Here is a 171,233-nt window from a genome sequence, read left to right as displayed (position 1 = left end):
CCAGCATCCTCACACCTCCGCAGCCCCTGCACCCACAGAACTAACGAAAAACTCAGTAAGAGCTGTTCCGTTAGTGAGGTGTGGCGCTCCTTGAGCATCCCTACTTCTTGCTCAGGAGGCCCAGCTCTGCTTGCTCAGCTCCCCGCCGCCTTGAGGAGTGGATCAACGGGCGCAAAGATGGAAGGCGTGTCGAAAAACAGGGGGAGCGCAGTGAGTCTGGGAACAGTGGCGGTAACAGGAGCGGCGGGCACCATCGGTTCCGTGGTGCGTGAGGCGCTACGACACGAGGCGGCACGCCTGGTCCTGCTCGACCGCGTACCGCTCCGCCCGGAGGCCGAGAACGAAGACGTGCACACAGTGGACCTGCGGGACGCCGCCGCAGTGGAATCGGCCCTCGCGGGAGCCGACCGCGTGCTCCACTTGGGCGGCCTGCCCGACGAGGCTCCTCTCCCGGACCTGCTCGAAGCCAATGTGCTAGGCACGCACCACGTCCTGGAAGCGGCGCGGCGCACGGGAATCAAGCGGGTGGTACTGGCGAGCAGCAACCGCGTGACCGGCTTCTACCCCGCCGGACATCTCACCGACCCACAGGAGCCGGCACGCCCCGACGGCCTCTACGGGGTGAGCAAGGTGGCCGTCGAGGCCCTGGGGCAGTTGTACGCCGACAAGTTCGGTCTGTCGGTGATCTGCCTGCGTATCGGCAGCTTCGAGCCCCTGCCTACCGAGCCCAGGCACCTGGCGACCTGGCTGAGCCCGCTCGATGCCGTCGGCTACATCCGAGCCGCCCTGACTGCACCGTCCTCCATCCGCTTCGTCACGGCGTACGCCGTCTCCGCCAACAGCCGCCGCTTCTGGAAACTCCCCGACGTGACGGAACTGGCTTACGTCCCCGTCGACAACGCTGAAGCCCACGCTGCGGACATTCCCGGGGATCTTTCAGCCGATCCGACCGGAGCCCAGGCCGGCCTCTACGCCGAGCCCGAGTTCACCCTCAAGCACCTTCGGTCCTGACGCATATGGCCGTCGCATACGAGGATCGACGGGATCGGGCCGCGTCGGGACCCCCCGTGGGGGCTCATCGACCAGGTCGGTCCTGCGGACCGCCCCTCGCTGACTGAGCCAGGAGCTCGCCCCGCGCTGGCGTTCGCCGGATAGCGTGTCTGCGCAAGGGATTCCCGTGGATGGGAGATGGCGCGCGGTGGGCTGGGAGCAGGCGTGCGAACCCTGCCTTGCCCGGCCATCCACGCCCGCCGCTTCAAGGCCCGCCTGCCCTGCTGCACGGGCAGCCCCGTCCAGGACAGCTCGCGACCGGCTCAGCCTGGGCGTGTTCGGCGGTTGCTCAACTGTTTGGGTGTTGAGCGGGTGCTGCCTGTGGTGTTGGTGCTTGCGCCGGGCGTGAGGCGGCGGTCGTGTCGTCTCCTTCTTGGCGGGCTGGGTGCCGGGGCAGCCGCGACGCGGGCAGCAGGCCGAGAGCGGCGAGTGCGGCCAGGATCAGCAGAGTGGAGCTCATGGTTGAAGCAGCGGTGCCGGTTGCGCTGGCCGCGACGGCGATGCCGAAGGTCGGCCCGATGTTCATGGCGGTCTGCTTGAGTCCGCTGACGACCCCGGCGTACCCGGGCGGCGCGTCACCAACGACGGTCCCGGTGGCGGTGACCATCACGGTGGCGAACCCGGCACCGATGGCGGCAAAGGCTGCAGCCATGGCCATCCATGTGCTGGCGGGACCGAGCAGGGACAGCCCCGCGATGCCGACCACGACGAGGACCGTACCGGCGAACGCGGTGCGGCGCGCACCGTACCGGCGCAGTGCGGCGACCGCGGCGGGTGAGCCGAGGACCATGAGCACGGTCAGCGGGAGTACGAGCAGACCGCTGGCGAGTGGGTCGAGTCGAAGTACGTCCTGGAGGTAGAAGGTGGCCCTGAACAGCGCGCCGAACAGGCCGACGGCGGTGACCAGCAGGATCGCCATCGACGCGGTCACCGGTACGGACCGCGCCACGGCTGGTGGAACGAGCGGGTGTGTGGTGCGGCGTTCGTGCCAGGCGAGCACCGTTGCGACGCCGATGACGGCGAGGATTTCGAGCAGCGTCGGCCCGGCGGTCCACCCCCGTGCGGGTACGTCGGCCAAGGCGTGGACCAGGATGGCGAGCGCGACCGCCATCAGGCCGGCGCTGGTGAGGTTGAGCCGTGGAGAGTTGGCACGCTCGGGTGCCGACGTCCGTACGGCGAGCGCGAGGACGGCGATGACGAACGCGAGGGGCACGTTGACCCAGAAGACGGCGCGCCATCCCAGATGAGCCACGAGAACACCGCCCAGGAGCGGACCGGACCCTGCCGCCACCGCAATCGCACTGGTGCGAATGGCGATCGGCCTGCCGAGCCGGTCCGCGGGATACGCCAGCCGTAGCAGCGCGAGCGTCGCAGGTTGGAGGAACGCGGCGAACCCGCCCTGCACCGCACGCAGGACGATCACCCAGCCGACGCCGGGCGCGAGCGCGATCCCGGCCGAGGCAGCCCCGAAACCGAGGACGCCGACGAACAGCAGGCGCGGGTGCCCGTACCGATCCCCGAGGCGCCCGGCGATCACGAGCAACGCGGCCACGGCGACCAGATAGCCGGTGCTCGTCCACTGGATCTGCGCCATGCTCGCGCCGAGATCACGCTGCATGCCGGGCTGCGCCATGAGCAGGATGGTTCCGTCCAGTGCGACGATCGCCGCGCCGACCACGCTGACCAGAAGTGCGATCTGCCGCTGTGCGGGGGCGGTCATGAGGTCACCGGGCCGAGATGGGCGTCCAGAACTGCCGCGATGAGCCGGTCGCGTTGGTCGTCGCCGGGGTCACCGCCCAGCGGCGGGGCGCCGAGGGCGAGTTGCAGGCTGCCCCAGGACCACAGCTGGGCCATACCGTGCAGGTTCGACCACAGGGCGGCGGCGGTCACCGCAGGCGGCGGGCCGGCCTCCTTCGGCCCGTCGGCGCGTCGCGCGGCCTCCCGCTCCGATAGGCATCGGGAGACGAGTCCGGCGAAGTGCCCGAACAGCGGGAGGGTCGACTCGCGCAGCCTCGGTTGGTCCGATGCCTGCGCCGCGCCGTCGAGCAGGTCGTGCCGCCACATGAGCTCGAACATGCCGCGGCGTTCCAGTGCGTACCCGACGTACACCCGCGCGAGGGCCTCCAACTGGCCGCGCGGTGTGGTCGCGCCGGCGACCGCGGCCTCGAACATGGCTGCGAGGTCCTCGAAGCCGCGACGGCCGATAGCCGAAAGCAGCGCCTGGTGCGTGGGGAAGTACCGACGCGGCGCCCCGTGCGACACCCCCGCTCGACGGGCTACTTCCCGCAGACCCACGGACGCGGAGCCCTCGGTCAGCACGAGGTCGACCCCGACATCGATCAACCGCTCCCGAAGGGAGCTCTCATCAGTCATAGACAGTGTCTACCAAGCATCTGTAGACACTGTCTACTCATTGGGTGAGTGATCATTCTGCTCAGCGGGCGGCGGGGTCCGCCTCGGCTCGCTCGCTCACGGAAACACGCTGACCGGGAATGGTCACGCCCAACTGTGCGACATCCCGTGAGTTCCTCTGAGTTCTACTGAGTCCCCAACTCTGTGGCCAGGGGGCGCTTTCTTCATCATGCAAGCCGTCCGCTGACTTGTGAGGCCACTTCGGGATTCGTGATGCGTTCTCGGCCTCTCTGACGGCTCGGCGGTCTGATCGAAGGTGAGGATGCGCGATCGGCGTTGGCGGTGGTCCGGGATCTGCGTGACTACCGGGATCCCGGGCTCGGTGGGGGTGCGCAAGCAGTCGAGACCGATGTGCTGGGTGCGCCCTCAACCAGCTCCACGCGCATCAAGCTGGCAATGCCGCCGTGTGGCGGGTGCAGGCGGAGCCGAGTAAGCATTGCGCTCTGTCAACAGTCTCGCTGTGTGGTGCAGTTGTTTCCTCGTCGGCCGAGGCAGCTGGTTCGGCCGGTAGATGCGTCGCGACGGGAGTCTGTTCCGTTTACCCGGGACCGGACGCAGGCGACGGCCATGACGGCGATGGGTTGCCCGAGCACAATCCCGAGCAGGACAAGGATCAGTCCGCATATCTGCTGCAGGGTGAGGATCTCTTTGGCGATGACGGTGCCGAGCAGCACGCCGGTGACCGGGTTCAGCAGCCCAATCAGGCCGACAGCGGCTGCCGGCAGACGGCGCAGGCCGGCAAACCAGGCAACGAAGGCGACCGCGGTAGCGACGACGGTGACGTAGGCGAATCCGAGGATCGCCCTGGCATCGAGGTCGGGCGGTGCTCCTTCGCGGACCACGGCCAACGGGAGCACGACCAGGCCTGCGGCAATGAGCTGCCAGGATGTCGAGGCGAGGACGTCGACCTCGGTGCTCCACCGCTTCGCGAGCACGTAGCCGAAAGAGGACGTCACCATCGCTGTGGCCGATGCGAGGACGCCGAGTGCGTTCAGGGTGACGGTGCCGGTGAGCAGCATCAGGCATACGCCTGCGATACCGATGCCGCCGCCCAGCAGCGGCAGGCCGCGGGGGCGCTCCGCGATCACGGCCCAGGCGAGCAGCATCAAGACCACCGGTGAGGCCGCCATGATGGTGGAGGCAATGCTCGTCGGCAGCAACTGGGCCGCGAGGTAGATCAGAGCGAAGAAAGACCCCATGTTGAGGGTGCCAAGCACCAGCGATTTCCACCACCACGCCCCGTGGGGCGCCTGCCGGCACAGCGCCAGCAGCAGGACCCCTGCGGGCAGAGCCCTGATCGCCGCACCGTAGAGCGGATGGTCGGTGGGCAGATATTCGTGGGTGACGAAGTAGTTCGTCCCCCACGCGACCGGAGCGATCGCCGTCACTAGCGTCCATCGCATAGTATCTTCCATGGAAGGAATATAGCTTCCCTGGAAGCTATAATGAAGCCGTGAACGACTACGAGGACCACGTCGCCCGCATCCAGGCCGAGTGGGCTCGCGAGCGTCCAGATGTGGATGTGAGCCCCCAAGGCGTGATCGGCCGTCTTCATCGCCTCGCCAGCCTTCTGACCGAGCAGCTATGCGTGGTCTACCGGCGTTACGGATTGAGCGAGGGAGAGTTCGACGTCCTGGCGGCGCTCCGGAGAGCCGGGGACCCCTTCGAGCGCGCCCCGGGCGAGCTGGCCACGTTCACCATGGTCACCACAGGCGCGATGACCAAACGCATCGACCGGCTCGAACGCAACGGGCTGGTCACACGACGCCGGTCCGCCCAGGACGGGCGGGGACGCGTGGTCGCACTCACCCCGGCAGGACGGGAGCTGATCGACCGGGCCTTCGCCGACCATATGAGCAACGAACGCCGCATACTCGACGAGCTCGGCCCCGACGAGGCCACATGTCTCGAAGCACTGCTCACCGCCTGGCTGGCACGTGTCGAGCTTTCTCCCGGCGCATCCGAGTGACTGGACTCCTTTGAATGCCACGGCCGAAGCTCTTCGGCTCGCTCAGCACCCTCGCGTTTCGCCCAAACCCACGGATGCACCGACCTGAAGCACACCGGAGGACCCGTGGGTTCACACTGAAGAGCCTTCGGTTCCCTGAACCCGCGGGGATCTGGTGAACATCCCCCAGGTCTGGCTGCCTTTGTAGCGGGCTTCCCCGACGGTGATCGTGCGATTCGGGTTCTCCTGCAGCAGGCGCCCCGCCGGGGGGCCAGCACGCTGTGGAAGATGTGGGCCGGGCTCGGCGGCTGAGCCTGCGGCGGGGTGCGGGCGAGGAGCACCGGCACGTGGTCGGATCCGCCGCCGCCCGGAATCGTCGCGGTGAACCCCGCGGGCAGGCCGTGTGTGACCGCGTAGTCCAGCTCGCTGGCTCGTCGCCACCGATGTACGTCGGCCGGTTGGTGCGCAGCAGGGTCTCATCGTTGCAGGTGCAGCGTCTGGTTGCGGGCCTGGTCGTTGGTGCGGTTGAGGATGTTCACGTTGAAGTCACCGGCCAGGACCCAGTTCCGGCGAACTTGGTCCGACGTGGCCATAAAGGTGCGGACCTGGTCGAGCAGGCCGGGCATGCCCTGCCGCCCGGTCACGTCCTCGCCGCGGGCGTGCGTGTTCCAGTACCAGGTGTCGCCGAACCGCAGACCGAGCAGGGGACGCGCCCGGTAGCGGTTGTTCGGGGCGTTCGGGTTCGGGTTCGGGTCGTAGAACGAGTTCTCCAGCACCCGGACCTCATTGGCCGGGGTGTCGGTGACCGTCGCCAGGTTCATCTGGCCGCGTCCCACGTGCCCTGGGTCGTGGTGCCGATCCTGCGGGGGTCGGTCTGCAGGTAGTACACGTAGCGGTCGCTGCGGTTCGGGCCGGCCCTCCGGCCAGGTCACGAACGTAACGGAACTGGGCTGGGGATTGCGTTCGGAGTGAGCCGGATGCCGCGGTAGTTGGTCCGGTGATCATCTCTGGCCAACGGCGGCCCGGCGCCCGCCTCCTGCAGCATCACCACCGAGTTGGCCGCGGCCAACGGCTGGACCTCCGACCGCCGCCGTGAGCCGTCTCCGAGCCGTGCATGTTGCACGTCGCGAACGGCGAACTCCCGTCCTCGTTCACCGCGTACGCCGCCGTCGCGGTCAGTGTCAGGTTCGTGGCCAGGGCCACGAGCACGGCCACGACAGCGGTAACAGCCGCACTCCACCGCCGCCCGCGGCCCCGGAGCGCCGCCAAGGGGAGATGGGCGGCCGTGATCGGAAAGCTCTGCCCGATGCGCGGGCGTCGGCGCCGCCGCGCCGGAGAATACGGTGCGTATGCCTCAACGTTCCCTTCTGTCGGGATGCTTGAGAACACCACGGCTCCGCCGTCGGCCGGGAGCCGGCCGACGGGCTCGCCGTCCAGAGTGGCGCTGGCGAACGCGTTTGTCACGACCTTGTTCGTAGCGAACATGTTCGTTATTTTGAGGGTATGACAGACCACCCCGCCACCCCGAGAAGCCGCCGGGAACGCCCCGCCAAGCCCGCGCTGACCCGGGAGGGCATCGTCACGGCCGCCGTGGAGATCATGCGGGCCGAGGGCCTGCAGAAGGTCACCATGCGCCGCCTGGCGCAGGAGCTGGACACCGGCCCGGCCTCGCTGTACGTCTACCTCGCCAACACCGACGAACTGCACGCGGCCGTCCTGGACCGACTGCTCGGCACGGTCGGGCCGGCACCCGCCGGGGGCACCTGGCGCGAGCGGCTGGAGGCGCTGCTCACCGCATACACCGTGATGCTCTTCGAGCACCCCGCCCTGGCCCGCGCCGCCCTGGTGGCCCGCCCGAGCGGCGAGCACTACCTGCGCCTGGTCGAGACGCTGCTGGCGCTGCTGGCCGAGGGGGGCGTCCCGGCCGCGCAGGCGGCCTGGGGCGTGGACGTCCTGCTGCAGCACGCCACCGCGACCGCCGCCGAACACGCCACCCGGGCCCAGGCGGCCGAGGCGGAGGCCGACTGGGACGCCCTCACCCGCGCGCTGCGCGGCGCCTCCCCCGACACCCATCCCCAGATCGCAGCCCTCGGCCCCCAACTGATCGCCGGGACTCCGCAGCAACGGCTCTCCTGGAGCTTCCAGATGCTCCTCACCGGCATCACGCACACACCGACTCCGGACGCCTGACCGAGCACCCGCATCGATTCGCAAGGAGTACCCGTATGACGACCCATCACCCGATTGCGATCGTGGGTGCCGGCCTCGGCGGCCTCACCCTGGCCCGTGTCCTGCACGTGAACGGCATCGCAGCCACCGTGTTCGACCTCGACGCCTCACCGGCCGCCCGCACCCAGGGCGGCATGCTCGACATCCACGACGACTCCGGCCAGGCCGCCCTGCACGCCGCCGGCCTGCACAAGGAGTTCCGCGCCCTGGTCCACCCCGGCGGCCAGGCGATGCGGATCCTCGACCGGCACGCCACCGTCCACCGCACCGAGGAGGACGACAGCAGCGGCGGCCGTCCCGAGGTCGACCGCGGCCACCTGCGCGACCTGCTGCTCGGCTCGCTGCCACCGGGCACCGTCCGCTGGGACGCGAAGGTGACCGGCGCTCGCCCGCTCGGCGGCGCACGCCACGAGGTGACGCTCGCCGACGGCCACATTTTCACCACCGACCTGCTGGTCGGCGCGGACGGCGCCTGGTCCCGGATCCGCCCGCTGCTCTCCGACGCCGCCCCCGCCTACACCGGCGTGTCCTTCGTCGAGTCGGACCTGCTGGACGCCGACGCCCGCCACCCCGCGAGCGCGGCCGTGGTCGGCGGCGGGATGCTCTTCGCGCTCGGCGACGGCAAGGGCTTCCTCGCCCACCGCGAGACCGACGGCAGCCTGCACCTCTACACCGCCCTGACCGTCCCCCAAGAGTGGATCAACAGCATCGACGTCACCGACACCGCCGCCGCCAAGGCGGCCGTACTGGCGCACTTCGCCGACTGGGACCCGAGCCTGCGCGCGCTAGTCGCCGACGCCGACGGCGCCCTGGTACCGCGAGCGATCCACGCCCTGCCGGCCGGCCACCGCTGGGACCGCGTCCCCGGCGTCACCCTGCTCGGTGACGCCGCCCACCTGATGTCCCCGTTCGCCGGGGAAGGCGCCAACCTCGCCATGCTCGACGGCGCCGAACTCGGCCAGGCCATTGCCGCCCACCCCGGCGACACCGAAGCCGCCCTCACTGCCTACGAACAGGCACTCTTCCCCCGCAGCCAGACCGCCGCCGCGATGTCCGCCGCCAACCTCCAGACCTGCTTCCGCGCCGACGCCCCGCAGGGACTGCTGGACCAGTTCACCGCCCACCACCAGGCAGCCTGACCCCGCCCATCACCCGACGCACGGCTACCCCCCTGCCCGGCCTCCCCATCACGATCCGGGAAGCCGGGCAGAGCAACCCCCGATCCGCACCCTCCCGCGGCGGCGGAACACGCGAGCCCGGCGCCTGATCTGGGCCAGCCGGGCTGGCTGTGTCACAAGGGAGCCGCACCGGGCCTACTCCCTGTCGTCCCCACGGTCCTCGTCGGCTCGCGGCGGTCCAGAAGTGGGTGGACGAGACCTCGACCAACACCCCGCAAGTTACTACCGGTCACTCTGCCCTGGTGAGAGAGCTTCCTTAAAGGCACCCAATGTGTACGGCGATAGGCGCTGCATGTCGCGATGGCGTCCATGCTGACGGGCCGCAGGTGTTCAGTCGGCCAGCGCCTTCAGGATCAGGTCGAACAGCGTTGCGCGCTCCTTGGCAGTGAGCGTGCCCACGGTCTCGTCGAGGACTTCGTCGGCGATGCCGGATCCCGCTTCGTAGGCGGCGAGTCCGGCTTCGGTGAGGCGGTGGCGTACGGCCCGTCCGGCGCCGTCGACGCGTTCGATGAGGCCGCTCTTGATCATGCGCTTGGAGAGTTCACCCATCGACTGATCGGTCTGGAACGTCGCCTCGGCCAAGGCGTGCAAGGACAGGTCGGGGCTCTGGTGGATGCGGCGGAGCACGTCCCACTGCACGAGAGACACCCCGACCTGGGTCGTCAGCCGCCGATTGGCCTCGCGGTGATGGCGCCACTGAAGTCGCTTGATGGCCAGACCGACGTCTTGCTTGGAAGGCATACCCACCAGCTTAGGAAGCAGGCATCACTGATGCAAGGTTGCTTATCTAAGGAACCTGACCTAAGGTTCCTTAGGTAGCTCTTCACGACAGGGAGAGGATCATGACCACCAACGTTCCGGCCGGCAGCCTGCGGCCCACCCGTTCGAGCACCATCACGGTCAACGGCGCCGGCATCGCGCTGGCCGATCGCGACCGGACCCGTCCGTTCCTGCTGCTGCACGGCGGTGGCGGGGTCGCGACCATGACGGGCTTCGCCGACCTGCTCGCCGAGCGCACCCACTCCCGGGTCCTGCTCCCTACCCATCCGGGCTTCGGTGGCACCGTCCGGCCGGCGTCCCTCGCCAACACCAAGGACCTCGCGGCGGCGTACGTGGGGCTACTTGAGGAGCTCGACGTTTCCGACGTGACCATCATCGGCAACTCGTTCGGCGGCTGGATCGCTGCCGAGATCGCGTTGCTGAACAGCCCGCGGGTCAGCGGTGCGGTGATCGTCGACGGTATCGGCATCGAGGTCCAGGGGCATCCGATGACGAACGTGACCGGCCTCGCGCCGGCCGAGCTGGCCAAGCTGTCGTTCCACGACCCGGCCAAGGCACCTCGGCCGCCGGCCACCGGCGGCACCGGCCCCAGTCCCGACGTTCAGGCGCTGGCCGCTTACGCCGGGCCCACCATGTCGGACCCGACGCTGTCAGAGCGCCTCGCGGGGCTCGACCTGCCCGTCCACGTCATCTGGGGGGAGAGCGACGGCATCGTCGATCCCGGCTACGGCCGTGCCTACGCCGCCGCGCTACCCCATTCGACGTTCACGCTGCTGCCCCGCTCCGGTCACCTGCCTCAGGTTGAGACGCCCGAAGAACTGCTTGGCGCGATCGACGACCTCGGCCGCTGACCCTTCCTCGAACACCGCAGCTCATCGAAGGGACCAGAGCTCATGACCACGCCACTCACCGTGACTCGCATCGCCCACGCCAGCCAGCTGATCACCCTCGGCGACCTCCGCGTTCTGACCGACCCGTGGTTCACCCAGAACGCGACCTACTACCCCGGCGAACCAGTCGTCCGCACCGTCGAGACCCTCGGCCCCCTCAACGCCCTCGTCATCAGCCATGAGCACTACGACCACTGCGACCTCGACGCTCTCGTCGCCGGCGGCTTCGACCTGAGCACCCCGCTGTTCGGCCCGGGCACTGTCACCGCACTGGCGGCGACCAAGGGCTTCACCAACCTGCACACCATCGAGGCATGGGAGACGGCCCGCGTCGGCGACCTCACCGTCACGGCGACACCGGGCAAGCACGGCGTGCACGAGGTCACGTTTGTCATCGCCGCGCACGGCCGAACCGTCTTCTTCGGCGGGGACTCACTGCACATCCCCGAACTCGACCAGATCCCCGAGCGCTTCGACCACATCGACCTGGCCATCTTGCCCGTCAACGGACTCTGCATCCGCCCGGCCGGTCTACGGCAGGTGGTCATGGACGCCGAACAGGCCGCCGACCTCACCGCCGTGCTGAAGCCGACGCTGGCGGTGCCGCACCACTACGCCTTCCACAGCGGCTTCCTTGGTGATCGCATGATCACCAAGGGCGACCGCGACCCGCGTCACTACACCGACGCGTTGGGCCGCATCGCCCCTGAGATCAACACGCGGATCGTCCTGCCCGGGGTCGAGGTGACGGTGCCATGACCAGCGAGCGCGACGTCATGCCCGAAGCTGACGACCTGTCAGCCGCTTGTCGGTGGCTGCTGTTGGCATTGTGATGCGGGTGGCAGAGACTCGGTGAGCTTTCGTTCGGCCGGGCCGGCGGTGTCACGGCGGGGGGCTGTGAGAACCTACAGATCTGTGGGGATCTCGGATTCCGTGGCCGACTCTCAGGTGTAATGGCCAGCCCGCGGCCGAACGGCCACGGGCGCGAGACTGCCCGCCCGGAGCCAGGCGGAAACGGGGACAGCGGTGCTGACGGGCGAACCGTCCGTGCAACGGAACCCCCGCTAGGAACCCGGTTGTGCGACCACCCCAGTCAGCCACCAAGCGACGATGAGCCCGCCCGGCAGGACGACCAGCGCCGTGATGAACATCCAGGTGACCGCCGGAGTGGTGCGTGCGGCCAGCTTGCGGCACAGGGACAGCGCCAGCACGAAATAGAGGGTGAGAGGAATGAGGAGCAGGCCAAGGCCGGCACCCACGGCGTCACGCCCCTTCTATGGCGCAGGAGTTGAGGCTGGACCGGGGACTTCGATACGTGGTGGTTTCCCTGATGCCTTGCCTTGACATGAGCTACCCCCATTTTGAACGCGTTCAGTTCGGGGGTGGATCATAGCTCCGGGAGTGCAGGGCGTGGAAACCAGCATCCGCCTGGCATCCCCCTCCGCTGCGCCCCATGCAGGGATCGGAACACGGCTGTGAGACTGGGCAGACGGGACACAGCGTGAGACATCCGGCGTAGTTGCAGATCGCAGCACTGCCTCGGGATGCGAGCCGAGAGAACCTACAAGATCCAGCCTATGCCGCGCCTGGGTCCTCGGCACCTCGCCCACTACCGGGAGCGCCCCAGACCAACCACAACGCTCGGCCCGCTCGGCAAGGCCAGATCACGTCACCGGAGCGGTCGGGCTCATGAGCTCGGGTCTATCGGTAGGTACTCCAGTCGTTCGTGGTCCAGTGGCCCTCGTGGCGGATGCAGCCGCCGTCGGCGATGACCAGGCCCTCACCGGTGCGCCGGCCGGGGCTCAGCGACAGGGTGACGCCGTGGTCGTCGGTGGCGCGGATCGTTTGCAGGCCTGTCGCTCTGCCGGTGACCGGGTCGGTCTGCGGCACCGCCACCACCTTCCATCCCCGCTCCGACCACCGCCGGCGAAGAGCGGCGACCGCCGAGCGGTACCCGGCGTCGCCGTCCTGGAAATCCGGGGCCCAGGAGATGGACGGCTGGTCCCGGCTGGTCCCGGCCGCATCCGCACCGAGGTCGTCCACGCAGGACGCGTTGGCGCTGTCCTTTCCCAGGATCACAGAGTGCGGATCCGAGCCCAGGAAGCGAACGGTGTCCTCGCCGGCGCCCTGCGTCTCGCGTACGTGCTCCAGGAACTGCGCCTCGGAACGAACTGGACCACCCATGACGGCCGTGCAGCCCATGGCGACGCCCGCGAGCAGCAACACCACCATGACCCCGGCAACGGACAACCCCAGGACCCTGAACCCATGGCGGGAGGCGGACGCGGCGGGAGCGGCGGAAGAAGTCGACGTCATGAAGCCATCCGAACACCGCCACCCAGGCCGGCGGCAGCGTCGCCCTACTCAGTTCTCGTACTCAGGTGTCCTGTCGCACGAACCTTGAGCAGTCTCATCGAAGTCTGGGCTCGGCTACGCCGCGGGCTGAGCCACGTGCGCCTGGGCCTGCTGGACAGGGCGGCTCAATGGCATCAAGGGTGCTGGAACGTGACCTCCGGGTAGGCCCGCGAGGGACCGTCGAGGAGGGGCTGCGAAATCCCCTTCAGCTGAAGGTCGAAGAAGGCGCCGACGTAGGCGCGGGTGATCGCCGCCGCACGCTCAGCGGCGATGGTCTCGCCCGGGAGGGGGATGCCCGCCTGGGAGGCGAGGACCGGCAGATCGGTGAAGTTGAAGTGGACTGCTCCCGCGACGGTCAGCCAGCGTTTCCAGCCGCCGAGGTCCGCCCACGCCTGGTCCCAGGAGGTGTCCTTGCCCGGGGCGTGCCCGGACTCGGTGCCCAGCAGCAGGAAGGGCCGGCCTCCTACGCCCGCGGCGGGGGGACGGACGTCGAAGGTGCCGTCCATGTCCACACCGGCGCGCACCCGCCGGTCGGCGGCCATGGCCGAGGCGGCGGCGCTGCCGCCGACGGAGTGCCCGGCCATGCCGATCCGGTTCCGGTCGATCGTCCGGTGGTACGGCCACGGGGAATGACGGCCGGTCAGCTGGTCGATGACGAACGAGACGTCCTCGGCCCGGCTCTTGTTCACGGCGACCCAGCCGTCCGGAGGAAGGGTGTCGCAGATGGTGCAGGCCAGCGTCCGGCCGTCGGGGAAGGTGGTTCCGGAGTCCTCATAGGTGTGGTTGACGAGAGCGACTACGTAGCCACGGCTGGCCAGGTCCTCGGCGAGGCCCGTGAGCGTGGTGCGAGGCAGGGTGAAGCCGGGTGAGAGCACGACCAGCGGGAAGCTGCCAGTGGCGGGGCGGGCGCCGGCCACGGCCCAGGAGCGGGTGCCGCTGAGCGTGCCGGGCGGGATGCCGGCTCCCGGCGCCTGCTTCTGCAGAAGCAGCGCGGCCTCTTCGGTGGTCATGTAGGGCGCGGGTGCGCCGGGGCCGGGCCGTGCAGGGTAGAACACCGAGACCATGAGCTGGCGCGGGCCGGCGGAGGGCACCCAGGGGTCCTGACGGTGGCTGTCCACCAGGTCCAGGGTGCTGAGGCCGACGCCGTGCGGGCCGGAGGGGCGGGGCAGTGCCAGGTGGATGTCAGTGGGGGCGGTGACGGCCGGGGCCGGGATGGCCGCCTGCGCCGAGGCGGCCGGCAGGACCAGCGGAAGGGAGAGCACGATCGCGAGCGTGCCGGACGCCGCGATGCGATGACTTCGTCTCATGGCGTCCAATGTGGCTCGGGCTCCCTAACCCGGCGTCGGCCCGAAGACGGACCCACACGACGCCTATCCGTAAGGGATTGCCAGGAGCGCTCCCCTAGCCCCAATACCATCCGGTTCATCGAGGTGGACCCCTTCGACGCGGACGCCGCGTCGCGGTACCTTCCGCAGCCCGGCCACATCGATGCGACCGTGGTTGAGCGCGTCGTACACGAGCGTCGCGTTCGCCGACGCCTGCGCGAAGGCGGGCGTGACCAGGAGCATGAGCGCCGTCGGCAGCTCGGCGGACAACGCCCTCGCCATCCACGCGGCGACTGGCCGTGATCGCCAGCAGGACACACTGAGCAACGTCATATAGATTCTTCCGGTCGGTATATGCCGGTGACTGGCATACTCTGGTGTCATGACTGATCGTGCGATGCAGGAACCGACCCTGCTCCTCCTCACCGCGCTCGCGGATGAGCCCCGCCACGGCTACGCCCTGGCACGGGAGGTGGAGGCGATCTCGGGCGGGCGGGTGAAGATGCGGACCGGGACGCTGTACGGCGCACTGGAGCGCCTGCTGCAGCAGGGGCTGATCGAGGTGCACAAGGAGGAGGTCGTCGACAGCCGGCTGCGACGCACCTACACCCTGACCGCTCCGGGCCGTGCGGCCCTGGCCACGGAGGCCGAGCGGATCGCGGCCACCGCGCGCGAGGCCACCCGGCGCCTGGGGGTCTCCGGCAAGGCGGCCACCACGTGAACTCCGTATTGCTGCACTTGTACCCGGCCGGCTTCCGCCGCGCGTTCGGCGACGAGATAGCCGAGTCCTACCGGGAGGCGACCGAGGGGGCAGGCCGGCGCGCCCGGCTCCGCGAGACCGCAGACATCGTCGCGCACGCCCTGCGGCTGCGCCTCGGTGTCGGCTCCGCGCACCCCGGCGGACGACTCTTCGCCACTGTCGCCCCCTTCGCGCTGGCCGCCACGGCCGCGTACGCCGCCTTTAACCTCAGCGCGAGCGTCGGCGACTGGTACGTCATGCGCATGGCGGGCACCGCCGGCCGCGTGGGCCCGCTCGTCACCCTCATGAACTGCTGCTACCTGCTGACCCTGATCGGCGCGGTGGTCGCACTGGCCGGGCGCTACCTCCCCGGGGTCTTCTGCGCGGCCGCCGGGGCAGTGGGCAGCTCGACAACCTTCCTCTACCCGGTCTGGCGCATGCCGCTGGAGCTGCGGTGGGAACTCGTGGGGTTCCTGATCGCGCCGGTCGTGATCGCCGCACTCCCGCTGGCCTGCCCGCCCGACCTGCGCCCGGCCCACCGGGTGCGGGGCCCGGCAGGAGTGTTCGCGGTGGCAGTGTGGGCCGTCCTCGTCGTGGCCGCCGTCGCCGTGATCGACCCGCTCGGGATCGGTCTGCTCCTCCCCTGGCGGTTCGGTGTCCCGCTGGCCGCGGCCCTGTTCCTGGCGGGTCGCCGGGCTTTCGCGCAGATCCGCACCACCGTCCAACTCGCCTGCGCCGCAGCCCCGTTCATCGTCACCCTGTACTTCTCCGGGTGGGTGCAGAGCCAGGAGATTCTCGCGGCGCTCGGCGCCCTCGCTGTCACCGCCGTGGCCCTGCGGCTGCGCCGCGGCAGCGGCTCCGACACGGTCAACCCAGCCTGAACACAGGAGAGTTATCCACCGCGAGGAGTGGGGCAGGCAGCGAGGTTCACCCTCGCGAGCGCCCACCGGGTTCATGCGACAAGCGACGTACGTCATGCACGTTGCAGGCGTTCGGATGCGGTGGACGTGACGCGCCTGAGCGGAGTGCCGACGGTGGTTTGTCATCCCGCGGCACAACTCCAGCCACGAGGTCACCCCGCTCTGTCCCCCTGCCGCCCGGCGATCAGGCAGCGGCATCCTCCCTCTCCCCTACCGGCAGCCTTCGTGAATCGGGCGCCTCGCCCCAGGAGTTTCCATGCCCGTCTCCCTCCCCACCGAAGCCACCCGCGGCCTGCCCCGGCCGACCCCGGCCACAAAGCAGCGACCCTCCCCGGCGTCAGCCGGGGGCGGTCGTCTGGCCGGGGTCGACGGGCTGCGGCTGCTCGCAGCCCTGGCTGTGGCGGCCTACCACTACCTCGGCACCCCGACCCCGCGCTTTTGGGGCGAGGCCTACGACCTGCCGCAGGCAGCACCGCTGCTCCACGCGGTCAGCGGCTACGGCTGGCTCGGCGTCGAGGCGTTCTTCCTGATCAGCGGCTTCGTCATCTGCATGAGCTGCTGGAACCGCACCCCGGCGCAGTTCGCCGTCTCCCGTATCTCCCGGCTCTTCCCGCTGTACTGGGCCGTCGTGCTGATCATCGTCGCCACGGGCACCGTCACCGTACTCGCCGGACAGCGCTCAGGAGCACCCACGGACCTGCGGACCACCCTCGGCAACCTGACGATGATTCCCGGCCCGCTCGGCCTGGACCTCACCGCCGGTGTCGCCTGGACGCTCTGGGTGGAAGCCCGCTTCTACCTGCTCATGGGCGCGCTGCTGCTGATCGGCCTGACCTACCGGCGCGTCATGGCCTTCGGGTTCCTCTGGCTCGTACTGGCCTCCATCGGCCGCGAACTGCACTCCACCGTCCTGGACGAACTCCTGCTCAGCCAGTACGCCGGGCTCTTCGTGGCCGGCATCGCGCTCTACCTGATGCACCGCTTCGGACCCAACCTGCTCCTGTGGCTCCTGGCCGGCTTCGCCTGGTGCTACACCCTGACCGTCCTCGACGACCGCGTAGCCACCCACACCCACTCCAACTGGGCCGTCAGCGCCGCCGTCCTCACCACCTTCCTCCTCCTGCTCACCCTGGCCGGCCCCGGCCCACTGCGCCACCTCACCTGGCGCACCCTCGTCTACGCAGGCACCCTGACCTACCCCTTCTACCTCGTCCACCAAAGCCTGGGCATACCCCTCACTCGCGGCATCCTCAAAACCGCCCCCGCCCTCGGCCTGCTCCCGTCCATCACTCTCGGGCTCCTCCTCTCCTTCCTCCTGGCCGCCACCCTCAACCACCTCGTCGACCGCAAACTCGGCCGCCTCCTGCGCCACCACCTCACCAACGCCCTCAACCCCACCCCCACCCAGCCGGACCGGCCCGGACCGTCCCCCGCCGACAGCCCACACACACCAGAATCCGACAGCAAAACTGCCTTCGCCCCGGGGAAGGCGGCCGGCCCGGTGACCATTCCCCCACCAGCAGGTTGACCACGGCATGAACAAGACCCTGCCCCTCGCCCTGGCCACCGCCACGCTGGCCCTGTGCACCGCCCCCGCGCACGCCAATGCCACCGTCGAAGAAGGCAAAGTCGGCATCCACGTCAAAGGCCACGGCCTGCGCGTCGACACCGTCGACGGCTACATAGACGGCCAACCCACCGGCACCCGCGCCCAGCTCTACACCCTCACCGCACGATCAACCCCGCACAACATCACCGGCTGGCAGAACGCCACCCACCACACCTGGGGCCTCACCAAAACCTCAATCGTCCACTGGAACTGGAAAGGCGGACGCGCCTTCCCCGACGGAACAAGACTGTGCATCGCCTTCAACAAGGCACCCGGCGACAACCCCTGCGCCATCATCCACCGCTAGGGCCTGTCCGATAGGTCACGTGATGGCCTCACCGGACAGGCTCTGGGGCGGGACCTCTCGCATGTCTCAAGCGCGCGGTAGGGCGTGTTTGGCATCGGGGCTCTCTGATCGGACCGTGAACACTCTTTGGGGTGGGTTGCGTGCGCGACACCTATTCGAGGTTGACGGGGTGTGCTGTTCTGGGCCTCCGCCCCGGACGGGGGAGTTCACAGCGAAGGGTGGCACTGATGAGCATGGGAACGAGGACGAGGAAGCGCACATCCATGGTCGTGGCCATGCTGTCCTCGGTTGCCCTGGCCGCATTCGCAGCAGTCCCGGCGAACGCGCAGGCCGCTATGCCTCCCGGCGGCTCGGCCCGGAATGCGGCGACGGGGTTCTACCTGAACGATTCGTCCAACCCGGGGCACGATGATGCCTACGCCATGGTGGGCCCGAACCCCGTGAGGTGGAAACCTGCCCCAAACACTGCTGGGACGCTGTCGGCGAACGGCGCCTATGCCCTCGACGCGAAATACGGGTCGCGCGCCCCGGGCACGAAGATCATCTCATGGCCCGCCCAGGGGACGCGTAACCAGCAATGGCAGTTCCCAGGAGACGGAACGATCCGAATCGCTGCGCTGACGGCGGGCCAGCAGCCCATGTGCATGTCGGTGGCCTTGGCCGACCTCACAGTGGAACTGCAACCCTGCGCGCCCTACGATCCGAGGCAACAGTGGTCCTAGGGCCTCTCCGACAGGTCGACGAGCCTGCCGTGCCTGGTCAGTTGACTGACTCGACTCAGCAAAGGCTCATCAGGGGCGGCAACCGCGTGCCCGGCGGCGAAGGGCGACGATTGGCCCATCGCGGCCTCAGTCACGACCGTGTAAGCCCGAGGAGCCGGTGTGCCCGTGCACCTTCGTGAACCATCGGGCTGTGTGCCGCGTCCTCCTGATGCACGGCCCGTACCCGGCGGGCGCTGTGCGAGGGAGAGCAGGGGACGGATGACGGGTGAAACGATCGGTATCGGGCTGGCCGTATTGGTGGGCCTGGTGGGTCTGTGGGCCAGTGCGCGGGAGGCACGGCTGCAGATGCGGCTGAGCCGCTACGGGTTGCGTGCCGAGGGGGTGGTGGTGGACCAGGAGCATGAGCCCGGGGATGATTCTTCGACGCCCGTCATCGAGTTCACCGACCGGCAGGGCCGGCCCGTCAGGTTCCGGCCCCCCACAACGGCGACGGGACTGGCCCTCGGAACCCATGTACCGGTCGCCTACCTACCCGAAAGGCCGAAGAGCGCACGGGTGTTCACCCGGAAGTACCGCCTCCATCAGATCGTCGGCCTGTTCTTCGGAGCCATGTTGTTCCTCGGCGTCGCGGCAGGGTGCCTGCTCACCCGCTGAGCTTGTTCCCCCCTCCTCGTTCTCACCAACGGATCCACCGCCAGACCCGTCGGACACGCCCTAGGCCCTGTCTGATGGAGCTGTTAGGGGTCCGGCAGCGTGCGGCACGCTCGGGTAGTTATGGTGCGCCCCCTGAAAGGCTTCCGGGCGCCCCTGCGGTGGTGGTGCGTGGCGGCTGTTCTGGGCATGCTGCCAAGCGGTTCAACCGATATCCACACGGGCGTCGTAAGGGGACATGCCGTGAGTACCGTTCGCCGATTCGCAGCCGCCATTGCACCAGGTGCCCTCCTCGTGCTGGGAAGCATTGCGCTGGCTACCCCCGCTCGGGCTGCCGACCGCCTGCCCATCGACATCAACGGCTCCGCCGGGAAGCTCCCCGGCCAGATCGCCACCATTCTCGGAAACAACGGCATCAGCGGCATCACCAGTAACCTCAACCAGGTTCTCAGTAACGTCAATCTGGTTGACTCGACCCTGCAGAATGTAGCGTCGACCATCTCGAACATGGTGGTACTTCCCGGCTAGGCAGCATCGCCGTTGAGCCGGGTTCGATGCCGGCAGGGCCGTCAGACAACTGCGCGCAGGAACACCAAAGATCCCAAATAACTATATTACGCGCATATGCGCTCACGTCGTGTAGTCCCGCCGGGGCTTCACACGTAGAGCGGGATGAGCCGAATCATGTGCAAGATTCAGCGGGCCGCAGCCGCAGCAGTCGCGGGGCTGCCCATCCTCGGTACCCGAAGGCGCGGCGCAGCCGCAGAGGCGGGTGCCAGCGCAAGGCGCACAGGGCGGCCCAGGTACGAATGCGGCGTGGTGCGGTGCGCGCCCCGCGAGGTCGGCGTTCCACATGGCGGTGACGGCGGCGCTGCCGCAGCGGCGCACGGAGTGGGCGTCGCAGGCGAGTTCGCCCCACCAGCGCACGGCGACGTCTCCCACCCAGGCCGCTTGACCGGCCGCGAGCCTCCTGGCGTGAGTGCGGGCCATACCGTCGAAGTGGCGCAGAGGATCAGTCGCCAGGCGATGTCGAGCCAGACATTGCCGTAGACACGTCAGTGGGAGGCTCTTCACCTGGTGCCTTGGCGAGCGGCACACCACGCAGGCAAAGCAGCGCCAGCGCAGTGCACCCGCAGACGAGTGCGATGTCGGCGACGTTCCCCACGAAAGGGCCGTAGTCGATGAAGTCCACGACATGCCCGCGGGCGAAACCGGGCTCGCGGAAGAGCCTGTCACCCAAGTGGGACACCGTGCCGCCGAGCAGTGCGCCCAGCACAAGCGCCCACCCACGAGAGGACAGCCGACGTCCGGCATAGAGGACGCCGGCCACTGCACCCGCCGCGGCCAGGGCGAACACCCATGTCGCGCCGGAGCCGATGGAGAACGCGGCGCCGGCGTTGTACAGCAGCCGGAAACGGATCACAGTCGGGATCACGGTAACGCTCTCGTCGGCGGACAGCGCGGAGACCGCCCAGAACTTGGTGAGTTGATCCACAAGCAGTACCGCTGCCGCCAGCATGAGCATCACGCTGTACAAACGACCCGAACTCCGACGCAACCGCCACATTCATTGCCTCCTTCTCGTGTGGGCGTGCTGCCAACCGGGAGCACGTTGCCGCGGTGTTCGAGTGCACCCAGCGCGGCCACCAGACCCATGCCGACATCGGCGCCACACACAACATCAAACACCGCGCCCTCCACCAGACCACCCCATAACCCAGAAAGACGCGGCCCCTGCGGACCAGCACTGCGCGCGGGCGGTGTAGGTCGCCGGGCCGGGCGGGGCAGGAACAGCAGCGGCTGGTGAGGGGTGAAGCCGTCATGGCCCAGACGGGCCGCGGGCTCTTCATCGAAAAGCTGCCGTTCGGTCCACAGTCCGACGCTGACGACGAGCCATCCGCTCGCCAGGTCCGGGTCCTTGCACAGCCACAGATCGAACGAGCCGACCAGCAGGTCCTTCTCCCACTCCCAGACTTCGCCCGCGGATCGAGAGCATCAGCTCCGTCCCGGCGCAGCAGCATCAACGCGCGCTCGACCGCCTCGCGCAGGCGTACTTCCTTGACGCGGTATTAGGAAAGGCGCTGACATTCACGTTCCGGCCAGAGCCCGGTCAGCAGGGCGAGCACGGTGAACCTCGCCGGGATGCGCGGACCGAAACCGAGAGCCGGTCTCCGGCCGACCATACGCACCGCCGCTTACATCCCCGCACGCTGTCACCCCGTGGGACCTGCGTGTGCACGGCCAGGAGAGGGACAGCCCGCGTGTCTTGCAGCTGCGGGGGCTACTCCAAACCTGGCCGCTTGGTTCACGATGAACGGCCGCGCAGGGCGGGACAACCAGGTGCGAGAGCCCCGAGACGGAATCACGCGAGCCAGCAGCATCGTCGGCGAAGAGCCGCGCGAGAGCCTGAAGCGGCTCAGCGACGGCCTCGTCGGTCCTCGTAGTTGACGAAGTAACCCACAACAACGAGCACGCCGAAAACCCCCAGGCCGAGGAGTGCCAGGACCGTCCCGATTCCCTTTCCGTCCATCACAGCGCGCACGCCGCCGGCGAGTCCGCCAACGGACATGCAGATGCCGAAAACGAGCGTCTGTGGACTTTGAGGTCTCAGCCAATGCCGCAGGTCCGGGCGGCGTCGCCCGCGCGTGGGTGGGCCTGCGGAGTGCGTCATTGGTACTTCACCTTTCCCGGTTCTGCCGGGGCTTCCACATGGGTGTCACCGGGGGTCCTGGGCTGGTTGGGCGAGTAGTAGAAGTCGATCCCTGTCGCGACCACGGAGACCGGCACACTGAATATTTTCGTCCCGACCTTGCCGATCGTGTTGATGAACGTGGGGCGATGGTGTTTCCCGGTCACGTTGCTCAGGAGGGAGCCCTTGGCGAGACGCTTGCTGGCTTCGCCGCCGGCTGTGGAGGGAGCGCCGCCAATAGCGCCCTGTATCACACCGTTGACGTCTCCGTGCAGTGCCGCTTCGCCACCGCCCATCCAGGAGCGGTAACTCAGGAACTCCGCGATCGGCTTGATGTTGCCACTGCCCCATTTTGCGGGCGGCGTGTAGTCCACCGAGTCCGTCTTGGACTGCTGCGCCTGCTGGGCGTCGGTCTTCGCGTCCTTGAGGGAGTCGTAGTACGTGCTGCTGAACTTGCGTTTGTCCTTGGTGAGTTGCCCCAGGCCCCAGGAACAGGTCGAGTCCGCTTCCGCTGCCCGGCCGAGAATCGCGTCGATGCGCCGCTGCAGCGCATCGAGGTCGTCCTGGGTCACCACCTCCACGGGGTCGCCGTGGGACATGCGGCGGGGCTGGACGCTGCGGGTCAGGGTTCCGCCGGCGAGGATCGTGATGCCGGCAGGAGGGTTCTCGTAGAGGTTCTTGAGGTCGTCCCGGGCCGCCTTGATCTGGCCGTGCGCGGAGTTCAACAGGTTGGCGATGCTCTCCGCCTCGGTGACCGCGTCGGTGAACTCGTCGGACACCCGGACCACGAACGGCTTGGTGACGGAGGCGTTCTCGCCCTTCCACTCGGTGCCCTGAGCCAGACTGCGCATGCTCTGGGCCTCGGTGGCGACCTTCTTCAGCAGAACCGCCATGGCGGCCCAGTCGTTGGCCGCCGACTGGAGCGGTGAGAGTTTCACGTTGAGAAGCTCTTCGAAGGTCGGCACTGGCCCCCTGCCTATTCGCGGCGTCACCGCCGTCGTCATCGTTGTTCCCGAGGCCCCCGGCTTCACTCAGATCCCTCCGCCCGCACACCCCTGACAGGGCTCACATGACAGGACCTTCCGCCTTCGGCACATGCGGCACATCGGAACCCGAAGCGGGTGGCGGCACGTCCAGGTACTCGGAGATCTTGGACACCCGCAGCTGCGCGCCGACGAACTGGTCATCCTGGCTCGACGACTTCACCGAGTAGTCGAGATGGTCGGAGATCTGAGCACAGGCGTCAAGCAGCACCTCAAGCTGACCCTGCCAGCCCTCACCGGCCTTGGCCAGGGCGGCGCCCGTGCCGAACCTGTCGCCCCCCAGGCTCTTCGCGGCGGCCTCGGTAGCCTGCTGCGCGTGCTTGCCCGCACTCGACAGATGCTGGTGCAGCAGGAAAGCCGCGTGCCCGATCTTCCCCATGTCGTCGTACTTGAGGACCAGGTCCGCACCATCGGGCGACGGCCCCCCGGGATCCATGCTGGGCACACTGTCCAGCCGCACCTGGGCCTTCGCCTTGAGTGCTGCCCACTCCTGATCGAACGACATGCCCCCCACACCTCCGTCAGTTCGTTTATCAGACGAGCCTACCCCGGGGTGATCTCAAGGGTCCGTCAAGATCAAGCGGCCGCAGCGGCGTACAGCATCGCACCCAGGGACCAGAGTTCGGATGCGGCCGTTGCGAGCAGGCCCCGGACCTGCTCGGTGGCCATGAATGCGGGGGTGCCCGTGATCATGCCGGTGGCGGCGAGGGTGGAGTCTCCCCCACGGGCCGTTCCGCAGGGAAGTTCACCCCGGTCCACGACGTCTGGTGGGCCGCTGCCTACAAACCCCTCGTCGCCGTTCTCCAGGGCATGCGCAGCCACGATGAACGCCTCGTCGAACAGCTCGCCTCCCACGCACTCACCAGCGGGAAACGCACCGTCCACGTCCGACGTGATGAGGAGGGGCGGATCGACGCAGCCGGTAGCGAGAGCGACGGCGAGGACCAGGAGCACGACGACGACACCGAGGCCGCTGCCGAATCGGGCCTGCTGCACTTCTCCGGCCCGCGTGACGCGGCGACCATCGCGGCGTTCCTGCGCACCCGGGTCTACCGGCCCGAGAGCCTGGTGTGGCTGGAGGGCTACCAAGCCCTCATCCGCTGGCGCAAGGAGCACGACATCACCGGCCTCCACGCCGTCCCCTACGACACCGAGACCGAAGTCGGCGTCACCAAGGACTTCCACCTCGGGCGGTGGGTCCACGAGCAGCGAAAGGCGCTGCGGGACGGGGACTTGGAGGAGCGGCGTAAGACGCTGCTGGACGCGCCGGAAGCCGGGATGGTGTGGGAGCCGGGCGCGGAGGCGTGGGTAGCCAAGCTGGCCGCCCTGCGGTCGTACCGGCGAACGACCGGGCACTCGCGCCGCGTCACGACGCCGTGTGGGGCGAGGACGACCAGATGGTGCCCATCGGACAGCACATGGCCAACCTCCGCCGCAAGGGCGCCAAGAACGGCCTCGGCAAAGACCCCGACCGGGCCACGGAGCGCGCAGCGCAACTAACCGCGATCGACAAGGACTGGAACTGCCCCTGGCCACTCAACTGGCAGCGCCACTACCGCGTCCTCGCCGACCTCGTCGACACCGAGGCCGGCGGCGTCCTGCCCGACATCGCCCCCGGCGTGCGGTTCGACGGCGACGACCTCGGCAAATGGCTGGCACAGCAGAAGCAGCAGGGCACCTGGGCGCGGCTCCTCCCCGAACAACAGGAACGGCTCACCGCCCTGGGCGTACGACCCGCCCAGGCCCCGTCTCCCGCCCCGACGGCCCCCCGCACGACCAAGGGCCCGAGCAAGGCACAACAGGTATTCCAGCGCGGCCTGGCAGCCCTCACGCAATGGGTGGAACGGGAAGGCACGGAACGCCCTGTACCACGCAGCCACAGCGAACAGATCCTGGTCGACGGCGAGACAGAGCCGGTGATCGTGAAGCCGGGCGTGTGGGTCTCCAACACCAAGAGCCGCCGCGACAAACTCAGCCCAGAGCAGCTCACCGACCTCGCGGAGCTTGGTGTCGAATGGGCGTAGCCGGTGACCGCGTGGCTGGCCAGCCACGGCGTAGGCCCGTCCTCCGGGGGGCCTGAACCGGGGCCGGGCCCACGCATCAACCCCACACAACCGACAGGCAAGCTACGGGGGGCAACCGGCCTGCCGGACCACCCAGTCCAACGCCCGAACCCGGCCACGAGTCACCACCCGGGCGAAAACTCGCAGAAGGCTTCACACATCAGACCCTGCCGAGGCCCGGCCCCCGCCACTGTCGGCGTCCCCCTACTCGTCGTCCCCGTTGTCAGAGCCGTTGTCCCGACCGTGCTCGTGACCGTGACCGTGACCGTGCCAGCCACCATGCTCCTGGCCGTCGCCCCGGCCCTGGCCGTCGTCCCGGCCGTTGTCCTGGTCGTCATCCCGCCCCTGACGGTCGTCGTCCCTACCCTGGTCCCGGCCTTGACCCCAGCCATTGTCCCGGCCGTGCTCCACCACGGTGCTCCCACCGAAACCACCGTCATGGGCGAAACCGACACCGACACCGAGAGTGGACAACCCCACAACCGCCGCGGCCACGACCGCTACCCGCTGAAACCTGCGCATCATTCGACCCTTCCCTACGTGGACACGAAGCCTTGATCAAACTACCAACTGTAATCATATGCATACTTTGTGTAAGTATCCGGGATCTCGGCTGACCCCATCCGGCGCCCCGGGGCAGTGACGAAAACCCCGGATGCCGCGCGCCCGCGGCGCGGCCACTGGGCCCGAACTGTGAGCCGGCAGCCACGGTGACCTCGCCCGCGGACGGTCGCTGAACCCGTCGCCCAGGAAAGAACACCGTGCACCAGAGGCCCGGGACCGGTCAGGCCCTGAGCCCCTTTGCCGTGCGCTCCCGTCCGTGGGGACCGTCACCGGAAACCGGAGGGCGCGGGCATGCCCCGGCCCTACCCTGGCGCGCCGGGGTGGAAGGTCTGGGAGGCGATCTGCGGGATCTCCGCCTCAAAGGACAGACGATCGAGCGGGTACGGCTCTACGAGCGCCAGCAGCTCGACACCGGACTGTGGATGTACCACATCGGTGTCCCCCTGTGGCAGACCGCGGTAAACGAGATGAATTGCATTGGCTGCAACAGTTCGTACAGCCCTACCTCGAACCTTCCTGCTGATCAGAGACCCTGCATCGGGAACGCCCTTGGCCTCCTTCGGTAGCTGACCAGCACCGCTCGATATGGACGCCACAATGATGCGTTTGATACAACGCCGGGCATGGTCACTGAGGCACCCGGTTCGGTGCGTCTTGCCCTGGCACCGAACGTTGTCCTTCTGGACCCGGAGCCAGCGGTTTCCTCTGCGATGAGGGACGGGTGGGCTCGGCAACACCCGTAGACGCCCGCGCTGGACGAGGGGAACGGGACGTGGCTCAAAGGCATTGAAGGGGCTGCCCCGAGCCGAGGTCGTCCGGGATCATGAAGCATGCTCCCGGATGACTGGCACCTCACCCAAGACATCGACGCCTTCCTTGCCCGAGCCGGACACTTCCTGCGCTTGCGCGCCGCCCTGCACAACACGCCGCTGACGGACCTCGAGAAGCTGCGGACACACAAGGCGGCCGATCAGGACGCCGAAGCCGCCGTTTTCGGCCGACTGGAATCACAGGGCGAGGTGCGCGCGATCTTCTATCTCACCCCCTTCGCACGCCTGGGCATCACGCCTCTCTCTGCCGAGCAGACCGATGCCCTCGCTGCACACCTGGCCGGCCTCGGTCACTCACCCACCAACGTCATCGCGGACCACGACACCGCCGGCGCCTTCTCCGAGTCATGGCAGAAGCACACGGGCGCAGCCTCGGTGCCTTTCTGGCGAACGCATCTCTACCGTCTTGGCACGCTCACCCCACCGCAACCTGGCCCGGAGGGCCAGGGCCGCCCCACGGGCGGTAAGGACCATGACCAGATCGTCCGCTGGTGCCGCGAATTCTGTGTCGACGTCGGGGAGCAACACTCCATCGAGTTGATTGACGCCGGCTCCTGGGACGACTCGCGTTTCGGCGACAGGCACTTCACGTTCTGGGAGACCCCAGAGGGCAACCCCGTCTCGATGGCGGCCTCGACCTCGGTCGTCGGCGGCATGGTCCGGCTGGACCCCGTCTATACCCCGGCCCACCTCCGCGGCCGCGGCTACGCCGGAGCTGTGACGGTCGAGGCGAGTAGGGCTGCGCAGGCTGCAGGGGCGACAGACGTTGTCTTGTTCACAGACCCGGATAACCCCACGAGCAACGCCCTCTACCAGCGGATCGGGTACGTCCATGTCACGGACTTCGCCGGATACCGGTTCTCCTATGGCGCTCCAGAGGCCGCATGACGGGCTCCCCTGGACAACAGTCCGGGAGGGATCGGACGTAGGTCCCGCATCGACGAGCCGGGCTGGGCACACCATCTGCCGCGGACCGCTGCGCGAATAGTGCAGGGATCGAATACTGCCTCTTCACCAGTGCGGCGGGGGCGCCGAGCCCGTCGAGTACGACACGTGGGTCACAGCCGCGCAGCTCCGCCCCATCCCCGGTATCGACCTGAGCACCACCCCCTCCACTCCGCCGGGTGCCGGCTGGCCACCGACCACGCCCGGGCCCCGGCCACCATGGCGGCCCTGGACGCCCTCGCGCGCCCCGGCACGGCAGCGTGCACCACGTGCGACGCCGCCGAGACCCTCCTGCCGATCCTCCACCACGGCCAGGACCACCAAGCCGACGCCTGGCAAGAAGCCCGGGAGTAGAGCAATCGTTCTACTCCCGGGCGGCGAACCGATCCCGGCGCCGACTCGTTGAACAGCCCGCCTTTCCCCCCGGGTAGGCGCACTGATCGCAGGGCCTCGCCAAAGGGGCGAATTCCAGGGGTCGTTGCAACACCGCGGTGAGTTGATCAAGCCGCGAGCAGTTTAGACAGACGCTCGGCTGGGGTTTCCCAGCCGAGCGTCTTGCGTGGGCGGCTGTTCAGTTCGGCGGCGACGGCGTCCAGGTCCTCACAGGTGTGGCGGGACAGGTCGGTGCCCTTGGGAAGTACTGCCGCAGCAGGCCGTTGGTGTTCTCGTTGGAACCGCGCTGCCAGGGGCTGGCCGGGGCGCAGAAGTAGACCGGGACGTCGGTGGTGACGGTGAAGTTGTGGTGGTAGGCCATCTCCGTGCCCTGGTCCCAGGTCAGGGACCGTTTCAGGTGAGGCGGAAGAGTCTGGACGGTCTCCGCCAGCGCGGTGCGAACGGCGGCGGCTCCGTGTCCGTGAGGGAGGTGGACGAGCATCAGGTAGCGGGTGCTGCGTTCGACCAGAGTGGCAATGGCGGAACGGGACTTCGTGCCGACGATGAGGTCGCCTTCCCAGTGGCCAGGAACGGCACGGTCAGCTGCTTCGGCGGGCCGCTCGCTGATCATGACCATCGGGTGCGGGAACCGCTGCCTGCGGCTTGCTGCCTGCCGGTGAGGGCGGCGCATGGCGCGTCCGGTGCGCAGAGCGCGGGTCAGTTCCCGCTTCAGCTCACCGCGGCTCTGGACGTAGAGGGCCTGGTAGATCGTCTCGTGGACCACGTGCATCTCCGGCCGGTTGGGGAACCGTCTGCGCAGAGCGTGGCAGATCTGCTCGGGGCTCCAGCGTCGGGCCAGGTGCTCCTGGACGAAGTCTCGTAGCTCGGGGTTCTGACCGATCTTGCCGGGCTTGGGCCGTGGCTTGCGCTTGTCTGCCCGCCGCTGGGCGGCGTGAGGGCGGTAGTACCAGCGGCCGTCGGACAGGACGGTGCGGTTGCGGTGGACTTCCCGGCTGATGGAGGAGGGGCTGCGGTCCAACTCGGCCGCGATCGTCCGGATGGATGCCTTCTCTCGCAGCCGGTCAGCGATGTGGATGCGGTCGGACTCGCCCAGGTACCGGGACGGGGCAGCCGGTTCGGGGGCTTCCGCAGGCGGAGGCGGCACCACCTCACGGGGCTCCCAGGGCAGTCCCGTGTCGACGATGGGGGCGGACGCCTTCTTCTTTCCGGATGCCTGCCGGCCGTAGCGCCATCGCGTGCCTGTGCGGCGGTTGATGCCGACGACCCGGCAGGCTTCCGTGTTGCTTACCCCAAGATCCACGAGCCGAAGGTATGCCTCCCGCTCACGGGTCAGGGGCTTGCCGCCGTAGTTGCCCCGCTCCTCGCGGATCTCGAAGTCCATTGCACCCCTTGAGCTGGGGTGTTGCGACGACCACTAGAAGGGAAGCCCATGGCGAGGCCCTGTCGCCGTTCCCGGCCTGCCAAAGGGCCGCCCGGCCGCGCTCACGCCTGGCCAACCCCCGCCTGCAGCACAAGCCGGGCGGGGCGGTGACCTCTGAAGAGGAAATGCCGCCTTGTGCGGAATTGGGTGGAGGGCTTCGTGGCGGGGAGCTGATACTGCCCGGGTGATCACTTTTGACGAACGCGGCGACCATCCGTGGCGGCTGCTGGATGCATCCTGGGTGCGGTGGCAGCAGCGCACGCGGCCGCTTGCAGCGGACCATCCGCTGCACGGCCGGCTGATCTACGAACCGGTGACCTCCGGATTCGAACGCGGTCACCTCCGTGCGGTCGAGGACCTGCTGGCCGACCGCGGCCCCCTGCGACACTGGTACCGCCCCCCGCAGGAGGAGAGCCGGGAGCTGACGGCACGCCTGGTGGCGGCCGGCTCCCGGGCGATACCGAGCGTCTGCCTCGCCCTGACCCGCTTCCTCTTGGGCGCACAGGCCCGCTGGACGGTCGACCCCCAGCGCGTACTCGCCGAGTGCGCGCTCGGCGGGCACATGGCATGGAGCACCCACGGTGTCCTCGTCACGTGCGGCCACAAGCCGGTCGCCGAGCCCCGTACCGACCCGGTGGCCCTCGCGGCGGTCAGCGCGGCGCTGGAACGCTGGACGACACACCCGGACGTCTTCTGGGAACCGGCCCGGGCCCTGTCCGAAGCCAGCATCGCAGCCGTGCACGCCCTCGGCGGCTGGCAGCAGGCCACCGACGCGGAACTGCGCACCTGGGCTGGAGCGGATTCGGTACAGGAGTGGGCGCTGTGCGACAGCTTCGACGTCGAGGACTGCGGGATCTGCCGGCCCGACCACTTCATGGCCGGGCACCTCGACAACGACACGACCTCCAGGTAACACGGCGCGTGCGGAGAAAGCCTCTGGCGGTAGGCCGTGATCAGCGGGGCAGGCGTCGCTCGCGCCAGGCATGGACGAGCTGTTGGGGCTTCGATGGCTGAAGGAGGCGCCGGGCTTCGGCCGGGCCGGAACTCTGTTCCCGGATCAGTGGCGTGTCGTCACGGCCGACGACGACTGCCGCCACCGTTCACCCGCTCCGGTGACCTGCAGGCCAAACAGGCAGTGCATCAAAGTTGTGCTTGATGCAATACGGTCGTGGTGTCACTCAGACTCCAGGACCGGCGCATCTCGTGCCGGCGCCCGACATCGTTCATCTCGACCCGGCCCCGGCGATGTTCGCCACGATGAAAGCGGCTGGGTTCGGCAGCGGCCGGGTGATCTGTCGAAGCCGCCAGCCACCCGGCCCACCAAGGCAATTAGCCCTGGGTTACGTCGATGATGTGTTCCAGCATGGTGAACTCGGCAGGACGCACGGCAGCGAGACCGTCCTGACGATTGAGACCCACGCACGGTGGGCAAGACCTGTGGCTTTGCTGTGAAGCGGGGCGGGGCGACCAGACGGTGCGGCTGTTTATCGCCCTGCGCGAAATGGCGTGATCTCACGGGCCAAGGTTCCGGCGAAGGGGGTGCCTGCGATGCAGAGTCGGCCATCGAGCATGCCCGGGCGCCAAGGCTGCAGCCCCCTCTACCCAGGCGACCAGCAAGCCGTCGCAGAGTTCAGCGCCATGCTCACCGCTCGCCAGCCGCCGGCCTCTGGACTGGCCGCGGCGACGCCGCCGTAGACATCGGCGAACTCGGGCGGCCCCTCCCCGATGGACGCCGACCCGGCCGCTCTCCGTACTGCCCCGCACCACCATCCGCTGGGGTAATCGGCGGGGCTGCGCGGTGTCCGTTCGGTCAGCCGAGGTCGGGCGACCGGTCCTCCCGTGGAGGTCACCGTGTTCCTTGCCCGTCATTCCCTCATGGACGCGGGCTGCCGCCTGCTTCGGGTGGCGACGGGCCTACGGCGACACCGCCCAGGTAGTGGCCTGCTGGCCGAGCAGACCAAGACTGCGTACACGCAGACCGCCGACCATGCGCAGCTGGCAACCGCCAAGAACGACAGCGTCCTGGCCGTGTAGCTGGACGTCCGCGGCCGTGTCCTGGTCGAGCCGGTTCTTCCTCGGCGGGCCCGGCCCAGGGGCGTGCAGGGAGACTGGCTTACAGCCCTGGTGTGGTGCTCTCCAGCCGCCGCTGCAGTGACTGCAGCAGGGGCAGGTCCACGGGCAGTGTCTCTGGGAGCTGGGCCAGATCCTCCAGTGCCTCCCGGATGCGTGAGGGTGTCGGGGCGTAGGTGAGGAAACGCTCCACCTCCTCTGCGGCCTTGTCCCATTCGGGCAGCGCGCAGTAGATCACGAGGAGATTCCCGCTTGCGTGAACGGCGTCGGAACCCCCTGCAGATGCCTCAGCCGTAAGGATGTGCACGGCTTCACGCCAGTGATCGTGCTCCAGCGGTCTGCCGAGGAGCCGCAGAGTTACCGCGACTTCGAAGTGGTTCCAGGCATCTCCTGACCTGAGTCCGATGGCGCGGTTGAAGTCGGCCAGGGCGTCGTCGTAGCGGTTCATGCTCCGGTAGGTGCTGCCGCGGTTGATGTAGGCCCAGGTGTAGGTGGGGTCGATTTTCGATGGCGCGGTTGAAGTCGGCCAAGGCATCCTCATGGCGCCCCGCGAATCAGTAAGCGGCACCGCGGCTGGCGATGTACTCGCTGTCATCGGGGCTCAGTTCGATGGCGTGGCTGAGGTCGCTTACGGCATCGGCGTAGTGATCCAGGAATCGATGCGTGAGACCACGTCCGAAGTAGGCGCGGTCGAGGTCAGGGTCGAGGGCAAGGGCTCCGGTGCAATCGGTCAGGGCCTGCTGGTAGCGCTTGGCGTGGCGGTATTCGCGACCCCGGAGGCTGAGAGCCAGTGCCTGGTCGGAGGCAGCAAGCCCGGGGGCGGTCAACAGCTGGGTCAGGGCGGCGACGACGTCACTGTCGTCGGTGTCAGGGTCTGGGGGGACCAGGCCACGTCGTCAGGAAGGGGGCGTCGGTGTCGGTGCCGGCCTGGGTGAGGACCTGGCTCCATCGGCGCAGGACGTCGGCTCCCCGGTCGCAGGCGTGGATCGCTTGCTGGAGGACGTCGGGGAGGGCTTGGTGGGGGTCAGCGCACAGGCGGTGGTAGCTCTCGTTGAGTTGGTGTTCGAGCCAGGCGGTGTCGCCCCACCGCCGGTCGTCGGGAAGCGTCGATTCCAGGGCGTGGCGGCGTTGTTGGTAGATGTCGGCGAGGCGGGTGTGGTGGTGCTGCCAGTGTGCGGGTGACTGGGTGCGCTGCAGGCGGAGCATGGGGGTGCGTACGACGTCGTGGTACCGGCAGCGGCCGGCCTGGCCGGTGACAAAGGGCAGGCCGCGCAGCCAGGCGTACTCATCTATCGTGACGTCGGATATGAGGGCGTGGAAGAGGTCTTCGTCCAGTTGCAGGGGCAGCGCGCAGAGCTGGGCGGCGGTACGTCGGCTGGGGTCGGTTTCCCATTTGAGGAAGCGTTCGACGGCGGTGTCGGAAGGGTCGCCGATCTGGCTGGTGTGGTGGGGGCGGGTCTGGGCGAGCAGGTCGACCAGGACGGGCAGTCGTCCGGTCAGCTGCAGGATGACCTCGATGACGTCCGGGTCGGTGACGCCGCGGGCGCCCAGCAGTCTGCGGGCTTCCTCGTCGTTGAATACCTGCAGGGGTACTTCGGTGACCAGCTCAAGGTGGTCACCCCAGCAGCCGGTGTCGAGCCGTCCCTGCCCGGCGAGCACGGCGACCAGGTTGGCAGGGAGCTCTCCGTATTCCTCACTCGTCAGGACATCCCGCAGCCAGGTGTTCAGTACTGGCCCGGTCTGCGGGATCGATCGGCGGCCACCTGACGTTGAGGCCGTCGTGGACGACGGAGAAGTGATAGGCCAGTTGCTCCGCGAGCTGGAGGAGCCGGGTGTGCTGTTCTGCGGAGACCGGTACTGAGTAGGCCTTTACGGCGCGTAGGAACATGCGTAGGCCGAGGTCGGCATCGGCATGCTGGACGATGTCGTAGAGCGCCGACAGTGTTTCCGATGTCGGGATGGCATTTTGCAGCTTCGTGGCGAGGTGGTCAATCTCCGCTTTCACGATGCTGCGCAGGTCCTCCTCGCCTACCTGGGGGCGATGCCCGTCGAAGCTGGCTGAGGTATGGAGGTCTGCTTCATCTCCCTGGGGTGGGCAGACGTCCGAGATGCGTTGCAGCCACTGCCGCATCCCTTCGCCTTCCTCGGTCGGGTCGAAGCACCCTCGCGTAGCGGCCAACCACACACCCCGCAGGGGCCCCCTCAGACAAGGGGGCATCGAGCAGCAACCGAACATCGGTGCCTAGCTGTTGGTCCTCCTGCTCCGTCACCAGTTGCTCCGCAACCGAGAGGACTACTTGAGCGTCGATCCGCAGGCCTACACGTGAGCAGACCATTCCGGTCAGCCCGCTGAGGCCGAGGTCGTCCGAGTAGTCCATGTAGTAGACCGGGCGCGGTCTCGTCATCACAGATCCTCCTGGTGGGTGCGGGTGCCCCTCAAGCAGAGGGGCGCCCGCGATCCCCCAATGTCAGTCAGCCTGCTGCTGGCAGCGGGAAGGACTGGCACATTCCACTGAGCCAAGGCCCGCATTCACGGCGCATGGGCAGAGCCGTACCGGCTCCTCACTCACACCCTCGCCGGGCCTGACCTCGCAATCGGCATCGATCTGCGTGCCTGAGCGCACCAAGCGGCCCCGCCCCTTCGCTCTTGTTCCAGCTTGTTCCAGCCCGTCGATGAGGGCCGAAGTCGCCTCTCCGGCGCCAGGACCGCTCAGAACAGTTCGGTGCCGTTCATATCAGGGCCGCCCCAACCAGCGCCCAGTCCCCCGCCCTTGGTGCCGGGGAGCAGGGTGAGTATGTGGCCAGTGCCCAGGGCGTCGTTGTAGTGGTCGCCGTTGACGGACAGGACGTCGCCCACGGAGACGATGTCGGGGTAGTCGGCTATGCCGGGCAGCGGGGCCCGGTCCCCGAATCCGCCTTGACCGTTGCCGGGATAGCGCCAGAATCTGTTCGCGGTGTCGCTGGCGATGAGATCGCTGTGGCCGTCGCCGGTGATGTCCCCCATGCCGGCGAAGGTGCGGATGGAGTTCCAGGCGGATCCGATCTGGGTCCGGTTGCCGAACGAGCCGTGGCCGTTGCCCGGGTAGAGCCACAGGGCTCCGTTGCTGTCGGTGGCAAGCAGGTCGCCCCGGTTGTCGGCGGTGAGGTCACCGACGACTTTGATGAGGCGCATGCTGTTCCAGCCGCCTCCGAGGCTGGTGCGGCTGCCGAACGAGCCGTGGCCGTTGCCGGGATAGAGCCACAGCACGCCGTCCCGGTCCCGGGCGAGCAGGTCCTCGTTGTTGTCGCCGGTCAGGTCTCCGTGACGGGTGAAGGCGGTCATGCTGTTCCAGCCGCCGCCGAGGAGCACGCCGCTCTGGTCACCGGGGAGGTAGTAGAGGTTGCCGGTGCAGTTGTTGCGCTGCAGCAGGTCGGCCCGCCCGTCCCGGTTCAGATCCCCGAAGGGCCGGGTGGCATGGTCGGCTGGTTCTGCAGTCCAGATTGCGGAGTACGCGCCTCCGGAGAGGCAGCTGGTGGGCTTGGCCGCTGCGTGTGCCGGAACGACAGACGCGGCAAGAAGTCCCAGCCCGGCGGCAGCCATGGCGAGGACAGAACGGACGGTAGGGCGCATGGAGTCTTTCCCCCAGAAGAAGATTCGGATCGCTCCGAACTAGCCAGCGGATTCTATGCAGCCGTGCAGCGGGCTTGATCCGGCGGCTGGTGCCGCTCCCGATCAGGCCGCTGTCTGCCAGGACGCAGCTTCAAAACGTGTTTTGAGCCGCCCCGGTTCGAGCGGGCAGGCGGCCGCTGCCCGGCTCTCCACGAGCAGATCCACCCGGATACCGGATCCGTGGTCGGTCTGACTACCGCCCACCTCAACCACCAGCCGGAGGACTGCCGTGAGGCCAACTGGCTTGCAGCATGCAAGCTTTGGCGTTTTCCGGATTGGTCACGGGTATCACCCGGTCACCAACTGGCTCAACCTCGCCGCCCGCGCGGCCGCTGCCGGACGTGCTGTTCGCGGTGGTCGTTGACGCGTTCGTGTGCGTTATCGGGGTGGTGATCACGGGGTGGGCGCGGCGAAGGCCGTGTCCACCTTCCTCGGTGTCTCGGCCAGGGGCCGACCGGAGACTCACATGCTCTCGTCCGACGAGGACGAGGCTTCAACACGGCCATGGGGGGCGCCGACCAGGACCTCGCCGCCGCCCTCGGTGCGGTCGTCGTCGACGCGAACCCGCTGGATGGCACGCTCCACGGCTTCAATGGGCAGGCGGTCGGCGACATCGCGACCTACGAGAAAGCGGCCAAAAAGGAAGAGGCGGAACGCAAAGCCGACGCCGAACACAAAGCAAAGGCCGACGCCCACCAGGCCGGGCTTCTGAGAACACTCGTCCGGGGCGTCAACGGCGCCTCCCGCGGGTTTTCCCAACCGGGCAATCTCGGCAGCAAGTTGATCAGCGCCGGCGTTGAGGGACTGGCCGACGCCACCGGGTTCAACAACACCCAAGGGATCAGCCTGAGCGGCTCACTCGGCCTCGGCATCGGTCTCGGCGGCGAGATCTCTCTGGTCAACACCCGTACCCCTGACGGCCGTTCCCAGATCAACTTGATGTATTCCGGCTCCACCACCACCGCAGGGTGGGACTTCGGAGCGTCCGCCAACGTCGGTGTCGTCAAGAGCAACGCCGACGACATCGTCAGCTCAAAGGCACGGGCTGGGACAAGAGCGGCTCCATCCACCCAGGCGTCGGCCTCTGGGGAAGCCACCAGAACGCCATCGGAACCACCAACTCCAAGGGCGACGACGTCGCAACCTTCGAAGGCGGCCTGGGCCTCGGTCTGGGAGCCGAAATCTCCACAGGCTTCAGCCAGGCCGACGGATGGACCCTGTGGGAACAGAAGAAGGAGAAATGATGTTCTTCGCCGCCATTGGTGCCGTCTTCTTCATCGCCGGCCTGCTCCTCGTAACCAACATCGCGAATGCCGCTGAACGCGCCTTCCACCTGTTCGCCCAGCTCACCCCACGCGTCGGAACCGCAACCCCCAGAACTCTTCGCATCGTCGGCGGCTTCTGGGTCCCCCTCGGCGCCTTCTTCCTCACCGTTGGCATCCTCCGGTAACCACCTCAACCCCGGCAAGAGCCGACCCTCGCCAGGTGTCAACTCCTCTTCAATCCCCAGACGTGTCGGCGTTCACATGAAAGGGACCCTCACCTGAAGAAGCTGGACGACCGGTTCGAACAGATCCTGAAACCGCCCAGGAGCGCCCGCACCAGGAAGCAGCCGCAGTGAGCGAGGCGTTTGGATTCCTCAAGCCATCCGGCTTCCACGACCTGGCGCCCAGTCCGGGAGAAAACGGTCAGGGACAGACCGACGAGTCTGGCGAGGCCGGCGCCGGTCTCGATGACGGCGCCGGGCGCTCGGTCGGGGCGAAGGCCGCCTTCTCGCCTGCCAGTTCACGGACGCGCGTGCCGCGGTGGCGAGGATGCCGTCGCTGAGCGCGAGGTGGCTCAGAATCCAGTCGGTGGCAGAGCGTGGGTCCGCGGCGCGGGCGCTGGTGTCGCTGATCGCTTCGGCTGCGGTGAGCAGGCGGTGGTAGGCGGCGTCCGAGTTCGATGGTGTCCATGAAATCTCCCAGGTGAAGGGGTGGCCGGAGCCGGTTACTCGGCGGCGGTTTCGCTGGGGGGCGAGGTGCGGTGACGTGCTCGGGCGAGGGCGAGCAGCACGATCAGGCACAGCAGCGCGACGACGCCGGCGAAGTACTGCACGGCGGAGAGAAGCCCGGTCACGGTGGCGAGGAGTCCGACGCCGATGACGGGCAGGCCGACGCCGAGGTAGATGATCACGTAGAAGCTGGAGATCACGTCGGCGTGGCGGCCGGCGGGGGCCGCTTGGTTGATCGTGGTGAGACCGCCGAGGAATACCAGGCCCTGACCGGTGCCGGCTGTCACGGTCGCGGCGAGCAGCAGGATCAGGGAGGAGTAGCCGCCGGCGAGGACGAGCAGGACCAGGCCGGCCGCCAGGAGCGGGAGGCCGAGGAGCTCCTGGGCCTGGGCCGGCCTGCCGTAGCAGGCCAGTTGGGCGAGCGCGGAGCAGATCAGCATCAGTGCCACGGTTGCACTGCCCAGCAGCAGGTTCTTGCTGCCCGAGAGGGTGGTCACGTAGGCGGGGACGAGGGTGAGGAACAACCCGATCACGGCGAACGCGAGAAAGCCGGCCGTCCCGCTCGTGGCGAAGGCTGCCCGCATGGTCGTGGGGATCTCGGGTCGGCGGGGGCGCCACCGGGCTGTTGATCGTGTCGTCGGCAGCGTCGTGATGATGGCCGCCGCGGGCACCAGCAGAACGATTTCCACTGCGAACGGCAAGGCATCGGGTGCCGGGGCGTATTGGGCGAGGAAGCCGGCCAGCACGGGTCCAAGTCCCAGGCCGCCCACGGACGTCACGGTGGACACCAGTGCCGCCTTGCGTCGATTGCCGGTGGGCTCCAGTTCTGTCAGCGCCGCGGTCAGCGGTCCCGAGGCCGCGCCGAGTGCTACGCCCTGCAGGATGCGGGCGGCGAACAGCCACCCCGTACTCGTGGCGAGGGCGAACACCAGCGATCCCAGCGCAGCCAGGGCGATGGCCGGCAGCAGCACGCGGCGCCGTCCGACCGCGTCCGAGGCCGGGCCGGCGACCAGGAGGGACGGGATCAGCGCGGCCACGTACGCGGAGAAGATCAGCGTAACGACCAGCGGCGAGAACCCGAATCTCGCCTCATAGCCCCGGTATAACGGCGTCGGCAGGTTCGTGCCGGTCAGCAGGGTCAGCAGCGCGTAGGCGGTGCCCCAAAAGCGCCATCGGTCCCTGGAGGCGGGTTGCCCGTCCAGGTCCGTACTCGGCGAGCCGGAATGCAGGGCCGGGCAGTCGCGGTGGAGTGGCGTGCCGCGGTGTGCGGCGGTGAGGCGATCGTGCTGCATCCGTTCCTCCAAGCATCATGTTCGACGTTTCCGAACATAGCACATGTTCGAGAACGCCGAACATGTGCGGGTATGCTGGGGACATGGCCAGCCGAACCGCCACCGAACTCGTCCACCCCGACCGTGCCCAACTCCGGTTCACCACCGTGCTGACCGCGCTCGGGGATCCGGTGCGGTTGGCCATCGTCGCCCGACTCGCCGCCGTCGAGCCGGACGGCGAACTGGCATGCACAACGTTCGCACTGCCAGTCAGCAAGTCCACCCAAAGCGGCCACTTCAAGACTCTCCGGGAAGCCGGCGTGATCCGCCAGCGCGACGAGGGAACCCGGCGGTTGAACCGGCTCCGGCGCGAGGACCTCGACGCCCGCTTCCCTGGCCTGCTCGATCTAGCCATCCCGCAAGGACGCGAGGTGATCGCCAGCTGGTCACCCGAGGCCTGAGCCACCCCGGCCCTGAAACGGATGATGCCCCGTGGCCAAGTGCCGGGCCGGAAGTGTCCTCAAAGCCGATGACGTGTCACCCCTGTTGGAGCTGACGCACGATCTCAGCGACGTCCAGGGCATGGTGGGAGATCAGCGCGTTCCTCCGGAGCCGTGATGCGCGGAACAAGCAAAGAAGGCGCAGCGGCACACCCGAACTCCACGACCGCCGCCATCCACCACCCCGAACAGACCCCGGAAACGACGAAGATCTCGCCCCCCACTTTCGGCGGAACGGGATCTCGTGACAGCTCTTGAGAGAACTCAAGAACAGTCGTTGTTGTGGGGTGTTCACAAGCGGGTCCGAGCTGGGCGAATGCTCGGCCATGGGGGTCGTTTCCGATGAGCGCGTAGATCGTTGCCCGTCGGAGGCATGGCCAGGCATGTCCAGAGCTGCGCGGATGATGTTGCAGTGACGCACATCAGTGATGACCACGTGAAGGTCAGCTTCCGTATGGAAATTGATGAGGATGGCTGGCCGCCGTCGAGCGTGGAGAGCCTGTGGGCAGTTGATCTCGGCGACGGAACAGTGCGGTTGGACAACACGCCCTGGTTCGTGCGCGGAGCCGCCAGCTGCGACATCATTCGCGTGGAGGTCGACGAGGAAGGCGTTCGTTGGGCCGGAGAGACGGTTCAGGCCTCCGAGAACTGCACGATCCGGTTGATTGTATTGAAAAACGGAGGCTCGGCTGCCGCCCGGCAGAGCGTGCTGGAGATCTTTCACCGGCTCGGTACGACCGGCGAAGGGATTGCGCGGTACCGGATGGTCGCCCTGGACGTCCCTGAGGATGCGGACCTCCGACGGATTCGCCGGCTTCTGGAGCATGGTGCGGCCAAAGAGTGGTGGCACTGGGAAGAAGGATGTGTCACTCCCGCTTGGCGGGCCACGGCCGCACGCTGAGGCAGTCCGTCCGGGGGCTACCTGGGCCTGGGCCTTCCTCGAGAGCAGCGCCTGCCGACGGCAGCTGTACGCGCGTCGCCGGGCTCAGATCGCACGGTCTGGCCGCCTGATCCACCAACTGCCAGTCATAGTTGAGATTTGGCTGTCTGGAATGGCGGAGTGGTCCGATGAAGCCCTGCCCCTCGGTCTCCCGCCAGCAGGCCTGGGTCCGGTTCCGGTTCGGTACCCGGGCCTTCGGTTCGCTCTTGTTGGCCTCCTCCTTGTCCATGCCGGCGGCCACCAGATCGTCACGGCCCCGGCGCCACTGGTCGTAGACGGCAATCTTCATCCTGAGCACGAAGTTGAAACCGCAGCGGGACACGGTCGCATACCCGTGCAGGATCTCCACCTGGGCCACGCCCCCGCCCCGGGCACCCAGGCGATACCCGCCCACAGCCCGGTCCCCGTGCTGTGGGTACGGCCTGGCCCCTACACCCGCGCCCAGCCCGACCAGTGGCAAAGCGTCCTCGCCGCCACCGAGAACAACCTCCGCCTCCACCACCAACCCGGGACCCTCGTCAAACTCGCCGCCTACCTCCACAGGCGCACCCAGGGCTACATGCCCACCCTCCACCAACTCATCTGCCAGGCAGCCCAGGCAGCCATCGAAGACGGCACCGAAACCATCACCCTCGACCACCTCGACACCCTCCACACCGGCCACCACGACCCCCACAACTAGAGTGTGCTCGGAGTTGGGAGCTTTCGTAGTCGGCTCGATCGGCGATCCTTGCTCCGGCCTCAGACCGAACGGGCTGTTGGCAGATAACCCGCGTGCACCGGTTGTTCAGCATGGGGAACACTGCACGGATGAGCCCCGCAGCATCCCTGACAGCACAGGAACGGGCCCTTCGCCATGTCGCGGGACTGTCGACGGGCCCGCCGGTGGACCCGTCGCTGCGCGTGACACTCAACTTCCACCCGGACCGTCTGCTGCACGGCCGGCCCGTCTTGGACGCCATGGCCGAAACAGGCACCTACTGCTCGCAGTTCGTCACCGGGACCAGTAACGGCGGACTGACCGCACATCCCGGCGGCGACCGGTGGCGCTGGGAGAGCCGGATCTTCAACAGAGCGTACGACGAAGCACCCGCTCATGAGCGACCGGTCTACGGGGCGCTGGACTTCCGCCGCAAGCCGGCCGGCGGGGCCCCGCGGTTCGGCTCCGCGCACTTCCGGCTGGCTGCCGAGACGCTGACGCGGACGACGTTCTGCTACCCGGACAGTTTCCTTGAACCTACGGACTTCGGTATCGCAGACCGCATGGGGCTCATCGAGCTCGCCCTCGCCGACCGTCAGGACGATCTCGACGACTACATCGAGGCTCAGGTTCATGGGCCGGTGAAGCCGCACTGCCATGTCGAGGCGCTGGTCCTGGACCCCTGCTACCAGGGCACGGCCATTGAAGACGCGGCCCTGCGTCTGGGGTGCCGCGTGGAATGGCACCCCGGTTTCCGGCTCACTGTCGAGGAACTCTGCCGGCACCCCGGCTACCGCGGCCAGGAATACGTCAACCTAGGCACAAAGATCGCTGTTGACGGCGTACTTGACCCCCGGATCGTCGGAGATGCCGCCCGCACCGGCCACTATGACCCTCAGGCGGTCAAGAAAGTGTGGCACTACCTGGCCCGTTTCGGGACGCCCTGCCGGCCGGGCAAGACGAAGGCCGCGGACTCATACACATCACGGCGTTGAACTGCCACCACGGATCAGGAATCGGGCCCCGCTCACCCAGCGGGAGGTACGCCTGGCCGTGACCCACTCACCGTCCGTCAGAACACCACGTGCCAGGCCCCCGGGACACGACGCAGACGAATCCCCAAACCCGTAATCCGAACTCCGAACACCCTCCAACCACACCCCGCTACAACACCCCAGGAAGTCCCAACCGTTGTGCAGCAATCCCACTCCCTGCAGCACACCAGGTCAAAGCCCCAACCCCACCCAGAAACCCAGAAAACAACAGCCCCAAGCCCCGCACCAACCCGTCCCAGAATGTGCAGCACCGCAGATCACAACCCCGCCAACACAACCATCAACTCAAACCCACTGCGACGACACACCCTGAGCAACGATGTCGGCGCGTCGCTCCAGTCGATCTGCGCAGCTGCCGACTCCACTCGGTACGAGGTCACTGGACCCGGGTCAGGTGCCGGGGCAAGGTGGGTCGAAGTTGACCGCTGGGAAGTACTGGGCCCACTCCGCCCGGGTGAGACGGGGGTGCGCGCTGTCGCAGATGCGGGTGATGACCTTGTCCAGGCGGGTCTCCCAGGTCCGGATGGTGAAGTCGTTGCCTCCGGTGGCCAGGGTGTGTCCGTCCGGGCTGAATGCCACCGTCGGTACGGGGCTAAAGTGGCCGGTGAGGACGGTGGGGACAGGATCTCCGTTCAGGTCCCACAGCAAGACCCTCCCGTCCGCCGCACCCGCCGCCAGTTGGCGGCCGTCCGCGGCGAAGGCGAGCGTGTAGAGCCATGAGCCAGGACCTGGCAGGTGCTTCACCTCCACCGGGCGGGCCGGGTCTCCGACGTCGATGAGCCAGACCGCCTGGTCCGCCCGGTGGACGGCGGCCAGCCTCCGGTTGTCGGGGCTGAACACGCCGTCGGCCAGCGGTTCGGAACGGAACGGCGACGGCAACTCCCGGGGGCTGCGCGGGTCGCCGATGTCCCAGAACCGCAGCGAGCCGGATTCGCCCGTGCTCGTCACCAGCGTGCGGCCATCGGGGCGGATCGAGACCATCGAGACGTCCGGCCCGCCCGCAGGCACCCGGCCCAGCCGCCGCGGCCGAGCCGGGTCACCCAAGTCCCATAGCCCCGTCTCCCGTTGGGCCCAGACAACCAGCAGATGACCGTCGGGTCCGAAACGAGCGCCTCCCACTTCGCCGGCTTCGGGGGTGAGGACCGAGATCTGTCGGGGCGCGCGGGGGTCACCTACGTCCCAGACGCGGAGGGTGGTGTCCTCGCTGCAAGTGACGAGGGTGCGCCCGTCCGGGCTGAACACCACGGACCGTACGAACTTGGTGTGCCCGCGCAGCGCGGCCAGCGGCCACAGGGCCCGCCCGCCGACGACCTGCCAAAGACGCGCGGTGCCGTCCCAGCTGGCGCTGGCCAGGAGGCGGCCCCCGGGATCGAACGACACGGACGTGACGACGTCGTCGTGGGTTCCGGAAGTCAGGTCCTTGAGGTCGAGCAGCCGGTCGGAGTCGGCGAGGGTGCGGCCGTCCGGGCTGAACGCGGCCTGATAGGCGCCGCCTTGGACCATGTTGATCCGCTTCGGGTCCGCCGGGTGGGCGACGTCCCAGAACAGGGTGGACCCCCCGATCGAGACGAGCGTCCGGCCGTCCGGCGCGAACGCCACCGACCAGACGATGGCGGGGTGGCCGTGCAGGATCGCGGGGGTCCGGGTTCGCGGGGCGTCGCCGAGGTCCCAGAGGCGCGCGGTGTGGTCCCAGCTTCCGGTGGCCAGGGTGCGGCCGTCGGGGCTGAAGGCGGCCGAGGTCACCGTATTGGTGTGTCCGCGCAGGACGTCGAGGGGCCGGGGATTCATGGGGTCGATGACGTTCCACAGCCGGACGGTGGTGTCGCCGGTGGTCGCGAGCGTGCGGCCGTCCGCGCTGAACGCCACCGAGGTCACCGCGTCCGTGTGGCCCGGCAGAGTGGCGAGGAGGCGTGGCCGCCGGGGATCGCCCACGCTCCACAGCCGTGTCGTCCCGTCGGTGTGGCCGGTGGCGATGACGCCGCCGGGTCTGGCGGCCACCCACGTTGGTGCGGCGAGCTGCTGTGGAAGTGTGCTCAGTTGGCCTGGAGCTCGGCGGTTGGACACGTCCCAGAGACGCACGGAGCGTTCGCTCGCCGTGGCGAGGACCATGCCACCGTCGCCGAACGCCACTGAGACCAGCCGGTCGGGCTGGGTCAACACCGCGAGCTGTACGGGGCGATGCGGGTTCCGGACGTCCCAGAGCCGGACCGTCCGGTCCCAGCTCGCGGTGGCCAGCACCGCATCCCCAGGAGCGAAGGAGAGGGAGACCACGTCAGAGGTGTGGCCGGTGATCCTGCTCGTGTACGGGGTCGAAAACGCGCTCATCAGCTGGTCACGTACGTCGCGGGTACCGGCCAACCGGTGCGCGGCCAGGTTGAGTTGCGCGGCGAGCGCGGGGTTCTGCTGGCGTACCTCGGCGGCATCCGCCGCGGCCTTGCGTGCGATGGCAACATTGCGCTGCTGGATGGCTGTCCCGCGTGAACCGATTGCGAGGACGCCTGCGGTCACCGCCACGACCGCCAACATGGTGAGCAGGGCGACCAGTTGACGAAGACGGACGGTGCGCCGTCTGGCCGCCGCCAGCTCGCCGGCCTGTGCCTGGCGGCTCGCATCGAGGAAGCGCCGTTCCTTGGCGGTCAGGCGGCTGCCGTCGCCGGTGGCCAGGTCCAGTGCCGCCGACAGGCGGGCCCCCCGGTACAGGGCGTGGGGATCGTGGTCGTGGGCCTCCCAGTCGACGCTCGCATCGGTGAGTTGCCGATGCACGACCAGCCGGTCCCGGTCCTCTGTCAGCCAGCTGCGCAGACGCGGCCAGCACCGAATGATCGCCTCGTGGGTGATCTCGACGCACTCCTCGTCCAGGACCACCAGCCGTTGCCCGGCGAGGGATTCGAGTACAGCAGCGGTGTCGGGTCCTTGGTCCAGCTCGTCCCGGGTGATCCGGCGCCGGGTGTCCTGGGTTCCGTCGCCGAGCGCGGTGAGGCGCAGGAAGAGGGACCGGGCGTGGTCCTGCTGGGCGGGCGTCAGCGCCCGGTAGGCGGCCTCGGCGGTCTGTGCGAGGGCGTGCTGGATGCCGCCCGCCGCCAGGTATCCGTCGAGGGTGAGGCGGTTGCCGCTGCGGCGACGCCAGGTCTCGACCATCGCGTGTGAGACCAGGGGCAGCGCGCCGGGCTGACCGGTCGCGTCCGCGACCACCGCCGCGAGGAGGGCGCCGGTCACCGTGCACCCCGCGAGCACGGCCGGCCGCGTGATGGCCTCGCGCAGTTCCTGGCTGCTCATCGGGCCGACCGCGATCTGCGCGTCACGCATCGCCTCGACCAAGCGGGGTTGCTGCACGCAGTGCTCGTAGAAGTCGGCGCGTACGCCGAGGACCACCCGGGCCCGGCTGGTGGGTGCCGTGGCTGCGGCGGTCAGCATGGTGATGAACGCGGCCCGTTCGCCGCCGTCCCGGCAGAGGGTGAAGACCTCCTCGAACTGGTCGACCACGATCAGCGTGTCGAGGTCGGTCGGGCAGTCCGTCATGGTCTGCCGGATCCGCAGGTGCAGCGCCCCGGGGCCGCCCCGGAGCTCGGTCAGCAGCGTGCCCGGCGCTTCACCTGTCCTCGCGGCCAGCCGGATCGCGCACTCCTCCAGGGGGTGCGGGCCCGGCGTGAACAGCATGACCGGCCCATCGGTGGCCCGTGCACGGGCGACCAGGCCTGCCCGCAGCAGCGAGGACTTGCCCGACCCGGAGGGCCCGAAGACCGCCAGGAACCGGTGGTCCCGGATCTTCGCGACTACCTCGTCGGTCAGCCGCTCCCGCCCGAAGAACCGGTCGGCGTCTTCCGGCTGGAACGCCGAGAGGCCGGCGTACGGCGTACTGGTCTCGGCCGGCCCGACGTCGGTGGCGCCGGCCGCGATCTCGGCGGCGACCGCGTGCCAGCGGGTCTCCCATTCCGTGCGGTCGCCCCGGCACGCCTCCACGTACGCGAGCGTCACGGCGAGGCTCGGGAAGGCGCGGCCGCCCGCGGCGTCCGACAGGGTCGTGGACGCGTAGTGCGCCTGCTTCGCCAAGGTCCGGTACGGCGGCAGACCTGCCGCTTCGCGCAGCTTCCGCAGGTCGGCGGCGAACCGCGTCAGCGGGCTGCCGTCCGGGTCGAGCGGGCGTTCGGGGCGTGGCATCGCTTCCCTCCCGGAGTCATCCCTGCGGTGCTGCGTGGTGATTGTCCAGCTTTTGATGTCCGCAATCCGCGTCCCGGCGCCGGACATTCACCGGGGGCTAGACCTGGCTCAGCGCAACCGCGCAAGAGCGATACGGAGGAGCACCATGAGGGTTCTGAGACGACTGATGCTGTTGGTGGCCGTGACCGGTCTTGTGGCCGGCGGTACGTTGACGGCGTCGCCCGCTTTCGCCGCGGCACCGCTGCTCAAGTCCAAGCTGAACGGGAGGTGCGCGGACGTCTTCGCGTTCCATCAGGAGAACGGCGCTTCCACGGTGACGTGGGACTGCCACGGCAATACCAACCAGCAGTGGCGCTGGGACGGCGAGCAGATCCGCTCCAACCTCAACGGAAAGTGTCTGGAGATCTATGCCTTCGCCCAGGGCGACCAGGGCTCGGCGAGCATGTGGGACTGTGACGGCGGCATCAACCAGAAGTGGTTCCGCAACGGCGACGAGATCCGTAGCCGTATGAACGGGAAGTGCCTGGACATCCTCGGCGGCCGGCCCGAGAACGGCCAGCTCCTGGTGAGCTGGAGCTGCAACGGCGCGGCAAGCCAGGCCTGGGACTTCTGACCGGCCATCAGCCCCGGCCCGGCACCCCGCGTGCCGGGCCGGGCACGGCATCCGGGTGCCCGGCACGGCGCGCTCAGCAGCAGCCGTCCTGTCCCGGAGAGCCGGGACGCGGCGGCCAGGTTCACCACGCGCGTCCACACCGTCGGTGGCCTTGCCCAGCACGTCCGTGTCCCGCAAATCACCCACCCGGGGTCAAGGCTGTTGCCGTGGAATCTGTCTCACGTGAGTGCAGCTCACCGACTTGAGTGGCGCGTCGATGCACCACGACATCTGTGTGGCGCCAGCGCTCGGTCGGGCGATCCGCTAGTGGAGGGGGGACTGCCTGGTGCGGTGCTCGGCAGCCGAGCACCGCCAAGGGTGACCTGACGGGTAACGAGCGTTGTGGCTGCGTCCGGCAGGCGTCAGCCTCGGTGACCGTCCAGAACCTCGACCGCCGGGTTAAGGGTGTTCCATTCCAGGACCTTGGTCCCGTCCATGCGCTCCACGGTGTAGCGGTCTCCCCTGTACCAGAGGCACTCGGCGATCCTTACGTGATCGGCCTGGTACTCCCGCTCGATCGTGTCCTCGGTGGAGTGCTCGTGCACCTCGCCGGTGTAGGTGGTGACTTTCAACTCACGGCTGTATGTGGTGCTCAGGGAAGCGGAGAAGCCCTTGTAGGCGAACGACGCCTCAGCGGTCACCGAGATGCCGGTCGTCTCTTCTACGGTCTTGCCGGTGCTCGTGGTCAGGCCGACCGTGACCTTCTTTGTCTTCGTGACCCTGCTGGTGCCGGGGTGCTCGTAGAAGAACACCTTCTGCCAGTAGCCGTAGCGCTTGAGGATGTAGTACGGGCTGTTGTCGACCTGCCACTGGGGTGAGGAGTCCCCGATCGTGAAGAAGGGGACGGCCAGCTGGCCGATCAGCACCTCCGGTGTGCTGTCCCGCGACGGCTCCGTAAAGCCCGTGAGGCGGATGACGTCCCCGATGTCGTTGGGGTCCCTGTCGACCGGCCTGAGGCCCGTGATCTGCGGGTACTCGTCCTCCACCTCCAGCGCCCAGTACTGGCGTTCGCGCTCGCCGGGCCCGCCGGGGGTGTACTGCTGCAGGTTGGTCGACGGCGATGTGCCCCAGTTCTGGGGGGTCAGTTCCAGGCCGCTCTTCTTGTTGACGACCGTGTAGTAGCCGCTTGTCGCGGGCCTGAGCATCCATTTCTGCGAGGAGTTCACCGCAGGCGACTGGATGTCGTACTGCTGGACGCCCGTCGACGGGGCCGTGCTGTTCTGGTGGACGTTGAAGCAGAGGCCGGTCTTCTTGTTGACGATCATGACATCGTCGTTGTCCAGCGGCATCACGTGCCAGATCTGCCTGATGCGGTTGCCATCGGTCTGCAGTCCATAGATCTGGAGCTGGGTCTCGCCTGAAGCCCAGTTCTTGGGTGTCACAACCAGCCCGTTGCTCGCCTTGTTGCGGATCCGGTACGTCCTGCCTGGCGTGAATGCCACGATGATCCCCTCCTGCTGGGCCCGCACGAGGCCCCTGCGGGCAACCGGGAAGTCACAGACTGCGTCTGTGCTGCTCAGCGTGCCTGTTCCAGCAGCCGATCTGATGGGCCATCACGCCAGCGACGGCACGCTACCGCCGAACACCGACAGCGGTATCGCAATCGCACAGAGTGGTGATCTTTCTCGCCATGCGGTACATGGCCGGATATGCCCGGTTGACCTGCTCTTCGGCTATGCGGCCGACGCCTCGGCCGGCGTCTCAGGCAGCCCCGAGGGAGTGCGACGGCAGGAGCGGACGCACAACGGTCCGCTCCCGCACCGGTCGAGCGGCAGGCGGTAGCCGGACGGGAGCCCACGCCATCGGGCCGCAGAGCCGTGACCTCACAGCCAGGCGTAGAGCTCCCAGCGCACGCCAACCTGTCAGGACGAAACCAGCGGAGAACTCGCCACCCTCGCAGGGACCCGAAGGGCCACGATCGGCCTGATGGCCCGGCTTGACCCCCAGATGCGGGAGGCTTGCCCGGTTTTTCTGCTGGTCGCCCGGCACGGCGCACTCGGTCGTGTTCCCAGCCCTCCACGCGCACCGTGCGACCGGTCTCAGTCGCGGTGCCGTTGAAGGTCGCGATCCAGCCGATCTGATTGCAGTATCGAAGATCCTCTGCCTCATCATCGCGAACTGCGGAGGCAGCCGGCCGTCACAGGCCCGGCTCGCTCTGCACGTTCGCGGGCTTGCTCACCTGTGGTCGCGGAGGAAGGCCGGGATGTCTGCTCGGGTGGGGTAGTTGAGCAGAGGGGCGGGTTTGTCCTGGAGGAATGCGGTGATGACGGCCGCTGCTCGTTGGTCGTTGTCGCCCAGACCGTTCCACATGTGGTGGCCGACGCCGGGCATGTACTGGGTTCGCTGGACGGCGGGGTCCTCCGCGAGGACGGTCGTCTCCCATTGCCGGATCTGGGAGGAGCATTCGGCGATCATCAGCATGGCGGGTGTCCGGGAACGGCTCAGCTGAGGGGCGATGGAGGGTGAGTCCATGACTGTCTGCTGGATGCGGAGGCTCGCGGCGGCGCTGAAGGTGAAGTTGGCCGCCGTGTCCTCGACGGGGATGCGGTGTGCGTCCCGCGCGCAGTAGCCGGACGCGGTGTCGCTGCCGAGATCGGCGGCGGTGAAGGCATTGTCCCCTTCCGCCTGCCCTGTCAGCCCGTTGTCCGGGCTGAGCAGTCCGAGCCGCATGAGGCCGAACGCGACCGCGTACCGCGGGACATGTGTGGAGCGCGGCCCGGTCATGGCCGGTGCGATGCCGCGCGCGGACGGTCCGCCCTTGTTCCCCGCGATCCGGGCGGTCGGGCCGTCCATCGGTCCCGGCGATGACCGCCCGGTGCAGGTGGACGGCGACAGCCGGGTCGGCCAAGGCGCGGGTGAGCACGACCGCGCCCGCCGAGAATCCCAGGACGTCGACGCCGCCCGTGCCGAACCTGCCGGCGAAGGCACCGAGATCCTCAACGGATCGGGTGATCGCGTACTGGTTCATGGGCAGCAGGTCGCTGCGTCCACCGCCGGCCTGCTCGTAGGCGTAGACGTCGTAGCCCTGTCCCGCGAGCCGCTGCAGGAAGTGGTGGTCGAGGAGCGAGATGCCGCGCACCGGCCCGCCGTTGAGGTAGACGAGCGGCACGCCGCGCCGGGGGCTGTGGCCGGTGGGCGGGTAGTGGTAGACCGCGACCCTGCTGCCGGTGGACAGGCGCCAGTGCTCGGTCGCCACGAACGACAGGGCGGGCGGGTAGCGGCGCGTCGTCGGGACGGTCGGGACGCACACCGACAGTGTCAGGGCCGCTGCGACCAACACCGGCAGGAAGGGCACCAGCCGCCCCCGCCACGAACGGCGGCGGCCCCGCCACAGCGCTACGACCACCGCGACCCCCACGGTTGCGGACCATGCGGCGAGGCCTGATCCCCGGCCATCGGTCGCCACGATCAGTGCGAGGAAGAGGGCGGCCGGCCCGGCCACCAGGGCGGCAGCCGCCAGCAGACGGCCGGTAAAGCGCAAGGAACGTATGACGGATGGTGGCATGACACTTCCCCCAGCGTTTTAAAACGTCGTTTTGAAACGATGTTATCAGTGCGGCTAAACTGCTCCTGTGGGAAGACCGAGAACGAACGACGCCGCCGTCAGAGAACGCCTCGTGGCTTGCGCGACCGAGATGTTCACCACCCGCCCCCAGGAGTCGGTCACGGTGCGCGCGCTGGCCACCGCCGCCGGCACGTCGACAGCCGCGGTGTACACGCTGTTCAACGGGAAGGACGGCCTGGTCAGCGAGGTGCGCGACCAGGCGGTCGCGGGCCTGTTCCAGCACCTGACGGCGGTTCCCCGCGCGGAGAACGCCCTCAAGGACCTGGACGCGCTGGCCGCGGCCTATCGCCACTGGGGACGTGAACACCGCCACCTGTACACCGTGTTGTTCGGCGGCGCGCAGTCCTTCGCACCCTCGACCCGGGTCGGCGACCACGATCCGGTACGGCCGCTGGTCGCGGCGATCGACCGCGCTGTGGCCGACCACCTCCTCACCGGCGACACCACACGGATCGCCGTCTCGCTGTGGGTCGCCCTCCACGGACTCGTGACCCTCGAACTCACCGGCAGCCTCAACGGCGCCGCAGCCGACATCGCGTTCCGGTCAACCATCGACGTCATCCTGCGCGGCTGGGCAGCACCTGTCCCTCCCACAGCTCCCGACAGACCACATTCCCCGACTGCGTAGCCAGGACCTCACCGTGACCGGCCCGCTGTCGGTCAGCGAGCCCACGGACCGCGGAAGCGCGGCCGGTGACTTCGCCTCAGGTTGCGAATGAGCCCCTGCCCGGATCTGAAGTCCGCAGGCGACGGACGGCTGGCCTACCGACTGCCCAGCGGCCGCCTGGTGAAGGTCCTCGACGACGGGACGCAACTGCCCACCCGAACGGTCGCTGACCAGTACACCTACAACCGGCCCCAGGACCCCTTCCAGACGTCGGGTCGCTACGCCGTGGCACGCGTGCACGCACAGGACGCCACCTCCTACCAACCGCGTATCCAGGTCATCGACCTGGGTAGCGGTCAGGCCGTCTACACGGCTCCGGCCGATGCGGGCAATCGATCGTTCGCCCTCGACGGCTCGACCCTGTGGGTGGAGAGCGGGGACAAGGGCACGGTGAACGCCACCGACGTACGCACTGGTACGACCGTCGGCACCGTGAACGTGAGCGACTGCGACATCACCGCGCTTCAGGCCAATGGATCCAACCTCCTCTGGGAGTGCGGAAGTTCGGCTTCGGGGGTGTACGACACCGCCGCGAAGCGGAACGTCGCGCTGCCCGTGCACCAAAGCGCTCGGCTGGGCGACGGCTACGTCGCATGGCAGCAGAACGGTGTCCTCAGTGTCACCGTGCGCGGCACGTCGGTGACCCGCGCCCTGGGCAGGCCCAAGCAGGCCGAGCCGGGCAAGGGCTGGACCGTGGACCGGTTCGGCGGACCCGCCGCCTGCACTGACACCCTTCACATCGCCCCTACCGGCATCCCCGCCTCCGCCCTGAACGCGATCGACACAGACGCACCCGCCCGAGCGAACGCCAATTCAGGCGTGTGGGCGCCCCGTTGGTGGCTCAGCAAACCGGCCGCCTCGTGGGCCCTCACCCTCGCCGACAAAAACACCGGCACGGTCGTACGCACTCTCAGCGGCCGCCAGTCGCGTGGCCTGGTCGCCCCCACGCGGGACGGGGAGGACAAGGACGGACGGGACGTTCCCCGTAGCCCCCTGCACCTGGACGTTGACCGCCGCGCCGGCCGACGGCCAGGGCGCCTCTTTCACGGGTCTCGCGCGTCACCGTCAACCGCTCCAACCGCGACCGTTCAGCCTCCAGGCGGTGGGTCGACACGGCGATCTGCTCCTCAAGTTCGGCCACCCCGGACCTGCACCGCCGCCCGTCGCTCCTCAAGCTCCCGATCAGCGCCTTTGCCTGGTCAGACGCCCAGCTCTTGCCCTCGCGGACCTCGCCGCGCAGCTCAACGCTCCTGTATCCAGGTAGTACACGCTGTCGATTCTGGAAAGGGGGCCCTCGGTGCGGGCACAGGGCGGAGAAACAAGGACGGGCAACGGGGGAAAATCCAATCGGGCCTCCGAAGTCACGCGGGAAGTAGCAGCCGCCCGTTCACAACCAGGCCCGTTATCGCCGCAGGGTCTACGTGCTCTGCAGAGCACCGTGGGCAATGCGGCTGTCGTGCAGATGCTCCGCAACGCCGGTCCTTCCGGAGCCCAAGAGCAGCACCGGCACGGGGCCGGGTGCGGTCACCAGCAGGTCGAGCAGACAGCACCCGTGGTGCAGCGGTCCGTCGTCCACAATGTCTTGCGCAGCAGCGGTCGTCCCCTCGACGACGCCACGCGCGCGGACATGGAGACCCGGCTCGGCGCCGACTTCTCCGACGTCCGCGTTCACAATGATTCCGCCGCGAAGGCGTCGGCCGCCGAAGTCGGTGCCCGCGCCTACACCAGCGGCAACCATGTCGTCATCGGCGACGGCGGCGACGACAAGCACACCCTCGCCCACGAGCTGACCCATGTCATCCAGCAGCGCCAGGGGCCCGTGGCCGGAACCGACAACGGGTCAGGTCTCAAAGTCTCCGACCCCTCCGACCGCTTCGAACGCGAAGCGGAGGCCAATGCCACGCGCGCGATGCGCGGCCCGGCTTCCTTGCAGCTGCTCACCGACAGCCGGGACGAGACCACCGCGCGGCGTGCCGCAACGGAGCCGGCTGTGCAGCGGATGAACGCGCCGGCAGCGGAGCAGGAGATCGACCTCCAGTTCCGGACCCACACACTGGACGCAGGCACCATCGCCTTCAAGGGCGGCGACTGGGAGAGCGGTGAGGCACTGATAGCAGCGGCCGCGACCTACCACACCAACGGCGAATGGGGGGCCTGTTACCTGGGCACCCCGGCCAACGTCTCGATCGGGTACATGGAGGATGAAGGGAACAACCTCCTGCAGATCACCCTGACACAGCCCATCAGGCTCCTTGAGATCTATGGCAAAACAGCAGACGCCGGGCATATCGGCGGAGACGCCAAAGCCACGATGGTCAAGGAAGCGAGAAACTACCCGGCCGGCACCTTCCTGATGGACTCCATCCTGCAGGACGGGTACGACGGGGCATACATGAATGCCGACGACGAGGGCCGCGGCAGAAAGGAGATCATTCTCCACTGGTCGCGCGTGGCGGAGGTCTGCGAAGCAGCGATGGCGGATCCGCAGCCCCAATGGAACCGGCGGGACTTCCGGTTCAACGAGTTCCCGGAGCAGTAGCCGTGAACCGGGCGGACGGCCGACGCGGGCACACGAGCGCCGGAGCCCAGCGCCGGAAGCCGTAGCAGCGGCACGGCAGACGCACATGAACGCGCGGGCGCGGCGGGTTCCGTCCGTGTCCAGGGCCTCGTCCTCTGCGGCGGGCGTTGCGGCGCTTGCCCAGTACGTGCAGCGTGAGCAGGGCCCCGACGCCGTTGCGGGGCCCTGTTTGAGCTGCTGCGCCAGCTCCTGGCGGAGGGCCGTCCGCGCCACCAGCGGGTCGCGGCTGTCCGGTTGCTGCGGACCGTCGGAGTGCATGCCCAGCTCTATCGCGCGGCACCGAACTGATCCATCGCACAGGCCCTAAACGCGGTCCAGGCACCAGCGGACGCCGCAAAACCGAGCCGTCCGGGGCGACGTACGCGACCTCGAACCCGTCCGCCGGCGGACCGGCTGGGTGCTCCACCCGAACCGTGCGGGGTGTGGTGGGTCCGGCAGGACAGTGAGGGTACGAACCCGGCCTTGCCCGCCATCAGCCCTATCCTGTTCCCCGCCGAGGGACCGCCCACAGCCGGCAGCGGGAACTGAGAACCCATCACGCACCGCGCGGACCTCCCGCGCACCGGGGCCGCGCGGGCGGCGTCGGGCGCTATGCGCTGGCGTCGGCGTCCTCGAACGTCGTCCGGCGGCGGACCTGGTCCTCCTGGGCCAGGCGGCGCAGCAGTTCGAGCATGGGGCCGGAGAGGGCCAGGACGACGACCGCCTGCTCAGCCAGGGTCGGCGAGTCCTCGAAGGCGGCCGCGCGCTCCAGGTCCAGCCGGGCAATGGAGCGGGCCAGCTCCGCGTAGGCGACGAGGCGCTCGGGGCGGTAGTCCGCGTCGAGGCGCCGGAGTTCCCGGAGCGCCGTGGTCAGACCGCGGACGTGCGGCGAGGTGCCGGGGATCCGCCAGTCCATCGCCGCGATCAGGCCGGAGACGTCCGCCGCCGCGGCCGCGTCGGCCGCCGCTTCCTCGTCCGCGCCGCAGGCCGGGGCCTGGGCGACGGGCACCGGCAGGGCGTAGCTGATCGCCTTGAGGGTGCCGTCGGCGCTGTCGGCCCGGTCGACCGCCGCCAGGACCTCGCGGGTGGCGGCGATGGACAGACCGCCCAGGGTGGTCAGTGCCTTGATCAGCCGCAGGCGCTGGACGTGCTCGTCCCCGTACTCGGCCAGCGTGGCGGCCGTTGCCCGGCCTGCCGGCAGCAGGCCTTCCCGACGGAAGTACTTGATGCTGGCGACCGGCACGCCGGTCGTTCGACTGAGCTCCGAGATCTTCATGCAGCTTCCTCGTCGGCGAAGTGGCCGGGTACCCCGCGGTCGCGATCGGACGTCCTTATCCGATATTGTCACTGTCCAGCACTGGATACCTTAAGTATCTAGTTACTCTGTGTGATCGAACCGGAGCGTTCATGTCTTCCCCTCCGCCCTCCTCCGCGCTCCGCAGTCCGCGGCTGTGGATCGGCTCGGGCCTCATCCTCGCGGTGATCGCCGCCCTGTTCTCCCTCCTCTACGTGGGCGGCAACGTCAACCCCAAGGGTCATCTGCGCGACCTGCCCGTCGCCCTGGTGAACGAGGACAAGGGTGCCGTCGTCGCCAAGGGCAAGCGCCTCAACGCCGGTGACCAGGTCGTCTCCGGGGTCAAGAAGTCCGCGGAGGGCAACGACAGCTTCGACTGGCAGGTCCTCGGCAAGGAAGAGGCCGACAAGCGGATCGGCCAGGGCAAGCTCTTCGGCGCGATCGTCGTGCCGGAGAACTTTACCGCCTCGCTGACGGGACTGGTCAGCCCGCAGCAGACGAAGGCCGTCCGGCCGACGATCACGGTGCTCACCAACCAGTCGGCCGGCAGCTTCGGCTCTTCCATGGCAAGCCAGGCGACCCAGAAGGCCGCCCACGGCGCCTCCGCCCAGCTCGGCACGGAGCTCCTCAAGCAGGCGAACGCCCAGGGCGCCAAGCTTGCCCCGGCCGCCCAGCTGATGCTCGCCGACCCCGTGAGCGTCCAGGTCACCGACGGCCACCCGCTCGGCACCCACAGCGCCATGGGCCTGAGCGCCTTCTACTACGCCCTGGTCCTGGTCGTCTGCGGCATGCTCGGCGCCAACGCGCTCATCTCCCAGGTCGACACCTTCCTCGGCTACCTGCACACCGACTACGGGCCCTTCCGTCAGCGCAACCCCCTGCGCCGCACGAGCCGGGTGCGCACCCTGGCCATCGACTCCGTCCTCATGGTCGGCCTCTCCCTTGTCATGGGCTCCCTGGTCGAGCTCGCCACGGTGGGCGTTCTCGGCATGGACGCCTCCCACCTCGGCCTGCTGTGGGTCTACTCCGTGGCCACCATCGCCGTCGTCGGCATCGGCGCCCTGGCCCTGCTGCGCGCCTTCGGCACCCCGGGCATGCTGCTCTCGACGATCATCTTCGTCGCGATGGCCGTCCCGTCCTCGGGATCGACGGTGCCACTGCAGGCGCTGCCCGACTTCTTCCGGGTGCTCTCGGAGTTCGAGCCGCTGCGGCAGATCACCGGCGGCCTGCGCTCGATCCTCTACTACGACGCCCAGGCCGACGCCGGCCTGACCCGCGCCTGGGTCTCCCTGGGCATCGCCCTGGTCGCCACCCTGCTCTTCGGCTTCGGCCTCACGCGTTTCTACGACCGCAAGGGCCTGCACCGGGTCCCGCAGTCGGCGAAGTCCATCGACGTGGAGCCGGAGTCCGCGGCGGTCTGACCGTCTCGCTGCGACAGCGGACGCGCCCACTCCCCGCGGGGAGTGGGCGCGTCCGTTTTGCGTGGCAGAGCCGCGGGGATGCGGCGGCCCACCCTGCGGCGCCTACGACGGGACACCAGCACGCTGTCCGCCATCAGCACCGGATACGGAGCCTTCACAAAGGGGACTTCGGCTCACAACGGCAGAGCCAACTGAGACGCCCCAACTCACTGCCCCACATGATCGGCGCCACACCTTCACCAACATTCGGCGCCACCCTTCACCGCCAACACAGCACCCCAACTTCAGCAGCACTCACGGGAACAGCCAAAACACCCAACTGAAACCCCAACACCGAACCACTGAAAACCCAACGCCGAGTATCACTATGTTTGGCAGCAGTCAAAACGTTTCCCCGGTGAAGGCACGGGCCCAACCAGGTGATCTTGTGCAACAACCCCTGGAGCTTCAAGGCCACGGCCTCTTACCTGAGTGACAGCCGGTCCTGTGCCCGACCACAGGACACCCTCAGAGCCGAAGGAAGCGCATGAGCACGCAGACTGACGACCCGTGGGCCGCCGGGTACGAGGAGGCCGAACCCCAGCAGGTAGGCCCTCAGGAGCCGCCCCCCTCTGACCAGGACTCGCCCACTCTCGACTCAGGCAACGACATCCTCAAGAACCCGATCAAGAAGATCGGCGACAAGGTCTCCCACGGCACTATCCCTGGGAGCACCTGCAAGGTCACCCACTGGGACAAGATGTGGGCCAAGGACCAGTGGACCAAAATGAGCGAGAGCGACCACGGCTACCCCAGCTCGGAGACCGAACCCATCCACATCGACAGCGGCTGCACCTGGACCACTGGACAGCAGTTCAAGGTGGTCAAAGAAGTAGGGCCGCACCGGTACGCGCGGTACCGCCGACTCAGCGACGACCGGGAGTTCTACATGTACGCGAGCTGGCCCAGCGGCCACGACGCCGCATGGGTCGAAACCGACGTCAAAATCCCTAGCGGACACTGGGCCGGCCAGAACGCGTGGATCGGCATCCAGAACTGCGCACGAGCCTGACCCAACCCCCGCCCGCCGCTCTGGGAGCGGCGGGCGCCGCAGCACCCCGGAGACTGGGCCCATGACCAAACACCGCGCCCTGGGCACCGGCCCCCGCCCCGCAACTCCCCCAGCACAGCCCACAGCCACCCACCGGGCCCGCCTCGCCGCCGAGCCTGCCGAGACACCGCACACGGCCGCCGAGGGGCCCGCGCTCGCTCCCCGCTCCCCCAGTCGACGGCAACTCGGCACCGGCCCGGAAGCGGGCGCGCGCTGACCGCTCGTCACCGGCCGGGGCCCGGTGCCTGCTTGAGGCGGCCCGGCGGTACTTCCCCCCGAAAAACCGGGCACCGAGCCTCACCCACGCACGCCATATCGACGCAGGCTGCCCCGACCCTAGCCCCAGACAGCGCCCAGGAGGCCCCAAGGGCCCAAGGCGAGCCTGCCAGGGCCGCTAGGCCCCCAGGAAGCCCAGACACCCCCTGGTTGTCTTTGCCCCGCAGGGGCGGGCCCGGCGCGAAGCGCCTTCAAAGGGGCCCGTGGCTATCGCGTGGTAGAGGTGTCGGCGCCCGGAACAGGCTTGCCCACAGGAACTGACCAGGAGCAACAAGCAAGATCACGGAAGGGGGGTTTACACCTGCGCTGCAACCTCCGGCACAACGGCCCATCCCCCTGTCCAGCCACCCCTGCAAGCAGCCCCCGGTACAACCCAAGATGTGCTCGAACACCTTGAGAACGACCTTCCCGGCGGTCGGCGCGCGGGCCGGACCGAGCAGACGAATCCCCAAACCCGTGATCCGAACTCCGAACACCCTCCAACCACCAGCCACACCCCGCTACAACACCCCAGGAAGTCCCAACCGTTGTGCAGCAATCCCACTCCCAGCAGCACACCAGGTCAAAGCCCCAACCCCACCCAGAAACCCAGAAAACAACAGCCCCAAGCCCCGCACCAACCCGTCCCAGAATGTGCAGCACCGCAGGTCACAACCCCGCCAACACAACCACCAACTCAAACCCACTGGGACGACACAGCCCAGCAGCGCGCAACCAGCAAGCCCGGTCCATCCCCGCCGCCCCAGACGAGTCCGAGACAACCAGCGCCCGGGCATCGCGTACGAGTCCCGCAGCCTCGACGCCGTCGGGGAGTGCGTCGGACACCGCGCGCGGGCCTCGCAGGCTTCCCCTCGCCAGACCACAGCCCGTCACCTGGCCCCGCAGGAAGCGGATGCCGTCTCAGTGCAGCTCGTCCCATAGGACGGCCTGGTACATCTTCTGCAGCGTACCCACAAGTGCCGTGTCCCGCGGATACCGGATGTCATCGATCTGGGTCACCGCGGCGATGCCCTGGGAGTTGCAGACGAAGGCTGCATCGAAGCGGTCTATGTCCGCCAACGGCACCGGTTCCTCACACCAGGCGGTTCCCGCCTGGTCCAGTTCCCGCCGCAGCAACAGCATCGTGATGCCGTCCAGGGAAGACCCTTGGGGCCATACCACCGTGCCGCCCTTCAGAAAGCCCACGTTCGTGACGGCCCCCTCGACCACCATGCCGTCCGGCCCCACCAGCAGCGCCTCGTCGAATCCTTCAGCGGCCACCCGCTTCAAGTGGTAGGCCTGGCCAAACACCCCCACGTGCTTGAGATGGGCCAAGGGACGAAGGTAGGACACACTCCGCAGACGCTGTCCAGCGAGCTCGGGCGCGGGAGGACGGACAACGACCACCGTCACCGGGAGCGGTCCTGCCTGTGGTGGATAGACGTAGATGCGCGCTGATGCGTCGGTGACTGCTGCTTCCTCCAGGGCTTGGCGAAGCCGGCCGGTGACCAGGGCACCGTCCAGCCCTTGACCAAAGAGCTCCCGGGTGGCCATGTCCAGACGGGCCAGGTGGAGGTCGAGCCCACGCACCCGGCCAGACCTGACCTGCATCGCGGTCATGTGACCGAATCCGCCCATCAACACCGTGGGCAGCGGATCCGGAGCGACGGCGCACCCGTCAACCTGGACGTACGGGAAACGATGATCATCCATGCCCGTCACCCTAAGCGATCTTGCGTATTGGGGCTGTGGCACATTCCGAGACGATCACCACACCCGCACGTCAGGGCCGCCCCGACTCCCCACGGCCAGCTCCGGGAGCATCAAGTCGATGATCCGGCGGGCCTGGAGGAGTCCACCGCCTTCGGTGCCGTCTTCGGCGACGACCAGCTGCAGCCACCGTGCGCCCTGCTCCTGGAACGCCAGTGCCGCCTGCACCGGATCGGTCCGGCCGGGCTCCAGGACATGGCCATCCCCCACCAGGTGCACGACCCAGCCACCGGCCACATGCACCGCCCGTCGATCCGCTGACGACTCGGGGTTGTCACTCCGAGGCTGCCTCCGGGCGGGCCACGACCATCACCACGTGCTCGACAGACCCGCCGTACATCTACAACAGCAACAGCCCGGCCCGCCCCCTGCCTGAACCCCAACCTCCTACGGCTATCACGTAGAAGAGGTGTCGGCGCCCGGAACAGGCTTGCCCACAAGGCCTGACCAGGAACAACAAGCAAGATCACGGAAGAGGGGTCCACACCTGCGCTGAACCCTCCGGCACAACGGCCCATCCCCCTGTCCAGCCACCCCTGCAGGCAACCCCGGGTACAACCCTCCGAAGTCCGGCTCGCACGCCTTGAGAACGACCTCCCGGGCAGTCGACTCCGGGTGTAGCTCTCCTCGTGGGACGCGTTGAGCTGTCCCTTTGGTGACGGGGGCCTGTCCAGCTCCGTGCTGCGCTCCTCCCAGTAGCAACCGCCACCGCGGCTCCCGTGGGTTCCGGTGTCATCGGTGCCTGAGCACACGGAAGTTGTTGCCGTCGGGGTCGCCCAGCAGCACGGCGCCGTCCCCGCCGTCGGCGGGGTCGAGACGCTTCGCCCCGAGGGAGAGCAGGCGCTCGACTTCCGCTTGCTGATCGCCGTCCGGCGCGAGTTCGAGGTGCAGGTCCTTGCCGGGGTCCGGCATGAGCGGCGGACCGCCCCACGTGATCTTCGTGCCGCCGTTCGGCGACTGGATGGCGGTCTCCTCGTCCTGGTCCCAGACCAGCGGCCAGCCCAGCGCCTCGTTCCAGAAGTAGCCCACGGCCTGCGAACCATCACAGGCGAGCGCTCCGAGGAAGCCGCAGCCGGCGAGGAAATTGTTGCCCGGCTCGATGACACAGAACTCGTTGCCCTCGGGATCGGCGAGCACCACATGGGATGCGTCCGGTCCCTGGCCGACGTCGGCGTGCCGCGCGCCGAGGTCGAGCGCCCTGGCCACGGTCTCCTGCTGGTCTTCCAGGGAGGAGCTGGTCAGGTCGAAGTGCAGCCGGTTCTGGGCGACCTTCTGTGCCTGGGAGGGACGGAAGCCGAGGCGGTAGCCGGCGTCACTACCGGACAGCAGGGCGACGCCGTCGTAAGAATCGTCGGCTCTCTCCCAGCCCAGGACGCCAGACCAGAAATGCGCCAGGCGCTCGGGCTGGTGCGCGTCGAAGGAAATTGCGGAGAGTCGGCTGCTCATTGCGCCACGCATCCTCGGTCCGTTGAGTGCCTGTCGGCAGCGCGTCATGTCAGCGCCTCGAGGGAGTGTAAATCTAACGGCGGATCTGACGATCATGGGAGAGACGTCAAGTGACAGATACCGCCGTGGAGTTGGAGACCGTGGAGCCTGTCGAGAGTGCCCGGTTGGGGCTGCCTGTGCTCGTGTCCGACGGGCAGCTCGTCGCGATGCTGGTGGAGCGTGCCCGGTCGGAGGGGCTGCGGCTGACCGGGGAGGGTGGTCTGTTGCAGCAGCTGACGAAGCGGGTGCTGGAGTCCGCCCTGGAGGGCGAGATCACCGGCCACGTCGGCTGTGACAAGCACGACGCGGCCGGCAGGAACAGCGGCAACAGCCGGAACGGCACCCGGGCCAAGACGATACTGACCGATGTCGGCCCGGTCGGGGTGAAGGTGCCCCGCGACACCGCCGGCGCCTTCGAGCCGCAGATCGTCCGCAAGCGGCAGCGCCGTCTGACCGGCGTGGACGAGATGGTGCTCCCGTTGTCCGCGAAGGGCCTCACGCACGGGGAGATATCGGCTCATCCGGCCGAGGTGTACGGGGCGGAGGTGTCCAGGCAGACCATCACCACGATCACGGACACGGTGATGGAGGGCATGGCGGATGGCAGGCCCGCCCGCTGGACCGCGTCTACCCCGGTCGTCTTCGTGGACGCCATCAACGGTTCGGGCCCGCGGCCACTTCCCCTCGGAGGCCGCCGCGTTGAAGTGCGTCTACATGGCACTGATGAGCCTGGACCCGACCGGCAAGGGCCGCCGCCGCTGGACGATGCGCTGGAAGGCCCCCCTGAACGCCTTCCAGATCGCCTTCGATGGCCGCCTGACCCCCACCGGCCAGCGATAACCCAACAACCAAGATCAGCCGTTAAGTTGACACACCCGCGCCACTCCTCGGTATCAGCGCCGGAATCGGCTACTTCGCGTTCTGTATCGGCGGTGCCCTCGCGATAGCCGCCATCCCACGGGCCGGACAGGGCGGCCGGGGCCAGGAGTCCGCGCTCACCGGCACCGTGCAAGCCTTCGTGCTGGCCTGCGGATTCCTCTTCGTATCCCTCTACAAGGGCTTCCTCGGCGGGGTCAACTCCCTGCTGTTCGGGAGTTTCCTGGGGATCACGACCGCCCAGATGACCGTGCTCGCCGTGGTGGGCGCGCTCGCGCTCAGCGTGCTGGCGTGCATCGGGCGGCCGCTGCTGCTCGCCTCCGTCGACCCGGACGTGGCTGTCGCGCGCGGGGTACCCGTGCGAGCCCTGGCTGTGGTCTTCCTCGTACTGCTGGGGGCCGCGACCGCCGAGGCCAGCCAGATCACCGGCATCCTCCTGGTCTTCGGTCTCCTCGTGATGCCCGCCGCGACCGCCCAACAGCTCGCCGCCCGCCCCGTCCCGAGCTTGTTCCTCTCGGTACTGATCGCGCTCGGCGTGACCTGGGCGGGTCTCATCACCGCGTACTACTCCCCGTATCCGATCGGGTTCTACGTGACGACCTTCACCTTCGCCGCCTACGCGGCCGCCCGTCTGGGCCGCATGCTCACCACGGCCGGACGCCGCCGACCACTGCCGGGAAGTGCGGCATGTGCGCCTTCTCCCACCCCTACTTCGTACACGCCCTGCTGGCCGGCACGGCGATCGCCCTGGCCGCCGGTCTCGTCGGGTACTTCCTCGTGCTACGCGCCCAGGTCTTCACTGGCGACGCCCTCAGCCACGTCGCCTTCACCGGTGCGCTCGCGGCGCTCGCGTTCGGCTACGACCTTCGGCTCGGCCTGTTCGGAGCAACCGTGCTCCTCGCGGTCGTGATCGGTGTGCTCGGCAAGCACGGCCGGGCTGACGACGTGGCCATCGGCAACGTCTTCTCCTGGATCCTGGGCCTCGGCGTCTTCTTCCTCACCCTCTACACGACGTCGCGCGGCACGGCCGACGGTACGGCGGGGGTCACCGTCCTGTTCGGCTCCATCTTCGGCCTTTCAGCGCAGCAAGCCTGGCTCGCGGCGGCCGTCTCAGCAGGGATCTGCCTGGCGGTGCTAGCGGTGGCCCGGCCCCTGCTGTTCGCCTCCGTCGACGAGGCGGTGGCCGCCGCACGTCGCGTTCCCGTACGGGCCCTGGGCATCGTCTTCCTGGTACTGGTCGGCGCCACCGCCGCCGAAGCAACCCAAGCCATCGGCTCCCTGCTGCTGCTCGGTCTCCTTGCCGCACCGGCCGGGACCGCCCAGCGCCTCACCGACCGCCCCTACCGGGCGCTCGCCCTGTCGGCGGGTCTCGCGGTGGCCGACGTCTGGGCGGGGCTCGCCCTCAGCTATGCCGTGCCTCAACTCCCGCCCAGCTTCACCATCATGGCCGTCGTCACCGCCGTCTACGTGGTGTCACTCGCCGTGGTACGGCCCCGTACGAGGGCGGTGGCAGCGGCATGGTGACCACCCCACCCGACGACGCGACCCTGATCGGCCGCCGTACGGCCCAACGCGCCACCGTGCTCAAGGCGTTGAGGGAAGCCAGTGGATTCGTCAGCGCCCGCACGCTGCACGCCACCCTCGAAACGGCGGGTTCGCACATCGGCCTGAGCACCGTCTACCGCACCCTGGCTGCCCTCGCGGCCGCCGACCGCGCCGATGTCGTACGCACGAAAGTGGGCGAGCGGCTCTGCCGGCACCGGGCCGCCGCCGAACACCGGCACCACCTGCTGTGCCGCGACTGCGGCCTGGGCATGCCCATCGACGCCGAGGACGTCGAGTCCTGGGCCGAACGCATCACGGCCGCCTCGGGGTTCGCCGAAGTCGAGCACACCTGGAACTCACCGGCATCTGCCCGGACTGCCGCGCCGGATAGCAGTCGGCACTCCTCAAAGTCGCCCCTGCCCTCCCCGTCCAGCGAGGGCCCTCCTATGGGGCGGCGGGCGGGGGCGTAAACCATCTCCGGGAGGGAAATGGATAGACCGAACGGCCGTTTGGGCGGATTTCGGTGATCACGTCCCGTTGCTGAGGCGGGGTGTTCTGCCCTGGATGAGGGGAGGAACCTCGGAGGATGGATCTCCCCTTATACCTGGAGCCGCGGTTGGAGCCCCGGCTGGCGTCGCTGCTGGGCGCCTCCGGCTTCCTCCATACGCTGGCGGGCGGGCTCGGGTCTCCGCTCAACGTGGTGCTGCCGGACCAGATCGTCGAGAATCTTGCGCATTTCCGCGCTGTGTACCGCGGGCATCATCTGGGCGGTGAGGTCTTCTTCGCGCACAAGGCGAACCGGTCGAGCGCCTTGGTGCGGCGCCTGGCGGCGAAAGGTGCCGGAGCCGGGATGGACGTGGCGTCCGTGGGTGAACTTCAGCACGCCCTCGGGGCGGGATTCACCCCTGCGCAGATCATGGCGACGGGGCCCAAGAGCCCGGAGTTCCTGTGGCTGGCGGCGCGCAGCGGAGCGGCCGTCAACGTCGACGGGCGGGGCGAGTTGGACGACCTGGCCGCCGTGGTGCGCCGGTACGGCCTGCCGCGTGTCCGCGTGCTGCTGCGGCTTTCGTCGTTCTCCTCACCCGGAGTCAGGCTGCTGACCAGGCAGAGCCGGTTCGGGACGCCGATGGGGGAACTGGACGCGCTGCTGAAGGCGGTGGAACGGCACCAGGACGCCGTGGACTTCATGGGGGTCGGCTATCACCTGGACACGACCGGCATCGCCGAGAAGGCGGTGGCACTCGAAGGCTGTGTCCTGGTGATGAACGAGTGCCGAAGCCGGGGACTCGAACCGCGGGTGATCGACGCGGGCGGGGGCTTCGGGGTCGACTACCTTGCCGACGGCGGTCAGTGGGACCAGTACACGACCGAGCTCACTCAGGCGGTGATGGGCAACCGTGAGGCCCTGACCTGGCATCGGCACGGGTACGGGCTGCGGTGCGAGGCGGGCACGCTGCGCGGCGGGCTCGCGCTGTATCCGGCACACCGGCCCGTGGCCGGGGAGCGGTATCTCGATGCACTGCTGTCCCACCCCGCTCCGTTGCTGGGCCGCACACTTGCGGCCTCGCTCCTGGAGAGCCTCTACGACCTCTACACGGAGCCCGGGCGGGCCCTGGTCGACCAGTGTGGGCTCACCCTGGCGCGGGTCCTGGAGGTGCGCCGCACCGCGGCCGGGGACCGCATGGTGCGGCTGGAGGCGAATGCCGATGACATCGGCCTGGAGGAGCACGGAGTCCTGATGGACCCGGTCGTCGTGCCGCGGGCCGGCATGCGTGACCCAGCAGCGCACGGCGAGCCGGTGGGGGTCTATCTCGCCGGCAACCTGTGCCTGGAAACCGACTTGATCACGCGGCGGATGGTGTTCCTGCCGTGCCTGCCACAGCCGGGTGACCTGTTGGGCTTCCCGAACACCGCGGGCTACTGCATGGACTTCAGCGCCGACCAGGCGCAGCACCAGCCTGTCGCGCGCAAGGTCGCCGCCTGGCAGGAGGAGGGCGCCTGGCGGTGGAGTCTGGACGAGCAGTACTGGCCGGTCATACAAGGGGAGGGCATTCATGAGGCTTGACAGCATCACCGACGCGATCGGCAACACTCCGCTCCTGCGTATCGATCCGGCCGTGCACGGCCTGCGCCGCATCGACCTGTACGCGAAGCTGGAGCTGCTGAATCCGTTCGGTTCGGTCAAGGACCGGGCCGCGTGGAACATGGTGCGGCCGGGGCTGAGCGAGGCGGCGGAGCATGGCCGTACGGTGGTGGAGCTGTCCAGCGGGAACACGGCCAAGGCCCTGGCCGTGCTGGCGGGCATGCACGGGGTGCCGTTCAAGACCGTCACCAACCGGATGCGGATCCCGGGGACCAAGGACCTGCTGCTGTTGCTGGGGGCGGAGGTCGAGGAACTGCCCGGACAGACCGAGTGCCTCGATCCGACCAACGCCGAGGATCCGCTGACCCTGTTCCACCAGACACTGACCGAGCCCGGCAGCTCGTACCTCTACACCGACCAGTACTACAACGCCCTCAACTTCCAGGCGCATGTGGCGGGCACCGGGCCGGAGATCATCAAGGATCTGGACGGCCGGGCCCCGGACTATTTCATCGCCTGCGTGGGCACCGCCGGTTCGTCCGCGGGCGTCGCCACGGTGTTGCGGGAGCACACCCCGGATGTGACGGTGGTGGGACTCGTGGCACACAAGTCGGACTTCGTACCCGGGATCCGAACCATCGACGAGGTGCAGGAGGTCGGCCTGTTCGATCCGGCCGTCTACGACACGATCGCCCCCGTCACCTCCGACGAGGCCATCGACGGCATGCTGACGCTGGCCCGGCGATGCGGCGTGCTGGCCGGCCCGACGGGCGGAGCCGCCTACTTCGGAGCCGTACGCCATCTGCGTGCCGCCGATGCCGAACTGATGCAGCGGGATCAAGGCGGTGAACAGGACCGCAGGAGCGCGGTGTTCATCGTGTGCGACCGGATCGAGGGCTACCTCGGCTATGTGCGCGAACGGCGCCCCGAGCTGCTGGGTCTCCCACAGCAGCAGAACTCTCTCACCCGCCTCTCCGACGCCGATCTCGCCTCCGCCACTGACATCGGCGTCGAGGACGCCCTGCCGTGGATCAACCGGGACCGCCCGCTCGTCGTCGACCTGCGCAGCCCTTTCGCCTACGCCGCCCTGCACATCGAGGGCTCGCTGAACATCGTCGACGAGCTGTTCGGCGAACTCGTCCGCGGCGGACTGCCGTTCAGCAAGAGCCGGCCGGTGCTGCTGGCCTGCCCGGTGGGCGAGCAGTCCGCCCGGTATGCCGCCCTGCTCTCCCGCATGGGTCATCGCGACGTGCGCAGCCTGCGGGGCGGCATCATCGCCTGGCGAGACGCGGGCGCCCCGCTGGTGAGGGAATGAGGCCGCCGTGCGCAGCACACAAGCCCCTGCCGATGCTGTGCTGGCCGAGCTGCACGAGTGGCACCTGGCCCTCCGCGCCCAGTTCCCGATCATCACCGGCCATCCGGACCTGACGTACCTGGACAGCGCGGCGACGACGCAGAAGCCGCAGGCCGTCCTCGACGCTGTCCACACCTACCTCACCACCACCAACGCCAATGCGGGTCGGGGCACTTACACCTGGGCCAACCAGACGACCGCACTCGTGCGGGAGACCGGGCAGCGGATCAAGGAGTTCCTGCACGACCCGGACCCGCAGCACTCCGGTGTGCACTTCGTGAGCGGGACCACCGAAGGGCTGCGGACCATCGCACGCGACTGGCTCGTCCCCTTCCTCGACGACGGGGACGAAATCATCGTCCCGTTCGCCGACCACCAGGCCAACATCCTGCCGTGGCTCGAAGCACGTGACCTGCTGGCCCGGCAAGGGATCCGCGTCCTGGTCCGCCCCATGCCCTACCAACCGGGCTCAGGAGACTACGACCTGGCGGCACTGGACCGACTGGTCACTGAGCGGACTCGTTTCGTCGCGGCCTCTCATGTCCACCATGTCTACGGCGGCAACATGAACATCCACCGGATCCGCCGCATCGTCAGCCCCCACGTGGCGATCTGCCTGGACGCCGCCCAGAGCGTCGGTCACCTGCCGGTGTCCACGACCGAACTCGACGTGGACTTCGCCGTCTTCTCCGGCCACAAGACCCTGGCCCTGCCCGGCTCCGGCGCCGTCTGGGCCCGCAACGCCCGCGGACCGCAGTTCGCACCCGCCGGTTGGGGCGGCAGCCCCAACACCACGGGCATCGCCAGCCTGCGGGCGGCGCTCGACTGGCTGGACGCCGCGGGGACGGACAGGATCGACCGATGGGCCCGCGCTCTGGCCGCCCGCCTCACCGACGGACTGCGCAGCTTGCCCGCCTACGAAGTCCTGGGCTGCCAGCGCAGCCTGGCCGCGGACACAGAGGTGCAACAGCGCCACGGCATCGTCACCTTCCGCCACCGCGCCATCGACTCCGGCGACCTCGGCTTCATCCTCTTCAGCCACGGATTCATGGTCCGCTCCGACAGCCACTGCCAGGGCAGTGCCGGCGAGAGGCAGGAGTCGGTGCGCGTGAGTCTGCACGTCTACAAAACCCCTCAGGAGATCGACCAACTCCTCGCTGTCCTCGCCACGTTGGAGTGAAATACGCGAATGGAAACTGTTTCCACCTGTAGGGTCGGAGCGATCCGGAAGACTGAGTGCGAGACGGCAGAGGTGGCGCGGCCGGATGGGGCTGAGCATGGCGACGGCCGAGCAGTGGGTACGGCGCTGGGAGGTCCAGCAGCAGCGGTACGCACTCGACCGTGAGGACCGGTTCACCGTGATCGCCGATGTGGTCGAGCACGTCACAACAGGCCAGCCCCGGCCCCTTGTCGCCGACCTCGGGTGCGGCCCAGGATCACTGGCCGCGCGGCTGGCCCGGCGACTCCCGCACGCGGACATCGTGGCCGTGGACATCGACCCGCTGCTCCTGGAACTAGGCAGGACCCACTACGCGACCGCCGCCCGCTTCGTCCGCACAGCGATGGGCACGGACGGCTGGATCGAGGAACTGGAGCTGGGCGGCCCACTGGACGCGGTGGTCTCCACCACCGCGCTGCACTGCCTCGGCACGGACGCGCTGAACCGCACGTACACCGACATCGCCGCGGTAATGCGTCCAGGCGGAGTACTCGTCAACAGTGACCGGCTTCGTGCGGTCGGCGGCAGAATCTCGGAGATCACCCTGCACGTGGGTCGCCGCCGGGATGAACGGTGCCGACTGTCCACGGATGAGGACTGGGAGTCCTGGTGGACGGCGGCGGAAGACGAGCCCGAACTGGCTGATCTCCTCAGCCCCCGCTCCATGCGTCACCCGTCCCGTATCCCTGACAACGCTCTCACCCTGGCCGACCATGTCGGCCTGCTCCGGGATGCGGGGTTCCAGGACGTGGCACCGGTCTGGCAGTTCGGCAGCGATTACATCATCGTCGCGATCCGATAACTGCCCGGCTCCTCCGTAGCCGCACCGGCCACCCGTCGGGGGCAGTCAGCACCCGACGACGGCGCTCAGTGATCGTCCCAGTGGCCCTCGTGATCAGCATGGCGGTGGCCGTCGTGGATGTAGTCGACGTGGTCGGCATGCGGCACTGCGACGTGTCCACAGCCCGGCCGGTGCTGGTGGTCGTGGTGCTGGTGCACGGTGTGACCGGCGGGTTCGCACTCGTCGGCATGCCCGTCGTGAACGCGGTGCAGATGACCGTCGTGCGCATAGTCGACGTGGTCGGCATGAGGCACGGCAACATGGCCGCAACCACTGCCGTGCTCATGGGTGTGCCCGGTGTGCGGGACGTGAATGGCGGTCGCCATGTGGACTCCCTCGCGTGTGTTCTTCTCCGGCTTCCCCCGTGAGTCCGAGTCTCCTCTCGGCGGGGCACGGATGCACGCCTGGCCTGGCGAGTCGGCCGGAATCACACCATGCCCTCGCGCCCCATCCGTAGGTGATCGATGTGACGGACGGCCTCGTCCCGGAGCTGGGCAACGTGGGTGTCGAGCTGGCTGTACACGCCCCGGCGGCCAGCCTCAATGGCCGGCAGACGGCGAGCCGCGGGCCCGCAGCAGGCGCAGCTGGTGGGAGACCGCGACTGTTCCATCCCGACCGCGGCGGCGAGCTCCGTGACCGGAGGCGAGCCACGCCGGATACCCACCGGCCGGTGGGCGCGACGGCGAGTACCAGGTGCGAGCCGAGATAGGGGTGGGTGACGACCGGCCGCGCGGTGTGCCGCTCGTGGCAGCGCACAGCACCGTACGCGGCGACGGCCAGGCGCCGCCCCTCACGCATCCAGGCGAGGTCGGTGACGGTGGAGGCAGCGGGCCCCGTGGCCCACAACTCCTCACCGTCCGCGGCGAGTACGAGAGCGCGGCGGCCGGAGGCGACGGCGACCCGCTTGTGGTTCGCCCAGACGGCCGTCGACGACCAGGCGCCGGTCTCGTACAGCGCCGAACGCCCGTCCACGCGCCGCCAGGAAGCTCCAGGGCGCCGGCCTCGGCGCCCGCCTCACAAACGCGAACCGTGCCTCCGGCCCCGGCGACGGCCACCAGGGCCTGAGCGCGACGGGCGCGTCGTCGATGACGGCCTACCGGGCGGTGGTCAGCGCATGGTCGGAGACGGTGAAGCTCACGCGGCCTCTCCCGCCATGGCCAGGCACGCGGAGAAGCCGCGCTCCAGGGCCGCCCGGTCGAGGTTCCGGCCGATGAAGACGAGGCGGTTGCGGCGCGGTTCGCCGTCCCGCCAGTCCCGCCCGAACTCGCTGTCCAGGAGCATGTGCACGCCCTGGTACACGTACTGCTTGGGCGCGCCCGCGATGGCGAGGATGCCCTTGGAGCGGAAGATGTCGACGCCCTTGGTACGGAGCAGTTCGCCCAGCCACCGCTCGAGGCGGTCCTCGTCGAGCTCGCCGGGCAGATCGATGCCGACCGAGGTGACCGTGGTGTCGTGCTGGTGCTCGGTGTCGGTGAGGAACGACGGGTGGTCGGCGAGCACCCGTTCCAGGTCGAACGCGCCCACGTCCAGGACGTCTTGGAGGTCGATCCGGGCGCGCCGGGCCGGGATGATGCGTACGGGGTGGTTGACGGCGCGGATGCGCCTGACGACGTCGATGATGGTCGCGTCGTCAGCCAGGTCGGTCTTGTTGAGCACGATCCGGTCGGCGAAGGCGATCTGCTCGACGGCCTCATTCCCCACCCCCTCGGGCTTGGCCTCGTCCAGGTGCTGGCGCACGTGGGCGGCGTCGACCAGGGTGACGATCGCGTCCAGGCGCAGCTGGGCGGCGATCTCGTCGTCCATGAAGAAGGTCTGCGCCACTGGCGCGGGGTCGGCCAGGCCGGTCGTCTCGATGAAGATGTGGTCGAACTTCTCCCGCCGGCGCATCAACGCGCCGAGGATACGGATGAGATCGCCGCGCACGGTGCAGCAGATGCAGCCGTTGTTCATCTCGAAGATCTCTTCTTCGGCGTCGAGGACGAGGGCGTCGTCGACGCCGACCTCGCCGAACTCGTTCTCGATGACGGCGATCCGCAGCCCGTGCTGCTCGGTGAGAACGTGGTTGAGCAGGGTCGTCTTGCCCGAGCCGAGGAATCCGGTCAGGACGGTGACGGGCACCCTCTCATCGCGGGGCTGCGGTGCGGTGGTCATGGGTGGTGGGCTCCTTCTTGCGGCGCGCCGAGCAGGGCAGCACGCAGATCGTCCTCGGTGACCTGCCCGGCTGGGCGGTGGAGGGTCCAGCGGCGACCCGGGCCGTCCATGGGGAACACGGCCACGACTGTCTCCAGCGGCGGGCAGCCCGACTCGGTGCAGCCGAGCTGGCGGATCATGACGGCGGTGTCCTCGTCGAGGTCGAGAAGACGACGCACGGTCTCCTTCAATTCGTCCAACTGCGGACCAGGGAGGGGCCCTTCCGGTCGTCCGGAGCGGAATCCGAGCGGCATGACGGCGGTTCTCCTTCGTTGCGGGGAGCGGCGCCCGGACGGGAGCTCATCGCCTCACCCGCGGGGTGTCGTGGCCAATGAGCGAGCGGGCGAGCGTGGTGTGGGCTGCCGTCGGCAGCGCGTCAGGCGCTGCCGACGGCCGGTGGCGGGCTCGTACGGCTCCTCGGCCGGTACTCATGGACGCCAATTCCCGAGTACCGCCGGGATCCGTGCGGCCCCACCGTCTACGGGCATACTTCCTCGGGCCCTGTCGGCTCACGAGGGGATGGAGCGCCGGTGCTCGCCGCACGGCGCACCGGCCGGGCGAGAGCCGAGCGTTCCTCCTGCCGGCGCCGGGTCAGTCGACAGCAGACCGCGGCAGGGAGCATCTGGTCTGCGGCTGTGCCCGCTCTCGCCTCACCCCTCCGGATGGAGCAGCCCGCGCTCGTACGCCTTCATCAGGCGCTGCGGCACCAGGTACACGGAGCCGTCCACGGTGAAGGGGGCCAGCTGAGGCGTGGTTGCCTTCCACTGGGCACGGCGGTGGCGGGTGTTGGAGCGGGACATCTTCCGCTTGGGAACAGCCATGGGGAGAGACCTCCATCGTCGGTACGCGAAGGATACGCTAAATGAAAATGGATGCCATTAGCAATAGGGCCTCATCGGCAGACCTGCCGGGGTTGAGCAGGTCCTGCGGTCCAAGGTGACGCGCCCGGGCGCGGACGGTCTGCGCCAGCGCAGGGGCGACCGTCATCAGCCAAGGCGCGAAGTCCTGTCTGTTTTTTCCTCTGCCCGTCAGGGGCGCGAGTCGTGAGCACCTTTCGGGCAGCCAGGGGCGGGGACCTGTCCGCGCACACCGCAACTCTGCGGCGGAGCGATGCCCTGCCGTCCGGGGCAGGGCAGTTACACCTTCACGCTCAAGCTCGGCTGAAGTTCAGGGCCGCGCGCTGTCGCGATAGGGGTTCCTGGGCTGCGCGATGCGCTCGATTTTGATGGCGTCAAGCGCCGGTGCTTTCGCGGCGGGCCGCCAGGTTCCGGTGACAGTGACCCAGCTGTCGGCGGGCGGGGCCACGATCCCGTGCACCTCGACCTTCAGCACCCGGGCATCCGCCGCACAGCAGCTGACCACGACCCGGCTGAGCTGCCAGGCGGTGGCGTTGCCCGGGGCGACGAATCCGGTGAGGCGGACCGTGCGGCCCTTAAGCGATCCCTTCTCGTCCCAGACGGCCCGGCTAGTGAAGTCGCTCAGCGACAGCGGAAGCGGGCTCAGCTTGGGCAGCGGAGCGAACGTGGTGCGCCGGGCGACCGCTCCGGATCCGTCCCGGGCGACGGTGTACGAGCCGAGGGCGGGCGGCGCGAACAGCAGCAGCATGACCGCGGGCAACGCCAGCAGCCAGGCCGTCTTGGGACCGGCTGCGGAATGCGCATGCCCGTGACCGTCTTTGTCGTGCCCGTGAGGCTCCCGGGTTCGTAGGGCCGCGAGGAAGCCCAGCACGACGAGCACCACACCCGACGCGATCAGCAGGGGCCGCAGCCCTTCCTTCACGTACCGCAGGTACAGATCGCTCAGCAGGCTGATCCTCAGCAGGGCGCAGCCGACGAGGCCGAGCAGCACGGCAGGCAGCATCTTCTTCACAGCAGCCACCCCCCGACCAGCGCGGCGGCGAGCACGGCCGTCGCGAAGGTGGCGGCGGAGAACCGGAGGGCGAAGGCGCGGCCGAACGTGCCGGACTGGAGCGCGATCAGCTTGAGGTCGACCATCGGTCCGACCACCATGAACGCGAGCCGGGCGCTCGGGGAGAACCCGGACAGCGATGCCGCGACGAACGCGTCCGCTTCCGAGCAGATGGACAGGACGACCGCGAGCAGTCCGAGCAACGGCACCGACAGCCATGGCGATCCAGCGAAGGATTCAAGGACCGAGGGGGGTACGGCGACGTTGAAGGTCGCCGCGGCCGCCGCTCCGAGCACGAGGAATCCGCCCGCATGGAGGAAGTCGTGCTGCAGGGCGCGGGTGAAGGCGTCGAGGCGGCCCCGGTCTGCCGCGGCGGGCGGCCGATCGGCGAGCCGCAGCCATTCGGTGCGGCCGAGCCGGATCCACAGCCATCCCATCGCGACTGAAGCGGCGAGCGAGGCGAGCAGCCTCGCCAGGACCATGACCGGGCGGCCCGGGAACGCGATCGAGGTGGCCACCAGGACGACTGGGTTCACGGCGGGTGCCGCGAGAAGGAACGTCAGCGCCGCGGCCGGCGCGACCCCGCGCCGGATCAGGCTTCCCGCGACCGGCACGGACGCGCACTCGCACCCCGGCAGCAGGGCCCCGGCAGCGCCCGCGACCGGAACCGCGAGCACCGGGTTACGGGGAAGGACCCGGGCGAGCACACGGTCCGGGACGAGGGTGGTGACCGCGGCCGACACCGCGGTGCCCAGGAGCAGGAAGGGCACGCCCTGGATCACCACGGCGGCCAGTACGGTGCCCCAGGCTTGGAGCGCGGGCTGTTCGAGGCGCGCCAGGAGGTCCGGCGCCAGCAGGACCGCGATGCCCGCGACGAGCGCCAGCACGAGCACGCCGACGAACACATCAAGGCAGACCCGCAGAAACCGCCCCGCGAAGCCGCCGGACACGCCCTGCCGTGTGGACGGGCGAGTGTCCGGTGTCGTACGCACCCGGCTGACTGTCTTGTCGTTCACGGCCCCCGGCCTCCACCTGCCCGCCGCCGTCCGGCGGAACCGGCCTGGAGCCTAGCGGTCCAAACTGTGCGGGTGCCGGGCGAGCATCGTCAATGCCTGACTCCGCTCCATCGGCCGGCAACCGTCGCGGGGGCGGCTTCTTGGACCGACGTGGATGACGAGAAGCAGATCGTGGGCTACGCCTTCGCGGCGGACCTGATGCTGCCAGTGGCACGGAAGGCCATCCGGCTGGCCCAGGGGGGGACCTCCGCATTCAGGTGCTCACGCCCGAGAAACTCTGCACATGGCAGGCACCCGTGCCCAGCGCCACCCGGTCATCACGACCGGCCTCAGCTACCGCAGACATCCCACCCGCACGTCGCACGTCACATCCCACGGCCGTGGGATCACCATGGGATCCTCGCCATAGCTTTGCACCCGCGTTCCACCGAAATCCCCAGGTCAATGCGGTTTAAGCCCAGTGAGGCAGACCAGGGACGCCCGCCTCGCCTCACCGATGCGAGGCGAACGCCACACGCGAAAACACCCCTCACGGGGCGTTTTCGCAGGTCAAGAAGTTTTTCTTGGTGGGGCGAGTGGGACTCGAACCCACCCGCTCCGCGGGGACCAGTGAGGTTGCCCCGGCATCGTCCGGCCGCTCGCCGTATGGCCAGCCCCGCCGCCTGCCCATTGCTCCGCTGCGCCCTTCGCTGCTGGATCGCCCGCGACAGCGGCGGCTGGGCCATGCCGAGACGCTCCGCGGCGCGCCCGAAGTGCAACTCCTCGGCCACAGCCACGAAGTACCCCAACTCGCGGGTCTCCAGGGTGTCCACGGCCGCACCGTACGCGGTGATACCCGCAGGGTATGACAGGTCACCGTACCGGTGTTGGCCGCACCACCCGCCCACGGGCCAACATCATCGGCATGAGCGAAACAACCACCGCGCTGGTGACCGGCGCGAACAAGGGCATCGGCTACGAGATCGCGGCCGGACTGGGCAGCCTCGGCTACCGCGTCGGTGTGGGAGCCCGCGACGGGACGCGACGTGAAACCGCCGTCGGCAAACTGCGCGCCGCCGGCGTGGACGCGTTCGGGGTACCACTGGATGTGACCGACGACCATAGCGTCACCGCCGCCGCGGAACTGATCGAACGACTGGCCGGACGCCTGGACGCCCTGGTCAACAATGCCGGTATCCCGGGCGAAATGGGCCCGGGATGGCTACAGGAGCCGACCACGCTCGACCTGGACGTGCTCCGCACCGTCGTGGACACCAACGTCATGGGCGTCGTCCGGGTCACCAACGCGATGCTGCCACTGCTGCGACGCTCTGCCTCCCCACGCATCGTCAACGTCTCCAGCAGCGTCGGCTCCCTGACCCGACAGGCGGACCCGGACACCGAGATCGGCCCCGTCATGGCGGCCTACGCACCGTCGAAATCCTTCCTCAACGCCCTCACCCTGCAGTACGCCCGACAGTTCGCCGACACCAACATCCTCATCAACGCCGCCTGCCCGGGCCTGGTCGCAACCGACTTCACCGGCTTCCACGGACCCCGCACCCCCGCACAGGGCGCAGCCACCCCGATCCGGCTCGCCACCCTCCCCGACGACGGCCCGACCGGTTCCTTCTTCGAGGACGACGGCGTCGTCCCCTGGTGATCACGAACCCGCCGTGGTTTCTGCAGACACCAGATGCCCTGCGACTCCCGAGCCGGGCGTTCTGATCGCACCTTGGCAACCCAGCAGCCCGGCCCAAGATCCTCAGACAAGCCCAACGCGGCAGGACAGCAGGAGGCGGGGCCAAGGTGGTCACTCTGCGGGCGGATTCGCCCTCTTCCACGTCCAATCCCAGAGTGCGTTGGCACGGTGATCGTGCTCGAAGCGACCACCGAAGGGACCGACTCGGTCAATGGCCCTGGCGGTGCGTGGGTCGTCGCGCCGGGCGAGGCCGTAGGCGGCCTCCAGACGGATGATCTGGTTGTCCTCGTCGAGCAGCGTCCACAGGGTGTCGGCGACGGCGGGGCTGTGGTCCGGGGAGGCGGCCAGTTCTGTTGCCGCCGCACCCCGCAGATCGGCGTCCGGGTCTTCGGCCAGGAGCAGTAGCGCCTGGGTGATCTGCGGGAGGAGGTCGGTGTCTGTTCTGCCCGCCCGGCACGCGTTGATCCTTACTGTGGCGTCCCGGTCGTGGGTGAGGGAGAGGAGCGCGGCCCTGGCCGCACGGGTGAGCGGCGCGGCGTTGCCGGAAAGGGCGGCGGGGACTTCACGGCGTACGCGGGGGTCGGGATGGCCGGCGTAGCGCAGTCCGAGGGCCTCATGGCCGGGGTGCTCGTACTCGGTGAAGGCGTTGAGTACGGTCGCCAGGACCGTGCTGTCGCTCTCTTCGGCTGCCCAGGCGGCCAGTATTTCGCTCTCCTTCGTCGCGTAGGACGAGGCGCAGTCGGTGACTCCCCGCATCCACAGGTAGCGCGCGACGGTGCGGCGGTGCGCGGGGTCGGGGTGGTGCCGATGGGCCATCACGGCCGACCAGGTTTCGTAACTGCGGCGCTGACAAAGGGTCGAGCAGATCTCCCACCACGTCACATGGTCCTCATCCGGCTGCTCGACGGCGCGGGAGATCAGTTCGTCCACCGGAGTGAGGATGCGGAAGGCCCATTCCAGCAAGGTAAGGATGGCACCGTGTCCGGACCGCGTGACGAGGCCGCCCAAGGAGACTTGATCGACCGACTCCCAGGCGTATGCGCCGTCCTGGACCGGGACTGTCACGGCGGGGCCTGACGCCCCGGTCCGGCGCCGCAACTGTTCAGCCGCGCCCGTCTCGTACCAGCCGCGGGCCAGGGAGAGAAGCTGTTCGCGGGCGGCTTCCGGCAGCCGCAGCCGGGGCTCGTCGCCCAGCACCGCCGAGAAGACCGCCGGGGAGCCGCCGTCAACGGCATGCCACAGCGCAGTGGTCCCGTCCGGCAGAGCCCGGTCGGGGTCCGCACCACCCTGCATCAACGCCTCTGCCACCGGGGCGTCGTAGGCTGCCACAGCCGAACACAACACCGGCAGCCCGTCGGAGTCCACCGCGTTGGGGCTCGCGCCTCCTTCCAGCAGCGCCCGTACCGTCTCGGCATCCCCCGCCCGCACTGCCGATACGAGTCGGCCATCGAGCCTGCCCTCACCCATGCTCCCCACCTCCCCCAGCCGCCGGCGTCACCGGCTCGGCCATTATGATGCGCAACCCGCCGGCCAAGCCCGTTCGAACTAGCGCCGCCGCTGCCGATGCGCACCGACGGCAGTTTCCGACACGAAGCCGAGACGCCGTGCGGTGCGCAGTCATGAGGTGAGCGGCGGTGTCGTGGCCGCCGCCGATCAGCCGGACCGCATTGCGCAGTGCGCAGCCGGTCCGGCCCGGCGTTCTCTCCCCCTAGGGACGACTGCGCACGGTGCGCCTGCTCTGGTCCGGTACGCAGACGGCTTCGGCTCGACGGGCCCGGCCGCGTGCGCACTCGCACAGGTCACCGGACGCGCGGTCCGGCTCCACGGACCGTGCCAGGCCGAGATGCTGGCCGCGATCAGCGCCGTTCCCCGGCTGACCTGGCACTAGGACGAATCTAGGACGGTCCAAGGGCCCGTGCCCATAGCGTCGCCGTGGGGCGCTCAGCTGTTCCCGCGCTACGAAAGGGACAGCAATGAGACGTTCGGTCAAGGCAGCGGTGGTGGCTGCGGCGATGGCCGTCGCCGCTGTCACCACTTCCGGAGTGGCCCAGGCCTGTGGCTGACCGAGGGGTCGGCAGGTCCGCAGCATCTCACCGGCCGGCGGCCACGCCCAGCCGAGTCAGCACGGTCGATCTGAGCCGAAGTACGGTCACGAGCAACGGGGGACAATGATGAGGTTAAGAAGGCATAGGGCGCCGAAGAACGCCATGGGAACGCCGCGCCGCGGGGTGCTAGGCCGGCTCGTACCCGTCCTGATGGGTTCTGCTGTCGCGGCAGCCGGGCTGCTTCCGCTTCCGGTCCTGAGCGCTACGCCGGCGTCCGCCAGCAGCGCTGCCGCAGCGTTTCCGACCGACACGTTCACCATCGCGTTCCAGGCCAACACCACCGCTCTGTGGGAGTCGGGGGGAACGGGGCCCGGCTCCCTCAACACGGGCCTGGGCATGATGCGCGGCACCAGCCCCAGCACCGCGCTCGGAGGGTGCAACGGGAGCGGTGGCCAGACCGCGTTCCAGGCCAACACCACCGACCTGTGGATGATCACCGGGAACGGACACACCACCAACACGGGCCTGGGCATGATGCCCGGGACCAGCCCCAGCGTCATTGCCCACTACGACAGCGCGGGCCACATCGAGTACGACGTTGCGTTCCAGGCCAACACCGGCGATCTGTGGCGCTACAACTCGGAAACCGGACGGGGCACCGACCTGCACTTGGGCATGATGCGCGGCACCAGCCCCAGCATCGCCTCCACCGGCGGGCCCGACGTCGAGATCGCGTTCCAGGCCAACACCGGCGACCTGTGGGTCACGCCGGGCACCACGGCCGGCACCGATCTGCACCTGGGCATGATGCGCGGCACCAGCCCCAGCATCACCAGAAACTACAACAACAAGAGCCATTTCGGTATCGCGTTCCAGGCCAACACCGGCAGCCTGTGGGTCACGCCGGGCACCACGGCCGGCACCGATCTGCACCTGGGCATGATGCGCGGCACCAGCCCGAGTTACACGGTCAGCGGTTCGGGGGTGCCGGGGATCGCGTTCCAGGCCAACACCGGCGCCCTGTGGGTCACGCAGGACAAGCCGGCCGGCGGTGTCTCCACGGGCCTGGGCATGGCTCCTGGTACCAGTCCCAGCATCATGGCGCAGACCTTTACCCCCTCCGACGGCGGGACGACCCGGACCGTCTCGGGCGAGCCGACCGTCGGCAAGCTCTACTACCACCTCGGGCCCAAGCACTGGAACTGCACCGGCACGGTGATCGGCCCCGACATCGTCGCCACCGCCGGCCACTGCATCTACAACAGCACGAACCACGCCTTCGGCGGGCCGCCCGGAATCTGGCTCAACGCCCCGACCCCCGACAAGTTCGTGCCGAACGACAACTCCAGCGGCAATCACGCCGCCTGGTCGGTTCAGAGCATCGGCTACGTCACCAAGCACTGGCACGACGGTCACGCCCCCGATGCCGACTTCGGGGTCTACGTGATCAAGCCACGCTCAGACGGCGCACACATCGGGAACGTGGTCGGGATCCACAAGTGGAAGACCTCGCAAGGCGTGAACGTGGCCTCGACCCCCACCTACACCATCGGCTACCCGCAGGACTACAAGGACCCCCGCGCGTGCAACGCGCCGGCGACCCGGTTCAACGGCGACAACAGCCAGCTGGAGCTCAACTGCACCTTCGCCGACGGAGGGTCCGGCGGCCCGCTCAGCGACAGCACCGGCACGGCCTACGCCAGCATCGGCGGATTCCAGCAGGGCGGCGTCAACCCCTTCCCGTCCTACGGAGTCGTGTGGAACAGCGCATTCGCGGGCTTGGTCGCTTACGCGGAGGGTGGCGGCACCACCGTGGCAGGGGCCAGCTCCGCTGCCCCCGTGCCGGTGACCGCCGCAGCGCACTGAGCGTCAGCGACGTGACCGGGTGAGCTCGTTCACCGGGTCCACAGAGCTCGGCCCGGGACTTGAACCGCGTCTGCGGTACAAGCCCCGGGCCTTGTGCTGCGGCTACGCCTCTGGCCGACGACTGCTGTGGTGCGTCCCCGGCTCATCCCCCCGGCCCCTCCCCGGTTCAACCGGCAGGAGCCGGTAGCCACGAGTGGAACAACTCCCACAACCCGTCCGACACCAGACGCCCCACCATCGCCGTCACGGCCGACAGCTTAGTGATCAAGCCAGTTGAGCCCGTCTCTTAGGAGAGCGCCGCGGTGTCAATCGACGACCGTGACCGGCATGAACCCCAACGCCAAGTTCTCCAAGGCTTGGGGCAGACGACCGAAGGTGGCCACCCGCGCCTCGATCACGTAGAGCTCACCGAACTCGTCCAGCCCGAGAAACCCTCCCCGGCCCAGGTCGAGCTCACCGACCGGCGCGAACGTGCGGCTGAGCTCCGCTCCCCACTCAGTGAACCGGTCGCTCTCACCCACCAGAAGCTCGGGGTCGAACTCGAACGGCTCACGCGCCCGCGTAACCCCCGGACCGCCATGCCCGAACACCAACCCGCCGAACTCTCCGAGGAAGGACTCCGACACCTCATGGAAGCGAAATCCATCCGCCTCCAGCCGCTCCCGCCATACGGACGTGTCCACCCTCCGCCCCGGAACCCAACCAGCATCCCTGAGTACACGCTCCAGCTCTGGTGACATGCCCACATTCTGCCGAGCAGCCGCGCCGGGCGGGCAGCGATCACCTCACCGCCGGGGAACGGTCTCCTTGGTAACCATTTCGCCGCTCATGTACACCCCACGAACTGTGAGGCGTACACGGTCGGTGCGCAGTCATGAGGTGAGCGGCGCGGTGTCTTGGCCGCCGCCGATCCGCCGGACCGCCGTGCGCAGTACGCAGCCGGTCCGGCCCGGCGTTCTCCCTGGGGGCGGCTGCGCATGGTGCGCGTGCTCGGGTCCGGTGCGCAGGTGGGTTCGGTTCACCGGGCTCGGCCGCGTGCGCACTGATCCGTCCCTGTAGGCGGTCCGACTTCGACGCCGGGCTACTCGACAAGGTGCGCCCTGCCTTCCCGGAGCTACCGCCCGCGGCCATCGCGCTCGCGCTGCGCATCTGGGGGCGTCTGCACGGCCTCGTCTCACTGGAGGTCTACGGCCACATGCGCAATCAGACGGTCAGCCCGGACAAACTCTTCCACGAGGAACTCGACCAGCTCGTACGGACATTGGGAATCAGCCCGCAGGGTTGATCGAGTCGCGGTGCACCGCGAGATCGGCCGGCACCGGCCGCTATGCCCCAGGGGCGGGGCGGCCGGCCTTGCGGCGCCCTCTTGGGCCGCAGCAGGCCAGCGCACTTGCCCATGGGGAAATTACGTGAACGTCGACACCAGGAGCACCATCACGCCGAGCGGCTCGACACGGGCGTAACCGGGGCGCGCCCGGCGGCCGTTGGAATTGTGTGACAAGTACCGAAGAGCGAGCCGAGGACACCTGCCCGTTCGTCTACCAGTGCCGACTGCCACTGTCCACGCACACCGTCAACCACCTCGCCGATCTGCTGCGGCGCCACCTCAAAGCGATCCGGTAGGTGGCGGATCCTGCCGCCGGGAAAGATCGCGGTGATCGTCCTGGCCGTACTGCGCCATGACCAGCGCCTGGCCGACATGGCCGGTGGCAACAACGTGTCCGAATCCACCGTCCGCCGCTGGCGGGACGAGCTGATCGGGCTGCTCGCCCCCCAGGCGCCGCGCCTGGACCGCGCCCTGAAGAAGGTCACCAAGCAGGGCAGGGAAGTGTCTTGATCGACGGCGCCCTCATCCACACTCAACGCCGCACCGGCAAAGCCGACCAGCGCAACTACTCCGGCAAGCACCGCAGCCACGGCCTGCACGTCCTCGCCCTGACCGACGAGAAGGGCCGCCTGATCTGGACATCCGCCGCCCGGCCCGGCCGCACCCACGACAACACCGCCGCCCGCCACGACCACATCCTGGCCCACCTGCGCGCCGCCAGCCTCGGCGCGTTGGCCGACCTCGGCTTCCGCGGCCTGGACAACGACATCCTCGATCCCGTCATTGTCGCCGGCTACACCGCCAGCCGTACCCGCAAGCTCACCCCGGGCGAGAAAGAAGCCAACCGCGTCCTCGCCGTCGGACGGGCACCGGTCGAGCACGGCTTCGCTCACCTCAAGAACTTGCGGACCCTCACCAAGCTCCGCACCGAGCCCGCCCGCGCCACCCGACTTCTGCGCGCTCTGCTCGTCCTGACGAACCTCGAAATCAACCGCTGACGGACGATCTACTGCTCAGACAATCGCCCGTGACCGGCGTGACGAGCCCGAGAACCAGTCACACCAGCCCTTTGACCTGCAACTTCAAGTTGGCGGAGGCTCAGTGGCCCGATCGCCGGGTCAGGGGGTGGAGTTGCTCATGTCGAGTGAGAGCACCTGGTAGCGGCGGTGGAAGTTGGCGAGGAAGTCCTCCACGGTCGCCGCTTCCAGGGGCCGGTTGTACTGGCCGGTGACTCCGCGCCGGGCGAGTTCCTCCAGCAGCGGGGACGGCGGGATCGGCTTGGGTCTCGTACTGTTCGGCCCACACGGTGCAGATGCGGAACTCCAGCAGATAGCGGCGTAGCGTGGCCGGCGCAACGGGTGAGCCGTGCCGGTTCACGATGCCGAGCGCTGCAAGGTGCTGGGAGAGCTGCTGCGCAGTGGGCTCCTGTCCGTGCTGCGCGATGTAGCCCTCCCAGGCAAGGAAGTACCGGTCCACGACGGCCAGCGTCTGGTCCACAGCCTTGCCGTTCTTTCTGCCTCTCCCCTGCTCCGGTCCGTCGCCGCCCGCAGGCTCCTCCTCCGCCCCGGGCGACGGTCCGCCGAGACCGGTCGCATTGCCGGTCCCCTGCCCCTGCCTTCCTTCCGGCTCGAGGTCCGATCCGGGAGAGGGACGCGGTGCAGGCACTATCCCGGACGGCCCGGCAGGGTGGGCAGGCGGGGCCTGGTCGGCCGGGCCCGGTGTGTTCGGCGGGGTGCCGAAGAACGGATGGGTGCCGGCCGCCGGGGCGTGTTCGTCGACAGCGGGTGTTGCGGGCACCTGCGTCACCGGGGCCTGCTCTGGCTCAGGCAGGAAGGGAGTCAGCACGGCAGCGGGAAGCGGGCCGCCGGTGGCGGGGTCCGTGATGCCGTAGGCCTCGGAGAGGAACCAGCCGAGTTGCCCCGGATCCGGCACGTAGCCGAACCGCGCAGTGAAATCACGGACTGCGTCGGCGTAGTCCACCTGCTGCTCCAGCCCCTCCCCCTCCCCCACGGGTGCCGTTTCGACGGGACTCACACCCTCCGGCAGGACCAAGCGCTCAGGTACCAAAGCGGGCGCTTCGCCTGCCTCCAGGAGCTGGCCTGACTCGTCCTCCAACTCCGCTGGAGATGAGGGCACATCCGTTCGTTCAATGGTGACCGCCGGCGCGGGCGGAAGCAGCACCGGCTCCATGCCGGCCGCGGCCAGTCCCGCGGGGGCGGTCTCGGCGAGCGGGACGCCGAACTTCGCCAGGCGCAGCGGCGTGAGGGATTCGACGGGGGCCTTGCGGCGCCAGGCGCGGCCGTAGACGGACTGGAGGCGGGCGCGGTAGACGAGGCGGTCCTGTTCGAGCTTGATGACCTGCTCGTAGGAGCGCAGCTCCCACAGCTTCATCTTGCGCCACAGCAGGAACGTCGGCACCGGCGACAACAGCCACCGCATAATCCGCACACCCTCCATATGCCGGTCCGCAGTGATGTCCGCGATCCGGCCCACCGCATGCCGGGCCGCCTCGACCGAGACCACAAAGAGCACGGGAATCACGGCATGCATGCCCACACCCAGCGCATCCGGCCAGGCGGCCGCGCCGTTGAAGGCGATCGTGGCAACCGTCAGCAGCCAGGCTGTTCTGCCGCAGCAGCGGGAACGGGATGCGCATCCAGGTCAGGAGCAGGTCGAGGGCGAGCAGCACACAGATGCCCGCGTCGACTCCTATCGGGAAGACGTAGGCGAAGTTCCCAAAGCCCTTCTTGAGCGCGAGCTCGCGGACCGCCGCGTACGAACCCGCGAAACCGATCCCGGCGATCACCACGGCACCCGCGACGACGACGCCGATGAGTATCCGGTGCATTCGGGTGAGCACGACTGGTGAACTGCTCTTGGCCACGCCCCGCCCCTCCTGCCTCTGCCTCATCCTGTTCACACTCTCACGACGGGTCACCCGTGCTGCTGGTTCGGAGAACTACGTCGCAGATCTTCATGGAACGGTGAGCACTGGGTGGTTGGTTCGGGCAGGCGGCACAGGAACGCGGAAGCCATGACGACGCCCCGAGGCCTGAGGGCGTTTTATACGGCGCAAAAGTCAGGGCCGCCCGGAGTCCTACCGCCCACAGGGGAGGTTTTTACGCCGTAAAAACCGCACGGCCTTCAGAGGACGTCGAGTAGTCCCTGGGCAATCTTCTGCACTGCATCGGGCGCGCAGGGCTCCACGATGACAGCGATGACGGCATCGGGGTTCGTCCAGTCGGCCAGAGCCTCAGCCTTATCGGCGGCTGGCTCCTCGACGCGAGGTTCCGGGACGCTCTGCTGCGCTGCTGGCGCTGCCGGGCTCGGTGCTTCCTCAGGCGGAGCCAACGTAACTGCAGGGGCCGCTGTGTGGTCGACCTCGCCCTGGTCGTCCAGCTCGCCTGCTCGGCTGCGACCGGGACCACCCAGAGATCCATCGGGCAGATGGTCACCGCCCAGCACATGCAGGCCCGCATGCAGGGCGTAAGTACCTGGCTCACCGGAAGCGCCCGGCCCGCCGCGGCAGCAGTGGCCGGCGCCATCGGCCTGCTGTGGGGCGTGTGGTCTGCCCTGGTCGTGGGCAGCACCCTCCTCGTCGTCCCCGAGGTCCTCCTCGTGCTGTCACCCCTGCACCGCCTGCGGACCATGCCCAAGACCTCCGCCGAGGAAGTTGCCGATCCCCTCTCGACTGCGATGGCTCCCTCCGGGGACAGCCCCGTACTTGACGGAGGAGACCGGTCGTGACCCCGGCGGCCAGCGCATGCTCCTCGCCTCAAGTACCCGCTCCCTGTGATGTGAGAAAGGCCGAGACCATGACTGTTCCCCGCGCAGCGGCACCTGCCGACGCCGGCGAGATCGCCCGCCTGAGATCGGAGCTGATCCTGTCCGAGCCGCTCGATACGACCTGGCTCGCGCTCTGCCGCACTCAGCTCGCCGACCGGCTCGACTCCGGCGGCGACGCGCGCGCCTACGTCGTCGACGCCCCCACCGGCGGGCTCGCCACCTGCGCTCTCGCGCTGATCCACCCGGTGCTGCCCGCACCGAAGTACCCCCGCGGGCTCGCCGCGCGCATACATGCCGTCGCCACGGTCCCTGCCTACCAGCGGCGCGGGTACGCCAAGGCGGCCCTCACCATGCTGCTGGAGCACCTGGAAGGCGAAGGCGTCACGCTCTATGAGCTCTACGCCAGCGAAGGCTCGGCGCCGCTGTATGCATCGCTCGGCTTCAAGAGCGACCCGGCGCTCATGCGGATGACCCGATTCCCCACCCCGGCCGGCGGGAGCGCTTCATGAGCCCCGGCCAGACCTGGCTGCCGCCAGAGCAGTACGCCGAGACCGTGGCGAAGGCGACCCTTTTCGGCTCCGTGTTCTTCACCGACGAGCACGAGCACCCCGTGCACCTGAGGTCCGTGTACTCAGCGGTTCACCCCTGGCAGTGGCCCGGGGGAATCACGGAGGCGGGCGAGCGGCCGTGGGAAACCGCCGTCCGCGAGTGCGCGGAGGAAACCGGGATGGTGCTTCCCGGCCCGCCACGGCTTCTGGCGGCCGTCTTCGGACTCCCCGGCGCCGAGTGGCCTTACGCGACTGCCGGTTTCGTCTTCGACGGTGGGCGCCTCACCGCACAGCAGATCGAGGCCATCGTCCTCGCGCCGGACGAGCACAGCGAGGTACGGGCGCTCCCCCTCGCGCAGTGGCAGCCCCTCGTACCGGCCCGGGACTTCGCCCGCCTCACAGCCGTCATGGATGCGCGCCGCACCGGCGCCACGGCTTACTTCGATACCTGGGACTGGGAGACAAGGTGACCATCATCCTGATGTCCGACCCGCAGGTCGCCGCCATCCCTGTCGAGGAATGCGGCGACCCTTGGCCGACGCCCGCAGCACGCAGCGCGTGCTCGTCGACAACCGAAAGCAGGACTCCACCGGGGCGTTCGCGCATCTGCTCGACGGCGTGCTGGAGCGGCTGCTGCACGCCCAGGCGCTCCTGCCCGATGGGATCCGTTTGCTGGTCATCGAGGGCTATCGGCCGCCGAGCCTGCAGCGGGAGTATTTCGAGGAGTATGCCGCCGAACTGCGCACGGCGCACCCGAAGTGGACCGGCGAACAGATCCGGCATGCCACCAGCAGGTACGTGTCGCCCCCGGAGATCGCCCCGCACAGCGCCGGCGCCGCCGTCGACCTGACCTTGGTGGGCCCCGATGGTCTGGAGATGGACATGGGCGTCCGCGTGAACGCGAGCCCGGAGGAGAGCAACGGAGCCTGCTACACACACGCGGACACGATCAGCCCGCAGGCCCGAGGCAACCGCGACCTCCTCGGCACCGCCCTGTCAGCAGCCGGGTTCTGCCCCTACGAAACCGAGTTCTGGCACTGGAGCTTCGGCGAACGCTACTGGGCCCTGATGACGAACTCGGCCGCCGCCCGGTACGGCCCCCAGGACTGGCCCTGAGCTGCCCCGCAATCGCGATGGGTGCCGGCCGCCGGCCAGTGATCGCCCGCCGTCGGACACGTCGCCAGCCCCGGCATCATCACCCCGAACTCGGCTTCATCACAGCCCCCTTCCCTCCACAACACCCCGCACATGAGTAGGAAAGGCCGCCCCCGTGCCCGACACCAACTGGGACACCATCGGCAAGCTCGCCTCCTACTTCACCGCATACGACACCGAACTGGGCTTGTCCCCACATGAACAGTGGACCCTGCAAGTCCTGAAGATCTCCGAGGAGATGGGCGAGGCTGCCCAGGCAGTCGTCGGCGCCCGGGGCACCAATCCCCGCAAAGGCACAACGGGATGACATCACGTCCACGACGAGGTCGCTGACGTGATCACCACCGGCATGGTCACGCTCGCACGCATGCGACCCGACGACGCCGCCGCCTTCCTCCACCAGTAACTGGCCTCAAAGTCCGGGAAGTTCCTGCTCCCGGCCGCCGTGACGCCCGCACAGTCCCCGGAGACGGTATGAACGGCGACACCCAACACCCCCGTGCTCAGCACGGACCGGCCAAACCTGCTCCCCCCGCCTCCACGGACCGCAGTGCACGGATCACGAGCCGACCGCGTACCTCCCGAGCGCCAGCCCCTCACGTCGCACTCGGGGTCGGCATCATCCTTCACGGCCCTGGCGGGGTTCTCCCGGGACTCCATCGCAGGGGAACGCGTGAACTACCGGGCGGTTCTGTCGAGCCGGGCGAGTCCCTCAAAGGTGCAGTCATCCGTGAACTTCACGAAGAGACCGGCTGCGCGGCCCATGAAGAGGATGTCGTTCTGCTCGGCACACTGGTTGACCACGTCGACGACGTCCCGCACTCTCACCTTGTCCGCCAGCCCCCACGAGGCCGGCTGACAACGCCCTGGTCCTGGACTGCCTTGGACCCACACCACCCGCGGAGGACTTCTGCGCGGCTGTGGGTCGTCGAGCCCGTCGCTCTGCTCGATGCCCGCCACCGTCCGGCCCTCCAACTGGCCACGACAGCAACAGCATTGCGCGGGTGCAGTGACTCACCGGTGGCGCTACGCGTGCCTCACAGGGAGTCGCTCCTGGTGTGCTGGACGTACACGCCTTCGAGGAGAGTGGTCAGGTAGCGGCGCGCCGTCTCGATACGGGTGGCAGGGGTGCTGTGGACGTTCGCGGCGTAGGCGATTCCACACATGAGCGGGACGAGGTCGTCGGAGGTCAGGTCGGCTCGCACCACTCCGGCGTCGCGAGCCCGCCCGAGCAGCTCATCCCCGACCGACCACAGGGCCTGCTTCAGTTCGGTGGTACGCGGCAGCGCGTCCGTGGGCGCGGCGGTGACGGGAGACAGGGATGCGTCGGTGACCTGAGCCTCGATGGTGCGGGCCAGGAAATCGGCGAGGGCCCGCCCGGGGTGGTCGTCGGCCAGGGCCTGCTCGCCGTGCGTGGCGAGCGCTTCCAGGCAGGGGGTGGCGACGGTCTCCAGGAGCGCCTCTGCGGTGGGGAAGTGTCGGTATACGGTGCCCACGCCCAGTTCGGCGCGGCGGGCGATGTCGTTGAGCTGGAGTGGTGTGCCTTCGTCCACGAGATCGCGGGCCACCGCGACGATCCGTTCCCAGTTGCGGGCGGCGTCCTTGCGCAGGGGGGCGGTCGTCATGGGAGAAGTCTAATGGGATGGCTCATCCGCATTGCTGGGCTGCTCTTGCCGGATGCTCGACTGTGGAGCGCTCCCGGCCTGACCTCCCGGAAGGGGGCGCGGCATCGTGAGTTGCAGTTGCAGATGCCGACGCCTGCCTCCCCGCGTCTTCGCGTCTTCGCAGATACGTCCGTCACGCTGCCCTGATTAGCCGTGCTGCGGTTACGCCCCCCGTCGCCCTTACGTCGCCGTGAGAGGCGCGAGGCGCTCGCTCAGGTGCCGGACGGCCGCGGCGATGCGGGGATCCGCTGCAGAACGGGCGGTGGGGACCGGACGCGCCTGGGGTCCGATGACGATGCCGGAACGGTCGGCCAGTGTGTCATCGGTCGCGGCGAAGATCGAGGACTTGGCGGCCACGGACGCCGGGCCCGACGTCGCGCGTTCGAACTTCCGCCTGACCAAAGGCCAGATCACCCGCAGCCCCGGCGAGACGATCCGCGGGTCGGTCATGGTGCCGTTGGTCATGTCGGTCGCTGCGCCGCCCGGGTCCGCCGCGAAAACGGAGACGCCCGTGCCTTCGAGGCGGTCGGCCAGGTCAAGGGTGTAGGTGAGGTTGGCGAGTTTGGCGCGGCCGTACCAGTGGAAACCGTAGTAGCCACCGGGTGGCTCGACGGCGTCGAAGACGCGCTTGGCAACCCCGATCGCGCCCGAGGTGACGTTCACGATCCGGCTCGGAGCACCGTCCTGCAGTGCCGGCAGGAGCAACTCGGTCAGCAGGTAAGGCGAGAGATGGTTGACAGCGAACGTCGCCTCGATGCCGTCGACCGAGTCCTGACGGTCCGGGAACATCGCCCCGACATTGTTGACCAGCACAGTCAGTGGTCCCTCGGCGGCAATCCGGTCGGCGAGAGCGCGCACGGCTCCGAGCGAGGCGAGATCGGCAGCCAGGAACCGGGCGGGATGCTCCGGCGCCGTGGCGTTGATCCGTTCGACCGCCCGGGCACCGCGCTCGGCGCTGCGCCCGACCACGGTGACCGCCAGGCCCCGTGCGGCGAGCCCCATGGCGGTCTCGACCCCGATTCCCGCCGTCCCCGCCGTGACTACTGCTGTCCGCTTCATCGTGCCCCACCCCATCCATCCGGATGACCTATCCGGTTAACGCCAACATAGCAGATACGGATTACCTATCCGGTTAATGTGCGGGGAGAGCCTCACACCCGTTCGGGCATGCGAAAGCCGCCCGTGCCGTCCGGGCGGGATGCTCGGGCGGCACTGGCTGACGAGGTTGGGGTACGAGACCCGGCTCGCCGGGCTCGGGAGCGCGGGCGCGCTACCCGGCCAACGACGTCCCACCCGTTGGCCGGATGCGCGGAAGATCAGGCCGCTGTAGCGAGCGCCCGGGCGGGCTGTGTCTGCTCGTAGGCGTGGCCGACCCGCAGGAGTGTGGGCTCGCCGAGGGGCCGGCCGAGCAGCTGCATGCCGATGGGCAGGCCCGCCGCGTCGTGGCCGACCGGAACGGTCAGGGCGGGCACTCCGGTGATATTGGCGGGGGCGTTGAGGCGTACGTAGGCGTCGGAGACACTCTCGGTCGTGCCGTCGGGCCAGGTGACCGTCTCCTGATCGGCTCCGACCGCGGGCATCGGGACGCTCGGGGCGGCGATCACGTCGACCTCCTCCAGCATCCGAGCCCACTCGGCGCGCATGAGCGTGCGGGAGCGTTGAGCGCGCACGTAGTCACCGGCACTCATCAACTCGCTTGCCTCCAGGAGGATGCGTACGTCCTCCTGGTACAGCCCGGGGACCGTGCGCAGGCTGCCTTCGTGGTAGGCGCCGGCTTCCGGCACCATCAGGCCCCACTGGGTGGCCTGGATGTAGCGGGTCATGGGGATGTCGACCTCGATGAGCTGTGCGCCCAGGGCTTCCAGCTGCCCGATGGCCTGCCGGACGGCAGCCTCCACCTGAGGGTGAACGTTGTCGAAGTAATAGGTGCGCGGCAGGCCGATGCGCAGCCCTGTCAGGTCCGTACCGGCACCGGGCCGGTAATCCGCGACGGGCACCGAGAGCGAGGCGGGGTCGCGCGGATCGTGTCCGGCGAGCGCGGTCAGGACCAGGGCCGCATCCTCGACGGTTCGGGTGATCGGGCCGACGTGGTCCAGTGACCAGGACAGGGAGGTGACGCCGTGACGGGGCACGAGACCGTAGGTCGGCTTGAGGCCGACGACACCGTTGAGCGCGGCGGGCACCCGGATCGACCCGCCGGTGTCGGTGCCCAGGGCGAAGGTCGCCGAGCCCGACGCGACGGCGACCGCTGAGCCGCCGCTGGAGCCGCCGGCGACCCGGCCGAGGTCCCAGGCATTGCGGGTCTGCGGGGTGGTCAGGCCGAACGCGAACTCGTGGGTGTGGGTCTTGCCGAGCAGGACCGCGCCGGCTGCGCTCAGACGCGCGGCGACTGTGCTGTCCGCTGTCGCACGATGGTCGGCACGGACCCGGGAGCTGGCCGTAGTGGCCATCCCGCCGACATCGATGAGGTCCTTGAGTCCCATCGGGATGCCGTGCAGCGGTCCCCGGTAACGGCCTTGAGCCAATTCGTGTTCGGCTTCGCCCGCCGCGCGGCGCGCCTGCTCCGCGGCGACCGTGACGTAGGCGCCGAGGTGCGGCTCCGTCTTCTCGATCCGGTCGAGGACGGAGTCGACCAGTTCGAGGGGGGACAGTCGCCGGTCCCGTATCGCGTCCGCCGCGGCGGCGAGGGACAGCTCATGCGGCTGCATCGCGCTTCTCCTGTCCGGCGTGGTAGGCGGCGGCGGGCGGCGCGTCCGCGAAGTCCAGCTCGCGCAGGACCGAGACGACGCTGTGGATGTGGTTGGCGACCGCGGCGACCGCGGCGTGCCTCTCGGCGGGCAGCTCAAGTCCGGCGCGGGCGGCCCAGCGGGCGGCCTCTGGCGGTGTGAGTTCGACGGCGGACATGGATGTTCTTCCTGTCGGTGGAGGGCGGAGCGGCGGAGTGACCGGACACCCTGAGGCCAAGGATTAGCTTTAGACAGCCGCAGACGCCGCGGCAGCTCGGCAGCCCGTGCGAGAGCGGCCGGGCGCGCGGTCAGGCCGCGGTGGCCGAGGTCTCGGCGCCGCGCTCGGCGAGCAGCCGGTAGCGGCCGTCCTCCCGGCGGACGGTGCCGGCCGTGGGCTTCGGGAAGTGGGTGCCCATGAGCAGCGCGTCGGTGTCCGCCAGGGCGTCGAGCAGCCGGGCGCGGGTGCGGATCGCCTGGGCGGGGTCGATGTCGACGCAGCTGTTCACGTGCGGGTGGGACAGCTGCACGGGGTGGTGGATGCTGTCGCCGGTGATCAGCGCGCGGCGGTCGCTGCCGCGCAGTTCCACGGCGACCTGCCCCGGGGTGTGGCCCGGGGCAGGGACCAGCAGGACGCCCGGCGCCACCTCGTACCCCTGATCGGGCACGTCCACGAGGTCGTACTGTCCGGCGTCGCGGACGGGGGTGACGGAGTCGCGGAACATCTGGCGGCGGGCCTCGTCAAGGTCGGTTGCGGCCCAGTGGTCCCATTCGGTGCGGCTGGTGAGGTAGCGGGCGTTGGGGAAGGTGGGAACCCAGTCCTCACCGGCGAGGCGGGTGTTCCAGCCGACGTGGTCGGTGTGCAGGTGCGTGGTGATCACCAGGTCCACGGACTCGGGCGGGAAGCCGGCCGCCGCCAGGCGCTGCAGGAAGTCGGTGTCGAGGCCGTTCCAGGCCGGGTTGGCGCGCGGCTTGGCGTTGCCGATGCCGGTGTCCACGACGATCCGCAGCCCGCCCGCCTCCACCGCGAAGCTGTGGCTCGCCAGGCGGGGGACGTCGGCGTCGGCGAAGTCGGGGCGCAGCCACGACGCTTCGTCCAGCACCTCCTTGGTGGCGTCCGGCAGCAGCCACGGTCCGGTCTGGCGCGGCAGTTCGATCTCGTCGACGCGGCGTACGGCGATGTCGCCGAGGTTCCAGCCCGTGTGTGCGGAGGAAGTGGCTTGACGGGGCGTGGCGGTGCTCATCAGGTGGGTCCTTTCGGATGGGGCGGCGCGGCGGAAGGGGGGATCCGGTCAGCCGGTGCTCGGCTGCCGCACGGCGCGGACGCGGCCTATCAGGTCCAGCAGGATGACCGTCACGGCGTCGAGCGGGACGGCGGTCCGTAGGCCGTACACGTTGGTCAGGAAGCCTGCGCGGACGGCGGGGCCAGGACACCGAGCATGGAGCACCTCTCACACTTAAAGGCGAACGCTTTGCGTTAGACACAGTAGGCGGCGGCGTCCCCGAAACGCAAATCTTTAGCTTTTGGCCGCCGGAGGGAGCGGACCCCGGCCGAGCGCCGACGCCACGAGCCGGTCGGTGTAGGCCGCCGAGAGGTCCGAGGGACGGAACAGGATGCGGTACATCAAGGGGGCGACGACGACGTCCAGCAAGGTCTCCACATCGGGCACGGCCTCCCCGCGCCCGGCCGCGCGCACACCGAGGACCTTCAACTGCTCGACGGCATAATCGGAGCAGCGAACCGCATTGCCCTGCTCGGGGTCACCCAGCAGGGCGTCCCGGATGTACGTACGGCCCGCAGTCGAGGACATCTCCTCCGCGAACTGCACCGCCCACGCCTCCAGGTCCGCCTGCAGGCTGCCGTGGTCGGCCGGCGCACCATCGGGACGCAACCTCTCGACAGCCACGTCGGACAGCAGCTCCCGGAGGTCCCCCCAGCGCCGGTAGACGGTGGACGGCGTCACTCCCGCCCGGGCGGCGACCAGCGGCACGGTGAGCGCATCCCGCCCCACCTCAGCCTCCAGATCACGGACGGCCTGATGCACGGACTGCTGGACGCGGGCGCTGCGCCCGCCGGGGCGTGTGGTAGCTCGGGCACTCATGCGTCCAGCTTAATGCGAAGAAGTTGCGTACGGTCTGGCCGGCCAGACCTCGGAGGCTCTGGCCGTGCAAAACATCGCAGAGCCAACCGCCCCGCCGGCGCCGGCACAGCACAGCCCCGGACCGGGCACCACGCGCGGCTGAACACCCACCCGTTTCGAAAGGTTCGAAAGGAGAGACGCGGCGGCCGTCGGCCGGACCGACCCCCGTCCGGCCCGGCCGACGGCGCGCGCTTCAGAGGGGCGCTGGCGTGCGCCACGGGCGAACTCTCAGGACATGAGCCACCCGTGGCGCGGCCAGGGCACCCGTCACCTGACTCACGGCGCCGCGGCGCTTCAGTCGTACCGGCCACTCGTGAAACGGCCGACCGTGGGGGGACCGGCCGTTCCCGAGTCCGGTCAGCTCTCGTGCCGCAACTGGACCGTCAGGCACCCCGGCCGTCCGCGACGACATGGAGATGCGGCGGGAAATCATCGCTCTCGGAGATGTTCACGGACCGGCGCTGCCTGCTCCACCGCAGCCGGAGAACACCTTGACCCACCACCGGGGCCGACCCGGTCCGCGCCCTGACGACGATCTGAACGTCCCCTTCCGGCATGCGCTGCCCCAGTTCAAGGGGCAGAACCGTGTAGCCGGCCCCCGACGTGACGTAGGCGACCGTAGCGCTGTTCAAGGGAATGACCTTCAACTCGTAACTACCAGGAGCCTCCCCCAGCGAGTCGACGAGCCGCACCTTCGTTTCGTACATGGCGGTGAACTCCTCATGACGGCGAAGAGAGAGACAGCGGCGCCCTGTGCACACTGCTGGCCCGCATGTCGTACCGCACACCGAGCTGGACAGCGACCGCCCTCCGCAAGGACTCCACCCCAACGCAGCCGGGACACGTCCACCACGCAACGGACGCCCCCATTCCAGACAGCGCCCCGGTGCTCCGCACCCCACCACACCCGCCCACCACACTCAGCACCCCCGACCGCCGACCGCGCAACCCCCGTTCGTCGTAGCCCTGTTGGAACCATTGGAGGAACACACCTCGCCAGCAAGACCACCTCAATGGGGCCCGGGCGAAAGCCGGTGAACCGGTCTGGTGTGATGCCCGCTACCGTCAGTACTGCGGATGCCCCAGCAGGCCGTGCCGCCTTCAGGCGGCCAATTGCGCGCCTTGCTGGGCAACAGAGCAACCTGCTGAGCCGATGAGCAGGTTCGGTGTCCCATTCAACCCCGGCGGAACCATGCCGCTGCCGAGCGGTTCTGGTCCCCGATTGTGTCCAGTACAGCGCCCACCTCGCACCCAGCCGGGACGGGATGTTCGGCCTGTTCAAGAGCCCCGACGCGCCCTCAGCGGATGCTGGCACGGTACTGGTCGCGCTGATGCTCCCTCACCACGCGACCGGCTCGGCCGTGAGCCTCGCGCATGAGCACGGCAAGATCGAGGATCCCAGAAAATTGCCGAGGCCCACCAGCATGCGGCCGGCGCCCGCAGGCCCCCGCGGGCGCCGGAAAGGAACAATCTCCAGGCACCACCGCCCCGACGAGGGGGACGCTGAAGGACCCGGCATGACTCCCCCACGCCCCAGTGCTCGCGCGAGGACATCCGCGAAACCTCGACAACGACGCCCAGCAGAACTACGGCTCCAACGGTTCCGGTCTCACGCGGCGGGTTCCTTTGCCACGGAAGCCGCCGGAACGGGTGTCCCGTCCGGCGGGTGCCAGCCGGGACCGCGGAATACCCGACCGACCCGCTCGCTCCAATTGTCTGCCATTTTAATGTCCTTGGCGATGGCTATGTATTCGTGTGAGGCGACCTTCAGCGGGTTGTACGTCCGGATGTTCTTGGTCAGCCCGTAAACGGGCCGCTCGGTCTCCGCGACGAACGTTCCGAAGAGGCGGTCCCAGATGATGAGGACTCCGCCATAATTGCGGTCCAGATAGTTGCCCTGGGCCGCGTGGTGCACACGGTGGTGCGAGGGCGTGTTGAAGATGAATTCGAACCACCGCGGCATCTTGTCGATGCGCTCGGTATGGATCCAGAACTGGTAGACGAGATTGACAGAGGAACAGAATGCGAGCACCACCGGGTGCACACCGGCGGCGACCATCGGGAGGAAGAAGAACCCTACGGTGAACGTCATCCAGGGCTGGCGCAGCGCGGTGGTCAGATTGAATTTCCGACTGGAGTGGTGGACGACGTGACAGGCCCACAGAATCCGGATGACATGGTGACTTCGGTGGGACCAGTACGAGAGGAAGTCCTGCACGAGCAGCATTAACGGAAAGGTCCACCACAGTAACGGGATGCGCAGCGGGGTCAGTTCGTAGACGACGCCGTAGATCGCAACGTCCTGGAACTTCCACAGGAAGCCGAAGAAGAGACTGCCGAGCCCCATACTGACGCTGGTCGCCGCGTCCTTGACCTCGTATCCTGCGTCCTCGTCGTCGGGATGGAGCCGGACACTGATGATTTCGACGATGGTGAGCAGCGCGAAGGCAGGTATGGACCAGACCACGATATCAGGGAAGTCCGACATGGCGGGAATCATAGGCCGCCTTCCGACCCAGGAGTTGACACATATTGCCTGGTGGGCGCCCGGTATTGCTGCCGCAGCGTCAAGACGGAGTCTGCCAAACAACGTCTGCGTCTCGTGACTGTCTGAGAGATATATCGCCGGATCCTTCATCGCGGCTGGCGGATTCCATTTCGATCGGTTTTCTCGCATGCGCCGCGCGGCGAGATCTGATCGACAAGGCGCTCACCGAGCCCCATCGCACGGAACAGCGCGTCCGGCCGCCGCCCGCGAGTTTGGGCGAATGCCACCGAGCTTGCGTAGCGAACTCGCCACGCCCGCGCCAGAGTTGGCAGAGCCGTTGCGCAGCCTGGTTGCCGCGATCAACGGCGCGCGGGTGTGCCACGGCACTGCGATCCACCCTCCTCAAGCGTCCTCGGGCAGGGCGCGCCCTCACCCCAGCGCGGACGGTGTGCCAGCACGGAAGCCCTCCGCAGGCGACCGGCAAGTCCGAGCCACCTGGTGCGCGTCTATCCGGACACTTGCCCTCCAGGTCCCGGAAGTTTGCCCTGTTCCCTGTCGCTCTGGTGCATGCGAGTCCGCACCCAGGTCCCTAGCCTTTGGGCGAGGAACGAAGCCGAGCAGTTCCGGACCTGGTGCACACGAAAGTGAGGTCTCCCCCGTGATACGGAGGATGCTGACAGAGGGTCTCGGGGGTCTCGCAACAGGAACATCAACCTTGGCTGTCCTTAGGAAGTACTCGTGGGAATTCCTAGAGGTCAAAGATCTCGCCGTCGAACGCGGCGCCCCGCTGACAGTGGACGTCCGCGGTCCTGGTGACGGCGCTCCTCGGCCGCCCCTTCACTCGGGGGGACAAGTGCGTCCTGCGGAAACCGCACATCGTCTTCTCCGGCCACATCGAACGGCTGATGCGCGCGGCCCCACTCGTGGGCGCCGATCCACGCCGCGAGGACGGCGCAGCCCTCGGCCTACAGGCCGTCCCGGACCGAACCTGGTCCAGCACGACCTCACCCGGATCTCCGCCGGTCACTGACGTCCACAGCTCCACAGCGATGGATGGGGAAGGCGAAAGGAGCGCCCTTGCCCTGCGCGAGGTCAGGGAAATCTTCGACTCGAAGAAGCCAGGTGAAGAGCAACTACGTTCCGAAACTTGAGCCGTTCGCCGGCCCGCACCCATGTGACCGCGGCACCGTGCGTCGGGCTCGTCCGGCACGGTGCGGTGCCGGAGGAACGGCAGGCCGGTCTGCGCAGTCGGGAACTCCAAGGGTTCCAGCTGATAGCGCGAAGTCGTACGCACACCCCGCCGGATCAGGTGCACGTGGCCCCGGGCAACAGAGAGCCGGAAGCGGCGGGTGTCCAGGCAGTCCCCCCAGAAAGGCGACACGGAAATGGCCAACTCCCGTAGTGTCCCGCTTTGGAATTCTTTGACGATAGAGAGGCGATTCATCCCGGCTCAGGGGCGGATGACCTATCAGCCACCCCAAGGCTGGTTCACGATCGTGGCTCCTTTAAGAGGCTTGTGCCAGGTGGAATACCCGGACACTTCGGGCTGGCATCAGACCACGCTCGTCTCCGGAGACACCTCTCGTCTCGTCGGCAAGAGTGCGGTACGGCTTTGTCGGCCCCCGTCAGGGATGCAGCGCGTCGAGGTGGCTTTCATCGCGCTGCCCACGCAGCAGCTTCGGTGCTATGTGGACGAGCATCCGGAAGTCGCTGTCCGTGACCTGTCGGCTCTGGAGGCTCCGCGGGTCTTCGACCCCGTGGCCGCGGCCATGGCTCCCGCGTTGCTTCGCGCCCAGGACGCGGGAGTGAGTGAGCACTACGCGTTCAGCGCGGCGCACTACCTGACCGCCCATCTGCTCCACCCACACCATGAACCTCAGCGTGACACTCAGGGACTGAACCCGGAGCGGCTGCTCGCGGTGGTCGACTACATGCGCGACCACCTGGCGACCCACATCACCCTCAAAGACATGGCCAAGGAAGCCCTGCTCAGCCGCTACCACTTCATACGTCAGTTCGCCGCCGCCACCGGAAAGACACCCGTGCAGTACCTGACCGAGTTACGTGTCGAAACCGCCTGCCGTCTCCTCACCACGAGCGACGAACTCATATCTCAGGTCGGCAGCCGCTGCGGCTTTCCCAATCCGGAGAGCTTCGCCCGCGTCTTCAGGAAACACCTCGGCTGCTCGCCGTTGCAGTACCGGCATCGGTCCCGGCCGGAGTGACCTCACAGAACAGAACGGTGTCCCAGCCGTGTGCGCCACTGCCCTCACCATGCTCGTGAGGGCAGCAGGACCGGGCCTCACCCGATCACCACCACCCGCGTCGGGTCCCTCGCCGCTTGACGGATTCTCGGCCGATCGGCGAATTCTCCGTGGCTGGTCTCATGCGTTGATCGTGGCGGTCTCGATCCGGTCGACCACGTCCTGCACGGTCTGCAGTTCTTTGAGCTCCTCGTCGGGAAGGTCCACCTGGAAGGTCTCGGCCACGGACACCGCTATCTCGATGAGGGCGAGCGAATCGATTTCGAGATCCTCCACCAGCCGCTTCTCCGGTGTCACCTGGCCCGCCGGAACACCGCTGATCTCCTCGACGATGTCTGCGACCGATTCAAGGACCGTCTTGTTCTGGCTCATGTGTGACTCCGCTTCTGGTTGACCGTGTCCGTCATTGAAGAGCCTTCTTCCTGTCCGCTCTGGCGGCAGCGGCGGCAAAGCGCTCCCGCTGCTTCGCCGCCTGCCGATCCAGCGCGTCCAAGTGGACGGCGAGGCGCTCGCGCTCCCGCTCCGCCGGACCGTCAAGACCCTCCAGCTCGAACAGCTGCCAGTGCTTGAGCAGCGGACGCACCACCTCGTCATGGTGGATGCGCAGGTCGTAGATGCCGGCCTGGGCGATCACCATGGACTTGCGTGTGAAGTTCGGGATCACGGTGCCAGGCATCGTGAATTCGATGACTTCTTTACAGATGGCCCGGACCGTGGCGGAGGGGTCGATCTCCATGCCGGCCTTCACCAGCGACCGGTAGAAGACCATGTGCAGGTTCTCGTCGGCAGCGACCCGGGCCAGCATGCGGTCGGCGACGGGGTCGTTCACGAAGCGGCCCGTATTGCGATGCGCGATCCGCGTCGCCAGCTCCTGGAGCGACACATATGCCAGGGATTCGAGCGGAGTTCTGTGGGCATTGTGATAGCCGGCCTGGACCACGGCCATGCGCTGGGCTTCCAGCTCGTCCGGGTCGAGCGCCCGGGTGACCACCAGGTAGTCCCGTATGCAGATGGCATGCCGGCCTTCCTCTGCGGTCCAACGGCCGACCCAGGCGCCCCAGGCGCTTTCGAGTCCGAAGCCATTCGCGATCTCTCGGTGGTAACTCGGCAGGTTGTCCTCGGTGAGCAGGTTGACCTCCAGGGCAGTCTGCGCCTGCGGGGTGAGCCTCGACTGGCCCGGGTGCCACGGCACCTTCGTGAAGTCGCGGCCCTCTTCCCACGGCACGTATTCGTGGGGCATCCAGTCCTTGGCCATGGCCAGATGCCGGTCGAGGTTCCTGGCGACCACCGGTTCCAGCTCGGCCAGCAAGTCGGTCTTCACACCGGTCTCCTGGGGTTCAAGGCTTCGTGAAGGACAGCACCACGTTGTGCCCGCCGAAGCCGAATGACGTCGACAGCGCGGCCGTTGGAGCCGTGTGCCGGGGCCGGCCGGTGACGAGGTCCAGATCGATCTCGGGAGCCGCCTCAACGAGGTTGCGGATGGCCGGGATCACCCCGTGCTCCAGGCTGAGGACGGTGAAGACGGCCTCAACCGCTCCCGCCGCGCCCAGCAGGTGCCCGAGGGCGGACTTGGTCGCCGTAACCACGGGGTGAGTGCCGACAGCCCGGCGCAGGGCGTCGGCTTCGGTGAGGTCTCCGGTGGGCGTGCCCGTCGCGTGCGCGTTGACATGGGTGATGTCCTCGGGAGTGAGGTCCGCGTCCCGCAGGGCCTCCGCGACGGCCCGGATCTGCCCTTCGACGTCGGGCGTCGTCATGTCGTATGCGTCCGACGTGACGCCCGCACCGGCGAGTAGAGCCCGAGGGCGTACGCCCCGGGCCGCCGCGAATTCGGCCCGCTCCAGTACGACAACGCCGGAGCCCTCGGCCATGACGAAGCCGTCGCGGTCCCTGTCGAAGGGCCTGGAGGCCAGTTCGGGCGTGTCGTTGCGGGTGGACAGGGCTCCCATACGAGCGAACCCTCCGATGGAGAGAGGATGCAGGCAGGCGTCCGTGCCCCCGGCCACGACGACATCGGCGCGTCCTGCCCGGATCAGCAGGGCCCCCACGGCCAGGGCCTCCGCCCCTGAAGCACAGGCGCTGGTCGGCGCGTGCGTTCCGGCGCGTGCGCCGAGTTCCAGGCTCACGACGGCCGCCGCACCGTTGGGCATCAGGCGCGGGATGGTGAAGGGCGACAGTAGCCGGGGCCCGGCCTCTTCGAGGCGATCGTTCTGCTCAAGCGTCGTCAGCGCCCCGCCGACGCCCGTACCCACCACTACGGCCAGCCGCACCGGATCCACATCGGGAGCGCCCGCGTCCGCCCACGCCTCGCGGGCGGCGATGAGTGCGGCTTGCTGGCTGCGATCCAGCCGCCGTCTCTGGACGCGGTCGACGACGTCGGCCGGGTCCTTCCTCAGGACTCCCGCGATCCGAACGGGCAGCCGGTCGGCCCAGGGAGTCTCCAGTTTGGAGATGCCTGACTCGCCTGCCAGGAGAGCGGACCAGGTGGACGGCAGGTCGCCACCGAGTGGGGTCGTGACGCCCATGCCGGTGACAACGACGTCCGTTCGCCCGGGAACATGGGCAGCGGGTCGGTCAGCCCGCATCGTACGCACGCTTCGCGAGGGCATCCGCGGCCGTGTAGCCGCCGTCCACGGTGATCTCCGTACCCGTGACAAAGCGAGCGTCGTCGGTGAGCAGGAACGCGACGACCGAGGCGATGTCATCGGGGAAACCGTTGCGTCGCAAGGGAGTCAGACCGGCTGATTCCGGGGGTGCGTCGACGTCGACATAGCAGGGCGAGACGGCGTTGACACGGATTCCGGAGGGGCCGAGGACGTTGGCGAGGCTCTTCGTCAGGTTGGTGAGCGCGGCTTTGCTCGCCGAGTAGGCGAGTGAATCGAATGAGCCCGTCGCCCCCGCCGTGCTGGAGATGTTGATGACGGAACTGCCGGCCGGCATGGCGGGGGCGAGCGCGATCGTCGTGGCCAGCGGGCCGCGCAGGTTGACGTCCAACACCTTGTCCCAGGAGTCCAGACTGGACTCCCAGGAAGCGAACTCGATCACCGCGGCGTTGTTCACGAGCCCGTGGAAGGGGCGGGCCGCGGCCAATCGGCCGAGCGCGGCCGCGGATGCCTCCCGGTCCAAGTGATCGAGGTGGACCATCTCCTTGACGCCGAGGGCAAGGAGTTCCTCCGCGTCGGCTGCGCCGGTGTTGTACGTCCCGACGACGGTTGCCCCGCGCTTGACCAGGTCAAGGGCGATGCCCCGGCCGATGTCCTTCGACGCTCCGGTGACCAGGACACACTTGTCCGTGAGCATCACGCGTTTACCTCCGATGTCGCTCGGTGCGGCTGCGTGCCGTGAGCGGCGGCCAGACAGTGGGCCAGCCGCCGTGCGAGAGCCAGAGTGGTGAGCGAGGGGTTGGCGGCGCCCATGCGGGGAAACGTCGCAGGCCCGCAGGCGTAGAGCCCTGGGACGGCGGCGAACTCGTGGCGGTCGTCGAGCACTTCCCCCAGCGGCAACGTGCAACCCTCGTGGTCCTCGGTACCCAGCAGGCTCGACCAGGTGAAGGGCCCTTGGGACGTCTGCGCGCCGATCGACTCCGGCAGCACGAACGCGTTGGTGCGCACCGGGTGGTCGAAGTCGTCGAACACCAACGGCGTGGCGTCGAGACTGAATTCGGCGGCCAACTGACGCCAGACCTTGTTGAGCACTTCGCGCTGGCCAGCGACGACGTCCCGGTCGGCCGGGGCCAGCTCCGCTGTGACGGTGGTGTGCCACGGGTACGCACCGGTCGGCTCGCACGTGACATGGCTTCCGGGCCCGGGCGCCTGCTCCCCGGTGAGCCGCACGTCGAAGAGAAGGACCCCGGGTTCGGGCCGTTCGATCGTGATGAAGAGGTTAGACCGGACGGTGTCCTCGCACGCGGTCACGTACGAGCCGGGAACGACACCCCGCAAGCCATGAGACGCCCCCTGCGCGTCGGCGTCGCGCACGCGCAGGAAAAAGCCCTGGACGAGGTGGTCGGTGAGCCCCGTCAGTCGTGGCGAGCGGCCGGGGTCGATCGCACACAGCGCCTGGATGGCCAGCCTGCTGCTCTCGATGGTCCCGGCGGCCAGGACCACCGCGTCCGCGGATATCCGGCGGGCGGTGGCTCCTGTGGAGGATTCCCGGACGTGGAGGCCGCAGGCTCGCCCGTCCTCGATGTCAACCGAGAGGACTTCGGTGCCGCACAGGAATCGGATGCCACGCGGGCCGTCCAGCGCGGCGCCCGTAACCGGGTCTCGCCAGTGGTCCAGTGGGGAGTAGGCGTACCAGCGGCCCTCGTCACCGAACCGGGTTTCTGCCTGCGGGGTGCGGACGAGCCGGAATCCTCCGAGTTCCAGAGCCGGTTGCTGCGCGTCGAGCCGGCCCGGATCCACTCCGAGGTCTGCCGCCACCTGCTCGTAGAGCGGTCGGCCGCCCCGCCACGAGCCGCGCAGGTCCCGCACGACCGACTCCGGCCAGTCGGCCAGCGCCCAGTCCTCCACCGGCAGGGACGCGCCGTACCAGTACAACGAGCGTCCGCCCAGGCGCCTGCGCAGGCCTGCGTTGGCGAGGTAGTGCGGGGCGGATTGCGATGTCCAGCAACGCTGGAAGTGCGGATCGTCGGCGGGGTCGAGGAAGGTGCGCAGCGCTTGATCCGGCCGGTGCGCCGAGTTGATGTGCAACAGGTCTTCCGCAGGACCGGCTTCGACGACCAGGACGTCGTCGACACCGAGAGCGGACAGGTGCCGGGCCACTTCGAGGCCGGCGAGCCCGCCTCCGGCGATCACCACCCGGCAGTGCGGGGCATTGGTGTCCGGAACCGCAGCGGGCCACTGCCATGCGGCAAGACCTGGGAGGAGATCAGCTGTCGACACGGTGTTCTCCATTGAGTTCGTCGGGTCCGTGCATGCGGCCCACCGATCGGGGTCACGGTGTGAACGGAACACAAAGGGCTGTCCGACCGGCGCCGAAGGTGTCCTGGGGCTCGACGCACGCTGTCCCTGCCAAGCACTGCCCTGGGGAGTGAGGCGGGCATGTCGAAGGCCGTGACCGAGACAGCCGTGGTCCTTCCTCAGGAGTGACGCGATTTATCCACCCGCAGAAGTGCAAGGAATATCAAGCTGATATCGGCGACCTGCCCCGAACCCTGCGGAACGCTGAGACGGGACAGAGATCGGCCTTCGCGGAGGGCGAGCGCCATTTCTACGCCAGCCGCCGGACGGCAGAGTTTGCGTAAAACCTTTGATCCTGCGCGGTGTTGTTGGAATCCTCCGGTGCGCTGCCGCGCTTGTCAATCCCCGGTCTCCTGCGGTTCCGCTTTGCCTTCCACTGTTTCTGCCAACCGGCGCCGGCGGGTGCGGCTTGGGCAGAGCGCTCACCCCGAATTCCTGATGAAGTCCGTCGGTCACGACAGCCGCATAGGCGCCGACTCCCCACTCTAGGGACTCGACTGGAGGCCGGTTGACCGGACTTGCGCAGTCCATGGCCAATGTTGCGAGTGATCGCGTGGATCACCCGGCGACATGAGATCGCCTCGTGCACGCTTACGGCAACGCGACGGGCCAACCCAAGCGGGATACACCTGGCCGCTGCGCCGCGAGGACGTCCGCAGGGTCGTTCTGTCCTCCAGGGCGATCGCCTTACCCAGCACGCCTCGCGGACACTGCCACGCCTCAACCTGGACCACTGACTCGACACTCCGCCTCAACTGCGCACGCACAGACCCGTGTCGTCGGACGGTCCATACGATCACTCGCAACATCGGCCATGGACTGCGCAAGACCGGTCAACCGATCCCCATTTGATTCCCTAGAGTTATCCCTCAACAACGACTAATGAACTCGCCTCTCACGATCGGCCACTTGGCCCGGGACGGCATATCCCGAGTGTCTCGCCGACCAATCCGTACGCGGCAGCGTCGGTTCCTGCATGGGCGAATACCAGAAGGGCAAGGGACGGGGTTGACAGGCATGGCGCCGCACCGGAGGATTCCAACAACGCGACGCCAGATCAAGGGGTTTACGCGAATACCGCCGTCCGGCGACTGACGTATAAGGCCCCGCCCTTCCACCGCGCACGAGCACGGCCGAATGCGGCCTGCCGACCCGTGCCCCGCCAGGAATACCTGTGGCAACCCGGTGCGTTCGTACGGCGCCGCATGGAACGCAGTACGTCACAGACCGCTTTCCGTCCACTCCTGCCAGCCCGTAACCGGAGGGTGACTTGGACTCTGAGGAACTGGACTCCCTCACAACGGATCCACCCGTATCAGGCGGAGAACCTCCGTCACCTCTGGAGGAGGACCGAAGCTTGGGCACCGAGTCTCTGGACCGTGCGCACGCAGCCACCTCGGTCATGGCCTTCGACCACATCAGGCTGGATGTGACGGACATCGACGTCGCCGAACGGTTCTATGCCGACGCACTCGGGCTGTCCAGCGTCGTGCGCTACGAGTTGGCCGATCGCGTCATCCTGCAAATGGCGCCGGGCGGCAGGCCGGCGGGCGTGGAACTGTGGCAGGAGCGCAACCTCGTTCCTACCCCGCACCCCACCCACCATGTGGCGTTTCGCGTCGCCGATGTTCCGGCGTTGGTGGAACACATTCGCGCGCTCGGATACCAAGTGGTCACCGAGCCACACCAAATCGAGCAGGAGACGGTGGCGTTCGTGGCCGACCCCGATCACCACACCATCGAACTCAACGACTTCCTGGGGCGCCCGACAGGAGCACCGGCATGACGGCCGACACCTCGACCGCTACGGACTACCTCGAACAGCTCACCACGGCCCTGCCCGGGCTCAACCTGTCCCGGGTCGCCGACTGGGGAGAACGGCTGGCTCAGTTGGGCACCGATGGCCGGCGTCTGCTGGTCGCCGGCAACGGCGGGTCCGCAGCGCAGGCCCAACACCTGACGGCTGAGCTGGTGGGACGATTCCAGACGGAACGCCCGCCGATATCCGCGCTGTCGCTCCACGCCGAGACGTCTTCGGTCACCGCGATCAGCAACGACTACGGCTACGAGCAGGTCTTCGCCCGGCAGGTCCGGGCGCACGCGCGTCCAGGTGACATCGTGCTCCTCATGTCCGGCTCCGGCCGCAGCGCCAACCTGTTGCGCGCCGCAGAGGCTGCGCATGAGGTCGGCGCGGTGACCTGGGCCCTGACGGGACCGGCGCCCAACCCGTTGGCGACGCTGGTGGACGAAGCAGTGACCGTGACGGCGAAGGCGTTGTCCACGGTCCAGGAATGCCATCTCGTGGTGGTCCACCTGATGTGTGCTGCCATGGACGCCGCCGTCGCTGCCCGGGGCGACAGCGCCGCGGACGCCGAGGATCGCGCCCCGTCCGTACGACCGACCTCGTCCGTGCGACCGCGCTCGTCCCTCTCGTCACCGAAGCCCGTGGGGGAACGCCGGCCGAGCGCCGCACGCGGAGACCGCACGAACCTGGTGGTGGTCGGCGACGCCTTCCTCGACCACGACTACGTCGGCCGTGTGGAGCGCGTCGCGTCCGACGAACCGGCCCTGGTCGTGACCGGGGGCACCACACACATGCGCCCCGGTGGTGCTGCGCTGGCCGCTGTGCTGAGCGCGAGGCAGGGCTACCCGGTCACCCTCATCACCGCACTCGGCCAGGACACGGTCGGCGACCAGCTGCGCACGCTCCTGGACGCAGCGCGAATCAAGGTGGTCGATCTCGGGCTGGACGGCCCGACCGCGGTGAAAACGCGGATCCGCGCCGCCGGGCGCACCCTGATGATGCTGGACGAGCACGACGTCTGCCCGCCGGTCGGGCGGGAGGGCGAAGCGGCGCTGGCCACGGCACGGCGTGTGCTCATGGCGGCCGGAGGCGTCCTGGTGTCCGACTACGGGCGAGGCGTCGCCGCGCACGCCGGCCTGCGTACCGTACTGGCCGAGGCGGCCCGGCGATCCCCGTTGGTCTGGGACCCTCATCCACGCGGTGCGGTACCGGTCCCCCACACCTCGGTCGTGACGCCGAACAGCCGGGAAGCCCGGTTGGTCGCCTCCCTCGCGGGCGGCGACACGTTGTCCGATGACGTAGAGGCGGCCCGTGCGGTAGCCCGCGAGTGGAGGCCGGTCCAGGTGGCGCTCACCCGGCACGAGCACGGCGCTGTCCTGCTCGCCGACGCGGATCTGCCGCCGCTGGTCATACCCACGAAGGTCGCCGCGGGCGGGAAGACCGACCCCTGCGGTGCCGGCGACTTCTTCGCCGGTCACCTCACCGCCATGCTGGCCTGCGGCCAGTTGCCCAGCGAAGCGGTGGCATCGGCGGTGGAGGCAGCCTCGGCATATGTCGCGGCGGGTGGACCCAGGTCTCTGAACAACCCGCCCGACGACGACTCACAGAGGCCGGGGCTCCCGAGTGCCGGGCCCGCGGCGAGCATGCAAGGGGCAAGTGAGGTCGCCGACGCGGTCCGTGCCAGGGGCGGTACCGTGGTTGCCGCCGGAGGGTGTTTCGACCTGTTGCACGCGGGCCACGTCAGGCTCCTCGAACAGGCGCGCCAACTGGGTGACTGCCTGATCGTCTGCCTGAACAGCGACGACTCGATATCCCGGCTCAAAGGCCCGTCGCGCCCGATCGTACCGGCGGCACAGCGCACTCTCGTGCTCGAAGCACTCGCTTCCGTGGACGCCGTTGTGGTGTTTGACGAGGACACTCCCGAAGCGGCCATCCGCACGCTGCGACCCGCGATCTGGGTCAAGGGCGGCGACTACGCGGGGATGGACATTCCCGAGGACAAGCTGGTCACGTCCCTGGGCGGACGGACCGTGGTCGTACCTTTCGTCGCGGGCTGGTCGACCTCGTCGCTGATCGAGTCGGCACGGACGCTGTGATGACGAGGCTCCCTCTCCTTCACGTCCGCACCGCTTCTCCACGGCCGGTCCCGTGGCCCGGACCGCGAGGGCGGCAGCCATGAGCGAACAGCGTGTGCTCGTCACCGGAGCGGCCGGTTTCGTCGGAAGGCACGTGGCACGGGCCTGTCTGAACGCCGGGTACCGAGTGACGACGGTGGACCTCGCCACGCCGCCACTCGACCTGTGCCGGGACACCACCGTCCACACCGGTTCGTTCGACGCCCCGGAGATTCTCCGCGCGGTGGGCGCCGGCCAGTTCGGGGCGGTGGTGCACCTCGGCGCGATCAGCAGCACGGTCGAGGAGAACTGGCAGGCGTTGGAGCAGACGAACATCGCCGGGCCTGCGGCGCTTGCCGAGTGCTGTGAGCGCAGCGGCACGCGTTTCGTCTACGCGTCTTCGTCAAGCGTCTACGGTGAGATCACCGACCGGCGGCCGCTGCCGGAGGCCGCGCTGGGGTCTTCCGCGTGCTCCGGCCCGCTGAACGCCTACGCCCGGTCGAAGGCATTGTTCGACACGCACATGACCACGCGGTTCGGCATCGACGGCGGGCCAGGATGGGCGGGGCTGCGGTTCACCAACGTCTTCGGCACCGGGGAGCTGCACAAGAAGTCGATGGCTTCCATCATCGGCCAGTTGCTCCTTGCCACCGCGCGGCAGGAACCGCTCACGCTCTTCGCCGATACGTTGGAGGCGTGCCGGGACTACATTCCCGTCGCCACCGTCGCGAAGACATGTGTCCTCATGGCTGACCCCGGCGCGCCCTCCGGTATCTACAACCTCGGATCGGGTCACGCGACCAGCTTCGCCGAGTTGCTCCGCTGGTGCTCGGACTTCGCGGAGACACCGCTGAACGTGCGATTGGTCCCGAACCCCCACATCGGCCGGTATCAGTACTGGACCTGCGCCGACATGTCCGCTCTGGACTCATCACTCCCAACGCGGCCCCGGCCCGGCCCGGCCGAACTACGGCGTGCTGCACATGAGTTGTACCTGCATTTCAAAGACATGAACAACCGCAGCTGAAGTCACGTCGGCCGGGGTACGGAACTTGCCGATCGATACACGCAGCGCAGGGATGGAGATCACGTGAGTATTGAAACGGTCGTGGTGAGCAAGGATGAACTGGACACGCTCATGCCTCTGATCGTGGAGCAGCAGCACGACTGCGGAAAGGAGGTCGACCTGGCCAGTACCCGCGCCTTCTTCGAGGGCCTTGTCGGCCATGAGGCGACCTTCCAGATCATGGCGGTCGAAGAAGGCGTCGCCGTGGGCCTGGTGATGGTCGATCCCATCCCGAACCTCCAGTTCGCCGACAAGGTGGCGTACGTCCACGACGTCTATGTGACCGAGTCCCTTCGTGGCGTCCGGGGCATCGGAGCACTCCTGGTGGCCGCGGGGTTCGCCGAGTCGATGCGGCGGGGCTACGAGTTCGCCGAGGGCGAGACCGAGCCGGACAACAGTCCGGCGCGGAAGCTCTACAACCGTCTGGCAAAGAAACTGGGAGTCGGCTGCAAGGAGGTCGACTCGGTGCGTTACCTCCTGGATCTCCGTCCCGGCATCGAGCGGGCGCGCACTGAGCCCGGCTACCTGGATCAACTCTCCACCCCCCGGCTCCTCAGCCGTCTCAGTGCCCGACCGGCGGCCGAGGGCTAGCACGTCATCGTCAGTACGAGGTGACCAGCAGGATCAGGTCCCCCAGCGGCAGGCCAGAGCCCGGCCCTTGGGGACCAGGTCCGCGCCCCATCACCACAACACGCCGAGTGGACTGCCGATCTGACGCCGACTCGTCCCCGTACACGGGGACGTCCAGGACCGCTCAGACACCGTGCTCACACCATCGCAACTCGCGGTCGCACTCTCACGAGCCATGTGGGCCGGCCTTCGGCCGGCCCCTGAACGCTGACTCAGAAGGGCAAGTATGCGTACGGCAATGGCCGTCATCAACGAAGGCGTGGGCAACGGCATCATTGCGGCCCCACTCCTGGCGGCGTTCGAGCGGTGTCATCCGGGATGGCGCTATTTCATGGCACCGAACATCGCACTCGACACCGAATGGGTACGTACGGCGGTCGGCATGCGTGGTGCTTCCGGGAGCTTCCCGGCGCTGTGGCGACGGTTCCTGCCGACTGATCGGGAGGACCTGTGGGACTTCATCGATCGCAACGGTGTGGAACTGATCGTCAACCTCCGCATGGAGTCCGCCGAAGAGGACGGAAACTACTTCGAGTTCCGGGCGGAGGCGACGAAAAGGGGAGTCGAGTGCTGGGATCTGCACGAACTGGGCGAACGGCCGCAGCGACTGCCCTTCGGTGAGCAGGCGGCCAGTCTCCTGCGCGCGCACAACGTCCCTGTCGACCTGAACCGCTCGGCCTGGCTCGGCGACTGGCGACGACCGCGTCCCGGCGTGGTCGGTTGCTACGTCGGTGCCAGTGCCGCGGTCAAACGCTGGCCCGCGGAGGACTGGTCGACTCTGATCACGGAGCTCGGCGACCGAGGGCTGAACGTCGAAGTGGCGGTCGGTCTCGGAGCGGACGAGCAAACACTGGCACGGCGGCTGTCCTCGTCGCCGGGCATCACCGACACGGTGTTCCCGCACTCGCTGGAGGCCCTCCGCGACTGGATAGCCGGGCTGGACGTGCTGGTCAGCAACGACACGCTCGCCGTACACCTGGCAGCCGCACTGGGTTGCCCGGTGGTCACGCTGTATCTGGCGACCGACGGTGACATCTGGTCACCGGTGGCGGCCCCTGAGGTCTCGCGGACCGTGCAGAGCGCCGTCGCACTGTCTTGTTCCTACATGAAGCCGAACGGCACCTGCCGGCGCTACTACACCGGCTGTCCGGCTCCGTGTGCGGCCGGTGTGCGGCCGGCCGATGTGCTGATCGAACTGGACCAACTGGAGTGGAGCATGCGGCAAGTCAGGCACCAGGAGGCGGTCAAATGACCCGAAGGCGCGCGATCGCGGTCCTCGGTGGCCGGCCCGGCAATGCCGGATCCGACGTCCTCGTCCTGGCGGAGATGATCGGCAAGGAGCTCGCCCAGCGTGGCTACGGCCTGGTGAGCGGCGGCGAGGGTGGCGTGGCGGCCGCGGCCAACAAGGGCTGCCAGTCCGTCGGCGGCGACACACTCGCGTTGTTGAAGTGGAACCGTCTGGCCGACGCCGAGGAGGGGACCACCTGGGCCCTGCCCACGTCGATGGACCTGGCCCGGAGCAACATCCTCAACTGGTGCGGCGACGGCATGATCGCGTTCGAGGGCCGGTACGGCACGCTCACCGAGATCGGTCTCGCCCTGGACACGGGACGCCCGCTGCTGGTCCTGGGCAACCACCCGTTCCTGACCGCCGAGGCGTTCGCGGCGCCCACGTGTCGCGTCGTACCGGACCCACGGCCGGAGGACGCCGCCAAGCTGGTCGACCTCCTGGAGACGCTGATCGCGGCCGGCGAGCAGGCGTCGGTGCGGCCCGGTGCCGCCATCGTCGAGGACGACCAGGTGGACGAGAGCGGTATCGGGTTGCGCCGTGCGATACCGGAAGACCTCGAACTGTTCCGCCGGACGTTCGCCGACGGCGACGTGCAGGCGTGGCGAGCGCTGGAACCGACCGACGGGGTGCTCAGCCGGTTCCAGCACGAACGCTGCCTGGTGATGCTGGAGCGGAATCGTCCGGTCGGCTTCCTGGAGTACCGCACGGAGGCTGATCCGGAGTTCGCTCACGTCCAGGTCGAGGCGCTTGCGGTGTCCGACGCGGCCGACCGGGGCCGGGAGATCGGGACACGGGCGCTGAGGCTGTTCGCGGAATCCGTCTTCGCCGCGGACGGGCACCGCATCACCGCGGCACCCAATGCCGACAACGGGGCTGCCGTGCGCTGCCTGGAGAAGGTGGGGTTCCGGCAGGTCGGCCGCATGAGGGCGTACGAACGCCACCACAGCACATGGCGGGACGCGCTGCTGATGGATCTGATCCCGAGCGACCTGGCCGGCAGGCCGTCGAAGCCACCACAGACCGCGGTCGAGCACGGATAACAGGACAGAGTCACACGAGAAGAGGGATCGCCATGGCAGGACCAGGAGTTTCCCGTATCGGCCCGGAAGAGGAAGCCGAGCTGCTGAGCGTCATACGTGAGCGGGAGCTGAGCCGGTACCGCTTCGACGACCACGACGGATCCGCGCTGCCGTCGAAGGTTTCACAGTTCGAGCACGAATTCCGCGCCCTGACCGGTGCGCGCCACTGCCTGGGCATGAACAGCTGCACCAGCGCTTTGTACGCCGGGCTGCTCGCCGCGGGTATCGGCCCGGGCGACGAGGTGATCGTGCCGGGCTACACCTTCATCGCCTCGATCGCCGCGGTCGCGCATACGGGGGCCGAGCCGGTGCTCGCCGAGATCGACGAGAGCCTGCTGCTCGATCCGGCGGACGTGGCGGCGAAGATCACGTCGCGCACGAAGGCGGTGATCGCCGTGCACATGCTCGGAGCGCCGTGCGACCTCGACGCCCTGGAGGCCGTCACACGTGAGCACGGGCTGCTGCTCGTGGAGGACTGCGCGCAGGCCGGCGGTGGCACGTACCGCGGCCGACACCTGGGGACGGTCGGCGGATTCGGCGCCTTCAGTCTCAATGTCTTCAAGACCTTCACCGCGGGCGACGGCGGCGTACTGCTCACCGACGACAACGATCTGTACGAGACGGCTTTCGCCCTGCACGATCACGGCGCCGCGCCGTTGCGGCTGGGCGTCACCGACGGGCCGCCGCTGTTCGGCCTGAACCTACGGATGCACGAGCTGACCGGCGCGCTCGCGCTCGCCCAGGTGCGCAAACTGCCCGACATCCTGCGGACGTTGCGAGCCAACCGCGACAAGTTCGCGGACGCGATCGGGGACCTGCCTGGAGCGGCGCGGCGTCGGCTGAACGACCCGGACGGCGACTGTGCCACGGTGCTCGCGTACACGTTCACGTCCGCGGCCATGGCCGATGAGGTGGCGGGCCGACTGGGCACGATCACCCTGAGCCGGTCGGGCAAACACAACTACGCCAACATGCCCCAGCTGCGGCCGGATCTGCTTGCCTCGACGGATTCCGGGACGCGCAGGCCGAATCGCACCGTCCTGCGGCGGTCCTATCCGCTGGGCAGCCTGCCGCGCACGGACGACCTGCTCAGCCGCAGCGTCGCGTTGAGCGTCGGGGTGGTCGACTCCTACCTCGGCAGCGGAGTGGGCATCGACGTGACCGCCGACGACGACACCATCGAGGCAGCGGCACGGCTGTTCAGGACCACGGTGGAGGACGTGGCCAAGGCAGCCTCATGAGTGGGGAACCCGGGGCTCTGCCGGTCTGCGTCGACCAGGCGTTGCGGTGGAAAGGGTGCGCCGGATGAATGCCGTCGCCTTCGAGTTCGGTGCGTCGGCGGCGGTGGATTTCCTGGACGCGCACCGGCTCTCGGCGCGCACTCCGTTCCAGACGTGCGGTTGGTGGCGGGCGTGGATTCGCGAGGCGGCAGACGCGGAGGGGGCGACCCCGGTGCTGGTCCACATCACGCGTACCGACCGGCCCACCCTGGTGGTGGGCCTGCAGTTGCACCAGGACGGCGGCACGGCGCTCCTGCGCCCGCTGTCCTGGCCGTGGGCCGACTACCACGAGGTCGCGGAGGTGGGCGACGCGTCGCCCACCGGATCCGAGCCCGACATCGCAGGGCTGGCCGAGGCGATAGACCGGTGCCAGCGGGAGTTCGGCGCCCGGTTGGAGCTGAGTAACCTCCGTGCCGGTGGGCCGCTGCTGCGCGCCGTGTCCGCGTTGGGCGCCGCGCCCCGGCCGTCGGACACGGTCTTCCGCCTCGATCTCACCGACTCCGACGTCGTGCGACGCGTCAGTGAGCGGCGGGACATGCGGCGAAAACGTCGCCGGATCGAGCGGCTCGGCACACTCCGGCTCACCTGCGCCGACACCCCGGCACGGATCGCCACCCGGCTGCCGGCGTTCATCGAGCTGCACACCCAACAGTGGCGTGACCGGCCGGACACGGTGGCCCCGTTCGACGGCGGCGTGGTCGACCGGACGTACGCGGCCGTCGCGGCCGAGCCTTCCAGCGCCGCGCGATTGCACGAGTTGTGGCTGGACGACATCCTGATCGCCGGATGGTTCGGCTTCTGGCACCATCGCACGTACTACGCCTACCGTGCGGCCTACGACCTGAGCCACGGCCGCGACTCTCCAGGACACCTGCTGACAGCCGCGATGGTCACCGAACTGGCCGCCCAAGGGACGGACACCTTCGATCTGACGCGTGGCGCCTATGGCTACAAGCTCGAACTGCCCAGCAACCGCGCGCCCACCATGACGGTGAGCCGGGAGCAACCGTGCTGGGTGTGACCCGGCCAGTCGAGGCCCCTCGCTCGCAGGCCACCTCGTCGACCGGAGGTGTGCCGACCGCGGTCACCCATGCCGGATGACAACACACAGACAACCAACAACCGTGGAGCGTCAGTGAAATCGTTGGCCGACGTGGAGACACTCGTGGTCGGCGCCGGAATGGCCGGCCTCGCGACGGCGGCGGAACTCGGCCGACGGGGCCGGGGTTCGGTGGCGGTACTGGAGGCCGGGCCCGATCGGGGTCACACACACATCCAGAACCAATATTCCTCGGCCGAAGCGCTCAAGCTCTGGCTGCGCCCGGAGACCGACCCCGACTTCCGCCGCCCGTACCGGACGACCAACGGGGCCTACCGCGACTTGGCGGGCCTGCGGCGCCGGGTCGGCGGCCGCTCGCTCTACTGGGGTGGCGTACTGCTGCCCATCGAGAGCTGGGCCTTTTCCGAACAGTGGCCGCAGGCGGTCGTCACCGAACTGACCGAGACGTGGGACGGGGGGCCGTCGCTGTACCAGAGGGTCCTCGACGATGTGGTCGACTGGGGCGCCGAGCCTCCTGGAGCACCCGGGCTGACCATCGGAGCCCTGGAGTTCGGCCGCACGCCGCACGCCACCCGCACGGAACCCACAGGTGGGTGGAGCGCTTTCAGCCCGTTGGCATGGTGGGGCGACGATGGCGACCCGAGGGTGCGCCGACTGCCGATCCTCGCCGGCCACGACGTTCTGGGGATCCGGGTCGAACACGGCAGGGCGACGGGCGTCCTGGTGCGCACCGAGGACGGTGAGCTGCGCGACCTGCGGGCGAACCGGGTGGTGCTGGCCGCCGGTACGGTCGTGAACAGCCGGCTGGCGATCCAGGCCCTGGCCGCCTCGGACGCCCCAGCGCCGCGTGAGCTGCCGGGACTTGTGGACAAGATCTCGCAGGGGTTCTCGGTCGCCTTCACCGATGCCGAACGGCTTCCCGATGCCGTCCGGGCGGCTGCGCGCGAGGGCCATGTCCACCATCGCACCGGTACCGCCGGCACCCGGTCCAACCACTTCGTGCGCTTCACGGAGGGGGTGAACGGCACGGTCAGCCTGGACAGTTGGACCATGGGCGAGCAGAGGCGCGGCCCGCACAGTCAGGTGCGGTGCGACGGCTACGGCGAATGGCCCTGGGCGACGACCGTGCACGCGCCACTCGAAGCGGCCGACGCAGCGGTGCTTACCGCCCAGCAGCACCTGCTCGGCGAACTGTGGGCCGAAATGGCCCCATTCCTCGGCGTTCCGGCCGACCCGCTTCAGTTCTCGCCTCGGCACGGTTCGACCGACCTGGCCGACCGGCTGACAGCGGTCCGCAGTGCGACGCCACTCACCTACAGCTTCCCGCTCGGTTCCGAGCAACATGAGGCCGGCACGTTGGCCTTCGGTGAAGTCCTCGACGAGGAGCACCAGTTCACCGCCGTGGCGGGTCTGTACGCGTGTGGGCCGTCGGTGATGCCTCGGACCGGGGCGGCGAATCCGTCGATGACGACGCTCGCGCTCAGCAAGCGGTTGGGAGCGATCCTAGCCCGGTGACCGGCACCGACGACTGCAAGCAGAGAGGGATTCCCGATGCAAGAAATGTCGATCGCGGTGTCCGGCACCGAGTTCACGGACGCCGACGGTGTGGACGGCCTGATCGAAATGGCCAGGTCCGCCCAATGCGACGCGGTGGAGTTCTGGTACCCGAAGAACGCCCAGCGGGACGGTGTCGACACCGCACTCCGCAAGCTGGATCGTGCCGGATTGCGGACAGTCTGCGTGTCGACTCCCAGCCAGCTCTACGGTGCTGGCGAAGCGGAAGGTGTCTCGCTGCTCCACGAGGCGATCACGCTGGCGGCGCGCACCGGCAGCCACCGGGTGAACACTTACTTCGGTCACGCGCCGCTGGTCGACGATCAGCATGCGATCGCGGCCTATGCGGACGCGCTGGCACCGGTCCTCGACCATGCCGCCGCGGAGAACGTCGTGGTCGTGCTGGAGAACGAGTTCGACGCGTTCGGATGGGACCCGCTCGGGTCTGACATCAGCAGGCGGCCAAAAGCACTGGCAGCGCTGTTGGCCCGGGTCGACTCGCCGTGGTTCGGCTTGAACTTCGACGCCGCGAACTTCCTCTGCGCGGCGGTCTCCCCGGCCCGCGACGCATTGCCCCTGCTCCTGCCGTGGGTGCGCTACGCCCACGTGAAGGACGTACGCCGAACGTCGGTGGAGACCCCGCCCGACGGCTGGGTCCGGTACACCGATCACGGCAGGGCCTACGACACAGCGCCTCTCGGCACCGGGGAACTGGACTGGCCCGCGATCATCGGAAGCTTGGCGACCGCGGGCTACGACGGGTACCTCACGCTCGAACCACACTGCGTGCCGTCGATTCTCCTGGCCGAGACGGCAAGGGCGGCCGACCACCTGCGCGACGTCATCAAAATGCACGTGCCGTCCCACCCATGACGCGCAGGATTCCTCTCACCTGGGCTGAGGAGTGCATCGCCTTGCTCAACCGCCAACACCGTGAACCCTCCCCCGGCCCATGGCACATCTCCGTGTTGATCCATGCCGGTCCCGCCCCCGACCGGACGGAGACTTCGTGACCTCCACGACCACCAAGCCGTCCCTGTGGCGCAACCGCGACTTCGTCACGCTCTGGAGCGGTCAGGTCGTCTCCACCCTCGGCGCCCGGACCAGCGCGACGGCGATGCCCCTGCTCGTACTGGCCACGACCGGCTCGCCCGCCGACGCGGGCCTTGTCGGAGCCGCCGGCACTCTGCCCTTTCTCGTCGCCTACTTACCCGCCGGACCGCTGGTGGACCGGTACAACCGCCACCGGATCCTGCTGGCCAGCGAAATCGTGGCCGGTCTCGCGCTGGCCACCGTCCCGCTCGCCCTGTGGCTAGGGCTGCTGACGGTCACTCAGCTCATCGCGGTCGCGTTCGTCCAAGGGCTGTGCTTCGTGTTCTTCAGCCTGGCGGAGACGGCCGCCCTTCCCAAAATCGTGCCGGCAGTCCTGCTGCCCGCGGCCCTGGCCCAGAACGAAGCCCGCAGCCGGGGCGCCGCCCTGGCCGGTGGACCGCTCGGCGGCCTGCTGTTCGGAATCGACCGCGCCCTGCCCTTCCTGGCCGATGCGATCTCCTACGCCGCCGCCTCAATCGCGCTGCTGTTCCTCCGCAAGGACCTGCAGAACAAGACCACCGCACCGGCCGAGCCGCTGTGGCGAGCGACCCTGACGGGACTGCGCTGGATCTGGCGGCACCCGCTCATCCGTACCGCGGTCGTGTTGATCACCGCCACCAACCTGGTCTTCCAGGCGCTCGTCCTGACCGTCGTCGTTCTCGCCCAACGCCACGGTGCCACCCCCGGCGCCATCGGAACGATGCTCGGCATCTACGCCGGCGGTGGGCTCGTGGGCGCACTGGTCGCCGGCAAGGCCTACCGTTACTTCACCCCCAAACTGGTCATCATCGGGGTCAACTGGGTCTGGGCCGCGCTCCTGCCGCTCTTCCTGCTCACCACCGACCCCTTGCAGATCGGGGTGATCGGCGCGGCCACCTCGCTCATAAGCCCCGTATGGAACGTCGTGATCTTCAGCTACGCCGCGCTGCTGGTCCCCAACGAGATCCTGGGCCGGGTCACCAGTGCGGCGATGACTCTCGCCTGGGGCGTCATGCCCGTCGGCTCGCTCAGCGCCGGACTGTTGCTGACCACCGTGGGCCCTTCCGGCACCGTCCTCGCCCTCACCGCCATCATGGTCGTCACGGCGGTCGGCGCGACCATGAGTCCGGCCGTTCGCCACGCCCCGCCGCTAAGCGCACCCGAGGAAGCGGTCTGAACGCGCGCTCTGTCCCAGCCCACCGCGGTCATGAGTGGCGGCTTGTCCGACACCTGCCCTCGCGCCTGGCCAGCTACTCGTCCCGGACGCGCGTTCGTGTGCCTCTACGGGGAGTTGAAAAGGGAGTTGACCGTGATGACGCCCCGTCAGGAACACGCCCAGGCACCAGCCACCATCCGCCCCACCGTCTCCTTCCAGGAGACCAGCGCCCTTCGGCGGCCGGCGGTGTTCCTCGACCGCGATGGCACCCTCACAGAACCCCGGCACTACCCGTCCCGCCCCGAGGAACTGGTACTCCGGGCAGGCGTCGGGCCACCACTGCTCGCTCTCCAGCACTACGGTTTCGCTCTGATCGTGGTCACCAACCAGAGCGGAGTGGCCCGCGGCCTGGTCGACGAGGCCGCCATCGCGCCGATGCACCGACGGCTGCGTGAACTCCTGGCCCGCCACCGGGTCCGGCTGGACGGGATCTACCATTGCCCGCACCATCCGGACGGAGTCGTGCCGCAGTTCTCCGTCGCCTGTTCGTGTCGCAAGCCCGCCCCGGGAATGCTCCACCAGGCTGCCGGTGACCTCGGCTGTGACCTGTCCGCCTCGTGGATGGTCGGCGACTCGGTCTGCGACATCGACGCCGGTCACCGCGCCGGAACCCGCACCGCCCTCGTCGGCCCACAGCCCCTTGCCTCTGTCGTACCGACGCTGTACCGGACCACGACCGCCCAGGCACTCACCGCCATCGCGGCCTGCGAGGCGCGTTCCTCGGCGGCCCGCTGTCCGTGACAGTGGTGGCCCGGCGGGAGATCCACCGGCTGCAGAGTCGGCACGGAGTACGGTGGCGGGGACAGTGCCGCAGAGCCGCGCGTTGTGTCCGGCCGGGCACGCCTCCTGCTCAACGCGAACGAACTGCTCCGCCGTGCCGGCGCAGCGCCAGACCAACTCCCAGAGCGCGAGACCCGTGCACGGACAGCCGCACCCGAGGACCGGCACGATCCCTCACAAGCTTCCCCAGGCGTCGTCGATTCGCGCGGTCCCCGGAGCGACGGGAGGGTAGATCAACCAGGACCGGACCCACCATGTGCAGTCCCGAGCATCCCGCACCCTGATCCCGCAACTCGCCATATGGCCCTGGTCAGTAGCGAACCGGCAGGGCGGAAGCACAGGGCGTGTGCTCCGTCGGCCGCCACCGTGGTGCGGCCGGCGACGGACACACGGCGCTCGCGCTCACCGACCGGGGCGGCGCCGACGATCGAGGCGTGGGTCTCGGCGGTCAGCAGGTTGATGGCGGTGCTCATGGGGTCCGTTCCGAAGATGAAACGCTCTGCATCACCGGCGTCAACTACGTCGACGCCCCGGGCGTATACCTCCAGATCGTCAACTTCTAGCGCCGCGGCCTGCGTTCTGCCCGCGGCGCTCGCCGCGCCCGAGGCCCCTCGGAGGGGTAACCCGTCGCTGAAGGACCGCTTGTCGAGCGGTCCCCGCGGCCAGCCGGCCGGGGGAACCGCTCGCGTAAGCCGTGCCTTCCGGGAATCAGTGCGGGCAAGGACCCCGTGACTTAGCCGCGATGGCCGGGGGTTCTCCTCTGCACGTGGGCGTGGTCAGCCCCGGCACTGGGCGGAATCGGTGATCCGGAGTTTGTCCACAGCGCCGATCGACGGGGCGTAAAGGGTTGCTCCGGGCTTGACGCAGGTGGTTCGGCCGTTGCTGAAGTGCAGCAGGGCGCCGTCGTCATGGCGTGTGTTGACGACGTACTCGGCGCCCCGGCTGCGGGTCAGTGTCTGCCAGCCCGAGGTGATGTCCTTGAACTTCCCGACCCCGTCCTCCCCGTCGTAGAAGCAGACGTACGGGTAGCCGCACTCGAAACCCGGGGTCGGGGCAGCCGAGGCAGAGGAGGCGGGCGCCATGAGGGTGGCTGCGGCCGCCAGTACTCCTGCGGCCGCCACGATGCCGCGCAGCTGGAGGGTCATCAGTAGTCGAAGGTGCACTCGGTGTTGCCGGACCAGGAGCCGCAGGCCCACGCCTTCACGTCCTTGTCGTTGATCATGACGCTGTAGAATTTGCCGCTTCCGTACGTGGTGTACTTCTTGCCCTGGCTGTTCTTTATCTCGATCTTCGAGCCGGACGGGGCGCTGATCTTGAAGCGGCCCCACGCCGCCCGGCACGACGGGCTGTAGCGCAGTTCCATCGCATCGATCGGAGCCTGATTCCCGGCCACGGTGCGGGCGTCGTTGGCGCACGTCGTGGCGGCGGGGTTCTTGCCGTTGCAGGTGGCGCCCAGGCAGCTGGTGGCCGCTGAGGCGCTGGGCGCGGCGACCAGGCCGGTCGCCAGGAGCGCTCCGGTGCCCAGCAGTACGGCGATGCGGTGCTTCATGACGTACCTCATTCTCTCGTGGCGGTCCTGGCGGGGCGCCACGGCGCCCCGCCAGGTGTGGGGATCAGCGGCTGGCCGCAGCGGTGCAGGCCGCACTGCCGCCGCACCAGGCGATGTCCCAGTGGTTGCTCTCGCGCGCGTACACGTTGCCCGCGGAGGACCGGTAACGGGCGGCCCCGTCGCTGCGAGTCGCGATGTGCGTGAAGTTATGCGTTATGTAGTTGCTGATGCAGGTGTTGGGGTTGATGTCGGACTTGTAGCCGTTGTAATGGCTGTAGGTGCCCGAGGCGTGTCCCACTTCGGTGCCGCCGGTGACGTTGATGGCACACTTGCTGGCGCTCTTGAGAGTCTTGAGACCGGTCACGGTGGCCTGGTTGATCTGGTCGAACGACGTGCACGAGGAGTTCGAGCGGGTGGTGCAGTTGCCGCTGGACGACCAGGTGACCCCGGCGGCCCGCAACTGGGACGCGGCCGCCGACTGGGAGAGCTTGGTGACGGCGAAGGCGTTGCCGGGCAGGGCCAGTACGACGGCCGCGCCGAGGGCGCCGGCGGTCAGGGAAAGGCTGCGTACGCTGGGCATGGGTGACTTCCTTCCGTGGCAAGGCTGAGCAGAGTGGCGATTTCCCCTGAACAGGCGCACAGGGGGTTTTACGAGCGGGGCGCGAGGGACGCAGGCGTGCACAGGCCGGTCCGGTCGGCTTGGTGAAGTGCGTCGGACCATATGTGCCCTCAATGGGCGACCGGCCCGGAGTCCGCGGGCGGGACCTTCCACGCCCCGTGGAACGCTCAGTACCAGTGCGGGGAGCGGGACTTCCACGTGCTGTAGGCGTTGCAGGGGGTCCCGTACCGGTCGCCGATGTACTTCAGGCCCCACTTGATCTGCGTGGCCGGGTTGGTCTTCCAGTCGGCGCCTGCGGTCGACATCTTGGTTCCGGGCAGTGCCTGGGGGATGCCGTAGGCGCCGCTGCTCGGATTGGTGGCGTACACCTTCCAGTTGCTCTCGCCGACCCACAGGCTGTTCAGGCAGTCGAACTGCGCGGAGACGCTCCAGCCGTGGGCGGAGAACTGCTTCTGCGCCACGATCCGGACCGTGCGCGAGATGCCCATCGAGGACATCGTCGCCGCCCCGGCGACGCCGTCGGCGCTGAGCCCATGGGAGCTCTGCCAGCGTTGGACGGCCGCCTTCGTCCCGGCCCCGAAGGATCCGTCGGCCGTCACACCGGCCTTGGCCTGTACGGCTTCGACCTGGCGGTGCAGGGCCAGCTCGCTGCGCTCCCCGTACGTGCCGTCCTCGTCCAGGCCGTTGTCACGCTGGAAGCCCTTGAGCGCGGTGTGCGTGGCCGGGCCGTCGGCTCCGTCGACGCTGCTCTGCGCCAGGTAGCCGAGGCCTGCCAGGTTGGCCTGCTCGGCGCGGACCTGGTCGAGGGCGTACGCATGCGAGGCGCCCAGGGCGGGGACGAACAGGGCCGCGGCGGTCACCGCGGTGACGAGGGCCGGTATTCGGACAGGGGAAATCGCTCTCACGCAGGGCTCCTTGAAAAATGACGACGGATGTCGACGGATGTCGATGGGTGCACAGGGGTGGCTTCGCCCGATTTTTCAGGCGCAGCCGGATGGCAGGTTCCGGGGGGCGTGGCGACATCCCGGACCGCCGTGCTGATCAGGTTGCTGAGGTGTCGTGAACTCACTCGTAGTGGCACTCCGGCATGCCCGCCGGCGGGTCGTGCGGCGTGTTGACGTTGCCGCCCCAGGACCAGACGTCGTAGCGCGTGCCGAGTCTCGGGTCCGTGACCCGGCTCATGCGGTACCACACGTCGGTGTGGTGTCCGCCGGAGTTGACGTCCGCGCCGTGGTAGTAGCAGTCGATCTGGACGGGGTCCTTCGCCGTGGTGACGCCCACCCGCTTGAGGATGGTCGAGGGGCCGACCCGCAGACTGCTGTTGGCGTCGATGGAACTTCCGTAGGAGTAAGTCGCGTTGGTGGGGGCGGCGAGGGCGCTTCCGGAGGCCGCGAGTGCCAGCAGGAGACCCGCTCCGGCCGCGCCGGCCAGCGCTCGGCCGCGATGAACTGAGGGCAGGGGCATGCTTCCAACTCCTGTCGCGTTCGGGTGAGGTACGGCTCACTGCCGGGGCGGCGGCGAACGGGGCCGCCGGGGCCGGTCAGTAGCGCGGGGTGGCGTCCCAGCTCTTCCCGCCGTTGTAGGTGTAGATCGCGTTGGACGTGATGTCCTTGTCGTTGACCATGCGGGTGTACACGTTGACGCTGCCCGACTTGGGGACGGACGCCGTGTAGCGGTTGCCCCGGTCGTTGTTGACCTCGATGGTGCCGGGGCCTCGGCTCGACTGGAGGCGGGCCCAGGCGGCCCGGCAGGACGGGCTGTACCGCAACTGGATGTTGCCGCTGCCGTTGCCGACCTCGACGGTCTTCGCGTCGTTGGCACAGGTGGTCTTGCTGGGGTCCAGGCCGTTGCAGCTGCTGCCGTAGCAGCTGGTCGCCGCCGATGCGGGAGCTGCGGCCACGACTCCGCCCCCTACGAGGGCCGTTGTGGCCAGGAGCGCGCCGACTATGCGTTTCACGGGTTCGTCCTCTCCGTCGCGGATCCAACGGCCCGAAGACTAGGAGGGGGCGGCCCGCCGGGACGTCCACTGCCGGTTGGAAGTCTCCTCGCCCCCGTGTACACCGGGCAGTTGACCCGCGCACCGGTCTCGACCGCACGGTTGAGGCCGGGTGCAACCAGGGGATGACATGGTCTGCCAAGTCCTGCGGACGGCCGCGCAGATCAACCGCTGGTTGGACGACTGTCGCGCCGTATCCTGCTTACGTACCTGCGATGAGACCGACACCGCGCCTGCGCCAGGCGCTCTTCGACAGTGCGCTGTGCCTCGGCGTCGCCGTGAGCGGCTGCGTGGCGGGTACGGAGTACCAACCCGCGGGCTGGAACGCGTTCGACGCGCGGGCCTATCTGCTCACCTGCCTCGTCGCGCTGCCCCTCGCCGTGCGACGGTCCCTGCCGGTGACCACGCTGGTCGGCTGCTGCCTCGCGTACTCGCTGTTCCTGGCGGTCGGCTACCAGCCGTCGGTGAACTGGTGGGCGGTGGTCATCTCCCTGGTGGGCGTGGCCGCCCGGCGTTCCTCGCGAGTGACCGCGGCCGGAGCCGCGCTCGCGGCCGCGGTCGTGCTGCAGAGCGGGTTCGCGGGTCACCTCGGACTGCCGCTGACCGTCGGCCAGGCGCTGCTCGTCCCCTCCGTCTGCATGCTGTTCGGCCGCGGTCAGCGCGAACTCGCGTTGCGCAACGGCGAATTGAGGCGGCTGACCGAGGCGCTGGCGCACGAGCAGCGCGAGCAGGCCCGGCGCGCGGTGATCGACGAGCGGCTGCGCATCGCGCGCGAACTGCACGATGTGGTGGCTCACCACATGTCGGTGATCTCGGTGCAGGCAGGGCTCGCCGAGTACGTCTTCGCCTCGGACGCGCTCACCGCCCGTTCGGCGCTGTCCACGATCGCGGGTGCCAGCCGTGAGGCACTGCACGACCTGCGGCGGCTGCTCACGGTGCTCCGGGTCGACAGCGAGGCGCACGACGACTCGGCCGCGCCTCTGGGCCCGTTGCCGGAACTCAGCCGCGTCGGGGAACTCGCCCAGCGGATCGAGGCGGTGGGAGTGACCATCGAAATCCAGACGACAGGGGTGGCGCGCAGGCTCGATCCGGGTCTGGAGGTGTGCGCCTACCGGGTCCTCCAGGAAGCCCTCACCAATGTGGTCAAACATGCGGAATCGGCACGAGTGGAGGTACATATCGCCTACGGGGAGGACCAGTTGAACATTCTGGTCCGCGACAACGGGGGCACAGGGAAACCGGCCATCGCTTCACGCGGGCCGGGACACGGCTTGATCGGTATGAGAGAACGCGTGAGGATCTGCGGCGGCAGGCTGTCCACCGGGCCGCTGAGCGAAGGGGGATTCGAAGTCCGCCTCTCCCTTCCGACCAACTCGGCGCCCCTGGAGGACGCATCAGCCTGTCCGTGACGGTATTCGAGGGGGGACGACCGTGACCGATGTGCTAGTTGTCGACGACCAGGACCTCATCCGGGCGGGTATTGCCGCTCTGCTGCGTGCCGCACCCGGGTTCGCCGCGGTCACCGAGGCCGCGGACGGCGAATCGGCGGTGGCCGCGGCGCGGGCCCACCGCCCCGACGTGATCCTCATGGACATACGGCTGCCGGGCATCGACGGCATCACGGCGGCCGAACGCATCCTGGCCGCACACCCTGTGGCGCCCCCGCGCATCATCGTCCTGACGACTTTCGACGTCGACGAGTACGTGTACGCGGCTCTACGCGTCGGCGCGAGCGGCTTCCTCCTCAAGGACACCCCGCCGGATCGGCTGATCTCCGCCGTCATGACCATCGCGGCCGGCGACATGCTCTTCGCCCCGGCTGTGACCCGGCGCCTCATCGAGGCGTACACCCTGCGCCCCGACGAGCCCTGCTCCGACCACGCCGGGCTGTCCCAGCTCACCAGTCGTGAGCAGGACGTGCTCCAACTGGTGGCCAAGGGGCTCACCAACGACGAGATCGCCGCGGCACTCGTCGTCAGCGAAGCCACCGTCAAGACCCACCTGCACCGCACGATGACCAAACTGAGGCTGCGCAGCCGCGCGCAGGCGGTCGCCGTCGCGTACGAGGCCGGTCTTGTGGTGCCGGGAGGGGAACGGGCGCGCCGCACGCCCGGCGGCGGGCCCGGGGCGAACGGCACCACCCCGAGCTCCACCGCGCCCTCACCCCGGCCGACGGCGGAAGATCCCTCCACGGCGCCCTCTGCCGCCAAGGAGGACGCAGCAGCACGGTCGAGAACGGCCCCGCAGAACACGCTCACCCACGCCAACGGGCCGCAACCCGGCCCTATTTACTCCGGTCAGTCCTCCCTGAAGGACCTGCCGAACCCCTTCTCCGGGATCGCACCCGCGCAGTGACCGGGCTCTCCTCGCACATGGCTTGGGCAGCGGCTCGGAGCGGTTGACCAACGGGGTGGAAGGCGCCCCTTTTCGGAGAAAGCCCGGCGGGCCTCGCTACAGGGACGTCATCGCTCGGGTGGCCGGCGGTCCCGCTGGGGGCCTCGCCGCCGTCACCCCCGTTGTCCTGGGCGTCGGTGCGCCGGGTGTCGACGTTCACGTAATCGGTTCAGGCCGCGATTCCGTGAAAGCCCAGGTCAGGGGGTGAATGGAGGAACGTTCACTCGGGGCATTTCTCGATCATGCGGGCCTTCTCGATCGAAGATCAAGAGAGCCATGTACGGACGAACCGGTTTCCGACTGCTGCGGACCCGAATCCCCGCCCACGCATAGCCGGGTCGGTCACAGAATCCAACCCGCAACTACCCGCTCCGCCACCGAGAAGTCCGTCCCGCAGTCCGGGCAGGTGGCTCGTCCGAATAAGTACGGAATGCCGTGAGCCAGGCTCTCCTGCCCGTCCGCCATCGCTCGCGTGAACAACCTCCGCGGCAGCCCGTCCAAGTCTAGCGTTCCCACCGGTTGGAGGGGCGACTTCTGCACCTCGCGCAACGCGTAGTCCTCTGTGCAGCAGAAGTGGCCGTTTTGCCTGATCACGACGGACATGTTGACGCCGCAGTGCGGGCAGTCGACCTCGTACTCCCCGGTCTGCAGACCGTCCAGACAGCGATCCCAGATCTGGACACCCTCGAAGGAGAGCAGAACCTGCAGCAGGTTCACGTACTCCTCGGCCTCGACCGCCCGGCTCAGGTGGCGATCGGTGAGACCGTGCAGAACCCCGATCGGCGCCGCGTAGACCGTCAGAGGGCTGTCCAGTTCCGACAGCCCGGGTGAACAGGCAGCTATCGCTCCGCCTGCCAGTAGCACCGAGGCAAGATCCTCCGGGCTGCATGCGGTCGCGATCTCGGCCAGCCGAGAAAGAGCTGCGTAGCTGGCGGTGAAAGCTGTGTCCAGCTGCGGACACAGATGGTCCGTCACCTCGGACCACACACCACTCGGATCGGCCTCGAACCGGTCCAGGAGACCAGGCACGTGTTCCGCGGAACCGCAGGCGTCGGTGAGCATCGACCAATCCGTCATGCGTTCATCCAACCAAGTGGCTCCGGACGAACCGCCCCGGCTCGACCAACTCCAAGATCCTTCACGGAACTGCGGCCAGAACCCGGGACTTCCCCGGTGAGACGGCGAGCCGGTCCAGGCCGGTCTTCACCAGGCGGAGCGGTAGGCGCGGTAGGTGTTCACGCCGGTGGGGAACTGCGCCTTCAGCAACCGATGGATGCGGTCAGGCCCCGCGTGACCCACCTCCTCCGCGAGCGTCCAGCCGTTCTTCCGCTCCAACGGAGCGACCAGCCGCCGCATGTAAGCGAGCGCCGACTGCCGCGGCTCCTCCCTGTTGAACCGGTGCACGAACCGCCCGTGCACCGCGCCCAGTTCCCCGGCCCACAACATGACATCAGCAAGGTCGTCCCCACCCATAGCCACACCACGACCCACCTGCCCACCCATCACAGAAAACACCGTTGCAGTACTTAGTCCCGGCGCCGGGGCTCTACGTCACCGAGTATTTGGGCAGCATCCTGGTCTTCCGCCATGAGAATCAGGACTGCGCCTTCTGGGCAATCCCCCTGGCCGAGATCGAACAGGACGATCCGCCGGTGATGGTGGAGTCACGCGACGGCTGGATCCCGTTCCTCGCTCGGATGCACCTGGCATGGGTCGAACTCGTGCTGAGTGAGTCCCTCTTCGGAGCGGACGACCTCGGTCTCTACGACGCCTGCGAGCTGCCCGACTCACTGCTGCCGAGCCTCCACGAGCGCTATGCCCGAGTGAACCTGCCTGACCATCCCATGTGGGCCAGCAAGGACGACTCGCCCGTGCGCTGGTACTCGGCACCTGGCCGGCTGGTACGCAGAGACGGGATCCAGGACCAGTCCTGGATCCATGCACACGGACGCACAACTGCTGATCTCGAGATCGTGTGCAAGGACCTTTCCGGACCCTGGGTCCGCTGAAGTTGCCTCACCCCCGGGCGGGGTGCCCCGGCGGCACCGGGCGCAGGGTCCCGGCGGTGGCGTCAGGCGGGGACGTCAGAGGAGTTCGTCGTCGGGGAAGAGGTCGAGCAGCGCTTTGCCGTCCAGGTCCGGTGGCGTGGCCCCTTCGTCGGACAGGAGCTGCTCCGCCCAGATGATCTTTCCTTCGGCGGTGTAGCGGGTGCCCCAGCGCTCGGAGGTCCGGGCGACCAGGAACAGCCCGCGGCCTCCTTCGTCCGTCGTGGCCGCGTACCGCAGATGGGGCGATGTGCTGCTGCCGTCGGTCACTTCGCAGGTCAGGCTCTGGTCGTGCAGCAGCCGTACCCTGATTGGCGGGGAGCCGTAGCGGATCGCGTTGGTGAGCAGCTCGCTCAGGATCAGTTCCGTACCGAACTCCAGGTCCGCAAGACCCCATTCCCTGAGCTTCGCGGCAGCCGCGGCCCGCATCCCGGCGACGGCGCTGGGGACGGGCGGCACGTCCCATTCCGCGACCCGGTCGGGTCCCAGGGCCCGGGTACGGGCGACCAGCAGCGCCACGTCGTCCTTCGCGCGGCCGGGCAGCAGCGCGCCGAACACGTCCTGGCAGGTCTGCTCCGGTGTGCGGTCGGTACGGGAGAGCGCCTGGCGCAGCAGTTCCATGCCGGCGTCGATGTCCCGGGTGCGGTCCTCGATCAGCCCGTCGGTGTAGAAGACGAGCCGGCTGCCCTCATCGATGTCCATTTCCATGGTCTCGAACGGCATGGTGCCGAGCCCGAGCGGCGGTCCGGCCGGGATGTCGGGGAACTCGACGCTCCCGTCGGGGCGGACCAGGGCGGGCGGCGGATGCCCGGCGCGGGCGAAGCAGCAGCGGCGGGTGACCGGGTCGTAGACCGCGTACAAGCAGGTGGCCCCGGTCATCGCCGAGCCCTCCAGCCCGCCTGCGGCACCCGCCTCGTCCTGGTCGATACGACTCACCAGTTCGTCGAGGTGGCTGAGGAGTTCGTCGGGCGGCTGGTCCAGCGTGGAGAAGTTGTGCACCGCGGTGCGCAGGCGCCCCATCGTCGCCGCCGCGTGCAGGCCGTGGCCGACGACGTCGCCGACGACCAGGGCCACGCGGCTGCCCGGCAGCGGGATCACGTCGAACCAGTCGCCGCCCACCCCGGACTGTGCGGGCAGGTAGCGGTGTGCCACCTCGACGGCGCTGTGCCGGGGCAGTGTCCGCGGCAGCAGGCTGCGCTGGAGCGTCACGGCCAGGGCGTGCTCGCGCGTGTAGCGGCGGGCGTTGTCCACGGACACCGCGGCGCGGGCGACCAGTTCCTCGGCCAGGGAGAGGTCGTCCTCGTCGAAGGGCCCGGGCTTCTCCGAGCGCCAGAAGTTGGCCACCCCCAGCACGGCCCCGCGGGCCTGGAGGGGGACGGTGATGAGCGAGTGGATGCCGTAGCCGATGATGTCTTCCGTACGCTCCGGGTCCTGCGCCTGCCAGCCCGGCGCCCGCGACAGGTCCGGCACCAGCTCGGCGTGCCCGCTGCCGAACCCGCGGGCCTGCGGGGTCGACGGAAGGAACTCGATCAGCTGGCCGCACTCGTACAGCGGGTGGTCGTCGCGGATACCGCTGACGGCGGTCCGGCGCATCTCCGAGCTCGTGGGGTTGGGCTCCTCCCCGCCCAGCACCGAGTCGGGCAGGTCGACGGTCACGAAGTCGGCGAAGGCGGGCACCGCGACCTCGGCCAGTTCCTCGGCCGTGCGTCTGACGTCCAGCGTGGTACCGATGCCGACCCCCGCGTCGTACAGCAGCCGCAGCCGCTCGCGCGCCACCTCGGCCCGGCCCGTGAGCGCCCGCAGCTCCGTGGAGTCGCGGATGGTAGCGACAGTCCCCATCGGGCCCCCGGGGCCGTCAGTGGGGCGCTGGTTCACCACCAGCAGCCGGTCCCCGGTCGCATGGACCTCGTCGGTGGCCTCCCGGCCGGACGCCAGCAGCTCGGCTGTGGCGGGATCGAGTCCTTCCAGCTCCGCGACCGGGCGGCCCTCGGAGTCGGGGGCCAGTCCCAGCAGCCGCCGGGCCTCGTCGTTGGCGAGCAGCACCGTCCCGTCGCCCGCGACGATGACGACGCCTTCCCGCACGGCGTGCAGGACCGCGTCGTGGTGCTCGTACATGCGGGTCATCTCCTCCGGGCCGAGCCCGTGGGTCTGGCGCCTGAGGCGTCTGGTGGCCAGCGCGGTGCCGCCGGTGGCCAACGCGAGGCCCACCGCGCCCGTGGCCAGGATGACGATCAGCTGGTGGTTGGTCTCGCTGCTCACATTGCGGACCTTGAGACCGGCCGAGACCAGGCCCACCACCCTGCCGCCCGGTGCGGTCACCGGCACCACCGCCTGCACCTCGCGGCCCAGGGGCCCCTGCACGTTCTCGACGAGGACCGCGCCCGCCAGGGACGGTCCGATGGTGCCCACGAAACGCTTCCCGATCCGATCCGGCAGCGGATGCGTGTAGCGGATGCCCTCGGTGTCCATCACCACGATGAAGTCCACGCGCGCCGCCCTGCGGGTCTTCTCGGTGATCGGCTGGAGCACCTTGGATGGATCGGGTGAATTCATGGCCGCGATGAGCCCCGGCGAGTGGGCGAACGTCTCCGCGACGGCGACCGAGCGGTTCTTGGCCTCGCTGTCGAGATCGCGCCGGGTCTGCAGCGCGAGCGCCAGAATCGCGCCGATGACGAGCAGGACGACGACTGCCACCTGGAGGATGAAGACCTGCCCGGCGACACTTCTGGGGCGCTTGGGGAGCAGTGACCGAACCGACACGTCCCGCAGTCGGCCGAAACGCCTGATCACACAATCTTTTCTACACCCCTGTCCGCCCTGTCCGCCGGGCGAGCCATACACGTGGTTCCGGCCCCGGTACTGGTAGGAGCCGGCGATCGAGTAGTCGGTGTTCCCTGTTTACGACCGTCGACGTGGACAGGGGCAGCCGTTCGGCCAGAGAAGCGTGAGGTCAGGGCCGCCGAGACCACAATTGAGAGCACGAGCGAAGAAGAGCCCCACCGCCTGTTGGTGGGGTTTTTGAACGGTGCTGTACGGACGTGAATGCAACCAGAACTGCAACCACGGACGTGGCAGCCGTGGCCCGTCGCCATCCGGGTGCAAGGACATGAAGTCGAAGCCGCCCGAGTCCTGTACAACGTCGTCGCCCACCTGCGGCACACCGACGGCGACCGCCGCTGGGCCCTAGGCACTCCGCTGTACGTCGTCGATCGTCCCTACGGTGTGCTCCGCCCCCGGCCCTCGTTCGTGAACTGGAGCCAGCTCAAGGGCCTCGTCATCGTTGTACGCAACAACGACGAGCTGCGCCTCGTGGGCCGGACCGCACCCAATGGCACCCGCATCATCGTTCTGCCCGAAGGCGCTGGGACCTGATCTGCACTGACACTTCCCATGGCAGAACGACTGATGTTCTCGCGGCAGACGACACGCACGGCACAACCCGGAGCCCCAAGCGGGCTTGTCGCTGTCCACGTGGCGGTCCAGAACCCCGCCGAGTTCCCGGAACCCCACCCGGACGCGGCTGAATACGCCCGGGAGCTGTGGGCAACTGCTCACAAGTACGACGGCATTGACTGGGACAAGACGGGTGCACGACCCGAGGTGAACCTCGCCCGGGACAGGTATCCGCCTCAGTTCGGCGGCCAACTATCAGTCGACAGAGTGGCCAACTACGAATCGTCACAACTGCCTGACCGGTGGCGATCGGACCAGCACTGGCCAGCCATCGGCCGGAGTCACAGCGCCGACTCGTAGAACATCCCACGCCTGCCCCCAAGGCGCACCGATCGCAGGGCCTCTCGCCAATACCGTCTTCGACTGCCGGGCGCACGCGCGGAGCGAGGTCATTGACGGAGCCGCTTACGGGCAGCGGATGAACCAGCTGATCAGGCAACGTCTCACTCCCGGAGGTGTAGACGCGTCCTTGCCGTTCAAGATCAATAAGCTGCACCTTCGTGGCCTGGCTCATCAGCTCTGCGACGAGTGCCACTTCTACTTCTCTGCTCCCTTCGACGCCTCCGCCGAGGAAGCATCGTGACGAACGCTGTCGAGCGACTGGCCGCAGCCGCAGAGATCCGGCGTCAGGCGCAAGGTGACGGGCGCAGGGGAAGCGCGCTACCACGAAGCCCGCATCCTCCTGTTGATCGCCCGGTTCACCACGGCGAAGAGATCCTTGGACGGCCTGACGAAGCTGGCCAAGCTCGACTTTCTCCTGCGCTACCCAACGATGCTGGAGCGTCTGCCCGTCGAGCAGGGAGAAGACCGGCCCGCTGGAGCGGAACCTGCGTCGTCCGAGCGGCTGGCTGTGGAAAGCCGGATGACCCGGTCCAAGTACGGGCCGTGGGACCAGCGGTACTACAGCGTCCTCGGTTCTCTGGCCGGCCGTGGGCTCATCACTTACAGCGGGTCACACCGCGCGGAATTCCGCGTCACCGCGGACGGAGCCGTGGCCGCGTCGATGCTGACACAGACCGACGATTGGGCCGTCGTGGCCCAGCGGATCGCCCTGTTGAAGAGGCACTTCGGCAAGTCGGGATCGGCACTGAAGACCCCCGTCTACGATCGCCTGCCCGACGCGGTGGACAGGCCCTTGCGGACGGAAATCTGATGGCCACCCACCTGCGATTCCTCGCCCTGACGGCCACCACCGCCACCGCAGAGACGACGTATCGCTTCGATCAGCTTCGGAAAAGGAATGGGACTCGCCGCCCGGCAGATCGGCATCGGCCGCGCGGCCGCGATCGTAGGGCCCGCCACACCGGGCGCCGAGCCCATCGTGCTCCTCAACCTCCGCATCACCACGGACTCGGACGACATCGACGAGCAGTTCGAAGGGTGCCTCAGCTTCTTCGACGTCCGCGGCCTGGTGCCCCGCCCGCTGACGATCACAGTGGAGACCACCACACTTGAGGGCACAGGCGTCACCCCGCTGTACGAACGCGGCCTGGCCCGACTGATCCACCACGAGATCGACCACCTCGACGGCCTGCTCTACCTCACCCGGATGCGCACCGGCGTCAACTCGATCCCCGTCGAGGAATACCGCCGGACCAACACCACCACCAGCCACGCCTGGGCATACGAGCAGTAGCTCACCGGCCGAACGTATCTTCCGGGCGGGAAGACAATTCCCCGACGGGCCCGCCCCGGCCACCCTCTTCGCGCTCCTCCGAGTCCACTTCTTCGTACGTACCGAAAAGGGCCAGGCGTTCTCTTCGAGGCGACGATCTCGGCCAGGTCTTGTCTCTTCGATCTGACGGAGGGTGGCGTACGGACTCAGGTGCAGGGGTGTGGCAGGCAGGTGGTGCTGTCATCGACGCGCCCTGGCGATGAGGTCGTTGATGGCCTGGATCACCCCGTCAGCCCGCTCCTCGTGCAGCCATCCATGCCCCGCGTCGTCGAGAATCCTCTGCTCGCCGTGTGAGGACTCGGCTGCAAGCTCGGCGTGCAGGGCGGGCTTGCCCTCGTTGATTTCGCGGAGCAGTTCCGCGGGCCACAGGTGGGCCTGGGTGGCATCGTGTCCCATGGCCGTGAGCACGATCAGCGGCAGGTCGGGGGTGGGCGGGGCCTGCCGGAACTCGCTGGCGACCTTGTCGTAGAGGTTCTGGTTCTCGCGCGAGGCGATCCGCCAGGTGGCGAGGTGACGCGCGGCCAAGGGCTGGCGCACCGGCTCCGGCCAGGCGGCGAAGTGCTGGATCATCTGGGCGCGGGACTGCTCCAGCTGTTTCGGCGTGGGCTCGGCCTACTCTTGGACGCCTATCTGGTCCGGGTGTCGTAGCAGCGACTTGGTCACCCCACGACAGCCAAGAAGCCGAGACGACGAACCCAAGAAGCAGAGCTCAACAGACCCCTGACCAACAACGACCCTGGTGACGCCCACCCCGCTGACATCACCCCGCACATTCACACGCCGGTCAGGGATTCGTCCAGGCCTCGGGGTCCTCCGCGAGGCTCAGGACCTCGTCGGGCAGCTTGGCCGCGGCCACGTGGGCCAGGGTGACCTCGCCGAGAATCTTGCGAACGTTGGCGCGTACGGCGATCCACAGCGGCAGCAGCGACTCCGCGGGGCCGCAGTACGAGAGCTCGGGTGGGCGCACCCCCCGCACCGACACCAGGGGGCCGTCCGCCACACGGATGACGTCCGCGATGGCGATCGAGTCCGCCGGGCGGGCGAGCCGGTAGCCACCCTTGCCGCCCCGCTGGCTGACCACGAGACCGCCCCGGCGCAGGTCGCCGAGGATGCCCTCCAGGAATTTGTGCGGGATGCCCTGCGCCGCGGCGATCGCCTCAGCCTTGAGCGAGGCCTCGTCGCCTGCCGCGGCCAGCTCCACGGCCGCCCGCACCGCATAGTCAGCCCGCGCCGAGATCCGCATGCCGCGAATTATCCCTCACTGCCGTGTCCGCCCGTCACCAGCTGTGCCATCAGGCAGGAAGGGTGAAGGACGGGTGCGTACCGTTGAGGAAGTAGTCCCCGATCTCGCGCAGTCTGTGGGCGGCTGGTTCGCGCAGGGCGTGGGTCCGGGCGTTGCGCCAGAAGCGGTCGAAGCCGTGCCGCGTGGAGGCTGCGTCGACACCGACGACGTCCAGGGCACGGGTGGTGATCTCCTGCGCCGCGCGGGAGGCCGCGGCCTCGGCCACGCTCGCGAGGACGGCCGTCTCCGCGCACTCCTCGTCGTCGAGATCCTCGCCCTGCGCGAGGCCGCACAGCAGGGCATACACCGCCTGGTCGGCGAGAGCGGACGCGGCACGTGCGACGACGGCAAGCTCGCCGTACACGGTCAGCACGTACGGATCCTGCGGGGGGCTGCCCGGCCAGGGCTGGGACGAGAACGGCTGCCAGGCCGACCGCACGGCCCTTCCGTGCTCGTGGACCTCGGCCAGCAGTCCCTCGGCGATGCCGAGACAGAACTGGGCGGAGACCAGCCGCGCGGTCGGCACAGCGAGAGAGGCGAAGGGTGACAGGACGCCCTCGTCCGGCGAGAGCGAGCCGAACACGTCGTCCGCCGTGACCGGCACGGAGTCGAACTCCACGGCGCCACCGGCTGCCAGCCGCTGGCCGAAGGTGTCCCCGCTCCTGCCGCTTACGACACCCGGGTGGGTGGGGTCGACGAGGACGGCCAGCGGCTCACCGGTGCCGTACCTGGCGGCTCGGACCACCAGCCGGTCGGTGATCCCGACGCCGGTGGCGTACCTCTGGTAGCCGTTCAGCAGATAGCCGCTCGGTGTGGGAGTCAGGATGAGTGGCGGTTCGTGTGAGGCAATACCGCCTCCCCAGCACCACTGCCCCTCAGCCGACTCGCGCTCGACACGGGCTGCACGTGCTGGGCCGGCGAAGAAGCGGGCGCTGAAGGACAGGAAGTAGTGGTGGCCCAGCAGGTGTCCGATGGCCCCGTCGGCCGCGGCGACGGTCCGGATGACCGCGTAGACCGTGCGCCAGTCCGCGCCCCCTCCCCCCTGCTCGACCGGTGCCAGCAATGTCAGCAGCCCCGATTCGCGCAGCCGTGCGACCTCGTCGAGCGGTGCCTTGCCAGCCCGTTCGCGCTCGACCGCGTCCGTCGACAGGTCGTCCGCCACCTCACGGGCTATGTGCAGCCAGTCGACCTGACCGGCTCCCGCGTCGGTCGCCTCGTCCGCCGTCACCGTCATGTCCGGACCCGCCTCATGCGACTGCGGCTGTCACTGCACCTCAGTGCTGTTGTCATGGCGTCTTCCTTCAGGGGACCGGGGACGGCGCGGTAGCCGGCGAGGCAGCGCGGGAGTGCAGCGGTGCGCGGTGAGGCGTCGGCTTCGTCATCCTCACCCCCCTCTCCGACCACCGTCAACAGTTCCCTAGTAATTCGATAGGAATACTAGGGATGAGAGTGCGCTCCGGCTGATTCACGTTCCCGGATGGCGAGTTCGCGATGGCAGGCGGCCGGGTGGCCGTCCGGCCCCGAGGGCTGCCGGCCGGGCCGTGGAGGCGCTCGCGGAGCGTGGCGCCGTGGGAAGGGGCCGGAAGCCTGCTGCGGCTGCGTGGTTCCGGGACGACGAGGTTGACGACGTCGCGGAAGGTCCTGGGGTGGTGGCTCGGCGTTGCAGGCGGCCTCCCGGGCGAACTTGCGGCCGACTCGGCGGCGACAACGACCGCCTCGGCGTCATCAGCGATCACATGGGCGCTTCCCTCCGCCGCGCTCACGTGGTCATCGCGGGCCCCCGGGGCCGGCGAAGGGCACTTGGTCCGAGGGGGCGGCCTGCTGTACGTACGGGTGCTGCCACAGGCCCTGCGCCTGAAGCTTCGGCGGGACTCCCTCGCCGAACCAGTACGCCTCCTCCAGGTGCGGATAGCCGGAGAGCACGAACTCGTCGATGCCGAGAGCGTGGTGCTCCTTGATCCGATCGGCGACCTCGTCGTGGCTCCCGACCAGGGCGGTGCCCGCGCCACCGCGCACCAGGCCGATGCCCGCCCACAGGTTGGGGTGGATCTCCAGGCGGGTGGGGGTCCCCCCGCTCGAGCGAAGTCGAGAGTGGGGGAGGCTGCCACTGCCGTGCAGGGCGAGCATCCGCTGCCGACCCTCGGACTCGCTGCGGGCCAGGCCCGCTTGGATGGTCTTGACCGCCTCCGGATCGAAGGCGTCCAGGAGCCGATTCGTCTCCGCCCACGCCTGCTCGGACGTGTCGCGGGTGACGACACACAGGCGGATGCCGAAGCGGACGCGACGACCCTCCTTGTCGGCCAACGCACGGATCCAGGCGATCTTCTCCACGACGGCGGCGGGCGGCTCTCCCCAGGTGAGGTAGACGTCGACATGCTTGGCGGCGACTTCTCCGGCGATCGGCGAGGAGCCCCGAAGTACACCTCGGGGACGGGGTCGGGCACCCGTGCGAGCTTCGTGTCCTCGACATGGAGGTGCTCACCGCGCAGGTCGACGGGTCTTGCCCACCCACAACCCTCTTACGATCTCGAGGAATTCGCCGGTACGGCGGTAGCGGGCGTCCTTGTCGAGGAAGTCGCCGTAGGCCCGCTGCTCGTGGCTCTCGCCGCCGGTGTGACGACGTTGAGCAGGAGCGGTCCGCCGCTCTGTCGCTGGAAGGTGGAGCCATCTGCGCGGCGAGTGTCCGTGAGGCGAAACCGGGCCGGAAGGCGACAAGGAACTTCAGGCGCTCGGTGTTCTGGCTGACCGTCGCGGTGGTCAGCCACGCGTCCTCGCACCAGGCTCCCGTCGGCGTGAGTGCGCCGACGAAGCCCAGGTCCTCGGCGGCGCGGGCGATCTGGCTGAGGTAGGCGACCGTCGGTTGCCGGTCGCGCCCGGACTCGGTGGCGGGGGGGTGCCGTGGCCGCCGCCGACGTGGCGGCTGTCTCCGTTGGTCGGCAGGAACCAGTGGAAGGTGAGGGACACTCGGGGCTCCGATCAGGGGTGCGTCAGGGGACGTTCGTCGGCGCCGAGGTCGAGAGCCGGTCCAGCTCCTCGCGGGGAAGCCGGCGTTCGGCTTCGCGCGCCGAGGCACCCGCCCGGAACTCGTCGGCCAGGGCGGACGCGACAGCGACGGCCTCGGCGTCGTCGGTGATGACGTGTGCGGTCATGGCTTCAGCTCGCCGCAGCCAGGCGCGGGGTGCCGCCGAGCGCCAGCGAGAACTGGTCGACGACCTGGGTGAGGGCCTCGCCGGCGGCCGGTGCGACAGTGACCGAGCCGTCGTCGTGGGCGGTGATGTCCTTGTCGAGGGTGAACCAGCCCTGCACGATGTGCGCGGCACCCATGGAGTTGAGGACCGGACGCAGGGCGTAGTCGATGGCCAGGACATGCGCGGTGGAGCCGCCGGTGGCGAGCGGAAGGACCGTCTTTCCGGTGAGTGCGTACTGCGGGAGCAGGTCGAGGAGCGCCTTGAGGACTCCGGAGTACGACGCTTTGTAGACGGGTGTTCCTACGACGACGCCGTCGGCGCTCGCGAAGAGCTCGGTGGCCTCGACGATCGCCGGATGCCGGAAGTCCGCGCCGAGCAGGGCCTCTGCGGGGATGGTACGAACGTCGAGCGCAACGACGTCGTGCCCCTGGGCGGTCAGTCGCCGGTCCAGGTGGCGCAGCAGGCGGTTGGTGCGGGAGGAGGTGGAAGGGCTGCCGGAGACGGACAGGACGGTGGCCATGGGTCCTCTTTCGGGGAGAAGGGGGCGCCTCCGCCGGGGAGGCGCTCTGAGGGTGGGCAGGAGTACCAGATGGGTTCGGGCAGTTCGCCCTCGATGACCCACCGCCCGACCTCTCGCCGCTTGTGGGCGACAGGGTCGTGGAGGGTGTGGGGGCGGACGTTGCGCCAGAAGTGGCAGGCCCTCGGATGCGGCGGGTGGCGCGGGCGCCGGTCACTGTGAAGATCTGGTTGCCGATCTCCAGGGAGTCGTCAGCGGCGCGGGCCTTCACTGCTGGAAGGAGTGCCCCCGTCGGCGCCATTCTTCCGCGAGCAGTTCGTACGAGCGGACCCGGTCCGTGTGGTCGTGAGTGATCGTCGTGATGAGCAACTCGTCCGCACCCGTGGCCTCCTGCAGTTGTTCCAACTGGTCGGCGACCCGGCCAGGCGAGCCGACGAACTGGGTGTCGAGGCGGTCCTGGACGAGGGCCCGGTCCTCGTCGGTCCATGCGTGGGCGCGCGCTTCCTTCGGCGTCGGGAACTCGATGGCGCCCTCCGCAGTACGGATGCTGCGCACCCACGGGCCGTAGCCGGTGGCGAGTTCACGGGCCGCCTCGTCGTCCTCGGCGACGACGACGTCCGCCGAGACGCTGACGTACGGCTTGTCGAGGAACTCGGAAGGCTGGAAGAGGGACCGGTAGCCCTCCACCGCCTCCAGAACCGTGGCCGGGCTGACGTGATAGTTCGCCGCGAACCGCAGACCGTTGCCGCCCGCCACCTCGGCGCTCTGACCACCGCTGCTGCCCAGGATCCACACCTCCACATCGGCGCCCTCACCCGGCACGACGTGCGCTTCGACGCCCTCCGGCGAGCGGTAGGTGCCGGCCAGCAGGGCGAGGATGTCGTGGATCTGCTCGGCGTAGTCCTGTGACTCGGCGCCCGGCAGCAGGAGCAGCCTGCGTTGCAGTGCGATGCGGGGTGATCCGAGCAGATGCTCGAAGGAGAAGCGGGGTGGGATCAGCAGGCCGTTCGGGGTGCGGCCATCGACGACCGGGGTCGCCGTCGGCAAGGGTGCGGCCGGCTGTCCCGGCGGGCGGCCGCCCGAGCGGCCCAGGCCCAGATCGAAGCGGCCCGGGTGCAGTGTGTCGAGCAGGCCGAACTCCTCCACGGTGGACAGCGCCGTGCGGTGCCCGAGCTGCACGGCCCCGGAGCCGAGCCGGATGGTGGAGGTGGCGGAGGCGGTCAGCGCCAGGACGACGGCGGGCGAGGTTCCGGCCACGCCGGGATTGAGGTGATGCTCCGCGAACCAGTAGCGGGCATACCCGAAGCGCTCGGCCTGCTGGGCGAGGTCGATGGAGTTGCGCAGGGCATCGGCTGCCGTCGAGCCTGAGGAGATCGGGAGCAGGTCGAGGACGCCGAGGGAGATGTCAGACACGGGCGGACTCCTCAGTGAGCGGTGATGCCGGAAGCACGGGGCCCCAGGCGAACGGCGGATCCGGGATCTCCCGACGCAGCATGGGGGCGACCTCGGACTGGAACAGCTCGAGCGAGGCCCGGTGCTGGGACTCCGTCAGCCCGCTCGCGTCGGCATGCACGTGCACCACCGTGTGGCCGAACTGCTCGTAGTAGCGGTGCACCTTGTCGATGACCTGCTGCGGGCTGCCGATCAGAGCGGAGCTGCGTTCGACAAAGTCCTCCAGGGTCTCGAATACGACCGGCAGACCGGCCTTCTTCAAGAACGCCAGGTTGGACTCGAAGATCGGCCGGTACGCGGCGAGGGCCTCCTGGGTGGTGGGGGCCACCTGAATGCCCGCCGTGCCCGCTCCGACGGCGATCTGCTGCGGATCGTGGCCGTAGAACTCCCAGCGCTCACGGTAGTGACGGATCAACTCGGCATACGGCTCTATGGGGTTGGTGACGTTCGCGGAGAACAGCGGGTCGCCGTAGCGGGCCGCGAGATCGACGGACTCCTTGCTGGTCGCGCTGCCGTGCCAGACCCGGACGGGCTGCTGATACGGCCGCGGCCACACCTCGGCCTCCGTCAGCGGCGGGCGGAAGCGGGTCGCCGCGGTGACCTTGTCCTGCCGCCAGATCTGCCGGAACACCTCGTAGCTCTCGGCACTGCGGTCCCACTGGTCCTCGGGCGTGACGTGGAAGAGGTCGCGCTGGGCGGCGCCGTTGCCCTTGCCGATGATCAGGTCGAGGCGGCCCTCGGAGAGGTGGTCGAGGGTCGCGTAGTCCTCGTACGCGCGGACCGGGTCGAGGAGGCTGAGGGTCGTCACGGCGGTGAACAGTCTGATCCGCCTGGTCAGGGCGGCCACATGGCTCAGTACGACGGTGGGGGAGGACGAGATGAACGGCCGCTCGTGCCGCTCCCCCACCCCGAAGCCGTCGAAGCCCAGATCCTCGGCCAGCACCGCGTTGTCGAGGACTTCCCGGAAGCGCTCGTGGGTCGACTTCCGCACCCCGGTGACCGGGTCCGGCCGGTGCACGATCAGGGTGATCGCGAGGAACTTCACGACGCCACCCGCTCGTTCGACGCCTCGTCCGGGTGGGCGAGGCCCAGGTGGTGGCGGAGGGTCGAGCCCTCGTACTCAGTGCGGAAGACGCCCTGTTCCTGGAGCAGCGGGACGACCTTGTCGGCGAAGACGTCAAGACCGCTCGGGGTGATGTGCGGGACGAGGATGAAGCCGTCACTGGCGTCGGCCTGCACGTAGTCGTTGATGGTCCTGGCGACGGTGGCCGGGGAGCCGACGAAGTTCTGGCGGTTGCCGGTGTTGATGACCAGGTCCCGGATGGACCAGTTGTTCGCGGCGGCCAGCTCACGCCACTCGCGGGCGGTGGCCAGCGGGTCGCGGTACATGCGCACCTGCGCGCGGCCCTTGGAGATGTGGTCGCCGCTGACGTCCGGGTCGACGCCGGGCAACGGGCCCTCGGGATCGTAGGAGGACAGGTCGCGGTTCCAGACGAACTCCAGGTGCTTGATGGCGGTGGCCCCGCTGACCTGCTGGCGGCGCACCTCCTTGGCTAGTTCCTCGGCCTCCGCGTCGGTGTCGGCGAGGACGAAGGTCGCGGCGGGCAGGATCAGCAACTGGTCATGGCGGCGGCCGTACTTGGCGAGGCGGTTCTTGACGTCCGTATAGAAGGCCCGGCCCTCCTTGAGGGTGGCGTACCGGCTGAAAATGGCGTCGGCGTCGGAGGCGGCGAACTCGCGGCCCTCCTCGGAGTCGCCGGCCTGGAAGATGACCGGGCGGCCCTGCGGAGAGCGCGGGACGTTGAACTGGCCGTGGATGTCGAAGTGCTGCCCCGTGTGCACGAAGGAGCCGGCCTTCGCGTCCCGCAGGAAGACTCCCGCCGCCTGGTCGGCGACGATCTCGTCGCCGTGCCAGGAGTCGAAGAGTTCGTTCGCGGTGGCCAGGAACTCCTTGGCGCGGGAGTAGCGCTCGTCCTGCGGGAGGAAGCCGCCGCGGCGGAAGTTCTCGCCGGTGAAGGCGTCCCAGGAGGTGACGACGTTCCAGGCGGAGCGGCCGCCGGAGAGGTGGTCGAGGCTGGCGAACTGGCGTGCCACCTCGTAGGGCTCGTTGAAAGTGGAGTTGATGGTGCCGGTGAGTCCGAGGTGTTTGGTGACGGCGGCGAGCGCGGCGAGGACGGTGAAGGTGTCGGGGCGGCCGACGACGTCCAAGTCGTAGATCCTGCCGCCCTGTTCGCGGAGCCTGAGCCCCTCGGCGAGGAACAGGAAGTCGAACTTGGCCCGTTCGGCGGTCCGGGCGAAGTGGACGAACGAGCTGAACTCGATATGACTGCCGGCCTTCGGATCGCTCCACACGGTGGTGTTGTTGACGCCCGGGAAGTGCGCGGCCAGATGGATCTGCTTCAGCGGCTTGCTCATTGTCGGTACGGTCCTTCCGGCTCAGGCGGTGGCGTAGCGGTTGACGGGGCGGGCGAGGCCCAGCAGGCCGCGCAGGGTGTCGGCCTCGTAGGCGGTGCGGAAGGCGCCGCGACGCTGGAGTTCGGGCACCAGGCCCCGGGTGATGGCGGGCAGGTCGTGTCCGGCGACGGCGGGCCGCAACCGGAAGCCGCTCAGCCCCTCCTCGACCAACTCCTGCAGCAAGTCGGCGAGTTGGGCGGGCGTACCGGCGAAGATGCCGGCGTCGCTGGTGTACGGCTCCCCCGCGAGGGCGTCGAGACGTGCTCGGCGGTCCTCGGCGGCGGCTTGGTCGTCGTCGAGGAAGACCACCAAGTCACCGAAGACGTGCACGAGTTCACCGGCGCGCCCGGCCGCCTCCTGTTCGGCGCGGATCTCGGCGACGATCGCGCGGGCCTGGCCGGCGTCGCGCGGGGTGACGTAGCCGACGTCGGCCTGACGGGCCACCAGCTGGTACGGGATCGTCTGGTGGGCCAGGACGGTGACGAGCGGCTGGCCCTGGGGCGGGCGCGGGGTGATGGACGGGCCCTTCACACTGAAGTGGCTGCCCTCGAAGTCGATGTAGTGCAGCTTGTCGCGGTCGATGAAGCGGCCGGTGGCCACGTCCCGGATCTCCGCGTCGTCCTCCCAGCTGTCCCAGAGCCGGCGCACGACCTCGACGTAGTCGGCGGCCTCGTCGAAGCGGTCGGTGAGCAGTTCCTGCCCGGCCGGACTCTGGATGCCCTCCAGGCTGAGCGGTGGAAAAGTGCGGCGGCCGAAGTGCGCGGCCTCGTGCGGCCGGGGCGAGATCTGCACGCGCAGGCCGGCCCGGCCGGTGCTGACGTAGTCGAGGGTGGCGATCGCCTTGGAGATGTGGAACGGCTCCGTGTGGGTGGCGATCACGGTCGGCACCAGTCCGATGTGCCGGGTCAAGGGTGCGATACGGGACGCGATCAGTACGGCGTCCAGGCGTCCGCGGACCTGATCGGTACGGCCGTCCGGCTCACTGTAGTGCGACGACTGCAGGACGAGTCCGTCCTCGAGGGTGACGAAGTCGAGCAGGCCGCGTTCGGCCTCGGCGACCAGGTCGGCCCAGTAGCCGGCGGTGAACAGGTCCCGGGGGCGGGCGGCCTGCTCGCGCCAGGAGGCGGGATGCCAGCCGGTGCCGTCCAGAGCCACGGCAAGGTGCAGAAGGGAAGCGGGAGTTGCGGACACGAGGGTGCCTTCCTGGAGGTCCGTACGAGATCGCCGGCCCGCGGGAGTCGGGGCACACGGCGGCTGGGGAAACGGGGTCAGGAACTACAGAGGGAGCCGGCCACGCGCTGGAGGTCGATGTGGGGCCGGGAGTGGAGGTGGACGGCACGCAGTACACGTGTCACGTGTCGCACCTCCGTCCGAGCGGGCCAAGCACTCACCTTCGACAAGGACAACGGCACGGCTATGCCGTTTCTTCCAGAGCGGCGGCGCCGGTGTGCCGGACGAGCGAGAAGACGGTGCGGCGGCGCAGGGTGAACCCGATCGACTCGTACAGCCGGATCGCGTTCACGTTGGTGGCCGCGGCGTGCAGGAAAGGGCGTTCGCCGCGTTCCCTGATGCCGGCGGCGACCGCGCGGACCAAACGGGTGGCCAGGCCCCGGCCGCGGTGGTCGGGGTCGGTGCACACGGCGCTGATCTCCGTCCAGCCCGGCGGGTGCAGCCGCTCGCCGGCCAGGGTGATCAGCCGGCCCTGGTGGCGGATACCGAGGTAGGTGCCCAGTTCGAGGGTGCGGGGCAGATAGGGGCCCGGCTCGGTGCGGGCGACCAGGTCGAGGATCTCGGGCACGTCGTCGGGGCCGAGCCGTACGGCCTCGGGGTCGGGCTCGGCGCGCAGGGCGGTGTCCACGAGCTGGACGCCGTGCCCGGTGCGCACGACCTCCCAGCCCGCCGCCGCCTCGGTGACGCCCCGCACCGCGGCGGTGCCGCCGGGGCCGACGAGTGCGGCGAGGTCGGCCCACGCACGCGGGTCGCCCTCGTCGCAGAGGGCGTGGAAGGGTGCCACGTCCCGGTGGTAGCGGGCGGCGTGGCCGATTCGTTGGGCGAAGTGGGCGTGGGGGCCGGTGAGCGCGGCCCAGGCGGGGTTGTCCAGGATGTGCGAGGAGCTGGCGTCGATGCTGGTCACGGACATGGTGGGGCAGTCTCCGGGGTGCGCTCGGGGGGCCGGCGCGCGGGGACTCCACCGCGAGGCGGCGGTGGAGTCCGCTCACGCGATGGTCAGGAGTTGTCGAGGGACAGTCCGGGCGGGTTGACTTCGGACTTGGCGACGGCCTCGTTGGAGAGGTTGTAGGCCTTGAGCCACTCGGCGTACTGACCGTTCTTGATCAAGTAGTTGATGGCCTCGGCGAGCGGCTTGGCCAGGCCGCTGTCCTTCTTCGCGGTGGCCGCGATCAGGCCCTGCAGGCTCGCGCCGGCGCCGGAGTAGGTGCCCGCGGTGCGGGTGGCGTTGGGCGTGTTCGCGACCTGGCGGTTGTGGTAGGCGATGCCGGGGTTGGGGCCGAGGTACGCGTCGATCTTGCCGCTGGACAGGGCGAGGTAGACGCTGTTGCTGTCCTGGAAGTACTTGACGGTGAGCTTCTTGCCTTCCTTGGCCAGCTTCGCCTTCCACTCCAGGAGGATCTTTTCCTGGTTGGTGCCGGAGCTGACGGAGACGGTCTTGCCGGCGAGGTTCTCGTAGTTGCCGTCGAAGTTCCAGGTGCTCTTCTTCGGCACCACGAAGGCGAGGTTGTCCTGCCGGTAGGAGGCGAACTCGTACTTCTTCTTGCGTTCCTCGGTGTCGGTGACGTTGGAGAAGGCCACGTCGGCCTTGCCGCTGTCGATGCCGACGAAGAGGTTCTCCCAGGTGGAGTTCTTCACCTCGGGCTGGAGGCCGAGGACCGCGGCGACCAGGCGGCCGAAGTCGGGTTCCGCGCCGGTGAGGGTCTTCTGGTCGCTGCCCACGTAGGCCAGCGGCGGGAAGCCGGCCGGCAGAGCGCCGATGCCGATCTCCAGCTTGCCGCTCTTCTTGACGGCGGCGGGCAGTTCGGCGCTGATGGACTTGACCTCGGAGATCTTGATGGAGGTCTGCTGGGCGGCGCCGTTGGAGACCTGGCCGATGACGACCTCGCCGGTCTTGGCGGCGTTGTCGGTGGAGGTGGCCGCGTCGCTGTTGCCACCGCAGGCGGCGAGCCCGGTGGCCAGGGAGGCGACGGCGGTCGCCGCGGTGATGCCGCGTATAAGGCTGCGTCGGGTGAAGTGGGTGGCCATGGCCGTTCCTTGTCGCTGAAGGTGATGAGGGTGGCGCGGGGAAGTCGAGGGGTGTGGCGGGTCAGAGGACCTTGCTCAGGAAGTCCCTGGTCCGCTCGTGCCGGGGCTTGTCGAGGACCTCGGAGGGCGGGCCCTGCTCGATGATCTTTCCGCCGTCGATGAAGACGACCCGGTCGGCGATCTCGCGGGCGAAGCCGATCTCGTGGGTGACGATGAGAAGGGTGGTGCCGCTGGTCGCCAGGTCCTTGATGACGGCGAGGACTTCACCGACCAGTTCGGGGTCGAGGGCGGAGGTGGGCTCGTCGAAGACGATGACGCCGGGGCGCAGGGCGAGGGCGCGGGCGATGGCGACGCGCTGCTGCTGGCCGCCGGAGAGCTGGCGCGGGTAGGCGCCGGTCTTGTCGCCGAGGCCGACCCGGCCGAGCAGTTCGCGGGCCAGCTCCTGGGCCTTGGTCTTGCCGAGCCGGCCGGTGGCGACGGGGGCGGCGGCCACGTTGTCCAACACGGTCAGGTGCGGGAAGAGGTTGAAGTTCTGGAAGACGAAGCCGATCCGCCCGCGCTGGGTGAGGATCGCCCGCTCGCTCAGCTCCTTGAGCCTCTCGCCCTGCCGCTTCACCCCGATCAGCTCGCCGTTGATGCTGACATGGCCGATCTCCGGCTTCTCCAGGTGGTTGATGACCCGCAGCAGGGTGGACTTTCCGGAGCCGGACGGGCCGAGGATGACGGTGACCTCGCCGGGGCGGACGGTCAGGTCGACACCGTCCAGCACCCGGTGGGTCCCGTACCACTTGTGCACATCGTGGACCTCGACGGTGGCGGCCTCGGCGTCCGCCGGGGCTTCGAGCGTCTCGGTGGTCATACGGCGGCCTCCCGGCGGATGCGGGCCCGCAGGTCGGTGAGACCGGCGCGGAGCTTCTGCAACGGCGTCGGCGGCAGGCTGCGGGTGGCACCGCGGGCGTAGTACCGCTCGACGTAGAACTGGACGACGGAGACGACGCTGGTCAGGATCAGGTACCAGACGGTGACGACCAGCAGCAGCGGCACGATGTCGCCGGGGTAGGTCGAGCCCATGGTCTGCGCGGAACCGAACAGGTCGAGCAGAGAGACGTAGAAGACCAGCGAGGTGCCTTTGATCAGGCCGATGAGCTGGTTGACGTAGTTCGGGATGATCGAGCGCAGCGCCTGCGGGAAGACGATCTTCCGGAACTGGTAGCCCTTCGGCAGGCCGAGCGAGGCGGCCGCTTCGTGCTGGCCCTGGTCGACGGAGAGGATGCCGCCGCGAACCACTTCCGCGGCGTAGGCGGCCTCGTTGAGGCTGAGGCCGATGACGGCGACGACCATGTCGGTGGCGAGTTTCGACTCGTCGAAGGAGAAGAAGGCCGGGCCGAAGGGAATGCCGACGCTCAACGTCTTGTACAGGGCACTGAAGTTGTAGAGGAAGATCAGCACCACGATGAGCGGGATGGAGCGCAGCGCCCACACATAGGTCCAGCTGACCGCGCGCAGCACGGGGCTCTTCGACAGCCGGGCCAGGGCGAGCACGATGCCGCCGAGGAGGCCCAACACCGCACTGTAGGCAGCGACTTGGAGGGTGGTGAGCAGGCCGTCGAGGATGGTGGGGCGCAGGAACCAGTAGCCCCAGCGGTCCCACTGGTAGAAGGGGTTGGAGACCAGTCCGTGCACGAACTGGGCGACCAGGACCAGCACGACCGCCGTGGCGATCCAGCGTCCTGGCCGCCGAAGCGGCAGAACGTGCTGGGCGGTGAGGGTTTTTGACGGTTCGTCGGAGGTCGGCGCCTCGGGGAGGGTGACGGTGGCACCAGGGGGTTCACTCATGGTGGGCTCCGGCTCGATGGGAACACCCCGGAAGCGCGGCGGCATGCGGTGGCGCACACGACAGCGAGGCACCGGGGTGGGGAGGACAACGGCACACCGCGGCGGGCGGTGTTCGTCAGGGATTGCGGGGGCTGCGGGGAAGTGTCAGCCCCGACAGCGGGCACAGCCCGGTGCGGTACACAGTGCGCTGTTCACGCGGAGCAGATCGACGGCGCGATCGGCGACGAGAGGGTTCGGGTACGGCTGTACGCAGCCCTGGGGGCGGCGCGTGGCCGTCCTGGGAGCTGCGTACATGGCGTCACCATCACTGTTCCGGCCCTGTGGGCCTCGCGCTTACCGAAACGTCTTCGGTCCGGTCGTCACCTGGGGCACCCCACCGCGGCGCGAGGGTTGCCGGTCAGCAAGCCAGGGCTTGTCGCTGACACTCATGACCGTTCTGGGCCGTAGTTAAGACAATTGCCCGAACGAATGTCAACGCCGGTCCAGCAGGTGGAACGGCTAACGGGCCGCGTGTGCTGCCCAGTCCAGGATCTGGACGGCTGCTCCGGCGGCCTCCAGGCCATGACAGCGGGCGTGGTGGCGGCGTTCGATGCCGTCGAGGTCGAGGTGGCCGCCGAAGGCTGGGTGGGCGGCGAGCCGGCGGGCGTGGGCCCACAGGGTCGGGTGGTCGGCGATGCGTTGGATCGCGGAGGCGTCGAGGTGGTTGCGGTGGACGGTGTCGAGCTGGACCAGGGCGACCCACAACTCGACGTCGGCGGCGGTGATTTCGTCGCGGATCAGGTACGCGCGCCCGACGAGCCAGCGCTCCAGCGCGCCGAGTGTTTCGAGCAGCGTGCTCAGTGCCAGGTCACGTTCCACCGGCTCGCCACCGGCCGATCCGGCGCGCTGCGCGGCCCGTTCGATGCCCTGCGCGCACATCCGCTCGACCGCCTCGATCTCCGACTCCGCGCCGCACGGGTAGAGCGAGACATGGTCACCACCGAACCGGCGGTCGAGGTCGCGCATGATGTCCGGGGCATGGGTGCTGACGATCCGCCCGAACCAGTCGTCGCTGAGTACCGGAGCGACAGCCGGACCGGCATACCGGTGGGCGCTGGCCTCGTACAGCGGCCGCAGGACGGAGTGGCCGCCTTCGGGGCAGTCGGGGACGGCGGGCAGGAAGGTGGCCGGACAGACGGTGTCCAGGCCGAGCAGGCTGTGGGTGACGGCGATGCGCAGGCCGCCGGGACAGGCGGTCGACAGATGGAGGCGGTATCGGCCCGGAACGGCGTAGTGGCCGCTGCGCGCGTCCCGGCCGATCCGGCCCCGGAAAACGGGCGCGGGTCGGTCGGAGGCGTGGGCGGCCAGCGGTGTGACGGTCATGACTCTCCCCGGGAGCGGGCGCGGACGTACGCGCGGCGGAAGCGACGTCGAGTGAGGGATCGGGACTCATCCGTGCGCATCTGACGCGTGAGCCCTGCTCGCGGGGCGCCGCCGACACGGGATGGGCGCGGCTCAGCCCTGGGAGTTGATCGCGCTGCAGACACGCAGCAGATCGATGTGACGGCGGGAGGTCAGAAGAGGCGAACGGCTCACGCGTGCGGTGACCGACTCCAAGCGCCTCATTTTTCCCTACCTGTTCACTAGGATTCCCTCAGTGAGTGTCGATCCGACCGACATCGTCGTCAAGAGGGCCGTCCCGCATCGCGGACGCCCCGATGGACGGCGGCCCCGCTCGACACAGTCATCACACGTTTTCCACTGCAACCTCGGGACGCGGCGACGGTCTCCTGTGAGGAACCTGCACCGCATTTCCTCGGCCGGGTCAGGACGCCCGAGGACATTGTGTGATGCGCTGCGCGGTGAATCCGGCGTCGGACGAGTCGGCGTGGGTGACGTGCCGACGAGCAGCATGCTCACCGCAGAAGGCCCAGACAAAAGGGTTCGCGGGCTCTCGCCCGCGAAGACCCCTCGCACTGCAGGAACGTTGAGGCGGCCGGTGGCGAACATCGCCACAGACCAGGCCGTGAGCAAAGACAAGCTCAGTCCCAGGAGCTGCCGTATCAAACAGCCGGCGGGATTGTTGTCAGAGCGTGGTGGTGAACCGTGCTGTAGCTCGATGACCTATGGGTTTCGGGTGGCTTCGGTGTTGGGGTGGCCAACTGTGGGCAGCCAGCGAGGGCGCAGTTTGGCGCCGTCGCAGCCACGGCTGCCGGCCCCGACGGTGTCCGCCCCATCCACCGACTGCGCGGGCCGAAGAACCCGAAGCGTTCGCGGAGAAAATGCCCAAGACGGCGGCCGGGCTCCACCGGACCGAGGTTTCCGACCGGCACGTCCCGCCGGACCGGGTGGGCGAACCGGCTGTGCGGCGACCAGCTTGTCGGCGAACGGCGCGACGTCCTGCGCCAGTTCGCGAACGGCATCGAAGGCGACCACCGGCGGGTGCACCGGGTCTTCCTCGCCTCCGTCCGCGTCGCCGGTCGGCATGCGGGACTTCCCCGGTGAGACGGGCGAGCCGGTCCAGGCCGGTCTTCACCAGGCGGAGCGGTAGGCGCGGTAGGTGTTCACGCCGGTGGGGAACTGCGCCTTGAACAGCGGCTTGCCGGACGGGCTGAACTCCGAGACATACGGCAGCGAGCCCCACCCAACGAAGGTGTTGCCGCCCGGGAGGAGCTGCGCGTTGCCCTGCGAGGAAGCGCTGAGGTAATCCGGCTGGTTGATGGAACTGACCAGGGTCGCGGTGTGGGTGTGTTCGTCCAGGCGGACGGTGACGACGCGGCTGAACGGCAGCTCCTCCACGGCCCCCGTACCAGTGTTGGCGGCACCGGCGGACTCGTTGTCGAACCACCGGTACAGGCCCCCGCCCAGCGGCTCGGGGTCGTGCTGCCAGGAGAAGATCCGCCCGGCGGTGTTCAGGTACTGGCCCGGCACGGTCTGCTCCTTGAAGGTGCTGGCCTTCCCGCCGAGCTGCCACAGGACCTTGCCGGCGCGGTGGTCGACCTTGTAGGTGGTCCAGGTGTTGCGGGCATCGATGAGCAGGTTGTTGTCGGTGTCGAGCTTGACGGCGTTGATGTGGAACCAGTCCCACGGACTGTTCGGGGAGGACGGGAGCGGCTGCTCGCTCTGCGCGTAGGGGACGTGGTCGGCGGCACTCCACTGGAACAGCACCTGGCCGGTACGGATGTCGATCTCCTGCGCAACACCGTCGATGACTTTCTGGTGCGCGGAGCCGCCCAGGGAGGTGAGGTCGGCCGTGGCCAGCTTGTAGGCCAGGATCAGAGCCGTACCGTGAGGGGTGATCAGGAACTCGTGGCCGTCGGCGGTGTAGCCGTTCCCGGCCTTCACCTCGGCAATCTTCTGATGGCGCTCGTTGTAGACGACGTCCGTGCCGGTGGCGAGACCGCCCAGGCCGGTGCCCTGCCACCAGGTCAGCACTCGCTTGCCCTGGTAGGTCTGGGCGCGGAAGTCGGCGGCTTCCTGCCCGGCGGGCACCTTGTGCGACCAGACCACGCGCTTGCCGTCATGGCTCAAGATCTCCACGCCGCTGGAGTACTGGCTGGTGGCAGAGTTCGGGGACAAGAAGATGTCCCCGCTGCCGGTCCCGGCCTCATCTGCCACGACGGCGACCGGCGGCAGCGGCGCGCTGCCGGGGGCCGCGGCAGCGCCCGGCACGGGCAGCAGGCCCGCCGCCACCGCAGTCGCCGTCACAGCCAGGGCACGTGCGGACAGCTTGTTGTTGTGCATCAGGGTTCCTTATCTGGCAGCCCGAAGCCGAACCACTCGGCTCTGGACATGCGGGGAAGGCGCACGCCAGCTGGGCGTACGCAGCGAGGGATCGCACCTGCAAGAACGCGCCGAGGCGCACAGGCAGGCGCTTCAACTCATACAGAAGTCCGCGCGCAACCCGCAGAGGCGGTCAGCGGCGGGAAACAAATGCCCTGGAGAAGGCAAGGGCTCTCAACAGGGGCGACAGGCAGCAGAGCACACCCGCATGTGGTCGATGTGACCGCGGGTTGTCAGGAAACAGTGCTGCTGCATGCGGCAGAACGTAGCCGGACACCACTTGGAGCGTCAATGCACGTCCAAGCCCCGGACACACAGTACACACCTCCTGGAACTGACGGCCTGTCAGACCTGCCCGCCGGCCGCCATAGGCGCGGCCGATCCTGCCGTACCACGCCGAGTTCGAGCGTCTCGCATCTGTCACGGCGTACGACAACTGGCACGCCGCCTCGGCTTCGCCGTACGGGCGGCGCCGGTCCTATCCGCCGCTTCCCGGGGCAGCGGGTCTGGCGGACGCCCCCGGCACGGCCGGGGCCATGCTCGGGGCCACGGCTTGGCATCGACTTCTCCGTCCGCCCCGCCCGCTTCCGGCGACGTTCCGGATCCGCGCTGGCAGCAGAAGGCAGACGACCACCGGTGTCTCGCGTTCCTGACGTCGCGCGGGGTTTTGCCCTTGGCAACGTAGGCCGAGTGGGTCACGTCGGGGTCCGGTGGCTCCCGGCTGACCGTGGTTCGGAACCTCGATGGTCTCGTCCGGCTGCCCGGTTCGGATTCCTCCCCCTCAGCGCAGCTGCTCGGCCAGGCCAACGCCGGTGCCTTCCGGGCCACGGACGTAGCAGAGCAGGCAGCTGTCCTCGAACCGGGCGATCTCGCCGACGAGTTCGGCACGGTGAGGGCACAGCCAGGCGACAGTGTCCTCGATGTCGTAGACGGCGAACCTGACGTGGTGCGTGCCCACAATGATGTGCGGCCGGTTGCGCGTCCGCCGCGGATCGCCGCGGGGCTGCGGCACTTCGCCAGTTCGAGGCGGCTGTGACCGTCCGGGGCGCGGACCATCGCGATGTCACAGCGGACGCCGTGGAATCCGGTGCACCGGTCGGCGACGAGTCCCTGACCCTCCGCCCCGCCCTCCGGCTCCCGACTGAGTTTCGCGAAGAACGCGATGGCGGCATCCATGTCCCCTCGACGACGATGCCCACGTATGCATCGGCCGAATCGCCATGCCGGTTCCTCCTGCTTCCCCAGGCGGCCGGCGGCGGCCGCTGAGGTGAACTCGGTCATGGAGCGGTGGGTGCAGAGCTGCTGGCACAAGCTCCTGGACCGCACGGATCCAGCGCCATCTCCTGGCAGCACGAACCCGCACCACCGACATCATCAAGGCCGTCGCCGTACCTCACCACGTCTCAACGGGAGGACGAAAAGGGCTCATGGACGGGCGGGGAGTGAGGCGAGAGAGCATCACTCCCCGCCGACCTCGGCATGATCTGACACCGCCACGGCGAGCACCCGCGTGCCCGGCTCCAGGGTGCGCCAGCGGTGTCGTACGCCACCTGTGAGGTACAGCGTGTCTTCGTCGTCAGTCCGCCGCGGGACCGGCCGCTGGCATGGTCGTCAGGCTCGCCAGCCAAGGCCCCCTTTTTCGAGCCCCGGCCGCATGCTGGTGAGCGCGCACGATGGTGGAATCAACCGAGACGGCCCAGTCGGAATCTTCTTCGGCATCGCCCTCCGCGACGAGCGTGGTAAAGACCCGCTCCCACGTGCCGTCGACGGCCCACATCCGCAGCCGGTTATAGGCGCCTCGCCAGTTGCCGTACTTCGCCGGCAGGTGGACCCACTGCGAGCCGGTCTGGAACTTCCAGGCGATCGCGTCGATCACTTCACGGTGGTCTCTCCATCCCCCCCCCCGCGTTTCGGTGTCCGATCTGGGAGCAACGGTCCGATCCGCGCCCACTGCGCATCAGTCAACGGCACGCCCGGACCAACGAGGGTGGCAGCCCGGCCGTCATGGCTAGTCCCACCAGAACGACCAACAAGTCCGTCCCACGAGGTCCATCGCGTACTCGGGGAACGGCGTGGGCGGGTCATCGACGATGTTGTTCGCGGTCGAAAGCACGTGTTCCAAGGCGAGCAGGTTCGCGTGCTCTGCTTCAACGGGAGGTCTCGCGACCGATACGTGCAGCTCGCTGCCGAACACCGCCACGATCTGGGCACCGAAGCGGTCTTCCCAGCTCCGCAGCAGTGCACACAGCAGAGGCAACGGTGCCTCCGCGGACCAGCCGATCAACGCCAGAGCATCGCTGCCGCGACGGGCAGGGACGAGTACGAGGCGGCACTCGTCCAGCCCGAACTGTCCCGTCTTGCTGAACCAGGTAAGCAGGCTTGCCGCCGCCGTCTCGGGCGTCGGGCCTGCGGGCGCAGTCGGCACCTGCGGTGCCAGGCCCGGCCACTGCTCGAAAGGCGGCCCCGGGTCGTGTGTCCACGGCTCTATACCTTCAGGCGTCGGAGCCGGCGTCGGATCCATCCAGAAGGGCAGCGTCCTGCGCCGGTACTCGGCGAAATCCGTGGCCAGCACCTCCTCCAGACGGACGGCGTTTATGTCAGCCAGGCCGATCGGTGTTCCCATGGCCTCGGGCCAGCACAGGAGCGGCACCAGGCCGCAGGCTGTTTGCTCGCTCAGCAGGTGAGGCCACAGGCGCTCAATGTCATGCGGGAATTCGTCCGAGACCCACACGCGTGCGGGACCGGAAGACAGGAACCGGCCGGGAGGCAGACCATCGGGCAGGGCAAACGACATGGTCGCACCGTAGACGGTGGTGCTGACAGTGCAGCTACTTGCAGGGCCCAAGGATGCCTCCGCCACCAGTGATCCAAACGAGAGGCCCTAGGCGTGTCACTTTCTGTCTCAGCGGTGCGCGTCATAGCGGACGCACCCGGGCAGCGGTTCGTGGCCGTGGTCCCACTGGTGCTGGGAGGCCGCCAGTACCAGCCAGGCCAGCAGCGCCACCAGCAGGTGCGCGAGCATTGTCCAGCGGGCACGGAAGGTGGCGGCGAGGACCGCCACGACGAGTAGGGCTATCAGCGACTCCTGGACCAGTGCGATGTGCGCAAGGCTCGCCGCATCGATCTGGTCCTGTTCTCCCTGCGCCGCCCATACCTCCATACCCATGCCGAACATCCAGTCCAGCACGACCACGCCGCTTCCAGCAGGAGCAGTGGGATGGCAACGGCGAGGTCCGCTGCCCAAGGTGTCGGGTGTGGCCAGGGGTGCCAACGCGGCAACCTCGGCAGGGCGTTCTGATGGGCTGGCAGCATGCCGGTGTCGGCCGTAGCGCGCACAGGTACGCGTTCTCACCCCTTCCCGCGGAAGCGGCCGGCAGCGCCACCGCGCACCGGAGAGCGGCTGTCCGCCGTGAACCTGGGGTGCAGACCCTCGCCACCGTCGGCGGACTCCCCCGCATTCTTCAGCGCGAGCCGGCTACGACGGTCTGCGGGCTTCCGTAGCGAAGGGCAGCCAAGCGCCGCTCCACGTCCGGCCACCACGACCGACGCCGTGTGCGCCGATCGTCAGCCTGGGCCGATCAACACTCCCCGCAGAACATATGGGACATACGTGCCCTATATTCGCTTATTTGCCTTTGATGTGAACGCGGGATGGAGATCCCCGGCCCGTGGAGTGCGTGCCTCTTCAAGAGATCTCTCATCGAATCTGTGTTTACCGACCGAGTTTGACCTTGCGCCTTACGGAGTGTTTGCATGTCTTCGGCGTTGCTTTCGGCATATGACCACACGCCCCAGGGTGTGATGCCGATATCGGCGCCGGCATGTAGTGAAATAATTGAAGGGGGAATAGAAGAAATGTTGCGAATGAGCCGGGCCGCCGCCCCGATTATTGCCCTGTCCGGGCTGCTTCTGGGTACGGTGACCGGTACCGCCAATGCGGCCGACCAGGCAAATTCGACGGGGGCTTTCCACGTGAAGGTCAGCCACGCGACGCCGACGTCGCTGCAGATGGATTTCACCCTGCCCCAGGGAGACCATCTGGCGGTCAAGTCCAATGGACAGCTTGCCGTACAGGACGCCAACGGAAAGGAGCTGGACGCGGCCGGGACCACGATCAAGGGTGGCAGCCACGTCTTTTCCGGGAAGTGGGCGGTCACCGGCGGCGACAAGGCCACGCTGAACCTGACGAGCATCGACGGCCATGAGATAGCCGCCGCCGGAGCCATCACCACCTTTGGCTTCTCGGACTGGCTGAGCTGCGTCAGCAAGTCGACCACGGCCAGCGGTACGGCCGGGGCCGTAGCCGGCTGCATCGGAGACGCAGTGACTGGCTGCGCTCCCGGAGCCGTCGCCGGAGGGGTAGCCGGAGGCATCGGCGGAGCCGTCGCCGGCGCAGTCACCTGCTAACGGAAAAGGCAAGCAGTAGGGCACCCCTTAACGGGTGACAAATTGTGGCGCACCACTGAATAGCGGTGCGCCACGACTACTTAGGAGGGAATATGCGCAAACCCTGGTTTGTCCTAGCGGCGTTCCTCATGAGCGCACTCCTTGCCACTGCCGCCGTCACCTCTTTCCTGCAAAGCGACATGCAGAGCGGAGCGGTGTCGACAGCCGGGGCAATCCTCGCCACAGCCGGCGGAATATATACACTCAGGCGGGGTGCCCCCACCCTGCCCGCAAAGCTGACGATGCCAGTAGTACTCGCGGTCATCATCAGCGTCAGCCTGCCGCGCTTCCTCGATAACCACGGGGGCCCTGTCACCCTGATCGCAGCAGCAGTGGCCGCCGGATTGGCGATCGGCCTCTTTGCGCGATTCCGTCCCTCCGGGAATGAATCGTAAACTGTCACTCCTGCACCTTTGTGCTCTGCATCATCCGATTCCCTGAACGAAGCAGAGCCAGTGGCGACGTTTCGGGCAGGGGCGAGAGCCGAGCGTGGACAAAACTCCACCACGTTTCACTCCCCGCCCCTCCCGGAACGCCGATGGTCCGGACCGGCCCAGTCACGGCCGCACAACCCGGCGCACCGGAAGCCCTTTCCATCCGTAGCTCTGGCGGGCGGGCCTGCCCATTCCGCGCAGCGCGGTGGCGATCATCAAGCAGAAGCCGGGCGCTGGGACCGGGTAGCAGCGACCGCACCCACACGAACCCACTCCGCACGAACGGCCCCACGTCAGCGCCAGTGGAGGTGCGTCCCCGGATGAGTGATGAGATCCCAAGAGCGCCATCACCGCACGCCCGGGACGCTATCTCTTGTCGCATGATCACTTCCCGCGGGTGGCTACGCGCCGCCATCGCCCTCGCCGGTCTCTCCTCGGTCCTGGCTCCCGCCGCCCCGGCATCCGCCGCCGCTGCCCCCCGCCCCTGTGCTGCGCCGGGCCCTGCCCGAACCGCCTCCCGCCGACATCGCCCGGGACGAGCTCGGCGACTTGAACGTGGAGGCCCCGCATGCGATGACCGGCTACAGCCGGACCAAGTTCCCGCACTGGGCCACCCAGTACGGCCCGTGCGACACCCGCGAGGTCGTCCTGCAGCGCGACGGCCACAACGTCGTCCAAGACGACAAGTGCCGCGCGGTCCAAGGCACCTGGTACAGCGAGTACGACGGGAAAACCCTCACCGCGGCGAGCCAGGTCGCCATCGACCACATGGTGCCCCTCGCCGCCGGCTGGCGGGCCGGCGCCGACCTGTGGGACACCGCCAGGCGCAAGGCCTTCGCCAACGACCCCACCCACTCCCAACTCATCACCGTCTCCGCCGCCTCCAACCGCTCCAAGGGCGACCAGACCCCCGACCAGTGGAAGCCCCCGCCCAGGTCGTACTGGTGCACCTACTCGCGGGCCTGGATCGACATGAAGCACACCTACGAACTCAACATCACCGAAGCGGAGAAGAACGCACTGGGCGAAATGCTCGACACCTGCCCGGACAGCTGATGCCCACCCTGGAGCCGGCGGTGTGCCGCGACCAGGCCGCCGCCGACCCAGGCGGGGTACGACGAACGGCGCGCCCTCAGTAACCCTGCTCGACGAAGGTCGTGCGGGAACAGCTCTTCCGGTCGCAGAAGTACCGGCGCACCCGCAGCCGGACGATGACCCGGCACGAACCCAACGGCTGTTCGTCCAGGACGCGTTGATACGTGCTGTGTAATGCGACGGGCCTGCTTGCGGCAGTTCGGACACCGGCCTGGGCGGGCCGTCGACACCGCCTCCGCTATTAGGACTCCGGAGGAGTCGCTCACCCCCTCCACCCGCATATCGATCCCGGGAAACAGCACATCCTCAACCGTCTTGCCCGCCACGGCAGGAAGTACGTTGTTGCCGAAACGATCCCGCGTTCTGACCCCTGACCTGGGGATTCACGGAACTGCGGCCAGAGCCAAATTCAAAGAGCGCCAACACAGCCTCAGACTCCGCCCACGTAACGCCAGCATTTTCAGCTCAGCAGAGGATTGCCCTGGAGGTTTGCTTCCCCGCACGGCCAGGGGCCCTCGGCCAGGGGGCCCAGGGGCGTACGGAAAACCAGGACCTCATTGTCCAGGGAGATGGCGACGATGCCTTCGTCCAGCAGTAGCGCGCGACCGATGACCGCTCGGCTGTCGTCCATGGCGAACAGCTCGTGTCCGGCGAGGTCCGTGTCCACGGCGAGCAGCTTGCCGTCGCGCCAGAACACCGTGGTTCCCTCGCGGTCCATCGCAGGGTAGGACGTGTAGTAACCCGTCAGCGGCGGCCCGTCCACAAGGCTGTTGTCCGGTGCGAGCCGCCGGAAGCGGGATCTCGAAGGCAGGCGATTTTCGAGCTCGGGGCCGCTTGCGCTGCCGTTCTTGCCGACGAGCATGGCCCCGTGGCTGGCCCAGCGCGCGGTTTCGGCGCCGTCGCGGCCGAAGCGTCCGGTCGTGAAAGCGCCGTAGCCCTGGGACCCGATCAGGAACTGGCCAGGACCTGCTATCGCCTTTCGGCCCGCGGGAGCGGGAGAAGTGGCCGACACGGTCTCGCCGTTGTCCAGGTCGAGGAAGAACGTCCGCCCGATACCGCCCCGTGTGTCGGTGAAACTGGCCGCGATGCGGTCGGCCGATACAAGCAGTGGCTCCCAGTGGTCTACGCCGATCTCCTCCGGGACCCACGGTCTACGCGGCCGGAGCTCCCATCCGGTTTGGTCTCCCATCTCCACCACACCCGGGAACGACACCGCTCCGAGCACGATCGGCGTGGACCAGAGGCACTCGCCCTCGCGCGTGTACCGGGCCACGCGAGGCTCCGGAACAGACGTGGGCCGGCTTCGTTCTCCACGGACCAGGCGGGAAGCGCTGACCCAGGAAATGACGAACCCGTCGTCGAGGAGGACGAACGCCCCGATCTCCTCGTCGGGGCGGCACTCCGGACGGGCGGTGGGCCCGGTGGATCCGTCCGGCAGAACACCTTCCAGCAGCCGGCCGTCGCCATCCGGGTAGGCGAGCCACAGCGTGCCCGCCGTGGACAGACGGGATTGCGGCATGCCCGTCCCGGGGTAGGTCCGCTGCCACGCCACCTTGCCGGAGAGGTCGACCCTCGTGATCACGGTCACCAGGGGATTCGCACCGTAGCCGGTCACGGTCAACGGCCCGGAGGGATCGGACGTGGCCACAGCTCGGACCTGGCCCGGCAGGGTGAAGCGCGATGAGAGGGTCATGCGCCGCATCTTGCCGCATGCCTCCGTCCGCAGCGGTTGGGCCCTCTGCAGCGCCGTCTCGGCCAACTGGAATGCTTTGGGGCCAACTTCGATACTCACAGCCGGGGCTGGCTGCGGCAGCACCGCCCCGTCACGGGGACCCGTCACCTGGCCGAGGCACCTCACGGATCGCCTTCGCCTTCGGCGATAGCGATCTCGGCAACGCAGTGAAGGGCATTCTGGTACGCCACGGCATTGCCTGGTTCCTTATGCCAGGGGCGGATGATGACGGTGGCGGAGTGCAGCGACCCCAGGGGGATTCCGAGATAGAGGGCGGCGGAGCGGCGGGAGCGGCCGGTGGCGATCTGGACGAGGCGGATCGCCGCGTCCCGCCGCAGTTGCCGTCTCGCTGCGTCGAGCTCGTCGAGCGGGGTGGTCCAGTGCTCGGGCAGGACAGCGGGGATGGTGCGGGGGGGGCGAGTCTGCCCCGGTGGGTGGCGGGCTGGGGAAAGGGGGCGGGCTGCCCAACGGCTTTGTGGGGGAACGGACGCTTCCGCGGAGCGCCGCGGTCATCATGGGTGAGCAGTGGAGGGCGTGGTGTCGGAGCCGGATGCGGGCGGTGCTCGTCGATGGCAGGGCGGACAAGAGCGGCACGAGGGTGTGGCGTCCACTCGGGTCGTCAAGGATCGCCACGGTGAGGGCCATCAGGGCCGGCACCAGCCAGGTTCGGGCCCAGCCCGTCCGTGATGCCGGTCGAGGGGACGTGCAGCACTGTTCCGCGGTGGTAGCAGGCGGCCTCGGCGCTCCCGCCCACCACACTACGGATCTGCGCAGCCTGCGCATGCGCATCACCGCCAGGCAGCTCCAACGCCGCCAGCCGTGCGCCCACGTCGACAGCCCAGGCCCTCACCACGTCGCGTCCCTCTCCCCTGTCCCCACTCAAGCCAATTCCGTGCGCACGGCGTCCGTCACATGACAGCGTGGGTCTCCAACGGGCCTGCGGTGATGCGTAGTTCGCGGATGCGGGGTGGGTTTTCGTCGGCCAGGTAGAAGATATGGGTGAACGGGGCGTGGACGACGCGGCCGGGTTCGCTCTTCTTGGACATGGTGGCCTCGCCGCGTAGGAGTCGGACGCCGTTGGGTGCGGTCCAGAACTCCAGTACCTCGTGGGTGATGTGCAGCGGTTCGTCGATCTTGACGAAGAACGCTTTGATGGCCTCGACGCCATGGAGGTGTGTAGTGCCGAAGTACATCTCAGTATCGTCGGTGAGGGGCGCGAACCCCTCGTCAAACGACAGGGTGTCGATGGCGTCCATGAACTTCAGGATCCATGGTGGGATGTTCGCCGGATGCGCCGTGTTCGTCGACATGGGAGAGCCTCCTTGGTCGTGGTCAGCCGGCGATGGGCAGGGCCTTGAGGAAGGCGTTGATCTCCGCGTTGACCTCAGCGGGGTTCTCGCGCGCTGCCAGATGGGCGGTGTGTTGGAGGATGCGAAACGTGCTGCCGGGGATGGCGTCGGCCATCTTTCGCACCACGTGCACGGGGAACTGGCTGTCCTCCTCGCCGGCGATGACGAGGACGGGTACGTCCCTGATGGTGTTCAGGCGACGATGCTCGTCCTTGCGGCCGATCAGGATGCTGCGCAGTGCCCATGCCACGGATTTCGGGTCGTTACGGAGTACGGTCTTGGTGTACTCGACGAACTCGGGGTTCGAGGCTTCCGCGCTCGGTCCGGCGAAGGCGCGGCGCGCGGCCTTGGCGGCCAGCGCGGGCATCGTCGAGTTCAGTGACAGGTACGTGGCCAGCGCCGTGGCCCAGATGCTCTCGAACGTCGTGGGCAGTGAGGCGGTGCAGTTGATGCCGATCGCGGCCACGGTCCGATCCGGATGGTAGGCCGGGAAGACGCCGGCGAGCATTCCGCCCCAACTGTTGCCGATCAGTACGCACTTGTCGATGTCGAGGGCGTCGAGGATCTCGACGAGGGCGGTGGAGCAGTCCTCCAGGCCGATGGTCTTGCGCAGGGCGTCGGACCTGCCGTGTCCAGGGCTGTCGATGAGCACGACGCGGTGCGTCGGGGCGAAATGCTCGTACTGGAACGCCCACATGGTGCCGTCCATCATCAAGCTCGGCCAGAACACCATGGGCCGGCCATCGTCGCGGCCACCGATGCGCACGTTGATCAGGCCCAACGATGTGGGAATCAGTTTTTCGGTGGTGTCTTCGAGCCCGTTCGTGGTGGTCGACATGATCGTCCTCCCAGGAGTCGGAGCGCGGTGGAATCCCACTGCTAACTAGTAGCGTATTCAGACTAGTTAGCGTTTGCTACTGGTGATCCTGTGACTCAGGCCACCCTTGTTCCATTCCTGTCAGCGGGCACCCTCCGTGCCGGTGCCCTCCTGCTCGGCGGGCAGGGGGCGCAGGGTCGATGCCTCGACCGGCCGGTGGCAGTTGCTGCACGCGAGGTAGGGGGCGGCCCGACTGTCGCACTCCGTGTGCAGGAACCGGTGGCGCACACCGTCGCTCGCATGCTCCTCGGCCCAGCGGGTGATGGCCGCGATGGCAGGGACGACGAGCTCCTGGGCACTGTGCGAGAGCCGGTACTCGTACCACGGCTTGTCCTGGCGGTACGCGTGCTTGGTGAGCAGCCCCAGGTCGACCAGGCCGTTGAGCCGAGCCGTCAGGATGTTCGCGGAGATGCCCAGCGCCCGCTTGAGCTCACCGAATCGGCTGATGCCGAAGAAGACTTCGCGCAGGATCAGGTAGTTCCAGCGCTCCGCGATGGCGGCCATGAACTCCTGCCCGCCATCGAAGGTCACATGGTTCTTGCCGCCGGTGCCGGTCACGACGCCCCCTACGTTAGGTGTAAACCGATACTAGTTTCCATCTCATACTAGTTCGGCGCGAGGGGAGGCCCTGACTAGCAGTACTCCGTCACGGGAGCCTGTCAGAGGTGTGGACGCACATGAAGTGAACGGGGCCCGGGCCAAGTTGGCGTTGTTCGTCGCTGACGTGTTCGCGTCGGTGCCGCGCAAGGATCAGCGGGCCAAGGGTGACTGTTGTCTACGGGGGCTGACGCTGGGCGGGCGGCGAAAGTCGGTCCAGTCGCCCACAATCGTGTACGTCACGGTTCTTTCCTCTCAATCGGTGTCCGGTGCGCCCGGCCCCCGGCTTGGGTGCGGGGCCCGGCGTGCGGGTGGGGGCGGAGATCAGTGGACGAACTGGCGGGGAATCAGGTCCGGGGCCACGTGGTCGAGGTAGGCCTCCACCAGCGCGCTCGCCTGATCGGCGCTCAGGCCCCGCAGGTCGCCGTTCGCGGTGGTGGAGCCGGCGAACACCACGTCACCGCAGTACGGCAGAGCTCCGTGGATGTAAAGGCGGGTCAGGCTGTAGGCCGCGCGGTTGGCCCGGTTACCGATGACCCCGGCGTCCTCGTCCACCCACATCAGGATCTGGCTGGTCACGTCGACGGGCCGCGCGTCGACGTGACCGCCTGCCTGATTCCGCAGCGCGTGAGAGCGCGCAGCGCTCGGCCCGGGCGAGCGAAGCGAGCGGGCACGCGGTGAGGCGGGCCGGGGAAGCGCAGCGGACCCGGGCCGCCGTGCGCCACGCCCCGCGACAACGCCCCGCCCCGACCCCCTGACAAAGGGCTGATGCGCCCCGCAGGGGGTTTCTCGCCGCACGCTGCGCCCTGTTCATGGCACAGCCACACAGTTGCGAGAAGGGCCAATGCCGTCCCCGGAAAGAGCTCCATATACACGGAGTCTTCCAACCGGACCGGAGGGCGATGACATCACGCCCCTCAACCCACGGCACGACTCAACCCTTCCTCGAACTCCGCGCAGGCGGGGCCCATCTGGTGATCCAGCGGCTTCCTTCCTGGGCCCTGACTGTCCTCACCAACACCGCGAGCGCGGTCGGCGGGGCCTTGTACGCCCGGGCCTCGGCTTCACCGAACACCTGCGCCGCCCCGCCGAGCGCCTCGCCCCGGCCGAGACCGGCGAGGACCAGATCTGGCGGCTGACCCGGCACCAGGCGGGCGACCTTGCCGCAGAGGCCTGTTGACCAACACCAGCGGAGCTGCAGAACCGGGGCCGCTGACGGTGGCGAATCTCCCACGGGCCGACCCCCTCACAAGCGGGCGAGGCGGTCTTCCCCACCAGCCAGAGACGACAGCAAGGCGGGTACGTAGCCGTGTACTCGCCTGAGCACACTCGGGTGTACGCCGACACCACCGCACGTACAGCGCGATGTGCCCGCCGTACGTACGGGTCGTCAACTCGGCCTGGTCCCGGCCGAACCGCACGTGCCGCAGGAAGGCGTCCGCCTCCGGGACCACGGCCAGGTCGTCGTCCACCACGGTCCAGTACCGGACGCCGGATGGGAGTTGAACAGGAAAGACCCTCAAGGGTCTCCTCCGATCTCAGTGCAACGTGTCGCAACATTCGCGACAGCCCCAGAGATGCTAGAGAAAACCCCAGGTCACACAGCTAATGCGACGTCACACCACACGCGGAGAAGCCCAGGAGAACGACCACGAGTAGAACGCCATCGCGCGGGTCTGCGGTGACGCGGTCGTGGACGACGTCTGTTAGGCGACTCTCTGCGTGAGCATCGGGAAAGGGTCTGGCGACACTCCTGGTGTGCATGTTTGTTGATCTTGGTGTGGAGTGTGATCTCTGTTGGTGCGCGACGACACCGTGTGCACGGGCGGAGAAGTAGCGAGTGCTGATAGTCGACACCGATGTCGTTGAAGTTGAACAGCGGCTGCGCCGGGGCCTGTTGGCGTGTCCGTCGTGCTCGGCGGTTCTGGCTCCGTGGGGCATGGCCGGCCGCGGGAGATCCGGGGGCCCCGCTTCCGGGAGGCCGGCAGAGCCGCCGGACCAGCACGACATCGTGCCCGCCACAGGCGGGGCCGCACTCCCGCGCCGGACGGCGGCCCCGCCCGCCCTCAGAGGGTCGTGGACTTCGACGCGTCGGCGTAGATGTGACCGGCGGCGTCGCGGGTCTTCACCACGAGCGTGACCTTGTCGCCCTTGCGAAGGACTGCCCCCGTCGTCGGGGTCAGCTGCACTTCGGCGACGTGGTCGCCGTAGTCGCAGACCGTCTTGCTGCTGGCGACGGCGCCGGTGGCGACCGTCTTCTTGCTGACGGCTCCGCTCGCCATGCCCTCGATGTGCAGGGACGTGCCGGTGTCGCAGGAGTAGGTGACCTTGACCTTGATGACCGGCTTGGGCTGGGCGGCGAAGGTGGCCTGACTGATGGCGATGGCGTTCGTCTTGGCGGAGGCCGGAGCCGCGATGGCCACTGCGCCTGCCGTAAGGGCGACGGCGGCGAGCGCGGTACCACCGATGCGGGTGCGCATACGGGACGGCTTCATGATTCCCCCTGGGATGTGGTGCGTGGTCTGTGGCTCTGCCCCGCCGGATGCACGGGGCTTCCGCCGGGGCAGAGCGTACGGATCATCACAGGCGGCGGGGGAACCCGTCCAGGGGATGAGTGGCCATACATACGCAGGTGTCGCACAAAACACACCCGTCAGCGGCAGGCAACCCACAGCCCACCCGCGCCACCAGTCGGCCACGAAACCCCCGAACCGGACAACCATCCTTCAAGTACATACGAGAACCACTGAACCTCGCAGAACACTCTGAACCGTTCCGGGTGCGGTAGAGCTCTCTACCGCACCCGGAACGGTTCACACAGCCGCTTGTTGAGGGTTGGGGCCTGGTCCGGGACTCGGACGGTCGAGCGGGTTTCGGCTGATCGCGGTGGTCAGTTCAGCGGGTTGGCGGGCGAGTACCCGGGCGCCGACCAGCGCAGCGGGCTCGCGCCGTCCGACTGCACCACCTGCTCGACAGTGAACCCCGTGATCCGCTCCCCCGCCGCGTACTCGGTGCGGGCCGTGCCGGAGAGCTGGAGCGTAGTGCCGTGCGTCCAGTCGACGAACAGCAGCCCGGCACGCGGGTCGGCCTCCAGGTTGCCGAGGGTCATGAACATGTTGTTGCCCGGGAAGTCGCGCCACTCCAGCCGATCGGGCGACGCGACGTGTACGAAGCCGGGGTTGCCGCCCCGGTGACTGGCGTCCACGCCGTCGGGTGCGACGGTCGCGATGAAGAAGGTGTCGGCGTTGCGGATGAACTCCTGCTGTTCGGGCGTGAGTTGGCTGACGTGGCGCACTTCACCTGGCTGATTGTGGCCGTACGCCTCGATCTCACGGTGCTGGATGTACTTCGGGCAGTTGGAGAAGACCTGCTCGGCCACAACGGCGAAGCCGCGCGGGGTCGCGCGGGCCGTGCCGTTGAGCCGCATCCGGCGCCGGGTGCGCGGGTCGAGGGCGATCGTGCCGACCGGGACGTCCTGGCCCGCGAGCGCGCCGGCCAGGGGGTCACCCCCGCGCGGCCCGCCCGCGACCGAGATCTGATGCGCCCCGGTGGCCCGGGCGAATCCGGGGGCCCCGGTCAGCAGCGAGGCCCACATCAGGCCGGCCGGGTCCGCAGCCCCGAGTACCAGCATCGGCTGGACCTCCAGGAAGGCGGCCGCGACCGGGCGGATGCCGGGGCCTATGGAGCGGCCCACGTGGTCGGCGAGCTCTCGGACACCGAGGCGGTCCTGGACGGCCCGGGCCCCGGCATGGAATGCGGTCTGTGTCGTCACGGCGTAGCCACCTTCATCGGTCGGGCCGGTGTTCCCGCGGGCGATTCGGCAGGCGGTCTAGAAGAAGCCGCAGGTGGGGGCGGCAGCCACCGGTGCGGCAGCACCCTCGCCCGCGGTGGGCGCGGCGATCTCCAGCCGGATGCCGTCGGGGTCGCGGAAGAAGATGCCCCCGGAGGCCGAGCCCTCGCCGTGGGCGACGACGCCCTCGTACACGAACTCCACACCAGCCGCGAGCAGTCCGCTCTCGTACGCCTTGACCTCGTCGAGGGTGTCGACGCGGAAGGCGAGGTGGTGCACCCCGGCGCGGTCCGGGGCGTATCCGCCCTCGGCCTGCTGCCAGAGCGTGAGCGTCATCCGCCCCTCCCGGCCGAGCAGCGCGAAGCGGCGGCCCTCCTCCTTGCCTTCGTGCAGCAGCTCGAAGCCGAGGAGGTCGCGGTAGAAGCCGAGCGAGCGGTCGAGGTCGGTCACATTGAGGCCGACGTGGGCGGTGCGGAACGTGCTGGTCGCCGTCATGGCGGTCCCTCCCGAGCGGGGTCTGTGCGAGGTCATCTAACCTCTAACATGAGAGTAAAGGGTTAGATGCGGATCGCGCAACCAGTCACGTAACCTTTAGTGGTTAGAGATGGGCGGAGGCGCACACTCCGCCGCATCCGTCGTACGAGAGGAGCCGGACATGTCTGCGCGCGACCCGCGTCCACTCACCGGAGAGCCCATCTCCCTCGACCTGCTCAACACCCGCTGGATGCACGAGGGCGTGCGTCAGGACCTGCTCTCCGGCACCGAAGGGCTCGCCGTCTGGCTCGCCGCCAACGCTCTGGATCGGCGCTTCGCCGCCGATGAGGCGACGCTCGGGCCGCTGCTGCGGGCCCGGGAGGCGCTGGAGCGGGCCGTGGCGGACCCGGGCGATCAGGCGGCGGCAGCGCTCGTCGACGAGATCCTGGAACACGGCCGTATTCGCGTAACACTCACCGACAAAGGCCCGGGCGAGCGCACGGAGTTCGCCGATCCCGCCTGGGGGCCCGCCTGGACGGCCACGCGTGACTACCTCGATCTGCTGCGGGCCGCGCCGGACCGCATCCGCTCCTGCGCGCACGACGCGTGCATCCTGCGCTTCTTCGACACCTCGCGCAACGGCACCCGCCGCTGGTGCTCGATGGCGGCGTGCGGCAACCGCGCGAAGGCGTCGCGTCACTACGCCCGCACCCGCGAGAGCTGATTCGCCTCACTGAAGCGTGTCGGGCAAGGCCACGTTTGGGCAGGTCAGAGCCAGTGATCGTGGTTCTCTGGTCATGATGCGAGAGCGGTGGTGCATGTGAGCGACGGCCTGGACAGCGTGATAGAGGCCGTCGCCGTATGGCCGGGAGTCGCGGAGGATCCTGTAGTTCTTCATCCGGCCGATCACCTGCTCCACCCTCACGCGGACATTGCGATGCGCGGCATTGCCGTCCTCCTCGCCCGGCAGCAAAGGCCGGTGGGAGCGTTTCAGGTGCCGGGGGCAATCCCGCAGTTGAGATGGGTGCGGATCCGCACCCGGTCGTGTTCGCCACGTATGCCTCCTTGGTGGACCGCGAGGACATCGACGCACCGATGGGGCGGGGAAGGTTCGCGGGCCGCTGGAGGCCGCTCTCGCCGGCGGGGAGCGGCTCTACGGGCAGCAGATGGACGGCTTCGACCTCGCCATCGTGGACGAGGCACACGGCACCGCCGGCGATCTGGGACGGCCGTGGGCGGCGATCCACGACAACCAGCGGATCCCGGCAGACTTTCGGCTCTACCTGACCGCGACCCCGCGCACCCTGGCCACGCCCCGGCCGCAGAAGGACACCGGCGGCCGGGAGTTGGAGATCGCGAGCATGGCCGACGACCTGGACGGCACGTACGGGCCGTGGCTCGCAGAACTCGGGCTCGCCGAGGCGATCGAGCGCGAGATCCTCGCCGGATTCGAGATCGACGTACTGGAGACCACGGACCCCTCCCCTGCCCTCGGAGAGTCGGAGGAGGCGCGGCGGGGCCGGCGCCCGGCCCTCCTGCAGACCGCACCGCCGGCCCTGGCTATCGCCCGCTCGAAGCCATAGCGACGCGGCAGCAGGTGCAGCCTGCACAAGCTCAGCACGGCCGCCGTAGTTGATGCACAGGGTCAGGGTGAGGCCGGTGCGGTGGCGGCTGGCGTGCTCAGCGCGGCGTAGTTCCTCGGCACGGTTGCCGATGCACGGGCCGGACAGTGCAGGTGAGGGTGGAGGTTCCTCAACCCCGTCAGTGGTAACGGCAACGGAGAGGAGATGTCGCTGGCCGGCGGCCTCGGCCTCGGCGTCCAGCGAGGAGCTCCTGAACGACTGGAGGGCCTCCAGCCCGTCACGGAAAACCTCGCCCTCCTCCCGCGAAGCCGTCAAACCGGCCCTGGAGGCCCTCCGGGAACGCGAGTCGAAGATCTCCAAGGCAGGACCCGGTGACGGATGCCGTGGAGGCCTGTCGGTTATGGCTTGCGTGCCACCGGGCGACTGCGGGAGAGATACCGCGGGTGCCCTCGGAGAACTCCAGCGGCGAGCGCAGGACGCAGGGAGCGATCACGAAGACCGGCAACACCCACGCCCGGCGCCTGCTGGTCGAAGGGGCCTGGCACCACCGTAAGCCCTACCGGCCCAACCGGGCACTGATCCGCCGCCAGGACGCTCAGCCGCCGACCGTGCGTGACCGCGCCACTCGCGGCGACCGAAGGCTGCACCAGCGGTGGAGGCGTTTCGACGCCCGCAACAAGCCGCCCACCATCGCCGTGGTGGCCGTCGCCCGCGAACTGGCCGGCTGGTGCTGGAGCCTCGCCGTGATGGACGAGCACCAATCCTGACCGGCCCCCAAACCACCGATGCGAGACGGCCGTTGGGCAGGCGGCGCGAGGAGGACCCGCGATGCCAACTTGAGCAGCCCCGCCGCCATAGGGCGTGACCACGCTCGCTGCTGGACCGGCGGCACCCTCCCGACGCACAACCGGTCCTGCGGTAGCCAACCCGCCGCGCATATCAGTCTGACCGCGCGTCGAACGGACATGCCACACCCAGGCCGTCTCCCATCGGCTTATTCCTCGATCACGCATCCCCATGCCCTGCTCCGGGGAGGAATCTGCACGACTACTTGACACGGATGCTCTCCATATCAGTTGGCCGGCCGGGTGAGCGGGTGGGGGTGGAACGGGCCGTCGTCGGGGAAGGCATGTGCGGCGAAGCGTTTGCCCATCCGGCGGTATGCGGCGGCGGTGGGGTGCAGGCCGTCGGCAAGGTCGGCCACCTCGTGCGGGCCGAGCAGTTCGCGTCCGTCGAGATAGTGCAGGTGGGGATCGCGGGCTCGCCGGACCGCCACGATCCGGGCCAGCTCCTCACGGACCACCTTCAGCGTCAACGCCCCGCGCGCCACATCGGCCGGGTCGCCCAGGGCTGTGATTCTCCCGTCCCGGCCGATCGCGGTCGGACCGGGAGTCGACTCAAGGGCTGGACAGCTCACCGGGGACATCAGCAGCAGCGGGGTGTCCGGGTGGCCGTCCCGGATCGTGTCGAGAAATCCGTGGACCGCCGGGCCGAACGTCCGCACCCGGAAGGTGGCCAGGCCCACGATGTTGATGCCCGCCTTGAGACTGATCAGGTCGGCGGGCATGTCGCGGATCGTCCGGGCGACATAGGGGTCCAGCATGTCGTTGCCCGCCTGGCTGAGGTTGATCACCTCCACTCCCCCGAGCGCAGCCGCCACCACCGGCCAGGTCCCGGTGGGGCCGTCGGCTTCGAGGCAGTGGCTGATGGAACTGCCGTGGTGCACCCAGCGGCGCCGCCCGTCCGGCAGCGGTGCCAGCACCTCACCATCAGCACGCAGGGCCACCAGCTCCGTAGGCGTCTGCTGCGGCAGCCACAGTTCGACACTCTTCATGCCGGCCGCCAGCCCGCCGAACCGTACGGTCCCCGGCTTCCCCGGGATCACTCGCTGCGCAGCCCCGGGGCCCGCCATCCGCACCACATTGCCCACCGGCGCTCGCCGGCGCCCGGCATGGGCACCGTCCACCAGCAATTCCAGCATCCCCGTCGGGCGAGGACCGGGGTCGGAATCCAGCTGCCCTGTCGAGGTGAGTACGTCAAACTCCAGCTCACGCGCATCGGTGCGGAACACCAGCCGCACCCCCGACGGCATCACCGTCACCCCGTAGACCGACGGATCCTGGTACTGCTCCTTGGTCCACGCGGGCAACCGGCGAGGCATGACCCCCGACGACGTCTTCTCCAAATCCAGCGCACCGCGTAACTCCACCGGCCCACCCACCAGCGGAACCGTCCGCATCATCACCACTCCTCCTCCATGCTCTCGGGCCCGGATGCTCGTATGCGCCCGAGCTCCCCGACTGTCTCCCGACACACCAGCATTCCTTGCCATCTAAACTTGTTGGCGTCGGCCCAGCACAGCGCTCACTGGCCGCCCAGAACTCTCAGCGCCCCACTCCACCAGCGCGTGCTGCAGGCAGACCGCGCAAGGACGGACGGAAGGGCCCTGGCCCCAAGGCCGGGTAGTCAGCGTTTTCGCAGGTGCGGAATCTCCCGTACCCGACGTTCGACCACCAGGCGTCTGTGACCACCAGCAGCCTGCCGGTGCTTCCGTATGCCGAGGTACACCCCCTGCCGAACCAGACCGGCCGGGAAAGGGGAAGCCATGAGTTCGGGAACGGCCTCCTGCTGGCCGGTCATCACTACTGACGGCAATCTTGCCAAGCGGCCCATCGAAGTGGACCGTTGACAGGACACGGAGGATGGACCGTTGACCCGGGACGACTGGATACTCGCGATCTTCGCGTTCACGCCGCTGGCCCTGTTCGCGATCGGACTCACCATCGACATGGTCACCGATAGCGGAGGCTCCGCCACCACCGCCTGCCACGGTTGCGCGCACGCGTACGACGTGCACAACGGCCCCGATACCAAGTGCCTGGTCGAAGACTGCGGCTGCTGGTCATACAAGGATCCGCCCGAGGAAGATCCCGTCCCCCTGGGCTGCGGTGGCTGAACACGGGGGATACGGCCGGAGTCACGATGTTGATTTCAACGGCGGGTCACAGCCGCCACGCGGGGATGGGTCACTGCGAGCCGAAATCCAGCGGAAGGGTCTCCGGTCCGGCGATGCGTGGCGGGGCCAAGCGGCCGGTGAGTACGGCGAGGGCTTCGGCCAGTTCGGTACGGGACAGGACTGCGCCGGGGCAGTAGTGCGCACCACCGCCGAACGCGAGCAGGGGTACGCCGCGCGGGGTGGTGATGTCGACGACGTGGCCGTCGGGGAATGCCCGGGGGTTGCGGTGTGTCGACGGTCACGGAATTGGTTCAGGCCGCGATTGCGTGAATCCCCGGCTCATGCTCGGAGCAAGATGCGGGTGCGCAGGAGGCGGAACGAGGCTCGGCCGTACATGCTTCGCTTGATGGTCTTGATGCGATTGACGTGGCTTTCGACGATGCCTGAACTCCAGGGCAGTGTGAGGCCGGCGGTGACGGCGTCGAGGTCGAGGCACAGGCTCTGCGCGAAGGACAAGATGGGGGCGGGTGTGTCGTGCTCAGCCTGGCGGACCCACTCCAAGAGCCGATGGCCGCACCGGTGTTGGAGCAGTTCGTGGAAGGTCCGGGCGAGGTCGTAGGCCCGGGCGATGTCCGGACACGCCAGGCGGGCTTTCAGGAGTTCGTCCTCCTCGCGGGGCTTCAGAGCGCCGCGGGGCACCATGATCCAGGTTGTGATCTTGCGCGGGCTCGGGATGGCTCCGCGGGCGGGTTCGACGGTCCCGCTCTTGAGTCCGGTCACGTAGCGGCGCACGGGCAGATCGCTGCCCTGGTAGCCGCGTTGACGGATCTCGCGGAAGAGGTCGGTCGGGCTGGTCACACCGTCGGTGAACCGTTCGGTGAGGTAAGCGGTGAACGGCTCGAGGACTCCCTTGGGCCGGCCGCGCCGGGACGAGGCCAGCAGTTCGTCGAGGCTGGTGTCGCGGAAGTGTCGGACGGTCTTGCGGTCCAGGTGCAGACGCCGGGCGATCTCTGAGATGGTCTGTTCCTGCGCGAGCAGCCGGTGGATGTCCGAGTACCGGTCGACGGTACGGACGGCCATCTTCGTGGGCGGCAGAGTCGGCGGAGGCAGCGGATTGATGATCCGCCGGGGCTCAGTGTCGCGGTCGGCTTCGGCCTGTTTGCGCAGGCAGGGGCGGTGCTGGTGGCATGTTTTCTCGACCGCGGAGAAGAGGTTGTGCAGCAGGTGCCATCGATCGGCGATCTCCTGAGCGCCGGGGGCCGCTTCGTGGACGGCACTGGAGTAGGCGCTGGCCCTGTCTCTACAAATGATCTCCGCGCCGGGGTGTTCACGCAGCCAGGTGGCAAAGGTCGCCACGTCCCGGTCCGGCAGGACGTCCACGACCCGGGCCGCCTCGACGTCGACCAGGACAGTGCCGTAACGCCATCCCTTCCGGAAGGCGAACTCGTCAACTCCCAGCACCCGAGGCGCCATCTCGGGCACCGCCGGGGCAGTGAGCAACCCCAGCAGGTGAGTGCGCCTGGTGGGTAACTGCAGGACCTGGCACAGGCGTTCACCAGGACACCCGCCCAGGAACGTCGCAATGGCCTGCATCCATCGCCGCAGCCCGACGCTGTGACGCCGGTACCGCTCCCTCAGGTCCGAGACCTGCTCGACGAACGTCCGCCATCGGCACGAGGCCCGTTCGCAGAAGAAGCGGCGCACGCTGAGCGAGATGACCAACGGCCGCCCGACAGAGCGGCGTTCGGCTATCCGCCGCACGTATCGCGAGTGCACGCGACGTCCCGGACAGCCGCAGTCCGGACACGGCGGCGGCCGCCCGCACGACGTGGCCTCGACAGCGATCCCCTCCGCGGTGACGTGCACCGCCGTGACTCGCACATCGATCCCGGGAAACAGCACATCCTCGACCGCCATGACCCCCATACCAGGGCAATGCCCGCGCGAAACGTTCCCGCAGTCCGACAACGACCTGGGGATTCACGGAATCGCGGCCTAAACCAAATACGTGAACGTCCACACCGCCGCCCGACCCGACGGCGCTCCGATCTACATCATTCTGGACAACCTCTCCGCCCACACCGGCGCGGACATCCGCCGCTGGGCGATGAAGAACAAGGTCGAACTGTGCTTCATCCCGACCTACGCCTCCTGGGCCAACCCGATCGAGGCGCACTTCGGCCCGCTGCGGCAGTTCACCCTGGCCAACTCAAACCACCGCAGCCATCCCGCGCAGACCCAGGCCCTGCACCACTACCTGCGCTGGCGCAACGCCAACGCCCGTCACCCCGACGTGCTCGCCGCTCAGCGCAGGGAACGCGCCCGCATCCGCAGCGAGAAGGGCATCCGCTGAGGCGGACGGCCCATCGACTGCGCTGCCTGATTGCTCAATTCGCCGACGCTGACGGACCGTGCATCGGCTCCGATTGCAGCAGCGGGACTCGCCTCGTGAGCGCGGCAGCCGGAAGCAGATTGTCCGGTTCGATGCCAGGGTCCGCGGTGACAACGACGCCGGCTGTTCGGGCGTCGAAGCCGGTCGGCCAGATCGTAAGGTCGCTCGCCAGCGCGCCTTCCAGCCTCGCCTCCCGTAGATCTGCGTCGGTGAGGTCGCAGCCCCGGAGGTCGGTCAACCGCAGGTCCGCGCCAGCGAACACGGCGCCCTGGGCACGGGTCTTGCGCAGGTTCGCCTCCCGCAGGTCCGCACGGGAGAAGTCCGCCGACCTCAAGTCGGCTTTGACTAGACGTGCGCCGCGCAGATCGGCATGCAGACAGCGGACCTGGTGGAGGACGGAGGTGCCGAGTTCGGCATGCCGCAGGTTGGCGGCGATCAGTGACGCCTTGCTCAGGTTGACCTGGTAGACGCTCGCTGCTTCCATGCATGCGCCATCGAAGTTGACTCCGTGCAGCCACAATCCGTCACAGTCGGCTCGGCGCAGATCGGTCAAGCTGACGTTGAGCCACTCCGGACGGCGTTCCTGGTACAGGACCCCTAGACAGGTCAGCGCCGTCTGAGCGTCCGCGGCGCGGGTCTCCAACGGGGGCACCGAGTTAATGGACACGTCCGCCGCCGGAACTGCGGGTTCCTGCGGCGGCCAGGGAAGGTGTGTCCGCACATACGCCGCCATGATGGAGACGACCGCCTCGCGGTCGCGGTCGGAATGATCCGCAATCCGCCACAGTGCGTAGATACCTCCGATCCGCACGTCCAGCTTGTCACTGCCGAGCTGATCCACGGCCCGGCTGAAGCGATCGGTGATGTTCCCCTCTCGGGTTGCGTTCAGCCCGTCCTGGCTGACGCGCAACTGCCGCCACGTGGCATAGGCGCCGAACAGGACGACCGCACCGCCAACCGTCTGCAGAAGCGTGGTGCGCACGTTGTTCACCGCGTTCAGCCGGTCCGCCGCAGCGAGGTGGCCGCCTGCGAGGTCGTGGTCGACTATCAGCCCTGGAAGAACCAGGAGCACGACGCCCAGTAACACGATCACAGTCAGTGCGGCCAGCGCCACAGCAACGGCACGAGTCAGACACCACCGGTCACGAAAAGATCCCCCCATAGCCAGAGGATCCTAGGGCAAGGCCGAAGCCGGTGAACCTAATTCGTTCTCAACAGCCCATACAGAGCGGTTGTCGCTCCAGCGGGTTGTTC

Annotated in this window: 163 protein-coding genes, 19 pseudogenes and 1 riboswitch; of the genes and pseudogenes, 83 read left to right on the top strand and 99 right to left on the bottom strand. The window is 68.7% G+C overall.

Translation table 11 applies throughout. The features are described from left to right. Positions 1–210: 210 nt before the first annotated feature. Positions 211–1,011 carry an NAD-dependent epimerase/dehydratase family protein gene (locus IE206_RS29370; protein ID WP_229853249.1) on the top strand — a complete coding sequence of 267 codons (801 nt, stop codon included), beginning with the start codon at positions 211–213 and terminating at the stop codon, positions 1,009–1,011. 328 nt (positions 1,012–1,339) lie between these two features. Here the strand turns inward: IE206_RS29370 and IE206_RS29365 are convergent, their stop codons facing one another. The 3 genes from IE206_RS29365 to IE206_RS29355 all read right to left on the bottom strand — a co-directional run bounded on the left by IE206_RS29365 (position 1,340) and on the right by IE206_RS29355 (position 4,865). Continuing rightward, complete coding sequence (locus tag IE206_RS29365; protein WP_189967315.1) at positions 1,340–2,770, bottom strand: MFS transporter; 1,431 nt, start codon at positions 2,768–2,770, stop codon at positions 1,340–1,342. Continuing rightward, positions 2,767–3,423, bottom strand: coding sequence for a TetR/AcrR family transcriptional regulator (locus tag IE206_RS29360; protein ID WP_189967313.1), 657 nt, complete (start codon positions 3,421–3,423; stop codon positions 2,767–2,769). Before IE206_RS29360 ends, IE206_RS29365 begins: the two co-directional genes overlap by 4 nt. A gap of 485 nt (positions 3,424–3,908) precedes the next feature. After that, positions 3,909–4,865, bottom strand: coding sequence for a DMT family transporter (locus tag IE206_RS29355; RefSeq protein ID WP_229853252.1), 957 nt, complete (start codon positions 4,863–4,865; stop codon positions 3,909–3,911). Between the two features lie 50 nt (positions 4,866–4,915). Between IE206_RS29355 and IE206_RS29350 the strand changes: the two genes are divergently transcribed. Continuing rightward, a complete protein-coding gene (locus IE206_RS29350) occupies positions 4,916–5,431 on the top strand; it encodes a MarR family winged helix-turn-helix transcriptional regulator (RefSeq protein ID WP_189967309.1) in 516 nt (171 codons plus the stop codon). A 455-nt stretch (positions 5,432–5,886) separates the two neighbouring features. Here IE206_RS29350 and IE206_RS29345 read toward each other — a convergent pair whose 3' ends face one another. Continuing rightward, positions 5,887–6,246: an exonuclease/endonuclease/phosphatase family protein gene (locus tag IE206_RS29345; protein WP_189967307.1), complete on the bottom strand. Its 360-nt coding sequence runs from the start codon at positions 6,244–6,246 to the stop codon at positions 5,887–5,889. A gap of 208 nt (positions 6,247–6,454) precedes the next feature. Then, positions 6,455–6,895 carry a hypothetical protein gene (locus IE206_RS29340; protein ID WP_189967305.1) on the bottom strand — a complete coding sequence of 147 codons (441 nt, stop codon included), beginning with the start codon at positions 6,893–6,895 and terminating at the stop codon, positions 6,455–6,457. Positions 6,896–6,913: 18 nt separating this feature from the next. Here IE206_RS29340 and IE206_RS29335 point away from each other — a divergent pair, with 18 nt between their 5' ends. Both IE206_RS29335 and IE206_RS29330 read left to right on the top strand, forming a co-directional pair. Beyond that, positions 6,914–7,600, top strand: coding sequence for a TetR/AcrR family transcriptional regulator (locus IE206_RS29335; RefSeq protein ID WP_189967303.1), 687 nt, complete (start codon positions 6,914–6,916; stop codon positions 7,598–7,600). Between the two features lie 35 nt (positions 7,601–7,635). Continuing rightward, a complete protein-coding gene (locus IE206_RS29330) occupies positions 7,636–8,778 on the top strand; it encodes an FAD-dependent oxidoreductase (RefSeq protein ID WP_189967301.1) in 1,143 nt (380 codons plus the stop codon). Between the two features lie 369 nt (positions 8,779–9,147). Here IE206_RS29330 and IE206_RS29325 read toward each other — a convergent pair whose 3' ends face one another. Beyond that, a complete protein-coding gene (locus IE206_RS29325) occupies positions 9,148–9,558 on the bottom strand; it encodes a MarR family winged helix-turn-helix transcriptional regulator (protein WP_189967299.1) in 411 nt (136 codons plus the stop codon). 101 nt (positions 9,559–9,659) lie between these two features. On the opposite strand from IE206_RS29325, the gene IE206_RS29320 reads away from it, so the two are divergent. Both IE206_RS29320 and IE206_RS29315 read left to right on the top strand, forming a co-directional pair. Continuing rightward, positions 9,660–10,448 (top strand): alpha/beta fold hydrolase, encoded by a 789-nt coding sequence (locus tag IE206_RS29320; protein ID WP_189967297.1) that lies wholly within the window; start codon positions 9,660–9,662, stop codon positions 10,446–10,448. 42 nt (positions 10,449–10,490) lie between these two features. After that, positions 10,491–11,246, top strand: coding sequence for an MBL fold metallo-hydrolase (locus IE206_RS29315; RefSeq protein WP_189967295.1), 756 nt, complete (start codon positions 10,491–10,493; stop codon positions 11,244–11,246). A 305-nt stretch (positions 11,247–11,551) separates the two neighbouring features. On the opposite strand, the gene IE206_RS29310 is transcribed toward IE206_RS29315, so the two are convergent. From IE206_RS29310 to IE206_RS29300, 3 genes are all read right to left on the bottom strand, one after another. After that, complete coding sequence (locus IE206_RS29310; RefSeq protein ID WP_189967293.1) at positions 11,552–11,746, bottom strand: hypothetical protein; 195 nt, start codon at positions 11,744–11,746, stop codon at positions 11,552–11,554. Between the two features lie 442 nt (positions 11,747–12,188). Then, a complete protein-coding gene (locus tag IE206_RS29305; RefSeq protein WP_189967291.1) occupies positions 12,189–12,803 on the bottom strand; it encodes a hypothetical protein in 615 nt (204 codons plus the stop codon). Between the two features lie 173 nt (positions 12,804–12,976). Next, complete coding sequence (locus tag IE206_RS29300) at positions 12,977–14,149, bottom strand: alpha/beta hydrolase family protein (RefSeq protein ID WP_189967289.1); 1,173 nt, start codon at positions 14,147–14,149, stop codon at positions 12,977–12,979. 193 nt (positions 14,150–14,342) lie between these two features. Between IE206_RS29300 and IE206_RS29295 the strand changes: the two genes are divergently transcribed. The 8 genes from IE206_RS29295 (at position 14,343) to IE206_RS29260 (ending at position 19,643) form a co-directional block, all read left to right on the top strand. Continuing rightward, the gene (locus IE206_RS29295) at positions 14,343–14,504 is read left to right on the top strand and encodes a hypothetical protein (RefSeq protein WP_189967338.1); all 162 of its coding nucleotides are present in this window, start codon (positions 14,343–14,345) and stop codon (positions 14,502–14,504) included. Between the two features lie 45 nt (positions 14,505–14,549). After that, a complete protein-coding gene (locus IE206_RS29290) occupies positions 14,550–14,888 on the top strand; it encodes a PadR family transcriptional regulator (RefSeq protein WP_189967287.1) in 339 nt (112 codons plus the stop codon). Next, positions 14,885–15,787, top strand: coding sequence for a hypothetical protein (locus tag IE206_RS29285; protein ID WP_189967285.1), 903 nt, complete (start codon positions 14,885–14,887; stop codon positions 15,785–15,787). The genes IE206_RS29290 and IE206_RS29285 overlap by 4 nt, the downstream gene beginning before the upstream one ends. A 295-nt stretch (positions 15,788–16,082) precedes the next feature. Further along, positions 16,083–17,354 carry an acyltransferase family protein gene (locus tag IE206_RS29280; RefSeq protein ID WP_189967283.1) on the top strand — a complete coding sequence of 424 codons (1,272 nt, stop codon included), beginning with the start codon at positions 16,083–16,085 and terminating at the stop codon, positions 17,352–17,354. Positions 17,355–17,361: 7 nt separating this feature from the next. Continuing rightward, entirely contained in the window at positions 17,362–17,742 is a 381-nt protein-coding gene (locus tag IE206_RS29275) for a hypothetical protein (RefSeq protein WP_189967281.1), read from the top strand. A 263-nt stretch (positions 17,743–18,005) separates the two neighbouring features. Further along, the gene (locus IE206_RS29270) at positions 18,006–18,464 is read left to right on the top strand and encodes an RICIN domain-containing protein (RefSeq protein ID WP_189967279.1); all 459 of its coding nucleotides are present in this window, start codon (positions 18,006–18,008) and stop codon (positions 18,462–18,464) included. Positions 18,465–18,722: 258 nt separating this feature from the next. Next, positions 18,723–19,118 carry a DUF3592 domain-containing protein gene (locus tag IE206_RS29265; protein ID WP_189967277.1) on the top strand — a complete coding sequence of 132 codons (396 nt, stop codon included), beginning with the start codon at positions 18,723–18,725 and terminating at the stop codon, positions 19,116–19,118. Positions 19,119–19,358: 240 nt separating this feature from the next. Then, on the top strand, positions 19,359–19,643 hold the full coding sequence (locus tag IE206_RS29260) for a hypothetical protein (RefSeq protein ID WP_189967275.1): 285 nt from the start codon (positions 19,359–19,361) through the stop codon (positions 19,641–19,643). A 484-nt stretch (positions 19,644–20,127) separates the two neighbouring features. Here the strand turns inward: IE206_RS29260 and IE206_RS29255 are convergent, their stop codons facing one another. The 5 genes from IE206_RS29255 to IE206_RS29235 form a co-directional block, all read right to left on the bottom strand. Next, positions 20,128–20,634, bottom strand: a complete 507-nt coding sequence (locus tag IE206_RS29255) for a signal peptidase II (protein ID WP_229853248.1) — start codon at positions 20,632–20,634, stop codon at positions 20,128–20,130. An 897-nt stretch (positions 20,635–21,531) separates the two neighbouring features. Beyond that, positions 21,532–21,684, bottom strand: a complete 153-nt coding sequence (locus IE206_RS29250; RefSeq protein WP_189967271.1) for a hypothetical protein — start codon at positions 21,682–21,684, stop codon at positions 21,532–21,534. Positions 21,685–21,782: 98 nt separating this feature from the next. Next, positions 21,783–22,742: a hypothetical protein gene (locus IE206_RS29245; protein ID WP_189967268.1), complete on the bottom strand. Its 960-nt coding sequence runs from the start codon at positions 22,740–22,742 to the stop codon at positions 21,783–21,785. Between the two features lie 127 nt (positions 22,743–22,869). Continuing rightward, entirely contained in the window at positions 22,870–23,352 is a 483-nt protein-coding gene (locus IE206_RS29240) for a hypothetical protein (RefSeq protein WP_189967266.1), read from the bottom strand. 71 nt (positions 23,353–23,423) lie between these two features. Beyond that, a complete protein-coding gene (locus tag IE206_RS29235) occupies positions 23,424–23,669 on the bottom strand; it encodes a hypothetical protein (RefSeq protein ID WP_189967336.1) in 246 nt (81 codons plus the stop codon). On the opposite strand from IE206_RS29235, the pseudogene IE206_RS29230 reads away from it, so the two are divergent. The 4 genes and pseudogenes from IE206_RS29230 to IE206_RS29215 all read left to right on the top strand — a co-directional run. After that, a pseudogene (locus IE206_RS29230) lies at positions 23,628–24,871 on the top strand (helicase associated domain-containing protein); the annotation flags it as partial. The gene IE206_RS29235 and the pseudogene IE206_RS29230 overlap by 42 nt on opposite strands. A gap of 294 nt (positions 24,872–25,165) precedes the next feature. After that, positions 25,166–25,468 (top strand): hypothetical protein, encoded by a 303-nt coding sequence (locus IE206_RS29225; RefSeq protein WP_189967264.1) that lies wholly within the window; start codon positions 25,166–25,168, stop codon positions 25,466–25,468. 836 nt (positions 25,469–26,304) lie between these two features. Then, entirely contained in the window at positions 26,305–27,192 is an 888-nt protein-coding gene (locus IE206_RS29220) for a GNAT family N-acetyltransferase (RefSeq protein WP_189967262.1), read from the top strand. A gap of 165 nt (positions 27,193–27,357) precedes the next feature. Then, positions 27,358–27,603: a DUF6233 domain-containing protein gene (locus tag IE206_RS29215; RefSeq protein WP_189967260.1), complete on the top strand. Its 246-nt coding sequence runs from the start codon at positions 27,358–27,360 to the stop codon at positions 27,601–27,603. 146 nt (positions 27,604–27,749) lie between these two features. On the opposite strand, the pseudogene IE206_RS29210 reads toward IE206_RS29215, so the two are convergent. After that, positions 27,750–29,023 (bottom strand): annotated as a pseudogene (locus IE206_RS29210) (IS30 family transposase). A gap of 223 nt (positions 29,024–29,246) precedes the next feature. Here IE206_RS29210 and IE206_RS29205 point away from each other — a divergent pair. Continuing rightward, positions 29,247–29,975 carry a hypothetical protein gene (locus tag IE206_RS29205; RefSeq protein WP_189967258.1) on the top strand — a complete coding sequence of 243 codons (729 nt, stop codon included), beginning with the start codon at positions 29,247–29,249 and terminating at the stop codon, positions 29,973–29,975. Positions 29,976–30,913: 938 nt separating this feature from the next. Continuing rightward, the gene (locus IE206_RS29200) at positions 30,914–31,096 is read left to right on the top strand and encodes a hypothetical protein (RefSeq protein WP_189967256.1); all 183 of its coding nucleotides are present in this window, start codon (positions 30,914–30,916) and stop codon (positions 31,094–31,096) included. Positions 31,097–31,175: 79 nt separating this feature from the next. Here the strand turns inward: IE206_RS29200 and IE206_RS29195 are convergent, their stop codons facing one another. The 6 genes from IE206_RS29195 to IE206_RS29170 all read right to left on the bottom strand — a co-directional run bounded on the left by IE206_RS29195 (position 31,176) and on the right by IE206_RS29170 (position 35,618). Further along, entirely contained in the window at positions 31,176–31,667 is a 492-nt protein-coding gene (locus IE206_RS29195) for a tetratricopeptide repeat protein (protein WP_268254455.1), read from the bottom strand. Between the two features lie 19 nt (positions 31,668–31,686). Next, complete coding sequence (locus IE206_RS29190; protein WP_189967252.1) at positions 31,687–31,959, bottom strand: tetratricopeptide repeat protein; 273 nt, start codon at positions 31,957–31,959, stop codon at positions 31,687–31,689. A gap of 40 nt (positions 31,960–31,999) precedes the next feature. After that, positions 32,000–32,791 carry a hypothetical protein gene (locus tag IE206_RS29185; protein ID WP_189967250.1) on the bottom strand — a complete coding sequence of 264 codons (792 nt, stop codon included), beginning with the start codon at positions 32,789–32,791 and terminating at the stop codon, positions 32,000–32,002. Positions 32,792–32,825: 34 nt separating this feature from the next. Beyond that, on the bottom strand, positions 32,826–33,263 hold the full coding sequence (locus IE206_RS29180; protein ID WP_189967248.1) for a hypothetical protein: 438 nt from the start codon (positions 33,261–33,263) through the stop codon (positions 32,826–32,828). 579 nt (positions 33,264–33,842) lie between these two features. Then, positions 33,843–34,742 carry an FG-GAP repeat domain-containing protein gene (locus IE206_RS29175; protein WP_189967246.1) on the bottom strand — a complete coding sequence of 300 codons (900 nt, stop codon included), beginning with the start codon at positions 34,740–34,742 and terminating at the stop codon, positions 33,843–33,845. A 501-nt stretch (positions 34,743–35,243) separates the two neighbouring features. Next, a complete protein-coding gene (locus tag IE206_RS29170; RefSeq protein ID WP_189967244.1) occupies positions 35,244–35,618 on the bottom strand; it encodes a hypothetical protein in 375 nt (124 codons plus the stop codon). Positions 35,619–35,749: 131 nt separating this feature from the next. Between IE206_RS29170 and IE206_RS29165 the strand changes: the two genes are divergently transcribed. Together IE206_RS29165 and IE206_RS29160 are read left to right on the top strand one after the other, a co-directional pair. Continuing rightward, on the top strand, positions 35,750–36,025 hold the full coding sequence (locus tag IE206_RS29165) for a hypothetical protein (protein WP_189967242.1): 276 nt from the start codon (positions 35,750–35,752) through the stop codon (positions 36,023–36,025). Further along, entirely contained in the window at positions 36,025–36,231 is a 207-nt protein-coding gene (locus IE206_RS29160; RefSeq protein WP_189967240.1) for a hypothetical protein, read from the top strand. Before IE206_RS29165 ends, IE206_RS29160 begins: the two co-directional genes overlap by 1 nt. A 539-nt stretch (positions 36,232–36,770) precedes the next feature. On the opposite strand, the gene IE206_RS29155 is transcribed toward IE206_RS29160, so the two are convergent. Continuing rightward, the gene (locus IE206_RS29155; protein ID WP_189967238.1) at positions 36,771–38,066 is read right to left on the bottom strand and encodes an MFS transporter; all 1,296 of its coding nucleotides are present in this window, start codon (positions 38,064–38,066) and stop codon (positions 36,771–36,773) included. Between the two features lie 83 nt (positions 38,067–38,149). Between IE206_RS29155 and IE206_RS29150 the strand changes: the two genes are divergently transcribed. Together IE206_RS29150 and IE206_RS29145 are read left to right on the top strand one after the other, a co-directional pair. Further along, entirely contained in the window at positions 38,150–38,506 is a 357-nt protein-coding gene (locus tag IE206_RS29150; RefSeq protein ID WP_189967236.1) for an ArsR/SmtB family transcription factor, read from the top strand. 451 nt (positions 38,507–38,957) lie between these two features. After that, on the top strand, positions 38,958–39,446 hold the full coding sequence (locus IE206_RS29145; RefSeq protein WP_229853247.1) for a DUF4265 domain-containing protein: 489 nt from the start codon (positions 38,958–38,960) through the stop codon (positions 39,444–39,446). Here the strand turns inward: IE206_RS29145 and IE206_RS29140 are convergent. After that, positions 39,412–39,834, bottom strand: a complete 423-nt coding sequence (locus IE206_RS29140) for a hypothetical protein (protein ID WP_189967232.1) — start codon at positions 39,832–39,834, stop codon at positions 39,412–39,414. The two genes, IE206_RS29145 and IE206_RS29140, sit on opposite strands and share 35 nt — an antisense overlap. On the opposite strand from IE206_RS29140, the gene IE206_RS29135 reads away from it, so the two are divergent. Together IE206_RS29135 and IE206_RS29130 are read left to right on the top strand one after the other, a co-directional pair. Beyond that, complete coding sequence (locus IE206_RS29135) at positions 39,820–40,167, top strand: hypothetical protein (protein ID WP_189967230.1); 348 nt, start codon at positions 39,820–39,822, stop codon at positions 40,165–40,167. The genes IE206_RS29140 and IE206_RS29135 overlap by 15 nt on opposite strands. A 128-nt stretch (positions 40,168–40,295) precedes the next feature. Next, positions 40,296–41,180, top strand: a complete 885-nt coding sequence (locus IE206_RS29130; protein WP_189967228.1) for a DUF3626 domain-containing protein — start codon at positions 40,296–40,298, stop codon at positions 41,178–41,180. A 450-nt stretch (positions 41,181–41,630) separates the two neighbouring features. Here the strand turns inward: IE206_RS29130 and IE206_RS29125 are convergent, their stop codons facing one another. Then, entirely contained in the window at positions 41,631–45,398 is a 3,768-nt protein-coding gene (locus tag IE206_RS29125; protein ID WP_189967226.1) for an nSTAND1 domain-containing NTPase, read from the bottom strand. Positions 45,399–45,543: 145 nt separating this feature from the next. Here IE206_RS29125 and IE206_RS29120 point away from each other — a divergent pair, with 145 nt between their 5' ends. Continuing rightward, positions 45,544–46,011 (top strand): RICIN domain-containing protein, encoded by a 468-nt coding sequence (locus IE206_RS29120; protein ID WP_189967224.1) that lies wholly within the window; start codon positions 45,544–45,546, stop codon positions 46,009–46,011. Between the two features lie 401 nt (positions 46,012–46,412). Here IE206_RS29120 and IE206_RS29115 read toward each other — a convergent pair whose 3' ends face one another. The 3 genes and pseudogenes from IE206_RS29115 to IE206_RS42675 form a co-directional block, all read right to left on the bottom strand. After that, a complete protein-coding gene (locus IE206_RS29115; RefSeq protein ID WP_189967222.1) occupies positions 46,413–47,492 on the bottom strand; it encodes an RICIN domain-containing protein in 1,080 nt (359 codons plus the stop codon). 733 nt (positions 47,493–48,225) lie between these two features. Then, positions 48,226–48,843, bottom strand: a complete 618-nt coding sequence (locus tag IE206_RS42680; protein WP_229853253.1) for a hypothetical protein — start codon at positions 48,841–48,843, stop codon at positions 48,226–48,228. Between the two features lie 97 nt (positions 48,844–48,940). After that, positions 48,941–49,555: pseudogene (locus IE206_RS42675) on the bottom strand (alpha/beta fold hydrolase); the annotation flags it as partial. A gap of 67 nt (positions 49,556–49,622) precedes the next feature. Between IE206_RS42675 and IE206_RS29105 the strand changes: the two are divergent. Continuing rightward, complete coding sequence (locus IE206_RS29105) at positions 49,623–50,243, top strand: TetR/AcrR family transcriptional regulator (protein WP_229853246.1); 621 nt, start codon at positions 49,623–49,625, stop codon at positions 50,241–50,243. Between the two features lie 1,501 nt (positions 50,244–51,744). After that, positions 51,745–52,284: pseudogene (locus IE206_RS43835) on the top strand (eCIS core domain-containing protein); the annotation flags it as partial. A gap of 1,165 nt (positions 52,285–53,449) precedes the next feature. Here the strand turns inward: IE206_RS43835 and IE206_RS29095 are convergent. Next, positions 53,450–54,115, bottom strand: coding sequence for a MerR family transcriptional regulator (locus IE206_RS29095; RefSeq protein WP_189967221.1), 666 nt, complete (start codon positions 54,113–54,115; stop codon positions 53,450–53,452). Between the two features lie 131 nt (positions 54,116–54,246). Between IE206_RS29095 and IE206_RS29090 the strand changes: the two genes are divergently transcribed. From IE206_RS29090 to IE206_RS29080, 3 genes are all read left to right on the top strand, one after another. Further along, positions 54,247–55,554 (top strand): YhgE/Pip domain-containing protein, encoded by a 1,308-nt coding sequence (locus IE206_RS29090; RefSeq protein WP_189967220.1) that lies wholly within the window; start codon positions 54,247–54,249, stop codon positions 55,552–55,554. Between the two features lie 526 nt (positions 55,555–56,080). Continuing rightward, a complete protein-coding gene (locus IE206_RS29085; protein ID WP_189967218.1) occupies positions 56,081–56,605 on the top strand; it encodes a hypothetical protein in 525 nt (174 codons plus the stop codon). Between the two features lie 61 nt (positions 56,606–56,666). Beyond that, positions 56,667–56,861 (top strand): hypothetical protein, encoded by a 195-nt coding sequence (locus IE206_RS29080; RefSeq protein WP_189967216.1) that lies wholly within the window; start codon positions 56,667–56,669, stop codon positions 56,859–56,861. Between the two features lie 959 nt (positions 56,862–57,820). Here IE206_RS29080 and IE206_RS29075 read toward each other — a convergent pair. From IE206_RS29075 to IE206_RS29065, 3 genes are all read right to left on the bottom strand, one after another. Further along, the gene (locus IE206_RS29075) at positions 57,821–58,612 is read right to left on the bottom strand and encodes an aminotransferase class IV (RefSeq protein WP_189967214.1); all 792 of its coding nucleotides are present in this window, start codon (positions 58,610–58,612) and stop codon (positions 57,821–57,823) included. Between the two features lie 54 nt (positions 58,613–58,666). Then, entirely contained in the window at positions 58,667–58,912 is a 246-nt protein-coding gene (locus IE206_RS29070) for a hypothetical protein (protein WP_189967212.1), read from the bottom strand. 489 nt (positions 58,913–59,401) lie between these two features. Further along, positions 59,402–60,115, bottom strand: a complete 714-nt coding sequence (locus tag IE206_RS29065; protein WP_189967210.1) for a VOC family protein — start codon at positions 60,113–60,115, stop codon at positions 59,402–59,404. Positions 60,116–60,321: 206 nt separating this feature from the next. On the opposite strand from IE206_RS29065, the pseudogene IE206_RS29060 reads away from it, so the two are divergent. The 8 genes and pseudogenes from IE206_RS29060 to IE206_RS29030 all read left to right on the top strand — a co-directional run. Continuing rightward, positions 60,322–60,810: pseudogene (locus IE206_RS29060) on the top strand (transposase); the annotation flags it as partial. 236 nt (positions 60,811–61,046) lie between these two features. Further along, positions 61,047–61,589: pseudogene (locus IE206_RS42670) on the top strand (metal ABC transporter permease); the annotation flags it as partial. Between the two features lie 128 nt (positions 61,590–61,717). Continuing rightward, positions 61,718–62,554: a metal ABC transporter permease gene (locus IE206_RS42665; RefSeq protein ID WP_229853245.1), complete on the top strand. Its 837-nt coding sequence runs from the start codon at positions 61,718–61,720 to the stop codon at positions 62,552–62,554. Then, positions 62,548–63,045, top strand: a complete 498-nt coding sequence (locus IE206_RS29050) for a Fur family transcriptional regulator (RefSeq protein ID WP_229853244.1) — start codon at positions 62,548–62,550, stop codon at positions 63,043–63,045. Before IE206_RS42665 ends, IE206_RS29050 begins: the two co-directional genes overlap by 7 nt. A gap of 116 nt (positions 63,046–63,161) precedes the next feature. Beyond that, positions 63,162–64,640: a type III PLP-dependent enzyme domain-containing protein gene (locus IE206_RS29045; protein ID WP_189967208.1), complete on the top strand. Its 1,479-nt coding sequence runs from the start codon at positions 63,162–63,164 to the stop codon at positions 64,638–64,640. Next, positions 64,630–65,973: a pyridoxal-phosphate dependent enzyme gene (locus IE206_RS29040; protein ID WP_189967206.1), complete on the top strand. Its 1,344-nt coding sequence runs from the start codon at positions 64,630–64,632 to the stop codon at positions 65,971–65,973. Before IE206_RS29045 ends, IE206_RS29040 begins: the two co-directional genes overlap by 11 nt. A gap of 7 nt (positions 65,974–65,980) precedes the next feature. After that, the gene (locus IE206_RS29035) at positions 65,981–67,192 is read left to right on the top strand and encodes an aminotransferase class V-fold PLP-dependent enzyme (protein ID WP_189967204.1); all 1,212 of its coding nucleotides are present in this window, start codon (positions 65,981–65,983) and stop codon (positions 67,190–67,192) included. Positions 67,193–67,277: 85 nt separating this feature from the next. Beyond that, positions 67,278–68,033: a class I SAM-dependent methyltransferase gene (locus IE206_RS29030; protein WP_189967202.1), complete on the top strand. Its 756-nt coding sequence runs from the start codon at positions 67,278–67,280 to the stop codon at positions 68,031–68,033. 65 nt (positions 68,034–68,098) lie between these two features. Here the strand turns inward: IE206_RS29030 and IE206_RS42660 are convergent, their stop codons facing one another. From IE206_RS42660 to IE206_RS28995, 7 genes and pseudogenes are all read right to left on the bottom strand, one after another. Next, positions 68,099–68,398 carry a hypothetical protein gene (locus IE206_RS42660; protein ID WP_229853243.1) on the bottom strand — a complete coding sequence of 100 codons (300 nt, stop codon included), beginning with the start codon at positions 68,396–68,398 and terminating at the stop codon, positions 68,099–68,101. An 808-nt stretch (positions 68,399–69,206) separates the two neighbouring features. Continuing rightward, positions 69,207–70,223, bottom strand: coding sequence for a CobW family GTP-binding protein (locus tag IE206_RS29020; protein ID WP_189967198.1), 1,017 nt, complete (start codon positions 70,221–70,223; stop codon positions 69,207–69,209). Beyond that, positions 70,220–70,441 (bottom strand): hypothetical protein, encoded by a 222-nt coding sequence (locus IE206_RS29015; RefSeq protein WP_229853242.1) that lies wholly within the window; start codon positions 70,439–70,441, stop codon positions 70,220–70,222. Before IE206_RS29015 ends, IE206_RS29020 begins: the two co-directional genes overlap by 4 nt. Before the next feature lie 471 nt (positions 70,442–70,912). Further along, entirely contained in the window at positions 70,913–71,083 is a 171-nt protein-coding gene (gene rpmF, locus IE206_RS29010) for a 50S ribosomal protein L32 (protein WP_189967194.1), read from the bottom strand. A gap of 346 nt (positions 71,084–71,429) precedes the next feature. Further along, positions 71,430–72,122 carry a TIGR03943 family putative permease subunit gene (locus IE206_RS29005; protein WP_308433958.1) on the bottom strand — a complete coding sequence of 231 codons (693 nt, stop codon included), beginning with the start codon at positions 72,120–72,122 and terminating at the stop codon, positions 71,430–71,432. 5 nt (positions 72,123–72,127) lie between these two features. Further along, the gene (locus tag IE206_RS29000) at positions 72,128–73,186 is read right to left on the bottom strand and encodes a permease (RefSeq protein WP_373300996.1); all 1,059 of its coding nucleotides are present in this window, start codon (positions 73,184–73,186) and stop codon (positions 72,128–72,130) included. Between the two features lie 689 nt (positions 73,187–73,875). Then, positions 73,876–73,998 (bottom strand): annotated as a pseudogene (locus IE206_RS28995) (LysR family transcriptional regulator); the annotation flags it as partial. Between the two features lie 92 nt (positions 73,999–74,090). Here IE206_RS28995 and IE206_RS28990 point away from each other — a divergent pair. Further along, positions 74,091–74,828: an SDR family oxidoreductase gene (locus tag IE206_RS28990; RefSeq protein WP_189967190.1), complete on the top strand. Its 738-nt coding sequence runs from the start codon at positions 74,091–74,093 to the stop codon at positions 74,826–74,828. Between the two features lie 150 nt (positions 74,829–74,978). Here the strand turns inward: IE206_RS28990 and IE206_RS28985 are convergent, their stop codons facing one another. Then, positions 74,979–76,334: an ankyrin repeat domain-containing protein gene (locus IE206_RS28985; protein ID WP_189967188.1), complete on the bottom strand. Its 1,356-nt coding sequence runs from the start codon at positions 76,332–76,334 to the stop codon at positions 74,979–74,981. 740 nt (positions 76,335–77,074) lie between these two features. On the opposite strand from IE206_RS28985, the gene IE206_RS28980 reads away from it, so the two are divergent. After that, positions 77,075–78,778 (top strand): trypsin-like peptidase domain-containing protein, encoded by a 1,704-nt coding sequence (locus IE206_RS28980; protein ID WP_189967186.1) that lies wholly within the window; start codon positions 77,075–77,077, stop codon positions 78,776–78,778. Positions 78,779–79,083: 305 nt separating this feature from the next. On the opposite strand, the gene IE206_RS28975 is transcribed toward IE206_RS28980, so the two are convergent. Next, the gene (locus IE206_RS28975) at positions 79,084–79,518 is read right to left on the bottom strand and encodes an SUKH-3 domain-containing protein (protein WP_189967184.1); all 435 of its coding nucleotides are present in this window, start codon (positions 79,516–79,518) and stop codon (positions 79,084–79,086) included. A 353-nt stretch (positions 79,519–79,871) separates the two neighbouring features. On the opposite strand from IE206_RS28975, the gene IE206_RS43640 reads away from it, so the two are divergent. The 4 genes from IE206_RS43640 (at position 79,872) to IE206_RS42650 (ending at position 81,103) form a co-directional block, all read left to right on the top strand. Beyond that, positions 79,872–80,063: a TetR-like C-terminal domain-containing protein gene (locus IE206_RS43640; protein WP_229853240.1), complete on the top strand. Its 192-nt coding sequence runs from the start codon at positions 79,872–79,874 to the stop codon at positions 80,061–80,063. A gap of 209 nt (positions 80,064–80,272) precedes the next feature. Then, positions 80,273–80,401 (top strand): hypothetical protein, encoded by a 129-nt coding sequence (locus tag IE206_RS43245; RefSeq protein WP_268254454.1) that lies wholly within the window; start codon positions 80,273–80,275, stop codon positions 80,399–80,401. Positions 80,402–80,432: 31 nt separating this feature from the next. Then, positions 80,433–80,615 (top strand): transposase family protein, encoded by a 183-nt coding sequence (locus IE206_RS42655; RefSeq protein WP_229853239.1) that lies wholly within the window; start codon positions 80,433–80,435, stop codon positions 80,613–80,615. Beyond that, positions 80,612–81,103 carry a transposase family protein gene (locus IE206_RS42650; protein WP_229853238.1) on the top strand — a complete coding sequence of 164 codons (492 nt, stop codon included), beginning with the start codon at positions 80,612–80,614 and terminating at the stop codon, positions 81,101–81,103. The genes IE206_RS42655 and IE206_RS42650 overlap by 4 nt, the downstream gene beginning before the upstream one ends. 1,162 nt (positions 81,104–82,265) lie before the next feature. Here IE206_RS42650 and IE206_RS28960 read toward each other — a convergent pair. After that, a pseudogene (locus IE206_RS28960) lies at positions 82,266–83,016 on the bottom strand (DUF2637 domain-containing protein); the annotation flags it as partial. A 461-nt stretch (positions 83,017–83,477) separates the two neighbouring features. Here IE206_RS28960 and IE206_RS28955 point away from each other — a divergent pair. The 6 genes and pseudogenes from IE206_RS28955 to IE206_RS43635 all read left to right on the top strand — a co-directional run bounded on the left by IE206_RS28955 (position 83,478) and on the right by IE206_RS43635 (position 86,692). Next, complete coding sequence (locus IE206_RS28955; RefSeq protein WP_189967182.1) at positions 83,478–83,852, top strand: hypothetical protein; 375 nt, start codon at positions 83,478–83,480, stop codon at positions 83,850–83,852. Between the two features lie 68 nt (positions 83,853–83,920). Continuing rightward, on the top strand, positions 83,921–84,400 hold the full coding sequence (locus tag IE206_RS28950; protein ID WP_189967180.1) for a GNAT family N-acetyltransferase: 480 nt from the start codon (positions 83,921–83,923) through the stop codon (positions 84,398–84,400). Beyond that, positions 84,397–84,909, top strand: a complete 513-nt coding sequence (locus IE206_RS28945) for an NUDIX domain-containing protein (protein ID WP_189967178.1) — start codon at positions 84,397–84,399, stop codon at positions 84,907–84,909. The genes IE206_RS28950 and IE206_RS28945 overlap by 4 nt, the downstream gene beginning before the upstream one ends. Before the next feature lie 11 nt (positions 84,910–84,920). After that, positions 84,921–85,555 (top strand): annotated as a pseudogene (locus IE206_RS28940) (M15 family metallopeptidase). Positions 85,556–85,709: 154 nt separating this feature from the next. Continuing rightward, a complete protein-coding gene (locus IE206_RS28935; RefSeq protein ID WP_229853237.1) occupies positions 85,710–85,901 on the top strand; it encodes a MazG-like family protein in 192 nt (63 codons plus the stop codon). A gap of 167 nt (positions 85,902–86,068) precedes the next feature. Next, complete coding sequence (locus tag IE206_RS43635; protein WP_189967176.1) at positions 86,069–86,692, top strand: NUDIX hydrolase; 624 nt, start codon at positions 86,069–86,071, stop codon at positions 86,690–86,692. Here the strand turns inward: IE206_RS43635 and IE206_RS28925 are convergent. From IE206_RS28925 to IE206_RS28885, 9 genes are all read right to left on the bottom strand, one after another. Beyond that, positions 86,632–87,219, bottom strand: a complete 588-nt coding sequence (locus IE206_RS28925; RefSeq protein ID WP_189967174.1) for a TetR/AcrR family transcriptional regulator — start codon at positions 87,217–87,219, stop codon at positions 86,632–86,634. The genes IE206_RS43635 and IE206_RS28925 overlap by 61 nt on opposite strands. 219 nt (positions 87,220–87,438) lie before the next feature. Continuing rightward, positions 87,439–88,317: an SDR family NAD(P)-dependent oxidoreductase gene (locus IE206_RS28920; protein ID WP_189967171.1), complete on the bottom strand. Its 879-nt coding sequence runs from the start codon at positions 88,315–88,317 to the stop codon at positions 87,439–87,441. Positions 88,318–88,574: 257 nt separating this feature from the next. Next, positions 88,575–89,966 (bottom strand): amidase, encoded by a 1,392-nt coding sequence (locus IE206_RS28915; RefSeq protein WP_189967169.1) that lies wholly within the window; start codon positions 89,964–89,966, stop codon positions 88,575–88,577. Then, positions 89,953–90,162, bottom strand: coding sequence for a hypothetical protein (locus tag IE206_RS28910; RefSeq protein ID WP_189967168.1), 210 nt, complete (start codon positions 90,160–90,162; stop codon positions 89,953–89,955). The genes IE206_RS28915 and IE206_RS28910 overlap by 14 nt, the downstream gene beginning before the upstream one ends. A 130-nt stretch (positions 90,163–90,292) precedes the next feature. Next, positions 90,293–91,225 (bottom strand): MBL fold metallo-hydrolase, encoded by a 933-nt coding sequence (locus IE206_RS28905; protein ID WP_189967166.1) that lies wholly within the window; start codon positions 91,223–91,225, stop codon positions 90,293–90,295. Positions 91,226–91,273: 48 nt separating this feature from the next. Beyond that, positions 91,274–91,429, bottom strand: a complete 156-nt coding sequence (locus tag IE206_RS28900) for a hypothetical protein (RefSeq protein WP_189967164.1) — start codon at positions 91,427–91,429, stop codon at positions 91,274–91,276. Between the two features lie 69 nt (positions 91,430–91,498). Then, complete coding sequence (locus IE206_RS28895; protein WP_189967162.1) at positions 91,499–92,083, bottom strand: TetR/AcrR family transcriptional regulator; 585 nt, start codon at positions 92,081–92,083, stop codon at positions 91,499–91,501. Positions 92,084–92,505: 422 nt separating this feature from the next. Further along, positions 92,506–92,829 (bottom strand): hypothetical protein, encoded by a 324-nt coding sequence (locus IE206_RS28890; protein WP_189967160.1) that lies wholly within the window; start codon positions 92,827–92,829, stop codon positions 92,506–92,508. A 902-nt stretch (positions 92,830–93,731) separates the two neighbouring features. Further along, the gene (locus IE206_RS28885) at positions 93,732–94,610 is read right to left on the bottom strand and encodes a sterol desaturase family protein (RefSeq protein WP_189967158.1); all 879 of its coding nucleotides are present in this window, start codon (positions 94,608–94,610) and stop codon (positions 93,732–93,734) included. 1,385 nt (positions 94,611–95,995) lie between these two features. On the opposite strand from IE206_RS28885, the gene IE206_RS28880 reads away from it, so the two are divergent. Next, positions 95,996–96,835, top strand: a complete 840-nt coding sequence (locus IE206_RS28880; RefSeq protein WP_189967156.1) for a helix-turn-helix domain-containing protein — start codon at positions 95,996–95,998, stop codon at positions 96,833–96,835. A gap of 159 nt (positions 96,836–96,994) precedes the next feature. On the opposite strand, the gene IE206_RS28875 is transcribed toward IE206_RS28880, so the two are convergent. The 5 genes from IE206_RS28875 to IE206_RS28855 are packed head-to-tail and all read right to left on the bottom strand — an operon-like array spanning position 96,995 to position 101,754. Next, on the bottom strand, positions 96,995–97,246 hold the full coding sequence (locus IE206_RS28875; protein WP_189967155.1) for an acyl carrier protein: 252 nt from the start codon (positions 97,244–97,246) through the stop codon (positions 96,995–96,997). Positions 97,247–97,277: 31 nt separating this feature from the next. Next, positions 97,278–98,195: an acyl-ACP desaturase gene (locus IE206_RS28870; RefSeq protein WP_189967153.1), complete on the bottom strand. Its 918-nt coding sequence runs from the start codon at positions 98,193–98,195 to the stop codon at positions 97,278–97,280. Between the two features lie 16 nt (positions 98,196–98,211). After that, positions 98,212–99,456 carry a beta-ketoacyl-[acyl-carrier-protein] synthase family protein gene (locus IE206_RS28865; RefSeq protein ID WP_189967151.1) on the bottom strand — a complete coding sequence of 415 codons (1,245 nt, stop codon included), beginning with the start codon at positions 99,454–99,456 and terminating at the stop codon, positions 98,212–98,214. Next, a complete protein-coding gene (locus tag IE206_RS28860; protein ID WP_189967149.1) occupies positions 99,446–100,171 on the bottom strand; it encodes an SDR family NAD(P)-dependent oxidoreductase in 726 nt (241 codons plus the stop codon). The genes IE206_RS28865 and IE206_RS28860 overlap by 11 nt, the downstream gene beginning before the upstream one ends. Continuing rightward, positions 100,171–101,754: a GMC oxidoreductase gene (locus IE206_RS28855; RefSeq protein ID WP_189967147.1), complete on the bottom strand. Its 1,584-nt coding sequence runs from the start codon at positions 101,752–101,754 to the stop codon at positions 100,171–100,173. The genes IE206_RS28860 and IE206_RS28855 overlap by 1 nt, the downstream gene beginning before the upstream one ends. Before the next feature lie 1,435 nt (positions 101,755–103,189). Here IE206_RS28855 and IE206_RS28850 point away from each other — a divergent pair. The 13 genes from IE206_RS28850 to IE206_RS28790 all read left to right on the top strand — a co-directional run bounded on the left by IE206_RS28850 (position 103,190) and on the right by IE206_RS28790 (position 117,340). Further along, entirely contained in the window at positions 103,190–103,618 is a 429-nt protein-coding gene (locus IE206_RS28850) for a VOC family protein (RefSeq protein ID WP_189967145.1), read from the top strand. After that, a complete protein-coding gene (gene rfaE2, locus IE206_RS28845) occupies positions 103,615–105,732 on the top strand; it encodes a D-glycero-beta-D-manno-heptose 1-phosphate adenylyltransferase (protein ID WP_189967143.1) in 2,118 nt (705 codons plus the stop codon). The genes IE206_RS28850 and rfaE2 overlap by 4 nt, the downstream gene beginning before the upstream one ends. 79 nt (positions 105,733–105,811) lie before the next feature. Beyond that, positions 105,812–106,777, top strand: coding sequence for an NAD-dependent epimerase/dehydratase family protein (locus IE206_RS28840; RefSeq protein WP_189967140.1), 966 nt, complete (start codon positions 105,812–105,814; stop codon positions 106,775–106,777). A gap of 63 nt (positions 106,778–106,840) precedes the next feature. Next, a complete protein-coding gene (locus tag IE206_RS28835) occupies positions 106,841–107,407 on the top strand; it encodes a GNAT family N-acetyltransferase (RefSeq protein ID WP_189967139.1) in 567 nt (188 codons plus the stop codon). A 277-nt stretch (positions 107,408–107,684) separates the two neighbouring features. Further along, positions 107,685–108,698 (top strand): glycosyltransferase family 9 protein, encoded by a 1,014-nt coding sequence (locus IE206_RS28830; protein WP_189967137.1) that lies wholly within the window; start codon positions 107,685–107,687, stop codon positions 108,696–108,698. Beyond that, complete coding sequence (locus IE206_RS28825; protein WP_189967135.1) at positions 108,695–109,777, top strand: GNAT family N-acetyltransferase; 1,083 nt, start codon at positions 108,695–108,697, stop codon at positions 109,775–109,777. The genes IE206_RS28830 and IE206_RS28825 overlap by 4 nt, the downstream gene beginning before the upstream one ends. 32 nt (positions 109,778–109,809) lie before the next feature. Next, positions 109,810–111,057 (top strand): DegT/DnrJ/EryC1/StrS family aminotransferase, encoded by a 1,248-nt coding sequence (locus tag IE206_RS28820; RefSeq protein WP_189967133.1) that lies wholly within the window; start codon positions 109,810–109,812, stop codon positions 111,055–111,057. 64 nt (positions 111,058–111,121) lie between these two features. After that, on the top strand, positions 111,122–112,117 hold the full coding sequence (locus IE206_RS28815) for a GNAT family N-acetyltransferase (RefSeq protein WP_189967131.1): 996 nt from the start codon (positions 111,122–111,124) through the stop codon (positions 112,115–112,117). Between the two features lie 114 nt (positions 112,118–112,231). Then, positions 112,232–113,671 (top strand): FAD-dependent oxidoreductase, encoded by a 1,440-nt coding sequence (locus tag IE206_RS28810; protein WP_189967129.1) that lies wholly within the window; start codon positions 112,232–112,234, stop codon positions 113,669–113,671. Between the two features lie 36 nt (positions 113,672–113,707). Further along, the gene (locus IE206_RS28805; RefSeq protein ID WP_189967127.1) at positions 113,708–114,583 is read left to right on the top strand and encodes a sugar phosphate isomerase/epimerase family protein; all 876 of its coding nucleotides are present in this window, start codon (positions 113,708–113,710) and stop codon (positions 114,581–114,583) included. A gap of 136 nt (positions 114,584–114,719) precedes the next feature. Further along, positions 114,720–115,958, top strand: a complete 1,239-nt coding sequence (locus tag IE206_RS28800) for an MFS transporter (RefSeq protein ID WP_229853235.1) — start codon at positions 114,720–114,722, stop codon at positions 115,956–115,958. Between the two features lie 135 nt (positions 115,959–116,093). Beyond that, on the top strand, positions 116,094–116,738 hold the full coding sequence (locus tag IE206_RS28795) for a D-glycero-alpha-D-manno-heptose-1,7-bisphosphate 7-phosphatase (RefSeq protein WP_189967124.1): 645 nt from the start codon (positions 116,094–116,096) through the stop codon (positions 116,736–116,738). Positions 116,739–117,121: 383 nt separating this feature from the next. After that, positions 117,122–117,340 carry a hypothetical protein gene (locus IE206_RS28790; protein ID WP_189967122.1) on the top strand — a complete coding sequence of 73 codons (219 nt, stop codon included), beginning with the start codon at positions 117,122–117,124 and terminating at the stop codon, positions 117,338–117,340. Positions 117,341–117,553: 213 nt separating this feature from the next. Here IE206_RS28790 and IE206_RS28785 read toward each other — a convergent pair whose 3' ends face one another. The 6 genes from IE206_RS28785 to IE206_RS28760 form a co-directional block, all read right to left on the bottom strand. Next, positions 117,554–117,922, bottom strand: a complete 369-nt coding sequence (locus tag IE206_RS28785) for a hypothetical protein (protein ID WP_189967120.1) — start codon at positions 117,920–117,922, stop codon at positions 117,554–117,556. Next, the gene (locus tag IE206_RS28780; RefSeq protein ID WP_189967118.1) at positions 117,922–118,326 is read right to left on the bottom strand and encodes a DUF2690 domain-containing protein; all 405 of its coding nucleotides are present in this window, start codon (positions 118,324–118,326) and stop codon (positions 117,922–117,924) included. The genes IE206_RS28785 and IE206_RS28780 overlap by 1 nt, the downstream gene beginning before the upstream one ends. A 64-nt stretch (positions 118,327–118,390) precedes the next feature. Next, positions 118,391–118,906, bottom strand: a complete 516-nt coding sequence (locus tag IE206_RS28775; RefSeq protein ID WP_189967116.1) for a hypothetical protein — start codon at positions 118,904–118,906, stop codon at positions 118,391–118,393. A 206-nt stretch (positions 118,907–119,112) separates the two neighbouring features. Then, positions 119,113–119,850: an aggregation-promoting factor C-terminal-like domain-containing protein gene (locus IE206_RS28770; RefSeq protein WP_229853234.1), complete on the bottom strand. Its 738-nt coding sequence runs from the start codon at positions 119,848–119,850 to the stop codon at positions 119,113–119,115. Positions 119,851–120,010: 160 nt separating this feature from the next. Then, positions 120,011–120,409 (bottom strand): hypothetical protein, encoded by a 399-nt coding sequence (locus tag IE206_RS28765; RefSeq protein ID WP_189967115.1) that lies wholly within the window; start codon positions 120,407–120,409, stop codon positions 120,011–120,013. Positions 120,410–120,485: 76 nt separating this feature from the next. Further along, entirely contained in the window at positions 120,486–120,902 is a 417-nt protein-coding gene (locus IE206_RS28760; protein WP_189967113.1) for a DUF2690 domain-containing protein, read from the bottom strand. Positions 120,903–121,156: 254 nt separating this feature from the next. Between IE206_RS28760 and IE206_RS28755 the strand changes: the two genes are divergently transcribed. Together IE206_RS28755 and IE206_RS28750 are read left to right on the top strand one after the other, a co-directional pair. After that, positions 121,157–122,350 carry a sensor histidine kinase gene (locus IE206_RS28755; RefSeq protein WP_189967111.1) on the top strand — a complete coding sequence of 398 codons (1,194 nt, stop codon included), beginning with the start codon at positions 121,157–121,159 and terminating at the stop codon, positions 122,348–122,350. A gap of 22 nt (positions 122,351–122,372) precedes the next feature. Further along, positions 122,373–123,029 (top strand): annotated as a pseudogene (locus tag IE206_RS28750) (response regulator); the annotation flags it as partial. Positions 123,030–123,677: 648 nt separating this feature from the next. Here the strand turns inward: IE206_RS28750 and IE206_RS28745 are convergent. Together IE206_RS28745 and IE206_RS28740 are read right to left on the bottom strand one after the other, a co-directional pair. After that, the gene (locus IE206_RS28745; RefSeq protein ID WP_189967109.1) at positions 123,678–124,424 is read right to left on the bottom strand and encodes a hypothetical protein; all 747 of its coding nucleotides are present in this window, start codon (positions 124,422–124,424) and stop codon (positions 123,678–123,680) included. Between the two features lie 171 nt (positions 124,425–124,595). Further along, positions 124,596–124,808, bottom strand: a pseudogene (locus tag IE206_RS28740) (IS701 family transposase); the annotation flags it as partial. 44 nt (positions 124,809–124,852) lie between these two features. On the opposite strand from IE206_RS28740, the gene IE206_RS28735 reads away from it, so the two are divergent. After that, the gene (locus IE206_RS28735) at positions 124,853–125,344 is read left to right on the top strand and encodes a hypothetical protein (RefSeq protein ID WP_189967106.1); all 492 of its coding nucleotides are present in this window, start codon (positions 124,853–124,855) and stop codon (positions 125,342–125,344) included. 75 nt (positions 125,345–125,419) lie between these two features. Here IE206_RS28735 and IE206_RS28730 read toward each other — a convergent pair whose 3' ends face one another. Then, positions 125,420–128,140, bottom strand: coding sequence for a SpoIIE family protein phosphatase/ATP-binding protein (locus IE206_RS28730; protein WP_189967326.1), 2,721 nt, complete (start codon positions 128,138–128,140; stop codon positions 125,420–125,422). A gap of 336 nt (positions 128,141–128,476) precedes the next feature. Between IE206_RS28730 and IE206_RS28725 the strand changes: the two genes are divergently transcribed. The 4 genes from IE206_RS28725 (at position 128,477) to IE206_RS28710 (ending at position 130,469) form a co-directional block, all read left to right on the top strand. Further along, positions 128,477–128,752, top strand: a complete 276-nt coding sequence (locus IE206_RS28725; protein WP_189967105.1) for a hypothetical protein — start codon at positions 128,477–128,479, stop codon at positions 128,750–128,752. A 499-nt stretch (positions 128,753–129,251) separates the two neighbouring features. Beyond that, positions 129,252–129,416, top strand: a complete 165-nt coding sequence (locus IE206_RS28720) for a hypothetical protein (protein WP_189967102.1) — start codon at positions 129,252–129,254, stop codon at positions 129,414–129,416. A gap of 54 nt (positions 129,417–129,470) precedes the next feature. Next, positions 129,471–129,986 carry a hypothetical protein gene (locus tag IE206_RS28715; RefSeq protein ID WP_229853233.1) on the top strand — a complete coding sequence of 172 codons (516 nt, stop codon included), beginning with the start codon at positions 129,471–129,473 and terminating at the stop codon, positions 129,984–129,986. Between the two features lie 87 nt (positions 129,987–130,073). After that, positions 130,074–130,469, top strand: coding sequence for a peptide deformylase (locus tag IE206_RS28710; protein WP_189967100.1), 396 nt, complete (start codon positions 130,074–130,076; stop codon positions 130,467–130,469). A 219-nt stretch (positions 130,470–130,688) separates the two neighbouring features. Here the strand turns inward: IE206_RS28710 and IE206_RS28705 are convergent, their stop codons facing one another. The 17 genes and pseudogenes from IE206_RS28705 to IE206_RS43625 form a co-directional block, all read right to left on the bottom strand. After that, entirely contained in the window at positions 130,689–131,078 is a 390-nt protein-coding gene (locus IE206_RS28705; protein WP_189967098.1) for a hypothetical protein, read from the bottom strand. Between the two features lie 214 nt (positions 131,079–131,292). Next, complete coding sequence (locus IE206_RS28700) at positions 131,293–131,751, bottom strand: RrF2 family transcriptional regulator (protein ID WP_189967096.1); 459 nt, start codon at positions 131,749–131,751, stop codon at positions 131,293–131,295. Between the two features lie 49 nt (positions 131,752–131,800). After that, on the bottom strand, positions 131,801–133,024 hold the full coding sequence (locus tag IE206_RS28695; RefSeq protein WP_189967094.1) for an acyl-CoA dehydrogenase family protein: 1,224 nt from the start codon (positions 133,022–133,024) through the stop codon (positions 131,801–131,803). A 533-nt stretch (positions 133,025–133,557) separates the two neighbouring features. Beyond that, positions 133,558–134,754 (bottom strand): annotated as a pseudogene (locus tag IE206_RS28690) (LLM class flavin-dependent oxidoreductase). Between the two features lie 44 nt (positions 134,755–134,798). Further along, positions 134,799–134,939, bottom strand: a pseudogene (locus tag IE206_RS28685) (SfnB family sulfur acquisition oxidoreductase); the annotation flags it as partial. Positions 134,940–134,943: 4 nt separating this feature from the next. Further along, complete coding sequence (gene ssuE / locus IE206_RS28680) at positions 134,944–135,498, bottom strand: NADPH-dependent FMN reductase (protein WP_189967093.1); 555 nt, start codon at positions 135,496–135,498, stop codon at positions 134,944–134,946. 264 nt (positions 135,499–135,762) lie between these two features. Beyond that, positions 135,763–136,908 carry an LLM class flavin-dependent oxidoreductase gene (locus tag IE206_RS28675; protein WP_189967091.1) on the bottom strand — a complete coding sequence of 382 codons (1,146 nt, stop codon included), beginning with the start codon at positions 136,906–136,908 and terminating at the stop codon, positions 135,763–135,765. Next, positions 136,901–137,992 (bottom strand): LLM class flavin-dependent oxidoreductase, encoded by a 1,092-nt coding sequence (locus IE206_RS28670; RefSeq protein WP_189967089.1) that lies wholly within the window; start codon positions 137,990–137,992, stop codon positions 136,901–136,903. Before IE206_RS28670 ends, IE206_RS28675 begins: the two co-directional genes overlap by 8 nt. Continuing rightward, on the bottom strand, positions 137,989–139,362 hold the full coding sequence (locus IE206_RS28665; protein ID WP_189967087.1) for an NtaA/DmoA family FMN-dependent monooxygenase: 1,374 nt from the start codon (positions 139,360–139,362) through the stop codon (positions 137,989–137,991). The genes IE206_RS28670 and IE206_RS28665 overlap by 4 nt, the downstream gene beginning before the upstream one ends. 21 nt (positions 139,363–139,383) lie before the next feature. After that, positions 139,384–140,592 carry an LLM class flavin-dependent oxidoreductase gene (locus IE206_RS28660; protein WP_189967085.1) on the bottom strand — a complete coding sequence of 403 codons (1,209 nt, stop codon included), beginning with the start codon at positions 140,590–140,592 and terminating at the stop codon, positions 139,384–139,386. 77 nt (positions 140,593–140,669) lie between these two features. Beyond that, positions 140,670–140,756 carry a putative leader peptide gene (locus IE206_RS43630; protein WP_318658124.1) on the bottom strand — a complete coding sequence of 29 codons (87 nt, stop codon included), beginning with the start codon at positions 140,754–140,756 and terminating at the stop codon, positions 140,670–140,672. Positions 140,757–140,815: 59 nt separating this feature from the next. Next, the gene (locus IE206_RS28655) at positions 140,816–141,541 is read right to left on the bottom strand and encodes a GNAT family N-acetyltransferase (RefSeq protein WP_189967083.1); all 726 of its coding nucleotides are present in this window, start codon (positions 141,539–141,541) and stop codon (positions 140,816–140,818) included. Between the two features lie 86 nt (positions 141,542–141,627). Beyond that, a complete protein-coding gene (locus tag IE206_RS28650) occupies positions 141,628–142,656 on the bottom strand; it encodes an ABC transporter substrate-binding protein (protein WP_189967081.1) in 1,029 nt (342 codons plus the stop codon). A gap of 61 nt (positions 142,657–142,717) precedes the next feature. Beyond that, the gene (locus tag IE206_RS28645; protein WP_189967079.1) at positions 142,718–143,515 is read right to left on the bottom strand and encodes an amino acid ABC transporter ATP-binding protein; all 798 of its coding nucleotides are present in this window, start codon (positions 143,513–143,515) and stop codon (positions 142,718–142,720) included. After that, the gene (locus IE206_RS28640; RefSeq protein ID WP_189967077.1) at positions 143,512–144,492 is read right to left on the bottom strand and encodes an amino acid ABC transporter permease; all 981 of its coding nucleotides are present in this window, start codon (positions 144,490–144,492) and stop codon (positions 143,512–143,514) included. The genes IE206_RS28645 and IE206_RS28640 overlap by 4 nt, the downstream gene beginning before the upstream one ends. Before the next feature lie 324 nt (positions 144,493–144,816). Beyond that, a riboswitch (SAM riboswitch) is annotated at positions 144,817–144,925 on the bottom strand. A gap of 65 nt (positions 144,926–144,990) precedes the next feature. After that, positions 144,991–145,854: a glutathione S-transferase C-terminal domain-containing protein gene (locus IE206_RS28635; RefSeq protein ID WP_189967076.1), complete on the bottom strand. Its 864-nt coding sequence runs from the start codon at positions 145,852–145,854 to the stop codon at positions 144,991–144,993. Between the two features lie 132 nt (positions 145,855–145,986). Continuing rightward, complete coding sequence (locus tag IE206_RS43625; protein WP_373300994.1) at positions 145,987–146,097, bottom strand: putative leader peptide; 111 nt, start codon at positions 146,095–146,097, stop codon at positions 145,987–145,989. A 623-nt stretch (positions 146,098–146,720) separates the two neighbouring features. On the opposite strand from IE206_RS43625, the pseudogene IE206_RS42635 reads away from it, so the two are divergent. Beyond that, a pseudogene (locus IE206_RS42635) lies at positions 146,721–146,952 on the top strand (hypothetical protein); the annotation flags it as partial. A 51-nt stretch (positions 146,953–147,003) separates the two neighbouring features. On the opposite strand, the gene IE206_RS28630 reads toward IE206_RS42635, so the two are convergent. The 5 genes and pseudogenes from IE206_RS28630 to IE206_RS28605 all read right to left on the bottom strand — a co-directional run bounded on the left by IE206_RS28630 (position 147,004) and on the right by IE206_RS28605 (position 151,420). Then, positions 147,004–148,215, bottom strand: coding sequence for an arylsulfotransferase family protein (locus IE206_RS28630; protein WP_189967074.1), 1,212 nt, complete (start codon positions 148,213–148,215; stop codon positions 147,004–147,006). A gap of 820 nt (positions 148,216–149,035) precedes the next feature. Then, positions 149,036–149,453 (bottom strand): annotated as a pseudogene (locus IE206_RS28625) (VOC family protein). Between the two features lie 377 nt (positions 149,454–149,830). Further along, the gene (locus tag IE206_RS43620; RefSeq protein ID WP_373300993.1) at positions 149,831–150,205 is read right to left on the bottom strand and encodes a transposase; all 375 of its coding nucleotides are present in this window, start codon (positions 150,203–150,205) and stop codon (positions 149,831–149,833) included. Between the two features lie 57 nt (positions 150,206–150,262). Beyond that, entirely contained in the window at positions 150,263–151,048 is a 786-nt protein-coding gene (locus IE206_RS28610) for a DUF4253 domain-containing protein (RefSeq protein WP_229853232.1), read from the bottom strand. Between the two features lie 108 nt (positions 151,049–151,156). Beyond that, complete coding sequence (locus tag IE206_RS28605; RefSeq protein ID WP_189967072.1) at positions 151,157–151,420, bottom strand: DUF6234 family protein; 264 nt, start codon at positions 151,418–151,420, stop codon at positions 151,157–151,159. Between the two features lie 587 nt (positions 151,421–152,007). Between IE206_RS28605 and IE206_RS28600 the strand changes: the two genes are divergently transcribed. The 3 genes from IE206_RS28600 to IE206_RS28590 all read left to right on the top strand — a co-directional run bounded on the left by IE206_RS28600 (position 152,008) and on the right by IE206_RS28590 (position 154,190). Further along, a complete protein-coding gene (locus IE206_RS28600) occupies positions 152,008–152,661 on the top strand; it encodes a hypothetical protein (RefSeq protein WP_189967070.1) in 654 nt (217 codons plus the stop codon). A gap of 92 nt (positions 152,662–152,753) precedes the next feature. Continuing rightward, on the top strand, positions 152,754–153,095 hold the full coding sequence (locus tag IE206_RS28595) for a hypothetical protein (RefSeq protein WP_189967067.1): 342 nt from the start codon (positions 152,754–152,756) through the stop codon (positions 153,093–153,095). 525 nt (positions 153,096–153,620) lie between these two features. Next, entirely contained in the window at positions 153,621–154,190 is a 570-nt protein-coding gene (locus IE206_RS28590) for a GmrSD restriction endonuclease domain-containing protein (RefSeq protein ID WP_229853231.1), read from the top strand. 499 nt (positions 154,191–154,689) lie between these two features. Here the strand turns inward: IE206_RS28590 and IE206_RS28585 are convergent, their stop codons facing one another. From IE206_RS28585 to IE206_RS28570, 4 genes are all read right to left on the bottom strand, one after another. Next, the gene (locus IE206_RS28585; protein ID WP_189967065.1) at positions 154,690–155,922 is read right to left on the bottom strand and encodes a hypothetical protein; all 1,233 of its coding nucleotides are present in this window, start codon (positions 155,920–155,922) and stop codon (positions 154,690–154,692) included. A 947-nt stretch (positions 155,923–156,869) separates the two neighbouring features. Then, entirely contained in the window at positions 156,870–157,271 is a 402-nt protein-coding gene (locus IE206_RS28580; protein ID WP_189967063.1) for a nuclear transport factor 2 family protein, read from the bottom strand. 22 nt (positions 157,272–157,293) lie between these two features. Then, entirely contained in the window at positions 157,294–158,148 is an 855-nt protein-coding gene (locus IE206_RS28575) for an alpha/beta fold hydrolase (protein WP_189967061.1), read from the bottom strand. Between the two features lie 120 nt (positions 158,149–158,268). Next, entirely contained in the window at positions 158,269–158,745 is a 477-nt protein-coding gene (locus IE206_RS28570) for a winged helix-turn-helix transcriptional regulator (RefSeq protein ID WP_229853230.1), read from the bottom strand. Positions 158,746–158,854: 109 nt separating this feature from the next. On the opposite strand from IE206_RS28570, the pseudogene IE206_RS28565 reads away from it, so the two are divergent. Continuing rightward, a pseudogene (locus tag IE206_RS28565) lies at positions 158,855–159,004 on the top strand (IS701 family transposase); the annotation flags it as partial. Positions 159,005–159,108: 104 nt separating this feature from the next. Here IE206_RS28565 and IE206_RS43230 read toward each other — a convergent pair. From IE206_RS43230 to IE206_RS28540, 5 genes are all read right to left on the bottom strand, one after another. Then, positions 159,109–159,582, bottom strand: coding sequence for a DUF3846 domain-containing protein (locus IE206_RS43230; protein ID WP_189967059.1), 474 nt, complete (start codon positions 159,580–159,582; stop codon positions 159,109–159,111). Positions 159,583–159,718: 136 nt separating this feature from the next. Beyond that, positions 159,719–159,931 (bottom strand): hypothetical protein, encoded by a 213-nt coding sequence (locus IE206_RS28555; protein ID WP_189967057.1) that lies wholly within the window; start codon positions 159,929–159,931, stop codon positions 159,719–159,721. Between the two features lie 919 nt (positions 159,932–160,850). Further along, a complete protein-coding gene (locus tag IE206_RS28550) occupies positions 160,851–161,279 on the bottom strand; it encodes a hypothetical protein (RefSeq protein ID WP_189967055.1) in 429 nt (142 codons plus the stop codon). Positions 161,280–161,674: 395 nt separating this feature from the next. Then, on the bottom strand, positions 161,675–162,556 hold the full coding sequence (locus IE206_RS28545) for a pyridoxamine 5'-phosphate oxidase family protein (RefSeq protein ID WP_189967053.1): 882 nt from the start codon (positions 162,554–162,556) through the stop codon (positions 161,675–161,677). A 57-nt stretch (positions 162,557–162,613) separates the two neighbouring features. Then, positions 162,614–163,069: a VOC family protein gene (locus IE206_RS28540; RefSeq protein ID WP_189967051.1), complete on the bottom strand. Its 456-nt coding sequence runs from the start codon at positions 163,067–163,069 to the stop codon at positions 162,614–162,616. A gap of 160 nt (positions 163,070–163,229) precedes the next feature. Here IE206_RS28540 and IE206_RS28535 point away from each other — a divergent pair, with 160 nt between their 5' ends. Next, the gene (locus IE206_RS28535; RefSeq protein ID WP_189967050.1) at positions 163,230–163,772 is read left to right on the top strand and encodes a CGNR zinc finger domain-containing protein; all 543 of its coding nucleotides are present in this window, start codon (positions 163,230–163,232) and stop codon (positions 163,770–163,772) included. Between the two features lie 87 nt (positions 163,773–163,859). On the opposite strand, the pseudogene IE206_RS43615 reads toward IE206_RS28535, so the two are convergent. After that, positions 163,860–164,045 (bottom strand): annotated as a pseudogene (locus IE206_RS43615) (IS5/IS1182 family transposase); the annotation flags it as partial. Positions 164,046–164,089: 44 nt separating this feature from the next. On the opposite strand from IE206_RS43615, the pseudogene IE206_RS28530 reads away from it, so the two are divergent. Together IE206_RS28530 and IE206_RS28525 are read left to right on the top strand one after the other, a co-directional pair. Beyond that, positions 164,090–164,595, top strand: a pseudogene (locus tag IE206_RS28530) (DEAD/DEAH box helicase family protein); the annotation flags it as partial. Positions 164,596–165,074: 479 nt separating this feature from the next. Further along, complete coding sequence (locus IE206_RS28525) at positions 165,075–165,398, top strand: transposase (RefSeq protein ID WP_229853228.1); 324 nt, start codon at positions 165,075–165,077, stop codon at positions 165,396–165,398. A 305-nt stretch (positions 165,399–165,703) separates the two neighbouring features. On the opposite strand, the gene IE206_RS28520 is transcribed toward IE206_RS28525, so the two are convergent. After that, positions 165,704–166,870 carry a GDSL-type esterase/lipase family protein gene (locus IE206_RS28520; RefSeq protein WP_189967318.1) on the bottom strand — a complete coding sequence of 389 codons (1,167 nt, stop codon included), beginning with the start codon at positions 166,868–166,870 and terminating at the stop codon, positions 165,704–165,706. Positions 166,871–167,341: 471 nt separating this feature from the next. Between IE206_RS28520 and IE206_RS28515 the strand changes: the two genes are divergently transcribed. Continuing rightward, positions 167,342–167,587 carry a hypothetical protein gene (locus IE206_RS28515; protein ID WP_189967047.1) on the top strand — a complete coding sequence of 82 codons (246 nt, stop codon included), beginning with the start codon at positions 167,342–167,344 and terminating at the stop codon, positions 167,585–167,587. A gap of 339 nt (positions 167,588–167,926) precedes the next feature. On the opposite strand, the gene IE206_RS28510 is transcribed toward IE206_RS28515, so the two are convergent. Next, the gene (locus IE206_RS28510; protein ID WP_189967046.1) at positions 167,927–169,504 is read right to left on the bottom strand and encodes an ISL3 family transposase; all 1,578 of its coding nucleotides are present in this window, start codon (positions 169,502–169,504) and stop codon (positions 167,927–167,929) included. A gap of 106 nt (positions 169,505–169,610) precedes the next feature. Between IE206_RS28510 and IE206_RS28505 the strand changes: the two are divergent. Further along, positions 169,611–169,940: pseudogene (locus IE206_RS28505) on the top strand (transposase); the annotation flags it as partial. A gap of 34 nt (positions 169,941–169,974) precedes the next feature. Here IE206_RS28505 and IE206_RS28500 read toward each other — a convergent pair. Next, on the bottom strand, positions 169,975–171,093 hold the full coding sequence (locus tag IE206_RS28500; protein ID WP_229853226.1) for a pentapeptide repeat-containing protein: 1,119 nt from the start codon (positions 171,091–171,093) through the stop codon (positions 169,975–169,977). Between the last annotated feature and the right edge of the window lie 140 nt (positions 171,094–171,233).

The organism is Streptomyces violascens (genome assembly GCF_014649955.1).
Lineage (GTDB): Bacteria > Actinomycetota > Actinomycetes > Streptomycetales > Streptomycetaceae > Streptomyces > Streptomyces violascens.
The sequence above is the reverse complement of the archived record's forward strand: the minus strand, read 5'-3'. Positions and strand labels throughout refer to the sequence as shown.

Bases quoted from the DNA above. Each gene is read 5' to 3' on its own strand.
- IE206_RS28840 (WP_189967140.1), top strand. From the start codon at position 105,812: ATGAGCGAACAGCGTGTGCTCGTCACCGGAGCGGCCGGTTTCGTCGGA.
- IE206_RS28585 (WP_189967065.1), bottom strand. From the start codon at position 155,922: ATGACCCTCTCATCGCGCTTCACCCTGCCGGGCCAGGTCCGAGCTGTG.
- IE206_RS28865 (WP_189967151.1), bottom strand. From the start codon at position 99,456: ATGCGGGCTGACCGACCCGCTGCCCATGTTCCCGGGCGAACGGACGTC.
- IE206_RS28805 (WP_189967127.1), top strand. From the start codon at position 113,708: ATGCAAGAAATGTCGATCGCGGTGTCCGGCACCGAGTTCACGGACGCC.
- IE206_RS29005 (WP_308433958.1), bottom strand. From the start codon at position 72,122: ATGCTGCCTGCCGTGCTGCTCGGCCTCGTCGGCTGCGCCCTGCTGAGG.
- IE206_RS28510 (WP_189967046.1), bottom strand. From the start codon at position 169,504: ATGGCGGTCGAGGATGTGCTGTTTCCCGGGATCGATGTGCGAGTCACG.
- IE206_RS29340 (WP_189967305.1), bottom strand. From the start codon at position 6,895: ATGTTCGCTACGAACAAGGTCGTGACAAACGCGTTCGCCAGCGCCACT.
- IE206_RS28695 (WP_189967094.1), bottom strand. From the start codon at position 133,024: ATGACGGTGACGGCGGACGAGGCGACCGACGCGGGAGCCGGTCAGGTC.
- IE206_RS28990 (WP_189967190.1), top strand. From the start codon at position 74,091: ATGAGCGAAACAACCACCGCGCTGGTGACCGGCGCGAACAAGGGCATC.
- IE206_RS29220 (WP_189967262.1), top strand. From the start codon at position 26,305: ATGCTCCCGGATGACTGGCACCTCACCCAAGACATCGACGCCTTCCTT.
- IE206_RS28630 (WP_189967074.1), bottom strand. From the start codon at position 148,215: ATGCACAACAACAAGCTGTCCGCACGTGCCCTGGCTGTGACGGCGACT.
- IE206_RS29315 (WP_189967295.1), top strand. From the start codon at position 10,491: ATGACCACGCCACTCACCGTGACTCGCATCGCCCACGCCAGCCAGCTG.
- IE206_RS28795 (WP_189967124.1), top strand. From the start codon at position 116,094: ATGACGCCCCGTCAGGAACACGCCCAGGCACCAGCCACCATCCGCCCC.
- IE206_RS29175 (WP_189967246.1), bottom strand. From the start codon at position 34,742: ATGCGCCCTACCGTCCGTTCTGTCCTCGCCATGGCTGCCGCCGGGCTG.
- IE206_RS28610 (WP_229853232.1), bottom strand. From the start codon at position 151,048: ATGTCGTTTGCCCTGCCCGATGGTCTGCCTCCCGGCCGGTTCCTGTCT.
- IE206_RS28910 (WP_189967168.1), bottom strand. From the start codon at position 90,162: ATGTCCGCCGTCGAACTCACACCGCCAGAGGCCGCCCGCTGGGCCGCC.
- IE206_RS29255 (WP_229853248.1), bottom strand. From the start codon at position 20,634: ATGCTGGCGGCAGCGGTACTGCTTGTGGATCAACTCACCAAGTTCTGG.
- IE206_RS29065 (WP_189967210.1), bottom strand. From the start codon at position 60,115: ATGAGCAGCCGACTCTCCGCAATTTCCTTCGACGCGCACCAGCCCGAG.
- IE206_RS28710 (WP_189967100.1), top strand. From the start codon at position 130,074: ATGGGACTCGCCGCCCGGCAGATCGGCATCGGCCGCGCGGCCGCGATC.
- IE206_RS28980 (WP_189967186.1), top strand. From the start codon at position 77,075: ATGGGAACGCCGCGCCGCGGGGTGCTAGGCCGGCTCGTACCCGTCCTG.
- IE206_RS29095 (WP_189967221.1), bottom strand. From the start codon at position 54,115: ATGAAGATCTCGGAGCTCAGTCGAACGACCGGCGTGCCGGTCGCCAGC.
- IE206_RS29150 (WP_189967236.1), top strand. From the start codon at position 38,150: ATGGCCAGCCGAACCGCCACCGAACTCGTCCACCCCGACCGTGCCCAA.
- IE206_RS28875 (WP_189967155.1), bottom strand. From the start codon at position 97,246: ATGAGCCAGAACAAGACGGTCCTTGAATCGGTCGCAGACATCGTCGAG.
- IE206_RS28665 (WP_189967087.1), bottom strand. From the start codon at position 139,362: ATGAGCAAGCCGCTGAAGCAGATCCATCTGGCCGCGCACTTCCCGGGC.
- IE206_RS42665 (WP_229853245.1), top strand. From the start codon at position 61,718: ATGTGCGCCTTCTCCCACCCCTACTTCGTACACGCCCTGCTGGCCGGC.
- IE206_RS29020 (WP_189967198.1), bottom strand. From the start codon at position 70,223: ATGACCACCGCACCGCAGCCCCGCGATGAGAGGGTGCCCGTCACCGTC.
- IE206_RS28765 (WP_189967115.1), bottom strand. From the start codon at position 120,409: ATGCCCCTGCCCTCAGTTCATCGCGGCCGAGCGCTGGCCGGCGCGGCC.
- IE206_RS29300 (WP_189967289.1), bottom strand. From the start codon at position 14,149: ATGAGACGAAGTCATCGCATCGCGGCGTCCGGCACGCTCGCGATCGTG.
- rfaE2 (WP_189967143.1), top strand. From the start codon at position 103,615: ATGACGGCCGACACCTCGACCGCTACGGACTACCTCGAACAGCTCACC.
- IE206_RS28825 (WP_189967135.1), top strand. From the start codon at position 108,695: ATGACCCGAAGGCGCGCGATCGCGGTCCTCGGTGGCCGGCCCGGCAAT.
- IE206_RS29330 (WP_189967301.1), top strand. From the start codon at position 7,636: ATGACGACCCATCACCCGATTGCGATCGTGGGTGCCGGCCTCGGCGGC.
- IE206_RS29030 (WP_189967202.1), top strand. From the start codon at position 67,278: ATGGGGCTGAGCATGGCGACGGCCGAGCAGTGGGTACGGCGCTGGGAG.
- IE206_RS28985 (WP_189967188.1), bottom strand. From the start codon at position 76,334: ATGGGTGAGGGCAGGCTCGATGGCCGACTCGTATCGGCAGTGCGGGCG.
- IE206_RS29290 (WP_189967287.1), top strand. From the start codon at position 14,550: ATGACTGATCGTGCGATGCAGGAACCGACCCTGCTCCTCCTCACCGCG.
- IE206_RS29040 (WP_189967206.1), top strand. From the start codon at position 64,630: ATGAGGCTTGACAGCATCACCGACGCGATCGGCAACACTCCGCTCCTG.
- IE206_RS29180 (WP_189967248.1), bottom strand. From the start codon at position 33,263: ATGCGGCAGTGGCTGCAACGCATCTCGGACGTCTGCCCACCCCAGGGA.
- IE206_RS28540 (WP_189967051.1), bottom strand. From the start codon at position 163,069: ATGACGGCGACCAGCACGTTCCGCACCGCCCACGTCGGCCTCAATGTG.
- IE206_RS29355 (WP_229853252.1), bottom strand. From the start codon at position 4,865: ATGCGATGGACGCTAGTGACGGCGATCGCTCCGGTCGCGTGGGGGACG.
- IE206_RS29080 (WP_189967216.1), top strand. From the start codon at position 56,667: ATGACCAAACACCGCGCCCTGGGCACCGGCCCCCGCCCCGCAACTCCC.
- IE206_RS29130 (WP_189967228.1), top strand. From the start codon at position 40,296: ATGAGCCCCGCAGCATCCCTGACAGCACAGGAACGGGCCCTTCGCCAT.
- IE206_RS28950 (WP_189967180.1), top strand. From the start codon at position 83,921: ATGACTGTTCCCCGCGCAGCGGCACCTGCCGACGCCGGCGAGATCGCC.
- IE206_RS28720 (WP_189967102.1), top strand. From the start codon at position 129,252: ATGAACCAGCTGATCAGGCAACGTCTCACTCCCGGAGGTGTAGACGCG.
- IE206_RS28700 (WP_189967096.1), bottom strand. From the start codon at position 131,751: ATGCGGATCTCGGCGCGGGCTGACTATGCGGTGCGGGCGGCCGTGGAG.
- IE206_RS29250 (WP_189967271.1), bottom strand. From the start codon at position 21,684: ATGTCCGTTGGCGGACTCGCCGGCGGCGTGCGCGCTGTGATGGACGGA.
- IE206_RS28650 (WP_189967081.1), bottom strand. From the start codon at position 142,656: ATGGCCACCCACTTCACCCGACGCAGCCTTATACGCGGCATCACCGCG.
- IE206_RS28945 (WP_189967178.1), top strand. From the start codon at position 84,397: ATGAGCCCCGGCCAGACCTGGCTGCCGCCAGAGCAGTACGCCGAGACC.
- IE206_RS29360 (WP_189967313.1), bottom strand. From the start codon at position 3,423: ATGACTGATGAGAGCTCCCTTCGGGAGCGGTTGATCGATGTCGGGGTC.
- IE206_RS29325 (WP_189967299.1), bottom strand. From the start codon at position 9,558: ATGCCTTCCAAGCAAGACGTCGGTCTGGCCATCAAGCGACTTCAGTGG.
- IE206_RS29120 (WP_189967224.1), top strand. From the start codon at position 45,544: ATGAGGGTTCTGAGACGACTGATGCTGTTGGTGGCCGTGACCGGTCTT.
- IE206_RS29075 (WP_189967214.1), bottom strand. From the start codon at position 58,612: ATGGATGATCATCGTTTCCCGTACGTCCAGGTTGACGGGTGCGCCGTC.
- IE206_RS28895 (WP_189967162.1), bottom strand. From the start codon at position 92,083: ATGAGTGCCCGAGCTACCACACGCCCCGGCGGGCGCAGCGCCCGCGTC.
- IE206_RS43635 (WP_189967176.1), top strand. From the start codon at position 86,069: ATGAACGGCGACACCCAACACCCCCGTGCTCAGCACGGACCGGCCAAA.
- IE206_RS29085 (WP_189967218.1), top strand. From the start codon at position 56,081: ATGAGCACGCAGACTGACGACCCGTGGGCCGCCGGGTACGAGGAGGCC.
- IE206_RS28905 (WP_189967166.1), bottom strand. From the start codon at position 91,225: ATGAGCACCGCCACGCCCCGTCAAGCCACTTCCTCCGCACACACGGGC.
- IE206_RS43625 (WP_373300994.1), bottom strand. From the start codon at position 146,097: ATGAGGCGCTTGGAGTCGGTCACCGCACGCGTGAGCCGTTCGCCTCTT.
- IE206_RS28535 (WP_189967050.1), top strand. From the start codon at position 163,230: ATGTCTGCGCGCGACCCGCGTCCACTCACCGGAGAGCCCATCTCCCTC.
- IE206_RS29320 (WP_189967297.1), top strand. From the start codon at position 9,660: ATGACCACCAACGTTCCGGCCGGCAGCCTGCGGCCCACCCGTTCGAGC.
- IE206_RS28520 (WP_189967318.1), bottom strand. From the start codon at position 166,870: ATGCGGACGGTTCCGCTGGTGGGTGGGCCGGTGGAGTTACGCGGTGCG.
- IE206_RS28820 (WP_189967133.1), top strand. From the start codon at position 109,810: ATGGCAGGACCAGGAGTTTCCCGTATCGGCCCGGAAGAGGAAGCCGAG.
- IE206_RS28575 (WP_189967061.1), bottom strand. From the start codon at position 158,148: ATGTCGACCACCACGAACGGGCTCGAAGACACCACCGAAAAACTGATT.
- IE206_RS29305 (WP_189967291.1), bottom strand. From the start codon at position 12,803: ATGACGTCGACTTCTTCCGCCGCTCCCGCCGCGTCCGCCTCCCGCCAT.
- IE206_RS28600 (WP_189967070.1), top strand. From the start codon at position 152,008: ATGTCTTCGGCGTTGCTTTCGGCATATGACCACACGCCCCAGGGTGTG.
- IE206_RS28775 (WP_189967116.1), bottom strand. From the start codon at position 118,906: ATGCCCAGCGTACGCAGCCTTTCCCTGACCGCCGGCGCCCTCGGCGCG.
- rpmF (WP_189967194.1), bottom strand. From the start codon at position 71,083: ATGGCTGTTCCCAAGCGGAAGATGTCCCGCTCCAACACCCGCCACCGC.
- IE206_RS29195 (WP_268254455.1), bottom strand. From the start codon at position 31,667: ATGCCTTGGCCGACTTCAACCGCGCCATCGAAAATCGACCCCACCTAC.
- IE206_RS28640 (WP_189967077.1), bottom strand. From the start codon at position 144,492: ATGAGTGAACCCCCTGGTGCCACCGTCACCCTCCCCGAGGCGCCGACC.
- IE206_RS29155 (WP_189967238.1), bottom strand. From the start codon at position 38,066: ATGCAGCACGATCGCCTCACCGCCGCACACCGCGGCACGCCACTCCAC.
- IE206_RS28785 (WP_189967120.1), bottom strand. From the start codon at position 117,922: ATGACCCTCCAGCTGCGCGGCATCGTGGCGGCCGCAGGAGTACTGGCG.
- IE206_RS29045 (WP_189967208.1), top strand. From the start codon at position 63,162: ATGGATCTCCCCTTATACCTGGAGCCGCGGTTGGAGCCCCGGCTGGCG.
- IE206_RS28580 (WP_189967063.1), bottom strand. From the start codon at position 157,271: ATGTCGACGAACACGGCGCATCCGGCGAACATCCCACCATGGATCCTG.
- IE206_RS28550 (WP_189967055.1), bottom strand. From the start codon at position 161,279: ATGAAGCCGTCCCGTATGCGCACCCGCATCGGTGGTACCGCGCTCGCC.
- IE206_RS28920 (WP_189967171.1), bottom strand. From the start codon at position 88,317: ATGAAGCGGACAGCAGTAGTCACGGCGGGGACGGCGGGAATCGGGGTC.
- IE206_RS28890 (WP_189967160.1), bottom strand. From the start codon at position 92,829: ATGTACGAAACGAAGGTGCGGCTCGTCGACTCGCTGGGGGAGGCTCCT.
- IE206_RS28860 (WP_189967149.1), bottom strand. From the start codon at position 100,171: ATGCTCACGGACAAGTGTGTCCTGGTCACCGGAGCGTCGAAGGACATC.
- ssuE (WP_189967093.1), bottom strand. From the start codon at position 135,498: ATGGCCACCGTCCTGTCCGTCTCCGGCAGCCCTTCCACCTCCTCCCGC.
- IE206_RS28830 (WP_189967137.1), top strand. From the start codon at position 107,685: ATGGCCGTCATCAACGAAGGCGTGGGCAACGGCATCATTGCGGCCCCA.
- IE206_RS28780 (WP_189967118.1), bottom strand. From the start codon at position 118,326: ATGAAGCACCGCATCGCCGTACTGCTGGGCACCGGAGCGCTCCTGGCG.
- IE206_RS29365 (WP_189967315.1), bottom strand. From the start codon at position 2,770: ATGACCGCCCCCGCACAGCGGCAGATCGCACTTCTGGTCAGCGTGGTC.
- IE206_RS28635 (WP_189967076.1), bottom strand. From the start codon at position 145,854: ATGACCGTCACACCGCTGGCCGCCCACGCCTCCGACCGACCCGCGCCC.
- IE206_RS28880 (WP_189967156.1), top strand. From the start codon at position 95,996: ATGGCCAACTCCCGTAGTGTCCCGCTTTGGAATTCTTTGACGATAGAG.
- IE206_RS28975 (WP_189967184.1), bottom strand. From the start codon at position 79,518: ATGTCACCAGAGCTGGAGCGTGTACTCAGGGATGCTGGTTGGGTTCCG.
- IE206_RS28885 (WP_189967158.1), bottom strand. From the start codon at position 94,610: ATGTCGGACTTCCCTGATATCGTGGTCTGGTCCATACCTGCCTTCGCG.
- IE206_RS28915 (WP_189967169.1), bottom strand. From the start codon at position 89,966: ATGCAGCCGCATGAGCTGTCCCTCGCCGCCGCGGCGGACGCGATACGG.
- IE206_RS29265 (WP_189967277.1), top strand. From the start codon at position 18,723: ATGACGGGTGAAACGATCGGTATCGGGCTGGCCGTATTGGTGGGCCTG.
- IE206_RS28645 (WP_189967079.1), bottom strand. From the start codon at position 143,515: ATGACCACCGAGACGCTCGAAGCCCCGGCGGACGCCGAGGCCGCCACC.
- IE206_RS28755 (WP_189967111.1), top strand. From the start codon at position 121,157: ATGAGACCGACACCGCGCCTGCGCCAGGCGCTCTTCGACAGTGCGCTG.
- IE206_RS29240 (WP_189967266.1), bottom strand. From the start codon at position 23,352: ATGTCGTTCGATCAGGAGTGGGCAGCACTCAAGGCGAAGGCCCAGGTG.
- IE206_RS28705 (WP_189967098.1), bottom strand. From the start codon at position 131,078: ATGATCCAGCACTTCGCCGCCTGGCCGGAGCCGGTGCGCCAGCCCTTG.
- IE206_RS29275 (WP_189967281.1), top strand. From the start codon at position 17,362: ATGAACAAGACCCTGCCCCTCGCCCTGGCCACCGCCACGCTGGCCCTG.
- IE206_RS28925 (WP_189967174.1), bottom strand. From the start codon at position 87,219: ATGACGACCGCCCCCCTGCGCAAGGACGCCGCCCGCAACTGGGAACGG.
- IE206_RS28605 (WP_189967072.1), bottom strand. From the start codon at position 151,420: ATGGGTATGGAGGTATGGGCGGCGCAGGGAGAACAGGACCAGATCGAT.
- IE206_RS29090 (WP_189967220.1), top strand. From the start codon at position 54,247: ATGTCTTCCCCTCCGCCCTCCTCCGCGCTCCGCAGTCCGCGGCTGTGG.
- IE206_RS29125 (WP_189967226.1), bottom strand. From the start codon at position 45,398: ATGCCACGCCCCGAACGCCCGCTCGACCCGGACGGCAGCCCGCTGACG.
- IE206_RS29050 (WP_229853244.1), top strand. From the start codon at position 62,548: ATGGTGACCACCCCACCCGACGACGCGACCCTGATCGGCCGCCGTACG.
- IE206_RS29280 (WP_189967283.1), top strand. From the start codon at position 16,083: ATGCCCGTCTCCCTCCCCACCGAAGCCACCCGCGGCCTGCCCCGGCCG.
- IE206_RS42680 (WP_229853253.1), bottom strand. From the start codon at position 48,843: ATGGACGGCCCGACCGCCCGGATCGCGGGGAACAAGGGCGGACCGTCC.
- IE206_RS28655 (WP_189967083.1), bottom strand. From the start codon at position 141,541: ATGTCCGTGACCAGCATCGACGCCAGCTCCTCGCACATCCTGGACAAC.
- IE206_RS29160 (WP_189967240.1), top strand. From the start codon at position 36,025: ATGTTCTTCGCCGCCATTGGTGCCGTCTTCTTCATCGCCGGCCTGCTC.
- IE206_RS42660 (WP_229853243.1), bottom strand. From the start codon at position 68,398: ATGGCGACCGCCATTCACGTCCCGCACACCGGGCACACCCATGAGCAC.
- IE206_RS28815 (WP_189967131.1), top strand. From the start codon at position 111,122: ATGAATGCCGTCGCCTTCGAGTTCGGTGCGTCGGCGGCGGTGGATTTC.
- IE206_RS29335 (WP_189967303.1), top strand. From the start codon at position 6,914: ATGACAGACCACCCCGCCACCCCGAGAAGCCGCCGGGAACGCCCCGCC.
- IE206_RS29270 (WP_189967279.1), top strand. From the start codon at position 18,006: ATGGTCGTGGCCATGCTGTCCTCGGTTGCCCTGGCCGCATTCGCAGCA.
- IE206_RS28595 (WP_189967067.1), top strand. From the start codon at position 152,754: ATGCGCAAACCCTGGTTTGTCCTAGCGGCGTTCCTCATGAGCGCACTC.